Origin of the sequence: Curtobacterium sp. PhB142, assembly GCF_004341255.1 — a bacterium.
GTDB lineage: Bacteria > Actinomycetota > Actinomycetes > Actinomycetales > Microbacteriaceae > Curtobacterium.
Map to the genome: position 1 here is coordinate 1 of NZ_SLUT01000003.1, position 205,483 is coordinate 205,483.

Below are 205,483 nucleotides of genomic sequence, written 5' to 3' on the forward strand. Positions count from 1 at the left end.
CCAACCAACCCGAAGGAAGGCCAGGCACGAGGTCAATCAATAAATTGGCATTGACAATGTGCACGCTGTTGAGTTCTCAAGGACCAGACGCACTCCCCCGCTCGACACCCGAAGATGCTCCGCCAGAGAGGCTGGTGAATCCGCTGCCCGGGGAAGAACCGTGGCGGACAAGATCCCCGGGTAAACCCAGTGACCGTCTCAGCCGTTCCGTTCTCCGCCGCCGTGGCAACGAGTGATTACTTTACGCAGGGACGAACGGCTGCGCCAAGGCAGGCCGCATCCCGGGCGTGTCGCCCGGAACGGCCCCGAACGCGGAACGGCCCGCTCCCCCGAGGGGGAACGGGCCGTCGTGGTGACGAGCCAGGTCAGTGGCGCGCGATCACCGGGTTCTTGAGCGTGCCGATGCCCGAGATCGTGACCTCGACGACCTCGCCGTCGCGGATCTGGCCGACCCCGGCGGGGGTACCGGTCAGGATGACGTCACCGGGTAGCAGGGTCCAGATCGACGACACGAACTCGACCAGCGACGGGATGTCGTGGACCATCTCGTTCGTCGAACCCGCCTGGCGCAGGTCGCCGTCCACGCGGGTCTCGATGCGGATGTCCGACGGGTCGATCTCGGTCTCGATCACCGGACCGAGCGGGCAGAAGGTGTCGAACCCCTTCGAACGGGTCCACTGGCCGTCGCGGGCCTGCAGGTCGCGGGCGGTCACGTCGTTGGCGATCGTGTACCCGAGCACGACGCTCGCGAAGTCCTCACGCCGGACGTTCTTGGCGAGCGATCCGACCACGATGGCGAGTTCGCCCTCGTGGTCGACGCGGCCGATGTCCGCCGGCAGACGGATGGGTTCGTCGGGTCCGATCACCGAGGTGTTCGGCTTGAGGAACACCACCGGGTCGTCGCCGGCTCGCTCGTCCATCTCCGAGGCGTGCTCGAGGTAGTTGAGCCCCACCCCGACGACCTTCGACCGCGGGATGACGGGGGCGAGGAGCTTGGCGTCGGCGAGTGCGACGCGCTCCCCCGTGGTCTCGAACCCCTGGTACATCGGGTCTCCGGCGAGCACCACCAGGTGCCGCTCGTCGAGGATGCCGTACCGGGGGTCTTCACCCTTGCTGCTGAACCGTGCGATCTTCACCGTTCGACCCTACCCACGCCCGAGCCTCGATCAGGACGCGTCGGTCAGCTTCGCCATCCACCCGTGCGGGTCGGGACGACGGCCGTACTGGATGTCGGTGAGCTCGTCGCGCAGGGACATCGTGAGTTCCCCGGCGCCCTCGGTCGGCGAACCGATCGTGAAGCCCTCGCCGCGGAGCTCCGCGATCGGGGTCACCACTGCGGCCGTCCCGCAGGCGAACGCCTCGGTGATGGAGCCGTCGGCCACACCGTCACGCCACTCGTCGAGGGTCACCCGGCGCTTCTCGACCGTGAGCCCGCGGTCCTCTGCCAACTGCAGGATCGAGTCGCGCGTGATGCCCTCGAGGATGGAGTCGGAGTCCGGCGTGACGAGCGTGCCGTCGGACTTCACGAGCACGACGTTCATGCCACCGAGTTCTTCGAGGTACTTGCCCTCGACCGAGTCGAGGAACATGACCTGCTGGCACCCGTGCTCGTAGGCCTCCTGCTGTGGCAGCAGCGACGACGCGTAGTTGCCACCGGTCTTGGCGGCACCGGTCCCGCCCTTGCCGGCGCGGGCGTACTGGGTCGACAGCCAGATCGAGACCGGCTTCGGGCCCGAGGTGAAGTACGCCCCGGCCGGGCTCGCGATGCAGTGGTACGCCACCGCCTGCGCCGCACGCACCCCCAGGAACGACTCGGTCGCGATCATGAACGGCCGGAGGTACAGGCTCGTCTCGGGCGCGGACGGCACCCAGTCGACGTCGGTCTGCACGAGCTGCCGGATCGACTCGACGAAGGCCTCGACCGGCAGTTCCGGCAGTGCCAGCCGACGGGCCGACCGCTGGAACCGACGGGCGTTGGCGTCCGGGCGGAAGGACCACACCGACCCGTCCGCGTGCCGGTACGCCTTGAGCCCCTCGAAGATCTCCTGCGCGTAGTGCAGCACGCTGGCGCTCGGGTCGAGCGAGAGCGGGCCGTAGGGGTGGACCGAGGCACCGTGCCAACCGCCGTCGAGCGTCCACTCGACGGTGGCCATGTGGTCCGTGAAGTGCTTGCCGAAGCCCGGGTCGGCGAGGATCTCCTCGCGCTCGGCGGCGGCGCGACGGTCTGCGGACGGGGTGGTGGCGAACTCGAGTCCGAAGGCGGTGTCGGTGCTCATGGGGAGGGCTCCTTCTCAGGCGGTGGTGGTGCGTGCCGTGGCCGCGGCGGCGATGGCGTCGCCGATCTCGGCCGTGCGACGCTGCGTGGTGCCCCGGTCTGCCAGGTCCGCCTCGACGGCCCGCGTCACCGCCGTCGCCAGGTCGCTGCGACCGATGTGGTCGAGCAGCAGGGCGACGGAGAGGATGGCGGCCGTGGGATCGGCCTTCTGCTGACCCGCGATGTCCGGCGCGGAGCCGTGGACCGGCTCGAACATGCTGGGGAAGGTGCCGTCCGGGTTGATGTTGCCCGAGGCCGCCAGACCGATGCCGCCGCTGATCGCGCCGGCCAGGTCGGTGATGATGTCGCCGAAGAGGTTGTCGGTGACGATGACGTCGAACCTAGCAGGATCCCGCACCATGTGGATGGTGACCGCATCGACGTGCTGGTAGTCCACCGTGACGTCCGGGAACTCCGCCCCGACGGCCGCGACCGTGCGCTGCCACAGAGCCCCGGCGTGCACCAGGACGTTGCTCTTGTGCACGAGCGTGAGGTGCTTCCGTGCCCTACGGGTCGCCAGGTCGAAGGCGTAGCGGACGACCCGCTCGACACCGAACGCGGTGTTCAGCGAGACCTCGGTCGCGATCTCCTGCGGCGTGCCCGTGCGGATCGCTCCGCCGTTGCCGACGTACGGCCCCTCGGTGCCCTCGCGCACGACGACGAAGTCCACCGCGCCCGGGTCGGCGAGCGGCGTCGCGACGGCGTCGTGGACCTTGGTCGGTCGCAGGTTGACGTAGTGGTCGAACGCGAAGCGCAGCTTCAGCAGGAGCCCACGCTCGATGATCCCGCCGGCGAGCCTGGGGTCGCGGGGGTCCCCGCCGACGGCGCCGAGCAGGATCGCGTCGTGCGACGCGATGGCGGACATGTCGTCCTCGGTGAGGATGTCACCGGTCTCGAGGTAGCGCGTCGCACCGAGGGAGAACGGGGTCTCCTCGATGACGAGGTCGTCCGGGGTCACGGCGTGCAGGACCTTGAGGGCCTCGTCGACCACCTCTGGTCCGATGCCGTCCCCGCGGATCACCGCGAGCTGGAGCGTCCGGACGGCCATCAGAGCGTGATGTCGATCTCGCGGAGCGAGGAGGCGTCGATCGCCCGGCCGACGTGCTCGAGGATCTCGGCGGGCACCGGCGAGTCGACGGTGAGGACGCTGAGCGCCTGGCCGCCGGCGGCTTCGCGCGAGATCTGCATCGCCGCGATGTTGATGCCGGCCTCGCCGAACTCCTTGCCGTAGACCGCGACGATGCCCGGGCGGTCGACGTACTCCATGACGACGTGGTGCCGGTCGAGCGGGACCTCGACGTCGTGCCCGTTGATCTCGACGAGCTTCTCGACCTGCTTGGGGCCGGTGAGCGTGCCGGAGACGCTGATCGCGGGGCCGTCGGACTGGGCGCCGCGGATCGTGAGCACGTTGCGGTACTCGGGGCTGTCGGTCTCGGTGATGAGCCGCACGGTGACACCGCGCTGCTCCGCGATGAGCGGGGCGTTGACGTAGGAGACCTGGTCGCTGACGACGTCGGTGAAGACGCCCTTGAGCGCCGCGAGCTTGAGCACGCTGACGTCGTACTCGGCGAGCTCGCCGTGGACCTCGACGTCGATGCTCGTGACGGGCGACGTGGCGAGGGCCGTGAAGACCTGGCCGAGCTTCTCGACGAGCGGGATGCCGGGGCGGACGGACGGGTCGATGACGCCGCCGGCGACGTTGACCGCGTCCGGCACGAGCTCGCCGCCGAGTGCGAGACGCACCGACTTGGCGACCGAGACGCCGGCCTTCTCCTGCGCTTCGTCCGTCGAGGCACCCAGGTGCGGCGTGACGACGACGTTGGGCAGTGAGACGAGCGGGGAGTCCTTCGGGGGCTCCGACACGAAGACGTCGAGACCGGCACCCGCGATGGTGTTCGCGGTCAGTGCACGGTGCAGTGCGTCCTCGTCGATCAGGCCGCCGCGGGCGACGTTCACGACGAACGCCGTCGGCTTCATGAGCGCGAACTGGTCGTCCGAGATCATGCCGAGGGTCTCGGGGGTGCGCGGCATGTGGATCGTGACGAAGTCGGCACGCCGCAGCAGGTCGTCGAGGGAGACGAGCTCGACCCCGAGCTGCTGGGCGCGAGCCGTCGTGACGTAGGGGTCGTACGCGATCACCTGGACGCCGAAGGCCTGCAGGCGCTGCGTGATGAGCGCGCCGATGCGGCCGAGACCGATGATGCCGACGGTCTTCTCGTAGAGCTCGACGCCGGTGTACGACGAGCGCTTCCACGCACCGGCGGCCAGCGACGCGTGCGCGGCCGGGATGTGGCGGGCGAGCGACAGGATGTGCCCGACGGTGAGCTCGGCGGCGGAGATGATGTTCGACGTCGGCGCGTTCACCACCATGACACCGGCGGTGGTCGCCGCCTTGATGTCGACGTTGTCCAGGCCGACACCGGCACGGGCGACGACCTTGAGGTTCGGGGCCGCGGCGATCGCCTCGGCATCGACCTTGGTGGCGGAACGCACCAGCACGGCATCCGCGTCGGCGAGGGCCGACAGGAGCGCGGGGCGGTCGGTGCCGTCCACGTTCCGGATCTCGAAGTCGGGCCCGAGGGCGTCGACCGTGGCGGGCGAGAGTTCTTCGGCGATCAGGACGACCGGCTTCGACACAGCTGCTGTTTCCTCACGAGAGACGGTTGGTATCCCACCATGCTATCGACGTGCGCGGCCCGTTACGACCGCGGGCGCCTAGAACTGCAGCAGGCTCGGCACGAACAGCTGCAGGTCGAGCCAGAGGGCGCCCGCCGCCGCGAAGGCGAGGACGAACACGGCGAGGGTGACCGCGAGCCGCGCACGGCGCGTGATCACCAGGGCGACCACGAAGGCGACCGGGGCGATCAGGATGTCCAGGACCAACCACACCCACGGTGTGCTGGCCTGCAGCGACTCGCCACCGGAGGTGGTCGCGAGGAACGCGTTGAACTCGTCCACCCGCTGCGAGATCTGCGTGAGGTTCCCCACCGCCTGCACCGTCATGTAGGCGAACAGCACGGCGAACACGAGCCAGACCGCGATGCGGCCGACGACCGGGCCGCGCGACCGGCGGCCGACCGGCGTCGCGGCGGTCACCCGAAGCTCCGCGTCAGCAGGAACGGCCACGGGAACAGCACCACGGCTCCGAGCAGCATCCAGAGCAGTCGTGTCCGGGTCCGGCTGCCGCGGGCGGCCCACAGCACCACCGTGAACCACAGCGCCGGCGCCAGGATGGCGAGGAACCGGAGCACCTCGACGAAGACCGTCAGGACGGTGTCGACACCCGAGACGTACGAGGTCGACGCCGTCAGCAGCCAGGCGACCGTGTAGAGCAGGTAGAGCCCACCGAACACGCCGAACCCGACGAGGGCGCCGGAGGTCTCCGGTGCCTCGGGGTCGCGGTCGCCACGGTCCTTGACGGCGACCGGGTTGTGCGCGGCGTCGACGTGGGTGGCGTCGTCGGCGTCACCCCAGCTGAGCGCCTCGTCGTCGTGGTCGACGGCGTTCGTCACGTCCGGGTCGACCGACCCGTCGGGTGGGGATGCTGCCGTGTTCATGCCTCGATCCTACGAGGGACCGGCGCACGGGGAGACCACGGGTTCCCGGTGGGACGTGCGCTCAGGCGTCGGCGGGCTGCGCCTGGAGCACCTCGGCGACGACGTCCCGCACGGCGGGGAAGAGCGGGTGGCTCTCCATCAGGCCGGTGAGGATCTCGGTGAGCGCGTGCGCCGTCGCGCCGGAACGGAGCAGCGCGTGCAGCTCGATCGACTCCGGGTCGTTCTCGTCGTCGAACGCGAGCGCGACGCGGACGGCCCCGAGCAGGTGCTCGACCGGCAACCCGCGTTCGGCGAGCTGCGCGGCGGGACCGACGAAGCGCTCGCGTCGGCCGAGCTTGCGGAGCGGGTTGCGTCCGACGCGCACGGTGGTGTCGGGCAGGTGCGGGTTCGCGATGCGCGACAGGTTCGCCGCGACGTACCGAGCGTGGTCCTCCGGGTCGAAGCCGTGCTTCGCGACGAGCAGCGCGGTGGTCTCGGCGAGCACGCCGTCGACCTCGGCACGGACGGCGTCGTCCTCGAGGGCTTCGCGGATGAGCCGGATGCCCCGGACGTAGCCGTGGTAGGCGGCCGTCGCGTGCGCGGTGTTCACCGTGTAGAGCTTGCGCTCGACGAAGGGCTGCAGGTCGTCGACCCAGGTGACGCCCTCGATCGTCGGGGGTTCGGCGTCGGAGCCGAGGAACGGCGTGCGCTCGATGACCCACTCGTAGAAGGGCTCGAGCACGACGTCGAGGCCGCCGGACTGCCCGAGCACGCCGGACTGGTCGGGGACGATGCGGTCGATGGCGCAGTTCGCGAAGACCGCGGCGATGTCGCGGTCCTCGAGCACCGGCGCACGCCGGATGCTCGCGTGCAGGGAGTCGGTGGCGTTGAACGCGTTCTCGCACGCCACGATCGTGACGTCGCCCCGCTCGAGCGGACGTGCCGCGAGTCCCTCGGCGATGAGCGGTGCGACGAGCGGGAGCGTCCGGGCACCGACGGCGGTCGTCACGACGTCCGCCTCCGCGATCGCCTGGATCACGCGGTCGCGGTCGGTCTTGCTGCTGAGCGCCCGGAAGCCGTAGACGAGGTGCTCGACCGGCATCTCGCCGACCTCGTGCACCACGAAGCGTCCGGCTTCGTTCAACGCGGACACCACACGGTCGTCGACGTCGACGAAGGTGAGCTCGTAGCCGCTCGCCACGAGGAACTGGCCCACGAACCCACGCCCGATCTTGCCGGCGCCGATGTGGACCGCTCGTTTCGTCACCGCCATCCGATGATCATCCCATGCTGGTCGGTCCGCCCCTGACCGCTCGTGCGGACCGCGGACGACGGCTGTCGCACATCGTCCGGGCGCACGCCGACGGGACGCCGGTCCACGGCGTCGGGGCTGGAGAAGAGCTGCTGCATAACGTTCGGGTCACGTCGCGAGGCGGCGGTGCAAGGGCTGCACCGCCGCCTCGTCATCGAGTGTTCCTCGGAAGACTACCGCGCTGCCGAGCCGTCCACGTAGTCGCCGTCGTTCTGCTTCCACGCGAAGAGCGCGCGGAGCTCGCGGCCGGTCGCCTCGATCGGGTGGCCCTCGCCCTTGGCGCGGAGCGCCTTGAACTCGGGTGCGCCGGCGTCCTGGTCGTCGATGAAGCGCTTCGCGAAGGCACCGTTCTGGATGTCCGCGAGCACCGCCTTCATGTTCTCCTTGACGTCGGGCGAGATCACGCGCGGGCCGGAGACGTAGTCACCGAACTCGGCGGTGTCGGAGATCGACCAGCGCTGCTTGGTGAGGCCGCCCTCCCAGATCAGGTCGACGATCAGCTTGAGCTCGTGCAGGACCTCGAAGTACGCGATCTGCGGCTGGTAGCCCGCCTCGACCAGGGTCTCGAAGCCGTACTGGATGAGCTGCGAGGTGCCACCGCACAGGACGGCCTGCTCGCCGAACAGGTCGGTCTCGGTCTCCTCGGTGAAGGTCGTCTTGATGCCGCCGGAGCGCAGACCACCGATGGCCTTCGAGTACGACCAGGCGAGGTCCCAGGCGGAACCCGACGCGTCGACCTCGACGGCGACGATCACGGGGACGCCACGGCCGGCCTCGTACTCGCGACGGACGGTGTGACCCGGGCCCTTCGGGGCGACGAGCGACACGTCGACGCCCTCGGGCGCCTCGATGTAGCCGAAGCGGATGTTGAAGCCGTGGCCGAAGACGAGCGTGGCGCCCGGCTTGAGGTTCGGACGGATGTCGTCGGCGTAGACGATGCGCTGGACCTGGTCCGGCGCGAGGATGACGACGACGTCGGCCCAGGCGGTGACGTCGGCCGGGGTGAGGACCTCGAAGCCGGCCTCTTCGGCTTTCTGGCGGCTCTTCGAGCCCTCCTTGAGGCCGATCTTGACCTCGACACCCGAGTCACGGAGGTTGAGGGCGTGGGCGTGGCCCTGCGAGCCGTACCCGATGACGGCGACCTTCTTGCCCTGGATGAGCGTCAGGTCGGCGTCGGCGTCGTACACGATGTCAGTCACGAGGGTGTGTCTCCTTGGTTCTGGTGGATTGTGGGGGTGGCGGACCGCTGGTCAGCGCACCCGGTCGGTGATGCTCTTCGGTCCGCGACCCATGCCGAGGAGTCCCGCACGAGCGAGCTCCTTGATGCCGTAGGGCTCGAGGACGCGGAGGATCGCCTGGATCTTGCCGGGGTCTCCGGTCACCTCGACGATGAGCGAGTCGTTCGCGACGTCGACGACCTGTGCGCGGAACAGGTTCACTGCCTCGAGCACGGCCGAGCGTGTCTGGTTGTCGACGCGGACCTTCACGAGCATGTGCTCGCGCTGGACGGACTGCGAGAAGTCCAGTTCGACGATCTTGATGACGTTGACGAGCTTGTTGAGCTGCTTCGTCACCTGCTCGAGCGGGAGGTCCTCGACGTCGACGACGACGGTGATCCGGCTGAGGCCGTCGACCTCGGTGTTGCCGACGGCGAGCGACTCGATGTTGAACCCGCGGCGGGCGAACAGGCCCGCGACGCGGGTCAGCAGACCGGGCTTGTCCTCGACGAGGAGGGACAGGACGTGGCTCATGCGGTTTCCCCCGTCATGTCGGCGTCCTCGTCGTCCCAGGTGGGTGCGAGGGCCTGGGCGTACTCGATGGACGAGTTGCTGACTCCCTGCGGGACCATCGGCCAGACCATCGAGTCACGACTCACGACGAAGTCGATCACCACGGGGCGGTCGTTCGTCTCGAGTGCGAGCTGGATGGCGGCGTCGACCTCGTCGGCCTTCTCGACGCGGATGCCGAGGGCACCGTACGCGTCCGCCAGCTTCACGAAGTCGGGAACGCGGCGCGAGTCGTGGCCGGTCTCGAGGTCGGTGAACGAGTGACGACCGTCGTAGAACAGCGTCTGCCACTGCCGCACCATGCCGAGCGACGAGTTGTTGATGATCGCGACCTTGATCGGGATGTCGTTGATGACGCAGGTCGCGAGTTCCTGGTTCGTCATCTGGAAGCAGCCGTCGCCGTCGATCGCCCAGACCACGCGGTCCGGCTGGGCGACCTTCGCGCCCATCGCGGCGGGGACGGAGTAGCCCATCGTGCCCGCGCCGCCGGAGTTCAGCCAGGCGTTCGGGCGCTCGTACTTGATGAACTGCGCCGACCACATCTGGTGCTGCCCGACACCCGAGGCGTAGACGGCCTCGGGACCGGAGAGCTCGCCGATGCGCTTGATGATGGCCTGCGGGGCGAGCAGCCCGTCGGTCGGCTCGGCGTACCCGAGCGGGAAGTCGACCTTGAGCTGGCGGAGCTTCGTCCACCAGTCGGCCGTCGAAGCGCGGTCGTCGACGGCGATGCCGCCCCACGCGTCGAGCAGGTCGACCAGGACCTCACGGGCGTCGCCCACGATCGGGACGTCGGCGAAGCGGATCTTCGAGATCTCGGCCGGGTCGATGTCGACGTGCACGACCTTGGCGTTCGGCGCGAACTCGTCGGCCTTGCCCGTCACGCGGTCGTCGAAGCGGGCACCGAGCGCGATGATCAGGTCGCTGTCCTGCAGACCGAGCACCGCCGGGACGGTGCCGTGCATGCCGGGCATGCCGAGGTGCTGCGGGTGCGAGTCCGGGAAGGCACCGCGCGCCATCAGCGTCGTCACGACGGGCGCACCCGTCGCCTCGGCGAAGCGGAGCAGCTCGGCGGTCGCGCGGGAGCGGATCACGCCGCCGCCGACGTAGAGCACCGGGCGCTCGGCCTCGGCCAGGAGCTGCGCGGCCGCGGTGATCTGCTTGCCGTGCGCCTTGGTGACCGGTCGGTAGCCGGGCAGGTCGATCTTGGGCGGCCAGACGTAGGGCGCCGACTTCTGCTGGGCGTCCTTCGTGATGTCCACCAGCACGGGGCCGGGCCGACCGGTCGTCGCGATGAGGTGCGCCGCGGCCAGGGTCGCCGGCACGTCGGCCGGGTCCGTGACCAGGAACGAGTGCTTCGTGATCGGCATCGTGATGCCGACGATGTCGGCTTCCTGGAACGCGTCGGTCCCCATCAGCGTCGAGAACACCTGGCCGGTGATCGCGATGAAGGGCACCGAGTCCATGTAGGCGTCGGCGATGGCCGTGACGAGGTTCGTCGCACCGGGGCCGGACGTCGCGATGGCGACACCGACCTTGCCGGACGCCGAGGCGTAGCCCTCGGCGGCGTGGCCGGCGCCCTGCTCGTGGCGGACGAGGATGTGGCGGATCGTCTTCGACGCCATGAGCTCGTCGTAGAACGGGATGATGGCACCGCCCGGCAGGCCGAAGACGTCGGTGATCCCGAGGTGCTCGAGCGTCCGGAGGACGGCTCCCGAGCCGGTCAGGATCTCCGGCGACCGGCGTGCACCGGCGGCCGCGGACAGCGGAGTTGCTTCCGTGGGCATGAGGTGGTCCTTGCCTGGAGAGGTGGCGATGGTGCGTGTGTCGAACGCTAGCCCGTGACCGCGCCCTGGGCGGCGGACTTCACGAGCTTGGCGTACTTCGCGAGGACTCCGCGGGTGTAGCGCGGGGGCAGCGGGGCCCAGCCGTCACGGCGGGCCTCCAGCTCGGTCGGGTCGACCAGTAGGTCGAGCGAGCGAGCCGCGATGTCGACACGGATGCGGTCGCCATCGCGCACGAAGGCAACTGGACCTGCGTCCACTGCCTCGGGTGCGATGTGGCCGATGCACAGGCCGGTTGTGCCGCCTGAGAATCGTCCGTCGGTCAAGAGTAGTACATCCTTGCCGAGGCCCGCGCCCTTGATGGCTGCGGTGATGGCGAGCATCTCGCGCATGCCCGGGCCGCCCTTGGGGCCCTCGTAGCGGATGACGACGACGTCGCCCTTCTGGATCTTGCCCTCGGTGAGGGCGTCCATCGCGGCACGCTCGCGGTCGAACACCCGCGCGGGGCCCTCGAACACCTCGGCGTCGAAGCCCGCGGTCTTCACCACGGCACCCTCGGGGGCGAAGGTCCCCTGCAGGACGGTCAGGCCGCCGGTCTCGTGGATCGGGTTGTCGAGCGTGCGGAAGACCTCGCCGTCGAGCGCCGGCGGGTCGATCTCGGCCAGGTTCTCGGCGACGGTCTTGCCCGTGACGGTGAGGCAGTCACCGTGCAGCAGGCCGGCGTCGAGCAGCGCCTTCATGATCACCGGGATGCCGCCGTTGCGGTCGACGTCGACCATGACGTACTTGCCGAAGGGCTTCATGTCGGCCAGGTGCGGGACCTTCGAACCGATGCGGTTGAAGTCGTCCAGCGACAGCTCGACCTCGGCCTCGTAGGCGATGGCGAGCAGGTGCAGGATGACGTTGGTGGAGCCGCCGAGGGCCATCGCCACGGCGATCGCGTTCTCGAACGCTTCCTTCGTCAGGATCTGGCGGGCGGTGATCCCGTGCTCGAGCATGTTCACCACGGCCTCGCCGGAGCGGTGCGCGTAGTAGTCACGGCGGCGGTCGGCGCTCGGCGGGGCGGCGGAGCCCGGCAGCGACATGCCGAGGGCCTCGGCCACGCTCGCCATGGTGTTGGCCGTGTACATGCCACCGCAGGCGCCCTCGCCCGGGACGATGGCGCACTCGATCTTCTTCAGCTCTTCCTCGGACATCGTGCCGGCCTTGCAGGCACCGACGCCCTCGAAGGAGTCGATGATCGTGACTTCCTTCATCGTGCCGTCGGCCTGCTTCACGTAGCCAGGCATGACCGAACCCGCGTACAGGAACACGCTCGCCAGGTCGAGGCGCGCGGCGGCCATGAGCATGCCCGGCAGGGACTTGTCGCAGCCGGCGAGCAGGACGGTGCCGTCCAGGCGCTCGGCGTTGACGACGGTCTCGACGCTGTCGGCGATGACCTCGCGCGAGACGAGCGAGAAGTGCATGCCCTCGTGGCCCATCGAGATGCCGTCCGAGACGGAGATGGTGCCGAACTGCAGCGGGTAGCCGCCGCCGGAGTGGACGCCTTCCTTGGCGCCCTGTGCGAGGCGGTCGAGCGAGAGGTTGCAGGGCGTGATCTCGTTCCACGAGGACGCGATGCCGATCTGCGGCTTGCTCCAGTCCTCGTCTCCCATACCGACGGCCCGCAGCATGCCACGCGAGGTGGTTGCTTCGATCCCGTCGGTGACGACCCGGCTGCGCGGCTTGACGTCGATATCAGGCATGGAGCGAGTCTAGGACGCTTTGGGATACCAGTTGGACAACAACATGCGTTCGCATGTTCTGGAGCCCGACCGGGAGGCCCGGATCACCCTGATCAGCGCGTCGCACGCAGGCGCGCGAGCTGCTTCAGGACGCCGGTCAGGGCCGCCGGGTCCGCGATGCGGTACCCGGCACGGGTCTCCCCCGGGCCCACCTTCACGCCGACGTCGCCGTCCTCGAGCACGCGGAAGCCGTCCTCGTCGGTGACGTCGTCACCGGCGAAGAACACCGCGTCGGCACCGTGGAGCTCGCGCAGCCGGGCGATCGCGTCGCCCTTCGTGACGTGCCGGACGGCGAACTCGACGATGTCCTTGCCACCACGCTCGAGCACGTCGGCATCGGCATCGTGCGCCGCACGGCTCGCGTCGGCGTTCGCCTGCGCGGCGACCTCGGCGCTCACGCGACGGGTGTGCACGCCGTGACCGGCCGGCTTGTGCTCGATGACGACGCCCGGGTACCGCGCGCCGACCTCGTCGAGCGCCGCACCGATGCGTGCGACCCGGGCGACCTCGTCGTCGGTCAGGGCGGCCTCGTCGTGGCCGTCCACGCGCCACTCGACTCCGTGCGACCCGACCAGCGCCATGTCCTGCGGCGCGTGCGACACGGCCGCGAGGCTGCCGAGCGGGCGACCGGAGACGAGCACGACCTCGGTGTCCGTCGCACGGTGCAGGGTCAGGACCGCTGCCCACGAGCCCGGCAGGGCGCCGACCTGCGACGGCTCGTCGGCGAAGGGCGCGAGCGTGCCGTCGAAGTCGAGGGCGACGATGAGTCGCGGCGCAGCCGCGAGCGTCTCGAGAGCCGTGTCGATGGCGGTCTGGTCGGTGGTGGTCTCAGTCATCACGTGCCTCCCGGGTGTCCTCGGCAGCCCTGGCGGACTGGGCGTCCTGGTCGAAGATCGACATGTTGTCGGTCTGCGCCTCACGGTGTCGGTCCGCCGGGTCGGTGGCGGACGGGTCGAGCTGGGCGTTCCGCGGCGCGTGCCGGTCGAGCGCCTCGAGGAACGAGCGCGACCAGCGCGCCACGTCGTTGTCGCGCACCCGCTTCCGGAGCGCACGCATGCGTGTCGAGCGCTCGCGGCGCGGCATCTCGATCGCGCGCTCGATGCTGTCCTTCAGCGCGCCGATGTCGTGCGGGTTGACGATGACGGCCTGCTTCAGTTCGTCGGCGGCACCGGCGAACTCGGACAGGATGAGCACCCCGTCGCTGTCGAAGCGGGCCGCGACGTACTCCTTCGCGACGAGGTTCATGCCGTCCCGCAGCGCGGTGACGAGCATGATGTCGGCGGCCAGGTAGAGCGCCACCATCTCCTCGCGCGGGTACCCGTGGTGCAGGTACGAGATCGGCTGGTGGCCGATGACCCCGAGGTCGCCGTTGATGCGGCCGACGCTCAGCTCGATCTCGTCGCGGAGCGTGGCGTAGGTGTCGACGCGCTCGCGGCTCGGGCTCGCGACCTGGATGAGGGCGGCGTCCTCGACCTTGATGCGGCCGTCCTCGACGAGCTCGCCGAAGGCCTTGATGCGGTGCCGGATGCCCTTGGTGTAGTCGAGGCGGTCGACCCCGAGCAGCACCGTCTTCGGGTTGCCGAGGCTCTCGCGGATCTCGCGGGCACGCTCCTGCACCTCGGGACGGCGCGCGATGTCCTCGAAGGCCTCGGCGTCGATCGAGATCGGGAAGTGCCGGGCCTCGACGTGGCGGACCGTGATCCCCTTGCGGCTGCGCGGTGCATCCGGGTCGTCGACCGGGACGTCGATCGTCTGGCCCTTCGTCGTGTAGCCCTTGATGTGACGGACCGCGCGGAGGAAGTCGCTCGCGTCGTCGTGGCGCTGGAAGCCGATGACGTCGGCGCCGAGCAGGCCGTCCAGGATCTGCGCGCGCCAGGGCAGCTGGGCGTAGATGCCGACCGGCGGGAACGGGATGTGGTTGAAGAAGCCGATCGTCAGGTCGGGACGCTTGGCCCGGAGCAGTGCCGGCACGAGCTGCAGCTGGTAGTCCTGCACCCAGACGATGCCGTCCTGCTCGGTGATCTCGGCGATCTGGGCGGCGAAGCGCTCGTTGACCCGCTTGTAGGCGTTCCACCAGTCGCGGTGGTAGCTCGGGTGCTCGATGACGTCGTGGTACAGCGGCCAGAGGGTGTCGTTGCTGAAGCCCTCGTAGTACTCCTCGACGTCGTCGTCGGACAACGGGACCGGCACGATGTGGATGCCCTCGTTGTCGAACGGCTCAACCTCGACCTCGGGCTGGCCGACCCAGCCGACCCAGGCCCCGTCGTTCGCGCGCATCACGGGCTCGAGGGCGGTGACGAGGCCGCCGGGCGAGTGCCGCCATCCCTCGTTGCCGTCCTGGTCGACGACCCGGTCCACCGGCAGGCGGTTCGAGGCGACGACGAAGGCGTACTTGGTGGAGGAACGAGAAGGCGCAGACACGGTGGGAATCTACCAGCGCCCGGACAGCGGATTCACGGCGGATCGGCGGGTTCCGGTACGCTGCGGGTGCGTGTCGGGGGGACACGGGTGCTGGCGTGCGGCATCGGCCTCCCGGTCGGAGAGGACCCACCAGCCATGAGCGAGAACCCGCCGAACCCGCCCGTCCCGCCCGTCCCGCCGGGGCAGCCCGGCCCGCAGTCGTCGGATGCGTTCGGTCGCCTGCTGCGGTCCGTGTCCGGCCGTGACTGGCTGGCCGCCGTGCTCGCCGCCGTCGGCGGCTGGGTCGCCGCCTACGTGGTCGCTGCGATTTCACTGCTCCTCACCGTCGCCGTGCTGGCAGCGGGCGGATCCGGTTCCGTCGGGTCGGGGTCGACCGGCACCGGGACCGACCTCGGCGCCGGGAGCACCCCCGACGTCCAGTCGCTGCTGTCCGGGGTCAGCGTCCTGCTCGGCACCCCCGCCCAGCTCGTCGCCCTCGCCGACCTCGGCCGTCTGCACCTGTCCGGCTCGATCGGCTTCCTCGGGTCGGGGTCGGGCGCACTCGCGGTCGTCCCGGCGCTCGTGCTCGCCGCGCAGGTCGTGCTGGCCGTCGTGCTCACCCGTCGCATCCGCACCCGCGGCCTCGGGCGCACCCCGATCCTGCTGACCGCCGTCCTGTCCGGGCTGGTGACCACGGTGCTGACCAACGCCGCCGCGGGCATCCTCGCCATCCGGTTCCCCGCCGTCTCCGGCGCCTCCATCGACCCCGTGCACGCGGTCGGCCTCGGCAGCATCCTCGGGGCCTTCGTGATCGGCGCACTCGCCGCGGTGCTCGCACGCCCGTCGGCCCTGCTCGGCCGGAACGTGTTCGCCGGTCGCGTCCTCGGCACGCTGCGCGTCGCGGCGTCGCAGCTCACGGTGCTCATCGTGCTGGTGACGGTCGTCGTCATCGTCGTCGCCCTGGTCGCACAGCCCTCATGGGGCGCAGCGCTGCCGGTGTTCGTCGGCAACGTCGCGGTCGGCCTCACCGCCCTCGGCTTCTTCGGCGGCGTCGGGCTGTCCGGCTTCGGGTCGGCGGGCAGCACGGCGTCGGTCTTCGGCGGCGCCGGCGGCTGGACCTGGCTCGTCGTCCTGCTCGTCGTCGTGACCTCGGTCGTCGCGGGCCTCGCACTCGCTGTCCGCCGCAACGACCGGTTCCGCACCACGCTGGACTGGGTCGTGACCCCGGTCGTCTGGTTCGCCCTCGGGCTCCTGCTCTTCGTGCTCGGCACCGGGCTGGTGTCCTACCAGGCGACGGGCATCAGCGCCGTCAGCGGGACCGGTTCGATCGGGATCGCACCGTGGACTCCGCTCGTGTTCGCGCTGTGGGGCGGCGCGATCGAGGCCGTGGCACGGTACCTCGCGCCCGTGCTGCTCCCCCGCCTCGGCGGTGGCGTCGTGCTGCGGACCTCGCGCCTCGTCGGAGCGGACACGCGCCCGGCGGCCGCGCCGACCTCCCCGGCAGCGACTCCGCCGTTCCCGCCGGCCGACCCGGCGTTCCCGCCGGCCGACCCTGCGTTCCCGTCGGCCGACCCGGCGTTCCCGTCGGCCGACCCGGCGTTCCCGTCGGCGGCGCCCGCGGGCGACCCGGCGGCAGCAGCGTGGGCGGCGACGCCCGGCGTCGGCCACCCCGGTCAGCCGGAACAGCCCTTCGTCGGCGGCGGCGCTCCCACGCCCGCTCCGATGTCGCCGCGCGCCAAGAAGGTCCTGGTCCGCTCGCTCATCGCTGGCGGCGCCGTGGTCGTCGTCGTCATCGCGGGAGCCGTCACCACCGGTGTGCTCCGTGCCAACGTGTGGGGCCCGGCGCCGACCGTGAAGTCCTACGTGCAGGCCATCGCGAGCGGGGACGCCGACACCGCCGCCCGACTCAGCGAGGTGCCGTCCGACGCCGCCATGCTCGACACCGCGGTGCTGAAGAGCGCGAAGGACCGACCGTCGGACATCCGCGTCGGCCGCGTCTCGACGAGCGGTGACAGCGCCCTCGCCACCGTCAGCTACACCCAGGACGGCAAGAACCGCTCCGGCCAGGTCAGCCTCCGGCGCACCGGCACCGCGTTCCTGGTGAAGGACGAGTGGCGCGTCACCGAGCCGCTCGCCCAGACCGTCACCCTGACCGCGTCCGAGGTGCTCGAGGGCGCCCCGGTCACGGTCGGCGGCAAGGAGATCGGCGAGATCAGCGACGGCCGGTTCACCTCGCTCGCCTACCCCGGCACCTACGAGGTGCAGGTCGGCGGGACGAAGTACTTCACCGGCGGCACCGAGCAGGTGTCGGTCGGCGCGACGTCGTCCGGGTACGTCGACTTCACCCCCACCGCCACGAAGGCGCTGCAGCAGGACGCCGAGCAGTACGTGACCGACCTGATCGACGACTGCGCCACGAAGACCGACCTCAGCGCGCTGAGCGGGTGCCCCTGGTACGGCCCGTACGACGCTGATGGTGCCGTGCGCTACGACGTCACGACGATGCCCGAGGTCGAGGTCGAGGCCTCCGGTTCGGGCACGGTCATGGTGCAGAGCACGAAGGACGGTGTCGTCGAGTACGACTACACCTCGTACTTCGGGGACGAAGAGCACGGCGAGGACAGCTTCGATGTGTACCAGTACCTGAAGGTCGAGGACGGGAAGCTCGTCTCCGCCTACTGACGCACCACCGCACGCGACGACGGCCGGCCTGGGATCCCCGGGCCGGCCGTCTCACTAGGCTGACGCGCATGGTCAGGACACGGGCGTGGCGGAACGGCGACGCGGCGGAACGGGACTTCCCGGTCGACCGGGTCTCGGACCTCGTCGCCGACGCGGACACCTTCGTCTGGGTCGACTACACCGACCCCGTGCACGACGACCTCGTGCAGGTCGAACAGGAGCTCGGCATCCACGCCCTCGCCGTCGAGGACGCCGTCGAGCAGGGCCAGCGCCCGAAGCTCGACCGGTACCGCGACAGCCTGTTCCTCGTGGTCTACGACGTCGGCGGTCTCGGCGAGGACGGTGAGCTCGTCACCCACGAGGTGAAGGCGTTCGTCACCGAGCACGCCCTCGTCACCATCCACGGGGCCGACGTCGACACCGCCGCGATGGAGCACCGGCTCGATGCGAACGCGGACGTGGCCGAGCACGGTGTGCCGTGGCTCGTCTGGGCGTTGCTCGACGCCGTCGTCGACCACGCCACCGAGACCGTGGAGGACATCGAGCGACGGATCGACGACCTCGAGGACGACCTGTTCGAGCGGGGCAACGCCCGCGAACAGCAGATCCAACGCCGGTCGTTCCGCCTCCGCAAGGCCCTCGGCGTGCTGCGGCGGCTCGTCGTCCCGACCCGCGACAGCGTCGCATCGCTGCTGCACGGCGACGCGGAGACCATCTCGGACGGCATCCGGCCCTACTTCCGCGACGTCGAGGACCACCTGGTGTCGATCTCGGACTCCGTCGAGCAACTGCGCGACGCCGTCTCGAGTGTCCTCGACACGAACCTCAACCTGGCGTCGAACCGGCAGAACACCGTGATGAAGAAGGTGACGAGCTGGGCCGCGATCATCGCGATCCCCACCGCCATCACCGGCTTCTTCGGGCAGAACGTGACGTTCCCGGGCGAGGGTGCGTGGAGCGGGTTGTACGTCTCGCTCGCGCTCATCGTCGCGTCGTCGCTCGTGCTCTACCGCGTCTTCAAGGCCCGCGACTGGCTCTGACCGCCGCGGGCTTCGCACGGTGCGAGCTTGTTCGGGCGGTGCGCGACTGACCGCACCGTGCCCCGCCACAAACTCGCACCAGGCTGCCGGCACCGCACCGAACGACCGAGCACGCACGGTGCGACGCCGAGAACCCGTACGCCACACAGCGCGCGCACGGTGCGAGCTTGTTCGGGCGGTGCGCGACTGACCGCACCGTGCCCTGCCACAAACTCGCACCAGGCAGCTGGCACCGCACCGAACGACCGAGCACGCACGGTGCGACCGCGCGTCGGAGCGCGAGCACCCCGGCGGCCCCGCGTCAGATCGCCAGCGCGAGCACCCCGGCGACCACGGTGAGCGGAGCCGCGATGCACCCGAGCAGCATGTACTTGCCCCACGACAGGTGCACGCCCTCGGCCGACAGCCGTGCGTGCCACAGCAGGGTGGCGAGCGAGGCCCACGGCGTCACCAGGCACCCGGCGTTCACGCCGATGAGGAGCGCCGCGTACCGCACGGCCTCGTGACCGGCAGCGGGCTCGAGCACCAGGTACGCGGGCAGGTTGTCGATCGCGTTCGCCGCCACCGCTCCCCCGGCGCCGAGCAGCAGGAGCGGTCCGGTCCCGGTGCCGTCGCCGAGCGCCCGCACGATCGGGTCGGTGAGTCCGGTGCTGTGCAGGGTCTCGACCACGACGAAGAGCCCGGCGGCGAACAGCAGCGTCGACCACGGCACCCGCGACGGCCGGAGCTCGGCGGGCGACCGGAACGCCGCGACGACGACGAGCACGAGGGCACCGGCGACGGCCGCGATCCAGACCGTCACCCCGGCGGTCAGCGCCACCACGAGCGCGACGAGCACAGCGGACGCCGCCCAGAACGACACCGGGTCGGACGGACGGCGCACCGACACCGGCGTGTAGCGCCCGAAGAGCTTGCCGCGGAACACCACGAGCAGGACGGCGCACGGCACGACGACCCCGGCGACGGCCGGCCAGGCCATCAGCCCGGCGAAGGGCAGCGGGCCGCCGAGGCCCATCCGGTCGACGGCGAGCAGGTTCGTCAGGTTCGACACCGGCAGCAGCAGGGACGCGGTGTTCGCGAGCCAGACGGTGGTGAGCGCGAACGGCATCGGCGGCAGCCCGACCCGGCGCGCCAGTGAGATCACGATCGGGGTGAGCAGCACCGCGGTCGTGTCGATCGACAGGAAGACGGTGCAGAGCACGGCGAGGACGACGACCGCGCCCCAGAGCCCGATCGTGCGTCCGCCGCCGACACGTGCCGCGACGTCGGCGAGCCGGTCGAACACCCCGGCGTCCGCAGCGAGCTCGGCGACGATCGTCAGCCCGAGGACGAACCCGAGGACAGGCAGGACCCGCTCGGCCAGGACCCCGAGGTCGCCGAGCGGCAGCAGGCCGAGCGCGACGCACACCGCGCCGATGACGAGCAGCACTGCTCCGATGACGGCCTGACGCACGGGCGCTCCTCCACGAGTGCGCCGGGCAGGGTGTCCGGCGGCGCTCCAATGTACTGACCGGTAGCGTTGGCAGCACGACGACAGGAGGCCTCTGTGCGCAAGTTCATGTTCAACGGTGCGGTGTGGAGTTCGCTCATCAGCGGCTACAGCGTGCTCCAGACCACCCGCCAGGGACCCCGCGACTGGCGGCTCGCCCTGACGTGGGTCGCGTGGATCGCGACCACGATCGTGGCGATCGGCACGGTGGTCGAGGACGACCGCGCCGTCAAGGCGCGCCAGCCGTAGGTCGCGACCATCTGACGGACGGGAGGCCCGGTGCCAGCTGGCACCGGGCCTCCCGTCCGTCCCGCGTCGGGTCCGGAGCCCGTCAGCGCTCCGCAGGCGGGATGTCGGACGTCTGGATCGGGCCGGTGAAGAGGGCCGCGCGGTCCTCTTGCCCCGGCGCGAACAGCGCCGAGTCGGCAGCGGTCGACGCCGTGCGCCGCCGCGGTGCGGTCTCGTCGACCATGAGCACGCGCTGGACCGGCAGGGCGTCGGGGTGGGTGCGCTGGATCCACTCGACGAGTTCCTCGCGGATGTAGCAGCGCAGGTCGAACAGCGACGGGGCGTCGTGCGACGTCGCGAGGACCCGCACCCGCACGTACCCCTGCACGGCGTCGGTGACCTGCAGCACCTTGACGCGGCGGTCCCACAGCTCGGTGCGGTCGAGGATCCGGTCGAGTTCCTCGCGCATCTCGCCCGGCCGGACCCGCCAGTCCAGGTCCATCTCGACGGCACCGAGCAGTTCGCTGTTCGTGCGCGTCCAGTTCTCGAACGGGGTGCTCGTGAAGTACGTCGACGGCAGCACGAAGCGCCGGTCGTCCCACAGGTGCACGACCACGTAGGTCAGGGTGATCTCCTCGATCCGTCCCCACTGCTGCTCGACCACGACGACGTCGTCGACGCGGATCGACCCGGAGAACGCGAGCTGCATGCCCGCGAAGACGTTGCCGAGCGTCGACTGCGCCGCCAGACCCGCGACGACCGAGATGAGTCCGGCGCTCGCGAGCACGCTCGCGCCGGCGGCCTCGACCCCGTCGAAGGTGAGCAGGATCGCGCCGACGGCGATGATGACGAGCACGGCGACGGTCAGCCGCCGGATGATGAGGACCTGCGTGCGGATGCGGCGGGCCTGGCGGTTGTCCGGGACGTCGATGCGGAACCGGTGCAGGCCGAGGTCCTCGAGGAAGATCGCGATCTGGCACGCCAGCCAGCAGCCCACGGCGATCGTGACGATCAGGAAGCCGTGCACGACCTCGTCGCGCCACGGGTACGCGTCGGCGTCGCGCGGGACGCTCGAGGTGAACGCGATCCAGAGCAGGACCACGAGCAGGGTGGTGCGGAACGGGTGCTTCGCCCGGCGGGAGAGCACGCCGGCCCACCGCTCCCGGCGCGCGATCGTCCGGAGCACGAGGTGCAGGACGACCGCGGCGACGGCGGTGATGAGGAGGGCGAACCCGATCGCGACCAGGAGTCGGAGGAGGATGTCCATCCCTCCATGCAAGCAACGACACGACAGTCGTCGTTCAGAAAACCGGCCCAGGACGCGACCGAGGCCCGGTGCGCACGACGCGCACCGGGCCTCCTGTCCGAACGGAAGGGCTACTTGCTCGCGGTGAGCGAGTCCACGTAGTCCTCGTTGTCGGCAACCCACTTCTCGACGATCGACTGGTACTCGGACTGGTCCGCGCCGCTGTTGACCAGCGCGTCCTCGAGCGAGTACAGCGTGTCGGAGTCCATCTTGAACGCCTGCAGCCACTTCTGCGCTTGCGGGAAATCGTCGCCGAAGTCCTCGTTCACGATGGTGTGGATGCTCTCGTTGTCGCCGAGGGCGTTCTTCGGGTCCTCGAGGTCCTTCACGTCGAAGGCGTTGTAGGCCCAGTGCGGACGCCAGAGGGTGACGACGATGTCCTTGCCGTCCTTCTCGGACTTCTTCAGCTCGGACAGCATCGCCGGCGTCGAGCTCGTGACGAGCTCCCAGTCGTCGAGCCCGTAGGCCTTCATGACCTTCTCCTTGACGATCTTCGTCTCGCCGGCGCCGGGCTCGATGCCCACGATCCGTCCGCCGAAGTCGTCCTTGTGCGCGGCGAGGTCGGCGAGCGAGTCGATCGGAGCGTCCGCGTTCACGGTGAGTTCGAGCGACGCCTGGTCGTTCCACGACCCGAGGTCCTCGAGGTCGTCGCCATACTTGTCCATGTACGCCTTGTGCGTGTTCGGCAGCCAGGTGTCGAGCACGGCGTCGTAGTCGCCCTGAGCCAGCCCCTGGTACGCCGGCGCGGGGTCCGCGTAGTCGAGCTCGACGTCGTACCCCTTCTTCTCGAGGACGTACTTCCAGAGCTCGCTGGCTGCGGTGTCCTCGTCCCAGCCGTTGAAGACGACCATCTTCATCGCCTGCTTGTCGCCGTTGTCCACGGTGTCGGACGCGTTGCTCGAGCCGGGCGGCGAGCAGGCGCTGAGCGCGAGGGCCGCGGCGGCACCGAGTCCGATGGCCGACAGGATCTTGGTTCGGGTGTTCATGGTTTCCTTCCTGGTTCGACGCTCGTCGCCGGCGGACCGGGTTCGGCGTCGTCGACACGGCGTGCTGTCACCGTGCGGTCTGTGGGTTCTGGATGATCTGGTCGCCCGGACGCGCGACTGCGCTCCAGCGGTCAGGCGCCGACCGGCACGGGCTGCCCCGCCTGCTGGGACGCCGACTCCTGGTCGTCGTCGCCGGTGGGCGCAGCGGCCGCCGTCGACCGGCGTGGGGCGCGCTTCTTGCGGTCGCCACCGAACGCTGCGGTCATCCGGTCCAGCACGATCGCGAGGATCACGACCGAGATGCCTGCCTCGGAGCCCAGACCGACGTCGATGCGGTTCAGGGCGGCGACGATCTGGCCGCCGAGTCCCCCGGCGCCGACCATGCCCGCGATGACGACCATGGACAGCGAGAGCATGATGACCTGGTTGACGCCGGCCATGATGCTCGGGCGAGCGAGCGGCAGCTGGATCTGACGGAGGATCCGCCACGGGCTCGAGCCGAACGCAGCACCGGCTTCGACGACCTCCGAGCTGACGCCGCGGATGCCGAGCTCGGTGAGGCGGACACCCGGCGCCATCGCGAAGACGATCGTCGCGACGATGCCCGGCACCGGCCCGATGCCGAACAGGATGAGCGCGGGGATCAGGTACACGAACGCCGGGGTCGTCTGCATGAAGTCGAGGACCGGCTTGATCGTCCGGCTCGCTGCGTCGGAGCGTGCCGCCCAGACGCCGAGCGGCAGGCTGAGCACCACGGCGATGCCGGCGGCGACGACGACGAGGGCGAGCGACTCCATCGCGTAGCTCCACTCGCCGATGCTCACGATCACCGCCAGGCCGATCAGGGTGCCGAGCGCGAGCTTCCATCCCTTCGCCCAGAAGGCCACGGCGACGAGCACGACGATCACGGCCCAGAACGGCGGCGTCGTGAGGAAGTACTCGATCCACTCGTAGAAGAACGTGAAAATCGCGGCGATGACGTCGAAGACGCCACCGAGGTAGGTCGTGATCCACTCGACGATCGCGTCGACCGCGTCGCCGAGGGGCAGTCGGAATCCGAAGAGAGTGGTCATGCGTCGGCTCCTGTGCGGTCGGTCGTGATGATGATCGGATCGCTCACGACGGGTTGTTCCCCGGTGGCCAGGGTCGCGTCGAGATCGGAATCCGAGATGCGCGTGACCGGCTCGAGCACCGGGATCGGCATGGTCGCGGTCGGCACGTTGCCGAGCGCTGCGAGCAGCGTGACGCGCGGCACGACGCCGAGCAGGCGGTCCTCGTCGTCGACCACGGCGATCGGCAGGGGCGACTCCACGGCGAGCTCGAACAGGTCGGTGAGCGCGGTGTCTGGTGTGACCCGGGCGTACTCGGTGTTCACGATGGCGTCGAGGTTCGTGTCGCCGGCTTTGACCTGTCGCATCACGTGGCGGTCGCGGACCCATCCGTCGAGCGTGCGACCACGCCCGGTGACGAACACCGCGGCGGTCTGCAGGTCGCGCATCACCCGGAGCGCACCGCGTGGCCCCGCCGTCGACGGGACGACGGCGCGCGCCGGTTCCATGACGCTCGCCGCGGTCAGCACGCGAGCGCGGTCGACGTCCTGCACGAACTGGGCGACGTAGTCGTTCGCCGGGTCGGTGAGGATCTCCTCCGGCGACCCGATCTGCACGATCCGGCCGTCGCGCATCACGGCGATCCGGTCGCCGAGGAACATCGCCTCGTTGAGGTCGTGCGTGATGAAGACGATGGTCTTGCCGAGCCGCTGCTGCAGGTCGATGAGCTGCTCTTGCATCTCGCGGCGGATGAGCGGGTCGAGCGCGCTGAACGCCTCGTCCATGAGCAGGACGTCGGTCTCGGCGGCGAGGGCGCGGGCGATGCCGACGCGCTGCTGCATGCCTCCGGACAGCTCGTCGGGCTTCGCATCGGCCCAGACGTCCAGGCCGACCAGGTCGATGACCTCACGGGCCTTCGCGAGCCGAGTGGTCTTGTCGACGCCGTTCACCTCGAGGCCGTACGCGACGTTCTCGAGCACGGTTCGGTGCGGCAGCAGTGCGAAGTGCTGGAACACCATCGACACGCTCGACCGACGGATCTCGCGGATCTCCTTGGCGCTCGCCTTGGTGACCGTGCGCCCGCCGATCTCGACGCTGCCGGCGCTGGGCTCGAGCAGGCCGTTGAGCATCCGGATGAGGGTCGACTTGCCGGAGCCGGACAGCCCCATGACGACGAAGATCTCGCCGGGGCGGACGTCGAAGGACGCGTCGATGACCGCGGCGGATCCCTGCTCGCGGACCTCGTCGCGGGTGGCGCCGGCGGCGAGGCGGCGGACGGCGTCGCCGGGTCGGCGGCCGAACACCTTGTAGACACCGCGCACACTGAGCGCGGCGCCCGTGCCGTCCGGCGACGTGTCGTGCCGGATCTCGGATGGGGCAATGGACAACTGGACTCCTCGCGTCGCCGCGGCGCCGGAGCGCACGTGCGGTGACGGTGTGGTTGCGAACGGGTCGCCCGGGACGGCGCGCACGGCCCACGTCAGCCCGCGCAACGGCGCAGGGCGAGCGAACACGCACGCAGGGACCACGCTCGGGGCGGTCCCGGTCCGGCCGACCGTACGGTCACGGCGCTGCTGGCCGCGGACGCGTTCTGGTCGTCGTGCCCCCGGCCGTCGGGCCTGTGGGGACGTTCAAACCTAACGGTGTCCTGTCCCCCGATCACAATCGACGTCCGCCGGAATCCCGGCATCGCTGTACCCCGTCGTCGGCGTGTCGCCCACGCACATGGGGATCACGATCGTGACCGTCTCGTTACAGATCAGCTCGTTCGGAGGTTTGTGTGCCGCCCCGGTTCCGTGCGCATGTAGGTTGGCGCGCATGACAGCGCAGAACGACACGGGCGTGAACCGTGCTCCGGCGAACGACTTCTCGCACGAGCAAGAGGGCTACCAGCACGGTCTGAAGCCCCGGCAGCTGCAGATGATCGCGATCGGTGGGGCCATCGGCACCGGACTCTTCCTCGGTGCGGGTGGACGGCTCCACACCGCGGGCCCCGCGCTCGCGCTGACCTACCTGATCTGCGGCATCTTCGCGTTCTTCATCCTGCGCGCCCTCGGCGAGCTCGTGCTGCACCGTCCGTCGTCGGGGTCGTTCATCTCCTACGCCCGCGAGTTCTACGGCGAGAAGTTCGCCTACGCCGCCGGCTGGATGTACTTCCTGAACTGGGCGATGACCTCGATCGTCGACACCACCGCCGTCGCGATCTACTTGCAGTACTGGTCCGCGTTCACCGCCGCACCGCAGTGGCTCCTCGCGTTGATCGCTCTGATCGTCGTGCTCGCCGCCAACATGGTCGCGGTCAAGGTGTTCGGCGAACTCGAGTTCTGGTTCGCGCTCATCAAGGTCGCGGCACTCGTCGCGTTCCTCGTCGTCGCGATCATCTGGCTCGTCTTCGCGTTCCCGGTCGAGGCCGGCGGCGAAGCCGTCCGCACGGGCTTCTCGATCTGGGGCGACAACGGCGGGCTGTTCCCGAACGGGCTGCTCCCCGCGGTCATCGTGATCCAGGGTGTCGTCTTCGCGTACGCGGCGATCGAGCTCGTCGGCACCGCGTCCGGTGAGACGCAGAACACCGAGAAGGTCATCCCCCGCGCCATCAACTCGGTCGTGTTCCGCATCGCGGTCTTCTACGTCGGGTCGATCATCCTGCTCTCCCTGCTCCTGCCGTACACGGCGTACAAGGAGGGCGAGAGCCCGTTCGTGACGTTCTTCTCGTCGCTCGGCAACCCGCAGGTCGGGTCGATCGTCGGCGGCATCATGAACTTCGTCGTGCTCACGGCGGCACTGTCGTCGCTCAACGCCGGTCTGTACTCGACCGGCCGCGCCCTGCACTCGATGGGCATGAACGGTTCGGCGCCGAAGTGGACCACCAAGATGTCGAAGGGCGGTGTGCCGTACGCCGGCATCCTGCTCACCGCCGCGTTCACGGTCGCCGGCGTCGTCCTGAACTACTTCGTCCCGAGCCAGGCGTTCGAGATCGCGTTGAACATCGCGAGCCTCGGCATCATCACGGCGTGGGGCACGATCATCCTCTGTCAGATGCGGCTCCGGTCGTGGGCGAAGCAGGGACTGGCGAAGGAGCCGTCCTTCAAGCTGCCCGGCGCCCCGGTGACCGCGTGGCTCACCCTGGCGTTCCTGGCGTCGGTCATCGTGCTGATGGCGATCGACTACCCGGTCGGAACCTACACGATCGCGTCCCTCGTGATCGTCATCCCGCTGCTCGTCGTCGGCTGGTTCCTGCAGCGCGACCGCATCCTGCGCATCGCGTCGCTCCGACAGGGCGTCACCGGTCCGTACCCGATCGGCGTCCGCGACCCGGCGAACCAGGTCCGTCGCGAAGGCGAGGACGGCGGCGAGCACAAGGGGTCCGACGACACCGTCTGATCTGTCCCCGGTGCGCAGCACGTCGCGCGCCGAGTGCAGTGGGTCCGGCACCCCTCGGTACGATCGGCGGGTGCCGGACCGCTCTGTCTCCCCTGCGTCTGTTCCCCCCACCCTCGATCTCCAGCTGAGCTGGCGAGGCGCGTACGGGCGCCTGCGGGTGTTCCCCGACCGTCTGGAGGCCGAGACCGACTACGAGCGCGAGGCGCGGGTCTCCGTGCCGATGGACGCGGTGTCGGGGTGGCGGCTCGGACCGTGCGACGAGGACGCCGTCTGCGTCGAGTTCGTCACGGCGCAGGAGACCTTCCGCGTGCTGCTCGACACCTCGGACGAGCAGCTCGCCGCGCTGGCGATCCAGAAGGTGCTCGGACCGCCGCTCACCACCGGCTGACGGACCGCCGCTCACCACCGGCTGACGGCCCACGGGCGCTGCGCTCAGGCAGCGCCCTCCAGGGCGAACTGCGTGACGCGGAACGTGGCGCCCTGCGGGTCCCGCAGTTCGGCCGCACGCGTCCACGGACCCTGCCAGGTACCGAGCACGGCGCCGCCGAGCTCCTCGGCCCGTGCGGCGGCGGCGTCCCGGTCCGCCACGCTGAACGACACGTGCCAGTCGTCCGGCCCGTCGTCGAGTCGGGCGAGGGCAGCGATGACGTCCGCGAAGCCCTCCGGTGCGCCGACCTGCCGTTCGCGGATGTCGGGGTCGGAGGTGGCCGCGAGGTGGTCCCCGTAGCCGGGCAGCCGGACCATGGCGGTCGGGCCCTCCTCGATGCCGGAGACCCGCCAGCCGAACAGCTGCTCGTAGAACGAGATCGCCTGCTCCGGCTCGGTCGAGCGGAGGTCGCTGAAGACCCAGCCGCCGGGGGCGTTGATGTGCTGCGACCCGAGCCGGTCGCGCGCCTGCCAGAGTCCGAACGCCGCACCGCGCGGATCGACGCAGTCGACGCTGCGGCCCGCGGCACCACCCGGCCCGGCGTCCTCCGCCGGAGCGGCGGTGCCACCGAGCTCGACGACCCGAGCGGCCACCGCGTCGGCGTCGTCCACGGCGATGTACGTCGTCCACGACGCCGGCTCGTCACCCGAGGCGATCGCACCGACCTCTCGTCCGTCGATGCTCATGATCCGGTACGAGCCGGGGGCCCCGGGCGGCAGGCGCTCCTCGAAGTCCCAGCCGAACAGACCGCCGTAGAACGCCTGCGCGGCGTCGGGGTCCGGGTGTCCTCCGTCGATCCAGCTCGGCACACCCTGCGGGTAGGTGCGAGGGGTCTGGTCCGTCATGGTGTCTCCCGAGGTCGCCGACGCCCAGGTCGGATGCCACAGTTCTACCGCTGACCGCCGACGTCGGCCGGGTCGGTCGCCGGGTCGTTCGTCGGGTCGTTCGTCGGGTCAGTCGTCGGGTCAGTCGTCGGTGTCGACCTGGTCGGTGACGACGTCGCCCGAACCGGCGTCGATCCGGACGCTGTGCTTGGTGCCGGACCCGTCGACGACGTCACCCTCCCAGACCACCGTGCCGAGGTGGTCGTCGAGGCCGAGCTCGGTGATCGCAGCGGCGTGCAGGTCCTCGAAGGCGCTGACGGCCTTGCTGACGTCGAGGTCGGCCGCTGCGATGAACCGGTCGTGCTCGGCACGGTCGTCGGTGTCCGCCGCCTCCGTCTGCGGGGTACCGGTCACCCCGGTGCCGGCGGCGTCGGTGTGCACCTCGTGCTCGGTGCCGTCCTTCGTCACGACGAGGACCTCGTACGCGCTGCCACGCTGCTCCTGCTCGACCGAGATGACGGTGCCGGAGCCGACGCTCCCGCGTGCGGTCGCGACGGCGGCCAGCAGGGCGTCGTTCGACGTGGCCGAGGCGGCGGTCGCGGACGCGCCACCCGACGTGCCGGTGGTGGCGCCCGTCGCGGCCGACCCGTTCGAGGACGACGCCGCCGAGTCGGACGACCCGTCGGTGGAGCAGCCGGTGAGGGCGAGCGCGGCCACGACGGGCAGGGCGGCGAGGGCGGCGACACGGCGGGCGGAGGGCTTCTGGAGCTGGGTGCGGAAGGTCATGGGACGAGCATGTCGGCGGGGTGCTGAAGCAGACCTGAAGCCGCCTGTTCAGCCGCCGAGTGCGATGCGCACGACGAACCGCGCCCCGCCGAGCGGCGAGTCCGCCACCGTCGCATCGCCGCCGTGCGCCCGGACGGCGTCCCGCACGATCGCCAGACCGAGGCCGGCACCACCGGCGTCGCGGCTGCGGGCCTCGTCGAGCCGGACGAACCGCTCGAACACCCGGTCGCGCTCGGCCGCCGGGACCCCGGAGCCGTCGTCGTCCACGGTCAGCACCGCGGCGCCGTCCTGCTCGACCAGGGCCACCGCGACGCGCGACGCGGCATGCCGGACGGCGTTGTCGACGAGGTTCCGGACCACGCCGGTGAGCAGCCGTTCGTCGCCGAGCACGCGTGCGGCGGAGATCCCGGAGCCGTCGACCCGGATCGCACGGTCGCCGGTCCCACCACCCGGCACCCGCGCCCGCGCCCGCGCCCGCGCGACGGCGTCGAGTGCGAGGTCGTCGAGGTCCACGGGACGACGGACACCCGTGCCGCCCTCGTCGAGCCGCGACAGCTCGAGCAGCCCGGTGACGAGGTCCTGCAGGCGCACGGCCTCGGACCGCACGACGTCGGAGAACTCGGCGACGTCGGTCCGGTCCGGGTACGCGACGGCGACCTCGGCGTGCTGGCGGAGGGACGCGATCGGCGACCGCAGCTCGTGCGAGGCGTCGGACACGAACTGCCGTTGCCCCGCCGCGGATCGGTCGAGTCGGTCGAGCATCGCGTTCATGGTGGTCGCGAGCCGGGCGATCTCGTCACCGGTGTCCGGCACGACCACGCGGGCATCGGGCTGCGCGGCACGGATCGTCTCGACCTCGGTGCGCATCCGTTCCACCGGCCGCAACGACCGCCCGGTCACGGACCAGGTCACGATCCCGAGCACGAGGACGAGCACCGGCACCCCGACGGCGAGGAGCACCACGGCGGTCCGGATCGCGGTGTCGGTCTGCTCGAGGGAGACGCCGTACACCAGGGTCGCCTCACCCCCACCGGGCAGGTCGACGTCGTCGGCGACGAGCAGCCAGCGTTCGCCGTCGTGCGACCACCGGGACTCGTCGGCGGTCGACAGGGCCGGAGCGTCGGCGTCCTCACCGTGTGCGAGGACCGAGCCGCCGTCACCGACCACCTGCACCAGGACGTCCTCGTAGTCGGTCACCGCACCGGCACCGTCGGACTCGACCCGTGACGACACCTGTTCGAGTCCGGCCTCGGCGGACGTCCGCACCCCGTCGAGCAGCACCAGGCGGAGCACCACGACGAACCCCACGGCACCGACGACCAGGGCGGCGATCACGACCACGCCGGCGCCGAGCGTGGTCCGCGCGCGCACGGACCGGAAGCAGCGCGTGCGCCCCGTCCCCCGGTCAGCCACCGTCGGCCGCCAGTCGGTAGCCCGCACCGCGGACGGTCTCGAGTGACGTCCGTCCGAACGGCCGGTCGAGCTTACGCCGGAGGTGCCCGACGTACACCTCGACGATGTTCGGGTCGCCCTCGAAGTCGACGTCCCAGACGTTCTCGATCACCTCGCGCTTCGAGCACACCTGCCCGGAGCGCCGCGCGAGGTACTCGAGCACCGCGAACTCCCGGCTCGTCAGGTCGACGGGGGTCCCGGCACGCGTCACCGTCCGTGCGGCCGGGTCGACGACCAGGTCGCCGAGGGTCAGCACCGCCGGGCGTTCGCGCGCACCACGGCGGACGAGCGCGCGCAGCCGGGCGACGAGGACCGGGTGCGAGAAGGGCTTCGTGACGTAGTCGTCGGCGCCGGCGTCGAGGGCCTCGACCTGGTCCCACTCGCCGTCCTTGGCGGTGAGCATGAGCACCGGCGTCCAGTCCTGGTCGGCCCGGAGCTGGGCGCAGACCGCCCATCCGCTCATCCCGGGCATCATCAGGTCGAGGACGATCGCGTCGTACTGGAACTCGCGGGCGTGCCACAGGCCGTCGACGCCGTCGTGGGCGACGTCGACCGCCCACCCCTCGGCCTCGAGGCCGCGACGGACGCCGTCGGCGAGCCGCACCTCGTCATCGACCACCAGGACACGCATGGCGACGATCCTGCCGTGCCGCCCTGAAGCAGCGCTGAAGCGACGCCCGACGGCGATCGGCGATCGGCGAACGGCTCAGACCAGCAGCAGGATCCCGGCGACGACCGCGGCCGCGGCGATGGCGAGCGCGATGAGCAGCAGCACGAGGTGCACGGTGTAGAACGTCGTCGGCTTGCCCGCAGCATCACGCGCGCGGGTGTCCTTCGCGACGCGCTGGAAGAAGCGCGGCCAGGTGACGACGTTGAAGACGGCACCGATGAACAGGACGACTGCGGCGAAGACGAGCACCGTCCGAGTCTAGACAACGACTGTCGGTGGTGCTCGGCCGCCCCCAACGCGGCCGAGTCCCACCGACGAGCCACAGGATCTGTAGCACTTGCTACAAACCCTACACGGGCGTCGGGAGACCGTCGAGTCACCCCTTCGGGCTACGCGGAGTCGAGCGCCGACTCGGCCTCGGCGAGGACGGCTCGCTCCGCATCGGTCAACGGCGCACGCGTCCGCCGGAGCCCGTCGTTGACCTCGACGATCGCGCGGCTCAACCGCGTGGCGGGGTCCTCGGTCGACGGGTAGGCGTTGTCGGCACCGATCCGCTCGTGCAGCGGCGCGAGACGCCGCAGCGCCGCGTCGACCCGACGGGTACGTCGACGTCGCGAGACCCGGTGTCCGACGACGAGCAGCAGCATCCCCGTCGAGACGCAGATCACGGCGCCGGGCGTCGTGACGTCGTACGGCAGCGCGAGGGAGCGCATCCGGTCGAGGTCCCCCGTGACGTGCGCCAGGTCCATGACCACGACGACGACCATCCGGACGACCCCCAGCACGCCGCCGAGCACCAGGATCCACAGCCCGACCAGGTCCGTCGTCGTCCGGGCCTCGCGCAGGCGGAGGACGCAGATGAGGCCCGTCGCGCCGAGCGCCACCCCGAGGTACACCGTCTGCGCGATCGAGTAGACGGTCGCGGCCGGGTGCGACCCGGCGTCGAGCATGAACGTCGTCGTGCTGGCGGGCTTGTCCAGCACCGAGAAGGCGACGACCACCACGACCACCACCGCGGCGCACGACACCACGATCGCGTTCCGGAGCCACGGCCGCGCCGCTCCGACGGCCTTCGCCACGCCCCAGAGCAGCGTGCTCGTGCCGGCGACCATCAGGCAGTCGCTGACCACGGTCACCACGTTGAAGCCACCGAGCAATGGGTCGAGCCACCGGTACAGCGGGTCGACGTTCGTGACGATGGTGCCGGCGAACAGCAGGAAGGTCACCGCCAGGGTCCGGTCCTGCCCGCGTTGCAGGACGAAGAGCGCGATCGTCCCGGCGATGAGCAGCACCGCCTGGACGACTGCGACGATCACCCGAAGACCCCGCGGAAGGCGCTCGGGCGGCCTCGGTGCCGCCGGATGAGCGTCGCGAGCGCGTCGGCGAAGACCTCGGCCTCGTGCTCGTACGCGTTCGAGAACATCCCCCGCGCCAGCGCCCGCTCGACCTTGTACTCGGGCAGGTCCGGGATGACGTCGCGGATGTAGGCGGACTGGGGCGCGTGCTCCTGGTGCCGGTGCAGGACGTGACCGAGCTCGTGGCCGATGACGAACGCCCGGAAGGTCGGCGAGGCGGTCGGCGAGATCATGATCAGGTGGGCGTGCTCGAGCGTCGCGACGAAGCCGCACACGGGCTCCGTCGCCAGGAACGCCTCTTCGCGGACGACGATGGGCTTGTCCACGACGACGGCTGCGGCTGCGACGGCCTGGTCGACGTCGGACCACCCCTCGACCGCACCGCGTGCCCAGAAGGACTCGAGCAGCGGGTCGGTCACGCCACGCTCCCGCGCTGTGATTCCTCCTCGAGCACCTCGGCGATGCGCCGCAGCGCCTCGGGTGAGAGCTCGCCGGGGAAGGTGCGTGCAGCGAACCCGCTCACGCGGGCGGAACGCAGGGAGCGGACGAGGGCGAGCTGGGCGCCGATGCGCTCGGGGACGTCGCTGTCCTCGAGCAGGAAGCGCTCGTCGACCTCGAAGAACCCGGCGAGCAGCCGCAGGAGCTCGGTGTCGCGGTTGCGTCGGCCGTCGCCGGAGAGCATGTAGGTCCACTTCGCCCGCGAGAGCGAACCGCCGTGGGCGGCGACGTACTCCTCGATCGAGGCGAACGGCACCGGGGCGCCACGCTGGGACTCCTCGAAGTCGAGCAGCAGGTTGATGCGCCGTGCGAGTTCGGCGGCGTCCAGGACCCCGCCCCTCGGATCACCGGTCTCCATGTCGGACTCCTCCCCAGCCGTGCGTGCACGACATCGTAGCGCGGCGGACACGGTGCACGCCGTTAGCCTCGTGGGCATGGCCCGCAGCTTCCCCGCGACGATCGCCGACCCGGTCGAGCACGAGATCGTCATCACGAAGTCGCGGTTCATCACCACGGTCGCCCCCGTGTCGGACGTCGCGGACGCCGAGCGGGTCATCGCCGAGGTGAAACGCCGCCACTGGGACGCCCGGCACAACTGCACCGCGATGGTCACCGGAACCCTCGGCGACCAGGCCCGGTCGTCGGACGACGGAGAACCGTCGGGTACGGCTGGCGTGCCGATGCTCGAGGTGCTCCGCCGCCGCGAACTCACCGACGTGGTCGCCGTCGTGACGCGCTACTTCGGCGGCGTGAAGCTCGGCGCCGGCGGACTCGTCCGCGCCTACTCGACCTCGGTCTCGGAGGCCCTCGACACCGCCGCGCTCGTCCGGCGCGAGGCGCTCACGCAGGTGCACTTCGACGCCCCGCACGCCGAGGCCGGCCGGCTCGACAACGTCCTGCGCGACTGGGTCCGGCACCACCACGCGACCCTCGGTGCGACGGTCTACGGACGTGCAGCGACCTTCGAGGTCTGGGTGCCCGCCGACGCGCTCGCGATCCTGACCGCGGACCTCGCAGCGGCCTCCGCCGGCGCCGTCGACCTCGTCGTCGGACCGGAACGGATCGTCGATGTCGCCGCCGACTGAATCCGACCGCCGGAAGCACCTCGGGCGTGTCCAGCTCAGAACGCGGGCACATCCCCGGAACGCACGAAGGCCCCGACTCGATGAGTCGGGGCCTTCGTGGTTGTGGTGCACCCCCTCGGACTTGAACCGAGAACCCACTGATTAAGAGTCAGTTGCTCTGCCAATTGAGCTAGAGGTGCATGTTCCGGCTTCCGTGCCGCAACGGGAATCAACAATAGCATGGGTTCTGCGCGCTCACGACCACTCGTGGGCACCAAGCGAACAGGAGCACCATGACCGACCGTCTCGCCGCCGGCGACACCGCCCCCGACTTCACGCTGCCGGACCAGGACGGCGTCGAACATTCGCTCGCCGCACTGCGGGGCAAGAAGGTCATCGTGTACTTCTACCCGGCCGCGTCCACCCCGGGTTGCACCACCGAGGCCTGCGACTTCCGCGACAACATGTCGTCGCTGCAGGCAGCCGGCTACGAGGTCCTCGGCGTCTCGAAGGACGAGCAGGCGAAGCTCAAGACGTTCCAGCACGAGCAAGCGCTCACGTTCCCGCTGCTGAGCGACCCCGACCTCGCGGTACACAAGGCCTACGCCGCGTGGGGCGAGAAGAACAACTACGGCAAGATCGTGACCGGCACGATCCGCTCCACGATCGTGGTCGACGAGGACGGCAGCGTGCGGCTGCCGCTCTACAACGTCAAGGCGACCGGACACGTGGCGAGCCTGCGGAAGAAGCTCGGCCTGGTCTGATGACCGGACCACAAGGCGGACGGGAGGCCCGTGGCGGCGTCGCCACGGGCCTCCCGTCCGTCTTTCGGTCGCGTCTACTCCACGGGACGTGCGAGCGCGGCCGTCACCGACCGCGACAGCACGAACGTGATGCCGAGCAGTGCGGGGATCAGCAGGACCCAACCGACCGCCGGTTCACGGAAGACGCCCTGGAACGCGCCGATCGCGATGGCGCCCTGCAGCACCTGCCAGACGATGATCCCCGAGCGCACCCACGCGCGCCGCTTCCACAGGCCGTTCAGCAGCGCACCGAGCCAGAGCGCCGCGACGGCCGACAGGATCGTCAGGGCGATCCCGGACGCCAGGCTCGACGCCGGTGCGACGATCAGCTCGACGACGAGCACGACGGTCACCACGACGAGCGCCGCGAACTCGAGGCCGACCACCACCAGCAGGCCGATCAAGGCGCGTGAACGTGGCTCAGGACGGTCGACCGCGGTCGGGTCGTCATCGTGCACAGTGATCCTCCAGCATCGGAACCCTTGATTTGCCCCTACCAGTATGGAACGATATTCGAGGTCGTTTGGACGGCACGATGTGGTGTGCGTCTCCCGTGGTTCGTCGCTCCTCCCCCGAGCGTCACGCGGGCGTCAGACTCGCTTCCAGCGGACTCCTCCCCACAGTTGTCCCGTCATGCCTCATGCATGGTCAGCGTTCCGATCCCCCGAACCCCGGCCCCGGCCTGCCGTTCGAGCATCGACATCAAGGAGCACCACACATGGACTGGCGTGACAAGGCAGCTTGCCTCACCGCGGACCCCGAGCTCTTCTTCCCCGTCGGGAACACCGGGCCCGCCGTCGATCAGATCGAGAAGGCCAAGTCGGTCTGTGCACGCTGCACGGTCACCGAGATGTGCCTGCAGTACGCACTCGAGAACAACCAGGACTCCGGTGTCTGGGGTGGCCTCAGCGAGGACGAGCGTCGTGCGCTGAAGCGCCGCGCCGCTCGCGCCCGCCGCGCTTCCTGACCCGGGCTGGTTCCCGCAGGACACACCGACGCCCGTCGTCCCTTCGGGGGCGGCGGGCGTCGTCGTGCGCGTGGCGCACGGGGGCGCGGGGCGGGGCGGCACGCCGTGCGCTGGTCCTCGGGGTTCCACAACATGCCGCGCGCTGACCGTCGAGGTTCCACAACACGCGCGATCGCACGCCGAGATGCGCAGATCTCGGAACCTCGGCGCGGCCCGAGACGCGACCGAACGACGGACGGGAGGCCCGTGGCAACGCGCCCACGGGCCTCCCGTCCGACAGCCGCCCGGGTTCCACAACACGCCGCGCGCTGATCACGGCGGTTCCGCAACACGCGCGATCGCACGCCGAGATGCGCAGATCTCGGAACCTCACGAGCGGGCGCGAACCCGACGCGCAACTCCCACGGGCGCGGCGCAGCGCGGGGGCTAGGCGGGAGCGGTCAGCCAGCGGAACGGGATGGTGATCGTCACCTCGGTGCCGCTGCCGGTCAGGGTGTGCCAGTCGATCGTGCCGCCGAGCTCGCCCTGGATGAGCGTGCGGACGATCTGGGTGCCGAGACCCGACCCGACCTTCCCCTCGGGCAGACCCACGCCGTTGTCACGGACCTCGATCTCCAGGTGGTCGTCGAACCGGCGGGCGACGATCTCGACCTCACCGTCGCGGCCGTCCAGCCCGTGCTCGACGGCGTTCGTGACGAGCTCGGTGAGCCCGAGTGCGAGCGGCGTGGCAGCCTCGGACGGCAATACCCCGAACTCGCCGGTCTTCTTCGGGTGCACGGTCGTGTTGTGCGACGCGGCGACCTCGGTGACGAGCTTGAGCACCGAGTCGAAGACGTCGTCGAAGTCGACCGTCTGACTCAGGCCGCTCGACAGCGTGTCGTGCACGACCGCGATGGCTGCCACGCGGCGCATGGCGTTCTGCAGCGACGTGCGTGCCTCGTCGGAGTGCGTCCGACGAGCCTGGATGCGCAGCAACGACGCCACCGTCTGCAGGTTGTTCTTGACGCGGTGGTGGATCTCGCGGATCGTCGCGTCCTTGGTGATGAGCTCGCGCTCCTGGTGCCGGAGCTCGGACACGTCGCGGCAGAGCACGATCGCACCGATGCGGTCGCCGTGGTCGCGGAGCGGGATCGACCGCAGCGACACCGTCACGCCCTTCGACTCGATGTCGGCCCGCCACGGAGCGCGGCCGGTGACGACGAGGGGCAGGGATTCGTCGACGTCGAGCTGCGCGCCGATGAGCTCGGTGGTGACCTCGGCGAGGGACTTCCGTTCGAGCTCCCCCTCGAAGCCCATCCGGTTGAAGGCGCTCAGGCCGTTCGGGCTGGCGAACGTCACGATGCCGGCGGTGTCGAGGCGCAGCAGACCGTCGCTGGCGCGCGGGGCGCCGCGGCGCGGACCGGCCGGTGCGCCGAGGTCCGGGAAGTCGCCCGTCGCGATCATGCCGAACAGGTCGTTCGCACTCGCGGTGAAGTTCAGTTCCTGACGGCTCGGCGTCCGCATCTCGTCCTGGTTGGAGTGCCGCGTGACGACGGCGATCGGCCGCTCGGTGGTCTCTGCGCTCTTGGCACTGAGGCGCCGCAGCACCGGGATCGCACGGACCCGGGTGGGGGTGTCCTCGTACCAGTCGGGCTCAGCGGAGTCGACGACGCGGGCGCCGGCGAAGCTCTCGGTCACCTGACCGCGCCACTCCTCGCGGATCTCCTGGCCGACGATGTCGCGGTAGAACAGCGTGGCCGCGGAGCTCGGTCGGGCGTGTGCCACGGCGACGAACGAGCCGTCCTCGGCAGTCGGCACCCACAGCACCATGTCGGCGAAGGACAGGTCGGCGAGGAGCTGCCAGTCCCCCACGAGCAGGTGGAGCCACTCCACGTCGGCTTCGGAGGAACGGCCTTGCGCGAGGACGAGGTCACTGAGGGTCGACACCCAACCAGTCTAGGTGCGCCGACTTGTGGAGAATGTCGCCCTCTCCACAGGCCCAGCAGCTTTGTATTTCTCATGTTGCACGCCCCATACGCTCGCTCCAGCAACGGAAGGGGCAGGGGTGGCGGAGCAGGCACGCCGGATCGACCACACGACGACGACGGCACACTCGCCGCCACTGACGATCGTCGAACCGCAACCGGTCGAGGAACCGGCGAGCGGCCCTCCGGACCCGGCGGACACCGCACGCGCCCTGGGACTGTGCGTCGCCGAAGTCCTGACCGGGGCCCGCGAGGTCGACAGCATCGCCCGCTGGATCACCGACGACGTGCACCGACACCTGCAGCAACGTGCAGCCGTGGCCGCGCACGCTCGCTCAGTGCGCCGACGGTCGCGGAACCGAGCGGTGCTGCGGGTCGGCAGCGTGCTCGTCTGCCGACCGGCGGACGGCGTCGCCGAGGCGACCGTCATCGTGCACACGCGCAGTCATGCACGCGCCGTGGCGATGCGGTTGGAGACACGGGACGGCAGGTGGCGGGCGACCGCGATCGGCGTCCTGTAGGTGCCTGACGCGGACGGGAGGCCCGTGGCGATGTCGCCACGGGCCTCCCGTCCGCCGTCGGCGCGCGTGGTGCGCTTGGTGAGCAGCAATGGTCGGGTACCGACGCGGGACCCGACCATTGCTGCTCACGATGCGCTCGCGCGCACGCGGACTACTTCTTCGACGCCTGACGACGCTCGGCACGGTTGCCTGCCGCGGCAGCCTGGCCGGAGGCCGTGGCTGCGTTGCCGAACGCGGAGCCCTGCTCGGGCTCGGCAGCTGCCTCGGCCTCGGCCTGGGCCTGCTGCGCACGCGCCGTGGCGGCCTGCTCGAGGCGGCCCTTCTCGTCGCGCACCTCGACCTCGCCGTCGATCGACGGTGCCGAGTACTCGAGGCCGGAGACCTCGTCCTCGCCGAGACCCTTGGCCTCGATGACGGCGTTCTCGCCGTCGGACTGCACCTGGACCTCGAGGTTGAACAGGTAGCCGACCGACTCTTCGCGGATCTGGCCCATCATCGTCTGGAACAGCGCGTAGCCCTCGCGCTGGTACTCGACGAGCGGGTCACGCTGCGCCATCGCGCGGAGGCCGATGCCGTCCTTGAGGTAGTCCATCTCGTACAGGTGGTCGCGCCAGCGGCGGTCGATCACCGACAGGACGACACGACGCTCGAGTTCGCGCATCGCCTCGTCGCCGAGGAGCTCCTCACGCGTGGAGTACGCCAGCTTGGCGTCGGAGAGGATCTCGCGGCCGAGGAAGTCACGCGATGCCTTGCCCTTCGAGCCGGCCTCGGTGATGACCTCGTCGATGGAGATCGAGATCGGGTAGAGCGTGCCGAGCTCGGTCCACATGGCGTCGAGGTCCCAGTCGTCCGGCGACCCCTCGCCGGTGTGGGTGTCGATCACGTCGTCGATGACGGCCTTGAGGAACGACTGCGCGCGGTCGTGCAGGTCGTCGCCCTCGAGGATGTGGCGGCGGTCGCTGTAGATCGCCTCGCGCTGCCGGTTCAGGACGTCGTCGTACTTCAGGACGTTCTTGCGGATCTCGGCGTTCCGGCCCTCGACCTGTGCCTGGGCGGAACGGATCGCGCGGCCGACGAGCTTGTTCTCGATCGCCAGGTCGTCCGGCACGTTCGAGCGGCCCATGAGGCTCTCGGCGGCACCGGAGTTGAACAGGCGCATGAGGTCGTCGGTGAGCGACAGGTAGAAGCGGCTCTCGCCCGGGTCACCCTGACGACCGGAACGACCACGCAGCTGGTTGTCGATGCGGCGCGACTCGTGGCGCTCGGTGCCGAGGACGTAGAGCCCACCGGCCTCGCGGACCTTGTCGCCCTCGACCTCGACCTCGGCCTTGACGCGGGCGAAGACCTCGTCCCACTCGGCTTCGTACTCGTCGGGGGTCTCGGTCGGTGACAGGCCCTTGGCGTGCATCTCCTGCACCGCCAGGAACTCGGAGTTGCCGCCGAGCATGATGTCGGTGCCTCGGCCGGCCATGTTCGTCGCGACGGTGACGGCGCCGAGGCGACCGGCCTGGGCGACGATCGCGGCTTCACGCGCGTGGTTCTTCGCGTTGAGGACCTCGTGCTTCACGCCCTTCTTGGCGAGGAGCTTCGACAGGTACTCGGACTTCTCGACGCTCGTGGTGCCGACGAGGACGGGCTGGCCCTGCTCGTGGCGCTCGGCGATGTCCACGGCGACCTGCTCGAACTTGGACTTCTCGTTCTTGTAGACCAGGTCGGTCTGGTCGATGCGCTGCATCGGCTTGTTCGTCGGGATCGGGACCACGCCGAGCTTGTAGGTCGACATGAACTCGGCCGCTTCGGTCTCGGCGGTACCGGTCATGCCGGAGAGCTTCTGGTAGAGCCGGAAGTAGTTCTGCAGCGTGACCGTGGCGAGGGTCTGGTTCTCCGCCTTGACCTCGACGTTCTCCTTCGCCTCGATCGCCTGGTGGATGCCCTCGTTGTAGCGACGGCCCATCAGGATGCGGCCGGTGTGCTCGTCGACGATGAGCACCTCGCCGTTCATCACGACGTAGTCCTTGTCGCGCTTGAACAGGGCGACGGCCTTGATGGAGTTGTTGAGGAACGAGATGAGCGGGGTGTTCGCCGACTCGTACAGGTTGTCGATGCCGAGGTAGTCCTCGACCTTCTCGATGCCGGGCTCGAGCACGCCGACGGTGCGCTTCTTCTCGTCGACCTCGTAGTCCTCGCCCGGCGTGAGGCGCTTGGCGATCGAGGCGAACTCCGTGAACCACCGGTTGGCCTCGCCCGAGGACGGGCCGGAGATGATGAGCGGCGTGCGGGCCTCGTCGATGAGGATCGAGTCGACCTCGTCGACGACGGCGAAGAAGTGGCCGCGCTGCACCATGTCGGAGGCCTGCCACGCCATGTTGTCGCGCAGGTAGTCGAAGCCGAACTCGTTGTTCGTGCCGTAGGTGATGTCCGCCGCGTACTGCTCGCGGCGCTCGGCCGGCGTCTGGTTGGCGATGATGCAGCCGGTCGTCATGCCGAGGGCGCGGAAGACGCGACCCATGATCTCGGACTGGTACGACGCCAGGTAGTCGTTGACCGTGATGACGTGGACGCCGCGCGACGGGATCGCGTTGAGGTACGCCGCCGTGGTCGCGACGAGGGTCTTGCCCTCACCGGTCTTCATCTCGGCGATGTTGCCGAGGTGCAGGGCCGCCCCGCCCATGAGCTGCACGTCGAAGTGCCGCATGCCGAGGGTGCGCTTCGCTGCTTCCCGCACGGCGGCGAACGCCTCGGGGAGCAGGTCGTCGAGGGTCTCGCCGTTGGCGTACCGCTCGCGCAGTTCCTTCGTCTCGTCCTGGAGTTCCTCGTCGGTGAGGCTCGAGAAGTCGTCCTCGAGGTCGTTGATCGCCGAGGCGTACGCCTTCAGCCGGCGGACGGTGCGTCCTTCGCCGATGCGGAGGACCTTCTCCAGCACGTTTGCCACGTGAGCTCCTTACGGGGTCGTCGTGCGCGACCTGCGCGCCCGATCGACCAGTCATGCTAGCAACCCCCCGGTGCCGTGCGCTGTGAGGGGCGTCGGTGTGGGGGCAGCGGTGTGCGCGGCCCGCGAACGGACCGCGCACACACGGGTCGGACGGTGTCCGCAGCGATCGCGTCAGGCGAGCGCGGCGGCCGGCTCGGCGTCCACCGACGCCGCGGCACCGGTCTGGTCGTCGATGCCGATCACGCCGTAGTCCCAGCCCTTGCGTCGGTAGACGACGCTCGGGCGGTGGGTCTCGGCGTCCACGAACAGGTAGAAGTCGTGTCCGACGAGCTCCATGAAGTACAGGGCGTCGTCGACGGTCATCGGGGCGGCCTCGAAGACCTTGTGCCGGATGACCACGGGGCTGTACACCTCGTCGTCCTCGTCCTCCGGTGCGTCGGCATCGACGACCGGGACCGCGCCGGTGGCGACGTCCTCGATGAGGCGGCCGTCAGCGGGGACCACCCCCATGCCGTCGAAGCCACTGCCTGCGGCCTCGGCCACCGAGGTCGGGCGGTGACGACCGCGGTGGACCTTGCGCCGGTCACGAGCACGACGCAGGCGTTCCATGATGCGGGCGAAGGCGAGGTCGAAGGCGGCGTACTTGTCGGACGCCGCGGACTCCGCCCGCACGAGGGGCCCGGGACCGATGAGCGTCAGCTCGATGCGGTCCTCGCCCTGGCTGCCGCCCGACTTCTCGTGGTGGCGGCTGATGCGCACCTCGAAGGCGAGCGCACGGTCAGCGAGCACGTCGATCTTCTCGGACTTCTGTTCGACGTAGGTGCGGAATCGGTCGGTGACCCCGACGTTCCGGCCTGTGATCGTCACGTCCATGTCGCGGCTCCCATCGAGCTTCGGCGCGTCGCCTCCATCCGGCGAACCCGAACGCCTTGCCGCGAGGCTAGACCCGCCGCAGGTCCCGCGTCACGGTGCGTCGGCGAGTCCGCAGGACACCCATCGGACGCACAGCGGTCACCCGGTGTTCACCGAGCTGTCAGTCCTCGACGCTCGCGACGGCCACGCACCGGACGACCCGGCCGCCCGCGGCGCGGACCGCCCGCACGCCCTCGGCCATCGTGACGCCGGTCGTCACGACGTCGTCCACGAGCACCACGTCCCGCCCGTCGACCCCGCACGCCCGCAGCGTCCCGACGGTCGCGGCGACCCGCTCGATCGCCGTCCGTTCCTTCTGACCCGGCCCCCCGCTCGCCGGTCCACCCCGGACCCGCACCCGTCGGAGCCGCCCGGTGCCACGGACGCCGCCGCGGGCGAGCAGCAGCACCACGGGGTCGAACCCCCGACGCCGTGCCCCCGCCCGCGACGGCGGGACCCGCAGCACGACGGTGTCCACGGGTGCCTCGGCGAGCGCGGCACGCACGAGCGAGCCGAAGCGAGCGCCGAGCGGTCGTGCGACGTCCACCCGACCGCGGAGCTTCAGCTCGAGCAGCAGGGTCCGGACGAGTCCCTCGTACTCGAAGGCGGCGTCGAGCCGCACGCCCGCGACGAGTCGGACCCGACGCGGGCGTCCGGCCAGGGCGGCGCGGCAGGCCCGGCAGAGCGCACGGTCGGGGCGTCCGCAGCCCAGGCACTCCACCGGCAGGAACAGGCCGAGCACCGCGAGCGCCGCGTCGCGCCACGGCGTGAGCGGGTCCTCGGTGCGCATGCGACGAGTGTGGTGGCGACCGCACGGCGGGCGTGCGCCGACATGGCGGACGGTGGACGGGCCTCCCGGCCGGGGTGGGTGTGGAGGGGTGACCGCGACGTCAGCGCTGGACGCCGAGCACGTCCGCGGTCACGCCGGTGGTGTCCCAACCGCCGCCGGTGGACTGCAGCACCGACCCGCTCGACATCCGGAGCAGCAGCGCACCACCGCTCCCGCCGCTGATCGAGGTCGCGCGACCGTCCGGCTTCGGCAGGGTGCTCGACTGCCCGCCGATCGTGGTCCGGACGACGTTCGGACCGGCCGTGGTCTGCCCGACCGACGCCACGTCGGTGTCGTTCACCCACGTCGCCCCGACGGCGTCGCCGGTGGCAGCCTGCACCCGCACGGCGGCGCCGAACGACGTCGGGGACCGGTCGGACCCGCGGATGATCGCCATCACGTACAGGCCGGGGCCGTCGGCGGTCTGGATCAGGGCGAGTGCCCGGGTCGAGTCGCGGGAGACCTGGAACGACACGAGGTCACCGCGCGGCAACGACGTCGCGACCTGGTGCGGGTCGCCGCCGAGGCCGTAGGCGGTGATCCGGCGGGTGTCCGACGACTGGCCGACCCAGACGAACCCGAGGTCGTCGATCGCGGGGGCGACGAGGTCCTCGCGGGCGTCGACGCGCAGGTGGTCGTCACCGCGGACGACGACGGCACCGTCGCGGTTGCCGACGGCGGCCGTGGTGCCGGAGGCGGACAGCGAGATCGAGGTCGGGTCGAGGCCGGCCACGGTGTCGCCGACGCCGCCGCCGAGCTTCGAGACCTTGCCGGTGCCCGAGGCCGCGTAGCCGACCACACCGTCCTCGTCGACGAGGGGGCGGGGGTCGACGTCCGGGTTCTGCTGCGCGTTCGCCCCGCTCGAGTCCGGGACGGACAGGCTCGCGCCCTCGATGGTCATCGACACCGACGAGATCGTGGCGACCGAGGCGAGCGACTTGCTCAGCTGCTCACGCATCCGGACGCGGTCGACGGTGCTGGCGCGCAGGGCGTCGCTGGACAGGTCGACGAGTGCCGTGCCGCTGTCGATGGTGACCGCGTTCAGGGAGAGCTGGGTGCCCTCGGGGAACGACGAGACCACGGCGCCCTTCAGCCAGTCGGCGGGACCGGCCATCAGGGCGCTGGCGATGCGGGTGCTGGTGGACGAGCGGGCGAGGAACCAGCGCTCGTCGGGCACGAGGAACCGGAACGTCGGGTCGTAGAAGTACAGGGCGTGCTGCTGGAAGACGGAGTCGAAGCTCACCGGGGACAGGATGATGCCGTCCGGGGCGTAGGCGATGCGCCACTCGCCGTCCTCGCGGGTGAACTGGAACGTCAGCGTGGACGAGGTCGGGCGGACCGCCTGGGTGTACTCCCCCTCGGAGTCGACGGTCGCGCTCGCGGTGAGCGTGTACGTCAGCTCGCGGTCGTCGGCGCGCTCGACGGTGCCGCTGCCGTCGCGGATCGTGACACCCTGCCGCGGGTTCCACTGCTGCGAGAAGTCCGAGGCGAGGAACTGCCGGGCGATGGCGTAGTTGTCCTGTGCGCCGGTGGCCGCCGCGATGAACCCGCGCAGGATCGCCGTCTGGTCGGAGCCGGTGATCGGCTTGTCCGGCCGGAAGTCGACGCCGGACAGCGACTCGTCCTTGATCGTCTGCCCGGTGCGGACGGCGCCGTCGACGGGGATGGCGGCGCAGGCGGTGAGCGCCAGCACACTGACGGCCGCCAACGCCGCGGCGACGACGTGCCGGAAGCGGGGACGGAGGCGGGGGCGCATCAGGACTCCTCTCGCACGGCGCGGGGGCCGTCGTACGACTCGTCGAGCTCGGGCAGCGGGATCGCCGACGTCGCGGCGGTGACCTGTTCGTTGCGGGGCAGCGTCAGCACGAAGGTCGATCCCTGACCGGGGCGCGACCACACGTCGATCCGACCACCGTGCAGCTTCGCGTCGCCCAGGCTGATCGCGAGACCCAGGCCGGTGCCGCCGATGGTGCGCTTGCGGCTCGGGTCGGCGCGCCAGAACCGGTCGAACACCCGTGCTGCGTCCTCCGGCGGCATGCCGACGCCCTGGTCGCGCACCGCGATGGCGACCGTGCGGGCATCGCTGTCGACGACGACCTGGACCGGCTTGGCGTCACCGTGCTCGATCGCGTTGCCGACCAGGTTGCGCAGGATGCGACGCACGCGCTTGGCGTCGAGCCGCATCGTGGTGTGGCCGCCGGGTGTGGCGAGCTGCAGGTCGATGCCGGCGCGTTCGGCCAGGGGGCGGAACTCCTCGACGATGTCCGCGGCGAGCGCCGCCGGCACCGACGGCTCGGTGTCGAGCTGCACGGCCTGCGCGTCGTAGCGGGAGATCTCGAGCAGGTCGGCGAGCAGCAGCTCGAACCGCTCCACCTGGGCGTGCAGGAGCTCGGCCGAGCGCCCGACCGAGGGCTCGAACGCGTGCCGCGAGTCGAAGAGCATGTCGCCGGCGAGCCGGATGGTGGTGAGCGGCGTGCGCAGCTCGTGGGACACGTCGGACACGAAGCGCTGCTGCACGCGGGAGAGCTCGGCGAGCTGGGTGATCTGCCGGCTGACGGCCTCGGCCATGCCGTTGAAGCTCCGCGCGAGGGTCGCCAGGTCGTCCTGGCCGCGCACCGGGATGCGTTCGTCGAGGCGTCCGGCCGCGATCTTGCGGCTCGTCTCCGCTGCCTCGCGGATCGGGACGACGACCAGCCGCACGACGAGCGAGGTCACCAGGGCGATGAGCACCATGAGCGCGACGCCGCCGATCGAGAGCGTCTGCGACACGAAGTCGAGGGTCTGCTGGGCATCGGACAGGTCGTAGACCAGGTACAGCTCGTACTGGCCGGCGCTCGGGATCTGCAGCGTCGAGCCGACGGCCAGCCCGGGCACGCGGCGGCCGTCGTCGTCGAGCTGCACCGGCTGCAGGCTGAGCTTGCCGGTGTTCGCGCCGACCTCCTTGCGCAGGGCGTCCGTGATGACGGCGTCCGGGAAGTCCTGGCTCGCGATGGTCTGCAGCGTCTGCGGGGTGGACTGGTCCGGGCTCCGCTCGATCGCGATGCTCGTGCCGCCGGGGCTCGTCGTGTTCGACAGGATCGCCTGCTGCGCCTCGTTCTGCAGCGTCTCGAGCTCGGATTGGTTGTTGTCCTCGGCCGCGGTGGCGGCGTCGAAGATCCCCTGCGCGACGATGGTCGCGCGGGCCGACTCGGACTCGATCTGGTCGCGGCGCTGCGAGTAGACGTTCGTCGAGATGCTCACCATGACGGCGGTGCCGATGATCCCGACCGCCAGTCCGGTCGTCATCACGGTGATGGCGACCGAGCGGAACATCAGGGACCGGCGCCACACGTACGCGACGGGCCGCCAGCCACGGCGGACCCAGCGGCGCATCCGTCGTCGGCCACGGCCGACCACCCCGATCGACACGGTGGCCGTGCCGGGGGCGGCACCGGCTGCCGTGCCGGGAGTGGTGCCGGCGGGCGGGGCGGGCGGCACGGTGGTCAGGCTCCTCCGGCCCGGTACCCGACGCCGCGGACCGTGGTGACGGTCTTCGGGTTGTCCGGGTCGTGCTCGATCTTCGCGCGCAGGCGCTGGACGTGCACGTTCACCAGGCGGGTGTCGGCCTTGTAGTGGTAGCCCCAGACCTGCTCGAGCAGCATCTCGCGGGTGAAGACCTGGTTCGGCTTCTCGGCGAGCGCGCGGAGCAGGTCGAACTCGAGCGGGGTGAGCGCGATGACGGTGTCGCCGCGGCGGACCTCGTGCCCGGCGACGTCGACCGTCACGTCACCGACGTGCAGCACCGTGGCGTCGGTGGCGCTCGGCCGCAGCCGCGTGCGGATGCGGGCGACGAGCTCCTTCGGGTTGAACGGCTTGACGACGTAGTCGTCGGCACCGTTCTCGAGGCCGAGGACGACGTCGGCGGTGTCGCTCTTGGCGGTGAGCATGATGATCGGCGTGCCGCTCTCGGCACGGATGCGCTTGCAGACCTCGATGCCGTCGATGCCCGGGAGCATCACGTCGAGCAGGACGAGGTCCGGCTTCGTGCTGTGGAACGCGTCGACGGCGTCGTTGCCGTCAGCGCTGAACTCGGGTTCGTAGCCCTCCGAGCGGAGGACGATGCCGATCATCTCGGCGAGGGCCTGGTCGTCGTCGACGACGAGGATGCGCGGTGTCATGTGATGTGGACTCCGTGTGGCGTGCGGGTGGTGCCGGGTCGGCACGTGTCCCCACACGATAGCCGAGGCCCCGTCACGCGGCGTTTTCCGCCAGGATGGAGGTGTACCGCGCGTCGCAGCGCGGACCGACACGACGAAGGGGGCCGAGGTCATGTCCGATTGGCAGACGCCTGGCGGTGGTCAGCAGGGGGCCGGGCAGCAGGGCGCCGGGCAGCAGGGCGCGTGGCAGGGACAGCCGGGAGGCCCGCCCCGCTTCTCCGCGCCGCCGCCGCCCGCCCCGGGGCCGGGTCGACCCCCCGGCGGTCGTGCGCCGTCCGGCTCGCGTCCGGTGATCCCCCTGCGGCCGCTCGGGTTCGGTGACGTGCTCGGCGGCGCCTTCACGGTCTTCCGCCGCAACGCCCGCGTCCTGCTGCTCTGGAGCGTGCTGCTGAGCGGCGTGCTCGGGCTGCTCTCCACCCTCGTCAGCACGTTCGGCCAGCAGGCGCTGCAGTCGCGGATGATGACGGCGTTCGACGGCAGCGGTGGTGGCGACACGATCGTCGCGGGCTCGGTGACGCTGTGGATCCTGCTGACGATCGGCCTGCCGTTCCTGGCGTACCTCGGGCGCGGCTTCCTGGTGGCACCGGTCGCCGCGGACACCGGCCAGCGGGTGCTCGGCCGTCGCGCGACCTTCCGGGGGCTCTGGGCGTTGCTCGCCGGGCGGCGGTGGCCGGTCGTCGGGTGGATGTTCGTGCAGATCGGCGCGGGGCTCGTCGTCGGGATCATCGTCGCGGTGGTGTTCTTCGGGTTCTTCGCGGCGCTCGGTGCCGGGGACGCCGGCGCCGGGTGGTTCGTCCTGGCGGTCTTCGTGATGGTGCTCGGCTTCGGTGTCGTGCTGACGTGGCTCGGCATCCGGTTCGCCTTCACCGTGCCGACCATCGCGCTCGAGGGCCGACCGGTCTTCGCCGCCGCCGCGCAGTCGTGGCGGCTCACCCGCGGGGCGTTCTGGCGGACCTTCGGCATCCTGCTGCTCGTGCAGGTGATGTTCGGCGTCGCGGCCTCGATCGCCACGGCGCCGCTCACCATCGGGGCCGTGCTCGTCGGCGGCGTGTTCGACCCGCTCGGGCAGACCGACGCGTCCTCGGGCATCGGTGCGGGCGCCCTCGTCCTGATCGTCATCGGCAGCCTGCTCGCGATCGCGGTGCAGTGCGTCACCGACGTGCTGAGCGCGGCGGTCGTCACCTTCCTGACCATCGACCGGCGGATCCGGACCGAGGCCCTCGACCAGCGCATCGCGTCGCACCTCGACACCGGGCAGCCGGCCGACCCGTTCGCACCGTCCGCGCCGGTCTCCCGACCGCCGTGGCCGCCGCAGCAGTGGGCCGGGCAGCAGCAGCCGCAGCAGTGGCCCGGACAGCCCCCGCAGGCGTGGCCCGGACAGCAGCAGGCGCAGCAGCCCTGGCCCGGACCGCAGCAACCGTGGCCGCAACAACCGCAACACCCGCAGCAGCAGGGGCAGCACCGCCCGCCGGACGGGACCGCATGACCGCGGTCGACCCCGACGAGGCCCGCCGCCTGCTCGAACGCGAACTCGACCGGCCCGCGTACGACGGCGCCCACGTGACGTGGTGGGACCGCGCGTCACGGACGTTCCTGGACTGGCTCGGGTCCCTCCGCGCCGACGGACTCGACTCCCCCGTCGCGGCCCGCACGGCCCTGGTGATCGCGATCGTGGTGCTCGTCGCCGTCGTCGTGCTCGTCGTCGTGGCCCGCGGGCTCCCCCGACGTCGTGCACGCAGCGGCGCGGACGACGCCGGCGGGGTGTTCGACGACGACGACCTCCGGTCCGCCCGGGAACTGCTCGACGCCGCACAGTCCGCGATCCGCCGGGGCGACTGGTCGGCGGCGGTCCTCGACGGCTTCCGGGCGGCCGCCCGCGGCCTCGGCGAGCGCGACCTGGTCCCGGACGTCCCCGGGGCCACCGCACGCACCATCGCCGCCCGCGCAGCCGTGCCCTTCCCCGCCGAGGCCCCGGCGCTCGACGACGCGGCGACGGCCTTCGACGCCGTCCGCTACCTCGGGCTCGACGCCGACGAGGCCACCGCTCGCCGGGTCCTCGACACCGAGCGTGCCGTGCGCCAGGCTCGTCCGGCCAGGTCCTCCGGGCCGGTGGTACCGGCATGACCGCCAGCACTGCCACCGCCGCCGTGCCGCGCACGGGTGCGCCGTCGCCGGACCAGCCAGAGGGCCGCCGGCTCCGGGTCGGCTTCTGGGTCGCGATCGTGCTCGTCGGGCTCGTGCTCGCCGTGCTCACCGCCGTGGTGCAGGGCGCCGAGGGCCCGGACCGCCGGCCGCTCGACCCCACCTCGACCACCGCGAGCGGATCGGCGGCGCTGGTCCGTGTCCTGGAGCAGCGTGGCACCTCCGTCCGGGTGACCGACCGGGCTGACGGGATCGACGGTGGCACGGTGTTCGTCGACGACTCCGACGGCGTCCTCGACCCAGGCGTCGCCGAGCGCATCGCCCGGACCGCCGAGCACGTGGTCCTGGTGGGCGTCGACTCCACGCCGTTCACGTCGTTCGGCCTCGACGTCACCACGGCCACCGCGCCCGAGGGCGACGACACCGTGTCCACCGCGTCCTGTGTGATCCCGGCCGCGGCGTCGGCTGCGCGGGTGTCCACCGCCGGGTACGGCTACACGGTGGACGACCCCGACGCGGACCGCTGCGCGCCGTCCGGCAGCGGCGACGACCGAGCCTGGGGACTCGTCCGCACGGCGACGCCCGGCGGCGACGTCACCCTCGTCGGCACCACGTCGGCGTTCCGCAACGACACGATCACGACCGCCGGGAACGCCGCGCTCGCCCTCGGGCTGCTCGGCTCGGACGACCGCCTCACCTGGTACACGCCGACCGTCGGCGCCCCCGACGCCGCCCCGACCCTCGGCGAGCTCGCGCCGCCGTGGGTGCCGAGCGGCCTCGCGCTGCTCGCCCTGGTGGCCGTCGCCGCCGCGGTGTGGCGGGGCCGACGTCTCGGGCCGCTCGTCGTCGAACGGATGCCCGTCGTGGTGCGCGCCGCCGAGACCACCGAGGGCCGGGCCCGGATGTACGCGCGCACCCACGACCGCACGCACGCCCTGGACACCCTCCGCGTCGCCGCGGTGCGCCGGATCGGCCGGCTGCTCGGACTCCCCCGGTCCGCGCACGTCGACGACGTCGTCCGCGCAGCGGCCCGCGCCACCGGCATCCCGCACGACCGCGTCGGCGCCGTCCTCGTCGGCGGTCCGACCTCCGACGACCGCGCCCTCGTCGACGGCACGAGGGCACTCGACGACCTCGAACGGGCCGTCCGACGATCCACCTCGGGCGACCGTCCCAGCACCGACCACGACCGACCAGGAGCACGACCGTGACCGACCTGCCAGCTGCCCCCGACCAGCACGTCCCAGCACCGGGCGACCGCGCCCCGCACGACCGGAACCAGCACGACCCCGGGCTCCGCGACGCCTTCGGGCGGGTCCGGGCCGAGGTCGCCAAGGCCGTCGTCGGGCAGGAGGGCGCGGTGTCCGGCATGATCGTCGGACTCCTGGCGCAGGGGCACGTGCTGCTCGAGGGCGTGCCCGGCGTCGCCAAGACCCTGCTCGTCCGCAGCCTGGCCGCCGCGATGTCCCTCGACACGAAGCGGATCCAGTTCACGCCGGACCTGATGCCCGGCGACGTGACCGGTTCGCTCGTGTACGACGCCTCCACCGGCACGTTCCCGTTCCGCGAGGGCCCCGTCTTCACGAACGTGCTGCTCGCCGACGAGGTGAACCGCACACCCCCGAAGACCCAGTCCGCCCTGCTCGAGGCGATGGAGGAACGCCAGGTCAGCGTCGACGGCGACGCCCGGCTGCTGCCCGACCCGTTCTTCGTCGCCGCGACCATGAACCCGATCGAGTTCGAGGGCACCTACACGCTCCCCGAGGCGCAGCTCGACCGCTTCCTGGTGAAGCTGACGCTCGACATCCCGCCGCGCGACGTCGAGTGGCAGGTCCTCCGCCGGCACGCCGACGGCTTCGTGCCGCGGGACGTCCGGTCGGCGGGCATCACCCCCGTGGTCGGCGTCGACGAGGTCCTCGCCGCGCAGCGCGCCGTCCGGGCCGTCGGTGCCCGTGACGACGTGCTGGCGTACATCGTCGACCTCGCCCGCGCCACCCGTCAGGCACCGTCCGTCCGCGTCGGGGTCAGCCCGCGCGGTGCGACGGCCCTGCTCGCCGCCGCGAAGGCCTGGGCGTGGCTCACCGGCTACGACGCCATCACGCCCGACCACGTGCAGGCGATGGCCCTGCCGGTCTGGCGGCACCGGCTCCGGGTGGCCGCCGACGCCGAGCTCGAGGGCGTCGGCGCCGACGGGGTGCTCCAGCAGGTGCTCGAGCAGGTGCGGGTGCCGATCTAGTGGCGGTCTCCGGCCGGTTCGTCGCGCTGCTCGCCGTCGCCATCGTGCCCACCGTGCTGCTCGCCAGCGGGTGGGCCGGCCTGGCGTGGGTCGTCGTCGTGCTGCTCGCCGCGGCCCTCGACGTCCTGCTCGCCGCCGACCTGGCACGCGTGCGGGTCGAACGGCGGATGCCGCGACTGGCCCGTCGGGACAGCACCGCCGACGGCACGCTCGTGCTCGCGAACGACGGCGGGCGGGTGCTCCGGGGCATCGTCCGCGACATGTGGGAGCCCTCGGCCGGACACCGGCCGCGCCGGGTCCGGATGACGGTGCCCGCGGGCGAACGACGGACCGCCCGCATGCGGTTCACCCCGTTCCGCCGCGGTCGACGCCGCACGGCCGGCGTCGCGGTCCGGGCGTTCGGTCCGCTCGGTCTCGCCGCCCGGCAGCGGGTCGTCACGGCGCCGGGCGAACTCGTCGTCACCCCGCCGTTCCGCTCGCGACGGCACCTGCCGTCACGGCTGGCCCGGCTGCGCGAACTCGACGGTGAGACCACCCTGCAGCTCCGCGGCCACGGCACCGAGTTCGACTCGCTGCGCGACTACGTCCGGGGCGATGATGTCCGCTCCATCGACTGGCGAGCGACCGCCCGACGGCAGGACCTCGTGGTCCGCACCTGGCGCCCGGAGCGCGACCGTCGGGTCGTGGTCGTCGTCGACGCCGGACGCGCCGGCGCCGGACGGGTGGCCGACGAACCGCGCCTCGACACCTTCATCGAGTCCGCACTGCTCCTCGGCGCCCTGGCCGCGGCCGCCGGCGACCGGGTCGACCTGGCGGTCCTCGACGACACCGTCCACGACCGTGTGCACGGGGCGACCCGCACCGACGTGGTCCAGCGCTTCGGCGAGGCCCTCGCGATGGCGGAACCCGGACTCGCCGCGACCGACTGGTCCGCCGTGCCGGCGCTCGTCGACTCGATCACGACCTCACGGGCGCTCGTCGTGCTGGCGTCGAGCCTCGACTCGGTCGGTGCCTCCGGCGACCTGCTGGCGGTGCTGCCCCGGCTCACCCGGCGGCACGCCGTCGTGGTGACGAGCATCGAGGACCCGGCGGTGCAGCGGACCGCGCGCGGCGGGGTGGACCCGGCCACGACGATCCGCACCGCGCGGGGCGGACGCGTGCCGGGCCTCCCCACCGGCGCGGAGCGCGACGTGTACCGGCGGGCAGCCGCCGAACGCACCCTGCTCGATGCCGACGGCGTCGCCGACGTCGCACGCCGGAGTGGCGCCGAGGTCGTCCGTGGCGCACCGGAGGACGTCCCACCGCTCGTGGCCGACGCCTACCTGCGCGCGAAGGCGACCGGCCGGCTCTGAGACCGGGCGGACGCTACCCGGCGACCAGCGCGGAGGTGCCGCGCTCGAACTCGTCGAGGTCGCCGCGCTCCCCGGCCCGGTACGCGCGACCGCCGAGCACCCACTGGTACGCCAGGACCGCAGCGAGGGCGATCGTCCCGATGCCGATCTTGACCGGCCACGGCCAGTCCTGACGGGTTACGATGCCCTCGACCAGGCCGGACAGCAGCAGCGTCAGCGTCAGGCCGACCGCGATCGTGATGAGGGCACGGCCGTCCTCGGCGAGGGCCTGCGCGCGGGTCCGGTGCGGCCCCGGAGCGACCCACGACCAGAAGATCATCAGGCCCGCCCCGCCGGCGAGGAAGACCGAGTACAGCTCGAGCTGACCGTGCGGGGCGATGTAGAGGAAGAAGTCGCCCAGGCGGCCCTGCGAGTGCATGATCGCCGCGGAGACCCCGAGCCCGACGGCGTTCTGCATGATCGAGAACGGCACGAAGACGCCCGTGATGCCGAACGCGACCATGGTGGCCGCGATGTAGGCGTTGTTCGTCCACACCTGCGCCGTGAACGCGCCCAGGCCGTGGTCGGAGTAGTAGTCGACGAAGTCCTGCGTGGCGTACTGGCGGAGCGCCTCCGGCGTGCCGAAGGTCGCCGTCGCCCCCGGTGTCGTCGTGATCCAGACGGCCACGATCGCGCCGATCGCGACGGTGGCCAGCGCCACCCAGATCGTCACCCAGCGGATCCGGTACAGCGCCGCGGGCAACTGCCGGGTGAAGAACAGGGCGACCGCGGTGAGCGGGTCGACCGGGGTGCCGGTGAAGCGCAGGCGGGCGCGGTACAGGGTGAGGGACAGCCGGTCGCCGGTCGCGGTGCGGGGTGCGGCGCCGCGGATGCGGGCGAGGTCCGTCGCGGCGGCCTGGTAGCCGGAGACGAGCTGGTCGACGTCGGCACCGGTGGTGTGCCGGGCGCGCGCGAGGCGGTCGAGCTCCTGCCACCGGTCGCGGTGCACCTCGGCGTAGGCGTCCAGGTCCACGTGTTCCCCCTCGTGTCGGCCGACTTCCGACAGAATGATCCCATGTCGAAGCCCCGCACGCCGCGCGACCTCGCCGATGCCCGGTTCTCGCTCGCCCTGGACGAGACCGCCGACGAGCTCGTGGTCGGCGAGGCGGTCGCGCTCGACGTGCAGCCGGCCGGACTCGTCCTGCGGTTGGCGTCGGCGCTCCTCGACGGGGTGTGCCTGCTCGTCCTGTACCTGCTGCTCATGTTCGGGGTGTCCCGGCTGTGGCCGAGCGGCCTCGACGAGGCGTGGGGTGCCGCGCTGAGCATCGCCCTGTTCGTCGCCGTGCTCGTGCTGGTGCCGGCCGCCGTCGAGACGGTGACCCGGGGCCGCAGCGTCGGCCGGTACGCCGTCGGCACGCGGGTCGTCCGGGTCGACGGCGGTGCGATCGGGTTCCGGCACGCGTTCACCCGCGCGCTCGTCGGGCTGTTCGAGCTGTGGATGACGTTCGGGTCGGTGGCACTGCTCGTGGCGTTGTTCGGCAGTCGTCCGCGACGCCTCGGGGACCTGCTCGCCGGCACCGTCGTGCAGCACGAGCGGCTGCCGAAGCAGCGCGACCCCCAGGTGGTGCTGCCACCCGAGCTGACGGCCTGGGCCACGGTCGCGGACGTCTCGGCGCTGCCGCAGCGACTCGAGAACCGGCTCGGCGCGTTCTTCCGCGGGGCCGCCGTGATGCGCCCCGAACTCCGCGAGTCCGCCGCCCGTGCGCTGGCCGCGGACGTCGCACCCTTCGCCCACCCGGTGCCGCCGGTGCCCGCCGAGGTGTTCCTCGCCGGGGTGGTCGTGCTGCGCCGTGGGCGGGACGTGCAGGCGCTGCGCTCCCGCGTCGGGTTGCTCACCGAGGCTGGAGCGTCGGCGTCGGCGCGGCCCCCGGGCTTCCCGCGCTAGCGCGCTGCGCGCGCCCGGCTCCTGCCGAACGACACCTCCCGCACGGAACCAGGTTCCGGACACAACACCGCGACATCACGCGGTGCTGTGTCCGGAACCTGGTTCCGCGGGGCCGCAGCGCGCCGCCGGCCGCCCGACCGGCTCAGTACCGGTAGTGCTCGGGCTTGAAGGGGCCCTCGACCGGCACGCCGATGTACGCCGCCTGCTCCGGGCGCAGCGTCGTCAACTCCACCCCGAGGGCGTCGAGGTGCAAGCGCGCGACCTTCTCGTCCAGGTGCTTCGGCAGCACGTAGACACCGGTCGGGTACTCGTCACGACGGGTGTGCAGCTCGATCTGCGCCAGGACCTGGTTCGTGAACGAGTTGCTCATCACGAACGACGGGTGCCCGGTGGCGTTGCCGAGGTTCATCAGCCGCCCCTCGGACAGCACCAGGATCGAGCGGCCCGTCGGCAGGCGCCACTCGTGCACCTGCGGCTTGATCTCGACCTTCTCCACGCCGGGCAGCGACTCGAGCCCGGCCATGTCGATCTCGTTGTCGAAGTGGCCGACGTTGGCGACGATCGCCAGGTGCTTCAGCCCGAGCATCTCGTCGACGCCCACGACGCCGAGGTTGCCCGTGCACGTGATGACCATGTCGACGGTCTCGATGACGTCGGCCAGACGGGCCACCTGGTAGCCGTCCATCGCGGCCTGCAGCGCGCAGATCGGGTCGACCTCGCTGACGATGACGCGGGCGCCCTGGCCGCGCAGTGCCTCCGCCGCACCCTTGCCGACGTCGCCGTACCCGACCACGAACGCGACCTTGCCGCCCATCAGGACGTCGGTCGCACGGTTCAGACCGTCGGGAAGGGAGTGGCGGATGCCGTACTTGTTGTCGAACTTCGACTTCGTCACGGAGTCGTTCACGTTGATCGCGGGGAACCGCAGCTGTCCGTTGCGCGACAGCTCGTACAGGCGGTGCACGCCCGTGGTGGTCTCCTCGGTGACGCCCTCGATGTCCGCGGCGATGCGGGTCCAGCGGTCGGAGGACGTCTCGAGCGACGCCGCGACGGTGTCGAGCACGATCTTCCACTCGGCACTCGCATCGGCAGCGGCGACCGGGGCAGCACCGGCAGCTTCGGCGTCGGCTCCGGTGTGCACGAGCATGGTGGCGTCACCGCCGTCGTCCAGGATCAGGTTCGGACCGGCCCAGTCGGCTCCGACGGCAGCGGCCTCGGCGGTCCAGTCGAAGATGCGGCTGGTGCACCACCAGTACTCCTCGAGCGTCTCGCCCTTCCACGCGAACACGGGGACGCCGGCTGGTGCGTCCGGCGTGCCGGTCGGGCCGACCGCGATCGCCGCGGCGGCTTCGTCCTGCGTGGAGAAGATGTTGCAGCTCGCCCACCGCACCTGCGCACCGAGGGCGACGAGCGTCTCGATCAGGACGGCCGTCTGCACCGTCATGTGCAGCGACCCGGCGATGCGCGCACCGGCCAGCGGCTGCGACGCACCGAACTCCTCGCGCAGGGCCATCAGGCCCGGCATCTCGTTCTCGGCGAGGCGGATCTGGTGACGGCCCGCCTCGGCGAGCGAGAGGTCGGCGACGCGGTACGGTGCTGCGGTCTGGGCTTCGGTGGGCATGCCCATCAGTCTTCCATGCCGGGAGGCGCGGGTCCCCAGCCGACGTCGGTCACGTTCCACGGGCCTCCCGTCCACCGCCGCTGGTGCGTCGCGGACGCGAGCCGTCAGTCGGTCTCGCGCTGCAGCGGCTCGCGCCGCACCACCTGCCAGCCGCGCGGGACGCGCAGGCCGGCCGCGTGCCGGGCGCAGAGGTCGTAGCCGTGCGGTTCGACCCGCGTGGAGAGCGGCCCGACGACGACCATGGAGTCCCCGTAGTCGTATGTCAGGGTCGCCGAAGCGCTCGCGGCGCACGCGACCTTGCTGCAGATCCTCACGTCCATGTCGTCAGGGAGCCTAGCGGAGCGCGCACGAGCGACCGGAGCGACCGGGAGTGACGACGGCACGCGTACGATGTGGGGATGCGTCGCAAGCCCCGCCTCGTCACTCCGGTCGACCGCGGTCGAGGCCGGTCCCGGCACGGACGCGGCGGGCGGTCGAGCGTGACCGGTCCCGAGCTCGCACCGATCACCACCCGCGCCGAGGCCTTCGACCGCATCGTCGGCGACAGCGCCCACTACCTGATCGGGCTCTGGCCCGACGAGCTGTCGGGCGTGGTGTTCCAGGTGGCCGACATGCCGACCGACGCCACCCTGCCCGACGCGATGCCCCGCTGGCGCATCGACCGCGACACCCGCAGGGTCACCGTGTTCCGGATCCCCGTCGAGCGGGTGAACCGCAGCCCCGAGAAGGACGACGCGGACCGGCGGATCATCATCGAGACGGCCGTGTTCCGCGCCGTCGGCGAGCTGATCGGCAAGGACCCGTGGGACCTGGCGCCGGACCGCTACCGCCACTGGTGACGACGCGGCACCCGGGGGCACCGCACCGACGTCACCGTCAGGGGTAGACGCGGACCGGCGTGGACACCTGGGTGGACGGTCGGACCGGGAAGCCGGCGATGCCGTCGTCCCCGCGGTAGGTCACGCCCACCACGACCCCTTCGGCGCCGGAGATCGAGAGCTGCTTCGCGGTCTGCACGGGCATGGTGGCGGTGGCACCCGACAGCACCCTGATGGTGCGCTTCTCGTCGCCGGAGCGGATCGTGATCGAACGGTCCTCACGCGTCGGGTTCACGAAGTTCATGCGGACGCCCTCCCCCGGTGCCACCGCGGTGATGACCTGGTCACCCAGGGGCTCGGCCGAGGCGAACCAACCGAGGTCACTGTTGCCGTCAGCCGTCGGTGAGGTCGTGCGGGCACCGGCGACGACGGGCTGCGTCGACGTGACGGTGAACGAGTAGCGGCCGTCCGGGAAGTCGTCGAGCGCGACGTCGGTCACGACCCCGGGCTCGGCGGTGGCGTTCACGGTCGTGCCGCCGCCGTCCGCCGTGCTGATGCCGAGCGTGACGCGTGCCGACTCGGTACCGGGGACGAACAGCCGGACGACGGGGGCTGCGTCCGCCGTGTCGTCACCGCGCTGTGCCTCCTGCGCGCCGGCGAGCACGACGCCGGGGATGACCTGCGACCGCGAGGGGGCGGCGCCGCCGGAGACGATGTCGTAGCCACCGGGGGTGAGCGTGCGGACGACGGTCTCCTGCATGTGGGCGACGATCTGCCCGCCCGAGGACGACACGTGCACGACGGTGGATCCCTGGTCGGACACGAAGCCGGACAGCGGGACGACCTTCTGGGTGTTCGGGGCGACGACGATGCCGGTCGTGCCGGGGGCGCTGACCGTGCCGGTGCCGTCGTAGATCGCCAGGTCGACGGTGGCGTTCACGTCGGTCGGGTTCGACAGGGTGACGAGGCTGGTGCGCCCGGTCTCGGTCGAGCCGCCGACGAGCCAGGTCGACTGCGAGGGGTCGTCGCACGACGCCGCGCCGGCTCCGACCAGGTCGCCGCTGGAGACGCTCTGGTAGCTGCTGCCCGCGACCTGCGGTGTCGTGTCGCCCGCGGGGGCGGTGAGCAGGCGCGGGTCGCTGCCGCCGGTGGACGACGGGTCGAGCGAGGTCCGCTCGACGGTCGAACCGGTCGTCGCCGTGGCCACGGTCGCCGACCCGACGGTGCTCGCCTGGGTGGCGTCGTTGCCGGAGTCGTCGGACAGCCGCAGGGCGCTGCCGGCGCAGACGCGCTCGGCGTCGGCGGGCACCGGGGTGACGGTCCGGCCGGCCGGGCGACCCGGTTCGGCCGCGGTGCCGTAAGCGTGCGCGGCCGTGACGGCGCCGGCAGCGACGACGACGGCGATCGCGGTCGCGGTGCCGCGGACGACCCAGCGTCGGACGGAGCGGGTGGTGGTGCTCATTCGTCGCGCTCCTCGTCGAAGGTGGTCGCGGGTTCCTCGGCCTCGATGACGTTCGAGGTGGCGCGGCGACGGCGCGGGGCCGTCGGCACGGCGAGCAGGGCGGCCGCACCGAACACCACGCCGAGCACGACCAGGTACAGGACGTGCGTGGCACGGGCGGCGGCGGACCCGGTGGTGGTCCGGTCGACGTCGCCCTCGTAGTGGAACAGCTGGCCGTTCGTGGTCTCACCGATGCTCGTGAAGAGCGCGTTCTGCCCGATCGCGCCAGCGGCACGGTCGTGCACGGTCTGCGCCTCGGGGTCGTCACCGGCGTCGTCGAGCAGGACGAAGCTGATGCCGAGCTCCTGCAGTGCCGGCCGGGGGTCGTAGCCGCTGCGGCTCGCCAGGTTGCCGGCGAGCGTCGTCAGCCGGGCGCCGGACTCGCTCAACCGCAGGGCGGTGGCGTCGAGGGTCGACTGGTCGTCGAGGGTGGCACCCTGGCCGCGTTCGAGCGCGACCGCGAGCGACCCGTCGTCCTGCGGCACCACGACGAGCGTGCCGACGTCGGGGTTCGCCTGCGCCTCGGCGTTCACGTACGCGCTGAGCACCCGGCCGGTGGTCGGCTGGATGGCGGCGTTGCCGAGGTAGAACGCGGCGAAGGCGGGGGCCACCGCGACACCGGCGAGCACCGTCGCGACGAGTCCCGTGACCGGTGCGGCCTTGGGCAGCACGTCGATCCCGATGCAGGCAGCGACCACGATCGCGAGCCAGTACACCGACAGCCCGCTGCCCGGCCACACGATGGTGGTGGTCGACCCGACGCCGGTGACGGTCACGTGGGTGGCGGCGAACGCGGTGCCGAAGCCCAGCAGTGCGACGACGAGCGCCGAGCCGGCGACGGCCCAGCGGTGTCCGAGCATCGCGCCGATCGCCGCGGCGGCGATCGGGACGGCCAGGACGGCCATCACGATCGGCAGCCACGTGCCGACGGCGGCGAGCCCGGACGTGGCGGGCAGCCACCCGCTCCAGTCCGGCAGCGGCTGACCGATGGCCAGCTGCAGCGCGGACGGCGCACGCGTGGCGGACGGGACGCCGGGGTCCGCGAAGACGGCGAGGACGTTGCCGCGTGCGACCTGGGCGAGGACGAGCGGCAGGAAGAGCACGGCGGTCGGCACCGGGATGAAGGCCCGACGGTGCGCACGGCGCCACCCGACGACGAGCGCGACGAGCCACCCGATCAGCAGGACCGGCAGCAACGACGGCGCCGAGGCCGCCACGACCGCGAACAGCAGCGAGGCACCAGAGGCCCAGGCCCACGAGCGGTGCGCCTCGAGCACGGCGACGAACAGCCACGGCAGAAACAGATGCGCGATGACGGCGCCGAGGTGGCCCGTCGTGACCGCGCCGACGAGCGAGGGCGCGATGGCGTACAGCGCGGCACCGATCACCGGCACCCACTTGCGCGTGGTGACCTTGCGGACCGCGAACCAGGCGCCGAGGGCGGAGACCGGGAACGCGACGAGCATCACGAGCACGACGGACGTCGAGGGCGACCAGAACACGATCGACCCGAGGACCGCCAGCACGGCGGCGAACGGGTCGGACGGACCGGTGAACCCGGTGCCGAGCGAGTGCCAGCCGTACCCGACGTTCTGCCAGAGCTGCCCGACGCTCGTGCTGAGGGGCAGCAGGCCACCGCCGGTCAGCGCCGGTGAGCCGAGCAGGGGGTAGAGCGTGACGACGCTCAGGACGGCCGCGGCCAGCACGACCCAGATCCCGCCGTCGCCGAGGAACGACGCCCGCGCGATCGGGGCGTCCTCGACCCGGGCGAGTTCGACGTCGCGCGAGGTGGTGCGGTGCTCGTGCACCCGACGCCAGCTGACCCGGAGCGGTTCGACGGCGGCCCAGCCGAGCTTCTTCGTGCGGGCGAGGTTCCTGCGCGCCCGACCGGTGCCTCCGCCGAAGGCCACCGCGAACGCCGCGGCGAGCTCGGGGACGACGGCCGCGGGGTGCTTGGCGACGAGGTGGCCGATCGCCCGGCCGAGTGCGAAGGGGACGAGGGTGAGCCAGTGCAGCCAGAGCAGTCCGCCCGGCGCGTAGGTCATCCGGCGGTGCAGCTGCGCCTGCCGGTGCATGCGGACACGGCGGGCCTCGGAGACGCGCTTGCGGCCGAACTCCTCGACCGGACCGGCGGTGGTGACCTTCGCCTCGGGGACCACGGCGACGCGGTGCCCGGCCAGGCGCACCCGGACGCAGAAGTCGAGGGCGGCGTCGACGTCGGGCAGCGCCGGGTCGAAGCCGGCGAGCTCGGTCCACACCGAGCGGCGCACGAGCATGCCGCCGGCGGCGACGCCGAGCACGTCGGTGTGCCGGTCGTGCTGGCCCTGGTCGAGCTCGTCCTGCACGAGACCGATCGATCGGCCGAAGCGCGTCATGCTCTCGCCGAACGCGCGGATGAGCGAGGGGTCGTCGTCGGCGACGAGCTTCGGGCCGGCCACGACCACGGAGGGCGCGATCTCGACGGCGGAGAGCAGGTCGGCGAGTGCGGTCGGCGACGGCGCGTTGTCGTGCCCGAGCAGCCACAGCCACTCGTCGACGGGCTCGTCCACGACGGCGGGCGGGGCCTCGCGCTCCCCGCGGGCGACGGCCTCGCCGAAGGGCCGTCCGGCCGGCAGACGCAGGAGCTCGGCGGACCCGCCGAAGGACAGGCCCGCGGTGGAGCCGTCGGTCGATCCGACGTCGACGACCACCAGGTTCTCGGGGTGGCGGGTCTGGGCCGCGAGTGCGTCCAGGGTCCGGTCGAGGTGGGCCGCTCCGTTGGCGGCGACGAGGATCGCGGTGACTCTGGGCTGCATGACGGGCGTCACTCTACGGTCTGGAGGCACGGCGTCCGCTGCGGACGGCGGCGCGCCGTGAACCTGCGCGGCCGAGCGGTCACGGCGCGCCAGCGCCGTGCGAGGTCGCGCCGAGGAGCCTGCGACGAGGATTCGGGACCGCACGGTGTGCGCCGGGCGCGCACCGTGCCTCCTGGACGGCTACGCGCGCTTGCGCAACTTGCGACGCTCGCGCTCCGACAGGCCGCCCCAGATACCGAAGCGTTCGTCGTTCTCCAGCGCGTACTCGAGGCACTGCGCCCGGACCTCGCACGACGTGCAGATCTTCTTCGCTTCGCGCGTGGAGCCGCCCTTCTCGGGGAAGAACGCCTCCGGGTCGGTCTGTGCGCACAACGAGTCGACCTGCCACGCGAGCGGGTTCTCCTCGTCGTCCGTCTCCGGCCGTCGAACACCCGGGACGCCGAGCGCCACGGGGTCGACGTGCCAGTCCTCCGGAACTCCGGCGTGGAAGTCGGAACCGTTCACCCTGATCACCCCTGACGTCTCGATAACGGGACCACAACGATTGAAGTCGTTGCCTGTAATTACAGCGGTGTCATTCGCCTGAGTCAAGTCGCGGATCATAGAAGGCACTGACCGCTTCGGCGTGTCATGTCCCCCGTCTGGGCGTGTCGCGCCCGGTCTGTCGGGGTTTCGGGGGACAACTGACACGTCCTCAGCCGCTACGAGGCGCTGCGGCGGGCCTCCCACGCACTCGTGACCATCTCGTCCAGGGTGTGGCGCATCGCCCAGTCGAGGTCGCGCGTGGCGGCCTCGCCGGTGGCCACGATGCGCGCCGGGTCGCCGGGGCGGCGGGGCGCAATCTCCGGGTCGAAGGCGATCCCGGTGCCCTTCGCCATGGCGTCCATGATCTGCCGGACGCTCACACCGTCGCCGCTGCCGAGGTTGTACGCCTGTTCGAGCGACTCCCCCGCCTCGAGCTTCTGCGCCGCGACGGCGTGCGAGTGCGCGAGGTCGGCGACGTGGATGTAGTCACGGACGCAGGTGCCGTCCTCGGTGGCGTAGTCGTCGCCGTTGATGCGCGGCGTGCGGCCGGCCAGCAGGGCGTCGAACACGAGCGGGAACAGGTTGTGCGGGCTGGCGTCGTACAGGTCGGGTTCGCCGGAGCCGACGACGTTGAAGTAGCGGAGCGAGGTCGTCGTGAAGCCCGCGGCGACCTCCATGTCGCGCAGCAGCCACTCGCCGATGAGCTTCGACTCGCCGTACGGGGACTCTGGTGCCTTCGGGGTCGACTCCACGACGACGTCGACGTCCGGGGTGCCGTACACCGCGGCGCTCGACGAGAAGACGGCCTTCGTGACGCCGTTCTCGGCCATCGCTCGGAGCAGCGTCGCCATGCCGGTGACGTTCTGCTCGTAGGTGTGCAGCGGACGCTCGACCGAGACGCCGGCGTACTTGAAGCCCGCGACGTGCACCACGCCGGTGACGTCGTGCTCGCGCAGGGTGCGGGCGACCAGCTCGCCGTCCAGGATCGTTCCCTCGACGAACGGCACGTCGTCCGGCACGAACGCGCGGAAGCCGCTCGAGAGGTCGTCGAACGCGACCGTGTCGATGCCGGCCGAGCGCAGTGCTCGGACGACGTGGGACCCGATGTACCCGGCACCGCCGGTGACCAGCCAACTCATGGTCGCCACGCTAGCGGACGGACGGCGCACCCCGGTCGCGGTGTGCGGGACCGCGCCAGCGGGTGCGGCTCCGCGCTACCGGCCGGTCGCGATGAAGACCGTGGACGTCACGCCGTTCGACGAGTCGGCCTCGACCGTGACGTCGCCCTCGTCCGGTGTGATGAAGCAGGACTCGCCCTTGCGGAGCAACGTGGCGGACGTCGCGCCGACGAGCGTCACGACGCCCTCGGTGCAGATCGCGATCGACGGGCCGGCCAGCGGAGCCACCCCGCCGGTGCTCAGGCCGACCGGTCGTCCGTCGCCGTCGACCCGCAGCAGCGCGAACCCGACGTCCTCTGGTGCGAAGCGGTCCACGCCGGGAGCCAGGCGCTCGGGCTCGAGGACCGGTGCCGGGTAGGCCGTGAAGTCGAGCACGTGCAGGAGTTCGGGGACGTCGACGTGCTTCGGCGTCAGTCCCCCGCGCAGCACGTTGTCGGACGGTGCCATCAGCTCGATGCCGAGGCCGTCCAGGTAGGCGTGGATGTTGCCGGCGGGCAGGTACATCGCCTGCCCCGCGGTGAGCGTCACCCGGTGCATGAGCAGGGAGACGACGATGCCGGGGTCGCCCGGCCAGCTCGTCGCCAGGTCGCGGACCGTCGCCGTGTTCGGGGTGAGCAGGTCGTCGTCGAGGGCGACGGCGAGGTCGCTCGCGGCCTGCACGACGGCGAGCGCGGAGTCGTCGGCCGTCTCGAGCCACCGCACGGTGTCCTCGAGGCCGTGCTGCAAGTGCACCTCGAGCGGGCCGAGCCGACCGCTGCCGGCATCGAGCACGCGGACCTCGGCCAGGGTCTCCTCGACCGGCCGGAAGCCGCTCAGGGCCTCGAACCGCTCGCTCAGCGCGACGACGAGCTCGGGCTTCGGGAACGGGTCCTTGTAGTTGCGCGCCGGGTCGTCGATCGCGATGCCCTCGCGCTCCTCGCGCGCGAAGCCGGCCTCGGCCTGCTCCGGCGTCGGGTGCGCCTGCAGCGACAGGGGCGCCGCCGCTGCGAGCACCTTCAGCAGGAACGGCAGGCCGGTGCGGTCGCCGCCCAGGGCGTCCTGCGGCTCGGCGGCGATCCAGTCGAGCAGTGTGTCGGCACCGCCGACCATCGCCGGGTTGACGACCACGCTCGGGCTGCCCGGGTGGGCGCCGAGCCAGAGCTCTGCCTGCGGGGCGCCGGTGACGGTGCGACCGAGGAGCTCCGGGATCGCGGTGACCGAGCCCCAGGCGTAGTCGCGGGGGGTGTTCGTGATGCCGAGGAACATGGGCGAGAGCCTACCGGCGGGATCCGGGGACTCCGGTGGCCCGCTGCCGCCGGTAGCCTGACGTCGTGACGAACACCTGGCCGCTGGCACGCGGGACCGTACCCGAGCGCGAGGCGTTCGCCTTCGGTGCGACCACGATCTTCGTGCTGTTCGCCGGGGACGCCGTCCCGAACACCCTCACCTGGGTCGGAGCAGGCGTCCTGTGGGCGCTCGTCGCCGCCTGGGGCATCACGATCCTGGTCCGGGCGAAGCCGCCGCTCGTGCGCTCCCCCTGGCCGCTCTGGGCCTTCCTGGGGTGGTGCCTGCTGTCCGTCGTCTGGTCGCACTGGTGGTTCGCCACGATCTCGAGCCTGACCGTGCAGGTGATCTGCGCTGCCGTGGCCTTCACGATCGCGTCCACCCTGACCTGGCGCCGGATCCTCGACGCCCTCAGCCTCGCGCTCCGCTGGGTGCTGCTGCTCTCGATCCTGTTCGAGGCCGTCGTCGCGGTGTTCGTGCGGCACCCCATCGCGCCGATCTGGACCGACTACGGCGACGCCGACATCCCGGACGCCTTCTACTTCTCACGCGCCGAGCTCTTCACCGGTGGCCGCATCCAGGGCCTGCCGGGCAACGCGAACCTGCTGGCGATGGTCGCGCTGCTCGTCGCGATCGTCGTCGTGCTGCAGCTCGCCGAGGGTCGGATGCGCCGGCAGCGGGCCACCGGCTGGCTCGTGGTCGCCGTCCTCGGGTTCGTCCTGACCCGCTCCTCCACGGTCATCGCAGCCGCGCTGGTCGTCGCCGTCGTCGCCCTGGTCGCCGTGTGGATGCGCCGGGTCCCGACCGAGCGACGCACCCCGCGCTACCTGCTGCTCGCGGTCGGCGCGGTCGTCGTCGCCGGCGCGGCGTTCGTGCTGCGCGGTCCGGTCTCGGAGCTGCTCGGCAAGGGGTCGGACGCGACCGGCCGCGGCGAGATCTGGGCGAAGGTGCTCGGTCTGATCGACCAGCACGCCGTCGTCGGCTGGGGCTGGATCGGGTACTGGTGGCCCGGCATCCCCACCCTGGCCGACCTGGCGCACCGCAAGGGCGTCACGTACCTGCAGGCGCACGACGCCTACCTCGACGTCTGGATGCAGACCGGCATCATCGGCCTCGTCCTGTTCCTGCTGTACGTCGTCACGACGCTGTCGCGCTCGTGGGCGTGCGCGACCCGGATCGGCTACGACGCCGCACTCCGTCCGCGCACGTTCGACCCGGTGTCGCTCCTGCCGCTGCTCGTCGTCGTCGCGCTGCTCGTGCAGTCCGTCGCGGAGTCGCGGCTGCTCTACCAGGGGAACTGGGTGCTCTTCGCGCTCATCGCCATCAAGACCCGGATCGTCCTGACCGGCGAGGAACCGACGTCGACCGGCGACGGCCCGCGCACCCCGCCCGCGAAGCGCGAGTTCCGCTGGGCCACCACGCGCTGATCGTCAGCGGCCCGCAGTCAGCGGTCCCGCGTCAGCGGAACAGCCACGCGCACGCGACCGGTGACGACCACGGGTTCGACCGTACCCGCACGACCTCGAGCGTCGGGTCGGCGCGACACGCCTCGGCGGCCGCGGGCAGCTGCTCCGCCCACACCGGCCCGTCGCTGCGCCGGGTGTCCGCCGGCGCGACGTGCAGGACGGCCGACGCGACGACGGCGGCGACCACGCACCAGGCGGCCAGCGCCCCGACGAGGCGACCCGTGCCTCCCGTCCGCTGCGCGACACGCGACCACCGGTCGGTGTCCACCAGCGCGGCGGCGGCGACCACCGCGGCGCTGACGAGCAGCAGGCCGGACGCGGCTGCGTACCGCTGCGGCGGGATCGCCGCCATGGCGGCCGTGGGGTTCGCCCACGGCTGCCCGGCACCGTCGTTCGCCAGCAGCGCCGCCCACCACACGGCACCGGACGCGACCGTCAGCGCGACGACCATCCACCGGGAGCGGGCCGGCCCGACGACGACACCGGCGACGAGGACCAGCACCAGTGCGCTGACGGGCACGAGGACCGGCGCCCAGCCGTGCTCGACGACCGTGGAGACCACGACGCCGAGGTGCGGGTCCCACGCGCCGGCGACGGGCCGGAGCAGGAACCCGGCGAGCACGTCGTGGAACGCGGGAGCGCCGGGGGTCAGGTCGCGCGGGTGGGTGAGCGTCGTGACGACCTGCACGACGGCCCCGGCGAGCGCCGCGACCGTGACGGGCAGCGGGAGCAGGCGCGCACGGCGAGACCCGTCGCCCCCAGGACGACGCAGCGGCCACGCGAGCAGGAGCAGCGGCGTGAACAGGATCGTCTGCGGTTCCGTGAGGACCGCGAGTCCGGCGACGACGGCGAGCCCGACGGCTCCCCACCAGGTCCGGCTGCGGTGCGCGAAGACCCACGGCACCAGCACGAGCAGGTACCAGTGCAGGTTGGCGGCGTTCCCGCTGATCTCGTACGGCGCGAGCGGCAGCACGACGGGCACCGCGGCGAGCACGAGGCGGAACGGCCACGGTCGGACCACGTCGCGGGACAGGACGAAGACCAGCGCGCACACGGCCCCGACCACCAGGCAGGACGACAGCGAGACGACCTGGGCGTACCGCGCGGTCGGCAGCGCGTACCCGAGGTCGACCACCATCCGGGGCAGCAGGTGCACGTACCCGGCGTACGGGTGCAGCAGGGTGTCCACGGGGCCGAGGGCGATGCGCTCCCGCAGGAAGACCCCGCCGTCCTCGGCCCAGACGGTGTTCCGGGGCACGGGGCCGAGCCGGTACCAGGCGAGCGCGGCGGCGGCGAAGCCGATGACGACCGCGACCAGCGGCAGGCCGGCGGCCCTCCGCAGGGGGTCCATTGCAGTGAAGCTAGGTCAGCATCGCGCATCGTCGATGACGCCACACCGCGGATCGTCGATACAGCCGTTCCGCGATGCGGGCGACTCGTCACAAGGTCGTACGCCAAGATGGACGCGTGACGGACGGCCGGGTGAGCAGACACGTGCTCGGGCGCCGGTACCTCTCCGCCTGGATCGGCTTCTCGGCCGGTGGACGGTTCAGCCAGGCGCTCGCGACGGTCATCGTGCTGTTCGGGTTCGGGCAGCCGACCGTCCAGGCCCTCGTCGGCAGGTCGGGCACGTGGGCCGTGCTCGTGACGCTGTTCGTGCTCGCCGGGCTGAGCCTGCTCGGGCAGCGGTACCGGATCGAGTGGCACGGCGTGCTGCCCCTGTCGCTGCTGGCGTTCGTCGGGTACTGCGCGTTGAGCGTGCTCTGGAGCGAGTACTCGTGGGTCGCCCTGCGCGGCCTGGTGCAGACGGTGTGCTTCATCGGGCTCGGGCTCTACCTGGCGCTCGGGCGGGACCTGGTGCAGGTGATCCGGGCGTCGGGTGACGCGTTCCGGATCCTGCTCGTCGTCGCCCTCGGCCTCGAGGTCCTGTCCGGACTGGTGCTCGACGTCCCGCTGCCGGCCTTCGGGATCCGCGGCGACATCGCCTACGGCGGCCCGATCCAGGGCATCGGCGGCACCCGCAACTTCATGGGGTTCATCGCCGCGATGGCCCTGGTCACCTTCGTCGTCGAGTTCCTCACCCGCTCGGTCACCATGTGGCGGGCCATCGGCTCCACCGCCCTCGCCGTCATCGCGCTGATGCTCGTGCAGTCCCCCATCACCGGCCTCGCGATGATCGCCCTCGCCGTCACCGCGCTGGCCCTCTGGTCGCTCCGGCACGCACGGCCCGCCACCAGACCGGTGGTCAACGGCGTCCTCGGCGGCGCGGTCCTGCTCACCCTGGTGGTGGCCGTGTTCGCGCGGCACCGGCTGCTCGCGGAGATCGGTGCGGCCGGGGGCACGGCGACGCGCATCGACCTGTGGTCGCAGATCCGCGTCCTGACCGAGCGCTACCCGATCCAGGGCTGGGGGTGGGTCGGGACGTGGCCGACCGAGCCCGTCGTGCCGTACGTCACGCTCATCGACCCGTCCGGCGCGCGGTTCACGTCCGGCCTCAACGCGTTCGTCGACGCGTGGCTGCAGCTCGGGGTGGCCGGCACGATCATCCTGGGGATCGCCGCGCTGCTGGCCTTCGCACGAGCATGGGTCACGGCGACGACGTTCCCCGGGGTGGCCTACGTGTGGCCGGCCGCGGTGCTGGTGCTGCTCGCGGTGACGAGCACGGCGGAGAGCTACCTGCTGCACGGTGCGGGTCTGATGTTCTTCGTGACGGTGCTCGTGATCGCGGCGCGGCGGCGCTCGTGGCGCCGGCACCTGCCGCGGGCGTAGGTGCCGCGGGGGCGCGCAGGCACGGCGTGTGACGCACTTCGTGAGCAGGAATGGTCGAGTCCGCCGCGGCGACCCGACCATTTCTGCTCACGAAGCGCCAGCCACCGCCGCCGCCATGCCTGCTCGTGCGCAGGCCGCCGAGGTTCCGAGACCTCGGAACCTCGGGCGCGCGGGCGTGCGGGGGCAGCGCGCGCGCTACGGGCGCGTCGGACGACCCAGGCGGCGCTGCAGGCCCCACTGCGTGACGCGGAGCATTGCCTCGACGACGATGGACCGGCTCATCTTCGAGACCCCGTGCACGCGGTCGCGGAACCGGATCGGCACCTCGACGATGCGGCCGCCCAGGGCGTCCACGCGCAGCGTCATGTCGACCTGGAAGCAGTACCCCTTCGAGTCGATCGAGCCGAGGTCCATCCGCGCGATCGCGTCGGAACGGTAGACGCGGTACCCGGCGGTGATGTCCCGCACGTGGATCCCGAGCACCAACCGCGCGTACGTGTTCGCGCCGCGGCTCAGGGCCTGGCGACGGAGCGGCCAGTCGACGACCGACCCACCGGGCACCCACCGCGACCCGATCGCGAGCAGCACGTCGTCCGACGAGTTGACCGCGTCGATGAGGGCCGGCAGCCGGTCGGCCGGGTGCGAGCCGTCGGCGTCCATCTCGACCAGCAGCGGGTACCCGCGCTCCAGGCCCCACCGGAACCCGGCGACGTAGGCCGTGCCCAGCCCGAGCTTGCCCGACCGCTGCAGCAGGTGCACCCGGTCGTCGTCGGCCGCGATGGACCGCACGATTTCGCCGGTGCCGTCCGGGCTGCCGTCGTCGACGACGAGCAGGTGGGCACCGGGCGACGCCGTCAGGATCGCGTCGGCGATGGCTCGGATGTTCTCGGCCTCGTCGTACGTCGGGACGATGACGAGGGCCGTCGTCTCGGCTGGGTTCACCGGTTGCCGAGGCGTCGCTTGATCTTCCCCGCGACGCTGCGCGGGCCCTCGGTGCGGAAGTAGTGCACCGCGCGCCCGACGTCGTAGCGGACGCCCGAGAGCTTCTTGCGGTCCGGCACGCGCACGCGCATCGTGTGGGGCGCGAGCTTCGTGCTGGTGTCGCGCACCGACTTGTCCGCCGCGCGGATCGGGTTCCGGCAGAACTCGACGAGCGGCGCCAGGACGTTCTCCCACGTGAACTGCTCGCGCACGCGGTCGACGTTGGCGATGAACTGGGCCCGGGCCTTCTTGTCGAAGAGCGCGGTCTCGAGTGCCGTGGCCAGGCCGTCGACGTCCTGCTCGTGCACCGCGACGCCGAGCTGCTGCTCCGCGACCAGGTCACCGAAAGAGTCGCCGGCCGTCGTGACGATCGGCAGGCGCGCCCAGAGGTAGTCGAGGATGCGAGTGCGGAACGAGAACGTGGTCTCGAGGTGCTCGTAGTGCGTCGAGACGCCGGCGTCGGCCTCGAGCAGGTAGGCACCGCGTTCCTCGTACGGGATCCACGAATCGTTGAAGAACACGTGCTTCCCGGTCAGACCGAGGGCGTCGGCCTCGGCGCGGACCTTCGCGACGATGTCCATCTCGGGCACGTCGGGGTTCGGGTGCTGCACGCCCATGAAGAAGAGCTTCACCGACGGCCGGCGGGCGGCGAGCTGGGCGATCGAGCGGACCAGGGTGATCGGGTCGAACCAGTCGTAGATGCCACCGCCCCAGACGACGAGCTTGTCGTTCTTGCCGATGCCCGGCACCACGCCCTTGACCCGCGGCTGGTCGTGCACCGGCGGGGTCGAGGACAGCCCGAACGGCACGACGCCGATGAGCGAGCGGAGGTCGGCGTCGCGCGAGTACGTGCGGGCGTTCACCCGGCCGGAACCGGCGAGCTGGCCGAGCCAGAACATGCGCTGGCGCTCCGAGGCGCAGATGAAGTAGTCGCCGAGCTCGAGCTGGTGGTTGAGCGTGTCCGAGGCGTCGAGGATCTGACGGTTCCACTGGTCGACGTCGTCGCTGCGGCCCTGCTCGAGTTGTTCGAGGTGCAGCGGGTCGTACACGTCGACGACCAGGATCTTGCTCGTCGACTCGAGCACCGGGAACAGCCGGAGCGCGTGGCCCTGCACGATGATGACGTCGGCCCAGCCCTCGTGCTCGACCATCTGGCGGGGGTGGCGGTGCGGCACGGTGACGACGTCGTACGACGGGTCGATCTGCGACGAGCGGGTCAGGCTGACCACGCGCACGTCGTGCTCGGACGCGAGCTGCTTGGCCATCTGGGTGGCGCGGATCGCGGGACCGGCCATCTTCGCGCCGATCGAGTCGCCCGTGATGATGAGGATGCGACGACGGGTGCCGACCTCGAGCACACCGAGGGAGTGCACGATCTTGTCGTAGCCGGCCAGGTAGTTCTCGATCGGGTACGCGGGCTCGTCGCGGTTGCCGAACAGGCGCAGCAGCTCGCGGTCGCTGCGGACACGCGTGGCCTGGATCGCGCGGCGCGACTCGGTCATCGACGGCAGCTGCTCGACGAACTGGTCGACGCCGTAGATGCCGGCCATGCTCGTCTTCGGCACCGGGATGGTGGGGACGCTGTCGTCGCCGGGGTTCCGCAGGTCGAGCTCCGTGGAGTCGAGCTCCCCGCGGCCCACGGCACGGCGGACGGCGAGCGCCAGCGAGCCGGGCAGGGCGGCGGCGAGCTGCTCGTCACCGAGGTTCTTGTACAGCGTGAAGAGGGCGTTCCGCTCGAGCAGGTAGGTCTCGCGGAAGTCGCCGAACTTGTTCATCGACGCGTGGTGCTTGTGGAACGCGACCGACTTCGGCTGGTACCGGAAGCGCCAGCCGAGCAGGTTGAGCCGCCAGCCGAGGTCGACGTCCTCGTAGAACATGAAGTAGCGGTCGTCGAAGCCGTCGAGCTGCTCGAAGAGCTCGGCGCGGATGAACATCGCGGCGCCGGTGCCGAACAGGACGTCGGTCTCGCTCTCCCAGCGGCCGGTGTCCGGCGACCCGGCGAAGGGCTTGTAGCCCATGCCGTACCAGGTCATCGCGGCCTCGGTGAAGTCGATGTTGACGCCCTCCCAGTCGAGGACCTTCGACGCCACGGCACCGATGTCGGCGCCGGACGCGAACGTGGCCATCGCCTCGCGCACCCAGCCGGTGTCGGGACGGGCGTCGTTGTTGAGGAACGCGACGACCTCGCCGGAGGACTTCTCGACGCCGAGGTTGCACCCGCCGGTGAAGCCGAGGTTGGCGGCCGCGTCGACCAGGGTGAAGTCGAGGTCGGAGGCCTGCAGCCGGCCGAGGTGCTCCGGACCGGAGCCGTTCTCGACGACGATCACCTCGAGCTTGTCCTGCGGCCAGTCCTGCTTGCGGAGTTCCGCGATGCTCGTCAGGGTGTCGTCCGTGCCCTTGTAGTTCACGAGGATGACGGACACGACTCCCGGCTTGCGCTCTGTCACGCGAGTTCCTCCAGCAGCTGCCGCGCACGGCGCGGATCGGTGGCTCGGCCCACGGGGTGCCGCGAGCCGATGACACCATACAAGGCGCGCCCCGCCACTCCCCTGTGGCCGTCGCCGATTCGTGCAGAATGGGCCGCGTGACTGCCGCAGTGATCCCGAACACTCCCCTGTCCTCGCCCCTCGCACCGGAGTACGCGGCCATCGCGGCCGGTGCGCACGCCGAGGGGCCGCGCGGCACCGTCCGGTTCGCCGTGTCGACCGCCGACCCGACCGAGGGCAAGGGCGACCTGTTCGTCGCACTCGGGCTCGCGCGGGCGCTCCGTGCCGAGGGCTGGGGCGTCGCAATGTGGCCGCTCGAGCGCTGGGGAGAAGCGGTCCCCGCCGACACCGCCGTCGTGGTCAGCATGATCGAGTCGTTCGTCCCCGGGTACGTCCCCGCCGGCACCGCCCTGGTCGCGTGGGTGCGGAACTGGACCGCGAAGTGGGCGGCCCTGCCCTACCTCGGCGAGTTCGACGCGGTGTGGACGTCGTCCGGCATCGCCCGCGACGCCGTCGCCGCGCAGTACGACGGTCCGGTCGAGGTCGTCCCGATCGGTGTCGACCTGGACCTGTTCACCGACGAGCGCCCGCACGAGGCCGGTACGACCGCGCCCGCCACGGCGTCCGAACGCACTGACCGTGCCGTCACGACCGTCAACTTCTGGGGCGTGCGTCGCCGCGTGCAGGACGTGCTCGCCGAGGTCGCGCCGGCCGAGCCGATCGTGTGGTTCGCCGCGAACGTCGACCACGTCGAGGCCACGGCCGGCGTCGAGCTCCGCCCCGCGGTGTCCTACTTCGCACTGCCCGAGGTGTACCGCGCCGCCGGCTTCGTCGTCGACGACGTGATCGCCCCGGCAGCCGAGTACGGCACCCTGAACTCGCGCCTGTACGAGGCACTCGCGTCCGGGGCGCTGCCGGTGACGGACTGCGCGCTCGGCCTGGACGAGCTCGGCCTGTCCGACGTGCCGGTCTTCGACGACGCCGCGTCGCTCGAGCGGGTGCTCGCGATGCCCCGCGCCGAGCGCACCGCCCTGACGGCCCGACTGCGTGCCGTGGTCGTCGAGCGGCACTCGTTCCGGGCGCGCGCCGAGCAGGTCGGTCCGGTCCTGGACGCGGCCGTGGCGATCGCGTCGGGTCGGTCCGGCGAGCGGAACGCGTTCCTGCGCTGGGCGACCGCGCAGCGCGAGGTCCTGCGGCAGGCCGAGCACGACCGCGACGTCCACCTGTCCGGGGTGCAGGACATCAACCGGCGGCTCGTCGCGTCGGAGCAGCAGGTCGGCGCGTACGACACCGCCCGTCGCCAGGCCGAGGCGGAGCGCGACCAGATCGCGGCGCGGTTCGCGGGCCTCACCCGCTCCCCCGAGTACCGGCTGCTGCACGGCGTGGGCCTGATGGCCCGGCGCGTGCGCCGCTGACGGTCAGCGCGCCCACTTCGTGAGCAGGAATGGTCGGGTCCGTCCACCGGACCCGACCATTGCTGCTCACGATCCGCCGCCGTGGGCGCGACCGAAGAACGGACGGGAGGCCCGTGGCGGATCCGCCACGGGCCTCCCGTCCGTCTCGGCGACCGTCTACTGCACGGTCACCGTCTTCGTCCCGAAGCTCTTGTACGTCCCGCTCGGCAGGTCCTGGTAGTAGACCCGCACGGTGTGCGTGCCGGGCTTCAGCCCGGTGAGCACCCGCGACAGCCCGACGTCCGAACCCCAGTTCGGGTAGTTCTTCTGCACGTCGGTGCGGGTCGCGTTCACCGTGCCGGGGGTGATCGCGACGCCGTCCAGGTGCATCTTGTACTTGACCGGGTCCCACACGTCGGGGTCGATCGCCCACCCCTTGACGGTGATGGTCCCCTTGCCGCCGGTGACGGAGTCGTACGACCCCTTCACCGATCCGGTGTTGCCGGTCTTGCCCGTCGCCGGCGGGTCGATGACCGTGAAGGACTTCGTGCCGAAGCTCTTGTACGTGCCGCTCGGCAGGTCCTGGAAGTACACGCGGACGGTGTGCGTGCCCGCGCTCAGACCGGTGAGCTGCACGGACAGGCCGACGTCGGAGCCCCAGCCCGGGTGGACGGCCTCGACGTCGGTGCGCTTGACGTTCACCACACCCGGGTCGATCGCGACGCCGTCCAGGTGCATCCTGTACTTGACCGGGTCCCACACGTCGGGGTCGATCGCCCAGCCCTTGACCGTCGCGCTGTAGACGCCGCCGGTGACCGACTCGTACGAGCCCGTCACCGCGCCGGTCTTGCCGGTCTTGCCGGTGGTGCCGGACGACGGGGCGGTGGCCGACGTCACCTTCACGGTCTTCGTGCCGAAGCTCTTGTAGGTGCCGCTCGGCAGGTCCTGGAAGTAGACCCGCACGGTGTGGTTGCCGGCGCTCAGCCCGGTCAGGCGGAGTGCCAGGCCGACGTCGGAGCCCCAGGACGGGTGCTTCGCCTCGACGTCGGTGCGGGTGGCGTTCGCGGTGCCGCTGTTCGTGCTGACGCCGTCGACGTGGACCTTGTACTTGACGGGGTCCCAGACGTCCGGGTCGATCGCCCACGCGCGCACCGTGGCCGTGCCGGCGCCGCCGGTGACGGAGTCGTACGTCCCGCGGAGTGCTCCGGTCTTGCCGGTCTTGCCGGTGGTGGGGGCACTGACGGTGACGGACTTCGACGCGACCTTGACGTAGCCGGTGCCGGGCTTGTCCTGCGTGTAGAGCGCCACGGTGCGGGTGCCCGGTGTGATGCCGCCGATCGTCTTCGAGAACCCGAGGGTGCTGCCGACGCCCTTGTAGACCTTGGCGACGTCGGTGCGGGTGCGGTCGGTGGTGCCGGTCGCCTTGCTGACGCCGTCGACCAGGATCTTCCACGGGGCGGGCTTCGCCGAGTCGGGGTCGAGGGCCCAGCCGGTCGCGGTGATCGTGCCGGCGCTGCCGGTAACGGTGTCGAGTGCACCCTTCGGGGCTGCGCTCACGACCGTGCGGGTGTAGCAGCCGAGCAGCGTGTTGCTGCCCTTGCCCTGGTTGATGGCGTAGGTGCACACCGAGTGCTTGCCGACGCTCAGCCCGGTCAGCTCGGTCGAGAACCCGTGCTTGAGGTTGTTCGCGCCGAGGGTGGCGGACAGGTCGGGGCGGTTCACGTTCGCGGTGACGGTCTTCGCCCCGGCCCCGTCGACGTAGAACGCGACGCGGAGCGCGCTCGTGGTGTCCGGGTCGACGGCCCAGCCACTGACCGTGATCGACGAGGTCGAGCTCGGCGTGACCGCGTCGACGTTGCCGTACGGGTTGCCACCGCCGGTCGCCGAGCCGAACCAGTCGGTGTACATGCGCCAGAAGTTGCGGTTGCCGTACGCCGAGCAGCCGTCACCGGTGCCGTAGAGGTTCGACATCGCGGCGGTGTTCGGGGTGTACGGGGTGTAGATGTACAGCCCCGCGGTCGCCTGGTTCTGGATGTAGACGGACTTGCGACCGCAGGCCGCGTTCGGGTTGAGGAGGATCGAGTTGGTCCGACCCGCCTGGTACGCCCACGAGGTCGGCGACGACTGGTAGCGCTTGAACTGGAGCGCGGCGGCGTAGACCTGCTGACCGAAGCCGAAGTACGCCGGGTCGCACGGGGCGGTGTCCGGGCACGCGAAGCCGGTGGCGTGCAGGTACATGTAGGACGTCGGCGAGGACGTCGTGACGATGCCCTGCTCCTTCTGCAGGAGCACGAGGAGCACCTTCTGGCTGATGCCGCACGCGGCGCCGACCTGGGCGATCATCGTCGCGGCGGACTTGGTGCCGCCGGCGATGGCGCTGCACCGGCCGGAGACGGCGCCGATCGCGCTCATCTTCTGCGAGAAGTCCTTCAGGCAGGCGGGTCCGCTCGACGACTTCCGGCAGTTCGGGGCGACGCTCGTCAGGAACGACTGCACGGAGGCGGCGTTCATCGCCGAGCCGTTGTAGAAGTTGGCGTCGCTGATGATGTTGCCCGGGTCGAAGTCGCCGGCGACGGCGGCCGAGGCGGACTCGGTCGTGGTCTGCTCGGACAGGATCGTGCCGAAGGTCAGCCCGCTGACGGCGACGGCGAGTGCCGCGACGATCGCGAGGGAGGTCCGGAAGGGTCGGCGACGGCGCCCGTCCGACTCGGTCTGGATGGAACGCATCACGGCACCTCCGCCGGCATCGGGTCGGACGTCGTCGACGCGGAGCCGACGGCGTAGGTCAGGGTGACGGACCAGGTGCCGCTGGGGACCTGGGCCGCGGGGAACGCGACCTGCGCGCAGTTGACCGAGGAAGCGCTCGCCTGCGCCGCGCTCGTGGCGGTGCGCGTGACGCTCCCCTTCTTCGCGGTGAACGTGCAGGTCCCGCTGGTGTCGGTGGTGCCGGAGACGAGTCCGCCGGCCTGCAGCGACTTCGAGGCCGTGTCCCAGCCGCTGTAGGTGACGACGGCGGTCGCCGGGAAGTCCGACGGGTCGGTGTCCGGCTCGTTGGTCGAGCCGCTCCCCGGGAAGGCACCGGGGGTGTCGTCGTCCGAGGCGGTGGGGTCGTCGGTGGCCTCGGACGCGGGCGACGACGCGGTGCCGGTGGGCTCCGTGGTCGCCGGGTCGTCGGCGGTCGGGGTCGGACTCGCGGTGCGGGTCGCTGACGCGGACGGCGACGGGGTGGCGTCGTCGCCACCACCGGAACAACCGGCCAAGAGAACACTGAGGGCACCGACCACCGCGAACGCAGCGATCGGCCTGGGTGCGAGGAGCATGCTGACGGGCCGTCCTGTGGATGTTGACAAGGGTCCGGGTTGCGACAACGGTAACCCCAAAGTGAAGGTTGAGGGTTGGATCGGTCCGGAATCACCCCCGCTCGGGGTGCACGACGGCCGTCGCCCATCCCTGCCGCGCGGGCCCGGTGAGTATGCTGTTCCGGTCCTGCCCCCACGAACGAAGAGACGTATGGTCGATCAAGCCCGCATGGCGGCGCTCGCGAAGGAACCCCTCGTCGTGATCGGCGCTCCGACGAGCGCCTTCCGCGGAACCTGGCGAGAGCTGCGCGACGTCTTCCGGCAGCGCGAGATGCTCGGGATGCTCATCCGACGCGACCTGAAGGCGCGGTACAAGGACTCAGCGCTCGGGTTCGTGTGGACGCTGGTGCGCCCGCTGACCCAGCTGCTCATCTACTACTTCGTCATCGGCAAGGTCCTCGGCGCCGCCAACGGCATCGACAACTTCGCGATCTACGTCTTCACCGGCCTGACCGCCTACACGCTCTTCAGCGAGATCGTCGCCGGCTCGACCGGCTCGATCGTCGGCAACTCCGGGCTGATCAAGAAGGTCTACGTCCCGCGCGAGGTCTTCCCGCTCGCCAGCGTCGGCGCGGCCCTGGTGAACTTCACCATCCAGTTCGCGATCCTGCTCGCCGCGACCGTGGTCATCGGCGTCTTCCCGTTCCACGAGGGGCTCGTCTACCTGATCCCGTCGCTCGCGGTGATCCTCGTCTACGGCGCGGCCATCGGCCTGGTGCTGTCCGCGCTCAACGTGTACCTGCGCGACGTGCAGTTCGTCATCGACGTCGGCCTGATGGTCCTGCTCTGGGCCTCGCCGATCGTGTACTCGTACTCGCGGGTGGTCGCCACCGTGAACACCGACTGGCTCATCACCGCGTACACGAACAACCCCCTGACGCTGGCCGTGCTCGGCATGCAGAACGCGATCTGGCTGCACGACCCGGCCGACGTCACGTACCCGGACCACCTGATGCTGCGCCTCGGCATCGCGTTCGTCATCGGTGTCCTCTGCCTCCTCGGCGCGCAGCGGGTGTTCTCCCGTCTGCAGGGCAACTTCGCGCAGGAGCTGTAGACCATGGCCATCAGCACCCCCGTCGCCCCGACGCCCACCGAGGGCACCGCCGAGCGCCCGGACGTCATCGTCATCGACCACGTCCGCAAGCGCTTCACGGTCCGCAAGGACAACACGCTGCGCGAGCGCATCGTCACGCTCGGTCGCGCCGGCCGCAAGCACCGACAGGACTTCTGGGCCCTCGACGACGTCACCGTGTCGATCCAGGCCGGCTCCACGGTCGGCCTCATCGGCCAGAACGGCTCCGGCAAGTCGACCCTGCTCAAGGCGATCGGCGGCATCATCCAGCCGACCTCCGGCACGGTGGCCCGCCGCGGTCGCCTCGCTGCCCTGCTCGAGCTCGGCGCCGGCTTCCACCCCGACCTGTCCGGGCGCGAGAACGTCTACCTCAACGCGTCGCTGCTCGGGCTGAGCCGCAAGCAGACCGACGAGAAGTTCGACGACATCCTGGCGTTCTCGGGGATCGGCGACTTCATCGACACCCAGGTGAAGTTCTACTCATCCGGCATGTACGTGCGACTCGCCTTCGCCGTCGCCGTGCACACCGATCCCGACGTCCTGCTCGTCGACGAGGTGCTGGCCGTCGGCGACGAGGCGTTCCAGCGCAAGTGCCTCGACCGCATCCGCACCTTCCAAGAGGCGGGCAAGACGATCATCATCGTCACGCACTCGCTCAGCCAGGTGCAGGAGATGTGCGACCGGGTGGTCCTGCTCAACAAGGGCAAGGTGCTGCACGACGGCGATCCCGTCCAGGCCGTGAGCATGTTCCGCGAGGTCCTCGAGGAACGCCGCCAGGGCGAGCTCAGCACCGACGTCGCCGTCGGCCGCGGCAAGGTCCTCGGCGCGAGCGTGCACGTCGACGGCAAGGAGCCCCGCGCCGAGGTCATGCCCGGCGACGACCTCGTCGTGGACATGGAGTTCGAGCACCTGGACGGCATCGCCGACTGGGAGGCCGCGGTGCAGATCAACAACGCCGGCGGCCAGGTCGTGTACGGCACCACCACCGGCATCATGGGCCTCGAACTGCAGCCGCTGCACGGACGCCGGAAGCTCCGCCTGCGGATCGCCGACACCGCGTTCGGCACCGGCAAGTACTTCATCAACGTGTCGATGATGGACTCCGCCGGCCGCCACCTGCACGACATGCCGGAGTGCGACTCGTTCGAGGTGCCCGGGTTCGAGAACGCCGTGGGCACGGTCTACGCGCAGCCCTCGATCGAGGAGCTGGACTGAGCCCGACCGACGACGGCACCGACGTCCGGACCCCGGGCGTCCCGCGCACCGCGGTCGTCGTCGTCAACTGGGAACGCGCCGACCTGACGACCGCGGCCGTCCGCGCCGTGCTCGCCGAGGGCGCGGCCGACCAGGTGGTGGTCGTCGACAACGGCTCGTCGGACGACTCCGTCGCCGTCCTCCGCCGCGAACTGCCCGACGTCGACGTGGTCGCGCGGGAGCACAACGGCGGGTTCGCGGCCGGCGCGAACACCGGCATCCGGCACGCGGACGCCGACGTCGTCGTGCTGCTCAACAACGACGCGGTCCCCGCGCCGGGCTTCGTCGCGGCGCTCCGCGACCACCTGGCGCAGGCGCGGCCCGAGGTCGCGGCCGTGACGGGCCGCATCGTGCTCGCCGGACGCTGGACGGGCCTCCCGGTCGGCGCGACGCCCGCACCCGGCCAGCGCGTGCTGCAGGGCCACGACGGCCGTCTGTGGACGCCGTCGCCCGACGGCGACGTGCGCCTCAACTCGACCGGCGTGCGCGTCGACCGCGACGGCAACGGCATGGACCGCGACTGGTTCGCGCCCGTCGACCGGGTCGCGGACGTCGACGTCTTCGGGTTCTCCGGTGGGGCCTCCGCCCTGCGGCGGAGCGCGCTCGACGACGTCGGCCTGCTCGACGAGTCGCTCTTCATGTACTACGAGGACACCGAGCTCGCGTGGCGACTCCGCCGACGCGGCTGGCGCGTGGAACACGCGTCCGACGCCGTCGTCGAGCACGACCACTCGGCGTCGTCCGGGGTGCAGAGCGACCTGTTCCTCTTCCGCAACGCGCGCAACCGGATGGTCGTCGCGCTCTGGCACGCGCCGTGGGGCACCGTCCTGCGGGCGAGCGCCCGGACCCTCTTCCGCGGCCTGCGCGGACTGCTCACTGCTCCCACCCGACGGGAGGCCCGGCTCGTCCTGGCAGCGTTCGCGGACGTCGTCGGGGCGCTCCCGTCGCACCTCGCGCGGCGGCTCCGCGAGTCGCGGCGCGCGTCCGTCCCGCGCCGCAGCATGGACCCGGGCGCATGAGCGCGGAGGGCTATCCTGGTCACTCCCCCGCCGACGGACCCGACCGTGGCGCCCCCGTTCGGAAGGACCCTCGCGTGCCGCAGCTCACCGTCCTCGTCGACGGGACCGCGGTACCGCGTGCACTCGGCGGTGTGGGCCGCTACGTCGAGGGGGTCGTGTCGCACCTGACCGACCCGGCGCTCGACGTCCACCTGGTGGTCCGACCCGTGCACGCTCCGCACTTCGCCGCCGTGGCGCCGCACGCGACCGTGCACACCGCGCCGGGCTGGACCGACTCGGTGCCGCTCCGGTTCCTGTGGGAGCAGACCGGGCTGCCGGCACTCGGCCGACGACTCGGCGCTCAGGTGCTGCACTCCCCGCACTACACGTTCCCGTTCGCTTGGCGCGGCGGATCCGTCGTCACCCTGCACGACGCCACGTTCTTCTCCAACCCCGAGTGGCACTCCCGCCTGAAGCGCACGTTCTTCACCTGGTGGAGCCGCCGGTCCCTGCGCTCCCGCCCGGTCGTCATCGTGCCGAGCGCGGCCACCGCGACCGAGGCATCACGGGTCGTGACCGGCATCCGCGCCGACGTCCGGGTCGCACCGCTCGGCGTCGACCGCGCCGTGTTCCACGAGCCGTCCACCGCCGAGGTCGAGGACGCCCGGATCGCCGCGACGCTGCCCGAAGGTGCGCCCTGGATCGCGTTCCTCGGCACGATCGAACCGCGGAAGAACGTCACCGCGCTGCTCGACGCCTACGCCGCGGTGCGTTCCGCGCGGACGGCCGCCGGCTCGGACGCCGGCTCGGCTGGTGGCTCGGCTGGTGGCTCCGACGTCCCGTGGCTGGTGCTCTCCGGGGCCCGCGGGTGGGACGAGTCCGCGATCGCTCGCCTCGACGCCCTGCAGCCAGACGAGCACGTGATCGAGGCCGGCTACCTGCCCCTCGAGGACCTGGCCGGCTACCTCGGCGGAGCGGAGTTCGTCGTCTACCCGTCACTCGGCGAGGGCTTCGGCCTGCCGGTGGTCGAGGCGATGGCCTCCGGCGCCTGCGTCCTGACCACCCGGCGGCTGTCACTGCCCGAGGTCGGCGGTGACGCAGCGGTGTACACCGAGCCGTCCGCCTCCGCACTGGCGTCCGCGATGACGCGGCTGCTCGACGACCCGTCGCTCGTCGCGTCGCACCGGGCGGCCGCGCTGGCCCGCGCCGCCTCGTTCACGTGGGAGGCGACGGCAGCCGTGCACGTCGAGGCCTACTCGGCCGTGGCCCGGGACGCCCGGTCCGGGGGTACCCGGTGATCCGCGTCGCCGTGCTGACGGTCACCTACAACACCGGCGAGACCATCCGGCCGTTCCTGGCCAGCGTCGCGGCGGCGTCCTCGGAGCCGGTCGCCGTCGTGATCGCCGAGAACGGGTCCGCCGACATCGACGCGCTGCGGGCGATCGGTGAGTCCTACGGCGCCGTCGTGGTGTCATCGGGGCGCAACCGTGGCTACGGCGGGGGCATCGACGCCGCACTGAGCGCCCTCGACGACGTCCTTCCCGACGTCCGCCCCGAGTTCCTGCTCGTCACGAACCCCGACGTCGTGCTCGCACCCGCCTCGATCGACGAACTCGTGCGCGCCGCCGACCGGCTGCCGTCCGGCGGGTCGTTCGGGCCGCGGATCCTCGACGAGCAGGGTGAGACGTACCCGTCCGCACGCCAGCTGCCGTCGCTCCGGACCGGGCTCGGCCACGCGGCGTTCTCGCGGTTCTGGCCCGCCAACCCGTGGAGCCAGCGGTACTGGTCCACCACGCAGGTCGTCGAGCGCGAGGCCGGCTGGCTGTCCGGCGCGTGCTTCCTCATCCGGACGTTGGTGTTCCGCGAGCTCGGCGGGTTCGACGAGTCGTACTTCATGTACTTCGAGGACGTCGACCTGGGCCAGCGCGTCGGTCGCTCCGGTCGCGCGAACGTGTACGTGCCGACGGCCGTGGTCACCCACACCGGGGCGCACTCGACGTCGTCCAACCGGCGCCGGATGGAGATCGAGCACCACCGCAGCGCGTACCGGTTCCTGTCGCGGAAGTACCGGGCGTGGTGGCTCTGGCCGCTGCGCGTCGCCCTGCACGCGGGCCTCTCTGCCCGCGCCCGCTGGGTCACACGCAAGTAGCCCGGTCGGGGGCCTGCGGGGCCGTGCGCGACCCCGCTAGGCTCGGCGCCGTGCACCGCGACCCGGAACCCTGGCTCGGCTGCGGCCCGATCGACGCCGCCCGCCGCTACTGGACGGGGGCGTTCACGTTCCGCCGTGCCCGTGCGAGCCGGGCCGAGTTCTGGTGGGCACGCGCCGTCGACGTGCTCGTGGTCTGGCTCGTCGTGACGTTCGTGCCGATGGCCACCGGGATCCCGGACGCCGACGACTCGATGTCGACCTTCCAGAACACCCCCGGGTTCCTCGGGATCGGGCAGTCCGTCCTGAGCCTGAACGGCAGCCCCGACGGCTGGCACGTCGTCGCCCAGGGGCCGCCGTCGCAGTGGGTGCTGTTCGTGTGGTGCGTGCTGACCGTCATCCCGAACCTGGCACTCGGCGCGCGACGACTCCGCGACATCGGTTCGCCGGCGTGGATCGCGCTGTTCGGCGGCTTCCCGATCCTGGACCTGTTCCTGCTGCTCGGTGCCCTGCGCCGCAGTTGGCGCCCGACGCTCCCGTCGGACCCGGACCCGGAGCCGTCCGGCGCCGAACTCCCCGTCGCCCACCGCGCCGCGTAGCCGCCCGCCCGATCCGGATCGACGCCGGGCGCGCCCCGGCACGGTCATCGCGCCCGGAAGAGTCGGGGCGCGATGACCGCGGCGGGGCGCAGCTCGGGACGGGACTCGTCGACGCGGAGCGACGGGTTCAGGCGCGGAGGCGGGCGCGCTCGGCGCGGGCGGCGGCCAGCAGCACGGCGGCTCGGGCGTCGAAGGAGTGCTCCGCGGCGATGCGCGACGCGACCGCCGCCCGCTCGGCAGCAGTCGGCCAGGCGTACGACGGGTCGAGGAGCGCAGCGAGCTCGTCACGGGAACGCGCGACCGCGAGCGTCGGGACGTCGAGCACCTCGGTCAGCCCGGCGACCTCGTCGGTGACGACGACTCCCCCGGACGCCAACACGTCGAACACCCGGTTCGACACGAAGCCACCGGCCGCCATGTCCGCCCAGTGGTCGTTGAGCACCACGCGCGCCGAGGCGTAGGCCGTGGCGACCTCAGCCCGGCTCAGCGACGGTTCGCCGAGCGCTGCGTCGGGGACCACGCCCTGCCACCCCGGGCCGTGCACGCGCAGGTCGGCTCCGAGCGCCACGGCATCGGCAACCACCGGGCGCGCGGCGCCGCGGGTCGAGCCGACGAACACCACCCGGTCGGCATCGGGGCTCGTCGTCGCCCGCGCGCCCGGGTGGAACACCGCGGGGTCGGTCGCCTGCAGCAGCGTGCGGACCGGGACCCCCGATCGCGCTGCGGCCGCAGCAGCCCAGACCGGCCCGGCGGCGAACGCCGCGTCGAACGACCGGAGCTCGGTGTCGGAGACGTCGTCGGGGTGGCTGATCACCCAGAGCAGGTTCACCGACGCAGGGTTCGGCGGCACCCGGTCGAGTCCGCGGATCACGAGCGTCACGTCGTCCGAGGCATCGTCGTCCCGCACGTGGGCGTCACGGCGGTCGATCCGGACACGCTGCCCGAGCCGCTCGAGGGCCCCGGCCAGCTCGGCGGCGAAGTGCACGTCGCCCCAGCCGTCACCCTCGGGCCCGGCGGGAGCGGCGATCTTCAGCGACCAGGTGAGCGGGTCGGTGGCGCTGCTGGTCGTCCGGCGGACCGGTGTCACCGGTCGCGCTCCCCACGGCGGCAGCGGCGGCCCGGCGGAGACTGCAGCGCCCCGGCCGTCGACCGAGTCCCGTCTCGCGTCCCGCCACGACGAGAACACGTCCACGGTGGCGGCGTCGATCGTCCGCCCGGGTTCAGCGAGTCGGACGGTCTCACCGACGTCCTCCACCAGGATCGTGGGACCCGACTGCGGTCGCTGGCGCACGGCGCACGCGTGCGTCCACCCGACGAGCGTCGTCGGCTCGTCCGTGAGCACGGGCGCAGGGACGATCGCGGCCCGGGGCACAGCGAGCACGGGTTGATCGGCACCGAACACCGAGTCCCCCGTGCCGAACGGACGGTCGTCCGACCACGGGAGTGCGCCGGGACGGATGAGCAGTGCACCGTTTCGCGCCGAACCGTCCGCCGTGCGCACCGAGGCCTGCACCAGGCGGTGGACTCCGGTCTCGGCGAGCGCCCGGAGGCCGGCGGCGTCGATCGTCACCGAGGTGTCGACGAGCACGAGGACCCGTCCGACCCCGGCGGCGATGCCGGCGTTGATCGCGGACCCCAGGCCGTCGACGGGCACGGTCCGCACCCACGGCAGGCGACGACCGAACGGGTCGCGCGGCGAGGCGTCGGCGACGTAGCTCACGGCGCGGACGTCAGCGCCACGGCCGAAGGCCTCGCGGGCGACGGCGCCCAGGCGCGCGACCTCGGCGTGCCGGTCCGAGCGGGTCGTGACGAGGACCGTGACGTCCTGGTCCAGGTGCGGCAGGGAACGGTCGAAGCCGGCCACGCGGACGACGTCAGTCGTCGTCGCGGACGCGGGACGGGCCTCCCGGTCGGGGTGGCCGGTCGCCGTCGTGTCGCGACGACGGCGGCCGAACCACCCAGAACCGGACGCCACGGGCGGTGCTAGGCGCCGAGGAGCCGCTGGAGGTAGACGCCGTAGCCGCCCTTGACGAGCGGTGCGGCGAGCTCGGCGAGCTGCGCGTCGTCGATCCACCCGTTGCGCCAGGCGATCTCCTCGATGCAGCCGATCTTGAAGCCCTGGCGGTCCTCGATGACCTTCACGTACTCGGACGCCTGCATCATCGACTCGAACGTGCCGGTGTCGAGCCAGGCCGTGCCACGGTCGAGGACCTGGACGCCGAGCTCGCCGGCCTCGAGGTAGCGCTCGTTGACGGTCGAGATCTCGAGCTCGCCGCGGGCGCTCGGCTCGATCGTCTTCGCGATCTCGATGACCTTGTTGTCGTAGAAGTACAGGCCGGGGACGGCGTAGTTCGACTTCGGCTCGGCCGGCTTCTCCTCGATGGAGACGGCGGTGAAGTCGTCGTCGAACTCCACGACGCCGTAGGCCTTCGGGTCGGCCACGTGGTACGCGAAGATCGTCGCGCCGTCGACCTCGGTGTTCTTCCGCAGGTTCGTGCCGAGGCCGGTGCCGTGGAAGATGTTGTCGCCGAGGACGAGGGCGACGCTGTCGTCGCCGATGAAGTCCTCGCCGATGACGAAGGCCTGCGCGAGCCCGTCCGGGGACGGCTGCACGGCGTACTGGATCTCCATGCCGAAGGCGGAGCCGTCGCCGAGCAGGGCCTTGAACTGCTCGTTGTACTCCGGCGTCGTGATGACGAGCACTTCGCGGATGCCGGCCATCATCAGGGTCGACAGGGGGTAGTAGACCATCGGCTTGTCGTAGATCGGCATGAGCTGCTTGCTGATGCCCTTGGTGATCGGCCAGAGGCGCGTGCCGGATCCACCGGCGAGGATGATGCCCTTCATCGGGATCGCTTCCTTACTTCGTTACTTCGTCGTGCGGAGGGACTCGGTGTAGGCCACGCACTCCTCGTACGTCGGCAGCAGACCGGCGGCGGCGGCCGCTTCGAGCGTCGGGGCGCTCGTGTCCTTCTCGGAGAGCACCGGCTCACCGATGCCGTCCGGCAGTTCGAGCCCGACGGTCGGGTCGAGGATCGTGATCCCCTTCTCGCGTTGGGGGTCGTAGTGCGCGCTGACCAGGTAGTTCACGGTGGACTGGTCCTCGAGCGCGACGATCGCGTGGCCGAGGCCCTCGGACAGGTACACGGCCTTGCGGTCGACGTCGTCGATGCGGACCGAGTCCCACTGCCCGAACGTCGGCGAACCGACGCGGATGTCGACGATGTAGTCGATGAAGGCGCCTCGGACGGCGGTGACGTACTTCGCCTGGCTCGGGGCGACGAGGGCGTAGTGGATGCCCCGCGCGACGCCGGCCGACGAGATCGACATGTTCACCTGGCGGAGGTCCAGCGGGTGACCGACCGTCTCTTCGAGGACGTCGGCCCGGTACGCCTCGAGGAATGCTCCTCGTGCGTCGCCGTGCTGGACGGGCGTGAACTCCCACGCGCCGGGGATCTTCAGTTCGCGGATCTGCACCGGGGAAGCCTAGCAAGGTGGCGCATCGCATAGGCTGTCCTGGTTCTGTGCCCCGCGCCCCGCGCGCTGCGACTCCCGAAACGAGACCAAGCGAGCCCGTGAAGCTATTCGTCCAGATCCCCTGCCTCAACGAGGAGAACACCCTCGCCAGCGTCATCGACTCGATCCCGCGTGAGATCGACGGCATCGACGAGATCGAGATCCTGGTCATCAACGACGGCAGCACCGACCGCACCGTCGAGGTCGCCAAGGAACACGGTGTCAAGCACTTCGTGCACCACACGACCAACATGGGGCTCGCCCGGTCGTTCCGCGACGGCGTCGACTACGCCCTGCTGCACGGTGCCGACATCGTCGTCAACACCGACGGCGACAACCAGTACCCGCAGGCGCAGATCGCCGAGCTCGTCCAGCCGATCCTGCGCAAGGAAGCCGAGATCGTCATCGGCGACCGGCAGACCCGCACGATCGAGCACTTCTCCGGCTTCAAGAAGCTCATGCAGCGCTTCGGGTCGTGGGTCGCCAGCCGCGCCGCCGGGCTCGACCTGCCCGACGCCGCGAGCGGGTTCCGCGCGTACTCGAAGTACTCGCTGATCCGCCTGAACATCGTCACGCGCTTCAGCTACTGCATGGAGACCATCGTGCAGGCCGGCTACAAGCGCCTGGCGATCGCGTCCGTGCCGATCACGACGAACCCGAAGACCCGCGAGTCCCGGCTGTTCAGCAACATCTTCCAGCACATGTTCGAGTCCGGCTCGGCGATCGCCCGGGTCTACCTGATGTACCGGCCGATGGCGCTCTTCGCCTGGGTCAGCGTGATCCTGGGCGGGCTCGGGCTCTGGCCACTCGTCCGCTACCTGGTGCTGCTCGCGATGCAGACCCCCGGCAACCACCTGCAGTCGATCATCCTCGGTGTGGTGCTGCTCATCACGGCGCTGCTCTCCATCGTGATCGGCGTCGTCGCCGACCTCACCCGCCTCAACCGCACGCTGGCCGAGGAGCAGCTCGACCTGCAGAAACTGCAGCGGTATGGCGACTGACACGGCCCCGGCCGTGTCGGGCACCGTCGCCCGCCCACGGGTCGAACGTGCCGAGCGCGTCGTCGTCATCGCCCTGACGGTCGCGCTCGCCGCCGTCCTGGCGGTCTGGGCGATCGTGACGACCACGTACAAGGCGCCGGACGAGCCGACGCACGTCGACGCCGTCCTGCACCTGACGATCGGTGACGCCTGGCCGGAGCCGGGCGCGATGCACTACCTCAACGCCACGCACGACACGCAGATCAGCAACCTGCGGCAGCCGGCGTCCGACAACGCGACGTGGGGCGAGCTGCTGCGGGAGTTCCCCGGGGTGCACCCGACGAGCATCGACCAGATGTCGCAGCACCCGCCCACGTACTACGCGCTGGCCGCCGGGGTGCTCCACCTGGTGCACTTCGAGGACCTGCGGTGGGACCACGCCGTGATGGCCCTGCGGCTGTTCGACGCCCTGCTCGTGCTGCCCCTGCCGTTCCTGGCGTGGGCCACCGTGCGTCGGCTGACCGGCTCGCCCCGGGCTGCCGTGGTCGGCGGGGCGGCGATCCTGGCCGTCCCCGAGGTCGCGTCGATCGGTACCTCGGTGACGAACGACGCACTGATGCTGCCCCTCGCGGGTGCGCTGGTGTACTTCGTCGTCCGGCTGCTGACGGGCGACCAGCGGGTGCGGACCACGGTGTGGATCGGCCTGCTGCTCGGCGCGATGCTGCTGACCAAGGGAACTGCCCTGCCCGCCGTCCCCTTCGTCGGGATCGCGGTGATGGCGGCGGGCTGCACCCGCGCGACCGTCTGGCGGAACGTCCTGCGCACCACCTGGACGCTGGGGATCGCCGGCGTCGTCGGTGGGTGGTGGTGGCTTCGGAACATCCTCGTGTACCACGCGATCCAGCCCGACGGCATGGCCTACGCCCGTCCGTCGATGCCGTTCCCGGACGACACCGCCGCCAGCCCGGAGGTCTTCCTGCGCGACTACTGGAACGGCGTGACCCGCACGTTCTGGGGCAGCGTCGGCGGCCTGACGCAGTTCCAGTTCGCCCAGTTCCTGATCGACGGCCTGACCATCGTGTCGATCGCCGGCATCGTCATCTGGGCGTTCCGCCGCGGCCCGTCGCTGCGACCCGCGATCGTCCTGGCGTCGTACCCCGTCATCCTGATCGCCCTGCACATGCAGAGCGGGTGGGGCGGCTACGTGCGGAACACGATCGTCGCCGGCACCCAGGGCCGCTACTACTACCCCACCCTCATCGCCCTGATCGCCCTGAGCGCCCTGGCCTGGCGGCGCGTGACCGTCACCGCGGCCGGCGCCACTCGACTGGCCGTCGGCATGTCCGTCGCAGCGACGGCCATCGCCCTCTACGGCGTCGTCTACGCGCTCCGGGCGTTCGGCCGCGACGCCGCGTTCTGGATCGACGAGTTCTCGATCGTCAAGTTCGACCAGTACGGCATGCTCGCCGCCGGCGGGAACTTCACGCTGGCCACCGTGGCAGCGGTCGCGCTGATCGCCACGGCGGTCCTGCTGGTGCGTTTCGTGCGCCGGACGGCGGTGACGGCGTGACCGCCCGCCGCGAGTGGGTCGTGCTCGGCACGATCACGGTCGCGTGGCTGGGCCTGCTGCTCGGCTTCGCCCTGCTCACCCCCGCGTTCGGCGCCCCCGACGAGCCCGCGCACGTCGACGCCGCGTTCCGGCTGGCGCTCGGCCTCGGGTGGCCGCACGGCGGCGAGATGCACTACCTCGCTGCGATCCGGCAGATCGTGGAGCACCCGGTGCCCGCCGTCGACCGCCCCACGGTCGACGCGCTCCTGGCAGCGGTCCCTGGCGACGCCCCCGCCATCGACCCGATGTCGCAGAACCCGCCGACGTACTGGCTCGTCGCCGCGGGCATCCTGCGCCTGATCCGCTTCGGGGCGCACGACTGGGCCACCTCGGTGCTCGTCCTGCGCCTGTTCGACGTCGTGCTCGTGACCGCGCTGCCCGCGCTCGTGTGGGCGACCGTCCGCCGGGTGACGCGGTCGCCACGGACCGCCCTGGTCGCACCGCTGCTGCTCTTCGCGGTGCCGCAGCTCGCGCAGGTCGCCGCCGGCGTGACGTCGTGGGCGCCGATGATCCTGCTCGGCGCCGTGCTCGTGTGGCTGAGCGTGCGCGTGCTCACCGGTGACCGGTCGTGGTGGACCACGGCGGGGTTGGCCGTGGCGGTGACCGGCCTGGCGGCGATCAGCGCACTCGGCCTGCTGGCGGTGCCGTTCGTCGTGCTCGTGTTCGCGCTGGCCCGCGACGAGCGCGACCACCGCGACCGCGATCGCGACCAGCGCACCGCTCGTCCGTGGCGCCGTGCGGCCCTGCACGCCGGCGTGGTCGTCGTCGCTGCCGCCGCCGTGTCCGGCTGGTGGTGGGTCCGCACGCTGCTCGTCAGCGGGACCCTGCTGCCGGACGCGCTGCGCGGCGTGACCACGGTGCAGCCGTACCCGTCGGGCGGCGCGAACCCCGGCGCGTTCGCCGGTCGGCAGTGGGACGGCCTGACCGCCTCGTTCTTCGGGGACTTCGGCGCGAACCAGTGGCCGCTGCCGCCCATGGTCGTCGACGCCCTGGCGATCGTCGGTCTCGTCGCCCTCGGCTGGTCGTACGCGCGTCGCGGCGCCGGACGCCGGGTGATGACCATCGCCCTGGTCTGGCCGGTGCTCGTCGTCGTCGCGACCCTTGCCTACAACTGGCGGAACTACCTCGGCACGCACCAGGGCATCGGGCTGCAGGGCCGGTTCCTGTTCGTGGCCGTCGTCGCCCTCGTGCTGTCGCAGGCCGTGGCGTGGCGTGCCCTGGTCGTGCGCCCGGAACTGCGCCGCCGGCTCGCCCGGATCGCCGCCGTCGGCTCGTTCGCCATCGCCCTTTACGGCATCGGCATCGCGTACCGCGGCGCGTGGGAGAACGTCCAGTTCCGGGTCACCCCCGGCGGCCTGTCGGCGATGGCCGGTGGCTCACTCGCCGGGCCGCTCCCGATCGCAGTGGCCGGCGCGCTGTTCCTCGCCGCCGCCGTCGCAGCCGCCGTGTTCGTCTGGCGCGCGGCCGCCGTGCCGAGCACCGCGGCCGCCGTGCCGAGCACCACGACCACCCCCGTCACCGGGCTCCCGCTAGAATCGCCGCCGACCCACGAACCGACCGTCAGGAAAGAGAACTCGTGAAGATCCTCGTCACCGGAGGAGCCGGCTTCATCGGCTCGAACTTCGTCCGCCGCACCCTGGAGGACGCGTACCCCGGCCTCGAGGGCGCCGAGGTTGTCGTCTACGACGCGCTGACCTACTCCGGCAACGAAGCGAACCTCGCTCCGGTCGCCGACTCCCCCCGCTACACCTTCGTGCACGGCGACATCCGCGACGCCGCGAAGCTCGACGAGGTCGTCCCGACGGTCGACGCGATCGTGCACTTCGCCGCCGAGTCCCACGTCGACCGGTCGGTCCGCGACTCCGGCATCTTCGTCGAGACGAACGTCGTCGGCACCCAGCGCCTGCTCGACGCTGCGCTCCGCCACGGCACCGAGCGCTTCGTGCACGTCTCCACCGACGAGGTCTACGGCTCCATCAGCGAGGGCTCGTGGGACGAGGAACGCCCGCTCGAGCCGAACTCCCCGTACTCGGCGTCGAAGGCCGGCAGCGACCTGCTCGCCCGCAGCTACCACCGCACCCACGGGCTGAACCTCTCGATCACGCGCTGCTCGAACAACTACGGGCCGTACCACTTCCCCGAGAAGGTCATCCCGCTCTTCGTCACGAACCTCATCGACGACGTGCACGTCCCGCTGTACGGCGAGGGCAACAACATCCGCGACTGGCTGCACGTCGACGACCACACCCGCGGCATCGCGATGGTCCTGACCCGTGGCCGCGCCGGCGAGATCTACAACATCGGTGGCGGCACCGAGCTCACCAACAAGGAGCTCACGCAGCTGCTCCTCGACGCCACCGGCAAGGACTGGTCGTACGTCGACCGCGTCGCTGACCGTCTCGGCCACGACCTGCGCTACTCGGTCGACATCTCGAAGATCCAGGCCGAGCTCGGCTACGAGCCGCAGGTCCCCTTCGAGCAGGGCCTGGCCGACGTCGTGCAGTGGTACCGCGACAACCGTTCGTGGTGGGAGCCGCTCAAGGAGCGCGCAGCGATCGCATGACCCGGTACCTCATCACCGGCGCCGCCGGCATGCTCGGCCGTGACCTCCAGGCCGCGCTCGCCGGCCGCGACGTCACGGCACTCTCACGCGCCGAGCTCGACATCACCGACCCGGCCGCGGTGGACGCCGCCGTCGCCGGACACGACGTCGTGATCAACTCCGCCGCGTACACGAAGGTCGACGACGCAGAAGACCACGAGGACGACGCCTTCGCCGTCAACGCGACCGGCCCGAAGCTCCTGGCCGAGGCCGCGGTCCGCCACGGTGCGAAGCTCGTCACGGTGTCGACGGACTACGTCTTCGACGGCAACGGCACCGCCCCGTACGCCGAGGACGCCTCGACCGACCCGATCAACGCCTACGGCCGCACCAAGGCCGCGGGCGAGGCGTTCGTGCGCGAGATCGCCCCGGACACGTCGTACGTCGTCCGGACCGCCTGGATCTACGGCGCGCACGGACCGAACTTCGCCGCGACGATGCTCCGGCTGGCCGGCTCGCACGACACCGTGAGCGTCGTCACCGACCAGGTCGGTCAGCCGACATGGACCGGCGACCTCGCCGCGCGGATCGTCGAGCTCGTCGACGGCGACGCCCCCGCGGGCGTCTACCACGGCACCAACGCCGGGCAGGGGTCGTGGTTCGACTTCACCCGCGCCATCTACACCGAGCTCGGACTCGACCCCGAGCGCGTCCTGCCGACCGACAGCGCCGCGTTCGTCCGGCCGGCGCCGCGCCCGGCGTACAGCGTGCTCGGCCACGACGGCTGGTCGCGCGCCGGCCTCGCGCCGATGCGCGACTGGCGCGAGGCGCTGCGCGCCGCGGTGGCCGCAGGAGCGTTGACGGAGTAAGCACGGCAGTCGACCGGGAGGCCCGGATCACGTCCGCCGCGTCGGGAACGTGATCCGGGCCTCCCGTCCAGGTCTCCTGCCGCGGCTTCCAGGGGGCGGCCCACCTGCCCTGGTAGGGTCGGGCAGCCGGGCGCCGGGCCGGTCCTCGGCCCCATCACCACGACGAGGAGAGCAGCACCATGACCACCCTCCACGTCCTCGTCGACCAGGTCGTCGCACCCGTTCCGGGTGGCATCGGGCGGTATGCCGAAGAGCTCGCCCGGCACCTCGTGGCGAACGCGCCGAGCGGCTGCGACGTCGCCGGGGTCGTGTCCGCGGTCAGCTCCGACGAGATGGCCCACCTGCGCACACTGCTGCCCGGGCTGTCCGACCTGCAGCGTCTGCCGCTGGCCCGTCGTGAACTCTCGCTCGCGTGGCAGGGCGGCTTCGTCGGTGGCATCGCGAAGGGCATGGTGCACGCGCCGAGCGTCCTCGCTCCCCTGGTCAAGCACGACCGGTTCCAGGACCCGGGCCGGCAGACCGTCGTCACCGTGCACGACACCGTGCCGTGGACGAACCCCGAGACCCTGACGCCCCGCGGCGTCCACTTCCACAAGGCGATGGTGAAGCGCGCGTGGAAGCACGCCGACGCCGTCGTCGTGCCCACCCACGCGGTCGCGAGCGCACTGAACGAGATCCACCGGTTCGACGACCGACTGCGCGTCATCGGCGGAGCTCCGAGCGGCCGGCTGCGGCTGCCCGTCGACGCCGACCTGCGCGCCGAGCGTCTCGGACTGCCGGACCGCTACGTGCTGGCCGTCGGCACGCTCGAACCACGCAAGGCGCTCGGGTCCCTGATCGAGGCGCTCGCGCACCCCGACGCCCCCGCCGACATCCCGCTCGTGATCTCCGGCCCGGACGGCTGGGGCGACGTCGACGTGTACGGCACCGCCGAGCGCGCCGGGCTCGCCCGCGACCGGGTGAAGGTGCTCGGGCGGATCGACGACGCCGACCTCGCCGTGGTCTACGACCGGGCGACGGTGTTCGTGTTCCCGAGCTTCGCCGAGGGCTTCGGCCTGCCCGTGATCGAGGCGATGAGCTTCGGCACCCCGGTCATCCACTCCGACGACCCCGCGGTGGCCGAGGTCGCGTCCGACGCCGGGGTGACCGTCGCCCGGAACCCGCGGGACTCCTACCCGGAGCGGATCGCGCAGGCGGTCTACCAGGTCGTCAACGACCCGTTGCTCGCGGGGCAGCTCGCCGTCGCCGGGCCGGACCGTGCCCGGATGTACGACTGGAGCGACTCCGCCGCCGAGACCTGGCAGCTGCACGCCGACCTCTGAGCCGACGCGGGCGTCCCGTCACTTCTCGGAGGTGCACGTCACTTCTTGTACGTGTACGTGCTGACCCAGTCGATGTACAGGTGACCGGTGGCGCCCCAGTTGCCCACTTGGAACATGTACCGGTGCGCGGTCTTCGGCACGTGCTTCGTGATCGTCTTGATCACCTCGCCGTCGAGGCGGTAGCGCACCGACTTCCCCGGGATCCACTCGATCGAGTACGTGTGCCACGACCGCCACGAGACGCCGGTGCTCAGGCTCGTCGCGTTGACCTCCTGGCCGGGGGTCATCGAGTGGTGGTGCAGCATCGGCTGCTGCTCGAAGTTCGACTCGGGGTAGTCGATCTCGCCGTCCGACCACTTGTCGGACGACGGCCAGAGCATGAACGCGGCGCCGTTCCCGTTGCCGCCGGTCGCCTTGGCACGGACGATGAACTTGCCGCCCGTGTGCCCCCATGCACCCGACGGGGTGCCGAAGGTGCCGGCAGCGCCGTGCTTGCCGTCCAGCTTGACGTCCATGTACCCGTTGTGCGAGCTGATCTGGGCGCCCGAGTAGTACATGCCCCCGGTGCCGTCCGGGTAGGGCTGCCACGACTTCGCGTAGGTCGTGGCGAACTTCCCCTTGGCCGCCGCCGCCGTGCTGAAGTTCTCGCGGAAGGTCTGCTTGAAGTTCCCGACGCTCCCGATCGGTGCCGAGCTGGCGGACGCTGCGGTTCCCGTGCCGAGCGGTCCAGCGACGAGTGCGGCACTGAGGAGCACGACGGTGAGTGCGGCCCGCTTGGTTGCACGTTTCTGCATGAGCTGTCACTCCCTGACGTGACGGTTCGCACCCGTTCCCGTGGGTGCCGGGCGGCCGGATCTCGACCACCCGCCGTTCACCGTAGTTGCGAAATGCAGCCCGCGCGCGGGGTTGACAGAACCGCTTTATCCCCAGTACGCGGGGGTTGCAGAACGTTCCGTCTACGTCGAAGAAGTGCTGATCAGCGCCCTGTTGCGTCCCCCGTTCTGGGGCTGCCGGCGGCTCGTGGGCTCCGGCAGGCGGTGGTGTTCAGACCCGCGTGCGACGGCGGCGTGACGACACGACGGCGGTGACGACCGCGGCGAGGACAGCGACGACCGCGACCACCGCTGCGACCTCGGCCACGTGCGACGCCAGGAGCCACGAGTCGAACTGCGACTTCGTCGCGACGACGTGCTCGTCCGTGCCTCGGATCCGCCAGGACACCGGGCCGGCACCCCGTGCGGCGACGGCGCACACCACGGCGGCGACGACCGCGACACCGACCAGGACGAGGGTGGCGGTGTGGCGACGGAGACGAGCGGGCATGGCGGTACCGTAGCGCGCATGACCCGATGCGAGGAATGCGGCCGACCGATCACCGGCGAGGCCGTCCGGACAGCGACGCGGACGCTCGACCGTGCCTGCGCCGACCGGACGAACGCGATCGCGTACGGCGTCCTGAACGGCGGGAACCCGTTCGACGGTCCCGGGGCCACCCGCGCGGAACGCTCGAGGGAGTCGCGCAGGCGCGCGGAACGCTAGAGGGAGTCGCGCAGGCGCGCGGCCTTCTCCTCGACCAGTCGCTCGAGGCCGTCGGCGTAATCGGTCAGGCGAGCCGCGACCGCGGGCTCCGAGGTGCCGATGATCCGCGCGGCGAGGAGTCCGGCGTTCGCGGCGCCGTTGATCGCCATCGTCGCCACCGGGATGCCGGCCGGCATCTGCACGATCGACAGCAGCGAGTCGAGGCCGTCGAGGCGTGCGAGCTGCACCGGGACACCGATGACGGGCAGCGTCGTCATCGAGGCCACCATGCCCGGCAGGTGCGCGGCGCCACCGGCACCGGCGATCACGACGCGGATGCCACGCTCGGCGGCGCCGCGGGCGAACCGGGTCATCTTGTCGGGCGTGCGGTGCGCCGACACGACGTCCGCCTCGAACGGGATGCCGAGCTCGGCCAGGATGTCGGCCGCAGCGCGCATCGTCGGCCAGTCGGAGTCCGACCCCATGATGATCGAGACGAGCGGCTGGACGGGTGCGTCGGTGTCGGTCACGCGACGAGCCTAGCCGAGCAGCACGCGGCGCCAGGCGTCGTCGTCACGGCCGATCGTGCGCTCCCCCGTGACCCACCGGACCGCCCGTTCGTCGGCCGTCCCGCGCTCGACAGCGGCGCGCACCGCACCACGCCAGGCGCCGACGTCGTCCGGCACCGCGACGGCCCCGTGGGCCCGCGCCACGGCGTAGGAGGGCCGGTCCGAGACCACTGCTGGCAGTCCGAGTGCGGTGTACTCGAGGAACTTCAGGTCGCTCTTCGCGCGGTTGAACTCCTCGTCACGCAGGGGCGCGACACCGGCACGCCAGCGCTCCCGGTGCGCCACGAGCCAGCGGGAGAACGCCGGGTAGTGGCCGTCCGGCACCTCGACGCGGCGGAACCAGTCGGCGCCGCCCTCGTCGGTCACACCGATGACCTCGAGCCGGATCGGCGTGCCGTCGGTGGTCGTCAGGTCGGTGAAGACGTCGCGCAGGAGTTCGAGGTCGGCGGCGTGGGTGAGCGTGCCCATGTAGAGCACCCGGTGCTCTGCTCCGGGACGATCGTCGTCGTCCTCGGTCGCGCCGGCGGTCCACAGCCCCGGGTCGAGGGCGTTCGGCACGACCGTGACGTCGCGGGCCACCGGGTGCACGACCTCGGCCAGCTCCGGTGTGCTCACGACGACCGTGTCGGCACCGCGGACCAGTGCGTCGATCGAGGCGAGGCGGTCCGGGTCGTACTCGGCGCGGGCGAGGCGCTGGCGGCCGGACTCGGTGAAGAAGTCGTCGTCGACCTCGCCGACGACGCGGACGCCGCGGGCCGCAGCCGCCGCGAGGAAGGGCTGCACGGCGTCGCGCGGCAGGATGTCGCGCTGCACCAGGACGGCGGCGTACGACGTCGTGTCGACCCCGTCGACGAACGCGACGGGGTCGACTTGGCGGACCTCGGCCGTGCCGCTGGCCGCCAGGTGCTCGGTGCGCCGGACGACGCGCACGTGGGCGGATGCGGGGTGGGCGCCGTCACCGCCCGCGACGACGTAGCCGAGGACCGGCAGCGGAACGGGCACGGGGGGCGTCCCGGCGACGACCCGGCGGAGTCGACGAGCGGCCCGGCGGACGAGATCACGCGGCATGTGCCCATCCTCTCGCACCGGGCGACCTGGCTCACACGCAGTGATCGGACGCGCACCGTGCGGAGTTCGTCGCCGGGGAGCCCGCTGACCGCTCCGTGCGAGCCTGCATGACCACACCCAGCGATCAACCTCGCACCGACTGAGCAGTGCCGCACCGTGCGCAGGGAGGAGAACAGGCGAGCACCGTGCCCCGTTCCCCACTCCTGTCGTCGCTGACCGCTCCGTGCGAGCCTGCATGACCGCACCCAGCGATCAACCTCGTACCGACTGAGCAGTGCCGCACCGTGCGACGGCAGCACGGGCACCTCGCACCTCGCACGGTGCGGGGTTGCCAGCGGAACGGGCCCGAGCGCTCAGCGCCGCGCCACCGTCACCGTCCGGCAGGGGCTCGCTTTCCGGTCCTTCCCGGTGCCGGTGTTCCGCGCGACCGCGCAGACGGTCCGCTTGCCGGCCTTGAGCGCGACGGTGCCGGCGAAGCCGTGCTTCGTGCCAGAGCCCCACGTCCGGTCGACGTCGGCGCGCACGCGTCCCGCCGACAACGACGTCACCCGTCTGCCGTCGACCGTGATCGCGACGGTGCTGGCGAAGGACACGGTGTCACCGTCGAAGGCCCAGCCACGGACGCTGATGCCGCCCCGTTTCCCCGTCACCGACTCGAGCGCGACGTAGGGGTCGTGCCGGAAGGCGCGGACGGTGGCGCACCCGAGCGTGGTGTCCGACCCGGCGCCGATGTTCTCCGCGGTCACGCAGACCCGGCGAGCGCCGGCGGCAGCGGGGACGACGGCCTCGAAGCCGTGGGTCGCCCCGACGCCCGCGGCGGCGTCGACGTCGGTGCGGCGGAGTCCGGCGGTCACGGCTCCCGCGGCGACGCCGTCGACGGTGGCACGGACCCGGACGGGCTGCGTGGGGTCGTCCTCGTCGAAGGCCCATCCCCGGACCCGGACGCCGCCGCCGGTGCCGGCGACGACCTCGAGCGATCCCTGCGGCGCGAGGTCGGCCGCGGGCACCCCGAGCCGGGCGTTCGCGACGAGTGCCTGGGCGTAGGAGGACCACCACTTGCCCGCGGCGGGGGCGCCGTTGCAGGTGCCGTCGCTCGCGCCGGGGGTCTTCACCCACAGCAGGGCGTCGAGTGCGGTGCCGTCGGTGGCGACCCGGGGCGAGGTGCCGAGTCCGGCGCCGGGGCCGTTGCACCAGGTCCCACGCCAGCCCTGTCCGTTCCGCGAGGTGTCGATCACGTAGTGCGATCCCCCGGTCGCAGTGGATACCTTCTGCGCGTAGGCCTGTTCCTGGGCGGTCGGGTAGTAGTTCGCGACGTTCGTGAAGAACCCGCGGGCCCGCTGCACGCCGGCACTGTTCAGGCGTGCAGCCATCGTCGCGGGCGGCACCCAGTTCGAGTTGCCGGCGTCGAGGTAGGCGGGCACCCCGGCGGCGGTGAGCCCGGCGACGGTACGGGACAGGATCCGGTAGCGCTGGTCGTCGAGCGTGGTGCTGCACTTCGCGTTGCTGAGCATCGCGAGGGAGTCCGGCTCGACGATCACGGCGGCGCGGTGTCCGGCGAGTGCCGCGGTGACCTGGTCGACCCAGGCGTCGTAGGAGGCCTCGGAGAACCCGCCGGCGGAGTACCCGCCGCAGTCCCGGTCCGGGATCGCGTACAGCACGAACACCGGGGTGGTGCCGGACTGCTCGGCGCCCGAGACCGCCGTGCTGATCGTCTTGGTCAGCTGGGTCCCCTGCGTCCATTCGCCGAGCCACGTCGCGACGGGGTACCGGGCGATGGTCGACGCCGCGGCGGCACCAGCGGGGTCCGAGGCGGCGAGCGCGGTGGCCGCCTTCGCTGCCTCGCTCGTGGGCGACCGGTACGGACCGGCACCGTACAGCGACGCAGCCGATGCGGAGCGGATGGTCGTCGCGGACGTCGCGGCGGTGGCGCTCGACCCGAACGCGACGGGCAGCAGCCCGCCGACGAGGGCGGTGAGTGCGACGGCGGCGCTGCAGACGACGACACGGCGCGGACGGCGGCGCATGGACACTCCCCTGGACGATCGGACCCCTGACCCGTCCATGGCACCATGCGCCCGCACTGGCGGCCAGCCGCCAGTGCGGGTGGCACCCGAGCGGGTGTCGGCAGCAGTGCCGACACCCGCTCGTCAGTCGTCGAAGTGCGCCGCGGCCGCGCGTGCCCGGTAGACGACGTCGTCGACGTCGTCGCCGATCACCGTGACGTGCCCGATCTTCCGACCGGGTCGGGGGGCCTTGCCGTAGAAGTGGTACTTCGCCTCGGGGAACGCCTCGAGCGCGGCCGGGTACCGGGCGGCGAGGTCGCCGTCGGCCGGTCCGCCGAGCACGTTGATCATCACGGCAGCCGGGGCGAACGACCCGGTGGCACCGAGCGGCAGGTCGAGGACGGCACGCAGGTGCTGCTCGAACTGGCTCGTCGTCGCACCGTCGATCGTCCAGTGACCGGTGTTGTGCGGTCGCATCGCGAGTTCGTTGATGAGGATGCGCTCGTCGGCGGTCTGGAACAGCTCGACGGCCAGGACCCCGGTGACCCCGAGCTCCTCGGCGATCCGGACCGCGATCGACTCCGTCACGTCGGCGATGCGTCCGGCGCTGTCGGGCGCGGGGGCGATGACCTCGGCGCAGACACCGTCGCGCTGCACGGTCTCGACCAGCGGCCACGCGACCACCTGGCCGGAGGGGCGGCGGGCGACGGACTGCGCGAGTTCGCGGGTGAACGGGACGAGCTCCTCGGCGAGCAGCGCCTGCCCGCCGCCGGCCTCGGCGACGGCGATGAACCAGTCGTCGACGTCCGAGGAGTCGGACACGACCCGCACGCCCTTGCCGTCGTAGCCACCGCGGGGCGTCTTCACGACCGCGCGGCCGCCGTGCTCGTCGAGGAAGGCCCGGAGCTCGTCGGGGTCGTGCACCGCGGCCCAGTCCGGCACCGGCAGGCCGAGCTCGGAGAGCTTCGTGCGCATCGTGATCTTGTCCTGGGCGACGGCCAGCGGACCGGGTCCGGGGCGGACGGCCACGCCGGCGTCGACCAGGGCGCGCAGGACGTCCTGGGGCACGTGCTCGTGGTCGAACGTCACCACGTCGACGTCGCGGGCGAACGCCAGCACCCTCGCGGCGTCGTGGTAGTCGCCCTCGGCCGTGGCGGCGATGGCGGCCGACATGCCCGGACCCTCGGCGAGGACCCGGATGTCGATCCCCAGCTCGACGGCCGCCGGCACCATCATCCGTGCCAGCTGTCCCCCACCGATGACCCCGACGCGCAACGCCATGCTGTGTGATCCTTCCGGCGTTCACACCGTCCGGGGTGAACGCGTTGTCTACAATCGCTGTTCGGGTCGCGCTGTGCACGGCCCGTGACAACTCTACGGATCCTGGAGGGCACGTGCGGCGCCTCATTGCCCAACTGGCACGCTTCGGCGTGGTCGGTGCCGTCGGCTTCGTCGTGGACACCACGGTGTTCAACGTGCTGCGCATCACCGTCCTGAACCCCGACGAGGTGCACTCCGGGCCGTTCTGGGCGAAGGTCGTCTCCACCGTCGTCGCCATCTTCGTCAACTGGATGGGCAACCGGTACTGGACGTTCCGCGAGCAGCGCCGTGCCGTCGCCACCCGCGAGGGCATCGAGTTCGTCGTCGTCTCGCTCGGCGGCATGGTCATCGCGCTCGCGTGCCTCGGGGTGTCCCACTACGTGATGGGACTGACGTCGGTATTCGCCGACAACGTCGCGAACATCGTCGGCCTGGTGCTCGGCACGGTGTTCCGCTTCTGGCTCTACAAGGTGTGGGTGTACCACCCCGAGCGGACCGGCTCCGAGCCCGCGGCCGCGGACGTCTCACCCGAGGGGCGCGCCCTAGACTCGACCGGGTGACGGCCCACGAGACCACCACCAGCACCACCGCACCACCCCGCACCGCCCGCTGGGAGCGTGTGGCGATCGCCGTCGTCACGGCGACCTTCGGCCTGTGGCTCGTCGCCTGGGCGCTGATCGTCCCGGTCTTCGAGGCCCCGGACGAGACGGCGCACATCGACGCCGCCGTGCACGTCGCGCTCGGTGACGCCTGGGCCGCCCCGGGCGACCTGTACGTCACCAACGCGGTGCAGGCCGCGAAGGTCGAGCAGGCGACGAAGCCGTCCAGCGAGTGGTCGACCGTCAGCGAGCTGCTGCAGAACGCCCCCGGGCCGTCGTCGACCGTCAACCAGATGACCCAGCACCCGCCGACCGCCTACCTCGCCGGTGCCGCCGTGCTCCGTGCCGTGGACTTCGGTGACCTGCGGTGGGACCGGGCGTTCACCGCGCTGCGGCTCGCCGACGTCCTCGCCGTCACCGCACTGCCGCTGCTGGCGTGGGCGTCCGTCCGCCGGGTGACCCGGTCGCCGCGGGCCGCGCTCGTCGGTGGGCTCGCCGTGTTCGCGACGCCCGAGCTCGCGTCCATCGGTTCCTCGTTCTCGAACGACGCCCCCGTCCTGCTCGTCGCCGGGATCGTCGTGTGGCTCGCCACCCGGCTGCTCACCGGTGACACCCGGTGGCGCACCACCATCGCGCTCGCGGTGGTGCTCGGCGCCCTGGTCTGGATCAAGGGCACCGGACTGCCCGCCGTGCCGTTCGTGGCGGTGGTCGTGCTCTTCGCCGGCGCCGGGGTGCTGTCGCTGCGGCAACGGGTGGTCCGCACCGTGGTGACGATGGCCGTGTCCGGTGGCATCGGGGCGTGGTGGTGGGTGCACAACTGGTTCGCCTACGGCCGGATCCAGCCGAACGGCTACACGGCGATGCGTCCGCCCAAGGACTTCCCGCCCGGCGAGCACCCGACGCTCGGGCACTTCCTCGACGTCAGCTGGGGCACGCTCGCGCGCACGTTCTGGGGCAGCTTCGGCGGTCGCGCACAGGTCAGCATGGGCGACCTGCTCACGGCCGTCCTGACGGTCATCGCGCTCGTCGTGCTCGTCGGCTGGGCGTTCCGGCGCGGACCCGACCTACGGGTGGCCCTGTGTCTGGCGGTGTTCCCGGCGCTGCTCATCGGCATCCAGAACCGGACGAGCGCGCACTCGTACCTCACCACCACCGAGGTCGCTGCGACCCAGGGGCGCTACTACTTCCCCGCGATCGTCTGCCTGATCGTCCTGAGCGCCCTGGCCTGGCGACGCCTGGTGCCCGCCGGACGCGCACGCTCGTGGGTCGCGGTGGCGCTGGCCGTCCTGCTGCCCGCGGTGGGCGTGTACGGGTTCGCGGTGGCGTCGGCGTGGTTCTGGAACGCCGCCCTGTTCCCGGTGACGGGTCGCGGACTGCTCCGCTACACGGAGATCGGGCCGGTGCCGCCCGCAGTGCTCGTTGCCGTGGTCGCGCTGGTGGCCGTCGGCCTGGTCGCGTCGGTCGTCCAGGTCGTCCAGGTCGCCCGTGCCGACCGTCGGGTGGCCGCCCCCGCGTCGTGACCACACGTCGGGCGCGCGGCTGACGGGGTGGACGCCCCACCAGACGGACGGGAGGCCCGGTGCCAGCTGGCACGTCCCTCCAGGCTCGGCCGTCACCCCGCTGGCGCGGTGCGCCGGTACCGGCTGGTGGGGCCCACCTCCCGGCTCGGTCGTCACGCGCGTCGCGTGCCCCCGGATGGTGAGCAGGAATGGTCGGGTCGCGCACCGCGGACCCGACCGTTCCTGCTCACGAAGTGCGCGTCAGGCGGCGGGAGCGCTGCCCTCGACGGCCGACGGGTCGTCGGTCGGACGACCACGGCGGAACCAGGTCGGTGCTGCGGCGCAGAGCAGGAACAGGCCGTCGACCGCCAGGCTCCACACGCGGGTGACGACGACCACGACCAGGGCGATCCCCGGCGGCATGACGAGGGTGAGGAGCAGGGCCTGCACGCCCTCGCGGACGCCGAGGCCACCGGGGGCGAACACGGCCAGCATGCTGATCGCCGAGGCCATGCTCGCGGCACCGATGACGAACGCCGCGTCGCTGAGCTTCAGCGACGGGTACACCCCGAGGGTGATGAAGTAGTACGCGGTGCCCGACAGGATCGCACCGGCGACGTAGAGGCCGGCGCCACCGAGGACGGTGCCGAGGTTCGGGCGGACGTCGGCCTCGAGCGGCTTGCGGCGCAGGATCTTCAGCGCGATGCCGATCAGGAACACGAAGACCCGCGGGATCAGGCAGACGACGCAGGCGACGAACGCCGCGATCATCAGCGCGATGAGCCACGGGCTGAGCGCGTGCGTGCGGGGGTCGATGAGCAGCAGGACGAGCGCCAGGGCGAGGGTGGCGGCGATCTGCAGCGCGCCCTCGAGCAGGCCGCTCACGCCGAGCCGGGCCTTCGAGACGCCGTGCTTCGAGGCGAAGTAGACCTTGCCGATGATCCAGGTCGCGGCGCCGGGGATGTAGCGGCCCATCCAGGACTTCGCGTACACGTAGGTCAGCGTGACGCCGCTGCCCTTGAGGCCGGTCGCCCCGAGCCGCCGCAGCAGGTAGAACCAGATGCCGACGCCCCAGTAGCGGAAGCCCAGGCTGATCACGGTCGCCAGGATCACCCAGCCCCACTGCCAGTCCAGCCCGGCGAGCTGCCCCCAGTCGACGCTCCGCACGTACAGCACGAGGAAGACCGCGAGCAGCACGTAGAAGACGATGGGGATCGCCTTGCCGAGGAACCGTCGCCAGGTCGGCGGACGCTTCCCCTCGGGCGCGGGGGTGTCGCTGGTGGTTCCTGACAAACGTGGTCTCCTGCCGGGCTTCGGGACCAGGTCATCGTAGACGCTGGCGTGGCGCGCTCCCTGGAGCAGCGGCTACTTCGCGAACTTCACGATCTGGACGCGGCAGGGGATCTCGGGATCGGTGGACCGGTCGGCGCTGCACGAGATCGTCGCGTTGTACGTGCCGACGAGCTTCCCGGCCATCGAGTAGTCGCGTGCCGGCGCGTTGGCGGGGTCGAACTGCACGAAGTACTGCACGCCCTCGTCGATGAACAGCTTGCGCATCGCGTCCGAGTGGTACGTGTAGCCCTGACCTGAGCGACCGTACACACGCGTGTCGGTCAGGAACGCCAACGAGGACAGCGACCGGTAGTTCGAGCCGATGACGGTGGCGTCCTCGGGCAGGGCCCCGCTCGCCCGGATCTGGTCGGCGAGCCGCACGATCTCGGGGACGTCGGTCGGTCCGGTGACACGAAGCGCCTCGGTGCGGTTCACCGACGGGTAGAAGGGTGCCGGCGACCCGATCCAGTTCTGCGTGAACGACGCCACGGGGACGACGGCGATCGCGACGCACGCCACGATCGTCCGGACCACGCCGCGTCGTCGGACCAACCGCCAGACGGCCGGCAGCATGAGCGCGCCGATCATCGCCGTCAGGTAGAACAGCGGCCAGTAGTACCGCGCGTTCCCGCCACCGCTCGACGACGACGTGATCATGCCGTAGCCGACGAAGTAGACCAGGGTCGTCGCCGCGACGATGCACGTGAACGCGTACCGGCGGAACCGGACCACGCCGATCACCAGGGCAGCGGCGAAGAGCAGGGCGATCGGTGCCGCGAAGGGCGCGAACGTGCTGATCTTCTGCAGGTAGTAGGGCAGCGCGAGCATGCGCTCGTGCAGGTAGTAGCCGGCGCGGGCCGCGATGCCGGAGTCCTTGGTGACCTTCGGCGCGGTGTCCTCGGTGGTCGACTCGGTCGTCGGCGGCACCACGGACGGATCCGGGTTGTCCATCGGGCCCTGCTTGTAGACCGACGGGGTGAAGTCCTCGTTCGGCGAGAACGCGTGCGAGTTCGGCGGCACGGGCAGGAACGGCCAGTCGGTCGCGCGCCCGCCGTCGTCGAACTTCGACCCGATGTTCACCGAGAGCGACGAGCCCAGGGTCGGCGACCCGTACTTCATGGTCAGGGCGCCCACCCACGGCGCGATGACGACGGCGAAGACCACGATCGTGGCCACGGGCGACGTCCACCAGTGCAGCACCGGCTCACGACGGCGTCGTGCGGACCAGACCCGGAGCAGCAGCCACAGGATCACCGCGCCGACCGCCACCGGCAGCAGGAAGAGCTTCACGAAGTACCCGATGGCCGCGACCGCGCCGAGCACCCCGCCGGAGACCAGCCGCGACCGCGTCGAACCGTGCAGCGCCTGGTCGGCCCACCGGAGTGCCCACAGGTAGCCGACGACCCACGCGACGACGAGCAGGTCGGGGGTCTGCACCGACACCGCGCTCATCAGCGCCGGGATCGCGGTGACCATGAAGAGGACGGCCGGCACGATGCGGTGGTTCTGCGACCACACCAGCCAGCCACCGATGCCGAGCACGACGGCGACCGCGAAGCAGTTCACGACCGCGAAGGCCGTCTGCATGCCGAGGCCGGCCGCGATGAACGGCGCCATCATCCAGGACACCATCGGCGACCAGTAGGCGTTGATCGCGTCGGGCAGCCAACCGTTCGCGTACTCGCGGGCGATGCCCATGTAGGAGATGCCGTCGACGTTCGTCACGCCGAGGCGGTTGTGGTACGCCACAGCGGCGCTGAGCGCGACGCCCACGACGACGAGCACCGCCAGGATGACCGGCGCGACGACGTGCTTGAACCGGCTCGGAACCGACCCCGAACGCCGGTGGACGGGCTCGTGGGTGATCTGCGTTGCGGCTGCGGTCGTCGAGGTCACGTGCTTCATCATGACATCCGAACCGAAACACCAGGCACAGGGTGCCTGATCGCGGCGCCGGGTCGGCGTGTGGGAGACTGCCTGCGACCCCGCTCCGACCACCACGAGGACGATCGTTGGCCACCGAAACCCGCGCCGCAGTACCCGCAGCCGACTCCGCTGCCCCCGCGCCCCGCGCCGGCGGCAGACTCGAGTTCCCCTACCTGGACGGACTCCGGGGGCTGGCCGCACTCGCGGTGGTCTTCTACCACGCGTACCTCTTCACCGGGACGACCGGCACCGGCCCGACCGAGCTGCCCTGGCTGCGCCCGATCATCGGCTGGGGCTACCTCGGCGTCCCGCTCTTCATCGTGCTGTCCGGCTACGTGCTCATGCTGCCGGTGCTGACCCGGTTCGACCGCTACCGTCTGCCCGGCGGGTTCTGGAAGTTCGTCTGGCGTCGCGCCCGACGCATCATCCCGCCGTACTGGGCGTCGCTCGTGCTGTTCGCCCTGCTGATCCTGTTCGTCCCCGTGCTCGGTCAGCCGGGTGGCACGCAGTGGGACACGAAGCTGCCGATGGGCTGGGGCACGTTCCTGACCCACTTCTTCCTGGTGCACGACTTCTTCCCGCAGTACATCGGCAAGATCAACGGCCCGATGTGGACGGTCGCGGTCGAGTGGCAGATCTACTTCCTGATGCCGCTGCTGATCCTGCCGCTGTGGCGGGTCTTCGGCGGGTGGGCGACGGCGTCGAGCCTGGTCCTGATCGGCATGTGGATGGGCGCCGAGAGCCGTTACTCGTTCATGCACCCGTGGTTCGTCGGCCTGTTCGCGGTGGGGATGCTCGCCGCCGAACTGACCGTGAAGGCCCGCGACGAGCACCTGTCCGGCGTGGTCCGCGAGCGCTCGAAGCTCGGCGGCCCGCGGTGGGCGAGCGGAGCGTTCGTCGGCGCCATGGTCCTCGGGACCCTGCTCGTGTTCTTCCGCAACCGCGACTACTGGCAGCACCAGACCTGGCCGTCCGAGGTCGTCACCGGCATCCTCGCCGGCATCCTGCTCACCTGGATGGGACGCCAGGCGGTCACCGGCAACCACACCTGGCTCGCCCGCTTCTTCGCCTGGAAGCCGTTCGTGCTCGCCGGTCTGGTGTCGTACTCGATCTACCTGTTCCACAGCCCGCTGCTGGGCCTCGGCAACCTGCTGCTCCTGCCCCTCGGCCTGTACCCGAAGTACCAGTTCCTGATGATGGTGTTCGTCGTGATCCCGGTCGTGATCGGCATCTGCATCGGCTTCTGGTGGCTCGTCGAGCGCAACTTCATGAACCGCCGGCAGAAGCACGCCACGGCCGAGGTCTCGCACCGCGGCCGCCTGCCCGAGGTCGAGAGCGACGGCGCCACCACCGACGCGAGCAGCGGCGTCGCGCGCTGACGTCCTGCGCGTGGCGGACAGCACGGTCGCTCGCCAGGTAGCATCGCTCGGACCGCGGCGTGGGTGATACAGGGGCCCACGGCATCTCGACAGGGAAGACGAGACCACATGCGCGCACCGATCACCACGATCCTCGGACTCGGCACCGCTGCCGCCGTCGCCGGGGCCATCACCTTCGGCAGCGGGACGGCGGTCGCCGAGACCGCCCCGGCCACGCCGGCACCGACTGCGACGACGACAGCGGCGGCGACACCCGCCCCCACCGCGACCGCTGCACCTGCTGCACCCGCCGCACCCGCGGCCGACCAGCTCTCCATCGCCGAGATGGACCGCACCGGGAACCACACCATGGGGGCCGGCATCGCCGCCCACGCCGGAGAGTCACACGTCACGGTCACCGCGCCGGACAGCGCCGCCGGTGGCGTGAGCGCCCAGTCGCTGAGCACCTCCTCCGCCGCCACCGCCTCCGGCCCACCACCGGGACGCGTCCAGGGCTTCGACATCAGCGCCTGGCAGCCGAGCGTCAACTTCCTGCAGGCGTACCGCAACGGCGCCCGCTTCGCCTACGTCAAGGCGACCGAGGGCACTTCGTACGTCAGCTCGACCTACAAGCAGCAGTACGCCACCGCCAAGCAGCGGAACCTGTACCGCGGCGGCTACGTGTACGCGCAGCCGAGCCAGGCGACCGGCGCCGCGACGGCGAACTACTTCTTCGCGCACGGCGGGCAGTGGAGCAAGGACGGCAAGACCCTGCCGCCCCTGCTCGACATCGAGTACGGCAGCGCGGCCCAGGGCACCTGCTACGGCAAGACCTGGGGCCAGATGCGCAGCTGGATCAAGGACTTCTCGAACACCGTCTACAAGAAGATCCACCGCTACCCCGCGATCTACACGACCACCGACTGGTGGAAGCGCTGCACGAACAACAGCAACCAGTTCTCGCAGAACCCGCTGTTCGTCGCGATCTACCCGGTCAAGGACTTCACCACGCCGGGAACGCTCGGGCGGAGCTGGTCGAAGTGGACGTTCTGGCAGTGGGCGTCCAGCGGGGTGCTCCCCGGTGACCAGGACGTCTACCGGAACAACATCACCTACCTGAAGCGCTTCGCGGCCAAGACCGAGTGACGCGCGTCACGCCCTGAGCGGGTTCGGATGACGGACGGGAGGCCCGTGGCGGAGTCGCCACGTGTCTCCCGTCCGCCGCACGGTGCGGACTCCGACACCCGGTGCGCCGTTGCACGCCCGGTGCCGACACACAACCGCGCACCAAGCGGGCAAGCCAGCACCGGACGACGAGGCACGCACGATGCGCAGCCCACGCACCACGCGCCGGCGAGCTTCGCCCGGACGGACCGGGAGGCCCGTGGCGGTGTCGCCACGGGCCTCCCGTCCGTCATCGGCTCACGATCGCGAGCCGCGCATGTCAGCGGACGTCGCGGGTCGCCTCGGCGAAGTCGGCGTCGAGCGCGGTCGCCATCCGGGCCACGCCCTCGGCGAGCTGCGCGCGGACCGCGTCGCGGTCGGCGTCGAGCCGCTCCAGCTGCGCCGTCACGTCGTCGACGAACGTCGGCTCGAGTGCTGCTTCGATCGGCTTCGAGAACTCCTGCTGGCCCATCTGCTCGAAGAACAACCGGCCCTTGTCGACGTAGTAGAGCACCGCGGCGGGGACGCCGGCGATGGTCGCGACGATCGCGGAGTGCAGGCGGCTCGCCAGGAACAGGCGGCTGCGGGACATCAGGCCCGCGTACTCGGACGGCGAGAACTCGTCGGCCTCGACCACGTGGGTGCGGTCAGCGTGCCGCATGAGGGCGATGACCTCGCGGGCGAAGGCGGCGTCGCCCTCCGACGCCTCCATGTGCATCGGGTAGAACACGACGTCGGCGTCCCAGCGGTCGATGACGCGGTCGGCCAGGTCGGCGACGGCCTGGCGGTAGGTGACGAGCTTGTCGCTGTCGACGCCGGTCTGCCGGAAGCGCTTCGGCAGGAAGCGGAACGGGATCCAGCCGCTGCGCTTGTAGTGGAACCAGCGGCGGACGCCGAAGCCGATCGAGCCCTCGAGACGCTCGGCGGTCAGTCCGGTGGTGCGCTCGAGCCGTTCGAGCACGTCGGCGTCGGGCGTGGTGACGGTCCCGACGACGGCCGGGTCGAACGAGGACACGATCGGCGTGCGGACGCCCCACGCCAGGAGCTTCTCGCGGGACTCGTCGTCGCGGACGGCGAACGAGCGGCACAGGTCGACGGTGGCGCGGATCAGGCGCTTGCTGACGCCGGCGGTGGTCGGACCGATGCCCTGGAAGGCTCCGATCAGGTTCTTGTTCACCGCGCGGACGAGCAGCATCTTGCCGAACCAGTACACGAGGCCGAGCTTGTTCGTGTAGTCCTTGAGGATCTCGCCGCCGCCCCACAGGACGACGTCGGCGCTGCGCGCGGCACGCAGCAGGGCGAACAGGTCGCCGATGCCGGTGCTGTACGGCGAGACCGGCAGGAACCGGATCCCGAACCAGGCGGCGTCCCGCTCGGGGTACTGCGACAGGGAGACGATCTCGGCGTCCGGCCACCGCCTGCGGACCAGCTCGACGTTGCCGGCGAGGATCGCCCGGTCCCCGCGGTTGTGGGGCGAATCGCTATTGTGGATCAGAACGCGCACGGGTGGAGAGCCTACCGGACCGTCCCCCGCGACCCCCGGAAAGGCACGATGTCCCGCCCCACCCCCTCCGCCCGTCCCCGCCTGCTCGTCCTCGGCTCGACGTTCCCGGCCCGTCCGGACGACGGCGTGCCGGCGTTCGTGCTCGACCTCGCGCACCAAGAGGCCCTCGAGTTCGACACGATGGTGCTCACGCCGCGGGTCCCGGGCGGTGCCACCACCGAACGCATCGGCGACGTCGGCGTCCGGCGGTTCCCGTACTTCCCGAAGGCGTTCGAGGACCTGGCCGACGGCGCGATCCTCGACAACCTCAAGGAACGCCGGTCGCGCATCGTGCAGGTGCCGGCCCTGGTGCTCGCGCAGTGGTTCGCGATCCGCCGCGTGGTCCGCTCCGCGAAGCCCGACGTCATCCACGCGCACTGGGCGATCCCGCAGGCGCTCGTCGCGACGCTCGCGGCCCCGGGGGTCCCCATCGTCGTCACGACGCACGGCGGGGACATCTACGCCCTCCGCGCCGCTCCCCTGGTCCGCCTGAAGCGCTGGGTGTTCGGCCGCTCGGCGCACGTCACCACCGTGAACTCCGAGATGCGCGAGCGGCTGACCGAGTGGGGCGTGCCCGAGGCCCGGTCGACCGTGATCCCGATGGGCGTCGACCTGGGCCCTGCCCGTGACACCCGCGCCCGCGTCCCCGCCCAGGAGCACCACGTCGTGGCGGTCGGCCGGCTCGTCGAGAAGAAGGGCTTCGGCAACCTGATCGAGGCGCTGCGAGGACTCGGCGAGGACGTGCCGTGGCGACTCACCGTCGTCGGCGACGGCCCCTACCGGGCACAGCTCGAGCAGCAGGCCGCCGGATTGCCCGTGACGTTCCTGGGCCAGCGCGGGCGCACCGAGGTGCTCGAGACCCTGGCTGCGGCCACCGTCGTGGCGGTGCCGTCGATCCCCGCGGCGAACGGCGATCGAGAGGGGCTGCCCGTCACCCTGCTCGAGGCCGCTGCCGTCGGTGCCGCGATCGTCGCGAGCGACCTGCCCGGCATCCGCGACGTCGTGCAGGACGACGTGTCCGGGGTCCTCGTGCCCCCCGGTGACGTCCCCGCGCTGCGGACAGCACTGCAGCGCGTGCTCACCGACGACGCCGCACGGGCGCGCTACCAGGAGCAGGCCGTGGTGTCGGCGGCGGAGTTCTCCACCGAACGGATCGGCGAGCGCTACCGGGCGGTGCTGCGCGCGGCCATCGCGTAGGCCACCAGCATCCCGGCGGCGCAGACGACCGCCGCCGCGAACGCGACCACGACGACGGCGCCGGAGTGCCCGACGAGCTCGGAGCCCTCGAACCGGACGAGCGACCAGGTCGGCACGACGGCCGCGGCACCCCACACCAGCACGAGCCACGTCGCCGCACGACGCCAGGCGAGGAAGCCCGCCGCCATCGCGAACGCGATCGGCAGCAGCACCGTGAGCGTGTACCGGTTGAGCGGTGCGCCGCCCCCGGCGGTGTAGCGGATCTCGACGACGACGAACAGCAGCGTGACCACGACGAGCATCGCGACGACGAGGCGGCGCGGCCACCGGTCGTCGTCGGCAGGTGCCCAGGGGCGCAGGCGCCGCAGCACGAGGGCCGCGACGAACAGCAGCACCGGGACGAGCAGGAGCACCCACGGCAGCGGGCTCGCGATCGGCAACGAGCCGCGGTACAGGGCGAAGAGCTGCCGCCAGAAGCCGAGCATCGAGACGACCTCGGCCTCGGAGTAGTGCGGCCGCGGGGTGTACCCGGGCCAGGCGGTCGGCCGGCCGCTGAACGAGCCGGTCAGGGCCTGGTTCCGCAGCCAGAACCACCCGGAGGCGACTGCGGCGGCGAGCACCGGGACCGCCACGACGACGACGCGGGCCCAGACACCGCGGAGCCTGCCGAACCGGACCGTGCGGGCCAGTGCGAACGCGACGACGATCGCCACGAGCCACAGGGCGAACGACAGGCGGGTGGTCGTGCCGGCCGCCGCCACGAGCGCTCCGCCCACGGCGAGCCCCGGTCCGACGCCGGACCGGAGCGCCGCACCGGCGACGCCGCACGCCAGCGCGCAGGTCAGCGCTGCGAGCGAGTCGTTGTACACGACACCGCCCTGCACCACGAGGACGCTCGTCGACGCGGTCACGACGGCCACGGTGCCCGGGAGCCGCACGACCCCGGGGAAGCACCTGGCCGCAGCCCACGCGGCGACCGGCACGATCGCGGCGACGAACACGGCGTTCGCCAGACGGCCGAGCACCACGGCCTGCACCGGGTGCCCGGCGTCGACGAGCGGGCCCATCACCGGGGCGAGCAGCAGGTAGTAGAGCGGCGGGTGCTGTGCGACCCACTGGACGGGCGGTGTCCCACCGAAGCCCGGACGGAACCGGATGCCGTCGGACAGGACCGGCAGCTGGCCGTGCCAGACGCGCAGGACGTAGTCGACGTGGGCCGACTCGTCGACGCTCGCGAGCGGCATCGACGAGAACGTCCGCGCCACCGACGCCGTCAGGACGAGCAGGGTGGCGGCGAGCACGACCGGGGTCGCCCAGTCGCGCCCGCGGAGTCTCCCGGCGGGACGCAGCACGCCGGAGGACAGCCGCCGGAGCCGATCCGCGACGATCGGCGTCAGCGCCCCATGCCGCGGTACGTGAAGCCGGCGGCGGTCCAGGTGTCGCGGTCGAGGCAGTTGCGGCCGTCGATGACGACCGGGCTCGACACCAGGGACGCCACCGTGGTCGCGTCGAGCTCGCGGAACTCGGTCCACTCGGTCAGCACCAGGACCAGGTCGGCACCCGACAGCGCGTCCGCCGCCGTCTCGACGAAGTCGAGCTCCGGGTGCACGCGACGTGCGGTGACGACGGCCTCGGGGTCGTAGGCGGACACCGTGGCACCGAGCTCGTGCAGGCGCGCAGCGATGTCGAGGGCGGGCGAGTCACGGACGTCGTCCGAGTTCGGCTTGAAGGCTAGACCGAGGACCGCGACGCGCTTGCCGCTGACGACCCCGCCGAGCAGCTCCTGCGCCAGCTCGACGACGTGCGCACGACGACGGAGGTTCGTGGCGTCGACGTCGGCCAGGAACGCCAGGGACTCCCCGACGCCGAGCTCGTTCGCCCGGGCCTGGAACGCCCGGATGTCCTTGGGCAGGCACCCGCCGCCGAAGCCGAGGCCGGCGTTGAGGAACTTGCGGCCGATGCGGGCGTCGTGGCCGATGGCGTCGGCGAGCGCGGTGACGTCGGCGCCGGCGACCTCGGCGATCTCGGCCATCGAGTTGATGAACGAGATCTTCGTGGCGAGGAACGCGTTCGCGCTGATCTTGACGAGCTCGGCGGTGGGCAGGTTGACGACGAGCCGGGGGGTGCCGGACGCGAGCGCCTCGGCGTAGACCTCGTCGAGCGCGTCGACGGCGGCCTGCCCGGCGTCACCGTCCGGCACACCGTAGACGAAGCGGTCCGGGCTGATGGTGTCCTGCACGGCGAAGCCCTCACGCAGGAACTCGGGGTTCCAGACGAGGGTCGCCCCGGGCACGGCCTCGGAAACCTCGGCGGCGAGGCGTGCGGCAGTGCCGACCGGGACGGTCGACTTGCCGACGACGAACTCGCCGGCGGACAGGTACGGGGTGAGCGCGGCGACCGCGGCGTTCACGTAGGTCATGTCCGCGGCGCCGGTCGGGCTCTGCGGGGTTCCGACGGCGAGGAAGTGCACGCGGGCACCGGCGACCTCGGCCATGTCGGTGGCGAAGCGGATCCGGCCGGAGGCGAGCGCCTCGGTCAGGATCTCCGGGAGCCCGGGTTCGAAGAAGGGGGCTTCGCCGGCAGCGAGCCGCTCGATCTTCGCCGGGTCGACGTCGACGGCGACGACCTCGTGTCCGAGCTTGGCCATGGAGGCGGCGTGCACGGCACCGAGGTACCCGCAGCCGATGACAGAGATACGCACGACGAAGAAGGTACCGGTTTCTCGTGGGAGTTCCAGCACCCCGGCACCCAGGGTGTCGCGGCGGCGTCAGGCGCGGACGTCGCCCCACGGCGGTCGGTCCGGGCCGCCGACGATCTCGTCCCAGTCCGGCTCGCGGTGCCGCCGCCGGGCCTCGTACGCCTCGACCAGGTCGTGCAGGACGGCCACCACGAGGTCGGCGTGCGGGACGTCCGCGAGCACCACGGCGGGGTCGTCGCCCGGGAACACCAGGACGTCGCCGGAGCGGAACACGCCCTGGAGCCCACGCCGGCGCACCGTCACGTCGTACCCGCGGGAGTGCAGGAGCTCCTGCCGGGTCCGGGTGCCGAGCCCGTGCACGACGACGAGCCGCCGGGTCGTGACGACGTACCGCTCGGACATCCAGCGGAACAGCGGCACGGCGCCGCCGAACACCACGAGCACCACGACGAGTCCAGCGACGACGACGTTCAGCCACGCCAGCTGCGCCTGGAACACCCCGAACCCGAACCCGCCGGCGACCACGACCAGCACGACGAACACCGCCGGGCGCACGAGCCGACGAGCGTGCGGTCGCAGGCGAGCGACGACGCGTTCGGGCGGCGGCTCGGCGGTCATGCCGTCATGCATACCGCAGGTGGGTGACGTCCCCCACGGCGACGCCCCTGGAGTCACCCGCTCGATCCCGGATCGTGATGCGGCCCTCGTCGTCGATGCCGGTGGCGTCGGCCTCCTCCACGGTGCCGTCGGGCAGCTCGAGGCGGATGCGGCGACCGATCGTGCCGCACGCGGCGCGGACGTGGGACCGGACCGACTCGGCGGCTGGACCGCCGGCGACCAGGCCGGCCACAGCCTCCAGGACGGCTGCCCGGAAGGCGGACAGGACCGCGTCGGCCAACGCGGGGGCGTCGTCGACCGCGCCCGCCACGAGCAGCGACGTCGACGTCGGGGTCGGCAGGCGGTCGGCGGGGATCGTGAGGTTCACGCCGGCGCCGACCACGATGCTGCCGTCGGAGGCGACCTGGCAGAGGATGCCGCACACCTTGTCGCCCGCGACCTGGACGTCGTTCGGCCACTTGACGGCGACGTCGGCGCCGGCGGGCAGCACCCGTGCGATCGCGCCACGCATGGCGGCGCCGGCGACGAGGGGCAGCCAGCCACGGTCGTGGTCGGCGAGGTCGGCGCGCACGAGCAGGCTCGCGGCCAGCGCCTCACCCGCCGGTGCGCTCCACGTGCGGTCGAGGCGTCCCCGGCCCGCGGTCTGGTGGAGCGTCGCGACCATGCTGCCGTGCTGCTGCTCGGGTGCCACGGCGAGCAGGTCGGCGTTGGTCGAGCCGGTCTCGTCGGGGACGGTGAGGGTCGCGCCCGTCGACCGGACCGCTTCGCTGGTGGCGGGGAACGACGACGACGGGGATGTGGACATGCACGCAAATGTACGGGCAGGAACCGTGGGGGTCCTCCAACCGGCCCCGACGTCGCCGCCGGTAGGGTGAGCGGGTGACTTCAGGAGACACCCCCGATCTCTCGACGACGGCAGGCCGGCTGGCCGACCTCCGCGAGCGGTACCACGAGGCCGTGACCGCTGCGGGCGAGTCCGCGATCGCCAAGCAGCACGCCAAGGGCAAGGGCACCGCGCGCGAACGCATCGAGCAGCTGCTCGACGAGAACTCCTTCGTGGAGTTCGACGAGTTCGTCCGCCACCGCACCACCTCGTTCGGCATGGACGCCAAGCGCCCCTACGGCGACGCGGTCGTCACCGGCGTCGGCACGATCCACGGCCGCAACGTCGCCGTGTACGCGCAGGACTTCACCGTCTTCGGCGGCTCGCTCGGCGAGGTCGCCGGCGAGAAGATCATCAAGGTGATGCAGCACGCGCTGAAGACGGGCGTACCGATCATCGGCATCCTCGACTCCGGCGGGGCCCGGATCCAAGAAGGCGTGGTCGCGCTCGGCAAGTACGGCGAGATCTTCCGCCTCAACACCCAGGCGTCCGGCGTCATCCCGCAGCTGTCGATCATCATGGGCCCGGCGGCCGGCGGTGCGGTGTACTCCCCCGCCCTCACCGACTTCGTGATCATGGTCGACAAGACCAGCCACATGTTCGTCACCGGCCCCGACGTCATCAAGACCGTCACCGGCGAGGACGTCGGCTTCGAGGAGCTCGGCGGCGCGCAGACCCACAACGCGGTCTCCGGCGTGGCCCACTACCTGGCCGAGGACGAGACCGACGCGCTCGACTACGCCCGCTCGCTCATCGGGTTCCTGCCGGACAACAACCTGTCCGACGCCCCCGCCTACGACGTCGCCCCGGAGCTCGAGACCACCGACGCCGACCACGAGCTCGACCTCGTGATCCCGGACTCGACGAACCAGCCGTACGACGTCACGACGATCATCGAGCACGTCGTCGACGACGGCGAGTTCCTCGAGGTCCAGCCGCTCTTCGCGCCGAACATCCTGATCGGCTTCGGCCGGGTCGAGGGCCGCACCGTCGGCATCATCGCGAACCAGCCGCAGGCCATGGCCGGCACGCTGAACATCGACGCCGGTGAGAAGGCAGCCCGCTTCGTGCGGTTCTGCGACGCGTTCGGCATCCCGATCCTGACCCTGGTCGACGTGCCCGGCTACCTGCCCGGCACCGACCAGGAGTGGACCGGGGTCATCCGCCGCGGCGCGAAGCTGCTGTACGCCTACGCCGAGGCCACCGTCCCGCTCGTCACCGTCATCACGCGCAAGGCCTACGGCGGCGCGTACATCGTGATGGGGTCGAAGCAGCTCGGCGCGGACATCAACCTGGCATGGCCGACCGCCGAGATCGCGGTCATGGGCGGTCAGGGCGCCGTCAACATCCTCTACCGCGCCGAGATCAAGCGCGCCGAGGAGTCCGGCGAGGACGTCGCTGCGGTCCGCACGAAACTCGCGAACGAGTACACCTACAACGTCGCGTCGCCGTACCTGGCGGCCGAGCGCGGTGAGCTCGACGGCATCATCCAGCCGCACGCCACCCGCGTCTCGGTCATCAAGGCCCTGCGTGCCCTGCGCGGCAAGCGTGCGACGCTGCCGCCCAAGAAGCACGGGAACATCCCCCTCTGATGGGTGCGCACTGATGGGTCGTCACGCAGCTCCGGTCCCCTCGGACGAGCCCGCATCGGTGGCCGACGTCCGGGTGGTCTCCGGTGAGCCCACCCCCGAGGAGCTCGCAGCGGTCGTCGCCGTGCTGCAGCGCCAAGCCGACGAGGCTGCGGCAGCCGGTCGCGCCGAGGTCGTCGACGAGCCGCGCACCGGGTGGCAGGCCTCGGCCCGCGGCCTGCGTCGCCCGCTCGACCACGGCCCCGGCGCCTGGGGCCGTTCGCTCCGCTGACGGACCTTGGCCTCCCTGTACCCCTGGTGTCCCCGACCCGGCGGACGTTGCAGGCTGCACTTCCCGGTCGGTATCCCCTCGCACGGGGGACACGAAACGCCGAAGAGGACCGGAAATGCCGAATTTGTCCCCCATAATGACGACTGACACAGGGGTTGTGGGTTGGCATAGTTACTGGTGTTCGGTGTCCTTCAACGAAGAACATCGCAGGTCGGTGGCCGACTAGGGTACGACGCCACCGCCCGCTGCGAGGCAGGGCGACATTCGGGTTGTCGCTCAGCCTCGGGTCGTGAACGGGCCGGTCGGATACGACCGGCCCGTTCCCCGTTTCCGGGGGCGTTCGCGTCGGCCGTCGTCGATGCGGAACGACATCCTCGACGTCGTGCGGCGTCCACAGTGTCGTCCCCCGGCGCCTGCAACAGTTGCACGCGCGCACGAGCGACACCCCCGACGTCGTACGACGTCCGTGTTGTCGCGTCAGCCGTCGGCGCCAGCCCGGCGCGACCACGGTGCGGCCAGGAGGCCCGTGGCGGCGCCGCCACGCGCCTCCCGACCGCTGCGTCCCGCGTCCACCGCCGCGCGCGCGTCCCACGGACCCGGAACGACGTCCTCGACGTCGTACGACGTCGACGTAGTCGTCCGCACGCGGACACAACAGTTGCGCGCGCGCACGAGCGACACCCTCGATGTCGTACGACATCGACCTTGTCGCTTCCGTCTCGCCGCGCGCGACGCCGCACACGACCACGCGCGAGCGGGCGCAGCGCGCCTCAGGCGGGCTCGTGCCGCGGGATCTCGAGCCAGAGGGCCACGGAGTCGTCCTCGTCGCCGTCGTCGTCCTCCATGCCCGCTCCGAGGGCGGCGGACTCGCTCGCGGCCGTGTCGAGCTTGAGCCCGACGACCGTCACCGCGGAGTCGGACCCCTCGCTGACGGTGCGGACGATGACGTTGTCGGCCTCGCGGGCCTGGCGGAGCGCCTCGGCGATGCGGGCGTGGATGCGGCGGACGTCGTCGACCTCGAGCTCGTCGAGACCGCCGTCGTCGTGCAGCTGCACCGTCGCACCCCGGCGGCGCAGGCGCATGACCTCGTCGCGGACGTCCTCGGACAGCAGGGAGCGGCCGCGGATCTCGTCGCGGATGGCCTGCTCGAGGTGCAGGCACTCGGCCCGGTCCGCGTCGTCGAGGTCACCGCACGAGTCGATGATCCGCTGCAGCATCGGCAGCGCCATCCGCGTGGTCTGGCTCAGGCGGAACTGCCGCTCGAAGACGTGGGCGTCCTGCGCCGCCTGCCAGTCGGCGGTCTCCTGTTCAGCGCGCATGAGCTCGCGGGTGTTCCGGATGGCGCGGTTCATGGCGATGGCGAACACCGTGGCGATCGCGACCCAGGCCACGCTGCCGAGCACCCCGAGTGTGCCGAGCGCATCGAGACCGGCCCAGGCGACCGTGTACACGGCGAGGAACAGGACCCCTGCCCAGGCGAACGGGCCGCGTCCCCGCACGACGAGCACGACCATCAGGGTGCCGACGGCGGCGATCCACCACGTGGCGGACCCCGGGCCCTTCGCCAGGTCGACGACCGGCGCCGCGACGAGCGGCATCATGATCGCGGTTGCGAGCGAGAAGCACGCCGTCCAGACCGGCAGGACCTTGCCGGGCACGAACAGTGCGGTGCCGGTGGCCGCGGCGTAGAGGACCATGCAGGCGATGACGGGGCCGACGTCCTGCACGCGCTGCAGCGACGCGACGGCGAGGACCAGGTGGTAGACGGAGAACAGCGACGCCAGGCCGAGCGCGATGCTCGCGGGCAGGGAGACCTTCACGCTGCGGCTCCCGTCATCGTGGGCGTCACGGGCGACCAGGTCAGTTCGATGCGCGTGCCCTCGCCCGGGGCGGTGTGCACCTCGGCACGGCCGTCGACGGCGGCGACGCGCTCGATGATCGACCGCCGCACCCCGAGTCGTTCGGACGGGATCGTCGCGACGTCGAACCCGCGACCGTCGTCACCGACCTCGATGTGCACGCCGTCGTCGTGCTGCTCGACGCGGACCCACCGGGCGACGTCGGGCCCACCGGCGTGCTGGACGCTGTTGACGGCCGCCTGCAGTGCTGCTGACGCGAGGGCGTCGGCGACCGACGCCGGCAGCCGGACCGACCCGGACGGGGCCGGGACGAGCCGGACGGGCGCCGCGAGGGCACCGATCGCCTCGCCGATGCGGGTGCGGAGGTCGGCGAGCGTGACGGGGGTGTCGTCGTCCGGGCCGTCGGCCGCTGCGGCCTCGAGGTGGTCGATGGCGTTCCGTGCCATGCGGGCGGCGAGGGTCTTCGCCTCGAGCGTGTCGGCCCGTGCGGCGGAGAGCAGCGTCGTCAGCACGCTGTCGTGCACGATCGCGTCGACCTGCACGCGCTCCACCTCGACCGCGTGCTCACGGATGGCGTGCGAGTACCGGCGGACCGCGGTCGACTGCGCCGTGTCGACCGACGAAGCGGCACGGCGCAGGACCACGGCGATGACGAGCACCGCACCGCTGAGCAGCGCCGTGTAGACGCCGTCGAGCAGCGCACGGACGAGCCCGGCGTCGCCGCCGACCGGGGTGAGCCGGAGGACGACGTAGATCGCCGGCACGAGTGCGGTGTAGATCGTGGCCCGCCAGGTGGCGAAGCCCATGGCCGCCGCGGTCGAGCCGACGGTGCAGAACCACCACGGCCACGGCTGCTGCGTGGACGGGATCGAGTCCTGCACCGTGAGCGGCCACGTGGTCAACGCGACCAGGAAGAGCAGGGCGCAGAGGATCTGCGCGAACTGCGCCACCCGCGGCACGAACGCCGAGACCCCGACCAGGACGAACGACGCCCCGAGCGCGATCGCGACGACCGGGCCCCAGAACGGGTCGAGGTACGGCAACTGGGCGAGGACCGCCGGGGTGTCGACGATGCCGAGGCCGACCGCGGTCATCGCCAGCAGGATCGCGAAGGCACGCTCCACCGACGCCTGCGTGATCGACGCGCGGACGCTGCGCGACGGGTCGGCACCGAACGGCGCGCCGTCCCCGAAGCCGACCGGGTCGCCACCGGGAGCACGACCCGAGCCTGCTGGGACGCGGCCGGCATGGCCAGACGCCGCACCAGCGCCGCCCGACCCGCGGCCGAACCACCGACCGGTCCCCCGACCGGACCCCGGGCCGCTCCCCCGGCGCGACGCCGGCTCAGCCGCGCTCGCCATCGTGTTCAGCGACCGTCACCGTCGGGGTCGATGCCCGAGTCGAGACCGGGGAGGATGCCGTCCTCGACCGCCCGCCGCAGGAGGTCGACCTTCGTCGGGGCCGGGCGACCGACCTCGACGTACTTCACGCGGATGCGGTCGAGGTACTCACGAGCCGTGGAGTACCCGATGCCGAGTTGCTGCGCCGCCAGCTTGAGCGGCAGGCCCGAGGCGTACAGGTGCAGGATCTCGCGCTCGCGCCGGCCGAGCTGGGCCTTCGCGAAGTCGCGGTCGGCGTCGATGGCGCTCGCCCACTCGAGGTTGTTCAGCACGTCACCACGGGCGACGGTGGCGACCGCTGCCATCACCGTCTTCGTGGCGGACGACTTCGGGATGACACCGGCAGCCCCTGCTGCGAGTGCCTCACGGACGTTGGCGACGCGGTCCGCGATGGAGTGCACGAGCACGGCGGAGCCGGTCCCCTGCACGCCCTTGACGTTCTCGGTCACGGTCGAGCCGTCACCGAGGGACAGGTCGAGGACGACGACGTCGACCTCGCGCCCGTCGAGGTTCTGGACGTACTCGGGCACGCTCGCGGCGGTGAGCACCACCTCGAAGCCCTCGTTCTGGCATGCCGCCTGGATCCCGAGTCGCACGGACTCGTGGTCGTCCACGATCGCGACCCGGACCGGCCTGGTGGCCGTGCCCGACGTCTCGGCTGCGGTTGTCGTTCCTGCTCCCACTGTGGCCTCTCGTTCCGATGTGCGTCCCCGGCCCCTGAAACCGGATCGCCATCAGCGCCCAGGATACCCAGGCTGGACTCAGGTCCGGGGAAACCGGACGCGCCACGCGGACGAAACCGCCCGGTTGCCCGTCAGCGCGCGGGCGTCAGGCGCGCCACGGCCTCCATGTGGTGGGTGTGCGGGAACAGGTCGAACGCCCGCAGCGCCTCGAGCTTGTACCCCAGGTCGGCGAACGTCGCGACGTCGCGGGCGAGCGCGACCGGGTCACAGGCGACGTAGACGACCTGCGACGGGTGCAGGGCCGCGATCTGCTCGACGACCTGACGACCGGCACCGGCGCGCGGCGGGTCGAGGACGATCGTGCCGGCGCGGAACCGGTCCTTCTCGGCGCGCGAGGCGTTCGCCACCGTGTTCGCGAGCCAGCGGTCGACCCGGCCGGTCTCGGCGCGCGCGCCGAGCCACTCGGCGAGGTTCTCCTGCGCGTGCTCGGTCGCGCGTGCGGCGCTCTCGACGCTCGTGAGGCGCGCCTTCGGGCCGACGAGGTCGCCGAGTGCGGCGGCGAGCAGGCCGACGCCGCCGTACAGGTCCAGGTGGGTGCCCTCGGGGTCGAGTCGGTCGCGGTCGACCAGGTCCTGCACGGCCTCGGTGAGCACCGACGCCGCGGCACGGTGCACCTGCCAGAAGCCGTTGTCGTCCACCGCGAAGGTGCGCTCCCCCACGACCTCGGTCACCACGGTGGGCTTCTGCTCGTCGATGACGAGGCGCGCCCCCTCGGAGCCGCTCGGTGCCAGCACGTCGATGACCGACGAGCCGGGCATCACGCCACGGCCGAGCGGCGCGCTCTCCTGCACGGCGTCGTTCGCGAGCGGCAGGCTGGTGACGGGGATGACCGAGTGCGAGCGTGCGGCGAACGGGCCGGCGGTGCCGTGCTCGTCGACGTGCAGCCGGACCCGGGTGCGCCAGCCGAGGCCGTTCGCGGCGTCGTCACCGGGTGCGGCCTCGACGACGACGTCCGAGCCGAGCACCGATGCCAGGTCCGTGTGCGCGAACCGCGAGAACGAGTCGACGAGCACGTCGTGCTTCAGCGTGCGCTGGTGTGCGAGGGCGATGTGGCCGAACTCGGCACCGCCCGGGCGCGTCTCGGGGTCGCGGTCGAGCGCGGCCTCGGCCCAGACGTGGTCGACGCGGTGCTCGCTCGGCGTGACGACACTGACGGTGTCGGCGCGCCAGAACGACTTCTTCCGGTCCTCGGTCACCCGGGCGACGACGCGCTCCCCGGGGATCGCGTCCGTGACGAAGACCACCCGGCCTTCGTGCCGTGCCACCGAGATGCCGCCGTGGGCGATCCCGGTGACGTCGAGTTCGAGCAGCGTTCCGACGGATTCACCCATGGTTCGATGGTCCCATGCGTCTGTACCTCGCGAGTACATCCCCCGCCCGCCGAGCACTCCTCGCCCAGTCCGGGATCGAGCCCGTGCTCGTGTCGCCCGGGGTCGACGAGGACGCCGCGGCGTCCGCGGCCGCCGCCGCACTCGGCCGTGACCTGACCGGCCCGGAGCTCGTGTCGCTGCTGGCCGTCGCCAAGGCATCAGCCGTCGCGGACGCCGACGTCGCCGGGTCGCCGGTCGACGGCTTCGTGTTCGGCGGCGACTCCGCCTTCGAGGTCGACGGGCGCCTGTACGGCAAGCCGCACGACCCGTCGGTGGCCCGGGAGCGCTGGCGGCAGATGCTCGCCGCCGGCGGCGGGACGCTGTGGAGTGGACACTGCGTGATCGATCGACGACGCGACGACCGGCGCCGCGACCTGGACCCGGCCACGGGGCGGACGGGAGGCCCGGATGCGGGCCGCCCCGCGCCTCCCGTCCGCAGCCTGGTGACGTCTCCTGCCGGCGTGCCGGTGCTGGGGGACGTCGCGCCCGGCGGGTCGGCCCTGGCCGCCGGTGGCGACCGCGTGGTCGCCGTGGACAGCGCCGCGCTGACGTTCGCCGACGACCTGTCCGCCGAGGAGATCGACGCGTACGTGGCGACGGGCGAGCCGCTCGAGGTCGCGGGGGCGTTCACCATCGACGGGCGGGCGGCGGCGTACATCTCGCGCATCGACGGGGCACCGTCGGCCGTGGTCGGGCTGTCCCTGCCGGTGCTGCGGTCGATGCTGCTCCGCGGCTTCGGCGTCCGCTGGCACGAGTTCTGGTCACTGTAGACATCCGCACTTGTTCGGCACGGTTCTTTGTGGGTGCCAGTCAATTCGTGCTCCCGTTGCACGAATACGCTGATGTCTCATGCCCCGTATCAGCAAGGTCCTCATCGCGAACCGCGGCGAGATCGCCGTCCGCATCATCCGCGCGGCCCGCGACGCAGGCAAGGCATCGGTCGCCGTCTACGCCGACCAAGACCGTGACGCCCTGCACGCCCGCCTCGCCGACGAGGCCTACGCGCTGAACGGCACCACGAGCGCCGACACCTACCTCGTCATCGACAAGATCATCTCGGTCGCCCGACGGTCCGGCGCAGACGCCGTGCACCCGGGCTACGGGTTCCTTGCCGAGAACGCCGACTTCGCCCGTGCCGTCATCGACGCCGGACTGACCTGGATCGGCCCGTCGCCCGACTCGATCGAGCGCCTCGGTGACAAGGTCTCCGCGCGCCACGTGGCCGAGAAGGTCGGCGCGCCGCTCGCCCCCGGCACCATCGAGCCCGTCAAGGACGCCTCCGAGGTCATCGCGTTCGCCGACGAGGTCGGCCTGCCGGTCGCCATCAAGGCGGCCTTCGGCGGTGGTGGCCGCGGCCTGAAGGTCGCACGGACGCGCGACGAGGTCGCCTCGCAGTTCGAGTCGGCGACGCGTGAAGCCATCGCGGCGTTCGGTCGGGGCGAGTGCTTCGTCGAGAAGTACCTCGACAAGCCGCGCCACGTCGAGACCCAGTGCCTGGCGGACGAGCACGGCAACGTCGTCGTCGTGTCGACGCGTGACTGCTCGCTGCAGCGCCGGCACCAGAAGCTCGTCGAGGAAGCACCCGCGCCCTACCTGACGGACGCGCAGCAGGAGCGCCTGTACGAGTCGTCGAAGGCGATCCTGCGCGAGGTCGGCTACGTCGGTGCCGGCACCTGCGAGTTCCTGATCGGCGCCGACGGCACGGTGTCGTTCCTCGAGGTCAACACCCGACTGCAGGTCGAGCACTGCGTGTCCGAAGAGGTCACCGGCATCGACCTGGTGCGCGAGCAGTTCCGCATCGCCGAGGGCGGCGTGCTCGACTACTCCGACCCGACGCCCCGCGGGCACTCGTTCGAGTTCCGCATCAACGGCGAGGACCCGGGCCGCAACTTCTTCCCCGCGCCCGGCCCCGTGCACGCGTTCAACGCGCCGTCCGGCCCCGGTGTCCGCGTCGACTCCGGAGTCGTGAGCGGCGACGTCGTGTCCGGTTCGTTCGACTCCATGCTCGCGAAGCTCATCGTCACCGGTGCCACCCGCGCCGAGGCGTTGGAGCGCTCGCGTCGTGCACTGGCCGAGTTCGAGGTCACCGGCCTGCCGACCGTGCTGCCCTTCCACCGTGCGGTCGTGTCGGACCCGGCGTTCGCCACGGATGACTCCTCGCCGTTCTCCGTGTACACGCAGTGGATCGAGACCGACTTCGTCAACGAGATCCCGGCGTGGAGCGGCTCTCCGGAAGAACTGCCCGCTCCGGCTTCGCGCGACTCGGTCGTCGTCGAGGTGCAGGGCAAGCGCATCGAGGTCACCATGCCGTCGATCGTCGGTGGCGGTGCCGCCGCCGGTGTCGCCGGTCGTCGTCCGGCCGGTCCCTCCGCTCCCCCGAAGCGCCGCTCGTCGGCGGTCAAGGGCGGCATCGCGAAGTCCGGCGGGTCCGTCGCGTCGCCGATGCAGGCGACCGTCGTGAAGCTCGCGGTCGCCGAGGGCGACACCGTGGTGAAGGGCGATCTGCTCGTCGTGCTCGAGGCCATGAAGATGGAGCAGCCCGTGCAGGCCCACAAGGACGGCGTCGTCACCGGCCTGAACGCCCCGGTCGGCCAGACGGTCTCGTCCGGTCACGTGCTGCTCGAGCTGGCGTAGGCGCGCGCGGAGTCGCGGGCCTACGCGGGCCGTCGGCTCGGGTTGCGCCCCGCTGCGGTCATCGCGCCCCGACTCTTCGGGGCGCGATGACCGCCAGAGGGCGCGGCTCGCAGCATGACGCCAGGCAGTACCCCAGTTCGGACCGAGCGGCACCCCGGCGTCGTGCAGGATCCGTGGGAGCTGCCCCGCGGGCATCGCGTCCGACCACATCACCCGTGCGAAGCCGTTGACCCCACGGCGGCGGCGGAGACGGTCCTCACGGCGCTTCTCGTCGACCAGGGCGTCTGCCGCTGTGCGTCCTCGCCGCGGGTCGTCGTACTTCACCCGGCCGTCGAACTCGACGATCACCCCGGCTTCCGCGAACCACAGGTCCACCCGGTCACTGAGCAGGCCGTCGTGCCGGAACTCCTGCTGCAGTACCGGGTCCGGTGCGCCGAGCACGTGCGCGCCCCACCGTGTGATGCTCTCCCCCGGTGACTCGGCGAGCGGATCCGCGTACTCGACCAGTTCCCGCGCGCGTCGATGCCCGCGAGCACGGCGACTCCCGAGCGCTTCGAGGATCGTCGCCCGCTCGACGCCGCGCCGCAGGACGGCGTCGAGCACGACGATTGCACGCCACGGGTGTTCGCGAAGGGCGACGTCGACCGCGGTTTCGGTCAACGTCGTGACGGGTACACCGTCGACCTCGACGGAGGACGGTCGCCGGCCGGCGCTGCCGATGCGCTGGATGCTCCGCTTGACCTGGCCCCGGTCCCGGGACGGGTCGGTCACCGTGACACGCTCGCCGAACGCCCCGATCCACGGCAGTCCGAGCACGGCGACCGCTGACCGGTGCGACACCACGACGGAGCCCGTCCCGCCGGCGAGCACACTCCGCACGAGCACACTCCGCACGAGCATGCGATGTCGTTCGCGTTCCGTCATCGAGGCCCACTCGCCCGACCCGATGTACGTGCCACGGTGCACCCGGACGAGGGCGCCGGCATCCCCTGCGCGACGGATCGCCGACGCCCGACCGGGGTCCTGCGCGAGGCCGACGGTCGAGATGGGTTCGTGTTCCATGCTCCGATGATCGCGACGCACGGTCCGTCGCGAGCAGGGTCGGCGCGATCTGTGGACAGGCCACGGGGCAGCGCACCCGCTTGCAGGCATCGCGCCCCGAAGAGTCGGGGCGCGATGCCCGCAGCGGGGCGCAACACGAACGAGCGGAGCGCTACCGGGGCGTGACGCGAACGAGCGGGGCGGCGGACGGCGGCGCTACGAGACCAAGGGGCGGACGGACTCCGCGAGGGCGTCGACGAGGCGCTGGGCCTCGGCGGGGGTCTCGGCGACGGTGTCGATGTAGACCTTGACCTTGGGCTCGGTGCCGCTCGGTCGGACGATCACCCGCGCGTCACCGGTCAGGTCGTACCGCAGGATGTCCGACGGCGGGAAGCCCTCCACCCCGTCGACGTAGTCCGTCACGGTGCGGACTTCCAGGCCGCCGAGCGACGACGGCGGCGCGGACCGCAGCGAGGCCATGATCTCGCCGATGCGGGACAGGTCGTCCACGCGGGTCGCGACCTGCCCCGACGCGAACGCCCCGAACTCGGCGGCGAAGGCGTCGAGCTGCCCGGCGATCGACGATCCGGCAGCGGCGAGGTCCGACGCCAACGACAGCAGCGACAGTGCCGCCGAGATGCCGTCCTTGTCGCGCACGACCGACGGGTCCACCAGGTAGCCGAGAGCTTCTTCGTACCCGAAGAGCAGCCCGGGGACCCGCGAGACCCACTTGAAGCCGGTCAGGGTGTCGCGGTACTCCAGACCGTGGCGGGCGGCGACGCGGGCCAGCGCCGGCGACGAGACGATCGACGCCGCGAGGGTGCCCGTGGCGCCGGTCTCCGACGCACGGACGGCAGCCTGCCACCCGAGCAGCCACCCGACCTCGTTGCCGGACAGGCGGCGGTAGGTCGGGTCCCCGGAGTCGGAGACCGCCGGGATCGCGAGCGCCAGCCGGTCGGCGTCGGGGTCGTTCGCGATGACGAGGTCAGCGCCGACGGCGAGCCCGCGGGCGATCGCCAGGTCCATCGCGCCGGGTTCCTCGGGGTTCGGGAACGACACGGTCGGGAACGCACCGTCCGGCTCGATCTGCTCCGGCACGACCGCGGGCGACGCGAACCCGGCGGCGGCGAACACCGCGCGTGCGGTCTCCCACCCGACGCCGTGCATCGCCGTGTAGACGACCTTCGGCTGCTCCTGCGGCGCCAGGGTCGGGGCCGGCACGATGGCGGCCGTCGCGGCCACGTAGGCATCGAGCAGCGCCGAGGACGGGACGGTGTAGTCGGTGCCCCGGGGCAGGTCCGTGATCGACCCGGCAGCGACGGCTTCGATGGCAGCAGCGATCGAGCCGTCGACCGGCGGCACAATCTGCGACCCGTCGTCGTCCTGTCCGAGGTAGACCTTGTACCCGTTGTCGCGGGGCGGGTTGTGGCTCGCGGTGACCATCACCCCGGCGCCGACGTCGAGGTGCCGCACGGCGAACGCGAGCACCGGCGTGGGCAGGGCGACCGGCAGCAGCGTGACCTCGAGCCCGAGGCCGCGCATGACCTCGGCTGAGTCGCGCGCGAAGACGTCGGAGTTCACCCGGCCGTCGTAGCCGATCACGACGCTGCGCGACCGGCCCGTGTCGATCAGGAAGCGTGCGAGACCGGCAGCGGCCTGCGACACGACGACCCGGTTCATGCGGAGCGGGCCGTAGCCGAGCTCGGCGCGGAGTCCGGCAGTACCGAACTGCAGCCGGCCGCCGAACCGCGCGGCCAGGGCCTGCACGGCCGGACCGGAGCCGTCGGACGCGGCGTCGATCGCGGCGGTCAGCTCGTCGCGGGACTGCGGATCCGGGTCCTGCGCGAGCCAGGACCGAGCGGTCCCGAGCACGTGGTCGAGGTCGATCTTCACGACGCCGGCTGCCCGAGGGCGGTCACCACGCGGGCGAGCAGGTCCGCGATCACGGGCTCGGCCTGCTTGCCGGCCTCGAGCACCTCGGTGTGCGAGAGCGGCGTCTTCTGGATGCCGGCGGCGAGGTTCGTGATGAGGGAGAACCCGAGGACCTCCATGCCGGCCTGTCGGGCGGCGATGGCCTCGAGCGCGGTGGACATGCCGACGATGTGTCCGCCGATGGCCTTGGCCATCTGGACCTCTGCCGGGGTCTCGTAGTGCGGGCCGCGGAACTGCGTGTAGACGCCCTCGTCCAGGGACGGGTCGACCGACCGCGCCACGTCACGCAGCCGGGCCGAGTACAGGTCGGTGAGGTCGATGAACGTCGCACCCTCGAGCGGGCTGTCGGCGGTCAGGTTGATGTGGTCGCTGATGAGCACGGGCGTACCGGGCGTCCAGTGCTCCTTGATGCCACCGGCGCCGTTCGTCAGCACCATGACCGTGGCACCCGTGGCCGCGGCGGTGCGGACGCTGTGCACGACCCGGCGGACGCCATGGCCCTCGTAGTAGTGCGTGCGTGCGCCGATGACGAGCGCGTGGCGGCCGTCGGCGAGGCGGATCGACCGGATGGTGCCGGAGTGTCCGGGCACCGCCGAGGCGCTGAACCCGGGGACCTGGTCCGCCGGGATCTCGGCCACGGTCTCACCGATGATGTCGGCGGCCTTGCCCCAGCCCGAGCCGAGGGTCAGGGCGATGTCGTGCCGCTCGATGCCGGACTTCGCGGCGATGACGGTGGCGGCGTCGCGCGCGACCTCGAACGGGTCGGCAGCGGGGTCGTTCAGCGGGTTCTCGGTGCTCATGCCCCAACTCTAAAGGGCCGACGCCCGGCACAGCGGCCGCCGGCGCACCCGCCTCAGTGCTCGCCGAGCGCCCGGTCCACCGCCGCCGTGATCTCACCCTGGTCGAAGTGGTTCCGGATCACGATGACCTCGGCGTAGGTGTCGCCGATCGCCTCGACGAACTCCTGGCTGGTGAGGATCACGTTGGCGTCGTCGGACACGTCGCGCACCGAGGCCACGTCGGCCGCGACGACCGATGCCTGCAGTCCGAGGGCGGACAACGCCTTCTCGGCGTTCACCTTGAGGATCCCGCTCGAGCCGATGCCCGCGCCGCAGATGGTCACGATCTTCACGCGGACACCCCCATGATCGTGCGGACCTCGTCCGCCGTCGTCGCGTCGGCGATCCGCCCCGTGACGGCCTGGTCGTTGAACAGGTTCGCGATCTCGCCGATGGACTCGAGGTGCGTGCCGACCCCGGCGACCGCGAGCCCCAGGACCACGCGGACCGGGTCGTTGTGCGGGTGGCCGAACGCGACCGGCGCTTCGAGGGTCACGACGGCGAGCCCGTCGCCGAGGACCGCGCCACCCGGTCGGGCGTGGGCGAACGCCAGGCCCGGCGAGATCACGATGTACGGCCCGTGTTCCTCGACCATGCCGATCATGGCGTCCGTGTACTCGTCGGTCGCGGCTCCGGACGCGACGAGCGCGCCGCCGGCCAGGCGCATCGCGTCACGCCAGGTGGGCGCGGTGGCCCCGAGGAGCACGGCGGCGTCCGGCAGCGGCGGCAGTCCCATGCGTCAGGCCTCCGAGTACCCGGAGGTGATGGTCGCGATGATCTCCTCGCGGTCCTCGAGCGGCAGGAAGGAGCCGAGCGCCGCGTTGATCTGGAACGCCGCCAGGTCGTCGAGGTCGTAGCCGAACGTGCCGGCGAGCAGTGCGAGCTCCTTCGACAGCGACGTCCCGCTCATCAGGCGGTTGTCGGTGTTCACCGTGACCCGGAAGCCGAGCTGGTAGAGCACGTCGAAGGGGTGGTCGGCGAGGTCGTCGCCCCAGGCCGCGATCGCACCGGTCTGCAGGTTGGAGGACGGCGAGACCTCGAGCGGGATCTCGCGGTCGCGGACCCACGACGCGACCTCGCCGAGGGAGGCCAGCGTCGAGCCGTCACCGGCGTCGGAGAGGGTGACGTCCTCGAAGATCCGGACGCCGTGCCCGAGGCGCAGCGCGCGGCCGTCGACGAGCGCGGACCGGATCGAGGCGAGACCATCCGCTTCGCCCGCGTGGACGGTGACGGGGAACAGCTCGGATGCGAGGTGGTCGAACGCGGCACGGTGGTTCGAGGCGGGGAACCCGGCTTCGGCACCGGCGATGTCGAAGCCGACGACCCCGTTGTCACGGTGCCGGACGGCGAGCTCGGCGATCTCGAGCGAGCGGTCGGCGTGGCGCATCGCGGTGACGAGCTGGCCGACGCGGATGCGCCCGCCCGCGGCGTCGACCGCTTCCTCGATGCCGGCCTGGACGGCCTCGACCGTCTCGTCGAGCGTCAGGCCGCCCTGCAGGTGCTGCTCCGGCGCCCAGCGGACCTCGCCGTACACGACGCCGTCGGCGACCAGGTCCTCGACGAACTCCTTCGCGACGCGGTGCAGCTGCGGAGCCGTCTGCATGACCGAGATGGTGACGTCGAACGTCTTCAGGTACTCGACGAGCGAGCCCGAGTTCGACTGGTCGGCGAACCACTGCCCGAGCTCGGACGGGTCGGTGGTCGGCAGCGTGACGCCCGCGGCATCGGCAAGCGCGACGATCGTCGCGGGGCGCAGGCCGCCGTCGAGGTGGTCGTGCAGCGAGACCTTCGGCAGGTCGTTGATGACCGCTCCGGCGTCGGGCAGGCGGTAGGTCGGGGCGTCGGCGCTCATGCGACCAGGCTATCGGTGGTCAGCGACCGCGCGCAGGCACCTGTGCACAACAGACCCGTGCACAGACTGGAGGCTCTCCACACGTGTGCGAAGAGCCTCCAGTCGGTCGGACGGTCGCGTTCAGCCCGCGATGCGCTCCCGCACGATCGGCCCGCGGGCCGCCACGGCAGCGTCGGACGAGCCGATCGACCACGCACCCTCGAGCGCCTCGAGCGCGCGCGGGATCCGCGAGACGTCATCGGTGTGCAGCGTCCAGAGCGGCTGCCCCTCGGTCACGGTGTCACCGGGCTTGACGTGCAGCTCGAGGCCCGCCCCGGCCTGCACCGGGTCCTGCGCGCGGGCACGACCGGCACCGAGGCGCCAGGCCGAGACGCCGAACGGCAGGGCGTCCTGCTGCGCCAGCACACCGGACGACGGCGCCGTGACGACGTGCTGCTCGCGAGCGACCGGCAACGCGGCGGAGGGGTCCCCACGCTGCGCGGAGATCATCCGGCGCCAGGTGTCCATCGCCCGGCCGTCGGCCAGTGCAGCCGCAGGATCGGCGTCCGGCATCCCGGCGAGCGTCAGCATCTCCGAGGCCAGTGCCACGGTCAGCTCCACGACGTCGGCCGGACCGCCGCCCTCCAGCACCTCGACCGACTCCCGCACCTCGAGCGCGTTGCCGATCGTCAGGCCGAGCGGGACCTCCATGTCGGTCAGCAGCGCCGACGTCTTCACCCCGGCGTCGTTCCCGAGGTCGACCATCGTCTGCGCGAGCTCGCGCGACGCCTCGTACGTCGGCATGAACGCACCGGAGCCGAACTTCACGTCGAGCACGAGCGCACCGGTGCCCTCGGCGATCTTCTTCGACATGATGCTCGACGCGATGAGCGGGATGCACTCGACGGTGCCGGTGATGTCGCGCAGGGCGTACAGCTTCTTGTCGGCCGGTGCGAGACCCGAGCCGGCGGCGCAGATGACCGCACCGACGTCGGACAGGATCTCCATCATCCGGTCGTTCGACAGCGCAGCCTGCCACCCGGGGATCGACTCGAGCTTGTCGAGCGTCCCGCCGGTGTGGCCGAGGCCACGGCCGGACAGCTGCGGCACCGCGACGCCGAACGACGCCACCAGCGGTGCGAGCGGCAGCGTGATCTTGTCGCCGACCCCGCCCGTGGAGTGCTTGTCGACGGTCGTCTTGCCGAGCGACCCGAACGACATCCGCTCCCCCGACGCGATCATCGCGAGCGTGAGGTCCTTGACCTCGCGCCGCTCCATCCCGTTCAGGAAGATCGCCATCGCCATCGCGGCCATCTGCGGGTCCTCGACGTAGCCGCGGGTGTACGCGTCGACGAGCCAGTCGACCTCGGCGGTGCTCAGGGCGCCGCCGGATCGCTTCGTGCGGATGAGGTCGACGGTGTCGAACGGCTCGACGGCCATGGGGATCAGTGCTCCTGCTGGTAGGTGGCGAGGGTGCGCGGCCCGAACGCGTCGGGCAGGACCTCGTCGATGGTGCGGATGCCCGAGACCGTCTCGAGGAGCATGCCCTCGATCGAGTGCTCGAACAGCAGCTGGCGGCAGCGGCCGCAGGGCATGAGGGTCGCCCCGTCGCCGTCGACGCACGTGAACGCGACGAGCTTGCCGCCGCCGGTCATGTGCAGCTGCGACACGAGCGAGCACTCCGCGCAGAGCGTCACCCCGTAGCTCGCGTTCTCGACGTTGCAGCCGGAGACGATCCGGCCGTCGTCGGTGAGCGCCGCGGCTCCCACCGGGAACGACGAGTACGGCGCGTAGGCGCGCCGCATCGCGGCCGTGGCCGCATCTCGGAGGGCGCCCCAGTCCACGTCGTCGACCGGGAGGCCCGTGGCTGCGTCCGCCCCGTCCGCGGCGGTGTCGCCGCCTCCCGCGCGGAGGGCCGTGGCCGGGTCCGTCCAGGCGATCGCGTCGGTGGACGCGGCCGTGCCGTCGTCCGCAGCGTGCGTGTCGGTCATGTGCCGTGCCTCCTGGCCGTCAGCTTTTGATGTAGGGCTTGCCGGACGCGGCGGGACCGCGCGACTGCCCGACCAGGCCGGCCACCGCGAAGATCGTCACCACGTACGGCAGCATCAGCAGGAACTCGCTCGGCACGGGCGAGTCGATCGCCCCGAGCGTGTTCTGCAGGTTCGACGCGAAGCCGAACAGCAGCGCCGCCAACGTGGCCTTGATCGGGTCCCAGCGGCCGAAGATGACGGCGGCCAGGGCGATGTAGCCGGCGCCCGCGGTCATGTCCTTCGTGAACGGCCCGACCGCGTCGAGCGTGAAGTACGCGCCACCGAGGCCGGCGATCGCGCCGGCGAGCGACACGTTCCAGAACCGGGTGCTCGTGACGTTGATGCCCACCGTGTCGGCCGCCTGCGGGTGCTCGCCGACCGCGCGGAGGCGCAGGCCCCAGCGGGTCTTGAACAGGCCGAAGGTGACGACCGCGACGGCCACGTACGCCAGGTAGACGATGACGCTCTGCTCGAAGAACACCGGACCGATGACCGGGATCTGGTGGAGCAGCGGGATCTCGAACTTCGGGAACCGGACGCCGACGTTGAGCGTGGTCTCGTTCGGGGACAGCACCTGCGAGTACAGGAAGCCGGTCAGCCCCGAGATGAGGGCGTTGATGACGACACCGACGATGACCTGGTCGACGAGGTACTTGATGCTGAACGCGGCCAGGATGAACGAGACGAGCACACCGGCGACGAGCGCACCGACGAGTCCGACCCACGCGGAGCCGGTGAGCGACGCGATGAGCGCCGAGGTGAACGCGCCCGCGAGGAACTGGCCCTCGATGGCGATGTTGACCACGCCGACCCGCTCGGAGATGACGCCGCCGAGGGCACCGAACACGAGCGGGACGCTCAGCCCGAGTGCGCCGACCAGCAGGCCGGGCAGCGGGATCGTCGCGCCGGCCGCTGCCCACGTCAGGAAGCCGACGACGAAGACGATCGCGAAGACCGACGTGACCCAGAGCGGGACGTGCCGGTAGGCGCGGACCTCGACGAAGGCGTAGACCGTGGCGATCGCCAGGAGCACGACCACGACGTAGCCGGTCGGCGCCGCCGACAGCGGGACGTTCGGCAGCGCGACGAAGTCGCCGGCGTTCGCGAGCCGGAAGGTGGTCGTGCCGGCGCGGCTGAGCAGGACGAAGAACACGACCGCGAGCAGCGTGAACACCGCGTACCCGATCGGGAGCTTCCAGCTGCGGGTCGTCTCGACCGGACGGTCGGACAGGGGCGACGCGGGCGCCGCGGTGGGGCTGAGGGTGCTCACGCGGCGACCGCCTTCTTGCTGTTCTTGCTCGTCTTCGTGCGCTGGCGGGCTCCCGGCTGCGGGATCCGGAAGATCGCGCGGACGAGCGGCGGCGCCGCGATGAACAGGACGATGAGGGCCTGGATGACACCGACGATGTCGATCGGGATGCCGTTGGCGGCCTGCATGGCGTAGCCGCCGTTCTTCAGCACACCGAACAGGATCGCGGCCCAGAACACGCCCCACGGCTTCGAGCGGCCGAGCAGCGCGACGGTGATCGCGTCGAAGCCGATGCCGGCGTCGATGCCCGAGGTGAAGCCCGTCGTGACCGCACCCTGCACCTGGTAGGCACCGGCGATGCCGACGAGGGCACCGGAGATGACCATCACCCAGATCGTCAGTGCCGGCACGCTCATGCCGGCGACGCGGGCGGCGCGGGGGTTCTCACCGATGGTGCGGAACCGGAAGCCGAGCGACGACTTGTTGACGAGCCACCAGACCACGACGACGGCGATGATCGCGACGATGAAGCCGAGGTCCACGCCGTACCGCACGCCGAACAGCTGCGGCAGCAGGGCGCTGTCCTTCGTTGCCGGGGAGATCGGGTTGCTGCTGCCCGGAGCCTGGAGCAGACCGGGAGTCCGGAGCAGGTAGCTGACCAGGTAGAGCGCGACGTAGTTGAGCATGATCGTGACGACCACCTCGTTCGCACCCGTGCGCGCCTTGAGGACACCGACGATTCCTCCCCAGACCGCACCGCCGACGATGCCGGCGACGATCGTGAGCGGGATGTGGATCGCGGCGGGTCCGTCGAACGAGAACCCGACCCAGCCGGCGGCCGCGGCCCCCATCAGGATCTGGCCCTGGCCGCCGATGTTGAACAGCCCGGCGCGGAAGGACAGCGCGATCCCGAGGCCGGCGACGACGAGCGGCACCGCGTAGTCGATCGACCGGGTGAGCGGGGCGATCGCCTGCTGGAAGCTGGTGGCGCCGAAGTTGACCACCGAGCCCTGGAACAGCGAGGCGTAGGCGCCGCCGACCGCGGTGCCGATGGCCTGGAGCATGTCGGCGGGACGGGCGAAGAAGTAGCCGGCCGTGGCGCGGACGTTCTCGTCGGTCAGGGCGATGAGGATGCCGCAGGCGACGAGGGCAAGGACGACCGCGAGGACCGTGACGAGCACGGAGCCGTTCAGGATGCTCTGCGTCGCGGCGTGCCAGCGGTCGGTGCCGGGGGCGCCGTTGCGGCGCTCAGTGTCGTCCGCCGAGTCCGTCATCAGGTGCGGGGTCTCCGGGGCCTCCTGCAGACGGTCGTCGGTGAGCGGCTGCTGCGTGTTGTCTGGGTCCTGCGCGGTCACGCTGCCAGCTCCGTTCCTTCTGGGATCTCGCCGGCCATCATGAGGCCGAGGACGTCTCGCGGGGTGGTCGCCGGCACGATCCCGACGATGCCGCCGCGGTACATGACGGCGATGCGGTCGGCCAGTGCCACGACCTCGTCGAGCTCGGTGGAGACGACGATGACGGGCACACCGGTGTCGCGGGTGGCGACGATGCGCTTGTGCACGAACTCGATCGACCCGACGTCGATGCCGCGCGTGGGCTGCGCGGCGACGAACAGCCGGAGCTCGCGGCTGAGCTCCCGGGCGAGGACGATCTTCTGCTGGTTGCCGCCGGACAGCCGACCGGCAGCGGTCGCGCGGCCCGGCGTGCGGATGTCGAACTCGGCGATCTTCTCGTCGGCGAAGGCGTCGCGCTCGGCGGCACGGATGGTGCCAGCGCGGACGAACGCGTCGTGGTCGGACCGGTCGAGCATGAGGTTCTCCGCGATCGTGAACTCGCCGACCAGGCCGTCCTCCTTGCGGTCCTCGGGGACGAAGCCGACGCCGGCGTCGAGCACCTGCTTGACGCTGCGGCCGGTGAGCTCCTTGCCGTCCAGCGTGATGCGGCCGGCGTGGACGGGCTCGAGACCGAGGATCGCCTCGGTGAGCTCGGTCTGCCCGTTGCCCTGCACCCCGGCGATCGCCAGGACCTCGCCACGACGGACCGAGAACGACACGTCGTCGACGAGCACGATGCCGGACGGGTCGGTCACGGTGAGGCCCTCGACGACCAGGGCGTCCTCGCCACCGGTCGACGGCGTCTTGTCGACGACGAGGGAGACCGCGCGGCCGACCATCATCGCGGCCAGCTCGTTGTTGGTCGCCGCGGGCGAGGCCTCGCCGACGACCTTGCCGAGCCGGATCACCGTGATGCGGTCGGCGACCTCGCGGACCTCGCGGAGCTTGTGGGTGATGAAAACGATCGCGGTGCCGGCCTCGCGGAGCTGCCGCATGATGCCCATCAGCTCGTCGGTCTCCTGCGGGGTGAGGACGGCCGTCGGCTCGTCGAACACCAGCACGGAGGCGTCGCGGGAGAGCGCCTTGATGATCTCCACACGCTGCTGGACGCCGACGGGCAGGTCCTCGATCTTGGCGTCGGGGTCGACGTCGAACCCGAAGCGGTCGGAGATCTCCTTGACCCGCTTGCGGGCGCCGGCCAGGTCGAGCCGCCCACCGAAGGTGGTCTGCTCCTGACCGAGCATGACGTTCTCGGCGACGGTGAAGACGGGGACGAGCATGAAGTGCTGGTGCACCATGCCGATGCCGGCGCGCATGGCGTCACCGGGGCCGTCGAAGTCCTGGACCACGTCGTCGAGCAGGATCTCGCCCTCGTCGGCGTCGTACAAGCCGTAGAGGACGTTCATCAGGGTGGACTTGCCGGCGCCGTTCTCACCCAGGAGGCAGTGAACCTCACCCGGCTCGACGGTGAGCGAGATGTGGTCGTTGGCGACCAGGGCGCCGAACCGCTTGGTGATGCCGCGGAGTTCGAGCTTCATGTTCGGGAGTCTATTTCTGTCTCGAGTGCGCCACGCGGGCGCACGGTCGCGTGCACCGCTCGGGCGCACGGTATCGCGTGCACCGCTCGGGCGCACGAGAACGCGGGCGAGGGAAGCCCCTCGCCCGCGTTCGTCGGGTCAGGACTGGGTCTTGACCTTGATCGAGCCGTCGATGATGCCGGCCTTGATGTCGTCCAGTTCGCCCTGCAGGCCCTTGTCGACCTTGGACTCGTAGTCGTGGAACGGCGCGATGCCGACGCCCTCGTTCTCGAGCGTGCCCACGTACGGGGTCTTCGAGAACTTCTTGTCGGCCGCCTGCTCGACGACGTCCTTCACGGCCGGGCGCATGCCCTTCTCGACCGAGGTGAAGGCGATGTCCTTGTAGCGCGGGTCGGCCTCGTAGAGGTCGCTGTCCGCACCGATCAGGACGGAGCCGTTGTCGGCGTCCTTGATGGCCTCGGCAGCCGACTGGTAGATCGGACCGCCGACGGGCAGGATCACGTCGGCGTCCTGGTCGAGGAGCGTCTGCGCGACCGACTTGGCCTGCGTGCCGGCCTCGAAGCCACCGGTGAAGGAGCCCTTGCCGGTGTCGACGTTCCAGCCCTTGACCTGGACGTCCTTGTCCTTCTGCTCGTTGTAGTACTTCACGCCGTCCGCGAAGCCGTCCATGAAGATGGTGACGGTCGGGATCTGCATGCCGCCGAAGGTGCCGACGACGCCGGTCTTCGAGTAGGACGCCGCTGCGTAGCCGGCGAGGAACGCGGCCTGCGAGGTGTCGAACGTGATCGGCTTGACGTTCTTCGCGTCGATCGAGCTGTCGTCGATGATCGCGAAGTCGGTGTCGGGGTTCGCCGCGGCCTGCTTCTTCGTGGCGTCGGCGAGGTTGAAGCCGACGGTCACGACGAGGTTGCAGTTCTGGCCGATGAGCTGCTGGATGTTCGAGTCGTAGACGGTGGCGTCCTTCGACTCGGCTTCCTTGTAGGTGGCACCGAGGTCCTTGGCGGCGTCCTTCATGCCCTCGTAGCCGAGCTGGTTGAACGACTTGTCGTCGAAGCCACCGGCGTCGGAGACCATGCAGGGGCGGAAGTCGGTCTTCTTGGCGGTCGTCGTGTCGGACGGCGCCGAGGCGCAGCCTGCGAGGACGGCGGCGGTGCCGAGGAGCGCGAAGCCGCTGAGGACGACGCGTCGGGTACGAGATGTCACGGGTGGGTTCCTCCGGGGAGCGTGCCCGGACCACGTGCGTTCCGGGCGATCGTGGCGACAGTACACGACCGCCCGGCCGGTACAGGACCCGTTCTGAGCACCGGACGGATCAGTTACGGGATCGCGACCGCGCCGAAACGCGCCCGTAACGCGGGGTCACGCCCGGACCCCCAGTTCGAGGGGTTTGTCGGTGGAGCGCTACAGGACGTCGCCGCGGCCGCTGATCTTGAGCGCATCCACGACGCCCTTGACCCGCTGCGCGTTCGCGCTGGTCGTCACGAGCAGCGCGTCGGGGGTGTCCACGACGACGATGTCCTCGACCCCGATGAGCGAGATGAGCCGCTGGCTGTGCGAGATCACGATGCCGCTCGACGAGTCGGCGAGGATCCGGGCGCCGTCGCCGAGGACGGCAAGGTTGTTCGGGCGACCGCCGGACTGCAGCTTGGCGAGCGAGGCGAAGTCGCCGACGTCGTCCCAGTCGAAGTCACCGGGGACGACCGCCATGCGGCCCGCCGCGGCGGCCGGCTCGGCGACCGTGTAGTCGATCGCGATCTTCTCGAGCGTGGGCCACACCGCGTCGACGACCGCGCCGCGGGCCGAGGTGTCCCAAGCGTCCGCCAGCTCGTTGATGCCGGCCAGCAGCGTCGGGTTGTTCCGGCCGATCTCCTCGAGCAGCACGTCGGCGCGGGCGATGAACATGCCCGCGTTCCACAGGTACGTGCCCTGTTCGACGTAGGAGCGTGCGGTGTCCAGGTCGGGCTTCTCGACGAACGACCGGACGGCGTGCGCGGTCGGTGCGCCCTCGATGTCCAGGGTGTCGCCGTGCGCGTGGATGTACCCGAAGCCGATCGCGGGCTCGGTCGGCGTGATGCCGATGGTGGTGATGTACCCGGCACGGGCGACGGCGACGGCCTCGCGCACGGAACGGCGGAAGCCGCGGGCGTCGCCGATGACGTGGTCGGCGGCGAAGGAGCCGATGACGACGTCGGGTTCGCGGCGCACGAGGATCGCCGCGGCGAGCCCGATGGCCGCCGTGGAGTCCTTCGGCTCGCTCTCGAGCACCACGTTGTGGTCCTCGACTCCCGGCAGTTGCGACTCGACGGCGACGCGGTGCGCCCGTCCGGTCACGACCATGATCCGCTGTTCGCCCGCGAGCGGGGCGAGCCGGTCCCAGGTCTGCCGGAGCAGCGAGGTGCCGGAGCCGGTCAGGTCGTGCAGGAACTTGGGTGCGTCCGCGCGCGACAGCGGCCACAGGCGCGATCCGATGCCCCCTGCGGGGATGATCGCGTAGAAGTCTTCGAGAGCGTCAGCCACGCGCTCACCGTACCGGTCCTGCCGCGCGGATCCTGGGTGGTCTCCGCACGATTCCCGCATGCGGGCTCCCGCAGGGCAGTGACGCGCGTGCGCGCGGCGACGACGTTGCGTTGTTCACCCGTCGCCTCCGCCCCGTTCACGTCGTCGGCCCCGCGGGGTCACGTCACGCCCGGAGCATGGGAAACACCATGAGCGCACGCAGCGTGGAGCGCGGCACGTCCCCCCGGACCGTCGCCGTCGTGACCGAGAGCTTCCTGCCCACCCTCAACGGCGTCACCACCAGCGTCCTGGCGGTCCTCGACCACCTGGAACGCCGAGGCCACCGCGCGGTCGTGATCGCGCCGGACACCCCGGGGCTCGCGCAGTTCCGTTCGCGCAGCAGTGTCGAGCGCTACCGCTCCTTCGACGTGCACCGGATCCCCGCCGTCGCGTACCGGCAGTTCCCCGTCGCACTCCCCCACCCCGTCCTCGACACGATCCTCGCCGCCTCCGGCGCCGACGTGCTCCACGCCGCGAGTCCGTTCCTGTTGGGTGGGCGCGCGATCACGGCAGCCGGGAGGCTCGGCATCCCCTCCGTCGCCGTCTTCCAGACCGACGTGGCCGGTTTCGCCCGCCGCAACGGGTTGACGGCGACCGTCCCGTTGGTCCGCAGGATCCTCGGCCGCATCCACGCCGGCGCCTCGCTGACGCTCGCGCCGTCGAGCGCGACCGCCGCGATGCTCGCCGAGGACGGCGTCCCCCGCGTCGCACGGTGGGGGCGCGGGGTCGACACCGAGCTCTTCCACCCGGCCCGACGGGAGTCCGCCCACGTCCGAGCGCTCCGACGCCGGATCGCGCCGCACGGCGAGACGATCGTCGGCTACGTCGGACGGCTGGCCCCGGAGAAGGAGGTCGAACGGCTCGCCGAGCTCGGCGGGATCCCCGGCATCCGCGTCGTCGTGGCCGGCGGTGGACCGTCCCGCGCGCTGCTCGAACGGCGACTGCGGCACCTCGACGTCACCTTCACCGGACCGTTGCGCGGCGACGCCCTCGCCGACGCGTACGCCTCGCTCGACCTCTTCGTGCACACCGGTCCGGCCGAGACCTTCGGGCAGACCCTCCAGGAAGCGCACGCCTCGGGGCTGCCGGTGATCGCGCCGGCGTCGGGTGGTCCGCTCGACCTCGTCGCCCCCGGACTCGACGGCGAGCTCTACGACACCGACGCACCACAGGCCCTGCGACAGGCGGTCCTGCGGCTCCACCACGACCGCGCACTCGCGGAACGGATGGGATCGGCGGGCCGTCTCCGGGTCGAGGGCACCACGTGGGAGGCCGTCGGCGACCAGCTCCTGGGGCACCACGACACGGCCAGGAACATCGGCGCGCCGCCCGTGGGTCGGGGCCTGCGGGCCGGTCGGGACGAGAAGGTCAGCACCCGCGCATAGGATGGGACGTGTTCCACACGAACACGAACGGCAAGGGCTCGCCGATCGGGCGAGCCCGTCCTATGGAAGGACGAGCTCATGGCTGAGCCCACCGGCGGCGGTACGGCGACCGCCGTCCCCGAAGTCACGATCGAGGCGCCCCGCGCCTCTCGGAAACTCGAGGGCACGCTGTACCGCGGGTCGACCGGCATGTGGTCGTGGGTCCTGCACCGGATCACCGGTGTCGCGATCTACTTCTTCCTGCTCGTGCACATCCTCGACACGGCACTCGTGCGCCTCTCGCCCGAGGCGTACAACGCGGTCATCGGCACGTACAAGACCCCGATCATGAACCTCGGCGAGATCGCCCTGGTGATGGCCATCGTGTTCCACGCGTTCAACGGGCTCCGGATCATCCTCGTCGACTTCTGGTCCAAGGGGCCGAAGTACCAGCGGGCCATGTTCTGGGTCGTCATCGCCCTGTGGGCGATCGCGATCGCGGGCTTCCTGCCCCGCCAGCTCATGAACCTCTTCGCGGACTTCAACTAGAGGGGCACCTGATGACCACGCAGATCGTCGAACCTCCCCGTTCCGCCTCGGCCGCTCGCCGCTCCACCAACTGGGAGAAGTGGGGCTGGATCTACATGCGCGGCTCGGGCGTCCTGCTCGTCGTGCTGATCTTCGGCCACCTCTTCGTCAACATGGTGGCGGGCGAGGGCGTCAAGCAGATCGACTTCGCCTTCGTCGCCGGCAAGTGGGCCAACCCGTTCTGGCAGGTGTGGGACTCCCTCATGCTCGTCCTGGCGCTCATCCACGGCTCGAACGGCATGCGCACGATCGTCAACGACTACGTGTCGAAGCCGGGCATCCGGAAGACGCTCCTCGCCGCGATCCTCATCGCGTGCGTCGTGCTGATCGTCCTCGGCCTGCTCGTCTGCTGGACGTTCGACCCGTGCCCCGCCGGCGCAGCCGCCGCGGACCTGCCCTCCTTCTGCCCGGCGCAGTAGCACCATCGCCGCTGCCGACCGCCTTCCCCCCGTCTACGGAAAGACCCCTGTGACCGAGACCACCGTGCACCACCACCAGTTCGACATCGTCATCATCGGCGCAGGAGGCGCGGGCATGCGTGCCGCGATCGAGGCCGGCCCGAAGGCGAAGACGGCCGTCATCTCGAAGCTCTACCCGACCCGCTCGCACACCGGTGCGGCGCAGGGCGGGATGGCCGCGGCCCTCGCGAACGTCGAAGAAGACTCGTGGGAGTGGCACACCTTCGACACGATCAAGGGCGGCGACTACCTGGTCGACCAGGACGCCGCCGAGATTCTGGCGAAGGAAGCCATCGACGCCGTCATCGACCTCGAGAACATGGGCCTGCCGTTCAACCGCACGCCCGAGGGCAAGATCGACCAGCGTCGCTTCGGCGGCCACACCCGCGACCACGGCAAGTCGCCGGTCCGCCGGGCCTGCTACGCGGCCGACCGCACGGGCCACATGATCCTGCAGACGCTGTTCCAGAACTGCGTCAAGCTCGGCGTCGAGTTCTACAACGAGTTCTACGCGCTCGACCTCATCATGGTAGACGTCGTGGGCGAGGACGGCGTCACGCGCAAGCAGCCGGCCGGCGTCGTCGCGTTCGAGCTCGCCACGGGTGAGCTGCACGTCTTCCACGCCAAGGCGATGATCTTCGCGACCGGCGGCTTCGGCAAGATGTACAAGACCACCTCGAACGCACACACCCTGACCGGCGACGGCGTCGGCATCGTGTGGCGCACGGGCCTGCCGCTCGAGGACATGGAGTTCTTCCAGTTCCACCCGACCGGCCTCGCGGGCCTCGGCATCCTGTTGACCGAGGGTGCTCGTGGCGAAGGTGCGATCCTGCGCAACGCCTCCGGTGAACGCTTCATGGAGCGCTACGCCCCCACCATCAAGGACCTCGCCCCACGTGACATCGTCGCGCGGTGCATGGTGCAAGAGGTGGCAGAGGGCCGCGGTGCCGGCCCGAACAAGGACTACGTCCTGCTCGACTGCACGCACCTCGGTGCCGAGGTCCTCGAGACCAAGCTCCCGGACATCACGGAGTTCGCCCGCACCTACCTCGGCGTCGACCCCGTCGTCGAGCCGGTGCCGGTGATGCCGACCGCGCACTACGCGATGGGTGGCATCCCGACGAACACCGACGCGCAGGTGCTCTACGACAACACCACCGTCGTCCCCGGCCTCTACGCCGCCGGCGAGTGCGCGTGCGTCTCGGTGCACGGCTCGAACCGACTCGGCACGAACTCGCTCCTCGACATCAACGTCTTCGGCAAGCGCTCGGGCAACAACGCCGCCGAGTGGGTCAAGACCGCCGAGTTCCTCCCGCTGCCCGAAGACCCCGCTGCCGGCGTCCGGGCGATGCTCGACCAGCTGCGCGCCTCGACCGGCACCGAGCGCATCGCCGTCCTGCGCAAGGAGCTGCAGGACGAGATGGACAAGAACGCCCAGGTGTTCCGCACCGACGAGTCCCTCGCCCGCGTCACCGAGACCATCCACACGCTCCGGAACCGCTTCATGCAGGTCTCGGTGCAGGACAAGGGCAAGCGGTTCAACACCGACCTGCTCGAGGCCGTCGAGCTCGGGTTCCTGCTCGACCTGGCCGAGGTGGTCGTCTACTCGGCCCGCAACCGCAAGGAGAGCCGCGGCGGCCACATGCGCGACGACTACCCGAAGCGCGACGACGAGAACTACATGCAGCACACGATGGCGTACCTGACGGGCGACCCGCACTCGTCACTCGCCGACGACCACATCACGCTGGACTGGAAGCCGGTCGTCGTGACCCGGTACCAGCCGATGGAGAGGAAGTACTGAGATGACCGACACCCTGGTCTCCGACGCACCCCGGACCGACACCACCGACGCGCCTCCCGGGTCCTTCTCCGTCACGCTCATCATCCGGCGCTTCGACCCGGACGTCGACGACGAGCCGCGCTGGCAGGACTTCGACGTCATGATGCTGCCGACCGACCGCATCCTCGACGCCCTGCACAAGATCAAGTGGGACCAGGACGGCTCCCTGACGTTCCGACGCTCCTGCGCCCACGGGGTCTGCGGCTCGGACGCGATGCGCATCAACGGCCGGAACCGGCTGGCGTGCAAGACCCTGATCAAGGACCTCGACGTCTCGAAGCCGATCTACGTCGAGGCGATCAAGGGCCTGCCGCTCGAGAAGGACCTCGTCGTCGACATGGAGCCCTTCTTCAAGTCCTTCCGCGAGGTCCAGCCGTTCCTGCAGCCGAAGACGGCGCCCACCCCGGGCAAGGAGCGCATCCAGTCGGTGGCCGACCGCGCACGCTTCGACGACACCACGAAGTGCATCCTCTGCGCTGCGTGCACCTCGTCGTGCCCGGTGTTCTGGACCGACGGGCAGTACTTCGGCCCGGCCGCGATCGTGAACGCGCACCGCTTCATCTTCGACTCGCGTGACGACGCCGCCGAGGTCCGCCTCGACATCCTCAACGACAAGGAAGGTGTGTGGCGCTGCCGGACCACCTTCAACTGCACCGACGCCTGCCCCCGTGGCATCCAGGTGACCAAGGCGATCTCCGAGGTCAAGCAGGCCGTTATGCGGGGCCGCGCCTGACACTCGGGGTCGTCCAAGACTCGACATCGACTCCACCGATAGGCTCCGCTCCATGACGTTCGCGGCCACCCGCCCCATCCTCGACCAGCTCGGCTACACGATCCGCTACGTGCAGCTCCCCGGAGAAACCCTGCACGAGCCGCCGGTCGAGGGCGCGCTCCGCGTGGTCCCGGCCGAGGCGTCCGACGAGTTCGCGCTCGAGGTCGTCGACTACGGCACGGCCCGTCGTCTTGCCACCGCGCGCGGTGAGGAGGACGCGGTCGAGATGCTCCGTCGGTTCCTGAACCGGCCGTTCCCGGCTCCGCGCGACATCGCCCGGCACGAGCTCGACGGACTCCGTGACCGTGCAGCGTCGACGTACCCACAGCTGGCACAGCAGGTGTCGCAGGCCGGCGAACAGGGGCTGACCATCCAGATCCCCGCGGGCGTCCCCGTCGACCGCATCGGTGGTCCGGACGGCTACCTGCTGCACCCGCTCGACACCCCGCTGCCGAGCCGGTCGCTGCCGCCGCACGTCGCCGGCGTCCCGGAGACCCACCGCTACCTGGTCGAGCGCCCGTTCATGGTGAACGTCCGCTTCGTGCAGCCGTGGTTCGAGCAGCCGGGCGGTGCGCTCCGCTTCCAGATCGCCGATCCCACGGTCACCGTGCGCGACCTCGTCGTCGACGGTGCACTGGCTCGACTCCGCGTGGTCTGACCCCGCGCACGACGCAGATCGGCCCGCACCGCGCTTTCGCGCAGTGCGGGCCGATTGCCGTTGTGTGGAGTTACGCCTGGTCGGGGCGGTCGTACTGCGCACCAGCCGGGTTCGGCGGCAGGCAGCCGAACACGATCGCGGCGATGCCGACGAACATCCCGATGAGCCAGAGCGGACCGGCGAGGTTCGCGTCGTGCACGCGGCGCCACCCCAGTGCGATGTTCGGGATGAGGGTCGCGAGCCACCACAGGCCGTACAGGACGAGCAGGATGAAGATCCACGCCGGGGGTGCACCCTCGGTCTGGGTGTAGCCGTACTCGTCGGTGGTCGAGGCCGAGACGCTCCACGAGATGATGCCGGCGATGAACCCGCCGTACAGAACGAGGGTCACGATCGCGTTCGCCAGGATCCAGTACCAGTACTCACTGCGGCTGGCGCGCCCGTCGAACCGGGCGTACTTCTTGAAGAAGCGCGTGAAGGCGTCGAGGAACCCTGCACCGTAGAACGGTGCCCACAGCGGCGGAGCTCCGTCGGGCCCGACCGGGATCGGCGGACCGGCCTGCGGGTACGGGTCGGCGTACTGCTGGCCGTACCCGGGCTGCTGACCGTACTGGGCAGGCTGCTGGCCGTACCCGGGCTGCTGACCGTACCCGGGCTGCTGACCGTACTGGGGCTGCTGACCGTACGGACCAGGCTGCTGCCCGTACCCCGGCTGCTGCCCGTACCCCGGCTGCTGACCGTACCCCGGCTGCTGCCCAGGGTCAGGCTGCCCCGACGGCTGGTCGCCGCCAGGCTGGCCCCACTGCGGTGTGTCGTTGCTCATCGAGCGCCGGTCGGTCGGTCGTAGCGCTCGCCCTGCGGGTTCGAGGGCAGCAGGCCGAACACGATACCGACGATGCCGACGAAGATCGCGATGATCCACAGGGCACCGGGCAGGTTCGCGTCGTGCAGGCGTCGCCAGCCGAGGGCGAGCGTCGGGATGATGATCGCGAGACCCCAGAGTCCGAGCAGGATGCCGGCGATCACGAAGAGCGCGGACGGGCTGGTCACCGTCGACTGCACGCTCGCCGAGGTCGCGGTCGACATCGACACCGTCGAGCGCTCCGACGTGGCGAAGCCGATGCCGTACAGGATGCCGAGGACGATGCCGACGATCGCGTTCGCCAGGTACCACCACCAGAACTCGCTGCGGCTCGCGCGGCCGCTGAAGGTCGCGTACTTCTTGAAGAAGCGTCCGACGGCCTTGCCGAAGGAGATCCCGTACCAGGGGGCCCAGATCGGCGGCTCGCCGTTCGGGCCGGTCGCCGGCTGCTGGCCGTACTGCGGCGTTCCGTTGTACGGGTTCGGCTGGCCGCCCGGCTGCTGGCCGGACGGGTTCTGCGGGTACTGGTCACTCACGGTGTCCCCCTCGATCGTTGGCTGGTAGTCGGGTCCGAGTCAACCAGAACCGTCGCGCGGCCGTCGCTCGCTACCCGCGGTGGGGTTCGTCGTACCGCTGCCCCTGCGGGTTCGAGCCCATCAGACCGACGATCAGCGAGAACAGGACGCCGAGCGGCGGGATGATGAAGAGGAAGGCGAAGTACCCGCTCAGGTTCACGTCGTGCAGTCGTCGCACCGTCAGGGCGATGAAGCCGAGAGCGCAGGCCAGGGCCCAGAGCCCGCTCAACCCGTTCGACGCGTCGTCGAAGAACGGCAGCACGTTGAAGAACCCGCCGACGATCCCGGTGGCCGCCGAGCCGATGACGTACCAGAGGGCCCAGAACCAGAACTCCGACTGGCTCGCGCGGCCGTCGAACCGGACGTACTTCTTCCAGAAGCGCGGGAACGCCTGCACGAAGGGGATCCCGTACCAGGGCGCCCACAGCGGGGGCTGGCGCGGGCCGGTCGGCTGCTGGCCGTACGGTCCGGGCTGCTGGCCGTACGGTCCGGGCTGCTGGCCGTACGGTCCGGGCTGCTGGCCGTACGGTCCGGGCTGCTGGCCGTACGGGTTCTGCGGCGGGTACTGGTCACTCACTGGTTCGTTCCTTCCGAGGCCGACTGCGATCACCGTCGAGTCTGGCAGCGGCGGCGGCAGGACGCGTCCCCCCAGCGGAGGACAGCGCAGCGACTGCGCTCCGACAGCGCTCCGACCGACTCAGGGCACCAGCGCCAGCTTGCCGCCGGGGTGCCCGGACTCCAGCAGCTCCGCGGCCGCCTTCGCCTCGGCGAGCGGGAACGTCCGCGCCACCGGGACCTCGAGCTGTCCGGCCCCGGCCAGGTCGATCAGTCGCTGCCGCACCGAGTCGCGGAACGCCTTGCTCGCTGGCTGCGCCCCACCGACGGCGGCGAACCCCGCCTCGGCGGCGCGCGCCTGCGCGGCGATGGTGACGATCCGGTCGCGGTCCGCGACCACCGCGAGCGAGACGTCGACGGCCTCGTCGGTGCCCACGCAGTCCAGTGCCACGTCGATGCCGGAGGGTGCGAGCGACCGGACCCGTGCCTCCAGGCCGTCGCCGTACGCGACCCACTCGCCACCGAAGCGTCGCACGACGTCCGCACCCCGCTCGGAGGCGGTGCCGATGACGCGCGCGCCGAGCAGGCGAAGCTGCTGCAGCAGGCTGACGCCGACTGCTCCGGAGGCACCGTGCACCAGCACGGTGTCGCGCCCCGCGGCACGGGTGACGCGCAGCATGTCGGCTGCGGTGGTGCCCGCGAGCAACAGGTTCGCCGCCTCGGGGAAGCCGAGCCCGACGGGCTTCGCGAAGACGTCCGCAGCCGGGACGGTGAGGGACGACGTCCAACCGCCGGCGACCCGGAACGCCAGGACTTCGTCGCCGACCGCTCCCCCGCCGGACGCGATGGTGGTGTCCGGTCCGACCGCAGTGAGCACGCCGGCGACCTCGTAGCCGACGGGCACGGGCAGGTCGGCCGGGTCGCCCTGCCGCGTGTGCTTCGTGTCGGCGGGGTTCATGCCGGCGGCGCGGACCGCGATGGTGACCTCGCCGGGTCCCGGTGCGGCGACCTCGGTGTCCACGAATTCGAGGACCTCGCTGCCGCCGAACCGCGGTGCCACCCAGTGCTTCGTCATGCGGCCGACGCTACGCCCCGATCCGCCGGCGGCGTGCGTGGGTGCCGGGTAGTCCGTCGCCGTGACGGGGAACGAGTACGGCGTGCCGGCGGTCGCGTCCCTCCCGCCTCCGTCCGATCTGGACCACGACGGCTGTTCGGTATCGTCCTCACATGCCGCGCGCCGCGATCGTCGTCAACCCGTCCAAGGTCGACCTGCGGGTGCTCCGCAACACCGTCGCGGCTGAGGAGGACCGGAGCGGCTGGGCTCCCACGACCTGGTTCGAGACCGCGGCGTCCGACGACGGCCGCGCCGCCGCGACCGACGCACTCGCCAGCGCGCCGGACGTCGTCCTGGTCGTCGGCGGCGACGGCACGCTGCGCGTCGCAGCCGAGGTGCTGCACGGCTCCGGCGTGCCCCTCGCCGTGCTCCCCGTCGGCACCGGGAACCTGTACGCCCGGAACCTGCGCATCCCGCTGAACGACGTCGCCGGCTCGGTCCGAGCCGCCTTCAGCGGAACCGATCGGCCGGTCGACCTCGCGTTCGCCGAGCTCACCGACCCGCAGGGCGCCACGACACGCCACGCCTTCCTGGTGATGGCGGGCATCGGCCTCGACGCGAACATGGCGGCCAACACCAACGCACGCCTCAAGAAGCGGTTCGGGTGGCTCGCGTACTCCGACCCGATCATGCGGTCCGTCATCGGCAACCGGCAGATCGACCTGCGGTACCGCCTCGACGACGGTGACACCCGGACGATGCGGGCGCACACCGTCATCGTCGGCAACTGCGGCACCCTGACCGCCGGCGTCCTGCTGCTGCCCGCCGCGAAGCCGGACGACGGGGTGCTCGACGCGGTCGCGTTCCGCCCCGGTCGGACGGTCGGCTGGGCCGGCGTGGGCTACGGCCTGTCGCTGAACCGCTTCTTCCACCGGACCGGGTTCGGCCGGTTCCTGTGGTGGCTCATCCCGGCCACCCGGACGCTGCGGTACACGAGCGCACGGGTCCTCGACCTCGAGCTGGACCAGCCCGAGCAGGTCCAGCTCGACGGCGACCCGTTCGGCACCGTGGTGGCGGTGCGGCTGACGGTGGACCACGGCGGGCTCACCATCCGGATGGGGCCGTCGCGGTGACCACGTGAAGACGGGAGGCCCGGTGCCAGCTGGCACCGGGCCTCCCGTCATCGCTGGGCCACGTCGAGAGCGTCAGCCGCGCGCGACACGCACCCGGTCCGCGAACGCTGCGTGCAGCGGGTGCTCCGCGGCGAGGCCGGTGATCTGCGTCACCACGTCGGCATCGGTCGCGTCCGAGGCCAGCAGCGCCTGCAGCTCGACACTCTGCTCGTCGTCGGCGACGTCGAAGCGGAGCGCCGCGCCCATCGCGTCGAGCAGCGCGGTCGGCTCGGTGCCGTCCTCGGCCAACGCCGCGGCGGGCGAGACGAAGCGCTCGTCACGCGACAGCTTGCGGAGCGGCTGCCGGCCGACGCGTGTCACCGTGTCGGGCAGGTGCGGGTTCTCGAACCGGGCGATGATCGCCTGGACGTAGGCGCGGTGCACCTCGGGGTCGAGTTCGTGGCGGCGGACGAGCAGGTCGCTCGTCTCGGCGAGGACGGACTCGAGCTCGGAGCGCACGGCGGGGATCGCGATGGCGTCGGAGATCTTGTCGGCCCCGGCGACGAAGCCGTGGTACGCGACGGTGGCGTGCCCGGTGTTCACCGTGAAGAGCTTGCGCTCGATCGAGGCGGCGAGGCCGTCGACGTAGTGCGCGCCGGGGATCTCCGGCTCGTTGCCGCCGAAGGGCGTGCGGTCGATGGCCCACTCGAAGTAGGTCTCGACGGTGACGTCGAGGCCGGCGCCCTCGGGCTGGGCCGGCACGATGCGGTCGACGGCGGTGTTCGCGAAGACGGCCTTCGCGAGTGCCGCGTCACGGCCCTCGGCCGGGAGCGCGTCGACGATGAACTCGCGCAGACGGTCCGTGGCGTTCAGGGCGTTCTCGCACGCCATCACGGCGATGGGCGCAGCGTCCGCGTCGCGCTGCTGCAGCGCCCGCGCGATCACCGGGGCGATGAACTTCAGGACGTTCGGGCCCACCGCGCAGGTGACGATCGCGGCAGTGGCGATCTCGGCGACGACGCCGTCCTCGTCCTGCGCGCTGTTGAGGGCGCGGAAGTTCGTGACCTCGTGGTCCTGCGCTTCGGTGCCGACCTCGTGCACGGTGTACGAGTCGGCGGCGGCGAGGGCGTCGATGAGCGGCGCGGCGACGTCGGCGAAGACGACCTCGTAGCCCGCTTCGTGCAGGAGGAGCCCGACGAAGCCGCGGCCGATGTTGCCGGCACCGAAGTGGACGGCGGTGCCCCGGTCGGTGGTGCTCACTCGTTGACCTCGCCGAGGATCGACAGGATCGCGCTGGTGTCGGCCGCGTCGGTGAGCTTCTGGACCTCGTCCTCGTCCGAGAACACGATCGCGATCTTGGACAGGATGTCGAGGTGCTCGTTGTTCACGCCGGCGATGCCGACGACGAAGCGCACGGGGTTGCCGTCCCAGTCGATCGGGCTGGCGTAGCGGATGAACGACAGCGCGGACGACTTGATGGCGTCCTTCGCGTCGTTCGTACCGTGCGGGATGGCGAGGAAGTTGCCCATGTACGTGGACACGCTCTTCTCACGCTCGAGCATCGCCGGGTAGTAGTCAGCGGTGACCGCGCCCGCAGCTTCGAGGATCTCGGCCGCCTCCTTCATCGCCTCCGACTTGGTCGGCGCGGTGTCCTCGGTGTGGATCCGGATCTGGCTCTCCTGCAGGACGGGCATCGTGGTTCTCCTTGGTGTTCGAGGACGTGACGGAGGGGACGGGGATGTCCCCGTCCCCTCCGATACTGCACTTCGTTACTGGTGGTGGCGTTACTGGTTCTTGAGCTGGTCGACGACCTGGTCGTACTGCGGCGCGTTCATGAAGTTGCCGACCGACACGTGCTGTGCGTTCGGGTTCTTCTGCTTGGCGCGGTCCGTCAGTTCTTCCTGCGTGATGATCAGGTCCTCGTCACCGGACAGGTTCGCGATCGCCTTGTTGGTGACCGTGACCCCTTCGATGCCCGCCTTCTTGATCTTGTTGCGCAGGACGCTGGCGCCCATGGCGCTCGACCCCATGCCCGCGTCGCAGGCGAACACGAGGTTCTGGACCTTCGTCGCGGTGGCGGTGGTTCCGGCGGCGGCTGCCTCTTCCGAGTTGGCCGGGGCGGTGCCGCCGAAGAGCCCTGCGGTCGCGGCGTTCGCGTCGCGGCCCTTGGTGGCCTGCATCTTGTCGAACGCTGCGGTCATGTCGCCGCCGCCGTTGGCGAGGTCGCGCTTGCGGCTGGCCAGCAGGAAGAACGACGCGACTGCGAAGGTGACCGCTGCGGACAGGATGACCGACAGGATGACGCCGACGTAGCTGTCCTTCGCCGTCGCCGTCAGCACGGCGAAGATCGATCCGGGCGAAGCCGGGGCGACCAGGCCGGAGCCGAACAGGACGTTCGTGCCGACGCCTGTCGCACCACCGAGGATGACGGCGATGAACAGGACCGGCTTCTGCAGCACGTACGGGAAGTAGATCTCGTGGATGCCACCGAAGAACTGGATGAGGATCGCACCGGGAGCGGTCGAGCGGGCGATGCCGACACCGAAGAAGGTGAAGGCGAGCAGGATGCCCAGACCGGGGCCGGGGTTCGCCTCGAGCAGGAACAGGATCGACTTGCCGGAGTCCTGCACCTGCTGGGCGCCGAGCTGGTCGAGCACACCGTGGTTGATGGCGTTGTTCAGGAAGAACACCTTGGCCGGCTCGATGATGACGCTGGCGAGCGGCAGCAGCGAGTGCTGGACGAGGAAGTTCACCGCGTCGCCGAGGCCCTCGGCGATGAGCTTGAACAGCGGGGCGAGCCAGAAGAACCCGACCATCGCCAGCCCGAAGCCGAGGATGCCGGCCGCGTAGTTGTTGACGAGCATCTCGAAGCCCGGCTTGATCTTGCCGTCCCAGATCTTGTCGATCTGCTTGATGAGGTACGCGCCAAGCGGCCCGCAGATCATCGCGCCGAGGATCATGATCGTGCCGTTGGCGCCGAGGATGACACCCATCGCCATGATCGAGCCGACGACGGCGCCGCGGGTCTCGTAGATCATCCGGCCGCCCTGGAAGGCGATCGCGAGCGGGATCAGGTACGTCAGGATCGGGCCGACGAGACCGATGTTGGCCACACCGTCCGTCTCACCGAACCCGCCGAGGATCCCGACGGGGGTCCATCCGGTCTCGATGAAGAAGGCGGTGATCAGGCCCCACGCGATGAAGATCGCGATGTTGGGCATGACCATGCCGGAGAGGAACGTGCCGAACTTCTGAACGGCGACGCGTGCGCCGCCCCGCGACTTCGCGGGTGCGTCGGGCGCTGCAACGGACGACGTTGTCATGTGCGGTGACTTTCTGTGTGGTGGAGCTGCTGCTGGTGCGGACGGGGTGTTGGGGATGGTGCGGCTCAGACGGCGTGCGCGGCCGCTGCGGCGGACTTCGCGGCCGCCGCCGTGGACGCGGCGAGTGCCGCCTGGGCCATCTCGCGGGCCTGCTCGAGCGTGTGCTGACCGAGTTCGGCGCGCACGTCGGCCAGGGCCGCGGGGGTCATGGAGAGGGTGGTGGCGCCGAGGCCGACGAGCACGACGGCGAGCAGCGGGTCGGCTGCGGCCTCACCGCAGATGCCGACGGGCTTGCCCGCGTCGGCACCGGCCGCTCCGAGCTGCGCGACGAGGCGCAGGACGGCGGGGTGCCACGGGTCCTGGTAGGACGCGACGGTGCCGAGCATGCGGTCGGCGGCCATCGTGTACTGGGTCAGGTCGTTCGTGCCGATCGACACGAAGTCCGCGTTCTGGAACACCTGTTCGGCCATCAGGGCGAGCGACGGCACCTCGGCCATCACGCCGGCGGTGCGGATGCCGAGCTCGCGGGCGAGGGTGACGAAGTACTCGGTCTCCTCGGCGTCGGCGACCATCGGGGCCATGACCCAGAGGTCGGCCTCGGTCGCGGCGTCCGCCTGGGCGAGTGCGACGAGCTGGTCGCGCAGCACCTCGGGGTGGTTGCGCAGCGCACGGAGCCCGCGACGGCCGAGCGCCGGGTTCTCCTCGTCCTTGTCGGTGAGGAACGGCAGCGGCTTGTCGGCACCGGCGTCGAGCGCACGGACGACGACCTTCTTGCCCGGGAACGCGGCGAGGAGCTGACGGTAGGACTCGGTCTGCTCGTCGACGGTCGGCGCCTTCGGCGAGTCGAGGAAGAGGAACTCGGTGCGGAAGAGCCCCACGCCCTCCGCACCGAGAGCAACGGCGCCCGCGGCGTCGGCGGGGCTGCCGAGGTTCGCGAGCAGGGGCACGACGTGGTCGTCGGCCAGGGCACCGGCGGTGAGCGGTGCGGCCGCCGCGGCGAGCCGGTCGGCGATGCGCTGCTCGACGTCGGCCACCAGGGCCTCGGACGGCTCGGTCACGACGGTGCCGGCGACGGCGTCGACGACGATCGGCTGCCCGTCGGCCAGGTCGTCGGCACCGGTGACGCCGACGATCGCGGTGATGCCCTTGGCGCGGGCGAGGATCGCGGTGTGCGAGGTCGGGCCGCCGTCGCGGGTGACCAGCGCGAGGACTTTGTCGAGGTCCAGCAGTGCGGTGTCGGCCGGAGCGAGGTCACGGGCGACGAGGACGAACGGGGTGTCCGACTCTGGGACACCGGGGGCGTGCACGCCGCGGAGCTTCGCGATGATGCGCTGGGCGACGTCGTCGAGGTCGGCTGCGCGCTCCCCCATGTAGCCGCCCATGCCGACGAGCAGGTCACGGAACTGCGCGAACGCCTCGTACACGGCACGCTCGGCGTTGGTGCCGCCGTCGATGCGCGTGTGCACGTCGTCGAGGAGGGTCGGGTCCTGCGCCATGAGCGCCTGCGCCTCGAGCACGGCCTGGGCGTCGCCGCCGGCGAGCTGTCCGCGCTTGTTGAGGTCCTCGGCCACTGCGGCCAGTGCGTCGTGCACGGCCTGCTTCGCGTCGTCTGCCGAACCGGTCAGGGCGTCCTTCGACGGTTCGCCGAGCGGGTCCGCCATGCGGAGCACGGGGCCGTGGGCGACGCCGCGGCCGACGCCGGTGCCGAGCAGTTCGGACATTCGAGACTCCTTCATCTCACACGCGCTTGCGGTGGGGTGTTCGTTCGGTGCGCGCACGGCTGAGACGGGACCTCGCCGGTGCGGCTGAGCAGCACACTACCCCGATCCGCGTTGACAAACAAACACATCCGGGGATAAAAATGCAGAAACAGATGCCCGTTTGCGTCTGGCGGCCAGCCACTTCGGCTCGGTTCCGTCAGGTTCGTGCCCGGTCATGTCCGTTCCGTTCCGACCAGGAGACGACGAGGTCCGATGTACGCACCAGAACGCCACCAGCGCATCGTCGAGCAGGCGCGCGCGCAGGGGCGGGTCGACGTCAAGGACCTCGCCGAGCTGCTCGAGGTCACGCCCGAGACCATCCGCCGCGACCTCACCTCGCTGGAGCGACGGGGACTGGTCCGACGTGCCCACGGCGGGGCCATCCCGGTCGAGCGCATCACGATCCACCCCGGTGTCGGCGACCGCGGCGGCATCAACCAGGCCGAGAAGATGGTCATCGCCGAGGCCGCGCTCGAGGAGCTGCCGGAGAACGGCTCGATCATGATCGACGCCGGCACCTCCACCATCTGCCTCGCCGAGATGCTGCCGACCGACCGCGGACTCACCGTCGTCACCCACTCGCTCCCCGTCGCGATGGCCGTCGCGAACCGGCCGGGCATCGACCTGCACCTGCTCGGCGGCAACATCCGCAGCGACTCCCTGGCCGGCGTCGGCACGTGGACGCACCAGCTCATCGGCATGGTGAGCGTCGACGTCGCCTTCGTGAGCATCAACGGGATCACCCCGGAGCGCGGCCTGACGACCCACAACATGGCCGAGGCCGCGGTGAAGTCGGCGATGATCAAGTCCGCCCGCCGCAGCATCCTGCTCGCCGACCACACCAAGTTCGGCCGCGAGGAGTTCGGCCGCGTCGCACCCCTCGCCGCCATCGACACGATCATCACCGATCCCGCCGTCAACCTCGACCTGGTCCGCGAGGTCGAGGCCGCCGGCACCGAGGTGTTCTGGCCCGGTCGACCCTGACCGCTCGCCCGACCCGCCCATCCGGCGCTCGCTAGCATGAGCGCACCACCCATCGACAGGAGTACATCGATGTCCGAAGCCACCCGCACCGTGACCGTCGCCAGCGCGTCCGGCCTGCACGCGCGCCCCGCGTCCCTCTTCGTCCAGACCGTGACGGCCTCCGGCCACCAGGTCACGATCGCCAAGGGCGACAAGTCCGGCAACGCCGGCAGCATCCTCGCCCTGCTCGGCCTGGGCATCGAGAACGGTGATGAGGTCAGCCTCACCGTGACCGGCGACGACGCCGAGACCACCGCCGACAGCCTGGTCGAGTTCCTGCAGACGGACCACGACGCGGCCTGATCGCGCGGATCCGACGGACGGGAGGCACGGTGCCAGCTGGCACCGTGCCTCCCGTCCGTCGTGCGGTCCCCCGCACTGCCATGCCCGGGCCCGCCCCGTCCGTCCGGCCCGCCGGCCGGCCCGTCCGGCCCCGGGGTTCCGAAATCTCGGCATCTCGACGCGCCACGGGCCGGTCCGTGGAACCTCGGCGGACGACACGCGGCGAGTCGTGGAACCTCGAATCGATGCGGTCCGGGGCTGTCGGCGCCCGCCGATAAGGTGGTCGGCATGACACGCCTGCGCCTCGCATCCGTCAACGTGAACGGCGTCCGCGCCGCCTTCCGCAAGGGCATGGGCGACTGGCTCGCCACCCGCGACGTCGACGTGCTCGCCCTGCAGGAAGTGCGTGCGTCGAGCGAGGACCTGGCCGGTCTGCTCGGCGACGAGTGGGACATCGTGCACGACCCCGCGACCGCCAAGGGCCGAGCGGGTGTCGCGATCGCGTCCAGGCACTCGGCCCAGATCCACCGCGTCGCCCTCGGACCGGACGAGTTCGACTCCGCCGGCCGCTGGCTCGAAGCCGACTACGAGATCGGCGGCACCACGGTCACGGTCGTGTCCACCTACGTGCACTCGGGCGAGGTCGACACCCCCAAGCAGGACGAGAAGTGGAAGTTCCTCGACGCCATGACCGAGCGACTGCCCGCCCTCCGCGCGCACAACCCGCTCGCCGTCGTCGTCGGTGACCTGAACGTCGGGCACGACCAGCGCGACATCAAGAACTGGAAGGGCAACGTCAAGCGAGCGGGCTTCCTGCCGCGCGAGCGCGCCTACTTCTCGCGCTTCTTCGGTGCCGACGGCGAACCGGTCGAGGGCGCTGACGGCTCGACCGGTCCGGGCCTCGGCTGGGTGGACGTCGGGCGTGCGCAGGCCGGCGACGTCGAGGGACCGTACACGTGGTGGTCCTGGCGCGGCCAGGCGTTCGACAACGACACCGGCTGGCGCATCGACTACCAGATGGCCACGCCCGACCTCGCGGCGAAGGTCACGGAGTACACGGTCGACCGCGCCGCGGCGTACGACCAGCGATGGTCCGACCACGCCCCCGTGGTCGTCGACTACGAACTCTGATCCCCACTCGTTGCGCTCCACCTGACCCACAGGAACACCACCATGACCAAGACCCGCATCTTCTCGGGCATCCAGCCGTCCGCCGGCTCGCTGCACCTCGGCAACTACGTCGGGGCGCTCATGCAGTGGCGCGACCTGCAGGACGACTTCGACGCCATCTACTGCGTCGTCGACATGCACGCGATCACCTCACCGCAGGACCCGGCCGAGCTCCGCGCGAGCACCCGGGCGACGGCCGCGCAGTACATCGCGTCGGGCATCGACCCGACGAAGTCGACGCTGTTCGTGCAGTCGCACGTGCCGGCCCACGCCGAGCTCGCCTGGGTGCTCAACACCCTCACCGGTTTCGGTGAGGCGAGCCGGATGACCCAGTTCAAGGACAAGTCGGCGCGGCAGGGGTCCGAGGCCGCGTCGGTCGGGCTCTTCACGTACCCGGTCCTGATGGCCGCCGACATCCTGCTGTACGACACCAAGGTCGTACCGGTCGGCGACGACCAGCGCCAGCACGTCGAGCTCACCCGCGACCTCGCCGGACGCTTCAACTCGCGGTTCGGCGACACGTTCGTCGTGCCCGAGGCCCGCATCGGCACTGAGACGGCGCGCATCTACGACCTGCAGGACCCGACGAGCAAGATGAGCAAGTCGGCGGCGTCCGACAGCGGCCTGATCCGGCTGCTCGACGACCCGAAGCGCACCGCGAAGAAGATCAAGTCGGCCGTCACCGACGACGAGCGCGAGATCCGCTCCGACCGGCAGGCGAAGCCGGGCGTGACGAACCTGCTCGCGATCCTGTCCGCCTTCAGCCGGACCCCCGTCGCCGAGCTCGAGGCATCGTTCGCGGGCAAGGGCTACGGGGACCTCAAGGGCGCGGTCGCCGACGCCGTCGTCGCCGAGCTGGAGCCGGTGCGCACCCGCACGCTCGAGCTGCTCGACGACCCGGCGGAGCTCGACCGGCTGCTCGCCGTCGGCGCGGACCGTGCCGAGTCCATCGCGCAGGAGACCCTGGCGCGCGTGTACGACCGGATCGGGTTCGTCCCGCGCTCGCGCGGCTGACCGTGCTGCCGGTCACGCTGGAGTCCGCCCGGGTCCGCCTCGACGTCCCGACCCGGGCGGACACCGCGGCGATCACCGACGCCTGTCAGGACCCGGACATCGTCCGCTGGACGACGATCCCCACGCCGTACCGCGAACAGGACGCACGGACCTTCGTCGACGCCCTGGTCGGCCCCGGCTGGGCGTCGGACCGCGAGTACACCTGGGCGATCCGTCGCAGTGGGTCCTCCTGGCTCGAGGGGATCATCGGGTACCGCACGGCCGGCCGCGACCTGGGGTTCTGGCTGGCACCCTCGGCCCGCGGCGCCGGCCTGATGCACGATGCGGTCGAGCTCGTCGTCGAATGGGCCTTCGCCGACGGGGCTCCGGACGTCTACTGGGAGTGCTACGAGGGCAACACGGCGTCGGCCGCGGTCGCCCGCAGCGCCGGGTTCTCGTTCACCGGCGCCGGGCCCGCACGGATCCCCGGACGCGACGGCGGACCGACGACCGCCTGGACCGCCCTGCGCCGGGCCGACGGCGCGCCCGCATCGCACCTCCCGTGGCCCGACGCTCCGTGACACAGCGCCCCGTGACCCGGTCCCGCATGACGCCGCGTTCCCGACGATGACGCGTCACCGATCCGCCGCCGGTAGGCTCGATCCGTGAGCGACACGGCACGACCCACCGAGGTCCGGGCGATGCGCCGCGGGCTCGAACTCGCGGCCCTCGGGCCCGTCGTGGGCGACCACGCACGGGTCGGCGCGGTGATCCTCTCCCCCGCCGGCGACGTCCTCGCCGAGGGGTGGCACAAGGGCGCCGGAACCCCGCACGCCGAGGTCGACGCGATGGCGAAGGTCGATCCGACTCAGCTCCGCGGCGCGACGGCCGTCGTCACCCTCGAGCCCTGCAACCACACCGGCCGCACCGGCCCCTGCGCCGTCGCCCTGATCGAGGCCGGGGTCGCCCGTGTCGTGTACGCCATCGACGACCCGGGTACGGATGTGCACGGTGGCGCCGACCGTCTCCGCGCCGCCGGGGTCGACGTCGTGTCCGGAGTGCTCGCCGACGAGGCCGAGGCGTTCCTCGAACGGTGGCTCCTGTCGGTCCGACTCGGACGCCCGTGGGTCACCGTGAAGTGGGCCTCGAGCCTGGACGGCCGGGCCGCGGCTGCCGACGGGACGAGCAAGTGGATCACCGGCGCCGCAGCCCGGCAACACGTGCACGAGCAGCGTGCCGCGCACGACGCGATCCTGGTCGGCACCGGCACCGTCCTCGCCGACGACCCGAGCCTGACCGCTCGCGGTGACGCGGGCGAACTCCTCGCCGACCAGCCGCTCGCGGTCGTGCTCGGTGACCGCGCCGTCCCCGATGACGCCGCGGTCCGCCGACACCCCCGTGGGCTGGTGACGCTGCCGGGGCACGACCTCGCCGCGTCGGTCGCCGCCCTGCGTGGGCACGGCGTGCACTCGGTGTTCGTCGAGGGCGGCCCCACCGTCGCGTCCGCGCTCATCGCCGCCGGGCTCGTCGACGAGTACCTCGTGTACGTCGCCCCGATCCTGCTCGGCGGACCCCGGGTCGCCCTCGACGACCTCGGGGTGGGAAGCATGTCCGGGCGTCGGCGGTTGGACGTACTATCGACCACCAGCCTGGGCCCTGACCTGCTGGTCCGAGCCCGACCGCAACGCAGCGCGACAGCGCAGCCAGCGCCACCACAGACAGCGCAGCAGCAGACACCGCAGCAGCACGACGCAGCACCCGGGTTCGGAGACGACGGGCCCACGAACGACCGGAGCACCCCATGACCGACGCGCTGACCTCCTCCACCCCGGGCAGCCCCGTCCAGTTCGAGGTGTCGACGAACGTCCCCACCACCCACGGCACGTTCCAGATGCGCGCCTACCGCGACCTCGTGACCGGCGCGGAGCACGTCGCGATCATCGGCGCGCTGCCCGACGGGTCCGCCCCGTCCGACGGCGCCCTGGTCCGTGTGCACTCCGAGTGCCTGACCGGCGAGGCGTTCGGCTCGCTGAAGTGCGAGTGCGGGCCCCAGCTCGACGCCGCGCTCGACACCATCGCTGCCGAGGGCGGCGTGGTGGTCTACCTGCGCGGGCAGGAAGGACGCGGCATCGGGCTCATCAACAAGCTCAAGGCCTACCGCCTGCAGGAAGACGGCCTCGACACGCTCGACGCCAACCTGGCGCTCGGGCTGCCGGCCGACTCCCGTGCGTACGGCGGCGCCGCGGGCATCCTCGCCGAACTCGGGATCACCCGCGTGCGACTGCTCTCGAACAACCCCGAGAAGCGTCGCCAGCTCGAGGAGCACGGCATCACCGTCGAGTCGCTCGTGCCGCTGGTCGTCGGCGTCTCGGCGCAGAACGCCGGCTACCTCGACACCAAGCGCGACCGGATGGGGCACCAGCTGCCCGCCCACCTCGAGGCCGGTGCCAGCGCCGGGGCGGGCGCCGGCGCAGGAGCCGCCAGCTGACTCTGGGCTGATTCGCAGGTGGGCGACATCTGTCGTACGATGTTGTCTTCCGTCACAAGCGGTCCCCCACCAACCGAACGCACCCGATCGGTGCCCGCGCCACCCTGCGCGAACCGATCGGTGTCCGCCGTTTCGGGTATCCGTGCTCCCTGCCAGGAGTGCGCACCACGGAAGACCACACGACACCCATGACCGCCGCACCGGCACCAGCAACCCCGACCTCAGCTCCGGCACCAGCAGGCAACCCGCGCTCGCGCGTCGTCATCGCCAGCCTCGTCGGCACCTCGATCGAGTTCTACGACTTCTACGTCTACGCGACGGCCGCGGTCCTCGTCTTCCCGACGCTGTTCTTCCCGAACGAGGACCCCACGGCATCGCAGCTGTCGTCGTTCGTGACGTTCGCCCTCGCCTTCTTCGCGCGGCCGATCGGGTCGATCATCTTCGGGCACTTCGGTGACCGGGTGGGCCGCAAGACCACCCTCGTCGCGTCGCTGCTCGTCATGGGCACCGCGACGTTCCTGATCGGCTGCCTGCCGACCTTCAGCACCATCGGCGTGTGGGCGCCGGTCCTGCTCGCCGTGATGCGCTTCGCCCAGGGCGTCGGCCTCGGCGGCGAGTGGTCCGGTGCGGCACTGCTCGCAACCGAGAACGCCCCCAAGGGCAAGCGCGGCGTCTTCGGTTCGATGCCGCAGCTCGGCGCACCGATCGGCTTCCTGCTCGCGAACGGCCTGTTCATCGCGATCAACGCCGCGATGCCCGCCGGTGCCGACGGCACCCCGAACGCCGACTTCCAGGCGTGGGGCTGGCGCATCCCGTTCCTGCTCTCCTCGGTCCTGGTCATCGTGGGGCTCTACGTGCGCTTCAAGCTCGTCGAGTCGCCGGTGTTCCGCGGCGTCCAGGAGTCCGGCACGGTCGCGAAGATCCCGCTGGGCCGAGTGTTCCGCACCTCGTGGAAGGCGCTCATCGTCGGCACGTTCGGCATGGTCGCGACGTACGTCCTCTTCTACTTCATGACCACGTTCACGCTGTCGTACGGCACCACCGGTGCCGAGGCCGGTCCGCTCGTCCCGAAGGTCGGCCTCGGCTACAGCCGCGGTGAGTTCCTGACGCTGCTCATGATCGGCGTCGTGTTCTTCGGCATCTTCACCCCGATCGCCGGCATCCTGGCCGACAAGTTCGGCCGCCGGAAGACCCTCATCCCGACCACGATCGGCATCGCGCTGTTCGGTCTGACGTTCCAGTTCTGGTTCGCCGCGTCGCAGGGCCCGATCACGGTGGTGACGTTCCTGATCGTCGGGCTGTCCCTGATGGGGCTGACCTTCGGGCCGATGGGTGCGCTGCTGCCGGAGCTGTTCCCGACGAACGTCCGGTACACCGGCTCGGCGATCGCGTACAACGTCGCGTCGATCCTCGGTGCCTCGCTCGCGCCGACGATCGCCCTGGCGCTGTGGAAGGCCGACGGCAACATCTTCCTGGTCGGGCTGTACCTGACGATCGCCGCCGTCGTGACGCTCGTCGCGCTGCTCTTCGTCCGTGAGACGAAGAGCAAGGAGTTCGCGGACGCCTGAGGCGTCACCAGGGACGGACGGGAGGCCCGGTGCCAGCTGGCACCGGGCCTCCCGTCCGTCCCTCGTCGCGTCCACGCACGGCGCGACCCTGTCTGTCAACTCAGGTTGACAGATGTCAGTGCGTCAATGTAGGTTGACGGCCATGGATCGACCGACCATCACGAGCCTCGCGGCCGGAGCCTCCGGGGACGACCCGTTCTCCGCCCTCGCGAACGTGCGCGAGCTCCGCCGTGAACTCGAACGGACCGAAGAACTCGCTGCCCGTGCCGCCCGCAACGCCGGGGCGTCGTGGCAGGAGATCGCGACCCTGCTCGGTGTCAGCCGACAGGCAGTGCACAAGAAGTACGGCAGAAACTAGGAACACGATGAGCCTCCCCTTCGCGCGCCCCAAGAAGACCGACGGCCCCCGCGCCACCTTCGGCCGCCTGTTGTCCTACCTGTTCGAGAACAAGCCGGCGATGGTCGTCATCATCGTGCTGAGCATCCTCGGCGCCGGGGCGTCGCTCGCGCAGCCGCTGCTCGTCAACCAGGTCGTCACGGCGGTGCAGCAGGGCAACACGCTCAGCACGCTCGTCTGGCTGCTCGTCGGGCTCGTCCTGGTCGCCGGCGTCCTGAACGGTGTGCAGCACTTCCTGCTCCAGCGTGCGGGCGAGGGCGTCGTGCTCTCGACGCGCCGCAAGCTCATCGCCCGCATCCTCAACCTGCCGATCTCGGAGTTCGACACCCGTCGCACCGGTGACCTGGTGTCCCGCGTCGGCAGCGACACCACGCTCCTGCGCGCCGTCCTGACCCAGGGCCTGATCGAGTCGATCGGCGGCGCCCTGACCTTCATCGGCGCGATCATCGCGATGGCGATCATCGACCCGCTGCTGCTCGTGATCGTGGTCGTCATCGTCCTGGTCGCGATCGTGGTCGTCGGCGGACTGAGCCGGCGCATCCGGGTCGCGTCGAAGCGTGCGCAGGAGAAGGTCGGCGACCTGACCGCGGCCGTCGAGCGCGGCATCGGCGCCGTCCGCACCATCCGCGCGGCCGGTGCCACCGAGCGCGAGGTGCACGAGGTCGACGGACACGCGACAGAGGCCTACCAGCGCGGCCTCGACATCGCGAAGATGTCCGCGTTCGTCGTGCCGGTCGCGAGCATCGTCATGCAGGTGGCGTTCATCGCCGTGCTCGGCGTCGGCGGGGCCCAGGTCGCCGCGGGCACCATCACCATCGCGACCCTCATCACGTTCATCCTGCTGCTCTTCATGATGATCATGCCGCTCGGCCAGGCGATGGGCGCCGCCGTCGCGGTCGCCCAGGCGCTCGGTGCGCTCGGCCGGATCGAGGAGATCCTGCACCTGCCGACCGAGGCGCAGGACGACGCCGCTGCGCGCCCCGCCGCCGCGGTCGCCTCCGACGACGCCATCACGTTCGAGCACGTCACGTTCCGGTACGCGGCTGCAGCGGATGCCTCCGGTCCGGACGGCGCCGTCGCGTCCGGCGCGGTGGACCGACCGGGAGGCCCGGATCGCCTCGCCGACGAGCGTCCGGCCGACGACGTGGTGCTCCACGACGTGTCGTTCCGCGTTCCCCGCGGCTCGCGGGTCGCACTCGTGGGCCCGTCGGGTGCTGGCAAGTCGACGACCCTCGCCCTGATCGAGCGGTTCTACGACCCGACCGAGGGCGTCATCCGGCTCGGTGGCATCGACGTCCGGGGCATGGACCGCCAGGAGCTCCGCGCCCAGATCGGCTACGTCGAGCAGGACGCACCGGTACTCGCCGGCACCATCCGCGCGAACCTGCTGCTCGGTTCGCCGGACGCGACCGAGGACGACTGCGTCCGCGTGCTCGAGGCGGTCAACCTCGGCGAGGTGCTGCACCGCGACCCGCGTGGGCTCGACGCCCAGGTCGGCGAGGACGGCGTGATGCTCTCGGGCGGAGAGCGTCAACGGCTCGCCATCGCCCGCGCCCTGCTCGCCGCTCCCCCGATCCTGCTGCTCGACGAGTCGACGTCGTCGCTCGACGGCGTGAACGAGCAGAAGATGCGGCTGGCGATCGATGCCGTCGCCGAGGACCGCACCCTGCTCGTCATCGCGCACCGGCTGTCCACCGTGGTCGACTCCGACGTCATCGTCGTGCTCGAGCACGGCCGGGTCGTCGGCGCCGGCACGCACTCCGAGCTGGTCGAGTCGACGCCGCTCTACCGAGACCTGGCGAAGCACCAGCTGCTGGTCTGAGCCCCGCCGCCGCGCCCGTTCAGGCGGCGAACGGGTCCGGGGTGAGCACGTACACGGTCTCGAGGTACTCCTCGATGCCCTCGTGCGAGCCCTCGCGGCCGAGCCCGGACGACTTCACCCCGCCGAACGGGAACGCTGCGTTCGACACGACGCCGGTGTTCAGCCCGAGCATCCCGGTCTCCAGGCGTTCGGCGAGCCGCTGCCCGCGCGGGAAGTCCGTCGTGAACGCGTAGGCGATGAGCCCGAACTCGGTGTCGTTGGCGAGCCGGATGCCCTCGTCCTCGGTCGCGAAGCGCGTGATCGACACGACCGGTCCGAAGATCTCGGTCGTCAGGATCTCCGACCCCGGCTGCACGTCGTCCAGCACCGTAGGCGCGTAGTAGGTGCCGGGCCGCTCGACGCGGTGTCCGCCGGTGACGAGCCGCGCGCCGCGGGTGACCGCGTCGTCGACGAGTCCGGCAGCCTTGTCCACTGCACGGTCGTCGATGAGCGGGCCCATCGTCGTGCCGTCCTCGGTGCCCCGGCCGATGCGGAGCGCGTCGACCTTCGCGGTGAGGGCGGCCACGAACGCGTCGGCGATGCCGTCCTGCACGAAGAACCGGTTGGCGGCCGTGCAGGCCTCGCCGACGTTCCGGAACTTCGCGAGCATCGCAGCGGTGACGGCGGCGTCGAGGTCGGCGTCGTCGAACACCAGCAAGGGGGCGTTGCCGCCGAGCTCCATGCTCGTCTTGAGCACGTTGTCCGCCGCCTGCTTGAGGAGCGCGGACCCGACCGGCGTCGACCCGGTAAAGGTGAGCTTGCGGAGGCGGCGGTCGGCGATGATCGGCTCGGACAGCCCCTTGGCGTCGAGGGACGGCACCACGTTGAGCACGCCGTCCGGCAGCCCGGCACGGCGGAACAGCTCGACCAGGAACAGCGTGGTCAGCGGCGTGAGCTCCGCCGGCTTCACGACGACCGTGCAGCCGGCCGCCAGTGCGGGGCCGATCTTGCGGGTCGCCATGGCGAGGGGGAAGTTCCACGGGGTGATCGCGTACACCGGGCCGACCGGACGCTTCAGGACGATCGCGCGTCCGGTGCCCTCGGGGTTGGTGCGGTAGTCGCCGCCGATGCGGACGGCCTCCTCCGAGAACCAGCGGAGGAACTCGCCGCCGTAGACCACCTCGCCGCGGGCCTCGGCCAGGGGCTTGCCCATCTCGAGCGTCATCAGGGCGGCCAGGTCATCCTCGTGGGCGCGGACCAGGTCGAACGCGCGACGCAACACGTCGGAGCGCTGCCGCGGAGCGGTCGCCGCCCACTCCTGCTGCGCGGCGACCGCGGCGTCGAGCGCGGCGATGCCGTCCTCGGGAGTGGCGTCGGCGACCTCGGCCAGCACGTCGCCGGTCGAGGGGTCGCGGACGGCGAACGTCGCGCCGCTCGCCGACGGGCGCCAGGACCCGCCGATGAACAGGCCCGTCGGGACGCCGTGCACGGTGACGTGGTCGTCGCCCACGGTCGTGGTGAGGTCGCCGGTCGTGGCGCTCGTGTCGGTGCTCGTGTCCGTGTTGGTCTCGGTGTTGGTCTCGGTGCTAGTCTCGGTCACAGCTGTGCTCCTCCGGGGTTCGCGAGCCCCTCGTCCATGTCGCTGCGGTCGACGTGCCCGCCGGCCGCTCGGATGTCGTCGAGCGCGCGGGCGCTGCGCTCGTCGTCGACGCCGGCGACCAGGTCCTCGTAGACCGCGACGTCGATGCCGGCGGCGCGGGCGTCGAGGGCCGAGGCCCGGACGCAGTGGTCGGTGGCGATGCCGACGATGTCGACGGAGTGCACCCGGTGCTCGGTCAGGATCTCCGGCAACGGCACGCCCGACTCGGTCCGCGCCTGGAACGCCGAGTAGTCCGGCGTGCCCTGGCCCTTGAAGACGTCGACGTCGATCGGCTCGGTGTCGAGCTCCGGGTGGTACTCGGCGCCCGGAGTGCCGGCCACGCAGTGCACGGGCCACGTGTCGACGAAGTCGGGGCCCTCGGGTCCGGCGAAGTGTCCGCCGTTGTCGTCGTCGCCGTGGTGCCAGTCGCGGGAGCCGACGATCAGGTCGTACTCCTCGGCGTGCCGGCCGAGGAACGCGCTGATCCGTTCCGCGAGGGCCGCGCCCCCGGTGACACCGAGCGCACCGCCCTCGGTGAAGTCGTTCTGGACGTCGACGATGAGGAGAGCCCGTGCCATGGGCCCATCCAACACCCGGTGACTCAGGAGTCGGTGAGCTTGCTCCCGCACGAGTAGGCCGCCGCGGTCACCGCGTCGAGCGCCGGCAGCGCGGCCGCACGCGAGGACCCGATGGCGTAGAACGCGAAGGTCAGGCGCGATCCGTCCGCGGCGTCGATGTACCCACCGAGGGTGTTCGCGCTGTCGATCCACCCGGTCTTCGCGTGCACCTTGCCGCGGGCGACGGCGTTCGCACCGGTGAAGCGGCTGGCCAGCGTGCCGGACTGCCCCGAAACGGGCAAGGCGTTCGCGAGGGTACCGAGGCCCTTCGCTCCGGCGGCGACCTGCACCATGAGGTGGGCGACGAAGTTCGGCGACACCGCGTTGGCGGCGCTCTCGCCCGAGCCGTCCTTGATGACGATGCCGGCCGGGTCGACGCCGTAGGAACCGAGCGCCGACTGGTACACCGAGGTCAGCGACGCCGCCGAGCCGTTCGAGCCGGACTCCTTCGACGACACCCGGGCGAGCATCTCGGCGAGGGTGTTGTCCGAGTTCGGGATCATCTGCCCGATCAGTGTCGACACCGGCTGCGACGACACCGTCGCGATGGTGTCCGTGCTGGTCGTGGCGCGCTTGACGATCTGTGCCGACCCCGCCCCGGCGACCCCGGCGTTCGCCAGTGCCGTCCGGAACGCGGTGCCCGCACGGCCGACCGGGTCCTCGGACCGGGGCGAGGTCGCCGCGGCCGGGTTCGCCCGGTCACCGTCGACCATGAGCGCCGTCACCTTCGGCTGGTACCCGATGGTGCGCTCGGACACCGGCCACGTGGGGTCCCACGCGTCGGCGTCGCTCCAGTACGTGTCGTCGGTGACGATCGTGGTGACGGGGGTGTCGCCGACCTTCGCCTTGACCTGTTGGGCGAGCTGCGCGAGCGTCGGGGCCCCCGGGTAGACCGTGCCGTTGCCGGCGGACAGGGTGGCGTCGCCGTGCCCGACCAGCGCGATGGTCCCGCCGGACTCCTGCGTGACCGTGGTCGGGATGCGGTGGTCGCCGCCGAGCACCGCGAGCGCCGTCGCCGTCGTCAGGGTCTTCATGACGCTGCCGGTCTGGGCGGCCTTGTCGCCGTCTTTCGAGAACAGGACCTCGCCGGTCTTCGCGTCCATGACGTACCCCTCGAACGCGCCGAGACCACTCGCCGACGCCGCGCCGGCGATCGAGCAAGTGCGCAGGGCGGAGGGGCCGGCCGGGTCCTTCGGCACGGCGCGGGCGTTCGGGGTGGGTGTCGGCGTGCTCGTCGGTCGCTTCGTGGTGGCGGTCGACCGGCTCGGCGTCGAGGTCGCTCGCGACGTGGTCGCCGGCGCGGCCGTCGTGCCCGTGTCCGGTGTCATCGCCGCGGCGACCGCGACGGCCCCGCCCGAACCGATCACGAGCAGGGCCGCGAGCCCACCGGCGATCCAGGGCACCGGGCGGCGCACGGCGGAGGCGCGCGCGGCTGCGACGGCGGCGCGGACACGCTCCGGCACGGAAGGCGGGGTGGGCTGCTGCTCGGACATCGCGACCGATCCTACGGAACTGCGGCAGGAGCCTCCAGGCCGGATCGTCCCGATGTGGACGACGCGACCCGGATCAGGGCGCTGTGGAGGCGTCGTCCGCGGGGTAGCGCACGCCGACCTGGCGGCGGGCCTCGTCCATGACGGCCATGATCGCGACCGACTGTTCGGCGTCCATCGGACCGCCCTCGTGCACGCCGGACGTGACCATCGCCTCGAACGCGCGCGCCTCGTGGCCGTAGCCGGCGAGCTCCTCGCGCGCGTCGAACTCCTCGACCACGACGCCGTCGCGGTCCCGGATCCGCCACGTCGTCGGGGTGTACCAGGTCGAGTCGACGTCGATGCGCCCCGCTTCGCCGATGACCGAGGCCGTGTTCGGGCTGCGCACGTCCATCCCGAAGTGGATCACCGACTGCGCACCGCCGTCGTGCGTCAGGACGATGCCCATCTGCGTGTCGACTCCCTGCGCGCTCAGCGTGCCGGCCGCGACGAGCGAGGTGGGCACGCCCAGCACGTCGACGGCGAAGGACACCGGGTACACGCCCAGGTCCAGCAGGGCTCCACCGCCGAGGGCGGGATCGCGTAGCCGGTGCGACGGGTCGGTGGGCAGGGCCTGGTGGTGCGTCGCCTCGACGAGCACCGGCCGGCCGATGCGCCCCTCGGCCAGGACCTCGCGGATCATCGCCATCTGCGGCAGGAACCGGGTCCACATCGCCTCGGTCACCGCGACGCCCGCCCGACGGGCAGCATCGACCACGGTCCGCGCTTCGGCCGCCGTCATCGTGAAGGCCTTCTCGACGAGGACGTGCTTGCCGGCGCGGATCGCGAGCAGGGCGTCCTCGGCGTGCCGGACGTGCGGGGTCGCGACGTACACGGCGTCGACCGTGTCGTCGGCGACGAGGTCCTCGTAGGAACCGTGCGCCCGTGGGATGCCGAACTCCGCCGCGAACGCCTCGGCGCCGTCGCGGGTGCGGCTGCCGACCGCCGTGAACTCGATGCCCGCGGCGACGCAATCGCCCACGAAGGACCGGGCGATGCCGCCCGTACCGATGACTCCCCAGCGAACCGTCATGCGGCCATGTCTACCAGGGCTGGCCGCAGCACTTTGGTATGGACTCCACGGGTGATTGCCAGCTAACGTGCTGCGAGATCCCCCATCCGGGGGTCACTCATCCCCGAGTCGAAGGTGTGCAGGTCCTCCATGCGCCGTTCCGTCCTCTCCGTCGTCGCCACCAGCGCCGCGATCGTCCTCACGTCCACCCTCGTCGGCGGTCCGGCCAGCGCACACGGGTGGGGCGACCCAGGACACGGACCGGGGCACTCCGCCGACGTCGGCCTGACCCCGCGGACGCACTTCACGATGGCTGCCGACGGCACGTCCGGTGCAACCCAGGGCGGCGAGGGCATCCCGAACATCGACTCCGTCAAGAAGACCATCGCCACCTACTACGGCGACCCCGGCACCGGACTCGCGAACCGCACCGACTCCCCGTACATCCGCGAGATGCGGTCCCTCGTCCGGCGGCAGGCCCCCGTCGTCGCCGCCCAGTGCGCCGTCGGCCGCAAGCTGCACCGCAACCCCGCGATCGTGCTCGACGCCGACGACACCACGCTCTGGACCTACGACATGGAGGTCGCGGACATGCACTTCGTCTTCGACCCCGCACGGCAGGACGAGTGGGTGCAGGACGAACGGTTCCCCGCGACCCCGTCGATGACCTCGCTCGTGTCGATCGCACAGCGTTCCGGCTGCACGATCATCGGGCTGACCGGCCGGAACGCCGATCAGGAGACTGCCACCATCGACAACCTGCAGCGCGTCGGCTACCCGCAGTTCTCGGCCACGAAGCGCGGCACCGAGACGTACTACACGAAGTGGACCGGGGTCGGGGCGTCGCAGCAGCCGTCGTACATCACCTGCGCCACGGCGAAGTGCACCACCGTCGAGTACAAGTCGCAGACCCGGGCGCACATCGAGTCACGATCGGGCGGCCGCTACGACGTGGTCGCGAACTTCGGCGACCAGTACAGCGACCTGCTCGGGGGCTCGGCGGACCGCAGCGTCAAGCTGCCGAACCCGACGTACTACCTGCCCTGACCCTCAGCGCCGGTGCTTGCCGAGTGCGGCGTCAGGCGCGGCCATCGGGTGGGTGCGGAACCAGCGCAGCAACGCTCGCGCCTTGCTGGTGTCCGCACTCCGGTCACCGTCGGACAGGAACGTGTCGAAGCCGTCGGGGAGCGCGGTCTCGTGGTCGCGGTCGAACGCCATCGTCCACTCGCCGAACCGCGGCGTGTGGATCCGCTCCTCGACGAGCAGCCCGACGTCGGTGTGCCGGGGGTCCTCGGTGATGCGCTGGTACGTCTCGAGGACCGCGGCCTCAGGCCCCTCGAGCAGCTGCATGAAGCGGCCGTCCTTGTACACGAGCAGGCCGGACAGGCCCGATGCGGCGTTCCGGGCCCTGGCGTGTTCGAGGAGCGCGTCGAGGCGGGGCTGGTCGAAGGGTTCGTCGGCGGCGCTCATGTAGACGAGTGACAGGAGCATGACGACCTTCCGAACGGAGAACACGGCTTCGGTTCGATCGTCCCGCACGACGGGGGTCTGGCGCAGCCCCAGAACGGGGAGCGGGCCGGCGCGGCCCGGCGTCACTGCGCGTCGTAGGTGCGGACCCAGTCGATCTGCAGGTGGCCGGCCTTGCCCCAGTCGCCGACCTGCACCATGTAGCGGTGCGGGGTGGTCGGGACGTTCCGCGCGACCGTGAAGACGAGCTTGCCGTCGAGGTAGTAGTGGATCGCCCGCCCGGGGATCCACTCCGTCGTGTAGGTGTGCCAGTCCCGCCAGGACACCCGGGTGTTGTAGTTGTCCGACGCCTTCTCGTCCCCGGGCAGCATCGAGTGGTGGAACACCCGCGGCGAGCCGTCGAAGTTGCCCTCGGGGTAGTTGAGTTCGCCGTCCGCCCAGTCGTTCGACGTCGGCCAGAGCATGATCGCTGCGCCGTTCTTGTCGCCGCCGGTGGCACGGGCGCGGACGCTGAACGACCCGCCGACGTGCGACCAGGCGTCCTCGGGCGTGCCGAACGTTCCGGCCGAACCGTGCTCGCCGTCGAGGGCGATGTCCATGTAGCCGTCGTGCGCGCTGACCATCTTGCTCGAGTAGTACTTGCCGCCGGTGCCGTCCGGGTACGGCTGCCACGACTGCGCGTACGTCGCCGCGAACGGGCCGTTCGCCGCAGCCGGCGTGTCGAAGTCCACCGAGAAGGTCGGCGTGCGCCCGATGGTCGGATCGGTGGCCACCGTGGTCGGGTGCGGGGTCGGGCTCGCGCTGCTGCTCGATCCGCCGGCCGGGGCCGCCGATGACGTCGCCCGCGACTCCGGTACCGCGGCGGCCGTGATGGCCAGCGCAGCAGCCGCAGCAGCCACCAGGATGACGGTCGTCGCACGCTTGAACACGGTACCTCCGTCGGTCGTCCGCCGAGGGGTACGGGGCGGTGCAGGTGGTCGGTCGCGGGGATCCCCGCGTCCTGACGAGGCTAACCCGCGGCCTCCTCCGCTGTCTGGTCCGGAGCCAAGGGGTGCGGTTTCCCGCAGACGCAGAAATCCCCGGTCAGGACCTGTTGCAGATCCGTGACCGGGGATGTGTTCTGAGCCGCCTGTCGGAATCGAACCGACGACCTATTCATTACGAGTGAATCGCTCTACCGACTGAGCTAAGGCGGCGCGCTCGCTCCGAACCCGGAGCGGCACGATCAATGACTATACAGGTTCAGACGAGTGAACGCGAAACGAGCACGCCGAGCTCTGCGAAGGACCTGCGGAGCTCGTCGACCAGGTGCGAACCGGCCTCGGAACCGGACCACTCCCACCACGCGTGCCGGAGCGCACCGAGCGCACCGAGCGCCACGATCGACGCCAGGCGCGCCCGACGACGGAGCGCATCGGGGTCCGCGGCGAGCTCGGCATCCTCGCGTTCGAGCCGCCGGGCGACCGCCGCCTGGATCTCGGCCTGGAACTCCTTCATCGACTCCATGCGACGGCTGAAGAGTTCGGGGTTCGCCCGGAGCACCTGCTGCCGTTCCTCGATGAGTCCGCGTTCCTCGATGAGCTCCTGCGTCGAGTGGACGAGCAGTGCACCGAGGTCCGACAGCAGGTCGCCGTCCGGACCCCCGTCGACGAACTCCTGCAGCGCGGCGTCGTCGGGCAGCTCCGGGTCGTCCCCGAGGATCGCCTGTTCCTTGCTCGGGAAGTAGTTGAAGAACGTGCGCGGTGAGACGTCGGCTCGACGCGAGATCTCGTCCACGGTGACCGCACCGAGGCCGTCCTCGATCGCGATGCGGAGCGCGGCCGCCTGGATGGCGCGGCGGGTGGCGCGGCGTTTCCGTTCGCGCAGGCCGGGTTCAGCGTCGGGCATGCCGTGATTGTCCCATGCCCCACTCGTCGCGGGGAGAGTCCGTCGCGGTCAGTGCCGGACGCGGGCGATCGTGACGAGCAGCGCCTCGAGCGCGAGCAACGCCGCCACGTTCGCGGCGATCCGCTGCCGGGCGAGGGCGATCGCGTCGAGCACCTCGAGCGCCGCGGCCGGCGTGACCGACTGCAGCGCCTGGTCGAGGTGGTCGCGCATCGCCAGGTTGACGGGTTCCGCCGGGGCACCGAGACCGAGCAGGAGCAGGTCGCGGTACAGCGAGGACACGTCGACCAGGATGCGGTCGAGACCGTCGCGCAGGCTGCGGGTCGCACGGCGCTTCTGGTCGTCCTCGAGCAGCCGGAGCTGCGAGCGGAGGGCCGGCGGGATCGTCCCGCCGGGTTCGATGCCGAGCGATCGCAGTGCGGCGTCGCGTTCTTCGGAGTCGCGCTGCTGCGTGATCGCCTTGGCGTCTTCGTCGGCAACGGCGAGCAGGTCGGCGGCGGCCATCACGGCGTCGCCGACGCTCCGGACGCCGAGCACGGTCGTCAGGGTGCGGCGGCGACGATCGCGGGCGTCCTCGCTCGTCGCCAGGCGCTGCGCCATGCCGATGTGGCTCTGTGCCTGCCGTGCTGCGTCCATCGCGAGGGCGCGGTCGATGCCGGTGCGGGCGACGAGCAGGTCGGCGACGGACTCGATGCCGGGGACCCGGAGGCGTACGGAGCGGACGCGCGACCGGATGGTGGGCAGCAGGTCGGCTTCACTCGGGGCGCAGAGGATCCAGACGGTGCGCTCCGGAGGTTCTTCGAGCGCCTTGAGCAGCAGGTTCGAGGTGCGTTCCGTCATGCGGTCGGCGTCCTCGATGATGACGATGCGGTACCGCCCGACCGAGGGCGAGTAGTACGACGAGGTCACGAGCTGCCGGATCTCGTCGATCGTGATGATCACGCGCTGCGTCGTGAGCACCGACACGTCGGGGTGGGTCTTCGCGGTGATCTGCTGCAGGGTGTGGTCGTCGTCGGGACCGTTGCCCACGAGGGCCGCGGCGAACGCCGTCGCCACGTTCGACCGGCCGGACCCGGGCGGCCCCGTGATCAACCACGAGTGCGTCATGCCGCCGGTGCCGTCGGTCGACTCCGCGGCGTTCCGGAGGGAGGCGACTGCTTCTTCCTGACCGGTCAGGCCGTCCCACACGCTCACGGGACCATCCTGTCAGCGACCACCGTCATGCGGGCGACCACCGTCATGCGGGCGACCACCACCTTGCGGGCGACCACGGTCATGCCGGGTCGATCGCGACGAGCGGGGCGACCGCGGCACGGATGGCACGCTGCACGTCCTCGGTGGATCCGCCGGCGTCGACCACCAGGAAGCGGTCGGGCTCGGCCGCCGCCATGTCCAGGAAGGCCCGACGCACCGACTCGTGGAACGCCTCGGCCTCGGACTCCAGGCGGTCGAACGTGTCGCCACGGGCCGCGGCGACCCGGGCGCGTCCGACCGTCACGTCGAGGTCGAGCAAAATCGTCAGGTCCGGCGCCAGGCCGTCCGCCGCCCACTCCGACACCGAGCGGATGTGTTCGGCGCCGAGGCCGCGCGCGACGCCCTGGTAGGCGACCGACGAGTCGATGTACCGGTCCTGCAGCACGACCTCGTCGCGGGCGATCGCGGGACGGACCACCGTCTCGACGTGGTGCGCGCGGTCTGCCGCGTACAACAGCGCCTCGGCCCGGGGCGACACGTGCCCGCGCTCGTGCAGCACGATCTCGCGGATCCGGAGGCCCAGGTCGGTGCCGCCGGGCTCGCGGGTGCGCAGGACGGTGCGGCCGTGCTCGACGAGCCACGCCGAGAGCAGCTCGGCCTGGGTCGTCTTGCCCGCGCCGTCGCCGCCCTCGAGCGTGATGAACCGTCCGGTCACTTCTTCTTCGCCGGCGCCCGTCGGGCCGGCGTCTTCTTCTTGACCGGGCCCTTGGCGCGCTTGTCCGCGATGAGTTGGACCGCACGGGCGTGGTCGACGGCCTCGACGTCCTCGCCCTTCGGGATCGTCGCGTTCGTCTCGCCGTCGGTGACGTAGGGGCCGAAGCGGCCGTCCTTCATCTTGATCGGCTTGCCGGACACGGGGTCCGCCTCGAACTCCTTCAGCGCGGAACTCGCGGCACGGTTCCCGCCGTACTTCGGCTGCGAGAAGATCTCGAGCGCACCGGGGAGGTCGATGTCGAAGATCGCGTCCTCGCCCGGGAGCGTTCGGGTGTCCGTCCCCTTCTTCAGGTACGGGCCGTAGCGACCGTTCTGCGCGGTGATGTCGTTGCCGGTCTCCGGGTCCTGTCCGACGACGCGGGGCAGGTCGAGGAGCTTCAGTGCGGTCTCGAGGTCGACGGTCGCCGGGTCCATCGATTTGAAGAGCGAGGCGGTCCTTTCCTTGGGCGCCGCGGCCTTCTTCGTCGTCTTCTTCGCGGGGGCCTTCTTCGCCGGGGCCTTCTTGCCGGTCGTCGTCTCGGCGGGGGCCTCGGCTGCTGCGGGCTCCGGGGCGGCGGCCGCGGCGTCGACGACCTCGCCGGTCGTCGGGTCGACGGTGGGCTCGGGCTCCGGGGTGCGCTCCGTGACGTAGGGGCCGAAGCGGCCGTCCTTCGCCAGGACCTCCTTGCCCGTGTCCGGGTTGATGCCCACGACGCGGTCGCCGATGACGGGGGCGTCGACGAGTTCCTTGGCCTTCTCGACGGTCAGCTCGTCGGGTGCCAGGTCCTCGGGGACGTTGACGCGACGCGGCTTCTCCGGGTCGTCGCTCGGCACCTCGATGTAGGGGCCGTAGCGACCGATCCGCAGGGTGAGGCCCGGTGCGAGCTCGACCGAGTTGATCTCACGCGCGTCGATCTCGCCGAGGTTGTCGATGACGGTCCGCAGGCCGCGCTGGTCGTCGTCGCCACCACCGAAGTAGAAGCCCTTGAGCCAGTCGACCCGGTCCGCGTCGCCGCGGGCGATCCGGTCGAGGTCCTCTTCCATCTCGGCGGTGAAGTCGTACTCCACCAGTTCGCCGAAGTACTCCTCGAGCAACCGGACCACGCTGAACGCGATCCAGTTCGGCACGAGCTGGGTGCCGCGCAGGGACACGTAGCCGCGGTCGATGATCGTCGGGCTGATCGTCGGGTAGGTCGACGGACGCCCGATCCCGAGCTCTTCCAGCGTCTTGATGAGGCTGGCCTCGGTGAAGCGCGGCGGCGGCGTGGTGTCGTGCCCCTTCGCCAGCACGTCGTGCACCTCGAGGTGCTCGCCCTGCTTGACGTCGGGCAGTGCGACGTCCTGACCGGCACGTTCGCTCGACTCGTGGCGGTCCTCGTCGCGACCTTCTTCGTAGGCGCTGAGGAACCCGCGGAAGGTGATGACGGTGCCGGACGCGGTGAACTCGGCGTCCGTGCCGCTCGCGGTCGACGTGATGCCCTCGACCGACTCGGTCGACGAGATGCCGAGCACGATCGATGCGGTCGACCCCTTGGCGTCCGCCATCTGGGAAGCGACGGTGCGCTTCCAGATGAGGTCGTACAGCCGCCACTCGACACCGGTGAGCGTGCCCTGGAGTTCCTGCGGGGTGCGGAAGGAGTCGCCCGAGGGACGGATCGCCTCGTGCGCCTCTTGCGCGTTCTTGCTCTTGCTCGCGTACAGACGGGGCTTGTCCGGCACGGTCGCGGCGCCGTACAGGTCGGCCGCCTGCTTGCGGGCCGCGTCGATCGCCTGCTTCGAGAGCGAGACCGAGTCGGTACGGATGTAGGTGATGTACCCGTTCTCGTACAGCGTCTGTGCTGCACGCGCCGTCTGCCGCGGCGACAGGCGCAGCTTGCGCGCTGCCTCCTGCTGCAGGGTCGACGTGGTGAACGGTGCCGCCGGACGGCGGGTGTACGGCTTCGAGTCGACGCTGCGGACGGTGGCGTCCCCGGCGCGCTCGAGCACGGTGGTCAGCGAGGCGGCTGCGGCCTCGTCGAGACGCACGACGTCACCGCTGAGCGCACCGCGGTCGTCGAAGTCGCGCCCCGAGGCGACGCGGGTGCCCTGGATCCGGGCGAGTCGCGCCGAGAAGGAGGACTCCCCCGTCTTCTCGAACCGAGCGGAGAGGTCCCAGTAGTTGGCCGAGACGAAGGCGAGCCGCTCGCGTTCGCGGTCGACCACGAGCCGGGTGGCGGCGGACTGCACACGACCGGCGGAGAGGCCGGGAGCGACCTTGCGCCACAGGACCGGCGAGACCTCGTACCCGTAGAGGCGATCGAGGATGCGGCGGGTCTCCTGCGCGTCGACGAGGGCGGTGTCGAGCTCACGGGTGGCCTCCTGCGCCCGCTGGATCGCTTCCTTCGTGATCTCGTGGAAGACCATCCGCTTGACGGGGACCTTCGGCTTGAGGACCTGGAGCAGGTGCCAGGCGATCGCTTCACCCTCGCGGTCTTCATCTGTTGCGAGGTAGAGCTCGTCGGCATCCTTGAGCGCACGCTTGAGCTCGGCGACCGTCTTCTTCTTGGCGTCGGACACGACGTAGTACGGCTCGAAGCCGTTGTCGACGTCCACCGAGAACTTGCCGAGGGAGCCCTTCTTGAGCTCGGCCGGCAGGTTCTTGGGCTCGACGAGGTCGCGGATGTGTCCGACCGAGGCCTGGACTTCGTATCCGTCACCGAGGTATTGCGCGATCGTCTTCGCCTTCGCAGGGCTCTCGACGATCACGAGCTTCTTCGTGCCTGGCACGTGTCTCCTTGATCCGTGGTGCTGGTCGGCCCTGGACACGAACGTGTCCGGGTCGCCCGGGACATCGGTGACCGGTGGCCGACAGGCACACCATACACACCGTGGTCGGGGTGGTCGTCCGCCGGACCGGCGACCGCGGACGCGCCGACGGCGAACGGTCCGGAGCCGACGACCACCCGCACCCGGGCCGTCGCGGCGGCGAGGTCGCAGGCCACGAGGGCCGAGCCGTTCGCCCGTGCGACCTGCTCGGCGACGTCGCACGGCGAGCCGGTCAGGAGTCCGACGGAGGCCGCAGCGGCCGAGGTCGCGGCGGCGTCGGCGGCATCCCCGGCCCGGACCGCTTGCGTGCGGTGTCCGGCGGCGGCGAGCGCTGACGACGCGACGAGCACCCCGACGCCGAGGACGGCGGCGACGAGCACGGTCACCGAACCGCGCTCGGGGTCAGCGTCCCCCGGCCGCAGCACACGCCGTCGCCCGGAGCGGCAGCGCCGAGAACGGACCGGTGCCGCCGCGCGTGGCGTCGACGCACACCAGGTCGTCGGTGCGCCGGATCGTGACGGAGGATCCCGGCGCGATCCGCTCGGCGGCGGCGAGTCCGACGGCGTCGTCCCCGCGCCCGACGCCCCGCGCAGCCGCCGCGGCGGCCGACTGCAGGCGTCCTTGTCCGTCGACGACCAGCACGGCCGCGACGAGCAGGGTGAGGACGAGTGCGACGGCGGGCAGCACGACCGCGAACTCGACCGTGACCGAGCCCCGGTCGGAGTCCCGGTCGGGGCGCCGCGCCTGGTCACAGCGAGAGGGCACCGCGGACGAGCTCGGTGAGGATGGTCTGCACCTCGCCCGAGCGCATGACGGCGACGAGCACGCCGGCGAACGCCACGGCGGCGAGGATGACGACCGCGTACTCGGCGGTCGCGGACCCCTGGTCGTCCTGCGCGACGGCGCGGAGCCGGTCGACGACGCGGCTGGTGCGATGGATTCGGTTCGGGGTGGTGCTCATGGGTTCGTCCCTTCTGTTGCGGTGATCCCAGCGTGGCGCGTGGCCACCGCACGATCGGGGCCTCGAGCGGCATCTGTGGAGAGGTCATCGCGCACCGACGACGGTGGAGGAGAGGACGCCGACCACGACGGGGACCACCCCGACGAGCACGAACGCGGGCAGGACGCAGACACCGAGCGGCAGCACCAGTCGGACGGCCAGGCGCTCGGCCGCGGCGAGGCCGGCGGCAGCAGCGTCGTCACGGACGTCCTCCGCGGCGCGGCGCAGCAGTCCCGCCGCGGGCACGCCCGCTCGCACGGCCAGGTCGAGGACCTCGCGCAGGCGGATCACGTCGGCAGCCGGCGGGACGATCCCGTCGGCAGCACGACGGACCGCCTCGCCGGCGGCGATCCACGAACCACCGCCCGAGACGGCCACCGCCCAGGCGTCGAGGACGACCCCGGGCACGCGTCCGTCCGGCGTCGCCGACCGGACGAGCCGCGCGGTCCAAGCGCGCCCGGACAGGACGAGCACGGCGGCGAGCACCGAGCAGACCCAGCCGAGCGGCGAGCCCGTGAGGACCTGCACGGCTCCGGACCCCCACGCGGCCCCGAGTCCGAAGCCGAACAGCGGCAGCGCCAGGACGACGCGGGCACTGGTGCGCGGGCCGGCGAGGGCGACCCGGATCGCCCGGTCCGACGCGGCCGATCGGCGGAGCGCTCCGGCGAGTGCCCCGAGCGTCTCCGCGACGGGGGCGCCGGTCCGGTCCGCGACCCGCAGGACGACGGCGATGTCCGCGGACGCGGGAGCGGTCCCTGCGGGGAGCCTGCCGACGAGCTCCCAGGCCCGCGGCGGCGGGACCCCGGCGGCGACGAGCGTCGCGACGCGGTCAAGGGTGCCGGCCACGCGCGCCGGGTCGAACGGCGCGGGACGCCGGACCCGACGTCCCAGGAGCGACCCCCTGCTCACGGTGCCCCGTCCACCGGGCGCACCCCGAGCCTCCCGTCCGCCCCGACGTGGAACGCGCCCACCGCAGCGAGCCGTCGTCCGCCTGCCCGACGCTCGACGTGGAGCACCAGGTCGAACGCGCTGACCGCTTGTCGGGCGAGCGCCTCGACGCCGAGCCCAGCGAGGGCGCCGAGCGCCTCGAGCCGAGCGGCGACGTCCGCGACACCGTTCGCGTGCACGGTGCCGGCGCCCCCGTCGTGGCCCGTGTTCAGCGCGGACATGAGCTCGCGGACCTCGGCGCCCCGGCACTCCCCCACGACGATCCGGTCCGGGCGCATCCGCAGGGCCTCACGCACGAGCCGGTCGAGGCCGAGCGCGCCGACGCCCTCGGCGTTCGCCTGCCGCGCCTCGAGTGCGACCACGTGCGGGTGGGCGATGCGCAGCTCGGCGACGTCCTCGACCGTGACGATCCGCTCGTCGGCCGGGACGGCGCCGAGCATCGCGGCGAGCAGGGTGGTCTTGCCGCTGCCCGTGGCACCGGTGACCAGGACGTTGCGGCGCTGGTGCACGGCGGCCTCGACGACCGAGCGCGGCACGTGCTCGAAGGTGCCGGCGCGGTCGAGTGCTGCGAGGGTCGGCCGGGCGGGGTGTGGGAGCCGGATCGAGATCGCCGTGCCACCGACCGAGACCGGGGCGAGCACGACGTGCACCCGGATCCCGTCGCCGTGCCGGACGTCGGCGCACGGAGTGGTCTCGTCGACGTGGCGTCCGCCGAGCGCCACCAGCCGCGTGGCGAGCTCCCGGGTGCGCGCCTCGCTCAGGCGCGGCGCGGCGGCTTCGAGTCCGCCGCCACGGTCGGTCCAGGTGCCGACGCCGCCGACGACCAGGACATCGGTGACCCCGGCGTCCGTCACGAGACCGGCGAGTTCCTCGAACTCGACGACACCGTGCGGTTTGCGCCGAAGAGCGGCAGCGGCAGCCCCGGGTGGGAAAGGCCCGACCCCGGGCGGAACAGGCCCGGCCCCGGGCGGGACAGGCCCGGCCCCGGGCACAACGGACCCGGCCCCGGGCAGAAACGGTCCGGCCCTGGGCGGAACAGGCCCGGACCCGGGCAGGAACGGCGTGGCACGGTGACGGTGCATGACGCCAGAGCGTAGGAGGAGAGCCGTTTTCGGCATCCGGTGCCACAACCAGCCTGTGGAGAGGTAAGCGCCGATGGCACCAACGGACCGATTTGTCCCCCGAAACGGAATGCCGTACCCCACTCGGCGAGGAGCGCCCGACGCAGCGCGACGACAGACCACACGAGCAGGTCCCGCCGATCACGGGCGCCGGGACGGAGTAGCAATTGCTACGAGCCCGTCGAACGTTCCATGCGTGAGCATGTACCGGTCTGTCCACTCGACCGGCGTGCCCGTGCGGATCGCCGCCGATCACCGGCGGCCGGCGAGCGCTGATCGCTCGAGCCGGACCCCGGACAAAAGAAGAGGCGGCACCGGTTGGGGGGAACTGGTGCCGCCTGGACATCGAAGGATTGGGGGGAATCCGATTCGATGCCGCCGGAACCGAGTCCAGCAGGAACTACTGTACCCCACGATCCGCCCCTCGGGGCAACCCCCGACACGACCGCCGGGCGTGCCGCCGCGACCAGGACACACCGGCGTGCGCCGTCGCGGCCCCGCTGCCCCAAACCTGCGCCCGCCGCCGCGGCCCCGCGCCCCCAGACCCGGGCCCGCCGCCGCCGCGGCCCGGCTCCCCCGCACCCGGGCCCGCCGCTCGTCACGCAACCGCGCAGCGCACGGGCCGAGGGGTAGTCTCCGTGGCGCACCCTGAGGACGCAACGACGCGAAAGGACATCGATGTCCACTCCGACCCAGACCGACCACCGCGAGGACGACGGCGCCACCTTCCCGCCGACACCCGAGTTCGTCGCCGACGCCGTCGCGCACGAAGACCTGCACGAGGCCGCCGCCGCCGACCGCGAGGCCTTCTGGGCCGAGCAGTCCCGCAGCCTGCTCGACTGGCGCACGCCGTTCACGCAGACCCTCGACTGGTCCGGCGCCCCGTTCGCGAAGTGGTTCGCTGACGGCACGTTCAACGTGGCCGAGAACTGCCTCGACCGGCACGTCCGCGCGGGCAACGGCGACCGGGTGGCGATCCACTTCGAGGGCGCACCCGGCGACACCCGCCGCATCACCTACGCCGAACTCACCGCCGACGTGCAGCGCGCCGCGAACATGCTCACCGACCTCGGCGTCGGGCAGGGCGACCGCGTCGTCGTCTACCTACCGCTCATCCCCGAGGCCGTCGTGACGATGCTCGCCGTCGCCCGCATCGGCGCCGTGCACTCCGTGGTCTTCGGCGGGTTCAGCGCCGAGAGTCTCCGCGCCCGCATCGAGGACGCCGGCGCGAAGCTCGTCGTCACGGCGGACGGCGGCTGGCGCCGTGGCGCGGTGTCAGCGCTCAAGCCCGCGGTCGACGAGGCGCTCGAGGGCGAGGGCACCGACAGCGTCGAGCACGTCCTGGTCGTCAAGCGCGGCGGCAACGAGATCGCCTGGAACGACCGCGACCTGTGGTGGCACGACGAGGTCGCGAAGGCCGCCCCGGAGCACACGCCCGAGGCGTTCCCCGCCGAGACTCCGCTGTTCATCCTGTACACCTCGGGCACGACCGGGAAGCCGAAGGGCATCGTGCACACCTCCGGCGGGTACCTGACCCAGGCCGCGTACACGCACAAGAACGTGTTCGACATGCACCCAGAGAAGGACGTCTACTGGTGCACCGCCGACATCGGCTGGATCACCGGGCACTCGTACGTCGTCTACGGCCCGCTGGCGAACGGCGTCACGCAGGTGCTCTACGAGGGCACGCCCGACGAGCCGAAGCCCGGCCGCTGGTGGGACATCGTCGACTCCTACGGCGTCACCGTCCTGTACACCGCGCCGACGGCGGTCCGTGCGGCGATGAAGGCCGGCCGCGAGATCCCCGAGGCCCGCAGTCTCGAGACCCTGCGCCTGCTCGGCAGCGTCGGCGAACCGATCAACCCCGAGGCGTGGAACTGGTACCGCCAGGTCATCGGCCACGACCGCACGCCCATCGTCGACACGTGGTGGCAGACCGAGACCGGCGCGATCATGATCTCCGCGCTGCCCGGTGTGACGAAGCTCAAGCCCGGCGCCGCGCAGACGCCGCTGCCCGGCATCGTCGCCGAGATCGTCGACGACGACGGCAACCGCGCCGACCCCGGCGAGAGCGGCTACCTCACGGTCACGGAGCCGTGGCCATCGATGGCGCGCGGCATCTGGGGCGACCCGGACCGCTTCGTCGAGACCTACTGGTCGCGGTTCCCGGGCCGCTACTTCGCAGGCGACGGAGCGCGGCTCGACGGTCAGGGCGACATCTGGATCCAGGGCCGCGTCGACGACGTCATGAACGTCTCCGGGCACCGCCTGTCGACGGCCGAGATCGAGTCCGCCCTGGTCGGGCACGAGGGCGTCGCCGAGGCCGCCGTCGTCGGAGCCGCCGACGAGACCACCGGACAGGCGGTCGTCGCCTACGTCATCCTCACCGCCGAGGCCGCCGCCGACGTCGACCGCGAATCGGCATCGACCGAACTCCGCAACTGGGTGGGCAAGCGCATCGGCGCGATCGCGAAGCCTCGCCAGGTGGTCATCGTCCCCGAACTGCCGAAGACGCGCTCCGGCAAGATCATGCGGCGTCTGCTCCGCGACGCGGCCGAGGGCCGCCGGATCGGCGACACGACGACGCTGGCCGACCCGACGATCATGGCGACCATCGCGGAACTCATGTAGTCCGTGTCACGCAGGTGGGGCCTCCAGTCCATGTCGGACGGGAGGCCCCACCTGCGTTCGCTTCACTGCTGACGGTCCGTCAGGACGTCAGTTCCACCACCAGCTCGACCTCCACAGGAGCGTCCAGCGGGAGCACCGCCACACCCACCGCGCTGCGCGCGTGGACGCCGGCGTCGCCGAAGACCTCGCCGACCAGGGTGGAGGCGCCGTTCGCGACCCCGGGCTGGCCCGTGAAGAACGGCTCCGACGCGACGAACACGGTGACCTTGACGACCCGGGCGACGCGGTCGAGCGACCCGGCGACCGACTCGACGGCGGCCAGGGCGTTGAGCGCGGCCACGCGGGCCTGCGCGGTGGCGGTCTCGGCATCGACCGACGCCCCGACCTTGCCGGTGACGGGCAGTGCGCCGTCGACGAACGGCAGCTGGCCGGCCGTGTAGACGTACTGGCCGGTGACGACCGCAGGGACGTAGGCGGCGACGGGTGCCGCGACCGGCGGGAGCGTCAGCCCCAGCTCGGTCAGGCGGTCCGCGACGCTCATGCGTCGGCCTTCGGGCGCTTGAGGTACGCGACGAGCCCACCCTCGGGGCCGGTGACGATCTGGACCAGCTCCCAGCCCTCGTCCCCGTAGTTGTTGAGGATGGCGGTGGTGTTGTGGATCATCAGGGGCGTGGTGAAGTACTCCCAGCGAGTCATGCGGTTCCTTGCCAGCCTTTCAGTCGTGGGTGTCGTTTAGGCTGCATCCTATGTCTGCCCAGAAGACGTCTGCCTCGCGGACCAAGCCCGTCTCAGCAGTCGGCGCCTTCATCGGATTCGTCGGGTTCAGTGCCCTCGCCGGCCTGCTCGTCACGATCGGGGTCACCCCGGCCATCGCGGTCGCCGGTGTCACGACGACGTCGACGATCGGTGTGTTCGAGTCGCTGCCGGAGTACATCGAGATCGGTGACCTGCCGCAGCGCAACGAGCTGTACGCGTACTCAGGCGGCAAGTCGGTGCACTTCGCGACCGTCTACGACCAGAACCGGCAGGAACTGAAGTTCGACCAGATCAGCGACCAGCTGAAGAACGCCGCCATCGACGGCGAGGACAAGCGCTTCTACAGCCACGGCGGCGTCGACATGACCTCGCTCATCCGTGCCGGCGTGGGCAGCATCGCCGGCGGCCTCGGCGACTCGGGCGGTGGGTCGACGCTGACCATGCAGCTCGTCCGCAACATCAAGATGAACCAGGCCCTCGAGCTCCCCACCAAGAAGGAGCAGCAGAAGGCCTACAACGAGGCCGTTGAGCAGACCATCCCCCGCAAGCTCGAGGAGATGAAGCTCGCGATCGGACTGGCGAAGAAGTACTCCAAGAAGGAGATCCTCACCGCCTACCTGAACATCGCCTACTTCGGTGACCAGACCTACGGCGTGCAGGCCGCGGCACAGCACTACTACAACAAGAGCGCGACGAAGCTGACGCCGGCCGAGGCCGCCTCGCTGATGGCCATCGTGCAGTACCCCGAGGCGCGCAACCTGTCGAGCCCGAAGAAGTACGACGCCAACGTCGCGCGGCGCAACGTCATCCTGCGCTCGATGTACGACCAGAAGAACCTGACCGAGGCCGAGTACCGCACGGCTCGCCTGTCGAAGCCCGCGGACTACGTGCACCTGACCGAGCCCTCGCAGGGCTGCCGGGCATCGGTCGGCGACGGCTCGCAGTTCTTCTGCGACTACGCGGTCAAGGTCGTCAAGGAGATGTCGCAGCTCGGCTCGTCGCAGAAGGCGCGCGACACCGCGTGGCGGAACGGCGGCTACAAGATCCAGACGTCGTTGAACATCGACCTCAACGCCGAGCAGAAGCAGCTCGTGAACACCTACGACAACAAGGCCGAGACCAACCTGGCGCTCGGTGCGACGCTCAACTCGATCGAGGCCGGCTCCGGCCGCATCGTGACGATGGCGCAGAACAAGGACTACGACCAGTCCCTGAAGTCCGCGCCGACATCGACGTCCATCAACTACAGCGTCGACTACAAGTACGGCAACTCCGGCGGGTTCCAGACCGGCTCGACGTACAAGCTCTTCACGTTGCTCGCCTGGCTGCAGGCCGGACACGGTCTGAACGAGGTCGTGAGTGGCGCTCCCCGCAACATGTCGACGGGTTGGACCGCCTGTGGGCAGTCCGTCTACGCCGGCGACTACAACCCGAAGAACGACAGCCCGGGTGAGAGCGGCAACTACACGGTGGCCGCTGCGACCGCCGGATCGATCAACCTCGCGTTCCTCAACATGGCGCAGAAGTTGGACCTCTGCGACATCCGAGACACCGCGGAGTCCCTCGGCGTGCACCGCGCTGACGGTGGCGAGCTGCAGTACAACCCGTCGGCGGTCCTCGGCACCAACGACATCGCGCCGATGACCATGGCCGCCGCGTACGCCGCCGTCGCGAACAACGGCATCTACTGCAAGCCGATCGCCATCGACCAGATCACCTCACCGTCGGGCAAGCAGCTCGGCGGCCAGACGAAGGACTGCAAGCAGGCCATCGACCCCGAGGTCGCGCACGCAGCCGTCTACGCGATGAAGGGCACGATCACCAGCGGAACGGCCCGTGGGGCGCAGACGCCGGACGGTACGCAGCTGTTCGCGAAGACCGGTACCACCGACACGGCGAACCAGATCTGGCTCGTCGGTTCGAGCTCGCGCGTCGCCACGGCGTACTGGCAGGGCAACACCGACGGCAAGCAGAACAACCTCCGGCACTACAGCAATGGGGTGAACGGCACCTACGCCGGCGTCCGTGCCGACGTGTGGAAGCAGGCGATGACACCGATCAACGCCACCTACCCGGCGGGTCCGTTCACGGATCCGAACACCTCCGCGCTCCGCGGGAACGCCAAGGCGCTCCCGGACGTCCGCGGCAAGAGCGCAGACGAGGCTCGTGCTGCCATCTCGGGTGCCGGTTTCTCGTACGTCGACGGCGGGCAGCAGCCCGGCGGCGGTGCGGCCGGGTCCGTGGCCACGACCTCACCCGCAGCAGGGTCGCTCCTGTCCTCCGGATCGGCCGTGACCGTGTATACGTCGGACGGCTCACAGGCCACCGTCCCGGAGATCGGCGGCGACTCGCTCGGCGATGCCCGTTCGGCGCTGAACGACGCCGGCTTCGGCAACGTCAACGTGTCGGACGACTTCGCGAAGGGCGGCGGCAACAAGACCTGCAAGGTCGCAGCCGTCGAACCCGCGATCGGTGCCGCCGCCGACAAGAACGCCGACGTGAACGTCCAGTTGTACGGCGACAAGAACGGCAAGGCGCCCAAGGACTGCAAGTGACCCGCGGTCGCGCCGCGCTCGGGGTCCTCGCAGCCGGCGCGGCTGTCGGCGCCGCCTCGTTCGCCTGGGGTTCCTTGGTCGAGCGTCGACGCTTCGGCATCCGGTGGGAGACCGTCCCGGTCCTCCCGCCGGGGTCGCGTGACATCACCGTCCTGCACCTGTCCGACATCCACATGGCCCCGTGGCAGGCCGACAAGCAGCAGTGGCTGCGCGACCTGTCCTTGGTGGAGCCGGACTTCATCGTCAACACCGGCGACAACCTCGGGCACCCCACGGCGAACGCGGCGGTGGAGTACGCACTGGAGCCGTTCCGGGGTGTTCCCGGCGCGTTCGCGTACGGGTCGAACGACTTCTTCGGACCGTCGCCGCGCAACCCGCTGAAGTACTTCTCCGGCCCGAGCCGCATGCACAGCGAGGCGAAGCCCGTCGAGCTCGACATCGACCGGCAGACGGCGTTCTTCGAGTCCCTCGGGTGGCTCGACCTGAACGACCACGCCCGCGCCATCGAGCTCCGCGGCTCCCGGTTCGAGCTGTTCGGCACCTCGGACGCGCACCGCGACTGGGACCGGCTCGACCTGCTCCCCACCAACGTCGACGAGATGCGCGGCGAGGTGCCCTGGTCCGAGGACGAGGACGGCCCCGCTCCCGTCGCGATCGGAGTCACGCACGCGCCCTACCGCCGCGTGCTCGACGCCTTCGTCACCCAGGGTGCGGACATCATCTTCGCTGGCCACACCCACGGCGGCCAGGTCCAGGTGCCCGGGGTCGGTGCCCTCGTCACGAACAGCGACCTCCCCCGCCGGTACGTCAGCGGGCTGCACAAGTGGGAGCACCGGAACCACTGGTCGTGGCTCGAGGTCTCGGCCGGTCTCGGCACCTCGATCTACGCGCCGGTCCGGTTCGCCTGCCGGCCCGAAGCGGTCGTCGTCACCCTCACCGCCCGAACCTCCTGACGACGCGCCCGGGAGTTCGCCGGATGGTCGTGAGCACCCCCGATCATCGGATAGTATTGTCGGGTTGCTCCGGTACGGAGTGATCACACCGCGGGGTGTGGCGCAGCTTGGTAGCGCGCCTCGTTCGGGACGAGGAGGTCGCAGGTTCAAATCCTGTCACCCCGACACTGTGTTGAGACAGTACGAAGAAGGCCCTGGTTCTCCGGAACCGGGGCCTTCTGCTTCTCCACGGTCGGGCGCTCGGCACTACACCTCCCGACACACGACGTGGCCGCCGCTCCCCCCGGCCGCGACGACACGGATAGCCTCGACAGCGATGTCACGCGCCGACCGGTCCCGAGCTGACGACCGACGATGGGTCTGCATTTCGAAGGTGCTCGCGCGGACGGCTGCAGCAGTCCTCCTTCCCGTCGTGACCCTCGCCATCGTGTACCTGCTGATCGCCGCACTCACGACACGGACGGAATCGGCCGACCGCACTCTCGACCTCGGCGGGTACCTCGGGTTCGCAGCCGCCACGGTCGTGATCTGCGGGCTCGTCGGTGCGACCGGGAGCGCGCTCTCCCGGTCCGCGAGCGCCGTCCACTTCGGGCTCATCGTGGGATGGCTGATCCTCGGGGCCTCGTTGTTCCTGCTCGTAGTCCTGTCATTCGTTCCCGCAGCACCACCGTGGGTCAGCTGGAGGTCGTTCCGGTCGTTCATCAGCCTGCTCGGCACCCCGCTCGTCTACGCCATCGCCATGACGACCTACACGGTCGGGTTCGCTGTCCGTGATCCGCGACACCGCTGGCTGACCGTCGTCGCGCTCGCGGTCCTGCCCGGGCTGATGATCACGTTGTATGGCTTCTTCGACCCGATGTCGTGACGACCGGACCACGGGCCGCCGTCCTCGCGTTCCTCACCGCACTCGTGCTGAGTGCGGTGAGCGCGCACAGCGCTGCGCAGTTCATCACGCATTCTTCGGGCCGGACAGGACTGCAGCCGCACCTGTTCCTGCCGGTGGTCCTCTGCGCGGTCCTGTCACTGTTTTACGGACTGGCGATGACCAGGCGGACGATGGCCGATCAGCGACGATGGGCCACGGTCGGGTCGCTCTGCGCGGTCATCCCGATCGCCGCGCTGTTCGGCTTCCTGACGCTCCTCGCGGTGCTCGGAACGGCGACGGACCCGCACCCGGCGGGTTCGGTCGTGTCCGCGAGCAGCCCCGCCATCGCGGCTGCGACGGTGCTCGTGTACAGGACAGCTCTCGGCCGGCGGATGCCGCGTTGGGCGCGCTACAGCGGTCTCGTCGTGGTCTCCGCTGTGCCGGTCATCCTCGCAATCGCCAGGGTGCTGCTGGTGCCCTGATGAGCGAGCAGGACGCTGCTCACTGACGAGTCAGACGCTGCGGTAGCCTGAGCGCGTCATGCAGTATCCGAGCGCTCACCTCGCAGCGATAGCCGAGCAGATCCAAGCACGATTCCCCGAACTCGCCGACGACCCGGTCCTCACGCAGAACCTCGTCGACAACGTGACGTCGATGATCGCCGAGGCACACGCGCGCTACGCCGCCGGTGCCGAGGACAGCGTGGTGAGCGGCGCGTACCTCGATCCGGAGCACCTTGCCTCCGGGTCTCTGCACGCCGAACAGTCCCAGCACCCCGCCGGCGCGATGCTCGCCGCGGAGATGCTCTTCGACGCCTACCTGCCGCTCTTCGTGGACGAGGTCGGCGCGGAGTCCACCGCCGAGGTCCTGCGTGCCACCAGGGCCCTGCACGCGGGCATCTGGAGCCGGTTCCCCGCCGGGGCCGTCGCCTACACGGAAGCACTGCGCCAGCGCGTCACGACGGCGCACCTGGACTCCCGGACGCAGATCGCCCGTGACCTGCACGACCGCGTGGCGCACGGTATCCTCGCCGGGCTGCAGCGGCTCGACCTGGTGCTGCTGACCGATCCCCCGGCCGGCGAACGTGCCGACCAGCTCGACGACGCCGCACGGCTGCTGCGCGGAGCACTCGGCGACGTGCAGGACCTCGCGGTGAGCCTGCACGCCCGCGTCGGCGACGCCCTGCTCGACGATGCGCTCGCCCGGCACGCCCAGGACCTGTTCTCCGACGACGACCGTTTGTCGTTCAGCACCACGGGTACGCCCGAGCACCTGCCGAACTGGCAGGCGGAGGAAGCGCTGACGATCCTGCTCGAGGCGCTCACGAACCGCCGGAAGCACGCTCCGGACTCCGCCGCCGAGGTGCACTTCGCGTGGGCCTCGGCATCCCTCGTCGTGACGGTCTCCGACGACGGTCAGGGCTTCGACCCCGATGCCGACGCCGACGGACGCCTCGGGCAGCAGACCATGCGCGAGCGGGCCGCGGTCATCGGCGCGCGACTCGACGTCGAGAGCACCCCAGGCACCGGCACCACCGTCCGCCTGACGATCCCGAGGGGCACGCTGTGACCGTCACGCACGTCGCCATCGTCGACGACCACCAGCTGTTCCGCGAAGGACTGGCCACGATCCTCGCCGCCGTCCCCACGATCCGCGTGGTCGCGCACGGCGAGCGTCCGTCCGACGTCCTCGACTCCCCCGAAGCTGCCGCCATCGACGTCCTGCTCCTCGACGTCGAGCTCGACGGTCCGCCGGCACGCACGACGATCGCCACGGTGCGCCGCACCCGTCCGGACATCCGCGTGGTGGTGCTCACGATGCACCGCGACGCCGTCCTGCGCCGGACGCTGCTCGACGCCGGCGCGGTCGACTTCGTCACGAAGGACACCCCGAGCCGCGAGCTCGTCGACCGCATCGCCCGGGCCGCACACGCCGATGCCGCGCCGGTGACGTTCCCGGTCGACCTGGTCACCGAGGCCCGCGCGGGATCACCGCTCAGCGACCGCGAGCTCGAGGTCCTGCGGCTCCTCGCGGCTGCGCGCACCAACGCCGAGATCGCGGCGGACCTGCAGCTCGCGATCGGCACGGTCAAGCGGCACGTCTACAACGTGTTCCGGAAGCTCGACGTCGGTTCGCGGGTCGGCGCCGTGGCTGCGGCGACGCGCCTCGGTCTGCTCACCTGAGGCTCCGCTCCACTTGGTGAGCAGAAATGGTCGGGTGCCCGACGGCGACCCGACCATTTCTGCTCACCAAGCGAACGAACGGAAGAGCGAACGAGCGAACGAACGAGCTAGACCGACGCCGGCGCCGACGCGGACGCCGACGCGCCAGCGCGCACGAGCCGCCCCGCGGCGTGCAGCCCCGCCACGACGTCGAGCGCCTGGTGCCGGTACCGCGCCTGCGCAGAACCCGGAGCGACGATCACGCCGTTCGCCCCGGTGGACTCCACGAGCGCGTTGATCTTGTCCGCCACCTGGTCGGCGGTGCCGTACGCCTGGCGCTCGGTACGCGCGGCGATGAACCGACGCTCGAGGTCGTTGAACTCGTACGCGCGGGCCTCGTCCATCGAGACCGGCTCGGGCTTCGCGCCCTGCCGCATCCGGATGAACGAGATCATCCCGGGAGCGCTCTGCTCGTCGACGACGGCCGGGTCCTCGTCGGTGACGACCTGCACGCCGATGAGCGCGTTCGGCGTCTGGCGGAACCGCGAGGGCCGGAACGAGTCGCGGTACAGCGCGAGCGCCGCCTCGGTGTTGTCCGACGCGAAGTGGTGGGCGAAGGCGAACGAGACGCCGAGCGCCCCGGCCACCTGCGCGCTGTACCCGGAGGAACCGAGCAGCCAGAACTCCGGCACGTCGCCGTAGCCCGGCACCGCGCGGATGCCCGACAACGGGTTGTCCGCGGACATACCGGTGAAGAACCCGATCAGGTCAGCCAGGCGGTCCGGGAAGTCGTCGACGTCGAGCCGGTCGGTGCGGCGCAGCGCCATCGCGGTCGCCCCGTCGGTGCCCGGCGCACGGCCGAGTCCGAGGTCGACGCGGTCGCCGTACAGCGCTCGGAGCGTGCCGAACTGCTCGGCGATGACGAGGGGTGCGTGGTTCGGCAGCATGACGCCGCCGGAGCCGATGCGGATGGTCGAGGTGGCCGCGCCGACGGCGCTCAGCAGCACCGCGGGGGCCGACGAGGTGATGCCGGGCATGCCGTGGTGCTCGGCGACCCAGAACCGCTCGTAGCCGAGCTTCTCGGCGTGGACCGCCATGTCGATCGAGCCCTGCAGGGCTTCGGTGTTGGACTGGCCGTACTCGCGCGTCGCCAGGTCCAGGACGGACAGGTGCAGGGTGTCGTCGCTCATGTGGTCACCAACGCGCGCCGCGGCGCACGCATTCCACGAGGAGACCGCCTCCACCACCAGTCAGGACACGCCGTCGTCCGCCGGCCGACCGGTCACCAGGCGTCGCCCGGACGTCGCACAAGCGACGGTTCGCGACCGAACGGCGGACGCATGCGGCGCGCCTTGGACGTCAGGCGCGACGGCCGGGAGGCCCGTGGCGGGGCTGCACCGCGCCTCCAGGCCGTCTGCGGTCGCGTCTCGAGCGCCGAGCGGTCACGACCTGCCGCGCGCACCTCGCGGACTGGTCGCGTCCGGTCGCCCGACGGGCGGACCGGCGGCGCGACGTGTCCGCTCGGCGAACGCGAGCGGTGTGTGACGATCTGCCGGCAGCGCGGGTCAGGCGCCGTCGAGCCGGCCGCCGGACTCCGTCAGGTAGCAGTTGGCGCAGAGCGACTCGTAGGCGACGTCGACACCGTCGATGGCGACCTGCGAGCCGTCGAAGACGAACCGGCCGTCGACCGTGCGGGCGTTGAAGACGGCCTTGCGACCGCAGCGGCAGATCGTCTTGAGCTCTTCGAGCGAGTGCGCGACCTCGAGCAGGCGGGCGCTGCCCGGGAACGCCTCGGTGCGGAAGTCGGTGCGGATGCCGTACGTGATCACCGGGATCTCGTCGAGGACCGCGATGCGGAGCAGGTCGTCGACCTGCTGCGGAGTGAGGAACTGCGCCTCGTCGACCAGGACGCAGCTGACCGCGCGGACCATGCCGTCGAGGCGGTCGGACTCGGGGTCGACGGCGCCGGCCGCGGCGACCGCGGACCGGACGTCGGCGTCGGGGGCGAAGACCAGGTCGACGGTGCGGCTCACGCCGAGGCGGGACACGATCTCACGGTCGCCCTTGGTGTCCACCGCGGGTTTCGCGAGCAGGACCCGATGCCCGCGCTCTTCGTAGTTGTAGGCAGCCTGCAGGAGCCCCGTGCTCTTGCCGCTGTTCATCGCGCCGTAGCGGAAGTAGAGCTTCGCCACTACGCGAGGAACCCGTCCTCGGCGGCCCGCCGGATCAGGTCGGACTTCTTCGAGGCGGGACGGCCGACCTTGCTGTACTTCTCGCGGACCCGGCGCAGGTAGGTCTTCGCGGTCTCGTACTGCACGTTCATCTGCGCGGCGACCTCGTTGGTCGAGTAGCCGGACACGTACAGCCGGAGCGCTTCTTCCTCGCCGTGGCTGAGCTTCGGACGCTGGTGCGCGGCCGCTCCGGTGGGCAGCGGACGCCACTCGCGCGGCTGCGGGGTCTCGCGTGCGACGCCCATGATCTCGCGGGCGACGTCCATGACCTCGCGCATCGGCAGGGACTTCGACAGGAACGCCGCGGCGCCTGCTGCCAGGGCACGATCGCGGGACTCGCGGCTGTCGACGCTGGATAGCACGATCACCTTCGCGCCGGCGGCACGGCAGGTGCGGACACGGGCCTCGATCGAGACGGGTTCCTTGAGCTGGAAGTCGAGGAACACCAGGTCGGTCGGGAAGCTGTCGCTGTGCACCATCTCGAGCCAGGTGTGCGCGGTCAGGGCCAGGTCGAAGTCGAACGCGTTCACCGCGATCCAGCTCGACAGGCTGTCCAGCAGCACCTCGTGGTCGTCGAGGATGGCCAACCGCACACGTCGTGCCCCCGGGTTCGGGAGGGACGGGGACCCCTCCGAGAGCCTGTTCGGGTCAGTGCTGGTCATAGGAGAACCTTAGTGCGAGGGCGGACGGACGAACCGCGACGTCGAGGTCGGGGAACGTCACACGGAGGACGGCGAAGTAGGGGTCGAAGGTGCGGTGGATCCCGATGTCGGAGTCGGCCACGGCGAGGTCGAGTTCGAGCAGGACGCGAGCGTCGCGGGCGGTGTCGGTGCGGGCGGTGTCGGTGCGGGCGGTGTCGGTGCGGGCCGGGTCGGTGCGGGCTGGGTCGGTGCGTGCCGGGTCGGTGCGGGCTGCATCGCCGCGTGTGGCCGCGTCGTCCTGCCCGTCCGCGCGTCGGAGCGTTGCCCGGAACCCGGCCGGGTCGACGGTCGAGGCACGGAACGCGGCCCGCAGGAACGTCCGCACCACGGAGCGCTGGTCGGCGTCGAGCAGCGCGGCGAGCCCGCCCGGGTCGTCGACGACCGGGGCGTTCCCGCCCTCGACGCGCACGGCCTGCTCGAACCACGTGCGGTCCGCGTCGGCGACCATCGCCCGGCGGATGCCGTCGGCGATCAGCCGTGCCCGCTCGCGGTCGGCGTCGGTGATGACCTCGCGCGTGCGCAGCTCGGCGAAGAACGGTGCGACGTCGCGGGCGAGGATCGTCGACCGGTCCTGCTGCACGCTCGCCGCGATGCCGTCCCGCTCCGCACGCTCGACCGAGTAGGAACCGGCCCGGATCTGCACCCGCTCGGCCAGACCCGCGAACGTCCACGCGAAGACGGCCGACGCAGCGGTCAGCACCAGGGTCGGCGCTGCCGCGAGGAAGGCCGCGACGGCGACGGGGATCTCGTGCGGGAACGTCGCTGCACCGACGCCCCAGGTCGCGGCGTTGACGACGGCGAGCAGGGCGCCGCCGATGGTCAGGTCCGTCCAGGGCCGGTACGGCGCGACCATCACGATGCCGGTCGCCGTGATGAGCGACATGAAGTCGTTCAGCGCGCTGCGGTCGGGTCCCCACTGCGCGGCGACGCTCGTCACCGACGCCAGGCCGAGCAGCCCGACGTGCGCAATGAAGGCCCACCGCGGGAACGGTGCTCGGAACGGACTCGAGGCGGTGAACACGACCGCTGCCGACGCCGCGACCAGGATGACGGTGAGTGCGCTGAGGGTGGGGCTGCCCACGACGTCACGGTCGAACACGGACACCAGGAGCGCCCAGACGATGCTGGCGGCGCCGAGCCCGATCGCGAGCGGACGCGACCCCATCGCGCCGAGCGGGTCGTACTGCTGCGCGGTCCGACGGGCCTCGGTCGTGGCGCTCACCGGTCGGCTCCCTGCACGCCGCCGACCTCGTCGGGGACCACGGTGCCGGCGTGGTCGGTGGCCACGGCGTCCGTCGTGGCGGTGACCGGTCCGAACGGCACCGTCATCATCACGCTCGTGCCCGAACCGGGCGACGACCAGATCTGGACGTCGCCGCCCACCCGACCGATGCGGTCGCGGACCGAGCCACGCAGGCCCATCCGGTCGGAGCCAGTGGAGCCCTCGTCGAAACCGCGACCGTCGTCGACCACCATCACGGTGCACGACGCACCGTCGTCGAAGACGCTGACCTCGGCCGCGTCGACACCGGCGTGCTTGCGGACGTTGGCCAGACACTGCCCCACGGCGCGGACGAGCGCGGTGACGGCACGCTGGTCGAGCCGGTCGAGGGCGGACGGATCACCGGAAACCGTGACATCGAGACCGGCCGCACGGTGCTCGTCGACCATGACGGCGAACGCGTCGACGGCTGCACCCGGTCGCTGCCGGGCGGCCGGTGCCAGCCACCCCTTGCCGGTCAGGACGGCGACGTCGGCTTCGACCGTCCGTGCCAGGTGCGGGTCCATCGGCCCGTCGGGCGCCAGGGCGATCGCGTTGAGGTGGTTCAGGACGGTGTCGTGCAGGAGCGCAGCCGCCTCGGCCTCGACCCCGGCACGGTACGCGGAGACGTGCTCCTCACGCGCCGAGCGCAACAGCTCCGGCTGCACCCGCTCCGACCGACCGGTGCTCCGGCTCGTGAACAGCACCAGGACGACCACGAAGCCGAGCGTCACCCAGGCGAGCACGAGCGGACGCGGTGGGCCGTCGGCCTGGACGACCGCGATCCACGTCGCCACCCGTCCGGTCAGGAAGCCGAGGAAGGACCACAGCACGACGCGGCTCGGCACCGCGCCGGCACCGCCGACCAGGATGAGCGGGATGACCGCCAACGACAGCAGGCACGAGGTGACCCAGCCCAACGGGACCTGTTGCTGCACGACCATCGCGAACCACCACGCACAGACGCCGCCGACGACCAGGAACGCGACCGCGGAGCGCCAGGTGCCGAACTGCACGTGCACGCCGATCATGCCGAGCATCGGGACGAGCGCCAGGACCGCACTGATCACCTGCACGTCGGGCTCGGACAACCGGTACAGCAACAGCGCGATCGCCGCCGCCACCAACGATCCGATCGCACCGGCGTGGAAGGCCCGCACCGTCGACCACGCGTTCACTCGCGGAGCGAGGTGCGTGGGGATGCCGAGCACGAGATGGGTCCTTCCGGGTGGCGGGAATGCCGCCCACGATCAAACACCTCGGTGCTGACCGTGTACCCCGAAACAGCGTCCGTTCGGCGACCCGGTCGATGATACCGGCCCCCACCACGCACCGATGTCCCCCGAACGCGCAACCTTCGTTGCTCAGAACAACGTCTGTGTCGCGACCGGTCGGAGCAGACGGCGGTCGAAGCCCGGATCCGCGCGCTTGAGCGGCGACGTCGTGGGGATCGACTGTTCCTGCGGCACCGTCGAGGGGTCCGAGAAGCCCATCGACCCCGTCGCCGGGTCCACGCGCCCGAGGCCGACGCCGTGCGCCGTCAGGATCGGTCGGATGCGCTCCGACAGCCAGCGGCGGTAGTCCTTCGGCGCGAAGGTGTTGTCGAGGTACATCGCCCGGTAGCGCGCCACCAGGTCAGGCCGTTCGCGTCCGAGCCACTCGAACCACCACGGCTTCACGCCCGGCCGCAGGTGCAGCGCGGAGTACATGACGCTCGTGGCACCGGCCGCCGCCGCCCGACCGACGGCGTCGTCGAGGTGTGCACGGGTGTCGGTGATGTACGGCAGCACGGGCATGAGGAACACCGCGCAGTCGAGCCCGGCGTCGCGGATCGCCCGCACGGTGGCGAGCCGCGCAGCCGTCGTGGGCGTGCCGGGCTCCACCGACTGCTGCAGGTCGTCGTCGTACAGGGCGATCGACATCGCGAGGTCGACCGGCACCACCTTCGCCGCCTCGGCCAGGAGCGGCAGGTCGCGCCGGAGCAGCGTGCCCTTCGTCAGGATGCTGAACGGTGTGCGGCTGTCCGCCAACGCCTGGATCACCCCGGGCATCAGTCGGTACCGGCCCTCGGCACGCTGGTACGGGTCGGTGTTCGTGCCGAGCGCGATCGGGTGGCGGTCCCACGTGGGCTTGCCGAGCTCACGCCGCAGGACGTCGGCCACGTTCGTCTTCACGACGATCTGCTGGTCGAAGTCGGCTCCGCCGTCGAACTCGAGGTAGGTGTGCGTCGGCCGCGCGAAGCAGTACACGCACGCATGACTGCACCCCCGGTACGGGTTGATGGTCCAGCCGTAGGTGCCGGAACCGTCGGCGCTCGGCACCCGGTTCAGCGCGCTCTTCGCCAGCACCTCGTGGAACGTGACACCCGCGAACTCGGGCGTCGTCACACTCCGGACGAACCCGCTGTTCGACTCCATGCCCGGCAGTGCATCGCTCTGCTCGGCATCGATCGCCTGTCCACTCCACCGCATGCCGTCATTCGAACACATGTTCGAACGGGCCGCAAGCCGGAGCTGGTCAGTGGTGCAGGCCGAGCACCTTCGCCGTGCGCTCGAGGGTGGCGTCGGCCAAGGCGGGGTCGTCTCCGAGGTCCTGCCCGTAGGTCGGGACCATCTCGTGGACGGCGTCCTGCCAGCCGTCCCACCGGTCGGGGAAGCACTTCCGGAGCAGGCCGAGCATGATCGGCACCGCGGTCGACGCCCCCGGCGACGCCCCGAGGAGCCCGGCGATCGAACCGTCGGCGGCCGTGATGACCTCGGTGCCGAACTGCAGCACCCCGCCCTTGTCCTTGTCCGGCTTGATGACCTGCACCCGCTGGCCCGCGATGATCTTGTGCCAGTTCTCGGGCTCGGCGCTCGGCATGAAGTCGCGCAGCGCGTCGAACTTGGTCTGCTTCGAGGCGAGCAGCTGGCCGATCAGGTAGCGCACCAGGTCGAAGTTGGAGAACGCGACGCTCAGCATCGGGCGCAGGTTGTGCGGTCGGATCGACTTGAACAGGTCGAGCAGCGACCCCTGCTTCAGGAACTTCGGGCTAAACCCGGCGTACGGCCCGAACATCAGCGACGCGTTGCCGTCGACGATGCGGGTGTCCAGGTGCGGCACCGACATCGGCGGCGCCCCCACGCTGGCCTTGCCGTAGACCTTGGCTGCGTGCTTCTGCACGACCTCGGGATCGTCGGTGCGCAGGAACTCGCCGGAGACCGGGAAGCCGCCGTACCCACGGATCTCCGGGATGCCGGACTTCTGCAGCAGCTGCAGGGCCCCACCGCCGGCACCGACGAAGACGAACTTCGCGGCGATCTTCTGCGTCGACCGACCGACCTCGTTCAGGACGTCGAGCGCCCAGCCGTCGAAGTCCTTGCCCCGCGAGATGTTCTTGACCTGGTGGTTCGGTTCGAACTCGAGCCCGTCGAGCTCGAGCTGGTCGAACAGCTGCCGGGTGAGCGACCCGAAGTCGACGTCGGAGCCCGCCGCCGAGTAGGTCGCCGCGATCGGCTGGTCCTTCTTGCGACCGGGGATGAGCGCGGGCGCCCACTTGCGGATCTGGGCGGGGTCGTCGGAGAATTCGATCCCGGCGAACAGCGGGTGCCCCCGCATGGCCTCGTACCGCTTGCGCATGTACTCGACGTTGTCCGCGCCCCAGACGAAGGAGATGTGCGGGGTCGGGTTGATGAAGTTGGACGGGTCGGGCAGCGTGCCGATCTCGACCAGGTGCGACCAGAACTGCCGCGAGACCTGGAACTGCTCGTTGACCGTGACGGCCTTCGCGATCTCGACGCGACCGTCGGCGAGCTCGGGCGTGTAGTTCAACTCGCAGAGCGCGGAGTGCCCGGTGCCGGCGTTGTTCCACGGGTTCGAGGACTCCTGCGCGACGGCGCCGAGACGCTCGTACACGCGGATCCTCCACGAGGGCTCGAGCCGGTGGATGATCGCGCCGAGGGTGGCGCTCATGATGCCTCCCCCGACGAGGACGACATCGATCGGGTCCACCTGCTTCACTGCCACCCGTCGATCCTACCGGCGTCGACCGACAGGCCGGTCAGCCGCGCGCGGTGACCGTGCGGCCGTGCCGCTCCGCGGCGACTCTGCCGCTCCGCGGCGACGGTACGGCTACGCGGCGACGGTGCGGCGCGCGACGATCGCCTCGGCGATCTGCACCGCGTTGAGCGCTGCACCCTTCCGCAGGTTGTCGTTGCTGACGAACAGTGCGAGCCCACGCCCCTCGGGTGCGGACTGGTCGGCACGGATGCGCCCGACGAACGCGGGGTCCTGGCCGGCGGCCTGCAGCGGCGTCGGCACGTCCGACAGCTCCACGCCCGGTGCGCTCGACAGGATCTCGGTCGCACGCTCGGGCGACAGCGCACGCTCGAACTCGGCGTGCACCGAGATGGAGTGGCCCGTGAAGACCGGCACTCGCACGCACGTGCCGGCGACGAGCAGGTCGGGGAGCTCGAGGATCTTGCGGCTCTCGTTGCGGAGCTTCTTCTCTTCGTCGGTCTCCCCCAGGCCGTCCTCGACGATGCTGCCGGCGAGCGGCACGACGTCGAAGGCGATCGGGCGGACGTACTTGACCGGCTCGGGGAACGTCACGGCGGAACCGTCGTGGGTGAGCGCTGCGGTGTCCTGCTCGAGGGCGGCTCGCGCCTGGCCGAGGAGTTCCTCGACGCCGGCGAGCCCGGAGCCGGAGACGGCCTGGTACGTCGTCGCGACCAGACGGCGGAGCCCGGCCTCGGTGTCCAGCACCTTGAGCACCGGCATGATCGCCATGGTGGTGCAGTTGGGGTTCGCGATGATCCCCTTGGGGGCCTGGTCGATCGCGTGCGGGTTGACCTCGCTCACGACGAGCGGGACCTCGGGGTCCATGCGCCAGGCGCTGGAGTTGTCGACGACGAGTGCCCCGGCGGCGGCGAACTTCGGCGCGAGGGCCCGCGAGGCGGTGGCACCGGCCGAGAACAGGGCGATGTCGATGCCCGACGGGTCGGCCAGCTCGGAGTCCTCGACCACGATCTGCTCGCCGCGGAACGGCAGGGTCGTGCCGGCGGACCGGGCGCTCGCGAAGAACCGGACCTGGTCGGCCGGGAACGCGCGCTCTTCGAGCAGACGACGCATCACGGCGCCGACCTGTCCGGTGGCGCCGACGACGGCGACGGTGAGGGTGCTCATGCGGTGCTCCTGGTTCAGCGGGTCAGCGTGGGTCAGCGGCCGGTGCCGGCGTGGACGACGGCTTCGGCCTCGGCGTCGAGGTCGAACGCGTTGTGCACGACCCGCATCGCCTCGTTGAGGGTGTCGGCGCGGGTGACGACCGAGATGCGGATCTCCGAGGTGGAGATCATCTCGATGTTGATCGACGCGTCGTGCAGCGCGCGGAAGAGCTTCGCCGAGACGCCGGCGTTCGTGCGCATGCCGGCACCGACCAGGGCGAGCTTGCCGATCTGGTCGTCGTACTGGATGCTCTCGTAGCCGATGTCGGACTTCGCGACCTCGAGCGCCGTGAGCACGGTCTGGCCCTGGTCCTTCGGCAGGGTGAACGAGATGTCCGTCCGCCCGGTCGACGCTGCCGACACGTTCTGGACGATCATGTCGATGTTCGCCCCGGCGCGTGCGACGTTGGTGAAGATCTCGGCGGCCTTGCCCGGCTGGTCCGGGACGCCCACGACGGTGATCTTCCCCTCGGAGAGGTCTCCGGCGATCCCGGTGATGATCGGTTCTTCCACGGTTTCCCCCTCGGCAGGGTTGTAGACGATGGTGCCCTCGGTGTTGTTGAACGAGGACCGGACGTGCAGGGTGACGCCGTGCCGGCGGGCGTACTCGACGGCACGGATGTAGAGGACCTTGGCGCCGGACGCCGCGAGCTCGAGCATCTCCTCGCTCGTGATGCGGTCGACCTTGCAGGCCTTCGGCACGACCCGAGGGTCGGCGGTGAAGATGCCGTCGACGTCGGTGTAGATCTCGCAGACGTCGGCGTCGAGCGCGGCGGCGAGGGCGACGGCCGTGGTGTCCGAGCCGCCCCGGCCGAGCGTGGTGATCTCGCCCGTCGTGCGGTTGAACCCCTGGAACCCCGCGACGATCGCGACGTGGCCGGAGTCGAGCGCCTCGCGCACGCGCTTCGGGGTGACGTCGACGATGCGCGCCTTGCCGTGCTGCGCGTCGGTGAGCATGCCCGCCTGGCTGCCGGTGTACGACGAGGCTTCGACCCCGAGGCTCTTGATCGCCATCGCGAGCAGCGCCATCGAGATGCGCTCCCCCGCGGTCAGGAGCATGTCGAGCTCACGGCCGGCGGGGATCGGGGTGACCGAGTGCGCCAGGTCGACGAGTTCGTCGGTGGTGTCGCCCATGGCCGACACCGCGACGACGACGTCGTTGCCGGCCTTCTTCGTCTCGACGATCCGCTTCGCCACGCGCTTGATGCTCTCGGCGTCCGCGACGGAGGATCCACCGAACTTCTGCACGATCAAGGCCACTGGCTGGTACTCCCGGAGACGGCGACACCGCGAGGTCACGCGGTCTCACAATGGTAGTCGGTGTTTCGAGGATGTTGCGTGCGAGCCGCCCCACACGCAACGATCCTGCGTGGGGCTCAGCCGCCGACGACGCGACGGCCCTCGAACGCGCGGCCGAGCGTGACCTCGTCGGCGTACTCGAGGTCGCCGCCGACCGGCAGGCCCGAGGCCAGCCGGGTCGTCCGGATGCCCATCGGGACGAGCAGCCGGCTCAGGTAGGTCGCCGTCGCCTCGCCCTCGAGGTTGGGGTCGGTCGCGATGATGACCTCTTCGACCGTGCCGTCGGCCAGGCGCGTCATGAGCTGCTGGATCCGCAGGTCGTCCGGGCCGATGCCGTCGATCGGGCTGATCGCGCCACCGAGCACGTGGTAGAGCCCGCGGAACTCACGGGTGCGTTCGATCGCCGCGACGTCCTTCGCCTCTTCCACCACGCAGATCGTGGCCGGCGACCGGCGCGGGTCGCGGCAGATGCTGCACTGGACGTTCTCGGTGACGTTGCCGCAGATCTCGCAGAAGCGCACGCGCTCCTTGACGTCCGCCAGCAGCTCGGACAGCCGCGACGGGTCGAACGACTCGGTCTGCAGGATGTGGAACGCGATGCGTTGCGCCGACTTCGGGCCGATGCCCGGCAGGCGACCGAACTCGTCGATGAGGTCCTGGACGATCCCGTCGTACATCAGGCACCATCCTGGTGGAGAGCGGTCTCCTCGATGAACTGGGCATTGAGGATCTCACGCACGACGGCCTCGCCGTAGCGACCGGCGACCGGCGCACGACGCGCCGGTGGTGCGGTCCGCGGCGCGGCCGGCGGGGCGGTCTGCGCGCGCGGGGCGGTCGGCGCCTGCGCGGGCGCTGCAGCCGATCGGCCGTGACCGGGGTCCGGGAACGGCGCGCCGTCGTCGTACGGTTCGTCGTCCAGCGGGTAGTCGTCGACGGGCACGCCCGGTACGACGGGTCCTCCGGGAGGCGCGGCGACCGTCGACGACGCCGCCTGCGGTCCGACGTCGGTCGGCTCCACCCCCTGCGGTGCGGTGGCACCGGCGGGTTGCGCTGGCGCCTCGGACCGGGGCTGCTGCGGGTCGACGGACTCCGCCGGGGCGACGGGCGCGGCGGCCGGAGCGGTGCCGAAGGGGGCCGCCCAGCCGGGTTCGACGGACTCGGGCACGGCGTCGGCGGTGGGGTCGCTCGCGGGGATCGTCGCGACCGCCCAGTCGGTGACGGGTGCGCCGGACGGTGCGGGCGCCTGCGCCGGGGCGGGTGCCTGCGCGGGAGCGGGTGCCGACGCAGCAGCGGGAGCCGACGCCGACGCCGGAGCGGGTGCCTGCGCCGGACGGGGCTCCGGCTCGGTGGCGGCGGGACCGGACTCCGGCGTGGACGCCGCGGGTTCGGGTGCCGCCGTCGTGTCGGGCGCTGCGGAGGCGGCGGCCTCAGCAGGGGCGGCCGGACCGTCCCCGGTGGCTGCAGCGGCCTCGGAGGCCGGGGCCGGGGCCGACGTCGGAGCGGGCGCGGCGGACTGCGGCGCCGACGACGTCTGCGGCTGCGGCTGCGACTGCGGCTGCGCCTGCTCAGCGGGCTGGCTCGCCGGCGCCGGACGGCCGACCGGGGCGGACGGCTGCTGCGTGGGAGCCGGGGTGCGCTGTTGACCAGGGCCTCCGGGACCGCGGGCGACGAACTTCACGCGGAGCCCGATGACGTCCATGATCGCGGCGCGGAGCAGTTCGCTCACACTGGCCGAAGGGTCGGACATCTCCTTGAACGAGGCGACGTCCTGCTGGCTCGGGAAGGTCAGGGTCAGCACGTCGTCGCGCAGCGCGGTCACCTGTGCGGTGACGACCACCGACCACGCCGACCGCTTGGCGTGCTGCACGTGCTCGACGATCTGCGGCCAGGCGTCGCGCATCTGCTGGAAGCCCACGGCGCCGACGGTCCGGACCGCCGGCTCGTCACCGATCGTCGTGCCCTGGCCCGTGGACGAAGCACTGACTCGTTCGGTGGTCGGAGCAGCGGGCTCGGGAGCGCTCGGGACGGCTGCGGCCCAGGAGGCTGCGGCGTCACGTGCCGCACTTCCGGCGGCGGACTGCGCCGCCGCAGCCGCGTTCGCCGACGCCGCGGCGGGAGCCTGCTGCGCGGCGGGCTCCTGCTGCGCCGCCGGCGCCTGCTGGACGGCCGGGGCCTGCTGGGCGGCGGGGATCTGCTGCGCTGCGGGCTCCTGCCGACGCGGTGCCGCAGCCGACGACGGGGCCGGTGCGGGCGCCGTGCTGGTGGCGGCCGGCTGGGTGGACCCCGGCGCCGCGACTGCGCCGGACGGTGCCTGGTGTCCGCCGGCGTCCCCGACACCGACGCGGCGCTCGAGCCGCTCGACCCGGGCGAGGGCACCGCGCTGGGTGTCGTCGGCCTCGGGCACGAGCATGCGCGCCGTCATGAGCTCGAGGTGCAGCCGGGGCGAGGTCGCTCCGGTCATGTCGGTCAGCGCCTTGTTCGCGATGTCCGCGCCACGGGACAGCCCGGTGGCACCGAAGACACCGGCCTGCCGGGTCATGGTGTCGAGCTCGTCCGGCGAGACACCGCGCAGGACCGCTGCGGCGCTCTCGTTCGTCGCCGCGACGACGATCAGGTCGCGCAAGCGCTCGAGCAGGTCCTCGACGAACCGACGCGGGTCCTGACCGGTCTGAACGACCCGGTCGATCGCAGCGAAGGCGGAGGCCGGGTCGGCCACGGCGAGGGCGTCCACGACGTCGTCGAGCAGCGCGGCGTCGGTGTAGCCGAGCAGGGCGACCGCGCGTTCGTAGGCGATCGCGCCGTCTTCGCTGCCGGCGATGAGCTGGTCGAGCAGGGACAGGGTGTCGCGGACGGAACCGCCGCCGGCGCGCACGACCAGGGGCAGGACGCCGGGTGCGACCGTCACGGACTCCTGCGTGCAGAGCTGCTCGATGTACTCGAGCATGACGGCGGGCGGCACGAGCCGGAACGGGTAGTGGTGGGTGCGCGACCGGATGGTGCCGATGACCTTCTCCGGCTCGGTCGTCGCGAAGATGAACTTGACGTGCTCCGGCGGTTCTTCGACCAGCTTGAGCAGCGCGTTGAACCCCTGCGGGGTGACCATGTGCGCTTCGTCGAGGATGAAGATCTTGTAGCGGTCGCGCGCGGGGGCGAACACGGCGCGGTCACGGAGGTCTCGCGCGTCGTCGACACCGTTGTGGCTCGCGGCGTCGATCTCGATGACGTCGAGCGAGCCGCTGCCGTCACGGGCGAGCTCGACACAGCTCGGGCAGACGCCGCACGGAGTGTCGGTCGGCCCCTCGGCACAGTTGAGGCACCGCGCCAGGATGCGGGCCGAGGTCGTCTTGCCGCAGCCGCGCGGGCCACTGAACAGGTAGGCGTGGTTGACGCGGTTGGTGCGGAGCGCCGTGCGGAGCGGGTCGGTGACCTGCGACTGCCCGATGAGCTCGGCGAAGTTCTCGGGCCGGTAACGGCGATACAGGGCGGTGACCACGCGACCAGGGTAGCCGGGACGACCGACACCCGCGTGCCCCTCCACAGGTCCACGGGCACTGGACCGGACCGCCTGCGCGGGCTGGGCCGAGCGCACGGACGGCACCGCGCCTCCCGGCCGACACGGGGTCGGACAGGAGGCGCGGTGCGGGACGCTGCTCGGGCTCAGCCGCGGCTCCCCCTGCGGAGACAGAAAAGACTCCCCACGCACCCGCGCCGGAGACGGACACAGCCCCGGCTCCCCCCGCGGAGACAGAAAAGACTCCCCACGCACCCGCCAGAGCCCGGCTACCCTTGCTGCGTTTCCGCCCTGGGGGAGTTCACCTGGATGGCGTCACGTGAGGAGCCGCCGACAACTCTACCGGATGCGACCGGGCAGGATTGACACATGAAGATCGCCATCGCCGGAGGACACGGCCAGATCGCACTGCTCCTCGCCCGCCAGATCACCGACGCCGGACACGACGCCGTCGCGATCGTCCGCAACCCCGCACACGTCGCCGACGTGGAGCAGCAGGGCGCCACGGCGATCGTCGCGGACCTCGAACAGCTCGGCGACGACGACCTGGCACTGCGCCTCCGGGGGGTCGATGCCGTGGTGTTCGCCGCCGGCGCCGGGCCGAACAGCGGTGCGGAGCGCAAGCTCACCGTCGACCGGGACGGCGCGATCCTGCTCGCGGACGCCGCGGAGCGCGCGGGCATCGACCGGTACGTGATGGTGTCGGCGATGGCGGCGGACACCTACGACCCGGAGGCCGCGGTGGTCCCCGCGAAGGACGACGCCGCCGTGTTCCAGGTCTACCTCCGGGCGAAGGCCGAGGCCGACGCGAACCTTCGCGCCCGACGGCTGCGGTGGACGATCGTGCGTCCGGGAGGCCTGCTCGACACCCCACCGCAGGGGACGGTCGACGTCGGGCGCACCGTGCCGCGCGGCTCGATCCCCCGTGCCGACGTCGCCACGGTCGTGCTGCACGCGCTGCTCGACGACTCGGCCGTCGGGGTCCAGTTCGAGGTCACGAGCGGGAACACGCCGATCCCGGCGGCCCTCGACGCCCTGTCCTGAGGCGCGCGCACCGTGCGCACCTCGTCACCCCGTGCGAGCTTGCACGCTCCGTGCCGCGCCACAAGCGCGCACCCAGCCACCAACCCCGCACCAGCCCACCCAGGCCGCACCGTGCCGTGACCGCGACACAGCGCCGGACGGGAGGCACGGCGCCAGCCCGCCCCGCGCCTCCCGTCCGCACCGTGCGCACCTCCT

181 protein-coding genes, 3 tRNA genes, 1 other RNA gene and 1 pseudogene are annotated in these 205,483 nt (G+C 71.3%); 68 read left to right on the plus strand and 118 right to left on the minus strand.

Annotation, left to right across the window (positions count from 1 at the left end):
• Positions 1–365: 365 nt before the first annotated feature.
• From EDF31_RS06265 to otsA, 13 genes are all read right to left on the minus strand, one after another.
• Entirely contained in the window at positions 366–1,136 is a 771-nt protein-coding gene (locus EDF31_RS06265) for a fumarylacetoacetate hydrolase family protein (protein ID WP_131845565.1), read from the minus strand.
• A 30-nt stretch (positions 1,137–1,166) separates the two neighbouring features.
• On the minus strand, positions 1,167–2,276 hold the full coding sequence (locus EDF31_RS06270; RefSeq protein WP_131845566.1) for a branched-chain amino acid aminotransferase: 1,110 nt from the start codon (positions 2,274–2,276) through the stop codon (positions 1,167–1,169).
• Between the two features lie 15 nt (positions 2,277–2,291).
• Positions 2,292–3,362 (minus strand): 3-isopropylmalate dehydrogenase, encoded by a 1,071-nt coding sequence (locus tag EDF31_RS06275; protein ID WP_131845567.1) that lies wholly within the window; start codon positions 3,360–3,362, stop codon positions 2,292–2,294.
• Positions 3,362–4,951, minus strand: coding sequence for a phosphoglycerate dehydrogenase (gene serA / locus EDF31_RS06280; RefSeq protein WP_131845568.1), 1,590 nt, complete (start codon positions 4,949–4,951; stop codon positions 3,362–3,364). The genes EDF31_RS06275 and serA overlap by 1 nt, the downstream gene beginning before the upstream one ends.
• A gap of 78 nt (positions 4,952–5,029) precedes the next feature.
• On the minus strand, positions 5,030–5,410 hold the full coding sequence (locus EDF31_RS06285; RefSeq protein WP_123292271.1) for a hypothetical protein: 381 nt from the start codon (positions 5,408–5,410) through the stop codon (positions 5,030–5,032).
• Positions 5,407–5,871, minus strand: coding sequence for a hypothetical protein (locus tag EDF31_RS06290; protein WP_111085937.1), 465 nt, complete (start codon positions 5,869–5,871; stop codon positions 5,407–5,409). Before EDF31_RS06290 ends, EDF31_RS06285 begins: the two co-directional genes overlap by 4 nt.
• A 61-nt stretch (positions 5,872–5,932) precedes the next feature.
• Positions 5,933–7,123 carry a mannitol-1-phosphate 5-dehydrogenase gene (locus EDF31_RS06295; protein ID WP_131845569.1) on the minus strand — a complete coding sequence of 397 codons (1,191 nt, stop codon included), beginning with the start codon at positions 7,121–7,123 and terminating at the stop codon, positions 5,933–5,935.
• 212 nt (positions 7,124–7,335) lie between these two features.
• Positions 7,336–8,361, minus strand: coding sequence for a ketol-acid reductoisomerase (ilvC, locus tag EDF31_RS06300; RefSeq protein WP_111085939.1), 1,026 nt, complete (start codon positions 8,359–8,361; stop codon positions 7,336–7,338).
• Positions 8,362–8,412: 51 nt separating this feature from the next.
• A complete protein-coding gene (ilvN, locus tag EDF31_RS06305) occupies positions 8,413–8,913 on the minus strand; it encodes an acetolactate synthase small subunit (protein WP_022907763.1) in 501 nt (166 codons plus the stop codon).
• Positions 8,910–10,733: an acetolactate synthase large subunit gene (locus EDF31_RS06310; RefSeq protein WP_123292268.1), complete on the minus strand. Its 1,824-nt coding sequence runs from the start codon at positions 10,731–10,733 to the stop codon at positions 8,910–8,912. Before EDF31_RS06310 ends, ilvN begins: the two co-directional genes overlap by 4 nt.
• Positions 10,734–10,780: 47 nt before the next feature.
• The gene (gene ilvD, locus EDF31_RS06315) at positions 10,781–12,475 is read right to left on the minus strand and encodes a dihydroxy-acid dehydratase (protein ID WP_123292267.1); all 1,695 of its coding nucleotides are present in this window, start codon (positions 12,473–12,475) and stop codon (positions 10,781–10,783) included.
• Between the two features lie 92 nt (positions 12,476–12,567).
• Positions 12,568–13,350 carry a trehalose-phosphatase gene (otsB, locus tag EDF31_RS06320; RefSeq protein ID WP_131845570.1) on the minus strand — a complete coding sequence of 261 codons (783 nt, stop codon included), beginning with the start codon at positions 13,348–13,350 and terminating at the stop codon, positions 12,568–12,570.
• Positions 13,343–14,935, minus strand: a complete 1,593-nt coding sequence (otsA, locus tag EDF31_RS06325; protein ID WP_123292265.1) for an alpha,alpha-trehalose-phosphate synthase (UDP-forming) — start codon at positions 14,933–14,935, stop codon at positions 13,343–13,345. The genes otsB and otsA overlap by 8 nt, the downstream gene beginning before the upstream one ends.
• Positions 14,936–15,070: 135 nt before the next feature.
• Here otsA and EDF31_RS06330 point away from each other — a divergent pair, with 135 nt between their 5' ends.
• Positions 15,071–17,596: a hypothetical protein gene (locus EDF31_RS06330; RefSeq protein WP_131845571.1), complete on the plus strand. Its 2,526-nt coding sequence runs from the start codon at positions 15,071–15,073 to the stop codon at positions 17,594–17,596.
• Between the two features lie 68 nt (positions 17,597–17,664).
• Positions 17,665–18,636: a magnesium transporter CorA family protein gene (locus tag EDF31_RS06335; RefSeq protein WP_123292263.1), complete on the plus strand. Its 972-nt coding sequence runs from the start codon at positions 17,665–17,667 to the stop codon at positions 18,634–18,636.
• 301 nt (positions 18,637–18,937) lie between these two features.
• On the opposite strand, the gene EDF31_RS06340 is transcribed toward EDF31_RS06335, so the two are convergent.
• Positions 18,938–20,089 (minus strand): SLC13 family permease, encoded by a 1,152-nt coding sequence (locus tag EDF31_RS06340; RefSeq protein WP_131845572.1) that lies wholly within the window; start codon positions 20,087–20,089, stop codon positions 18,938–18,940.
• Positions 20,090–20,182: 93 nt separating this feature from the next.
• Here EDF31_RS06340 and EDF31_RS06345 point away from each other — a divergent pair, with 93 nt between their 5' ends.
• On the plus strand, positions 20,183–20,374 hold the full coding sequence (locus tag EDF31_RS06345) for a hypothetical protein (protein ID WP_111085947.1): 192 nt from the start codon (positions 20,183–20,185) through the stop codon (positions 20,372–20,374).
• Between the two features lie 82 nt (positions 20,375–20,456).
• Here the strand turns inward: EDF31_RS06345 and EDF31_RS06350 are convergent, their stop codons facing one another.
• The 4 genes from EDF31_RS06350 to EDF31_RS06365 all read right to left on the minus strand — a co-directional run bounded on the left by EDF31_RS06350 (position 20,457) and on the right by EDF31_RS06365 (position 25,082).
• Positions 20,457–21,620, minus strand: a complete 1,164-nt coding sequence (locus EDF31_RS06350) for a mechanosensitive ion channel domain-containing protein (RefSeq protein ID WP_131845573.1) — start codon at positions 21,618–21,620, stop codon at positions 20,457–20,459.
• Between the two features lie 110 nt (positions 21,621–21,730).
• Entirely contained in the window at positions 21,731–22,645 is a 915-nt protein-coding gene (locus EDF31_RS06355) for a glycine betaine ABC transporter substrate-binding protein (protein ID WP_123292260.1), read from the minus strand.
• 131 nt (positions 22,646–22,776) lie between these two features.
• Positions 22,777–23,718: an ABC transporter permease subunit gene (locus EDF31_RS06360; protein ID WP_131845574.1), complete on the minus strand. Its 942-nt coding sequence runs from the start codon at positions 23,716–23,718 to the stop codon at positions 22,777–22,779.
• Positions 23,715–25,082: a glycine betaine/L-proline ABC transporter ATP-binding protein gene (locus EDF31_RS06365; protein ID WP_243649911.1), complete on the minus strand. Its 1,368-nt coding sequence runs from the start codon at positions 25,080–25,082 to the stop codon at positions 23,715–23,717. Before EDF31_RS06365 ends, EDF31_RS06360 begins: the two co-directional genes overlap by 4 nt.
• 430 nt (positions 25,083–25,512) lie before the next feature.
• On the opposite strand from EDF31_RS06365, the gene EDF31_RS06370 reads away from it, so the two are divergent.
• Entirely contained in the window at positions 25,513–27,075 is a 1,563-nt protein-coding gene (locus EDF31_RS06370; RefSeq protein ID WP_131845575.1) for an amino acid permease, read from the plus strand.
• A gap of 70 nt (positions 27,076–27,145) precedes the next feature.
• The gene (locus tag EDF31_RS06375; RefSeq protein WP_131845576.1) at positions 27,146–27,463 is read left to right on the plus strand and encodes a hypothetical protein; all 318 of its coding nucleotides are present in this window, start codon (positions 27,146–27,148) and stop codon (positions 27,461–27,463) included.
• 44 nt (positions 27,464–27,507) lie between these two features.
• On the opposite strand, the gene EDF31_RS06380 is transcribed toward EDF31_RS06375, so the two are convergent.
• The 8 genes from EDF31_RS06380 to EDF31_RS19900 all read right to left on the minus strand — a co-directional run bounded on the left by EDF31_RS06380 (position 27,508) and on the right by EDF31_RS19900 (position 33,445).
• Complete coding sequence (locus EDF31_RS06380; protein ID WP_131845577.1) at positions 27,508–28,347, minus strand: VOC family protein; 840 nt, start codon at positions 28,345–28,347, stop codon at positions 27,508–27,510.
• Between the two features lie 120 nt (positions 28,348–28,467).
• Complete coding sequence (locus EDF31_RS06385) at positions 28,468–29,112, minus strand: PepSY domain-containing protein (RefSeq protein WP_131845578.1); 645 nt, start codon at positions 29,110–29,112, stop codon at positions 28,468–28,470.
• Positions 29,113–29,160: 48 nt separating this feature from the next.
• Entirely contained in the window at positions 29,161–30,483 is a 1,323-nt protein-coding gene (locus EDF31_RS06390) for a HAMP domain-containing sensor histidine kinase (RefSeq protein ID WP_207896148.1), read from the minus strand.
• A 34-nt stretch (positions 30,484–30,517) separates the two neighbouring features.
• The gene (locus EDF31_RS06395) at positions 30,518–31,195 is read right to left on the minus strand and encodes a response regulator transcription factor (RefSeq protein WP_131845580.1); all 678 of its coding nucleotides are present in this window, start codon (positions 31,193–31,195) and stop codon (positions 30,518–30,520) included.
• A gap of 75 nt (positions 31,196–31,270) precedes the next feature.
• Positions 31,271–31,483, minus strand: coding sequence for a hypothetical protein (locus EDF31_RS06400; protein WP_131845581.1), 213 nt, complete (start codon positions 31,481–31,483; stop codon positions 31,271–31,273).
• Between the two features lie 140 nt (positions 31,484–31,623).
• The gene (locus tag EDF31_RS06405; protein ID WP_131845582.1) at positions 31,624–32,550 is read right to left on the minus strand and encodes a hypothetical protein; all 927 of its coding nucleotides are present in this window, start codon (positions 32,548–32,550) and stop codon (positions 31,624–31,626) included.
• Positions 32,547–33,008: an ImmA/IrrE family metallo-endopeptidase gene (locus EDF31_RS19895; protein WP_111085958.1), complete on the minus strand. Its 462-nt coding sequence runs from the start codon at positions 33,006–33,008 to the stop codon at positions 32,547–32,549. The genes EDF31_RS06405 and EDF31_RS19895 overlap by 4 nt, the downstream gene beginning before the upstream one ends.
• Positions 33,005–33,445 (minus strand): hypothetical protein, encoded by a 441-nt coding sequence (locus EDF31_RS19900; RefSeq protein WP_159573933.1) that lies wholly within the window; start codon positions 33,443–33,445, stop codon positions 33,005–33,007. The genes EDF31_RS19895 and EDF31_RS19900 overlap by 4 nt, the downstream gene beginning before the upstream one ends.
• Positions 33,446–33,515: 70 nt before the next feature.
• Here EDF31_RS19900 and EDF31_RS06415 point away from each other — a divergent pair, with 70 nt between their 5' ends.
• Entirely contained in the window at positions 33,516–34,172 is a 657-nt protein-coding gene (locus EDF31_RS06415) for a YigZ family protein (protein WP_131845843.1), read from the plus strand.
• Between the two features lie 103 nt (positions 34,173–34,275).
• Here the strand turns inward: EDF31_RS06415 and EDF31_RS06420 are convergent.
• Positions 34,276–34,351 (minus strand) — tRNA-Lys (locus EDF31_RS06420).
• Positions 34,352–34,444: 93 nt separating this feature from the next.
• Here EDF31_RS06420 and bcp point away from each other — a divergent pair.
• A complete protein-coding gene (gene bcp, locus EDF31_RS06425; protein ID WP_131845583.1) occupies positions 34,445–34,915 on the plus strand; it encodes a thioredoxin-dependent thiol peroxidase in 471 nt (156 codons plus the stop codon).
• A 74-nt stretch (positions 34,916–34,989) separates the two neighbouring features.
• Here bcp and EDF31_RS06430 read toward each other — a convergent pair whose 3' ends face one another.
• On the minus strand, positions 34,990–35,412 hold the full coding sequence (locus tag EDF31_RS06430; RefSeq protein WP_123313689.1) for a hypothetical protein: 423 nt from the start codon (positions 35,410–35,412) through the stop codon (positions 34,990–34,992).
• A 260-nt stretch (positions 35,413–35,672) separates the two neighbouring features.
• On the opposite strand from EDF31_RS06430, the gene EDF31_RS06435 reads away from it, so the two are divergent.
• The gene (locus EDF31_RS06435; RefSeq protein ID WP_017888820.1) at positions 35,673–35,921 is read left to right on the plus strand and encodes a WhiB family transcriptional regulator; all 249 of its coding nucleotides are present in this window, start codon (positions 35,673–35,675) and stop codon (positions 35,919–35,921) included.
• A 426-nt stretch (positions 35,922–36,347) separates the two neighbouring features.
• Here the strand turns inward: EDF31_RS06435 and EDF31_RS06440 are convergent, their stop codons facing one another.
• Complete coding sequence (locus EDF31_RS06440; protein WP_111085963.1) at positions 36,348–37,847, minus strand: PAS domain-containing sensor histidine kinase; 1,500 nt, start codon at positions 37,845–37,847, stop codon at positions 36,348–36,350.
• Between the two features lie 118 nt (positions 37,848–37,965).
• Here EDF31_RS06440 and EDF31_RS06445 point away from each other — a divergent pair, with 118 nt between their 5' ends.
• Positions 37,966–38,406, plus strand: a complete 441-nt coding sequence (locus EDF31_RS06445; RefSeq protein WP_131845585.1) for an Rv3235 family protein — start codon at positions 37,966–37,968, stop codon at positions 38,404–38,406.
• Positions 38,407–38,557: 151 nt separating this feature from the next.
• Here the strand turns inward: EDF31_RS06445 and secA are convergent, their stop codons facing one another.
• From secA to mtrA, 6 genes are all read right to left on the minus strand, one after another.
• Positions 38,558–41,338: a preprotein translocase subunit SecA gene (gene secA / locus EDF31_RS06450; RefSeq protein ID WP_131845586.1), complete on the minus strand. Its 2,781-nt coding sequence runs from the start codon at positions 41,336–41,338 to the stop codon at positions 38,558–38,560.
• A 171-nt stretch (positions 41,339–41,509) separates the two neighbouring features.
• Entirely contained in the window at positions 41,510–42,211 is a 702-nt protein-coding gene (gene raiA, locus EDF31_RS06455) for a ribosome-associated translation inhibitor RaiA (RefSeq protein ID WP_123338985.1), read from the minus strand.
• A gap of 160 nt (positions 42,212–42,371) precedes the next feature.
• Positions 42,372–43,040, minus strand: a complete 669-nt coding sequence (locus tag EDF31_RS06460) for a phosphoribosyltransferase family protein (RefSeq protein WP_131845587.1) — start codon at positions 43,038–43,040, stop codon at positions 42,372–42,374.
• A 100-nt stretch (positions 43,041–43,140) separates the two neighbouring features.
• On the minus strand, positions 43,141–44,835 hold the full coding sequence (locus tag EDF31_RS06465) for a GerMN domain-containing protein (RefSeq protein ID WP_131845588.1): 1,695 nt from the start codon (positions 44,833–44,835) through the stop codon (positions 43,141–43,143).
• Positions 44,835–46,556, minus strand: coding sequence for an MtrAB system histidine kinase MtrB (gene mtrB / locus EDF31_RS06470; protein ID WP_243649914.1), 1,722 nt, complete (start codon positions 46,554–46,556; stop codon positions 44,835–44,837). Before mtrB ends, EDF31_RS06465 begins: the two co-directional genes overlap by 1 nt.
• 5 nt (positions 46,557–46,561) lie before the next feature.
• Complete coding sequence (gene mtrA, locus EDF31_RS06475; RefSeq protein ID WP_123292246.1) at positions 46,562–47,236, minus strand: MtrAB system response regulator MtrA; 675 nt, start codon at positions 47,234–47,236, stop codon at positions 46,562–46,564.
• A gap of 151 nt (positions 47,237–47,387) precedes the next feature.
• Between mtrA and EDF31_RS06480 the strand changes: the two genes are divergently transcribed.
• From EDF31_RS06480 to EDF31_RS06500, 5 genes are read left to right on the plus strand one after another with little or no spacing between them, the layout of a single operon-like run.
• Positions 47,388–48,761, plus strand: coding sequence for a glycerophosphoryl diester phosphodiesterase membrane domain-containing protein (locus tag EDF31_RS06480; RefSeq protein ID WP_131845589.1), 1,374 nt, complete (start codon positions 47,388–47,390; stop codon positions 48,759–48,761).
• Positions 48,758–49,399 carry a DUF4129 domain-containing protein gene (locus EDF31_RS06485; RefSeq protein ID WP_131845590.1) on the plus strand — a complete coding sequence of 214 codons (642 nt, stop codon included), beginning with the start codon at positions 48,758–48,760 and terminating at the stop codon, positions 49,397–49,399. The genes EDF31_RS06480 and EDF31_RS06485 overlap by 4 nt, the downstream gene beginning before the upstream one ends.
• Positions 49,396–50,628 carry a DUF4350 domain-containing protein gene (locus EDF31_RS06490; RefSeq protein ID WP_131845591.1) on the plus strand — a complete coding sequence of 411 codons (1,233 nt, stop codon included), beginning with the start codon at positions 49,396–49,398 and terminating at the stop codon, positions 50,626–50,628. Before EDF31_RS06485 ends, EDF31_RS06490 begins: the two co-directional genes overlap by 4 nt.
• Positions 50,625–51,653, plus strand: a complete 1,029-nt coding sequence (locus tag EDF31_RS06495) for a MoxR family ATPase (RefSeq protein ID WP_131845592.1) — start codon at positions 50,625–50,627, stop codon at positions 51,651–51,653. Before EDF31_RS06490 ends, EDF31_RS06495 begins: the two co-directional genes overlap by 4 nt.
• A complete protein-coding gene (locus tag EDF31_RS06500) occupies positions 51,653–53,005 on the plus strand; it encodes a DUF58 domain-containing protein (RefSeq protein WP_131845593.1) in 1,353 nt (450 codons plus the stop codon). The genes EDF31_RS06495 and EDF31_RS06500 overlap by 1 nt, the downstream gene beginning before the upstream one ends.
• 13 nt (positions 53,006–53,018) lie before the next feature.
• On the opposite strand, the gene EDF31_RS06505 is transcribed toward EDF31_RS06500, so the two are convergent.
• A complete protein-coding gene (locus EDF31_RS06505; RefSeq protein WP_131845594.1) occupies positions 53,019–54,017 on the minus strand; it encodes a stage II sporulation protein M in 999 nt (332 codons plus the stop codon).
• Between the two features lie 42 nt (positions 54,018–54,059).
• Here EDF31_RS06505 and EDF31_RS06510 point away from each other — a divergent pair, with 42 nt between their 5' ends.
• Entirely contained in the window at positions 54,060–54,929 is an 870-nt protein-coding gene (locus EDF31_RS06510; RefSeq protein WP_131845595.1) for an RDD family protein, read from the plus strand.
• 142 nt (positions 54,930–55,071) lie between these two features.
• Here the strand turns inward: EDF31_RS06510 and ahcY are convergent, their stop codons facing one another.
• Positions 55,072–56,550, minus strand: a complete 1,479-nt coding sequence (gene ahcY / locus EDF31_RS06515) for an adenosylhomocysteinase (RefSeq protein ID WP_131845596.1) — start codon at positions 56,548–56,550, stop codon at positions 55,072–55,074.
• A gap of 104 nt (positions 56,551–56,654) precedes the next feature.
• The gene (locus tag EDF31_RS06520; protein WP_111085977.1) at positions 56,655–56,870 is read right to left on the minus strand and encodes a DUF3499 family protein; all 216 of its coding nucleotides are present in this window, start codon (positions 56,868–56,870) and stop codon (positions 56,655–56,657) included.
• 78 nt (positions 56,871–56,948) lie between these two features.
• Here EDF31_RS06520 and EDF31_RS06525 point away from each other — a divergent pair, with 78 nt between their 5' ends.
• Complete coding sequence (locus EDF31_RS06525; protein WP_123938728.1) at positions 56,949–57,389, plus strand: metallopeptidase family protein; 441 nt, start codon at positions 56,949–56,951, stop codon at positions 57,387–57,389.
• 37 nt (positions 57,390–57,426) lie between these two features.
• Here EDF31_RS06525 and EDF31_RS06530 read toward each other — a convergent pair whose 3' ends face one another.
• From EDF31_RS06530 to manA, 5 genes are all read right to left on the minus strand, one after another.
• Positions 57,427–58,830 carry a DUF5719 family protein gene (locus EDF31_RS06530; RefSeq protein WP_131845597.1) on the minus strand — a complete coding sequence of 468 codons (1,404 nt, stop codon included), beginning with the start codon at positions 58,828–58,830 and terminating at the stop codon, positions 57,427–57,429.
• Positions 58,827–61,664: a glycosyltransferase family 2 protein gene (locus EDF31_RS06535; protein ID WP_131845598.1), complete on the minus strand. Its 2,838-nt coding sequence runs from the start codon at positions 61,662–61,664 to the stop codon at positions 58,827–58,829. Before EDF31_RS06535 ends, EDF31_RS06530 begins: the two co-directional genes overlap by 4 nt.
• A 180-nt stretch (positions 61,665–61,844) precedes the next feature.
• Positions 61,845–62,168 (minus strand): WhiB family transcriptional regulator, encoded by a 324-nt coding sequence (locus tag EDF31_RS06540; RefSeq protein ID WP_111085981.1) that lies wholly within the window; start codon positions 62,166–62,168, stop codon positions 61,845–61,847.
• 197 nt (positions 62,169–62,365) lie between these two features.
• Complete coding sequence (gene galE, locus EDF31_RS06545; protein WP_123292353.1) at positions 62,366–63,328, minus strand: UDP-glucose 4-epimerase GalE; 963 nt, start codon at positions 63,326–63,328, stop codon at positions 62,366–62,368.
• 75 nt (positions 63,329–63,403) lie between these two features.
• Complete coding sequence (manA, locus tag EDF31_RS06550) at positions 63,404–64,612, minus strand: mannose-6-phosphate isomerase, class I (RefSeq protein WP_131845599.1); 1,209 nt, start codon at positions 64,610–64,612, stop codon at positions 63,404–63,406.
• A 65-nt stretch (positions 64,613–64,677) separates the two neighbouring features.
• Here manA and EDF31_RS06555 point away from each other — a divergent pair, with 65 nt between their 5' ends.
• Positions 64,678–66,057 carry an O-antigen ligase family protein gene (locus tag EDF31_RS06555; protein ID WP_131845600.1) on the plus strand — a complete coding sequence of 460 codons (1,380 nt, stop codon included), beginning with the start codon at positions 64,678–64,680 and terminating at the stop codon, positions 66,055–66,057.
• A 31-nt stretch (positions 66,058–66,088) separates the two neighbouring features.
• Here the strand turns inward: EDF31_RS06555 and EDF31_RS06560 are convergent, their stop codons facing one another.
• Entirely contained in the window at positions 66,089–67,447 is a 1,359-nt protein-coding gene (locus EDF31_RS06560) for a hypothetical protein (RefSeq protein WP_131845601.1), read from the minus strand.
• A gap of 131 nt (positions 67,448–67,578) precedes the next feature.
• On the opposite strand from EDF31_RS06560, the gene EDF31_RS06565 reads away from it, so the two are divergent.
• A complete protein-coding gene (locus tag EDF31_RS06565; RefSeq protein ID WP_123938722.1) occupies positions 67,579–68,865 on the plus strand; it encodes an O-antigen ligase family protein in 1,287 nt (428 codons plus the stop codon).
• 195 nt (positions 68,866–69,060) lie between these two features.
• Here the strand turns inward: EDF31_RS06565 and EDF31_RS06570 are convergent, their stop codons facing one another.
• Together EDF31_RS06570 and EDF31_RS06575 are read right to left on the minus strand one after the other, a co-directional pair.
• Complete coding sequence (locus EDF31_RS06570) at positions 69,061–69,807, minus strand: polyprenol monophosphomannose synthase (protein WP_131845602.1); 747 nt, start codon at positions 69,805–69,807, stop codon at positions 69,061–69,063.
• Entirely contained in the window at positions 69,804–72,293 is a 2,490-nt protein-coding gene (locus EDF31_RS06575; RefSeq protein WP_123292231.1) for a glycosyltransferase, read from the minus strand. Before EDF31_RS06575 ends, EDF31_RS06570 begins: the two co-directional genes overlap by 4 nt.
• Before the next feature lie 137 nt (positions 72,294–72,430).
• On the opposite strand from EDF31_RS06575, the gene EDF31_RS06580 reads away from it, so the two are divergent.
• Complete coding sequence (locus tag EDF31_RS06580) at positions 72,431–73,747, plus strand: glycosyltransferase (RefSeq protein ID WP_165901351.1); 1,317 nt, start codon at positions 72,431–72,433, stop codon at positions 73,745–73,747.
• A gap of 156 nt (positions 73,748–73,903) precedes the next feature.
• On the opposite strand, the gene EDF31_RS06585 is transcribed toward EDF31_RS06580, so the two are convergent.
• Together EDF31_RS06585 and EDF31_RS06590 are read right to left on the minus strand one after the other, a co-directional pair.
• Positions 73,904–76,453 (minus strand): hypothetical protein, encoded by a 2,550-nt coding sequence (locus tag EDF31_RS06585; protein WP_131845604.1) that lies wholly within the window; start codon positions 76,451–76,453, stop codon positions 73,904–73,906.
• Positions 76,453–77,046 carry a hypothetical protein gene (locus EDF31_RS06590; protein WP_131845605.1) on the minus strand — a complete coding sequence of 198 codons (594 nt, stop codon included), beginning with the start codon at positions 77,044–77,046 and terminating at the stop codon, positions 76,453–76,455. Before EDF31_RS06590 ends, EDF31_RS06585 begins: the two co-directional genes overlap by 1 nt.
• A 190-nt stretch (positions 77,047–77,236) precedes the next feature.
• Here EDF31_RS06590 and EDF31_RS06595 point away from each other — a divergent pair, with 190 nt between their 5' ends.
• The 6 genes from EDF31_RS06595 (at position 77,237) to EDF31_RS06620 (ending at position 83,154) form a co-directional block, all read left to right on the plus strand.
• Positions 77,237–78,139: an ABC transporter permease gene (locus EDF31_RS06595; RefSeq protein WP_123292227.1), complete on the plus strand. Its 903-nt coding sequence runs from the start codon at positions 77,237–77,239 to the stop codon at positions 78,137–78,139.
• Between the two features lie 3 nt (positions 78,140–78,142).
• On the plus strand, positions 78,143–79,372 hold the full coding sequence (locus tag EDF31_RS06600; RefSeq protein ID WP_123292226.1) for an ABC transporter ATP-binding protein: 1,230 nt from the start codon (positions 78,143–78,145) through the stop codon (positions 79,370–79,372).
• Complete coding sequence (locus tag EDF31_RS06605; RefSeq protein ID WP_207896146.1) at positions 79,291–80,430, plus strand: glycosyltransferase family 2 protein; 1,140 nt, start codon at positions 79,291–79,293, stop codon at positions 80,428–80,430. Before EDF31_RS06600 ends, EDF31_RS06605 begins: the two co-directional genes overlap by 82 nt.
• A gap of 74 nt (positions 80,431–80,504) precedes the next feature.
• Positions 80,505–81,707, plus strand: a complete 1,203-nt coding sequence (locus tag EDF31_RS06610; RefSeq protein ID WP_243649915.1) for a glycosyltransferase family 1 protein — start codon at positions 80,505–80,507, stop codon at positions 81,705–81,707.
• Positions 81,704–82,558, plus strand: coding sequence for a glycosyltransferase family 2 protein (locus EDF31_RS06615; protein WP_131845607.1), 855 nt, complete (start codon positions 81,704–81,706; stop codon positions 82,556–82,558). Before EDF31_RS06610 ends, EDF31_RS06615 begins: the two co-directional genes overlap by 4 nt.
• Before the next feature lie 50 nt (positions 82,559–82,608).
• On the plus strand, positions 82,609–83,154 hold the full coding sequence (locus EDF31_RS06620; RefSeq protein ID WP_165901352.1) for a DUF805 domain-containing protein: 546 nt from the start codon (positions 82,609–82,611) through the stop codon (positions 83,152–83,154).
• A gap of 127 nt (positions 83,155–83,281) precedes the next feature.
• On the opposite strand, the gene EDF31_RS06625 is transcribed toward EDF31_RS06620, so the two are convergent.
• From EDF31_RS06625 to rfbC, 3 genes are read right to left on the minus strand one after another with little or no spacing between them, the layout of a single operon-like run.
• A complete protein-coding gene (locus EDF31_RS06625; RefSeq protein WP_131845609.1) occupies positions 83,282–85,129 on the minus strand; it encodes a glycosyltransferase in 1,848 nt (615 codons plus the stop codon).
• A gap of 8 nt (positions 85,130–85,137) precedes the next feature.
• Positions 85,138–86,001: a glucose-1-phosphate thymidylyltransferase RfbA gene (rfbA, locus tag EDF31_RS06630; RefSeq protein WP_111085998.1), complete on the minus strand. Its 864-nt coding sequence runs from the start codon at positions 85,999–86,001 to the stop codon at positions 85,138–85,140.
• Between the two features lie 21 nt (positions 86,002–86,022).
• Positions 86,023–86,631 (minus strand): dTDP-4-dehydrorhamnose 3,5-epimerase, encoded by a 609-nt coding sequence (gene rfbC, locus EDF31_RS06635; RefSeq protein ID WP_131845610.1) that lies wholly within the window; start codon positions 86,629–86,631, stop codon positions 86,023–86,025.
• Between the two features lie 98 nt (positions 86,632–86,729).
• Between rfbC and EDF31_RS06640 the strand changes: the two genes are divergently transcribed.
• The 6 genes from EDF31_RS06640 (at position 86,730) to EDF31_RS06665 (ending at position 93,992) form a co-directional block, all read left to right on the plus strand.
• Positions 86,730–87,671 (plus strand): glycosyltransferase family 2 protein, encoded by a 942-nt coding sequence (locus EDF31_RS06640; RefSeq protein WP_111086000.1) that lies wholly within the window; start codon positions 86,730–86,732, stop codon positions 87,669–87,671.
• Positions 87,661–89,220 (plus strand): glycosyltransferase family 39 protein, encoded by a 1,560-nt coding sequence (locus tag EDF31_RS06645; protein WP_131845611.1) that lies wholly within the window; start codon positions 87,661–87,663, stop codon positions 89,218–89,220. The genes EDF31_RS06640 and EDF31_RS06645 overlap by 11 nt, the downstream gene beginning before the upstream one ends.
• Positions 89,217–90,839 carry a glycosyltransferase family 39 protein gene (locus EDF31_RS06650; RefSeq protein ID WP_131845612.1) on the plus strand — a complete coding sequence of 541 codons (1,623 nt, stop codon included), beginning with the start codon at positions 89,217–89,219 and terminating at the stop codon, positions 90,837–90,839. Before EDF31_RS06645 ends, EDF31_RS06650 begins: the two co-directional genes overlap by 4 nt.
• Positions 90,836–91,822 (plus strand): dTDP-glucose 4,6-dehydratase, encoded by a 987-nt coding sequence (gene rfbB / locus EDF31_RS06655; RefSeq protein WP_111086003.1) that lies wholly within the window; start codon positions 90,836–90,838, stop codon positions 91,820–91,822. Before EDF31_RS06650 ends, rfbB begins: the two co-directional genes overlap by 4 nt.
• Positions 91,819–92,670, plus strand: a complete 852-nt coding sequence (gene rfbD, locus EDF31_RS06660) for a dTDP-4-dehydrorhamnose reductase (protein ID WP_131845613.1) — start codon at positions 91,819–91,821, stop codon at positions 92,668–92,670. The genes rfbB and rfbD overlap by 4 nt, the downstream gene beginning before the upstream one ends.
• A 179-nt stretch (positions 92,671–92,849) precedes the next feature.
• Positions 92,850–93,992, plus strand: a complete 1,143-nt coding sequence (locus EDF31_RS06665) for a glycosyltransferase family 1 protein (protein WP_123292216.1) — start codon at positions 92,850–92,852, stop codon at positions 93,990–93,992.
• A 38-nt stretch (positions 93,993–94,030) separates the two neighbouring features.
• On the opposite strand, the gene EDF31_RS06670 is transcribed toward EDF31_RS06665, so the two are convergent.
• The 6 genes from EDF31_RS06670 to EDF31_RS06695 all read right to left on the minus strand — a co-directional run bounded on the left by EDF31_RS06670 (position 94,031) and on the right by EDF31_RS06695 (position 100,431).
• On the minus strand, positions 94,031–94,786 hold the full coding sequence (locus tag EDF31_RS06670; RefSeq protein WP_131845614.1) for a glycoside hydrolase family 16 protein: 756 nt from the start codon (positions 94,784–94,786) through the stop codon (positions 94,031–94,033).
• 250 nt (positions 94,787–95,036) lie between these two features.
• Positions 95,037–95,315 (minus strand): hypothetical protein, encoded by a 279-nt coding sequence (locus EDF31_RS06675; protein WP_131845615.1) that lies wholly within the window; start codon positions 95,313–95,315, stop codon positions 95,037–95,039.
• A 212-nt stretch (positions 95,316–95,527) separates the two neighbouring features.
• Positions 95,528–96,040 (minus strand): 5-(carboxyamino)imidazole ribonucleotide mutase, encoded by a 513-nt coding sequence (gene purE, locus EDF31_RS06680; RefSeq protein WP_131845616.1) that lies wholly within the window; start codon positions 96,038–96,040, stop codon positions 95,528–95,530.
• Positions 96,041–96,049: 9 nt separating this feature from the next.
• Positions 96,050–97,147, minus strand: coding sequence for a hypothetical protein (locus EDF31_RS06685; RefSeq protein ID WP_131845617.1), 1,098 nt, complete (start codon positions 97,145–97,147; stop codon positions 96,050–96,052).
• Between the two features lie 353 nt (positions 97,148–97,500).
• The gene (locus EDF31_RS06690) at positions 97,501–99,171 is read right to left on the minus strand and encodes a glycoside hydrolase family 6 protein (protein ID WP_165901353.1); all 1,671 of its coding nucleotides are present in this window, start codon (positions 99,169–99,171) and stop codon (positions 97,501–97,503) included.
• 123 nt (positions 99,172–99,294) lie between these two features.
• Entirely contained in the window at positions 99,295–100,431 is a 1,137-nt protein-coding gene (locus EDF31_RS06695; protein WP_131845619.1) for a 5-(carboxyamino)imidazole ribonucleotide synthase, read from the minus strand.
• Between the two features lie 113 nt (positions 100,432–100,544).
• Between EDF31_RS06695 and EDF31_RS06700 the strand changes: the two genes are divergently transcribed.
• Together EDF31_RS06700 and EDF31_RS06705 are read left to right on the plus strand one after the other, a co-directional pair.
• A complete protein-coding gene (locus EDF31_RS06700) occupies positions 100,545–101,030 on the plus strand; it encodes a GtrA family protein (protein WP_131845620.1) in 486 nt (161 codons plus the stop codon).
• A complete protein-coding gene (locus tag EDF31_RS06705; RefSeq protein WP_131845621.1) occupies positions 101,027–102,589 on the plus strand; it encodes a DUF2142 domain-containing protein in 1,563 nt (520 codons plus the stop codon). Before EDF31_RS06700 ends, EDF31_RS06705 begins: the two co-directional genes overlap by 4 nt.
• A gap of 240 nt (positions 102,590–102,829) precedes the next feature.
• Here EDF31_RS06705 and EDF31_RS06710 read toward each other — a convergent pair whose 3' ends face one another.
• Positions 102,830–103,861, minus strand: a complete 1,032-nt coding sequence (locus tag EDF31_RS06710; protein WP_165901173.1) for a lysylphosphatidylglycerol synthase domain-containing protein — start codon at positions 103,859–103,861, stop codon at positions 102,830–102,832.
• Between the two features lie 72 nt (positions 103,862–103,933).
• Positions 103,934–105,796, minus strand: a complete 1,863-nt coding sequence (locus EDF31_RS06715; protein ID WP_131845623.1) for a hypothetical protein — start codon at positions 105,794–105,796, stop codon at positions 103,934–103,936.
• Positions 105,797–105,912: 116 nt separating this feature from the next.
• On the opposite strand from EDF31_RS06715, the gene EDF31_RS06720 reads away from it, so the two are divergent.
• Positions 105,913–107,205, plus strand: coding sequence for an acyltransferase (locus tag EDF31_RS06720; RefSeq protein WP_165901354.1), 1,293 nt, complete (start codon positions 105,913–105,915; stop codon positions 107,203–107,205).
• A gap of 108 nt (positions 107,206–107,313) precedes the next feature.
• Positions 107,314–108,330 (plus strand): GH25 family lysozyme, encoded by a 1,017-nt coding sequence (locus EDF31_RS06725; protein WP_131845625.1) that lies wholly within the window; start codon positions 107,314–107,316, stop codon positions 108,328–108,330.
• Positions 108,331–108,628: 298 nt separating this feature from the next.
• On the opposite strand, the gene EDF31_RS06730 is transcribed toward EDF31_RS06725, so the two are convergent.
• Entirely contained in the window at positions 108,629–109,852 is a 1,224-nt protein-coding gene (locus tag EDF31_RS06730; protein ID WP_165901171.1) for a polysaccharide pyruvyl transferase family protein, read from the minus strand.
• Positions 109,853–109,900: 48 nt separating this feature from the next.
• On the opposite strand from EDF31_RS06730, the gene EDF31_RS06735 reads away from it, so the two are divergent.
• Entirely contained in the window at positions 109,901–111,088 is a 1,188-nt protein-coding gene (locus EDF31_RS06735) for a glycosyltransferase (protein ID WP_131845627.1), read from the plus strand.
• Here EDF31_RS06735 and EDF31_RS06740 read toward each other — a convergent pair.
• The 4 genes from EDF31_RS06740 to EDF31_RS06755 all read right to left on the minus strand — a co-directional run bounded on the left by EDF31_RS06740 (position 111,055) and on the right by EDF31_RS06755 (position 115,209).
• Complete coding sequence (locus EDF31_RS06740) at positions 111,055–112,440, minus strand: hypothetical protein (RefSeq protein WP_131845628.1); 1,386 nt, start codon at positions 112,438–112,440, stop codon at positions 111,055–111,057. The genes EDF31_RS06735 and EDF31_RS06740 overlap by 34 nt on opposite strands.
• Positions 112,441–112,481: 41 nt before the next feature.
• Positions 112,482–113,789 (minus strand): UDP-glucose/GDP-mannose dehydrogenase family protein, encoded by a 1,308-nt coding sequence (locus EDF31_RS06745; RefSeq protein ID WP_131845629.1) that lies wholly within the window; start codon positions 113,787–113,789, stop codon positions 112,482–112,484.
• Between the two features lie 66 nt (positions 113,790–113,855).
• On the minus strand, positions 113,856–114,404 hold the full coding sequence (locus EDF31_RS06750) for a PH domain-containing protein (protein WP_165901355.1): 549 nt from the start codon (positions 114,402–114,404) through the stop codon (positions 113,856–113,858).
• Between the two features lie 4 nt (positions 114,405–114,408).
• Complete coding sequence (locus tag EDF31_RS06755) at positions 114,409–115,209, minus strand: biotin--[acetyl-CoA-carboxylase] ligase (protein ID WP_131845631.1); 801 nt, start codon at positions 115,207–115,209, stop codon at positions 114,409–114,411.
• 74 nt (positions 115,210–115,283) lie between these two features.
• Here EDF31_RS06755 and EDF31_RS06760 point away from each other — a divergent pair, with 74 nt between their 5' ends.
• On the plus strand, positions 115,284–116,879 hold the full coding sequence (locus EDF31_RS06760; protein WP_123292198.1) for an acyl-CoA carboxylase subunit beta: 1,596 nt from the start codon (positions 115,284–115,286) through the stop codon (positions 116,877–116,879).
• A gap of 13 nt (positions 116,880–116,892) precedes the next feature.
• The gene (locus EDF31_RS06765; protein ID WP_123292197.1) at positions 116,893–117,147 is read left to right on the plus strand and encodes an acyl-CoA carboxylase subunit epsilon; all 255 of its coding nucleotides are present in this window, start codon (positions 116,893–116,895) and stop codon (positions 117,145–117,147) included.
• Positions 117,148–117,917: 770 nt separating this feature from the next.
• Here EDF31_RS06765 and EDF31_RS06770 read toward each other — a convergent pair.
• The 4 genes from EDF31_RS06770 to EDF31_RS06785 form a co-directional block, all read right to left on the minus strand.
• The gene (locus EDF31_RS06770) at positions 117,918–118,967 is read right to left on the minus strand and encodes a hypothetical protein (protein WP_131845632.1); all 1,050 of its coding nucleotides are present in this window, start codon (positions 118,965–118,967) and stop codon (positions 117,918–117,920) included.
• Entirely contained in the window at positions 118,964–120,367 is a 1,404-nt protein-coding gene (locus EDF31_RS06775) for a sensor histidine kinase (protein WP_131845633.1), read from the minus strand. The genes EDF31_RS06770 and EDF31_RS06775 overlap by 4 nt, the downstream gene beginning before the upstream one ends.
• Positions 120,368–120,372: 5 nt before the next feature.
• A complete protein-coding gene (locus EDF31_RS06780) occupies positions 120,373–121,089 on the minus strand; it encodes a response regulator transcription factor (RefSeq protein ID WP_111086608.1) in 717 nt (238 codons plus the stop codon).
• A gap of 131 nt (positions 121,090–121,220) precedes the next feature.
• Positions 121,221–122,480 (minus strand): TRAM domain-containing protein, encoded by a 1,260-nt coding sequence (locus EDF31_RS06785; protein WP_131845634.1) that lies wholly within the window; start codon positions 122,478–122,480, stop codon positions 121,221–121,223.
• A 14-nt stretch (positions 122,481–122,494) separates the two neighbouring features.
• Between EDF31_RS06785 and EDF31_RS06790 the strand changes: the two genes are divergently transcribed.
• The 3 genes from EDF31_RS06790 (at position 122,495) to EDF31_RS06800 (ending at position 125,981) form a co-directional block, all read left to right on the plus strand.
• Complete coding sequence (locus EDF31_RS06790) at positions 122,495–123,289, plus strand: Maf family protein (RefSeq protein WP_131845635.1); 795 nt, start codon at positions 122,495–122,497, stop codon at positions 123,287–123,289.
• A gap of 79 nt (positions 123,290–123,368) precedes the next feature.
• A complete protein-coding gene (locus tag EDF31_RS06795; RefSeq protein WP_111086611.1) occupies positions 123,369–125,153 on the plus strand; it encodes a biotin carboxylase N-terminal domain-containing protein in 1,785 nt (594 codons plus the stop codon).
• A 522-nt stretch (positions 125,154–125,675) separates the two neighbouring features.
• A complete protein-coding gene (locus EDF31_RS06800) occupies positions 125,676–125,981 on the plus strand; it encodes a hypothetical protein (protein ID WP_131845636.1) in 306 nt (101 codons plus the stop codon).
• A 429-nt stretch (positions 125,982–126,410) separates the two neighbouring features.
• Here the strand turns inward: EDF31_RS06800 and EDF31_RS06805 are convergent, their stop codons facing one another.
• The 12 genes from EDF31_RS06805 to EDF31_RS06860 form a co-directional block, all read right to left on the minus strand.
• Positions 126,411–128,087, minus strand: a complete 1,677-nt coding sequence (locus EDF31_RS06805) for a phospho-sugar mutase (RefSeq protein WP_131845637.1) — start codon at positions 128,085–128,087, stop codon at positions 126,411–126,413.
• Positions 128,084–128,926: a purine-nucleoside phosphorylase gene (locus tag EDF31_RS06810; protein WP_131845638.1), complete on the minus strand. Its 843-nt coding sequence runs from the start codon at positions 128,924–128,926 to the stop codon at positions 128,084–128,086. The genes EDF31_RS06805 and EDF31_RS06810 overlap by 4 nt, the downstream gene beginning before the upstream one ends.
• Positions 128,927–128,979: 53 nt before the next feature.
• Positions 128,980–129,258: a PTS sugar transporter subunit IIB gene (locus EDF31_RS06815; protein WP_123292189.1), complete on the minus strand. Its 279-nt coding sequence runs from the start codon at positions 129,256–129,258 to the stop codon at positions 128,980–128,982.
• On the minus strand, positions 129,255–129,701 hold the full coding sequence (locus tag EDF31_RS06820) for a PTS sugar transporter subunit IIA (RefSeq protein WP_131845639.1): 447 nt from the start codon (positions 129,699–129,701) through the stop codon (positions 129,255–129,257). The genes EDF31_RS06815 and EDF31_RS06820 overlap by 4 nt, the downstream gene beginning before the upstream one ends.
• Before the next feature lie 3 nt (positions 129,702–129,704).
• On the minus strand, positions 129,705–130,817 hold the full coding sequence (locus EDF31_RS06825) for an adenosine deaminase (protein WP_131845640.1): 1,113 nt from the start codon (positions 130,815–130,817) through the stop codon (positions 129,705–129,707).
• Positions 130,818–130,937: 120 nt separating this feature from the next.
• Positions 130,938–132,236: a thymidine phosphorylase gene (locus EDF31_RS06830; protein ID WP_131845641.1), complete on the minus strand. Its 1,299-nt coding sequence runs from the start codon at positions 132,234–132,236 to the stop codon at positions 130,938–130,940.
• Between the two features lie 5 nt (positions 132,237–132,241).
• A complete protein-coding gene (locus tag EDF31_RS06835; RefSeq protein WP_131845845.1) occupies positions 132,242–132,640 on the minus strand; it encodes a cytidine deaminase in 399 nt (132 codons plus the stop codon).
• 166 nt (positions 132,641–132,806) lie between these two features.
• A complete protein-coding gene (locus EDF31_RS06840) occupies positions 132,807–134,096 on the minus strand; it encodes an ABC transporter permease (RefSeq protein WP_123338926.1) in 1,290 nt (429 codons plus the stop codon).
• Positions 134,093–135,349 (minus strand): ABC transporter permease, encoded by a 1,257-nt coding sequence (locus EDF31_RS06845; protein WP_207896158.1) that lies wholly within the window; start codon positions 135,347–135,349, stop codon positions 134,093–134,095. Before EDF31_RS06845 ends, EDF31_RS06840 begins: the two co-directional genes overlap by 4 nt.
• A 77-nt stretch (positions 135,350–135,426) precedes the next feature.
• Positions 135,427–136,947, minus strand: coding sequence for an ABC transporter ATP-binding protein (locus tag EDF31_RS06850; RefSeq protein ID WP_123292184.1), 1,521 nt, complete (start codon positions 136,945–136,947; stop codon positions 135,427–135,429).
• Positions 136,948–137,085: 138 nt separating this feature from the next.
• Positions 137,086–138,150 carry a BMP family ABC transporter substrate-binding protein gene (locus tag EDF31_RS06855; protein ID WP_123292183.1) on the minus strand — a complete coding sequence of 355 codons (1,065 nt, stop codon included), beginning with the start codon at positions 138,148–138,150 and terminating at the stop codon, positions 137,086–137,088.
• A gap of 198 nt (positions 138,151–138,348) precedes the next feature.
• On the minus strand, positions 138,349–139,464 hold the full coding sequence (locus tag EDF31_RS06860; protein ID WP_123672266.1) for a mannose-1-phosphate guanylyltransferase: 1,116 nt from the start codon (positions 139,462–139,464) through the stop codon (positions 138,349–138,351).
• A 188-nt stretch (positions 139,465–139,652) separates the two neighbouring features.
• On the opposite strand from EDF31_RS06860, the gene EDF31_RS06865 reads away from it, so the two are divergent.
• The 6 genes from EDF31_RS06865 (at position 139,653) to EDF31_RS06890 (ending at position 145,186) form a co-directional block, all read left to right on the plus strand.
• A complete protein-coding gene (locus EDF31_RS06865) occupies positions 139,653–140,888 on the plus strand; it encodes a glycosyltransferase family 1 protein (protein WP_235035928.1) in 1,236 nt (411 codons plus the stop codon).
• A gap of 78 nt (positions 140,889–140,966) precedes the next feature.
• On the plus strand, positions 140,967–141,416 hold the full coding sequence (gene sdhC / locus EDF31_RS06870; protein ID WP_131845642.1) for a succinate dehydrogenase, cytochrome b556 subunit: 450 nt from the start codon (positions 140,967–140,969) through the stop codon (positions 141,414–141,416).
• An 11-nt stretch (positions 141,417–141,427) separates the two neighbouring features.
• Positions 141,428–141,874, plus strand: a complete 447-nt coding sequence (sdhD, locus tag EDF31_RS06875) for a succinate dehydrogenase, hydrophobic membrane anchor protein (RefSeq protein WP_111086628.1) — start codon at positions 141,428–141,430, stop codon at positions 141,872–141,874.
• A gap of 49 nt (positions 141,875–141,923) precedes the next feature.
• Positions 141,924–143,717, plus strand: a complete 1,794-nt coding sequence (gene sdhA, locus EDF31_RS06880; RefSeq protein WP_111086629.1) for a succinate dehydrogenase flavoprotein subunit — start codon at positions 141,924–141,926, stop codon at positions 143,715–143,717.
• A gap of 1 nt (position 143,718) precedes the next feature.
• Positions 143,719–144,489: a succinate dehydrogenase iron-sulfur subunit gene (locus EDF31_RS06885; protein WP_123292177.1), complete on the plus strand. Its 771-nt coding sequence runs from the start codon at positions 143,719–143,721 to the stop codon at positions 144,487–144,489.
• A 52-nt stretch (positions 144,490–144,541) separates the two neighbouring features.
• Positions 144,542–145,186, plus strand: a complete 645-nt coding sequence (locus tag EDF31_RS06890; RefSeq protein ID WP_111086631.1) for a TNT domain-containing protein — start codon at positions 144,542–144,544, stop codon at positions 145,184–145,186.
• Between the two features lie 70 nt (positions 145,187–145,256).
• On the opposite strand, the gene EDF31_RS20165 is transcribed toward EDF31_RS06890, so the two are convergent.
• From EDF31_RS20165 to EDF31_RS06915, 4 genes are all read right to left on the minus strand, one after another.
• A complete protein-coding gene (locus EDF31_RS20165; RefSeq protein WP_207896144.1) occupies positions 145,257–146,009 on the minus strand; it encodes a DUF805 domain-containing protein in 753 nt (250 codons plus the stop codon).
• Positions 146,006–146,584: a DUF805 domain-containing protein gene (locus tag EDF31_RS06905; RefSeq protein ID WP_123292176.1), complete on the minus strand. Its 579-nt coding sequence runs from the start codon at positions 146,582–146,584 to the stop codon at positions 146,006–146,008. The genes EDF31_RS20165 and EDF31_RS06905 overlap by 4 nt, the downstream gene beginning before the upstream one ends.
• Positions 146,585–146,654: 70 nt before the next feature.
• A complete protein-coding gene (locus tag EDF31_RS06910; protein ID WP_123672268.1) occupies positions 146,655–147,200 on the minus strand; it encodes a DUF805 domain-containing protein in 546 nt (181 codons plus the stop codon).
• Between the two features lie 120 nt (positions 147,201–147,320).
• Positions 147,321–148,253: an NADP-dependent oxidoreductase gene (locus tag EDF31_RS06915; protein WP_131845643.1), complete on the minus strand. Its 933-nt coding sequence runs from the start codon at positions 148,251–148,253 to the stop codon at positions 147,321–147,323.
• A gap of 152 nt (positions 148,254–148,405) precedes the next feature.
• On the opposite strand from EDF31_RS06915, the gene EDF31_RS06920 reads away from it, so the two are divergent.
• Entirely contained in the window at positions 148,406–149,365 is a 960-nt protein-coding gene (locus EDF31_RS06920; RefSeq protein WP_131845644.1) for a diacylglycerol kinase family protein, read from the plus strand.
• A 72-nt stretch (positions 149,366–149,437) separates the two neighbouring features.
• Here the strand turns inward: EDF31_RS06920 and EDF31_RS06925 are convergent, their stop codons facing one another.
• The 4 genes from EDF31_RS06925 to ptsP form a co-directional block, all read right to left on the minus strand.
• A complete protein-coding gene (locus EDF31_RS06925) occupies positions 149,438–150,604 on the minus strand; it encodes a mannitol-1-phosphate 5-dehydrogenase (protein ID WP_131845645.1) in 1,167 nt (388 codons plus the stop codon).
• On the minus strand, positions 150,601–151,038 hold the full coding sequence (locus EDF31_RS20310) for a PTS sugar transporter subunit IIA (protein WP_027466426.1): 438 nt from the start codon (positions 151,036–151,038) through the stop codon (positions 150,601–150,603). Before EDF31_RS20310 ends, EDF31_RS06925 begins: the two co-directional genes overlap by 4 nt.
• A gap of 90 nt (positions 151,039–151,128) precedes the next feature.
• Positions 151,129–152,667 (minus strand): PTS mannitol transporter subunit IICB, encoded by a 1,539-nt coding sequence (locus EDF31_RS06930; protein ID WP_165903544.1) that lies wholly within the window; start codon positions 152,665–152,667, stop codon positions 151,129–151,131.
• Positions 152,668–152,732: 65 nt separating this feature from the next.
• Positions 152,733–154,388 carry a phosphoenolpyruvate--protein phosphotransferase gene (gene ptsP, locus EDF31_RS06935; protein WP_131845646.1) on the minus strand — a complete coding sequence of 552 codons (1,656 nt, stop codon included), beginning with the start codon at positions 154,386–154,388 and terminating at the stop codon, positions 152,733–152,735.
• 252 nt (positions 154,389–154,640) lie between these two features.
• Between ptsP and EDF31_RS06940 the strand changes: the two genes are divergently transcribed.
• The 10 genes and pseudogenes from EDF31_RS06940 to EDF31_RS06985 all read left to right on the plus strand — a co-directional run bounded on the left by EDF31_RS06940 (position 154,641) and on the right by EDF31_RS06985 (position 164,170).
• Positions 154,641–155,411 carry a DeoR/GlpR family DNA-binding transcription regulator gene (locus tag EDF31_RS06940; RefSeq protein WP_111086639.1) on the plus strand — a complete coding sequence of 257 codons (771 nt, stop codon included), beginning with the start codon at positions 154,641–154,643 and terminating at the stop codon, positions 155,409–155,411.
• A 69-nt stretch (positions 155,412–155,480) separates the two neighbouring features.
• Complete coding sequence (locus EDF31_RS06945; protein ID WP_111086640.1) at positions 155,481–155,753, plus strand: HPr family phosphocarrier protein; 273 nt, start codon at positions 155,481–155,483, stop codon at positions 155,751–155,753.
• A 267-nt stretch (positions 155,754–156,020) separates the two neighbouring features.
• The gene (locus tag EDF31_RS06950) at positions 156,021–156,863 is read left to right on the plus strand and encodes an exodeoxyribonuclease III (RefSeq protein ID WP_123292347.1); all 843 of its coding nucleotides are present in this window, start codon (positions 156,021–156,023) and stop codon (positions 156,861–156,863) included.
• A 42-nt stretch (positions 156,864–156,905) separates the two neighbouring features.
• On the plus strand, positions 156,906–157,916 hold the full coding sequence (trpS, locus tag EDF31_RS06955) for a tryptophan--tRNA ligase (RefSeq protein ID WP_111084195.1): 1,011 nt from the start codon (positions 156,906–156,908) through the stop codon (positions 157,914–157,916).
• 2 nt (positions 157,917–157,918) lie between these two features.
• On the plus strand, positions 157,919–158,476 hold the full coding sequence (locus EDF31_RS06960) for a GNAT family N-acetyltransferase (RefSeq protein WP_165901356.1): 558 nt from the start codon (positions 157,919–157,921) through the stop codon (positions 158,474–158,476).
• A gap of 120 nt (positions 158,477–158,596) precedes the next feature.
• Positions 158,597–159,700 (plus strand): bifunctional diaminohydroxyphosphoribosylaminopyrimidine deaminase/5-amino-6-(5-phosphoribosylamino)uracil reductase RibD, encoded by a 1,104-nt coding sequence (gene ribD / locus EDF31_RS06965; protein WP_243649945.1) that lies wholly within the window; start codon positions 158,597–158,599, stop codon positions 159,698–159,700.
• 29 nt (positions 159,701–159,729) lie between these two features.
• Positions 159,730–160,383 (plus strand): annotated as a pseudogene (ribA, locus tag EDF31_RS06970) (GTP cyclohydrolase II); the annotation flags it as partial.
• 188 nt (positions 160,384–160,571) lie between these two features.
• Positions 160,572–161,951 carry an MFS transporter gene (locus EDF31_RS06975; protein WP_131845649.1) on the plus strand — a complete coding sequence of 460 codons (1,380 nt, stop codon included), beginning with the start codon at positions 160,572–160,574 and terminating at the stop codon, positions 161,949–161,951.
• Positions 161,952–162,093: 142 nt separating this feature from the next.
• Positions 162,094–162,309, plus strand: coding sequence for a helix-turn-helix domain-containing protein (locus EDF31_RS06980; protein ID WP_131845650.1), 216 nt, complete (start codon positions 162,094–162,096; stop codon positions 162,307–162,309).
• A gap of 7 nt (positions 162,310–162,316) precedes the next feature.
• Positions 162,317–164,170: an ABC transporter ATP-binding protein gene (locus tag EDF31_RS06985; RefSeq protein WP_131845651.1), complete on the plus strand. Its 1,854-nt coding sequence runs from the start codon at positions 162,317–162,319 to the stop codon at positions 164,168–164,170.
• A 19-nt stretch (positions 164,171–164,189) separates the two neighbouring features.
• Here EDF31_RS06985 and EDF31_RS06990 read toward each other — a convergent pair whose 3' ends face one another.
• The 4 genes from EDF31_RS06990 to EDF31_RS07005 form a co-directional block, all read right to left on the minus strand.
• Positions 164,190–165,617: an NAD-dependent succinate-semialdehyde dehydrogenase gene (locus EDF31_RS06990; RefSeq protein ID WP_243649946.1), complete on the minus strand. Its 1,428-nt coding sequence runs from the start codon at positions 165,615–165,617 to the stop codon at positions 164,190–164,192.
• 128 nt (positions 165,618–165,745) lie between these two features.
• Complete coding sequence (locus EDF31_RS06995) at positions 165,746–166,366, minus strand: isochorismatase family protein (RefSeq protein WP_131845653.1); 621 nt, start codon at positions 166,364–166,366, stop codon at positions 165,746–165,748.
• A 23-nt stretch (positions 166,367–166,389) separates the two neighbouring features.
• Complete coding sequence (gene dacB, locus EDF31_RS07000; protein WP_243649917.1) at positions 166,390–167,898, minus strand: D-alanyl-D-alanine carboxypeptidase/D-alanyl-D-alanine-endopeptidase; 1,509 nt, start codon at positions 167,896–167,898, stop codon at positions 166,390–166,392.
• 73 nt (positions 167,899–167,971) lie between these two features.
• Entirely contained in the window at positions 167,972–168,967 is a 996-nt protein-coding gene (locus EDF31_RS07005) for a Gfo/Idh/MocA family oxidoreductase (RefSeq protein WP_131845654.1), read from the minus strand.
• 129 nt (positions 168,968–169,096) lie between these two features.
• Between EDF31_RS07005 and EDF31_RS07010 the strand changes: the two genes are divergently transcribed.
• On the plus strand, positions 169,097–169,993 hold the full coding sequence (locus EDF31_RS07010) for an HAD family acid phosphatase (protein WP_131845655.1): 897 nt from the start codon (positions 169,097–169,099) through the stop codon (positions 169,991–169,993).
• 3 nt (positions 169,994–169,996) lie between these two features.
• On the opposite strand, the gene EDF31_RS07015 is transcribed toward EDF31_RS07010, so the two are convergent.
• The 12 genes from EDF31_RS07015 to EDF31_RS07070 all read right to left on the minus strand — a co-directional run bounded on the left by EDF31_RS07015 (position 169,997) and on the right by EDF31_RS07070 (position 180,115).
• Positions 169,997–170,437, minus strand: coding sequence for a BLUF domain-containing protein (locus EDF31_RS07015; protein ID WP_123938665.1), 441 nt, complete (start codon positions 170,435–170,437; stop codon positions 169,997–169,999).
• Between the two features lie 101 nt (positions 170,438–170,538).
• Positions 170,539–171,342, minus strand: coding sequence for a glycoside hydrolase family 16 protein (locus EDF31_RS07020; protein WP_131845656.1), 804 nt, complete (start codon positions 171,340–171,342; stop codon positions 170,539–170,541).
• Between the two features lie 194 nt (positions 171,343–171,536).
• Positions 171,537–171,609: transfer RNA gene (locus tag EDF31_RS07025), tRNA-Thr, on the minus strand.
• A 46-nt stretch (positions 171,610–171,655) separates the two neighbouring features.
• Complete coding sequence (locus EDF31_RS07030) at positions 171,656–172,300, minus strand: TetR family transcriptional regulator (protein ID WP_131845657.1); 645 nt, start codon at positions 172,298–172,300, stop codon at positions 171,656–171,658.
• A 48-nt stretch (positions 172,301–172,348) separates the two neighbouring features.
• Positions 172,349–173,491: a DNA polymerase III subunit delta' gene (locus EDF31_RS07035; protein ID WP_123292158.1), complete on the minus strand. Its 1,143-nt coding sequence runs from the start codon at positions 173,489–173,491 to the stop codon at positions 172,349–172,351.
• A 79-nt stretch (positions 173,492–173,570) separates the two neighbouring features.
• Positions 173,571–174,206 (minus strand): dTMP kinase, encoded by a 636-nt coding sequence (tmk, locus tag EDF31_RS07040; RefSeq protein ID WP_131845658.1) that lies wholly within the window; start codon positions 174,204–174,206, stop codon positions 173,571–173,573.
• Positions 174,203–177,010, minus strand: coding sequence for a type I DNA topoisomerase (topA, locus tag EDF31_RS07045; RefSeq protein ID WP_131845659.1), 2,808 nt, complete (start codon positions 177,008–177,010; stop codon positions 174,203–174,205). Before topA ends, tmk begins: the two co-directional genes overlap by 4 nt.
• Positions 176,986–177,435 (minus strand): hypothetical protein, encoded by a 450-nt coding sequence (locus EDF31_RS20170; RefSeq protein ID WP_207896142.1) that lies wholly within the window; start codon positions 177,433–177,435, stop codon positions 176,986–176,988. The genes topA and EDF31_RS20170 overlap by 25 nt, the downstream gene beginning before the upstream one ends.
• A 16-nt stretch (positions 177,436–177,451) precedes the next feature.
• Positions 177,452–177,814 (minus strand): TadE family protein, encoded by a 363-nt coding sequence (locus tag EDF31_RS07055; protein WP_123938660.1) that lies wholly within the window; start codon positions 177,812–177,814, stop codon positions 177,452–177,454.
• Positions 177,798–178,010 carry a DUF4244 domain-containing protein gene (locus EDF31_RS07060; protein WP_123938659.1) on the minus strand — a complete coding sequence of 71 codons (213 nt, stop codon included), beginning with the start codon at positions 178,008–178,010 and terminating at the stop codon, positions 177,798–177,800. The genes EDF31_RS07055 and EDF31_RS07060 overlap by 17 nt, the downstream gene beginning before the upstream one ends.
• Positions 178,011–178,094: 84 nt before the next feature.
• Positions 178,095–178,895, minus strand: coding sequence for a type II secretion system F family protein (locus tag EDF31_RS07065; RefSeq protein WP_165901357.1), 801 nt, complete (start codon positions 178,893–178,895; stop codon positions 178,095–178,097).
• Positions 178,896–178,954: 59 nt separating this feature from the next.
• Positions 178,955–180,115 carry a TadA family conjugal transfer-associated ATPase gene (locus tag EDF31_RS07070; protein WP_347812751.1) on the minus strand — a complete coding sequence of 387 codons (1,161 nt, stop codon included), beginning with the start codon at positions 180,113–180,115 and terminating at the stop codon, positions 178,955–178,957.
• Between the two features lie 681 nt (positions 180,116–180,796).
• Between EDF31_RS07070 and acs the strand changes: the two genes are divergently transcribed.
• Positions 180,797–182,749, plus strand: coding sequence for an acetate--CoA ligase (gene acs, locus EDF31_RS07075; protein ID WP_131845662.1), 1,953 nt, complete (start codon positions 180,797–180,799; stop codon positions 182,747–182,749).
• A gap of 79 nt (positions 182,750–182,828) precedes the next feature.
• On the opposite strand, the gene EDF31_RS07080 is transcribed toward acs, so the two are convergent.
• Both EDF31_RS07080 and EDF31_RS07085 read right to left on the minus strand, forming a co-directional pair.
• Positions 182,829–183,290: a RidA family protein gene (locus tag EDF31_RS07080; RefSeq protein ID WP_131845663.1), complete on the minus strand. Its 462-nt coding sequence runs from the start codon at positions 183,288–183,290 to the stop codon at positions 182,829–182,831.
• Positions 183,287–183,445 (minus strand): DUF4177 domain-containing protein, encoded by a 159-nt coding sequence (locus EDF31_RS07085; RefSeq protein ID WP_017888699.1) that lies wholly within the window; start codon positions 183,443–183,445, stop codon positions 183,287–183,289. The genes EDF31_RS07080 and EDF31_RS07085 overlap by 4 nt, the downstream gene beginning before the upstream one ends.
• 50 nt (positions 183,446–183,495) lie before the next feature.
• Here EDF31_RS07085 and EDF31_RS07090 point away from each other — a divergent pair, with 50 nt between their 5' ends.
• The 7 genes from EDF31_RS07090 to EDF31_RS07120 all read left to right on the plus strand — a co-directional run bounded on the left by EDF31_RS07090 (position 183,496) and on the right by EDF31_RS07120 (position 190,061).
• Positions 183,496–186,060: a transglycosylase domain-containing protein gene (locus EDF31_RS07090; protein ID WP_131845664.1), complete on the plus strand. Its 2,565-nt coding sequence runs from the start codon at positions 183,496–183,498 to the stop codon at positions 186,058–186,060.
• The gene (locus EDF31_RS07095) at positions 186,057–187,013 is read left to right on the plus strand and encodes a metallophosphoesterase (RefSeq protein WP_131845665.1); all 957 of its coding nucleotides are present in this window, start codon (positions 186,057–186,059) and stop codon (positions 187,011–187,013) included. The genes EDF31_RS07090 and EDF31_RS07095 overlap by 4 nt, the downstream gene beginning before the upstream one ends.
• 91 nt (positions 187,014–187,104) lie before the next feature.
• A tRNA-Pro gene (locus EDF31_RS07100) sits at positions 187,105–187,178 on the plus strand.
• Positions 187,179–187,425: 247 nt separating this feature from the next.
• Entirely contained in the window at positions 187,426–187,878 is a 453-nt protein-coding gene (locus tag EDF31_RS07105; RefSeq protein WP_131845666.1) for a hypothetical protein, read from the plus strand.
• Positions 187,875–188,360 (plus strand): hypothetical protein, encoded by a 486-nt coding sequence (locus EDF31_RS07110; protein ID WP_131845667.1) that lies wholly within the window; start codon positions 187,875–187,877, stop codon positions 188,358–188,360. The genes EDF31_RS07105 and EDF31_RS07110 overlap by 4 nt, the downstream gene beginning before the upstream one ends.
• Before the next feature lie 58 nt (positions 188,361–188,418).
• Positions 188,419–189,447, plus strand: coding sequence for an ATP-binding protein (locus EDF31_RS07115; protein ID WP_131845668.1), 1,029 nt, complete (start codon positions 188,419–188,421; stop codon positions 189,445–189,447).
• Positions 189,444–190,061 carry a response regulator transcription factor gene (locus tag EDF31_RS07120; protein WP_131845669.1) on the plus strand — a complete coding sequence of 206 codons (618 nt, stop codon included), beginning with the start codon at positions 189,444–189,446 and terminating at the stop codon, positions 190,059–190,061. Before EDF31_RS07115 ends, EDF31_RS07120 begins: the two co-directional genes overlap by 4 nt.
• Before the next feature lie 107 nt (positions 190,062–190,168).
• Here EDF31_RS07120 and EDF31_RS07125 read toward each other — a convergent pair whose 3' ends face one another.
• The 12 genes from EDF31_RS07125 to ffs all read right to left on the minus strand — a co-directional run bounded on the left by EDF31_RS07125 (position 190,169) and on the right by ffs (position 204,576).
• A complete protein-coding gene (locus tag EDF31_RS07125) occupies positions 190,169–191,230 on the minus strand; it encodes an LLM class flavin-dependent oxidoreductase (RefSeq protein ID WP_131845670.1) in 1,062 nt (353 codons plus the stop codon).
• Positions 191,231–191,605: 375 nt separating this feature from the next.
• Positions 191,606–192,232 (minus strand): thymidine kinase, encoded by a 627-nt coding sequence (locus tag EDF31_RS07130; RefSeq protein ID WP_131845671.1) that lies wholly within the window; start codon positions 192,230–192,232, stop codon positions 191,606–191,608.
• Entirely contained in the window at positions 192,232–192,933 is a 702-nt protein-coding gene (locus tag EDF31_RS07135; protein ID WP_235035937.1) for a response regulator, read from the minus strand. The genes EDF31_RS07130 and EDF31_RS07135 overlap by 1 nt, the downstream gene beginning before the upstream one ends.
• Entirely contained in the window at positions 192,920–194,194 is a 1,275-nt protein-coding gene (locus tag EDF31_RS20175; protein WP_207896140.1) for a hypothetical protein, read from the minus strand. Before EDF31_RS20175 ends, EDF31_RS07135 begins: the two co-directional genes overlap by 14 nt.
• The gene (locus EDF31_RS07145; protein WP_131845672.1) at positions 194,191–195,444 is read right to left on the minus strand and encodes an ATP-binding protein; all 1,254 of its coding nucleotides are present in this window, start codon (positions 195,442–195,444) and stop codon (positions 194,191–194,193) included. The genes EDF31_RS20175 and EDF31_RS07145 overlap by 4 nt, the downstream gene beginning before the upstream one ends.
• Positions 195,445–195,597: 153 nt before the next feature.
• Complete coding sequence (locus tag EDF31_RS07150) at positions 195,598–196,704, minus strand: Rv2578c family radical SAM protein (protein ID WP_131845673.1); 1,107 nt, start codon at positions 196,702–196,704, stop codon at positions 195,598–195,600.
• Positions 196,705–196,750: 46 nt separating this feature from the next.
• Positions 196,751–198,238: a malate:quinone oxidoreductase gene (locus EDF31_RS07155; protein WP_131845674.1), complete on the minus strand. Its 1,488-nt coding sequence runs from the start codon at positions 198,236–198,238 to the stop codon at positions 196,751–196,753.
• 105 nt (positions 198,239–198,343) lie between these two features.
• Entirely contained in the window at positions 198,344–199,396 is a 1,053-nt protein-coding gene (locus EDF31_RS07160) for an aspartate-semialdehyde dehydrogenase (RefSeq protein WP_131845675.1), read from the minus strand.
• Between the two features lie 32 nt (positions 199,397–199,428).
• Positions 199,429–200,694 carry an aspartate kinase gene (locus EDF31_RS07165; protein WP_131845676.1) on the minus strand — a complete coding sequence of 422 codons (1,266 nt, stop codon included), beginning with the start codon at positions 200,692–200,694 and terminating at the stop codon, positions 199,429–199,431.
• Between the two features lie 116 nt (positions 200,695–200,810).
• Positions 200,811–201,410, minus strand: coding sequence for a recombination mediator RecR (gene recR, locus EDF31_RS07170; protein WP_111084231.1), 600 nt, complete (start codon positions 201,408–201,410; stop codon positions 200,811–200,813).
• The gene (locus tag EDF31_RS07175) at positions 201,410–204,226 is read right to left on the minus strand and encodes a DNA polymerase III subunit gamma and tau (protein WP_131845677.1); all 2,817 of its coding nucleotides are present in this window, start codon (positions 204,224–204,226) and stop codon (positions 201,410–201,412) included. The genes recR and EDF31_RS07175 overlap by 1 nt, the downstream gene beginning before the upstream one ends.
• Positions 204,227–204,479: 253 nt before the next feature.
• Positions 204,480–204,576: signal recognition particle sRNA small type (ffs, locus tag EDF31_RS07180), an RNA gene on the minus strand.
• 37 nt (positions 204,577–204,613) lie between these two features.
• On the opposite strand from ffs, the gene EDF31_RS07185 reads away from it, so the two are divergent.
• Positions 204,614–205,288, plus strand: a complete 675-nt coding sequence (locus EDF31_RS07185) for an SDR family oxidoreductase (protein ID WP_131845678.1) — start codon at positions 204,614–204,616, stop codon at positions 205,286–205,288.
• Positions 205,289–205,483: the final 195 nt, after the last annotated feature.

Coding starts and splice junctions, on each gene's coding strand:
- EDF31_RS06270 (WP_131845566.1), bottom strand. CDS start 2,276: ATGAGCACCGACACCGCCTTCGGACTCGAGTTCGCCACCACCCCGTCC.
- EDF31_RS06275 (WP_131845567.1), bottom strand. CDS start 3,362: ATGGCCGTCCGGACGCTCCAGCTCGCGGTGATCCGCGGGGACGGCATC.
- EDF31_RS06290 (WP_111085937.1), bottom strand. CDS start 5,871: ATGAACACGGCAGCATCCCCACCCGACGGGTCGGTCGACCCGGACGTG.
- EDF31_RS06295 (WP_131845569.1), bottom strand. CDS start 7,123: ATGGCGGTGACGAAACGAGCGGTCCACATCGGCGCCGGCAAGATCGGG.
- ilvN (WP_022907763.1), bottom strand. CDS start 8,913: ATGAGCCACGTCCTGTCCCTCCTCGTCGAGGACAAGCCCGGTCTGCTG.
- EDF31_RS06310 (WP_123292268.1), bottom strand. CDS start 10,733: ATGCCCACGGAAGCAACTCCGCTGTCCGCGGCCGCCGGTGCACGCCGG.
- ilvD (WP_123292267.1), bottom strand. CDS start 12,475: ATGCCTGATATCGACGTCAAGCCGCGCAGCCGGGTCGTCACCGACGGG.
- otsB (WP_131845570.1), bottom strand. CDS start 13,350: ATGACTGAGACCACCACCGACCAGACCGCCATCGACACGGCTCTCGAG.
- EDF31_RS06330 (WP_131845571.1), top strand. CDS start 15,071: ATGAGCGAGAACCCGCCGAACCCGCCCGTCCCGCCCGTCCCGCCGGGG.
- EDF31_RS06335 (WP_123292263.1), top strand. CDS start 17,665: ATGGTCAGGACACGGGCGTGGCGGAACGGCGACGCGGCGGAACGGGAC.
- EDF31_RS06350 (WP_131845573.1), bottom strand. CDS start 21,620: ATGGACATCCTCCTCCGACTCCTGGTCGCGATCGGGTTCGCCCTCCTC.
- EDF31_RS06355 (WP_123292260.1), bottom strand. CDS start 22,645: ATGAACACCCGAACCAAGATCCTGTCGGCCATCGGACTCGGTGCCGCC.
- EDF31_RS06360 (WP_131845574.1), bottom strand. CDS start 23,718: ATGACCACTCTCTTCGGATTCCGACTGCCCCTCGGCGACGCGGTCGAC.
- EDF31_RS06370 (WP_131845575.1), top strand. CDS start 25,513: ATGACAGCGCAGAACGACACGGGCGTGAACCGTGCTCCGGCGAACGAC.
- EDF31_RS06380 (WP_131845577.1), bottom strand. CDS start 28,347: ATGACGGACCAGACCCCTCGCACCTACCCGCAGGGTGTGCCGAGCTGG.
- EDF31_RS06385 (WP_131845578.1), bottom strand. CDS start 29,112: ATGACCTTCCGCACCCAGCTCCAGAAGCCCTCCGCCCGCCGTGTCGCC.
- EDF31_RS06395 (WP_131845580.1), bottom strand. CDS start 31,195: ATGCGTGTCCTGGTGGTCGATGACGAGGTGCGGCTCGCCGACGGCGTC.
- EDF31_RS19900 (WP_159573933.1), bottom strand. CDS start 33,445: ATGGAGACCGGTGATCCGAGGGGCGGGGTCCTGGACGCCGCCGAACTC.
- bcp (WP_131845583.1), top strand. CDS start 34,445: ATGACCGACCGTCTCGCCGCCGGCGACACCGCCCCCGACTTCACGCTG.
- EDF31_RS06435 (WP_017888820.1), top strand. CDS start 35,673: ATGGACTGGCGTGACAAGGCAGCTTGCCTCACCGCGGACCCCGAGCTC.
- raiA (WP_123338985.1), bottom strand. CDS start 42,211: ATGGACGTGACGATCACAGGCCGGAACGTCGGGGTCACCGACCGATTC.
- EDF31_RS06460 (WP_131845587.1), bottom strand. CDS start 43,040: ATGCGCACCGAGGACCCGCTCACGCCGTGGCGCGACGCGGCGCTCGCG.
- EDF31_RS06465 (WP_131845588.1), bottom strand. CDS start 44,835: ATGCGCCCCCGCCTCCGTCCCCGCTTCCGGCACGTCGTCGCCGCGGCG.
- mtrA (WP_123292246.1), bottom strand. CDS start 47,236: ATGACACCGCGCATCCTCGTCGTCGACGACGACCAGGCCCTCGCCGAG.
- EDF31_RS06480 (WP_131845589.1), top strand. CDS start 47,388: ATGTCCGATTGGCAGACGCCTGGCGGTGGTCAGCAGGGGGCCGGGCAG.
- EDF31_RS06485 (WP_131845590.1), top strand. CDS start 48,758: ATGACCGCGGTCGACCCCGACGAGGCCCGCCGCCTGCTCGAACGCGAA.
- EDF31_RS06490 (WP_131845591.1), top strand. CDS start 49,396: ATGACCGCCAGCACTGCCACCGCCGCCGTGCCGCGCACGGGTGCGCCG.
- EDF31_RS06510 (WP_131845595.1), top strand. CDS start 54,060: ATGTCGAAGCCCCGCACGCCGCGCGACCTCGCCGATGCCCGGTTCTCG.
- ahcY (WP_131845596.1), bottom strand. CDS start 56,550: ATGCCCACCGAAGCCCAGACCGCAGCACCGTACCGCGTCGCCGACCTC.
- EDF31_RS06520 (WP_111085977.1), bottom strand. CDS start 56,870: ATGGACGTGAGGATCTGCAGCAAGGTCGCGTGCGCCGCGAGCGCTTCG.
- EDF31_RS06525 (WP_123938728.1), top strand. CDS start 56,949: ATGCGTCGCAAGCCCCGCCTCGTCACTCCGGTCGACCGCGGTCGAGGC.
- EDF31_RS06530 (WP_131845597.1), bottom strand. CDS start 58,830: ATGAGCACCACCACCCGCTCCGTCCGACGCTGGGTCGTCCGCGGCACC.
- EDF31_RS06535 (WP_131845598.1), bottom strand. CDS start 61,664: ATGCAGCCCAGAGTCACCGCGATCCTCGTCGCCGCCAACGGAGCGGCC.
- galE (WP_123292353.1), bottom strand. CDS start 63,328: ATGAGTTGGCTGGTCACCGGCGGTGCCGGGTACATCGGGTCCCACGTC.
- manA (WP_131845599.1), bottom strand. CDS start 64,612: ATGTTCCTCGGCATCACGAACACCCCCCGCGACTACGCCTGGGGCTCG.
- EDF31_RS06560 (WP_131845601.1), bottom strand. CDS start 67,447: ATGGACCCCCTGCGGAGGGCCGCCGGCCTGCCGCTGGTCGCGGTCGTC.
- EDF31_RS06585 (WP_131845604.1), bottom strand. CDS start 76,453: ATGCGTTCCATCCAGACCGAGTCGGACGGGCGCCGTCGCCGACCCTTC.
- EDF31_RS06590 (WP_131845605.1), bottom strand. CDS start 77,046: ATGCTCCTCGCACCCAGGCCGATCGCTGCGTTCGCGGTGGTCGGTGCC.
- EDF31_RS06595 (WP_123292227.1), top strand. CDS start 77,237: ATGGTCGATCAAGCCCGCATGGCGGCGCTCGCGAAGGAACCCCTCGTC.
- EDF31_RS06600 (WP_123292226.1), top strand. CDS start 78,143: ATGGCCATCAGCACCCCCGTCGCCCCGACGCCCACCGAGGGCACCGCC.
- rfbA (WP_111085998.1), bottom strand. CDS start 86,001: ATGAAGGGCATCATCCTCGCCGGTGGATCCGGCACGCGCCTCTGGCCG.
- EDF31_RS06645 (WP_131845611.1), top strand. CDS start 87,661: ATGGCGACTGACACGGCCCCGGCCGTGTCGGGCACCGTCGCCCGCCCA.
- rfbD (WP_131845613.1), top strand. CDS start 91,819: ATGACCCGGTACCTCATCACCGGCGCCGCCGGCATGCTCGGCCGTGAC.
- EDF31_RS06665 (WP_123292216.1), top strand. CDS start 92,850: ATGACCACCCTCCACGTCCTCGTCGACCAGGTCGTCGCACCCGTTCCG.
- EDF31_RS06670 (WP_131845614.1), bottom strand. CDS start 94,786: ATGCAGAAACGTGCAACCAAGCGGGCCGCACTCACCGTCGTGCTCCTC.
- EDF31_RS06675 (WP_131845615.1), bottom strand. CDS start 95,315: ATGCCCGCTCGTCTCCGTCGCCACACCGCCACCCTCGTCCTGGTCGGT.
- EDF31_RS06685 (WP_131845617.1), bottom strand. CDS start 97,147: ATGCCGCGTGATCTCGTCCGCCGGGCCGCTCGTCGACTCCGCCGGGTC.
- EDF31_RS06690 (WP_165901353.1), bottom strand. CDS start 99,171: ATGCGCCGCCGTCCGCGCCGTGTCGTCGTCTGCAGCGCCGCCGTCGCA.
- EDF31_RS06695 (WP_131845619.1), bottom strand. CDS start 100,431: ATGGCGTTGCGCGTCGGGGTCATCGGTGGGGGACAGCTGGCACGGATG.
- EDF31_RS06725 (WP_131845625.1), top strand. CDS start 107,314: ATGCGCGCACCGATCACCACGATCCTCGGACTCGGCACCGCTGCCGCC.
- EDF31_RS06735 (WP_131845627.1), top strand. CDS start 109,901: ATGTCCCGCCCCACCCCCTCCGCCCGTCCCCGCCTGCTCGTCCTCGGC.
- EDF31_RS06750 (WP_165901355.1), bottom strand. CDS start 114,404: ATGACCGCCGAGCCGCCGCCCGAACGCGTCGTCGCTCGCCTGCGACCG.
- EDF31_RS06755 (WP_131845631.1), bottom strand. CDS start 115,209: ATGTCCACATCCCCGTCGTCGTCGTTCCCCGCCACCAGCGAAGCGGTC.
- EDF31_RS06765 (WP_123292197.1), top strand. CDS start 116,893: ATGGGTCGTCACGCAGCTCCGGTCCCCTCGGACGAGCCCGCATCGGTG.
- EDF31_RS06775 (WP_131845633.1), bottom strand. CDS start 120,367: ATGGCGAGCGCGGCTGAGCCGGCGTCGCGCCGGGGGAGCGGCCCGGGG.
- EDF31_RS06785 (WP_131845634.1), bottom strand. CDS start 122,480: ATGGGTGAATCCGTCGGAACGCTGCTCGAACTCGACGTCACCGGGATC.
- EDF31_RS06790 (WP_131845635.1), top strand. CDS start 122,495: ATGCGTCTGTACCTCGCGAGTACATCCCCCGCCCGCCGAGCACTCCTC.
- EDF31_RS06795 (WP_111086611.1), top strand. CDS start 123,369: ATGCCCCGTATCAGCAAGGTCCTCATCGCGAACCGCGGCGAGATCGCC.
- EDF31_RS06800 (WP_131845636.1), top strand. CDS start 125,676: ATGCCCGCGAGCACGGCGACTCCCGAGCGCTTCGAGGATCGTCGCCCG.
- EDF31_RS06810 (WP_131845638.1), bottom strand. CDS start 128,926: ATGAGCACCGAGAACCCGCTGAACGACCCCGCTGCCGACCCGTTCGAG.
- EDF31_RS06820 (WP_131845639.1), bottom strand. CDS start 129,701: ATGGGACTGCCGCCGCTGCCGGACGCCGCCGTGCTCCTCGGGGCCACC.
- EDF31_RS06825 (WP_131845640.1), bottom strand. CDS start 130,817: ATGAGCGCCGACGCCCCGACCTACCGCCTGCCCGACGCCGGAGCGGTC.
- EDF31_RS06830 (WP_131845641.1), bottom strand. CDS start 132,236: ATGGCCGTCGAGCCGTTCGACACCGTCGACCTCATCCGCACGAAGCGA.
- EDF31_RS06845 (WP_207896158.1), bottom strand. CDS start 135,349: ATGACGGACTCGGCGGACGACACTGAGCGCCGCAACGGCGCCCCCGGC.
- EDF31_RS06850 (WP_123292184.1), bottom strand. CDS start 136,947: ATGAAGCTCGAACTCCGCGGCATCACCAAGCGGTTCGGCGCCCTGGTC.
- EDF31_RS06865 (WP_235035928.1), top strand. CDS start 139,653: ATGAGCGCACGCAGCGTGGAGCGCGGCACGTCCCCCCGGACCGTCGCC.
- sdhC (WP_131845642.1), top strand. CDS start 140,967: ATGGCTGAGCCCACCGGCGGCGGTACGGCGACCGCCGTCCCCGAAGTC.
- sdhD (WP_111086628.1), top strand. CDS start 141,428: ATGACCACGCAGATCGTCGAACCTCCCCGTTCCGCCTCGGCCGCTCGC.
- EDF31_RS06885 (WP_123292177.1), top strand. CDS start 143,719: ATGACCGACACCCTGGTCTCCGACGCACCCCGGACCGACACCACCGAC.
- EDF31_RS06890 (WP_111086631.1), top strand. CDS start 144,542: ATGACGTTCGCGGCCACCCGCCCCATCCTCGACCAGCTCGGCTACACG.
- EDF31_RS20165 (WP_207896144.1), bottom strand. CDS start 146,009: ATGAGCAACGACACACCGCAGTGGGGCCAGCCTGGCGGCGACCAGCCG.
- EDF31_RS06915 (WP_131845643.1), bottom strand. CDS start 148,253: ATGACGAAGCACTGGGTGGCACCGCGGTTCGGCGGCAGCGAGGTCCTC.
- EDF31_RS06920 (WP_131845644.1), top strand. CDS start 148,406: ATGCCGCGCGCCGCGATCGTCGTCAACCCGTCCAAGGTCGACCTGCGG.
- EDF31_RS20310 (WP_027466426.1), bottom strand. CDS start 151,038: ATGCCCGTCCTGCAGGAGAGCCAGATCCGGATCCACACCGAGGACACC.
- EDF31_RS06930 (WP_165903544.1), bottom strand. CDS start 152,667: ATGACAACGTCGTCCGTTGCAGCGCCCGACGCACCCGCGAAGTCGCGG.
- ptsP (WP_131845646.1), bottom strand. CDS start 154,388: ATGTCCGAACTGCTCGGCACCGGCGTCGGCCGCGGCGTCGCCCACGGC.
- EDF31_RS06940 (WP_111086639.1), top strand. CDS start 154,641: ATGTACGCACCAGAACGCCACCAGCGCATCGTCGAGCAGGCGCGCGCG.
- EDF31_RS06945 (WP_111086640.1), top strand. CDS start 155,481: ATGTCCGAAGCCACCCGCACCGTGACCGTCGCCAGCGCGTCCGGCCTG.
- EDF31_RS06950 (WP_123292347.1), top strand. CDS start 156,021: ATGACACGCCTGCGCCTCGCATCCGTCAACGTGAACGGCGTCCGCGCC.
- trpS (WP_111084195.1), top strand. CDS start 156,906: ATGACCAAGACCCGCATCTTCTCGGGCATCCAGCCGTCCGCCGGCTCG.
- ribD (WP_243649945.1), top strand. CDS start 158,597: ATGCGCCGCGGGCTCGAACTCGCGGCCCTCGGGCCCGTCGTGGGCGAC.
- EDF31_RS06975 (WP_131845649.1), top strand. CDS start 160,572: ATGACCGCCGCACCGGCACCAGCAACCCCGACCTCAGCTCCGGCACCA.
- EDF31_RS06980 (WP_131845650.1), top strand. CDS start 162,094: ATGGATCGACCGACCATCACGAGCCTCGCGGCCGGAGCCTCCGGGGAC.
- EDF31_RS06985 (WP_131845651.1), top strand. CDS start 162,317: ATGAGCCTCCCCTTCGCGCGCCCCAAGAAGACCGACGGCCCCCGCGCC.
- EDF31_RS06995 (WP_131845653.1), bottom strand. CDS start 166,366: ATGGCACGGGCTCTCCTCATCGTCGACGTCCAGAACGACTTCACCGAG.
- dacB (WP_243649917.1), bottom strand. CDS start 167,898: ATGTCCGAGCAGCAGCCCACCCCGCCTTCCGTGCCGGAGCGTGTCCGC.
- EDF31_RS07005 (WP_131845654.1), bottom strand. CDS start 168,967: ATGACGGTTCGCTGGGGAGTCATCGGTACGGGCGGCATCGCCCGGTCC.
- EDF31_RS07010 (WP_131845655.1), top strand. CDS start 169,097: ATGCGCCGTTCCGTCCTCTCCGTCGTCGCCACCAGCGCCGCGATCGTC.
- EDF31_RS07015 (WP_123938665.1), bottom strand. CDS start 170,437: ATGCTCCTGTCACTCGTCTACATGAGCGCCGCCGACGAACCCTTCGAC.
- EDF31_RS07030 (WP_131845657.1), bottom strand. CDS start 172,300: ATGCCCGACGCTGAACCCGGCCTGCGCGAACGGAAACGCCGCGCCACC.
- EDF31_RS07060 (WP_123938659.1), bottom strand. CDS start 178,010: ATGAGCACCACCCCGAACCGAATCCATCGCACCAGCCGCGTCGTCGAC.
- EDF31_RS07070 (WP_347812751.1), bottom strand. CDS start 180,115: ATGCCGAAAACGGCTCTCCTCCTACGCTCTGGCGTCATGCACCGTCAC.
- acs (WP_131845662.1), top strand. CDS start 180,797: ATGTCCACTCCGACCCAGACCGACCACCGCGAGGACGACGGCGCCACC.
- EDF31_RS07080 (WP_131845663.1), bottom strand. CDS start 183,290: ATGAGCGTCGCGGACCGCCTGACCGAGCTGGGGCTGACGCTCCCGCCG.
- EDF31_RS07085 (WP_017888699.1), bottom strand. CDS start 183,445: ATGACTCGCTGGGAGTACTTCACCACGCCCCTGATGATCCACAACACC.
- EDF31_RS07090 (WP_131845664.1), top strand. CDS start 183,496: ATGTCTGCCCAGAAGACGTCTGCCTCGCGGACCAAGCCCGTCTCAGCA.
- EDF31_RS07115 (WP_131845668.1), top strand. CDS start 188,419: ATGCAGTATCCGAGCGCTCACCTCGCAGCGATAGCCGAGCAGATCCAA.
- EDF31_RS07125 (WP_131845670.1), bottom strand. CDS start 191,230: ATGAGCGACGACACCCTGCACCTGTCCGTCCTGGACCTGGCGACGCGC.
- EDF31_RS07135 (WP_235035937.1), bottom strand. CDS start 192,933: ATGACCAGCACTGACCCGAACAGGCTCTCGGAGGGGTCCCCGTCCCTC.
- EDF31_RS07150 (WP_131845673.1), bottom strand. CDS start 196,704: ATGCGGTGGAGTGGACAGGCGATCGATGCCGAGCAGAGCGATGCACTG.
- EDF31_RS07160 (WP_131845675.1), bottom strand. CDS start 199,396: ATGAGCACCCTCACCGTCGCCGTCGTCGGCGCCACCGGACAGGTCGGC.
- recR (WP_111084231.1), bottom strand. CDS start 201,410: ATGTACGACGGGATCGTCCAGGACCTCATCGACGAGTTCGGTCGCCTG.
- EDF31_RS07185 (WP_131845678.1), top strand. CDS start 204,614: ATGAAGATCGCCATCGCCGGAGGACACGGCCAGATCGCACTGCTCCTC.